The following is a 230,686-nucleotide window of genomic DNA, read 5'->3' on the forward strand; positions in this document are numbered from 1 at the left end:
GAGGCGAATTCTACAGCGTTACACGCTGTTGTCAACACCTCTTTTTCAACTTCCTTCTGGCTTCGATGAACTGAAGCAACCTGCCGCCGAAACCTACATAACTCATTGAATCTCAAGGAGTTTTCCGTTTCGACTGCGCCGGAAGTGGGGCGAATTATAGACATCCTGAATCTGCCGTCAACCGTTAATTTCACTTTTCTATCGATAGGCGGAAAAGACGGCCTTTATATAGACGTGATGGCAACGAATGCGCAGTATATTGCCCACTATCAAAATAAAACCCTGCTTTTTTACCTTGGACGATGCCGCGCAATGAATGACCAGCCACGCTCTCTTGCCTCAATGCTGTTCCCGGTTGGCCTGCTATTAATAGCCATGGCATCAATCCAGTCCGGCGCCTCACTTGCCAAAAGCATGTTCCCCATCGTTGGCGCTCAGGGAACCACTACGCTGCGGCTGATCTTTGCCAGTGTCATCATGCTGTTGATACTGCGTCCCTGGCGAGCCAGGCTGACCGCCAAGTCGCTACGCACGGTCATCGTTTACGGCATGGCTCTAGGCGGAATGAACTTCCTCTTCTATATGTCATTGCGCACTGTGCCGCTGGGGATTGCCGTTGCCCTTGAGTTCACCGGGCCGCTGGCTGTAGCCATCTATGCCTCCCGTCGTGCCATCGACTTTCTCTGGATCGCTCTCGCCGCCGCGGGATTGATGTTGCTGATTCCAACAGGTGCCACCAGCGCCGGAATCGATCTGGTCGGTGCTGGGTATGCATTGGGAGCAGGTATCTGTTGGGCGCTATATATCCTGTTCGGCCAGAAGGCAGGTGCCGATAACGGTGTGACGACCGCAGCATTAGGCGTAATGATCGCGGCATTGTTCGTGGCCCCTATTGGCATCGTGCATGCTGGCTCAGCGCTTTTGACCCCCTCCCTGATTCCCATTGCCATTGGCGTCGCCATTCTATCCACCGCCCTGCCCTACACACTGGAGATGGTCGCCCTTACCCGCATGCCGGCACGGACATTCGGCACACTGATGAGTATCGAACCGGCTTTCGGAGCCTTATCGGGCCTGCTGTTTCTGCACGAATTCCTCACACTGTCACAATGGATGGCGATCCTGTGCATTATTCTGGCGTCTGTCGGCGCAACCATGACCATGGGTAGCGCCGCGAAGCCTGCAATAGCGGCTGATTGAAAGAGGTTTTGACGAAGGTCTGGCAATTGGTGCGTATTTAGGCCATGTTTAGACCTGTAACCCAATGCCAGACATGGATTTTTTCGGACAGGGATTTCAAAACGCTTAGAGCGCAGGCGAACACAGGCAAACCCGGGCATTAGACTCGTGGCCGCTATAAGGACGGTAATGAAACGAATTTTGATACTGATCGCCATACTGGCTATTGCGGGTTGTGCGGCGACTTCGGAAACCAAGGTAAAACGCGGAAAAAAAGGGCTGCACATCAACTGCTCAGGGCTATCGTCCTCCTGGGACAAATGCTACGCCAGCGCCGCCAATGCTTGCTTGCCGAAAGGCTATAAGGTCATCGCCAAATCCGGTGACACCGTCGAAGAGCCCGGCGATTACCCGTTCGGTCTCAATCCTGCGGGCTACACCAGTCGCAGCATGATTGTCATCTGTAAATAGATCAGCGCTGCGCGGCAATCTGCCGGCCAATTTCTTCATGGCTGGACTTCAGCACCGCTTGCTGAACGTCCGGCGTGGCCAACATGCGCGCCACCACCAATGCCCCAACGCATTGCGACAGCACCGACCACGCCAGGGTCTCGCTCTCAAGTATCTGTGCCCAACGCTCCTGAAGCCGGCAAATCCACAGCTCGGCCTGCTCGCGCACCCGAACATCCGATCGAGCAATTTCTGCGCCCAACGCCGGCAACGCGCAACCGGCCTCAGGTTGCTCTACGTGAGCCATGCTCAGGTAGTGCTTGAGACAGCGCTCCAGTCGCTCACGATCCCGCGTGCCCTCTCCGCCCAATCGTTCAAGGCTTTGACCCAACTCGCGCTCGACGACGGCAGTGAACAACGCATCCTTCGACGAAAAGTAACTGTAGAACGCCGCGCCACTCAATCCGATAGCCTTCATCAAGCCATCGACGCCTACCGTGGAAAACCCCGAACGCTTTGCTGACAGCGAGCTGCTCTGCAATAGCTTTTCCCGGGTTTCCAACTTGTGACTGGCGGAGTAACGCATGTGTTTGCCCTCGAATCGACTGCCTTGACGTGGTCTGGATCCTAGCATAACGTTCGTTCACTTAACGATCGTTTAATAAAGGCATCTACCCATGAATAACAAGAAGGTCGTATTAGTGGTTGGCGCTGGCGATGCCACGGGAGGGGCGATTGCCAAGCGTTTTGCCAAAGAAGGATTCATCGCCTGCGTCACCCGACGCAGCGCCGACAAATTGCAGCCGCTGGTGGACGCGATCAAGGCTGAAGGCGGTGAAGCCCACGGTTTTGCCTGCGATGCGCGCAAAGAAGAAGACGTAATCGCTCTGATTGAAGACATCGAGACTCGCCTCGGTCCGATCGAAGCTTTTGTGTTCAATATCGGCGCCAATGTGCCGTGCAGCATTCTTGAAGAAACCGCACGCAAGTATTTCAAGATCTGGGAAATGGCCTGTTTCTCAGGCTTCCTCAATGCCCGTGAAGTGGCCAAACGCATGGTCACGCGCAATCGCGGCACGATTCTCTTCACCGGTGCTACCGCCGGACTTCGCGGTGCTTCCGGATTCGCCGCCTTCGCCGGTGCCAAGCACGGTATCCGCGCACTGGCGCAAAGCATGGCGCGGGAACTTGGGCCGATGAACATCCACGTCGCCCATGTGGTGGTCGATGGAGCGATCGACACCGATTTCATTCGCAACGGTTTTCCGGAAAAGTACGCGACCAAAGATCAGGATGGCATCCTCAATCCCGAGCACATCGCCGAGAACTACTGGTATCTACACAGTCAGCCGCGGGATGCCTGGTCGTTCGAGCTGGATCTGCGCCCCTGGAATGAACGCTGGTAAGCCAACGCCATAACAATAATGACAGAGACGCGAAAATGGCTAAAACCGTGGAGTTCTATTTCGACCTTGGCAGCCCTGCCACCTATCTGGCCTACACCCAATTGCCGAAGATTTGTGCCGAGACGAACAGTGAACTGATTTACATCCCGATGCTGCTCGGTGGCGTATTCAAGGCAACCGGCAACGCGTCACCGGCAATGATTCCGGCGAAGGGTCGGTATATGTTTCAGGATCTGGATCGCTACGCGAAACGCTACGGGGTGCCGCTGAGATTCAATCCGCATTTCCCGATCAACACACTGATGCTGATGCGTGCGGTCACGGGTATCCAATTACGTCAGCCAGAACGCTTTGAGGCGTTTATCGATTGTCTGTTCACGGCGCTGTGGGTTGAAGGACGCAGCCTCGACGAGCCCGCGACTGTCGCCGCCGTACTGAGCGAACACGGTTTCGACCCGCAGGAAGTTCTGGCGCTGAGCAACGATGAATCTGTCAAAGCAGCGCTTAAGGAGAACACCGAAACGGCGGTTAAACGCGGCGTGTTCGGCGCACCGAGCATGTTCATCGGTAATCAGCTGTTCTTCGGCCAGGATCGGCTCGACTTCGTTGAAGAAGCCCTGCGCCAGGGCTAGGCGATCATTCAGGCGCTGGTAACAGCGCCTGAATTGCAACCAGTCAGATGGCGGCAGTACGGGTGTTCAACCATTCCAGCGCAGCACCCTCAAGCAACGGACTCAAGCGCTCACGCACTTCTGTGTGGTAGGTGTTGAACCATTGTTTCTCTTCCTCAGTCAGCAGCGCCGGCAGCAGGCATCGGGTATCGATCGGGCACAGCGTCAAGGTTTCAAACTTGAGGAATTCACCGAATTCGCTGCTACCCGCCTCGCGGTTCATCGCCAGGTTCTCGATACGCACACCCCAACGGCCCGGACGATATGTACCCGGCTCGATCGACGTGATCATCCCCGGCTGCATGGCCGTCTGCGGTGCCGGCGCGGCCTGATAGGCAATCACCTGCGGGCCTTCATGGACATTGAGGAAATAGCCAACGCCGTGACCGGTGCCGTGGCCGTAATCCACGCTGTCGGCCCAGATCGGCGCACGGGCGATGGCGTCCAGCAGCGGCGAGAGAATGCCTTTCGGGAACTGCGCGCGCGACAGCGCGATCACGCCCTTGAGCACGCGCGTGCAATCACGCTTCTGCTCTTCGCTCGGCGTACCGACCGGCACCATCCGCGTGATGTCCGTGGTGCCGCCCAGGTACTGTCCACCCGAGTCGATCAGCAGCAAGCCGTCACCCTCAATCACCGCGTGTTCTTCTTCGGTCGCGTGGTAATGCGGCATGGCGCCATTGGCGTTGAACGCGGCGATGGTGTTGAAACTCAGCGATACATAATCCGGACGACGTTCGCGGGCAGCGGTGAGCTTCTCATCGATGGTCAGTTCGGTGATACGTTCGCGGCCCCACGCAGATTCCAGCCAGGCAAAGAATTCGCACAGCGCCGCACCGTCCTGTTCCATCGCTTGGCGGATGTGTTGAGCATCGGCTTCACTTTTCTGCGATTTGGCCAGCGTGGTCGGGTTCAAGCCTTCGACCAGTTTCACTGCGCTGTCGAGATTATCCAGTAAACCGCTGGTCACTCGTGCCGGATCGACCAGCAAGCTCGCGCCACTCGGAACGGCACGCAGGGCATCAGCGACTTCGCTGTAATCACGCAGCGTTACGCCATCCTGTTCCAGCACTGCGCGCAATTCGCCATCAACTTTGCTCAGCGCCACGAACAACGTCGCCTGATGCTGATCGATCAAGGCAAACGAAACAAACACCGGGTTGAACGACACATCGCCGCCGCGCAGGTTGAACAGCCAGGCAATGTCGTCGAGGGTGGCGATGAAATGCCAGTCGGCCCCGCGCTCCCGCAAAGTTTCGCGCAGTTTGGCGAGTTTCTCGCCACGGCTGACCGTCGCCTGCGGTGGCAGATGCTGATAGATCGGTGCATTCGGCAGGCCCGGACGATCGCTCCAGACTTCCTGCAGCAGATCGATATCGGTACGCAGGCGCGCACCGCGTGCTTCCAGCTTGCTGCTCAGGGTACGCGCCGACGCCACGGCCATCACCGCACCGTCAACTGCGACCACACCACCTTCCGGTGTTTGCTCGGCCAGCCAGTCCAGCGGACTCGGTTGACCCGGTTGCAGTTTGACCAGTTCGATGCCGCTGCCCTTGAGCTCCTTGGTCGCTTGCTCCCAATAACGGCTGTCGGCCCAGACACCAGCGAAATCAGCGGTGACGATCAACGTCCCGACCGAACCATGGAAGCCCGACAACCACTGCCGGCCCTGCCAGTAACCCGGCAGGTATTCCGACAAGTGCGGGTCGGCGGACGGCACCAACAGCGCATGAATGCCTTCACGGCGCATCAGTTCACGGGTCTGCGCCAGGCGCTGGGGCACCGATCCTTCGGTCGAGGTCTGGGTACTCATCATGTCTCCTGCTAATCACTTCATCGTTATTGTTCGTAGCCGAGAGGTCGGCTCGTTTAAAGCCCGGTCGCCCAGAATGCCGGAGCACTGGCGCAGGCGGTCTTGATCAGTTGCACGGCCTTATCGATATCTTCGGCGGTGGTGAAGCGGCCGAGGCTCAGTCGAATGGTGCGACCGGCCAGGTGCGCGTCATGCCCCAGCGCCAACAACACGTGGGATGGCGTGTTACTGGCCGAGTTGCAGGCCGAGGTCGCGGAAAAGGCAATCGAATGGCTCAACGCCGCGCTGTTGAATTCACCTTCGCTGAAGGTCAGGCTCAAGGTGTGCGGAATGCGTTGAGTGGCGCAACCATTGAGACGTACGCCCGGAAGGCTGAGCAGTTGTTCGAGCAAGCGTTCACGCAACGCGACGATCGTTTTTTTCTCATCATCGAACGTCTCTGCGGCCAGCGCGAACGCTGCGCCCATGCCGGCAATCTGGTGCGTCGCCAACGTCCCGGAGCGCAAGCCACCTTCATGTCCGCCGCCGTGAATCTGCGCCTGTAACCGCTGCTGCGCCCGTGGGCCGACATACAACGCGCCAATGCCTTTGGGGCCGTAGAGTTTGTGTGCGGAGAAGGACATCAGATCCACCGGCCATTGCCCCAGATCGATGGCCACTTTGCCAGCGCCCTGCGCCGCATCGACATGGAACAACGCCTCGCGACTACGCACCACTTCGCCAATCGCTTGAACATCATTGACGGTACCCAACTCGTTGTTGACCAGCATCAGCGACACCAGAAAGGTGTCGTCGCGCATGGCTTCACTGACCGCTTGCGGGGTGATCAGGCCATCGACATCCGGCACCAGATAGGTTGCGGCGACGCCGGCGTCCTGCAATTGGCGGGCGGTATCGAGGATGGCTTTGTGTTCGATCTGACTGGTAATGATGTGGCCGCCGGGGACACCGCGGGCCTGCGCCACGCCTTTGAGGGCAAGGTTATTGGACTCGGTGGCACCGGAGGTCCAGACGATCTGCTCAGCCTTGGCGCCGACCAGTTCGGCGACCTGTCGGCGGGCCTGCTCGACCGTGTGTCGGGCTTGCTGGCCGAACGCGTGGGAGCTGGAAGCCGGGTTGCCAAAGTTACCGTGAAACCCCAGACACTCGATCATCACCTGGATGACCCGCTCGTCAACCGGGGTGGTGGCGGCGTAATCGAAATACAACGGACGTGTGTTCATAAATGACTCGCAGAGCGTGTTCCGGGATCAGGAGGCTCGTGTCTGCAAACGGCACGGCGCAGCCTTGTGAGCTGCGCGTCGGTTCGAGAGCGTCATCAATACCTGATCGGATGCCGTTAAAGAAGAACAACTTCATTTAAAAGTGCGTAGGAACGCTCCTGAAGTCGAGCTTAACAGGCATCCGGCCTGCGGTTGAAGCGATGCGTCAGCTAAAGCTTTCGAGAAGTAACGGGTACAGCGAAATCACCAGCAATGCGGCCATGCCCCAGTTGAACACGCGCAACCAGCGCGGATCCTTCAGCACATTGCGCAACAACGTACCGCAGGCCGCCCAGACGCCGACGCTGGGCAGGTTGATGATGGCGAACACCGCGGCAATCACCACGACATTGGTGAAATAGCCCTGCATCGGCGTGTAGGTGCTGATGGCCCCGATGGCCATGATCCACGCCTTGGGATTGACCCACTGAAACGCGGCGGCGCCGAGGTAGCTGATCGGCTTGGACTCGCCTTCGGCGCTGTCGCCGACCGGTCCTGAGTGAGCGATTTTCCACGCCAGATACAGCAGATAGGCCGCGCCAACATAGCGCAGAACCGTGTAGAGAATCGGGTAGGTCTGAAACACCGCACCGAGGCCAAAGCCCACGGCCACGACCAGAACGAAGAAGCCGCAAGTGATCCCGAGCATGTGCGGGATGGTGCGGTTGAAGCCGAAATTAACTCCCGATGCCAGCAACATGGTGTTGTTCGGCCCCGGCGTAATCGAGGTGACAAGGGCAAACAGGGCAAAGCCCAACAGCAGGTCAAGCGAGAGGTTCATGGCAGGCAATCCATCAGGGTCATTCAGGTGTAGACCCTATCCCACACCGCCCGGCAAGCCCACGGACAGTTGGGGAAAACTTCCAGCAGTACAGTTTTTTTTCAGCTAGGACGACCGTGCAGCTGTACGGCACGTTCGGCACTCATTTCAGCTTTCTTGTCGAACTGCGACTGACCGAGCAGTTGGGCTTTTTTCGCGTGGTATTCGTCGAAGGACAAGCCGCTGCGATTCAGTGCTTCCATCGCCAATTCGCGGGATTCTTCATCGGTGTAAGGGCGCAGTTCCGGTGATACATGTCCAGCACAACCGGCGAGTACGGAGACAGCGAGCAACAGGGAGACAGTCAGTAAACGATTCATGGGAGCGTCCTGGCGAGCAATGGGGAGTCGATGGACAAAGGCTACGCCCGGGCACGCTTGCGCAGAAATCAACGCTCTCAATAGTGGCTATCAGGAAATCGACACGTGCTGGCACATATCTCTTAACGATCTATAAATATCAATTAACGTTCTTTTACAGAATAACAAACTGCCTTTATAACTCCCTGCATGGGCTGAGCACTGTTGCTCCAGCAACTGTTGCTCAGCCAACACTGATTCAACAAAGCGCCCTGCTACTCACAGGGGTGACCGCCGCGCTAACGCTCAACGCCTTGTAAACCGGGGCTTCCAGGACTTGGTACAGCGCTTGCTCTGACCCGGTGACTCACTCACTGCTCGCTGAGCAACTGTTGAAAAAAGGAACTGATCATGTCGCGTCCCCTGAAAGTCGTCGCCCTCTCCGGCGGCACCTGGCGTCCGTCCCGCACCCTGGTACTGACCCAAGCTTTGATCGCCGAACTGGCCGAGCACTTGTCCATTGAAAGCCATTTGATCGAACTCGGTGATATCGCTCGCCCGCTCGGCGGCGCGCTGTCGCGTCAGGAACTCAGTGCAGAGGTTGAAGCCGAGTTGCAAGCCATTGAACAGGCCGATCTGCTGATCGTTGCCGCGCCGGTTTATCGCGGTTCCTACCCGGGCCTGCTCAAGCACTTGTTCGACCTGATCGACCTCAACGCCTTGATCGACACCCCAGTGCTGCTCGCCGCTACCGGCGGCAGCGAACGCCATGCGCTGGTGCTCGATCACCAGTTGCGGCCGCTGTTCAGCTTCTTTCAGGCCATGACTTTGCCAATCGGCGTGTACGCCACCGAAGCCGACTTCGCCGATTACCAGATCACCAGCGAACTGTTGAAGGCGCGCATCCGCCTCGCGGCCGAACGCGCAGCGCCGCTGTTCGCCACCCAAATCAAACCTTTGCTGAAAATCGCCTGAGGAGCCGTTCATGGATGTTTTCTGGTTCCTGCCGACCCACGGTGATGGCCACTATCTGGGCACTACCCAAGGTGCGCGCCCGGTCACCCTCAACTATCTGAAACAAGTGGCGCAGGCGGCTGACAGCCTCGGCTACCACGGCGTGCTGATCCCCACCGGACGCTCCTGCGAAGACTCCTGGGTGATCGCCTCGGCGCTGGTGCCGTTGACCGAACGTCTGCGTTATCTGGTAGCGATCCGTCCGGGAATCATCTCGCCGACGGTGTCGGCGCGCATGGCTGCGACGCTTGACCGGTTATCCAACGGCCGTTTGCTGATCAACGTCGTGACCGGTGGCGATCCGGACGAGAACCGTGGCGACGGCAGTTTTCTCAGTCACGCCGAGCGCTATGAAGTCACCGATGAATTCCTGAAAATCTGGCGCCGCGTGTTGCAGGGCGAGGCGGTGGATTTCGACGGCAAACACCTGAAGGTGCAGAACGCCAAAGCCCTCTATCCGCCCGTGCAGAAACCCTATCCGCCGCTGTACTTCGGCGGCTCCTCCGATGCCGCGCATGATCTGGCTGCCGAGCAGGTCGATGTCTATCTGACCTGGGGCGAACCACCCGCCGCGGTTGCAGAAAAACTCGCCGACGTGCGCGAACGAGCGGCGCGGCATGGGCGCAAGGTGAAGTTCGGCATCCGCTTACACGTGATCGTGCGCGAGACCGCCGAAGAGGCGTGGAAAGCGGCGGACAAACTGATCGAACACATCAGCGACGAGACTATTGAGGCCGCGCAGAAATCCTTCTCGCGCTTCGACTCGGAAGGTCAACGGCGCATGGCGGCTTTGCACGATGGTCGTCGCGATAACCTCGAGATCGCTCCGAATCTGTGGGCTGGTGTCGGTCTGGTGCGTGGCGGTGCCGGTACGGCGCTGGTCGGCGATCCGCAGCAAGTGGCGGCGCGGATCAAGGAATACGCGGATCTGGGCATCGAGAGTTTCATCTTCTCCGGTTATCCGCATCTGGAAGAAGCTTACCGCTTTGCCGAGCTGGTGTTCCCGCTGCTGCCCGAGCCTTACGCGAGTCTGGCCGGGCGTGGCGTGACCAATCTGACCGGGCCGTTTGGCGAAATGATTGCCAATGATGTGCTGCCCACAAAAGCCTCGGCGTAAACCGGATCTCTTGTGTAAGAGCTGCCGCAGGCTGAGTGAATTCAGGAGTGTTGGTGTGACCGCCAAACCGCAAAGTACTTTGTTATCCCCATTGCAGACCGCGCGCCAACTGGCTGCCGAGTTTGCCCTGACCGCCGTCGAGCGTGACGAACGTGGTGGCACGCCAAAAGTCGAGCGCGATGCCCTGCGCGACAGCGGCCTGCTGGCCCTGAGCATTCCCACCCGCTACGGCGGCCTCGGCGCGAGCTGGAGTGAAACCCTGCAGGTCGTTCGTGAATTCGCCAAGGTCGACAGCTCGATCGCCCACGTTTTCGGTTTTCATCATTTGATGCTCGCCACCGTGCGCCTGTTTTCCCGGCCGGAACAATGGCAGCCGTGGTTCGAACAGACCGCGCGGCAGAACTGGTTCTGGGGCAATGCGCTCAACCCGCTCGACACTCGCACCGTGGTCAAGGATCTCGGCGGCTGGCGCGAGTTTTCCGGGAAGAAAAGCTTCTGTTCCGGCGCCAGCGACTCACAAATGCTGATCGCCTCGGCCGTCGATGAGAGCGCTGGCGGCAAATTGCTGATCGCGGCGATTCCCAGCGGCCGCAGTGGAATCACCCTGCACAACGACTGGAACAACATCGGCCAGCGCCAGACCGATAGCGGCAGCGCGACCTTTGAACGGGTGCGCGTCGAAGAGTCGGAATTGCTCCTCGATCCCGGCCCGCTGAGCACGCCGTTCGCCTGCCTGCGGCCATTGATCGCGCAGCTGACGTTCACGCATATGTTTCTCGGGATTGCCGAAGGCGCCTTTGAAGAAGCGCGGCAATACACCCTCAGCGAAACCCGGCTCTGGCACAAATCCTCGGCGCGCGATGTGCGTGAAGATCCATACGTGCTCGCGCATTACGGCGAGTTCTGGGTGGCGCTGGAAGGCATTCGTCTGCTGGTCGAACGCGCGGCCGCATTGCTCGATGAAGCCTGGGCCAAGGGTGCGAATCTCAGTGCCGAGGAGCGCGGCCAAGTCGCGACAGCGATTGCTACCGCGAAAGTTGCCGCCAGCCGTCAGGGCCTGGAGATTTGCAGCCGTCTGTTCGAAGTGACCGGCGCGCGTTCCACTCATGCTTCCCTGCGCCTCGATCGTCACTGGCGCAACCTGCGCACGCAAACCCTGCACGACCCGCTGGACTACAAACTCCATGAGCTGGGCGACTGGGCGCTGAACCAGTCGCTGCCGGTGCCGACTTTCTATTCCTGACCTGCCTGCATTTGAACTAAAAAGAAGGACGAGCCCATGCAACTGCTGACCCTACCGCCCTCCCCCGCGCTCGCCACGTCGATCCGCGCCACCGCGCAGGTGTTCGAAGACCCGAAATCCCAGGCCCTGCTCGCGCATTTGCAACAGGTCGCGCCGAGCGAAGCCAGTGTGCTGATCATCGGTGAGACCGGCACCGGCAAAGAGCTGGTAGCGCGGCATATTCATAACCTCAGCAACCGCCGTCATCGGCCGTTTATCGCGGTCAATTGCGGGGCGTTTTCCGAGTCGCTGGTGGAAGCGGAATTATTCGGTCATGAAAAAGGCGCGTTCACCGGCGCCCTGAGTGCCAAGGCCGGATGGTTCGAGGAGGCGGACGGCGGCACCTTGTTTCTCGATGAGATCGGCGATCTGCCGATGGCGATTCAGGTGAAGTTGCTGCGGGTGTTGCAGGAGCGCGAAGTGGTGCGGCTGGGCTCGCGCAAAAGCATTCCCATCGATGTGCGGGTGCTGGCAGCGACCAACGTGCAGCTGGAAAAGGCCATCAATGCCGGCCATTTCCGCGAGGATCTGTATTACCGCCTCAACGTGGTCAATCTGGAATTGAGCCCGTTGCGTGAGCGTCCCGGCGATATCCTCCCGCTCACGCGCCATTTCATCGAGGCCTACAGCCAGCGCCTCGGTTATGGCCGCGTCAGCATCAGCCCCGGTGCCGAGCACAAACTGCGTGGCTACAGTTGGCCGGGCAACATTCGCGAACTGGAAAACGTCATCCATCACACCCTGCTGATCTGCCGCAATGGCGTGATCGAACGCGATGATCTGCGCCTGTCGAACCTGCGTATCGAGCGCCCGGACGATCATCACAGCAGCGCCGATGATTCACCGGAAGCGTTGCTGGAACAGGCCTTTCAAAAACTGTTCGCGCAACAGGCCGGTGCTTTGCACGAGAAAGTCGAGGACGCCTTGCTGCGCGCAGCGTATCGCTTTTGCCATTACAACCAGGTGCACACCGCAGCACTGCTCGGTCTGAGCCGCAACGTCACCCGCACGCGGCTGATCAAGATCGGCGAACTGGCGGTGAACAAGCGGCGACTCACGGAAAATCTGCAAGGCGAGCGCTTGATCCAGCTGTCGATCTAGCCGACCAGGTGGCAGTGCAGCGCATCGTCGGGACTGCGGGCGATGCTGCTCAACACCTGAAACGAATTGAAGGTGATGGTTTTCGCCTGATGGGTGTGAATCAGTTGCCAGAAATCCTGCTCGCCGCTTTCAAAGCTGCGAAACGCCGCCTCCCCTGCCTCGCGGGTCTGCCATTGGAGAAAACTCAGCACGCGCCGGCCGTCATCGCTGGCCTGCACACTGGCGCTGACAAAACCGTCGTAGCGCTGAGCCAGACGCTCGGTTTGCCTCGATAGTGCAGTCACCAGCGCAGGTTGTTGGCGTGGTTCGATTTCAAATTCGATCAATTGGGTAAAACTGCGGTTGTTCATGGAATGCCCCCACTCAGCGTAAGACGAGCCTTGCGACTCGAAGACCTGCAGGGTAAAACCTCTAGTTAAGTCAAGGTCAAGAGCTGTCTGCAGATGATCAGCAAAGAAAATGTGCACAAGCAGTTAACAGTCGGCGAAGTCGCGGCGCGCAGCGGTGTCGCCGTCACCGCCCTGCACTTTTATGAGTCCAAAGGCTTGATCAAGAGCCAGCGCAATGCCGGCAATCAGCGCCGTTATCCGCGCGAAGTGCTGCGCCGGGTGGCGTTGATCAAAGTCGCGCAGCGGCTGGGGATTCCATTGGCGGAGATTGGCGAGGCGCTGAAAATCCTTCCGGATGATCGTGCGCCCAGCGCGGCCGACTGGAAAACCCTCTCGGAGCAATGGCGCCGAGAGCTGGATGAACGGATCGCACAATTGACGCTACTGCGTGACCGGCTCAATGGCTGCATCGGTTGCGGGTGTTTGTCGATGGAGGCCTGCCCGCTGCGCAATCAGGGCGATGTACTCGGCGAACAAGGCCCGGGGCCGCACTTTCCAAAGGATTGACTGCTCGTCGGGCAAAAACCTGCACGGCGAGGACAGTTCTATAGTGAATCTTCCACAAATCCGGTGGAGTCCTGTCCCATAGAACAACAATTCAGGGAGAACGTCATGAGCGTCAAACCCATCCCCGAGGGGTATCACAGCATTACCCCGTATCTCGGCATCCACAAAGCGGCCGAGGCCATCGATTTCTATAAAAAAGCCTTCGGCGCCACCGAAGTCATGCGCCTGGCCATGCCCGACGGCGGCATCGGCCACGCCGAACTGCGCATCGGCGACAGCGCGATCATGCTCGGCTCGCCGTGCGATCAGGGGCCGTTGAGCAATCCTGATAAAAGCGTGTCAGTTGGTTTGCATCTGTACGTGACCGATGTCGACAAGTCCTTTCAGCGCGCGCTGGACGCGGGGGCGACGACGGTGTCCGAGGTCAAGGATCAGTTTTACGGTGATCGCAGCGGCACGTTGAAGGATCCGTATGGGCATCTGTGGTTTCTGGCCTCGCGCAAGGAAGATCTGACTGAAGAACAGATCAAGCAGCGGGCGATGGAGATGTTTCAGCAGGGTTGAGCATTTCAGTGTCTGGACTGGCCTCTTCGCGAGCAGGCTCGCTTCCACAGGGTTTCGTTGGGTGGCATAGATAATCGTCACACCGGAAACTACTGTGGGAGCGAGCTTGCTCGCGAAGGGGCCGGCACCGAAAACACATAACCCCATCAACACACTTCATGAACCTGCCGACCACGCTTTGCCCCTTGCCGCGAACGCCGGACGATTTCAGGATGCAGCCAACCAGAACCCTGAAAAAGGATCAGCCCGATGTTTGCCGGATTCCGCAAAGACCAGCGTCACGTCAACGGCGTCGACATTGCCTACCGCCTCGGCGGCAGCGGCCCGGGCCTGTTGCTGTTGCACGGGCACCCGCAGACCCATGTGATCTGGCACAAGATTGCCGAACAACTGGCCGAACACTTCACCGTGGTCGCCGCCGACCTGCGCGGTTACGGCGACAGCAGTCGCCCGGCCGCTGATGAGCTGCACGCCCATTACTCGAAACGCGAAATGGCCCGCGACAATGTCGAGTTGATGCAGGCGCTGGGCTTCGAACAGTTTTCGATTCTCGCTCACGACCGTGGCGCGCGGGTCGCCCATCGTCTCGCGCTTGATCACCCGAACGCCGTGCAGCGCATGATGCTGCTCGACATCGCCCCGACCCTGTCGATGTATACGCAAACCAACGAAGCCTTCGCCCGCGCGTATTGGCACTGGTTCTTCCTGATCCGCCCGGCACCACTGCCGGAAACCCTGATCAAAGCGGATCCGGAAGGCTATCTGCGCAGCGTAATGGGCAGCCGCAGCGCAGGACTCAAGCCGTTTACCGATGAAGCCTTTGGCGAATACCTACGCTGCCTGCAACGACCGGGCAGCGCTCGCGGCATCTGCGAAGACTATCGCGCCAGCGCCGGCATCGATCTTGCGCACGATCGCGCCGACATCGCCGCCGGGCATCAGCTGAATCTACCGCTGCGCGTGTTGTGGGGCGCCGAAGGCACGGTCGGACGCTGCTTCGATCCGCTCAAGGAGTGGCAGCAAGTGGCGACCAACGTCAGCGGCCAGGCCTTGCCCGCTGGCCATTACATTGCCGAAGAAATCCCCGAACCGTTGCTCGCCGAAGCATTGGCCTTTTTGCGCTGAGCGGAGACACTGGATCTCGGTGCTATGCTGGCGGCTTCTGCCGCCAGTGTTCGTTTTTGACATGTCCCAGAAGAAAGACACCGTGCCCCTGCCCGAAGACCTGCGCGTACTGCTCACCGTAATCCGCAAAAACGGCTTTGCCGCTGCAGCAGATGAACTAGGCCTGTCACCGGCCTACGTCAGCAAACGCATCCAGATTCTCGAAACCACCCTCGGCACGCGTCTGTTGCACCGCACCAGCCGTCGCGTCTCGCTGACCGAGGACGGCGAGCGCGTGCAGCGCTGGGCGTTGCGCATTCTCGATGATTTCCAGCAGTTGCACGATGAACTCTCCGACGCCCACGGCAGCCCGCGTGGGCGTTTGCACATTTGCAGCAGTTTCGGTTTCGGTCGCAATCACGTAGCCCCGGCGGTGTCGTTGCTGGCCGAACGTTATCCAGACCTGGAGATTCGCCTCGACCTGTTTGACCGGGTGGTGGACATCATCAACGAAGGCTTCGATCTGGAAATCCGCGTCGGCGATGACCTGCCCGGCCAGCACATCGGTCGACGCCTGGTCAGTAACCGGCGGGTACTGTGCGCCGCTCCCGGTTATCTGCAACGTCGCGGCACACCGCAGACGCTGGACGAACTGCAACAGCACGATTGCCTGGTGATCAAGGAGCGCGACAACGCCTTTGGGATCTGGAATCTGGATCGCGACGGCAGACAAGAAAGCGTGCGGGTCAGCGGGCCGTTATCGTCAAACAACGGCGAAATCGTTTTGCAATGGGCGCTGGATGGGCGCGGGGTGTTGTTGCGCTCGCTGTGGGATGTGAAGCCGCTACTGGAGCAAGGACGCTTGGTGCAGGTGCTCGACGATTACAGCCAGAGCGCCAATGTCTGGGCGGTGTACCCGACGCGGCTGGCACATTCCGGCAAATTGCGCGCGTGTGTGGAGTTTTTGCAGGCGCATTTCAAAGGATTGTCGCTGTAGCCCAAAACACCACTCCCCCCTGTAGGAGTGAGCCTGCTCGCGATAGCGGTGGATCTGTCAAAGTTGCTGTGTCTGACACACCGCTATCGCGAGCAGGCTCGCTCCCACAAGGGATCAGCGGTGGGTCAGGACAGCCAAGGGTTGTTGGCCAAATGCTCGCGCTCGAAGATCTTGATCTGTTCGCGCCGTTGCAGGGTGCTGCCGATGGCATCCAGGCCGAGCAGCAGTGCGGTTTTGCGCAGGGTATCAATCTGGAACTCGATCACCGTGCCATCCGCCAGACTGATCTGCTGAGCCTGCAGATCAATAGCGATCCGCGCCGTTTCAGGCTCACTGACAAGTTGTCCGATGCGTTGCACCTGCGCCTCCTCCAGCGTGATCAACAACACCCCGTTACGCTGGCAATTGTCGTAGAAGATCCCGGCAAAACTGCTGCCGATCAATGCGCGGATGCCCATCTGCTGTAAACCCCACACCGCGTGTTCACGGCTGGAACCGCAGCCAAAATTCGCTCCGACTACTAGAAAACTCGCGCCCTGCCATGTCGATTTGTTCAACACAAAATCGGGATCGGGGCTGCCATCGCGCAGAAACCGCAGATCGAAAAACAGCCCGCGATCGAGTCCTTGGCGATCAATGCCTTTGAGGAATTGCTTGGGCATGATCACGTCCGTGTCGACGTTGGCCGCCAGTAACGGTGCGGCCCGACCGCTGACGTGGGTGAAGGGTTGCAGGCTCATGGGCGTTCTCCAAATTGGCGGATATCGGTGAGTCGACCGCAGATCGCAGCAGCGGCGACCATGGCCGGGCTCATCAAATGAGTGCGCGCACCGGCGCCCTGACGGCCTTCGAAATTGCGGTTGGTACTCGACGCGCAGCGGTCGCCGGGCGCAAGTACGTCGTCGTTCATCGCCAGGCACATCGAGCAGCCGGACTGACGCCACTCGAATCCGGCATCGATAAAGATCTGCGCCAGCCCTTCGGCCTCGGCCTGAGCGCGAACTTCGCTGGAGCCGGGGACGATCATCGCCCGCACATGTCCGGCCACTTGCTGACCGCGCACGACGCTGGCGGCATCGCGCAGGTCTTCTATCCGCGCGTTGGTGCACGAGCCGATAAAGGCGTGGCTGATAACAATGTCGCTGAGCGCCATACCCGCTTCGAGGCCCATGTAACTGAGGGCGCGACGCATGTCCTGACGCAGGACCGGATCGCTGATCGCTTGCGGATCCGGCACCCGCGCACCGATTGCAGCGGCCTGATCGGGGCTGGTGCCCCAGGTGACCATCGGTTCCAGGACGCTGGCGTCGAGGTGAATCTCGCGGTCAAACCGCGCACCGGGATCACTGCGCAGTTCGCGCCACTTCTTCACGCCTTGTTCCCATAGCTCTCCTTGCGGCGTTCGCGGCTTGCCCTTGAGATAGGCGAAGACTTTGTCATCCGGGGCCATGAATGCGCCGCGCGCTCCAGCCTCGACGGCCATGTTGCAAATGGTCATGCGCGCTTCAACGCTGAGGGCATCAATGGTCGAGCCGCAGAATTCGATCGCGTAACCGCTGGCTCCGGAAGCACCGATGCGGCCGATCAGGGCCATGATCACGTCTTTCGAGGTCAAACCCGGCGCCAACTCGCCGTCGACGGTCACGCGCAGGCTTTTCAGTCGTTTGTAGACCAGCGTCTGCGAAGCCAGCAGGTGTTCGATCTCGGAGGTGCCGATGCCGAAACCGAAAGCACCGAGTGCGCCATAAGTGGTGGTGTGGCTGTCGCCAGCGGCAATGACCATACCGGGCAGAATAAAGCCCTGCTCGGGGGCGATAACGTGTTCGATGCCCTGACGCTTGTCGAGGATGTCCAGCAACTCGATGCCGAAGTCCCGGCAGTTCTCCGCCAGATACGACACTTGCCGCGCGCCGCCGGCGTCGGGCATTGCTGCGATGCGCACAGGCGTGGTCGGGTTGACGTGATCGACCACCGCCAGCGCCGTGGCCGGCCGCCAGACATCGCGCCCGGCCGCGCGCAAACCGCTGAAAGCCTGCGGGCTGGTGTATTCGTTGATCACCTGACGATCGATATACAACAGGACATGACCCTGATCGTCGAGGCGGCATACCGTGTGCGAATCGATGTGTTTGTCATAGAGGGTTCTGGCGGTCATCAAGGCGCTCACTCAGGGAAATCAGGTGATCCCCATCATAGGGAGCGCGGGTCGGCCATCAATTGGCAGACAGTGATGGCGTCATCCATGAATCGTGTTTGATCTGCCGATCAGCGAGACCCTGTGGGAGCGAGCCTGCTCGCGAATGCGGTGGATCAGGCAACGGATGAAGTGACTGACCCGGCGCTTTCGCGAGCAGGCTCGCTCCCACAAAGGGATTTGTGGTGAGCGGGGAATTGGGAAACATTTGCTTTCATATCACCTTTCGGGATTTGTCCCGCTCATTCGTCCTATAGAGATGCAGGCCGTTCGCGTAGGCAAAAGCCACGTTCGGTCTTTCGGGGTCTGCCGTGCTGCGAAGCCCGTAGCCACGCGCCCTTTCACCGCTATCAAGACGCGCAATCATGTCGAAGAAATCCCGCTCCAAACTGTGGTTCCTCGTTCATAGCTGGCTGGCGTTACCGATCTGGTTCTTTGTCCTGATCGTCTGTGTCACCGGCACGCTGGCGGTGGTCAGCCAGGAAATCGTCTGGCTGGCCAACCCGCAGATGCGCGCCAGCCAGCCTGCGGACGATGCGCCGCTGCTCAGCTATGACCAGATCATGGCAGCGATCAAAACAGCCGAACCGCAGACCCTCGTTGAAAGCATCAGTCGTCCCGACGAATCCCACTTCGCCCTCGACGTTGCGGTCAGCTATCCGGACGGTCGTTCGCAGACGGTCTACGTCAATCCTTACACCGGGGTAATTCAGGGCCCTGCCCCGACCTTCGATTTCAAGGCCTTCACCCGCGCCTTGCATGGCTGGTGGCTGGTGCCGTTCACCAACGGTTTCAGTTGGGGCTGGTATCTGGTGTCGTTCCTCGGCGTGCCGATGCTGGTGTCGCTGATCACAGGCCTGGTGGTCTACAAGCGCTTCTGGAAAGGTTTTCTGCGTCCGACCCTGCGCGTGCGTCACGGTGCGCGGATCTTCTGGGGTGACTTCCACCGCTTGTGCGGTATCTGGTCGATCTGGTTCATTGCGGTGATTTCCATCACCGGGATCTGGTTTCTGATTCGGGCGATTCTGTTCGACAACCAGATCGCCATTTCCAGCGAGCCGATCATTCCGGCCATGTCCCGCGAGAGCGTGCCGATCTCTGCCGCCGGCACACCGCCGCCACGGATCAGCCTGGACCGTGCCGTCGAGCTCGCGCAAGAGAAGATTCCGGGGCTGGAAGCCAGCTTCGTCAGCCTGCCGGGCAATGCCTACAGCCACATGAGCGTCGGTGGGCGCGGCTGGTATCCGTTGATGTTCCAGACCGCCACGCTCAATCCGTACAACGGCGACATCGCCGCTTCACGGCTTCTGTCCGATCGTTCGTCGCTGGAGTTCGTCACCGAGTCCATGCGGCCACTGCACACCGGCGACTTCGGCGGCATCTGGATCAAGCTGATCTGGTTCTTCTTCGGTTTGATCCTGAGCATGATGATCCTCAGCGGCTTGTTGATCTGGACCAAACGCACTGCGCTGGCCACCGCCAACGCGTTGAAGCGCGAAGACAAGAAACACCGCCTCAAGGCACAACCGGCGATGAGCCGTGAAACCTCGGAGGCCAGCCTGTGAGCAGATCCATCACCGAGGCACAGCCTTCTCGACTCGCGCGTTTCTGGCACACATGGCGCTTCCACATCAATGTCCTGCTGCTGTTGATCCCGCTGGGGTTCATGCCCAAATACTTCGCCGACGCCTCGCTGTTTCGCGGTGACAGCGGCCTGGGCCAACATGTAATCGGCAATATCCAGGTCGGCCCGTGGAGCCTGCGCCTGGCCGAACTGCGCAACGAAGCGCCGGTGCTCACTGGCCCGGCCGGCTACATGAAAGACTTCAGCGCGGCCCTGTGCGATGCCTGTGTCGAGCAGGTCAAGGCCACCTACCTGCGCATCGGCAAGCCACGCAGCCTGCGCGCCGCCGGTACGATTTTCTTCGGCACGCCTTACCGCATGGGCACGCAGATGCCGATCCCGGAGAAGACCAGACCCGACGCCGAACTGTGGATCACCATGGAAGGCTGGGACGGCAGCATGCATCAGGCTTCGATTCCCCTGAGTCAGGCCTCCCCCGCCACCTTCGCCTGGCTGAACAAACAAGGAGTCAAACCATGACGTGTTCCCAACGCTCTTCCCGCCTGCGCTTGAAGGCCGCGCTGCTGGTGCTGTGCGCCGGTTTCAGCGCCAGTGCGCTGGCCCACAATCCGATGTGCGAATGCACCGCCATCGACGCCGAACAGATCAAATGCACCGGCGGGTTCTCCGACGGCAGCGGTGCGCCGGGGGTGACCCTCGATGTGATCGGTTACGACGAAACCATTCTGGTGCCGGGCAAGCTCGGCGCCGATTCCACACTGACGTTCAAGAAACCCGGCAGCGAATTTTACGTGCTGTTCGACGCGGGCCCGGGCCACGTGGTGGAAATCGACCAAGCGGATATCGAAGCCCCATGAGTACGCCCACCAGCCAAATCGTGCGCCCGGCCGGTGCCGGTCATGAAACCCTCAATGTGCTGCTGTTGTGCCTGTTGATCCTCGCGGTCGCCGGTTCCGTGGTCGCGTGGCGCGGGGTTTCCCATGAGCCCGAGCCAGTGGCGACTCACCAGCTCGACGCACGCCGCGACCTCAGTGCTGCCGAGCAAGGCATCTATGCCGACCTGCGGGTGACCCTCGATGAAATCCGCTTGCTGCGCGAGGAACAACAAGCCCTGCCGACGCCGCAGAATCTGGCCGACGAAGGGTTTGCGCCATTTGCCCAGGATGCGAGTTCGGTCAGCCGCGGTGGTCATGCCTGGCAATTGCTGGCGGACGCCGCGTATTTCGGCCAAAGCCAGAATCCGGCCGTCGCCGGTTCGTTTGTGATGCTGCTCAGCGCCGATGACAAGGCTGCGCCGGACATCTGGCTCAGCCGCGATGCTGCCGCTCAAGCCCCGGCGCAACTCACTGCGGCGGCGCTGTCCGCTGCCGGCTGGAAACAGATCGTCGCGCAATACGATGCCGGGGTTACCCGCGAACATCGCCATTGATTCCTCGCCCTCCTCCGAGAGAAGACCGCTTGCCCATGTCTATTTCATCGCCACGCCGTCCATTGTTACGCCTCTTTTTATTGGGCCTGTGTGCCTGTCTGCTGAGCCCGTTGGCCAGCGCCGATCAGGCCAAACGCCTGCGCATTGGCATCACCCTGCACCCTTACTACAGCTATGTGGCCAACATCGTCGGCGACAAGGCCGAGGTGGTGCCGCTGATCCCGGCCGGTTTCAACCCGCATGCCTACGAGCCACGGGCCGAAGACATCAAACGCATCAGCGGGCTGGATGTGATCGTGCTCAACGGCGTTGGCCATGACGATTTCGCCGACCGCATGATCGCCGCCAGCGAAACGCCAAACATCAAAACCATCGAAGCCAACGAAAACGTACCGTTGCTGGCGGCCACCGGGGTCGCCGCACGCGGGGCCGGCAAAGTGGTGAACCCGCACACGTTCCTGTCGATCAGCGCTTCTATTGCCCAGGTCAACAACATTGCTCGCGAACTGGGCAAACTCGATCCAGACAACGCCAAGACCTACACCCAGAACGCCCGCGCCTACGGCAAACGCCTGCGGCAGATGCGCGCCGACGCCCTGGCAAAACTGACGCAAGCGCCGAACGCGGAACTGCGCGTGGCCACGGTGCACGCGGCTTACGACTATCTGCTGCGTGAGTTCGGCCTGGAAGTGACCGCCGTGGTCGAGCCGGCCCACGGTATCGAGCCGAGCCCAAGCCAGTTGAAGAAGACCATTGACCAATTGCGTGAACTGGACGTGAAAGTGATCTTCTCGGAGATGGATTTCCCGTCCACTTACGTCGACACCATTCAGCGTGAGTCCGGCGTGAAACTGTACCCGCTGTCGCACATTTCCTACGGCGAATACACCGCCGACAAGTACGAAAAGGAAATGACCGGCAACCTCAACACCGTGGTGCGGGCGATTCAGGAGTCTGGCGCATGACTTCCAGAGAAACGATCTCGACCGAACTCCAGTCCCCTGTGGGAGCGAGCTTGCTCGCGAAGGCGCCGGATCAGCCGACATCTTTATCGAATGACACACCGCATTCGCGAGCGGGCTCGCTCCCACAAGGATTGGGACCGACTCTGGATTTTGCGGAAGTCTCTCTGACGCTCGGTCGCACGACGATTTTGGATAACGTCACCTTCCAGGTGCAGCCCGGCAGCGTACATGCTCTGGTCGGCCCCAACGGTGGCGGCAAGAGTTCGCTGATCAAGACCCTGCTCGGACAAATGCCCCATCAGGGCCAGCTCAGCCTGCAATGGCCCGACGAACCCGGCACCATCGGTTATGTACCGCAGGCGCTGGAATTCGATCGCGGTCTGCCGATGACCGTCGACGATTTCATGGCTGCCATGTGCCAGCGGCGACCGGCGTTTCTCGGTTTGAGCAAGCGGTATGCCGGCGCCATTGGTGAAGCGCTGGAACGCGTCGGCATGCAAGACAAACGCAAGCGCCGCATGGGTGCGCTGTCTGGCGGTGAGCGACAGCGGGTGCTGCTCGCCCAAGGGCTGATCCCGGCGCCGCAATTGCTGGTGCTGGATGAGCCGATGTCGGCCCTCGATGAAGCCGGGATTCAGGTATTCGAACGTCTGCTCGGCGATTGGCGTGCAGCGGGCATCACCGTGCTGTGGATCGAGCACGATCTGGAAGCGGTTGGGCGTCTGGCCAGCCGTGTCACGGGTCTAAACCGCCGCGTGCTGTTCGATGCCTCACCGCAAGAGGCGCTGACCCCGGAACGCCTGCTGACCTTGTTCTCGACCCATCCACGGAGCGCTGCCTGATGAGTTACGAAGCCTTTCGTTTGATGGTGCAAGGCTGGGCCTCGTCTGGTTATCTGCCGGAAGCGCTGGCCTACGGTTTTGTGGTCAATGCGTTGCTTGCCGGCCTGTTGATCGGCCCGGTACTCGGCGGCCTTGGCACGCTGGTAGTGGTCAAGCGCTTCGCGTTTTTTTCCGAAGCGGTGGGCCATGCGGCGCTCACCGGTGTGGCCATCGGCATTCTGCTCGGCGAACCTTACACCGGGCCCTACGGCAGCCTGTTCGGCTACTGCCTGCTGTTCGGCATCCTGCTCAATTACCTGCGCAACCGTACCGGTCTGGCACCGGACACATTGATCGGCGTATTCCTCTCGGTGTCACTGGCACTGGGCGCGAGTCTGCTGCTGATTCTCGCGGGCAAGATCAACGTGCACATTCTCGAGAACGTGCTGTTCGGTTCGGTACTCACGGTTAACGGCAACGATCTGGCGGTATTGGCCATCGTCGGTTCGCTGGTCATGGCCCTGGCCCTGCCGCTGTACAACCGCATCATGCTCGCCAGTTTCAACCCGCAACTGGCGGCGGTGCGCGGGGTGGCGGTGAAGACTCTGGACTATCTGTTCGTGATTCTGGTGACGCTGATCACCGTCGCTGCGGTGAAAGTCATCGGCGCGATTCTGGTCGGCGCGCTGCTGGTGATTCCAGCGGCGGCGGCACGTTTGCTCAGCCAGTCGCTCAAGGGTTTCTTCTGGTGCTCGGTGTTGATCGCCACGGTCAGCACACTGTGCGGGATCCTCGCGCCGATCGTGTTTGATCTGCCGATTCCGTCCGGCGCCGCGATCATTCTGGTCGCCGGCATTGCCTTCGCCCTCGCCGCCATTGCGCGCGGGGTTGTCCCGAGCCTGAAAGGGAATCTTGGATAAATGACTTTTTCACTGCGCAAACTGACCCTGGCCATGACCCTGTGCGGCGTGATCTGCACGCCGTTGATGGCCGCCGAAAACACTAAACCGCTGCGAGTGCTGGCCTCGTTGCCGATCACCTATGGCTTGGGCGAAGTGCTGCTCAAAGGCACTGACGTTCAGCTTGAACGTGCGGCACCGGCGAACTTGCCGGGCAGCCGGCAGAGCGCTTATTTCACCGGGCGCGGTGCACCGGCGCTGAGCAAGTTGGCGACGAGCGCCGATGCGGTGATTGGCGTGCGCTCGCTGTGGGCCGATGATTCGCTGTACCCGATCGCCCGTCGCAGCAATATTCGCATCGTTGAAGTCGACGCGGCGCGCCCGGTCGACGGCGCCCTGCCGGGCATTGCCGTGCAACCGGATCTGAAGGTTGATGGTTTGAACAGCCAGCCATGGCTGGCGAGCAACAACATGGGGCGCATGGCGGACGTGATGGCGGCGGATCTGGTGCGCCTGGCACCTAGCGCCAAGCCTGCGATCGAGGCGAATCTGGCGACGTTGAAGCAGCGTTTGCTGAAGCTCAGCGCCGACAGCGAGGCGCGGTTGGCGAGTGCCGACAATCTCAGTGTGATGAGTTTGAGTGATCACTTTGGTTATCTGATCGGTAGTCTGAATCTGGAGCTGGTTGGCCAGGATCCACGCCCTGATGCGGAATGGACGCCGCAGGATCTGAAAAAACTGACGGCGACGCTCAAGGACAATGATGTGGCGGTGGTGCTGCATCATCGTCAGCCATCGGAGGCGCTGAAAGCGGCAATTGTCGAGTCAGGCAGTCGTTTGGTGGTGTTGAGTACCGATGCGGTAGATCCGGTGGCGGAGCTGGAGGGCAATGTTGATTTGCTGCTCAAGGGCTTGAGCGGGGCTTAGTTTCAGCCTGCTCGCGTTATCGTTCATCGCGAGCAGGCTCACTCCTACAGGGCGAGCGCATTCCAAATGTAGGTGTGAGCCTGCTCGCGATGAGGCCAGCCCGGCAAACACAAACCCAAGGAATGAAAAAACCCGCTGACTGTTTCCAGTCCAGCGGGTTTGTTTTTGCCCGGCCGCTTATTGCGCGGCGGCCTGGGCTTCCATCTTCTGGCGCAGACTCAGCGGACGCATGTCGGTCCAGACTTCTTCGATATAGGCCAGGCATTCCTTTTTCAGGCCGCTCTTGCCCACGGTGCGCCAGCCTTGCGGCACGGCTTTGTAGTCCGGCCAGATCGAGTATTGCTCTTCGTGGTTGACCACGACCTGAAAGAGGATGTCCTCGCGGTCGAATACTGACGTCATGCTGGTTCTCCATCGTTATAAGGGTGGGCTGCACGCTGAGTGCAGCCGGGTATGTAGAAAGAACGTTCGGCGCGGCGAAAAATTTACAGCGCAGCGGTGGCAGCGGCCAAAGCACGGCCAAAGATTTCCGCGACACGGTCGATTTCGGCGGCAGTGATCACCAGCGGCGGCAGGAAACGTACTACTGCGCCATGGCGACCGCCCAGCTCCAGAATCAGCCCACGCTTGAGGCATTCACGCTGGACCAGCGGCGCCAGTCGCGCAAACGCCGGCGGATGACCGAGCGCATCCGGTGTGCCGTTCGGCTCGACCAGCTCGACGCCGAGCATCAGGCCGCGACCACGAATGTCGCCCAATTGCGGGAAGTCCCGTTGCAGGATGTGCAGGTGCTCGCTGAGGCGCTCGCCCATGGCAGCAGCGTGTTCGCAGACCTTGTGCTCAACCAGATAACGCATCACCGCAGAACCTGCCGCCATGGCCATCTGATTGCCACGGAAGGTGCCGGCGTGCGCGCCCGGCTGCCAAGTGTCGAGCCAGTCGCGATAAACCACCACGGCCAATGGCAGGCTGCCGCCGATGGCTTTGGACAACACCACCACATCCGGGGTGATACCGGCGTGTTCGAAGGCAAACATCTTGCCGGTGCGGGCAAAACCACTCTGGATCTCGTCGACGATCAACGCCACGCCGGCCTTTTCGGTGATCCGGCGCAAGCCGCGCAACCACTCGATGTCCGCCGGAATCACACCGCCCTCGCCCTGCACCGCTTCGACGATCACCGCTGCGGGCAGTTGCACGCCGGCTTCCGGGTCGTTGAGCAAGTTTTCCAGATAGCTCAGGTTGGCCTTCACGCCCGCCGCGCCACCGAGGCCGAACGGGCAACGGTAGTCGTACGGGAACGGCATGAACTGCACGCCATTGCTGAGCAACGCACCTAGCGGTTTTTTCGGCCCCAGACTGCCCATCAGGCTCAGCGCGCCCTGGCTCATACCGTGATAACCACCGGAGAACGACAGCACGGTGCTGCGCCCGGTCGCCGTGCGTACCAGCTTCAATGCCGCTTCCACGGCATCGGTGCCGGTCGGGCCGCAGAACTGGATTTTCGCTTGCGCCGCCAGGGCGGGCGGCAGCAGGCCGAACAGGTCCTGGACGAACTGATCCTTGACCGGCGTGGTCAGGTCGAGGGTATGCAATGGCAATTCATCGGCCAGTACCTGCTGGATTGCTTCGATCACCACCGGGTGGTTATGCCCCAGCGCCAGCGTGCCGGCCCCGGCGAGGCAGTCGATGAACGTGCGCCCTTCAACGTCTTCGACATACAGGCCTTTGGCGCGCTTCAGTGCCAATGGAATGCGTCGTGGATAGCTGCGCGCGTTGGACTCCTGCCGGGCCTGACGAGCCAGCAATGGCGATTCGTTGAACTGGTACAGCGTTTCGGCCGGCGCCGAGGTAACCCGGGCCGACGACTCTTCGATAAGGCTGGTGGCGACTGACATCTCTCGACCCCTCAATTGGCTATGGATAGTGACCAAAACAGCACACCGGACAGGTGCGCATTCCAATCGCGGAGCGCACTTGCAGGTTTTCCTGTTCTGGAAACGCTTAAGGGGCCTGAGGATTTAGCCCGTGATCGTGTTGTCAGGCCGGCGCTGCCAACGACTTGTGCATGGGCAGGGTCTGCACGCCTTGGTATTCGACGGGCGGCGCTGACTCGCGATAGCCCAGACGGCGATAAAAAGCACGACCGGTGCGCGTGCTGTTGAGATTCGCTTGAGCAACGTCGCGAACCCGCAACCAGCCTTCCAGATCGTGCATCAACGCGCGCCCGACGCCCCGGCGAAAGGATTCTGGCTGCACGTAACACAGGGAAATGTCACCACTGGCCTGTGCCATGCCGACGCCGACCGGTTTGTCCGCCAGTAAAGCCATGCATAAATAGAAGTGCGGGTCGGCGAGGCGGGCGCTGATGAAGTCGGCGGATTGCTGAGTGATCCAGGTGCTGACCCGTATCGGATCGTTACGGTGGTCGAGCGCACAACCGATACGGATCGAACGTTCGATGATGCGGCTGATGATGCCGGCGTCGGCCAGTGTGGCGGGACGAATGCAGATGGGTGCTTCCATGGCGCAATTCCCTCAATCCATTGAGTCAAAGCTGCGTTGACCTTACCCCCACCCCTGCCGGATAGCGAATGTCGAAAAGTTACATTTGATGTTCCAACCCATCCGCCCTTGTGGGAGCGAGCCTGCTCGCGAACGCGTTTTGTCAGCCACTTGGATGCTGACTGTGCCGCCGTCTTCGCGAGCAGGCTCGCCCCCACAGGGGATTTGTGGTCAGGTCAGACAGGCTGCAATGGCATGGTCAGCTCGACGCGCAGGCCATCCGGGCGGCTGTCGAAATGCAGGGCGCAGTCGCAGCGCTGAACGATCGCCTGGACAATCGCCAAGCCAAGGCCGCAACCGGTGCTCTGGCCGTTGCGCCAGAAGCGTTGGGTCAGGTGTTGCAGATCATCCGGTGCAATGCCCGGGCCATGATCACGCACGACAAACCGCACGCGGTTGCCAATGGTTTCCAGACTCAGTTCGACTGCGCAGTCCTCAGGGGTATGGCGCAAGGCGTTGTCGAGCAGATTGCGCAGCGCCGCGATCGACAGCACCGCCGGCATGTGCAGCGGTGCAGCGCTAAGCCCGGCCGGCAGTTGCAGTTTGATGCGCTGGTGCTCGCCACCGGTGGCGTCCTGGATCGCCAGGCGTGCCACTTGCTCGGCGCTGCACTGCGAACCGTCATCGAACGACAGACTGCCCTCGACCCGCGCCAGCAACAACAACTGTTCGAGGGTGCGATGCAAGCGATCGGCGCCCTCCTCGGCCCGCGCCAGCGACTGATCGCGGGCGCTGCCATCGGTCATGCGCGCAACTTGCAGGTGGGTCTTGATCGCCGTCAGCGGGCTGCGCAGTTCATGTGCCGCGTCACCGGTCAGACGGCGCTCACGCTCGATGGTCTTGCCGATGCGTTGAAACAACTGATTCTGCGTTTCCAGCAGCGGCTTCAATTCGCTGGGGAAGGTCTGGATCTGCAACGGCTCGAGCGAGTCGGCATTGCGCCGCATCAGCGCCTCACGCAGACGGTTGAGCGGCGCCAGCCCCTGGCCGATGCCCAGCCACAACAGGCACAGGCAGCCGAGCAGCGCCACGCCCACCGGCACCGACGCCGCCAGCAGGATCGACATGTTCAGGGCTTCGCGCTCGATCTGCCGGTCGGCCGTGGTGATGCGCACATCGCCCCGGGCCAGGGTGAAGCTGCGCCACGGCGCGCCATCGATCATCTGGTCATGGAAGCCCATTTTCTCGGCTTCCAGCGCTTGTTCGGGATTATTGTGACTGCGCGCGAGTATTTCCCCGCGCAACGAGCTGACCTGACAGGCCATGCCACCGGGGATATTCAGTTGTTCGGCACTGAAATGCGTGCCCTCGCCCTTGCTCGGCAGCGTCGGCAACTGTTCCAGCAGCCCGGCGACCATGCGCGCCGAGGCCACCAGACGCTGGTCGAGAGAGAACATCATCTGATTGCGCAGGTCACTGAGCATCCAGGCCGCCGCCAGCGCCCAGATCAGCGCAAACGCAGCGCCGAGGGTCAGGCTCAGGCGCAGTCGCAGGCTCATCACTTGCCTTGATCTCCACCGTCGGCCGGGCCGAGGCGATAGCCCAGACCGCGCACGGTTTCGACGATGCCTTTGCCCAGTTTGCTGCGCAGGTGATGGATGTGCACGTTCAGCGCGTTGCTTTCCAGTTCATCGTTGAAGCCGTAGACGCTGTCCTTCAATTGCTCGGTGGACAGCACCCGGCCACGATTGTGCAGCAGCGCCTGCAACAGCGATTGCTCGCGGCGCGACAAGTCCACCGGTTGCCCGGCCAGGGTGGTTTCGCGGCTGCTCGGGTCGTACGTCAGCGCGCCGTGCTCGATCAGGTTGACGCTGCGCCCGGCGACCCGGCGCAACAGGGTTTGCAGGCGGGCGAACAGTTCGCGCAAATCAAACGGTTTGAGCAGGTAATCGTCAGCCCCGGCCTGCAAGCCGTCAACGCGGTCGGTGACCGAGTCGCGCGCGGTCAGAATCAGCACTGGAATCTCCAGGCCACTCTGACGCAGTTGTTGCAGCAACTTGAGGCCATCTTCGTCGGGCAGGCCAAGATCGAGCACCATCACGTCGAATTCAGCGACCTTGAGCATCGCCCGCGCTTTCGATGCGGTGTTGACGTGCTCAACGGTCAAACCCTGAGCCGTGAGACCGGCAACGATGCCGCTGGCAATCAGCTCATCGTCTTCGCAAACCAGTACGTGCATGGTGAGTCCCGTAGAAAAAAGCCGATTAGGCAGTTGGCCGATTAAGCTGACATTATGCCCCGAACGTCACAGCGACAAGGGCGTGGCGGTTAATCATCGGTTAATCGCCGCCGCCCATTGTGCACCTCACTTGCACAGGGACAAGGCTCCTCCATGCGTCATTTTTTTCTTTTGTTTGCTCTGCTGATTTCCAGCCTGGCCCAGGCCGGGAACAATCCATTTGAGACAAAACCAGAGTTTCTGCCGGTCGACCAGGCATTCGTGCTGACGTCCGAGCGCCTGGAATCCGGTGAGACCCAATTGTTCTGGCAAATCGCCGACGGTTATTACCTGTATCAGAAACGCCTGAAATTCGAAGGGCTGAGCGCAGAGCAACAGCCCGCGCTGCCTGAAGGCGAATCCCACAGCGACGAGTTTTTCGGTGAGCAACCGGTCTATCGCCAAGGGCTGGAAATTAAAATTCCAGCCTCGGCCACGGGGCAGATCAAGGTCGGCTATCAGGGCTGTGCCGATGCCGGCCTTTGCTATCCACCGCAAACCCGGGTCATCGACCTGGGCGGTAAAGCGCCAGCCACGACAACACCGGCGGCGACAGCGGTAACAACGACAACGAACGACCAGGCACCGGATCAAGCCCTGGCCAGCAGCCTGCAAGAACACGCGTTGGGCTGGAGCTTGCTGGCGTTTTTCGGTTTCGGCTTGCTGCTGGCATTTGCGCCGTGCTCATTGCCGATGCTGCCGATTCTGGCCGGTATGGTCGTCGGCAGTGGTGCCACTCCGCGTCGCGGATTCGTATTGGCCGGCAGTTATGTGATTTGCATGGCGCTGGTGTATGCGGCGATGGGCGTGATTGCCGCGCTGCTCGGCGCGAACCTGCAGGCCTGGTTGCAAAATCCATGGCTGCTGGGGACCTTTGCCGCGATCTTCGTGGTGTTGGCGTTGCCGATGTTTGGCTTCTTTGAACTGCAATTGCCGGTGGCCCTGCGCGATCGCCTGGAACACGCCTCGCGCAGTCGCAGCGGTGGCAGCGTGATCGGTGCCGGAGCGCTCGGTGCATTGTCCGGTCTGTTGGTCGGCCCGTGCATGACCGCGCCACTGGCGGGTGTCTTACTGTATATCGCGCAGACCGGCAACGCGCTGCACGGTGGTTTGATTCTGTTTTCGCTGGGCATCGGCATCGGTGTGCCGCTGCTGTTGCTGGTGACCGTTGGCAATGGCTTTCTACCCAAACCCGGTGCGTGGATGAACCTGCTCAAAGGCGTGTTCGGATTCTTCTTCCTCGCCACTGCGCTGGTGATGTTGCGCCCGGTGCTGGATGCGTCGTTATGGCTGGGCCTGTGCGGTGCGCTGCTGTTGATCGCCGCGTTCTGCGCCTGGAAACAGTCCGAAGGTTTTGGCCGCGTTGCGCAGTTGTTCGGCGCCAGTTCGCTGCTGCTCGGGCTGTGGGGCAGTTTGCTGGTGATTGGTGCGGCGGGCGGCAGCGATGATCCGTATCAACCGTTGCAGGTCTACAGTGCCGGTCGTGCTGGCGCCACCGCGCCTTCGGGTCATGAAGCGTTCACCACGATCAAGGAGCCGGCGGCGCTGCAACGCGAACTCGATGCCGCCAAGGCTCAGGGTCAGTGGGTGCTGCTCGATTACTACGCCGACTGGTGCAAGTCTTGCCTGATCATGGAGAAGCAGGTGTTTGGCAAGGACAACGTGATGCAGGCGCTGAGCAACGTGCGCCTGCTCAGGCTTGATGTCACCGACGACAATGCCGCCAGCGCTGAACTGCTCAGCCGCTACAAAGTGCCGGGACCGCCGACGTTCATCTGGATCGGTGCTGATGGTCTGGAGCGCCGCAGCCAGCGCATCACCGGCGAAGTCGACGCCGAGACATTCCTGCAACACTGGACTGCCACCCGAGATGCCCATTAATGCTGACTTTCACCCTCGGCACCTTTGCCATCGCGCTTAACCACCTGCTGCTGATCAGTGCCCTGGCGCTGGCAACCTTTGTCGGCTGGCGGGTGGCCAAGCGTGGCGGTGATAACCCCGAGTCAGCATTGTTCAGCCTGTTTCTGCTGGGCATGCTCGCGGCGCGAATTGCCTTTGTGCTGCTGTACTGGTCGCACTATCGCAATGACCCGTGGCAGATCATCGATTTGCGCGACGGTGGTTTCCTCGCCTGGCCGGGGGTGATCGTGCTGTTGCTGGTCGCCCTGTATCGCGGCTGGCGGCGTCCAGGGCTGCGTCGCCCGTTGGGTTTTGGCGTGGCCAGCGGCTTGGCGTTCTGGCTGTTGGCGACGTTGTCGTTAAACCTCTACGAACAAGGCACCCGACTGCCGGACATCTCCCTGCGCAATGCGGCCGGGGAAACCATTCAGCTCCGTGATTATCAGGGCGGCCCGCTGGTGATCAATCTGTGGGCGACCTGGTGCCCGCCATGCCGTCGCGAAATGCCGGTGCTGGAAAACGCTCAGATGCAACGCCCGGACCTGACCTTCCTGTTCGTCAACCAAGCCGAAAGCATGCAAAGCGTGGCGACGTTTCTCGAAACCCAGGGCCTGAGCCTCAATAACGTGCTGTTCGACCGCAGTGGTCGGCTGGGTCAGGCCGTCGGTTCCATGGCATTGCCGACTACGCTGTTCTATAGCCCTGATGGTCGGCTGCTGACCAGCCACCTGGGTGAGCTGTCCAACGCCAGCCTGGCGCGCGCGCTGGAAAACTTCGCCGCCCCAACCCCGAATTCGAACCCGGCCACTGCACCGGCCACCTCTGCAAGGAAACTGCCATGCCCCGCCTCCGCCACCTGCTGACGCTGACTCTGGGCACCGCCCTGCTGCACTTGCCGTCGGTGCAGGCTGCTGAAGAGTTGCCTGCGGCGATCAAACAGATCGAAGCCAAAGGCGCGAAAATCGTCGGCCAGTTCGATGCGCCCGATGGTCTGCGCGGTTATGCGGCGCAGTATCAGAACCGAGGCATGGCGCTGTACCTGACCCCTGACGGCAAACACGTTTTGCTGGGTAATCTGTACGACGCCGACGGCAAGGATCTGAGCAGCGAGCCGCTGCAAAAACTGGTTTACGCGCCGATGGCCAAGGAAGTCTGGGCCAAATTCGAGGCGAGCAATTGGATTCAGGACGGCAACAAGGATGCACCGCGCACGGTGTACCTGTTCAGCGATCCGAACTGCCCGTACTGCAACATGTTCTGGGAACAGGCACGGCCATGGGTCAAGGCTGGCAAGGTGCAGTTGCGGCACATCATGGTCGGCATTATTCGTGAAGACAGCCCGGGTAAATCGGCCGCGTTGCTGGCGGCGAAAGATCCGGCCAAGGCCCTGGAAGATCACGAGAAGGCTGGCAAGGGCAGCTCACTGAAAGCGCTGAAAGATATTCCGGCGGCCGTGCAGAGCAAACTGGCAGCGAACATGCAACTGATGGAAGACCTGGATTTGCAGGCGACGCCGGCGATTTTCTACATGGATGACAAGGGTGAGTTGCAACAGCAGCAAGGTGCGCCTTCGCCGGACAAGTTGGCGAAGATTCTCGGGCCTAAATAATTCCGGGTTTGTTGGCGCCTGAAATGACGCCTTCGCGAGCAGGCTCGCTCCCACAGGGATCGAATGTGTTCACAGACTCTGTGTTCAATGCGGTCACTGTGGGAGCGAGCCTATCTCCGGACGGCGTTCCGACGAAGAACGATTACTCGGTCTAACGGTTGCGCTCGCTGAGGAAGGTAAACAACACCTCGGTGACAAACTGCGGATTCTCCAGATTGGAGATATGCCCCGCTTCCGGCACCAACACCCACGGGCAACCGATCAACTCGGCCATTTCCTTTGCTTCGGACGGCGGTCGCGGCTTGTCCTGATCGCCGCACATTACTAGGGTGGTCGCCGCATTCAACTTGCCCAACCGTGGCAACAAGTCATCACGGCCAAAGGTGATTCGCCCCATCGGCACGATGCTTTCGCGCAGCCGATCCGAAGAGTACGCCGCCAGTTTCGCGCGGAAATCCTGATACAGCGCCGACTGCGGATCGATGCCCGGACGGAAGAAGATCGGCACGACGATATCCAGTAATTGCTCGGAGATTTCGCCGGTTTCCTCAATTTGCTTGAACAGCGAAAAGTAATACTGACGAGTCGGCTCAGGCTCGACACCGACGTAGGTGTCCATCAGCACCAGACCGTTGAGCCGCTGCGGTGCCGACAACGCCAGACGTACGCCCCACATGCCGCCGACCGACAGGCCAATCAGGGTGACGCGGTCGATATCCAGATGATCAAGCAGGGCCTGCGCCTGACGGGCGATGTCGTCCAGGGATGTTGTGCCCTCAGGTAACTGTCCCGATTCGCCATGGCCCCACAAATCCAGTGCAATCACCCGATAGTGCGGCGATAACGCAGCGATCTGCGGTGCCCACATCGCGTGATCCCACAGATAGCTGCCGGCCAGCAAAACTGCCGGACCAGTGCCTTGATCAATGTAATGCAGCGCTTGTCCGTCCACCGTGAAAAAAGGCATCGACCACCCCCGCGACAAAAAAGAGAACCGGCAGACTGAGCTGCCGGTTCTTTATCGTCAACCTTGGAAATGTACATGAATGTACCGGCCTCATCGCGAGCAGGCTCACTCCTACATTTTGGAATGCGTTCCCCTGTAGGAGTGAGCCTGCTCGCGATGAGGCCAGTGCAGACACTAGAGAATCAGAGGCCCTCCAGCTCCGCCATCAGATCATTCAACCGATCAACCTTCTCCTCGGTGATATCACTCGCCGCCAGTCCATCGATGTACTCGGCCAGTTCCTCCACCGTGCTGCACTCGAACATCGCCCGCAGCGGCACATCGCGCTGCAGGGTTTTCTGCACCCGCGAGGCGATCTGCGTCGCCAGCAACGAATGCCCGCCCAGCTCGAAGAAGTTGTCGCGTACACCGACCTTTTCGACCTTCAGCACCTCGGCCCAAATATCAGCCAACGTCTGTTCAAGATCATTGCGCGGGGCCAGATAATCCTCGCTCTGCAACTGGCCGATCTCCAGCGCCGGCAAGGCTTTGCGATCGAGCTTGCCGTTGGCGTTCAGCGGCATTTGCTCGAGCCACAACCAGTGCAGCGGCACCATGTACTCTGGCAGTTCGGCGCGCAGGCGCTGCTTGATCCGCTCCAGGCGTTCGCTCGGATTGAGTGCCGAATCGGCCGCAACCAGATAACCGACCAAGTGTTTACCGTTGACGCCCTCCTGCACAGCGACCGCGCCATCGCGCACTTCCGGCTGTTCATGCAGGCGCGCTTCGATCTCACCCAGCTCGATGCGATAACCGCGAATCTTCACCTGATGGTCAACACGGCCAACGTACTCCAGCACACCGTCGCTGCGACGCCGCGCCAGGTCACCGGTGCGATACAGACGCTCGCCCGGCGCACCGAACGGGTTCGGCACAAACACCGGCGCGGTGCGCAGCGGATCGCTGACATAGCCGCGCCCGACGCCGGTCCCGGCAACACACAACTCACCCACCGCGCCCAACGGCACCAGTTCCAACGCGCCATCGACCAGATAGAGCAAGTTGTTGTCGGTCGGCGTGCCGATCGGCAAGTAACTGCCGCGCGTCGACGCCATGTCGACACGGAAGAACGCCACGTCGTCCGAGCACTCCGCCGGACCGTACGCGTTGACCAAACCAATGTCCGGATAACGCAGCAGCCATTGATGCGCCAGTTCCGGTGGCATCGCTTCGCCGGTTGGCAGCATCCAGCGCAAGCCATCCAGACTCAGGCGCTCCGAGGCGAGCATGCCCTGAATCAGCGACGGCACACTCTCCAGCACGGTGATGCCCTGCGCTTGCACGTGCACCAACAAACCTTGCGGATCGTGGGCGATGCTGTTCGGCACGATGTCCACCCGCGCGCCGAATAATGGCGCGGCAAGGAATTGCCAGACCGAAATATCGAAGCTTTGCGAAGCGGTCTGCGCAATCACATCGGCCTCGCTCAGTTGCAGATACGGCACCTTGCTCAACTGGTTATTGAGCATGCCGCGCTGTTCGACCATTACGCCTTTCGGCAGGCCGGTCGAACCCGAGGTGTAGATCACGTAAGCGAGGTTGTCCGGGCCGCTGTAAATGCCGAGGTTCTGCGCCGCTGTCGCTGCCGCTTGAATCTCTTCCCAGACCAACAAGCGCGGGCGATTGGCGCAGCTGAATTCATCCAGCAAGGTCTGCGCCTGTTCAAAGCATGCTTTAGAGCAGACCAGCACCGGCGTGCGGCTCAATTCGATGATGCGTTGCAGACGCTGACTCGGCAGGCCCGGATCCAGCGGCAGATAACCCGCGCCGGCCTTGAAGCTGCCGATGATCATGCCGAGCAGATCGAGGTTACGTTCGCCGAGCAAGGCCACCGGTTGATCCATCTGCACACCGGCGGCGACCAGTGCATGGCCGAGACGGTTGGCGTTGTGGTTCAGCTCGGCATAGCTCTGTTGTTGATCAAGGCACGTAGCGGCAATCCGTTGCGGATGCGCGACAACCTGCGCTTCAAACAGCGCCACGTAGCTCTGCTCCAGCGGATAATCGTGGGCACTCTGGTTGCAACCGTGCAGCAGAAAGTCCTGTTCCTCTGTGCCTAGCAGCGGCAGATCGGCCATGTCGCCATGGAAGCCATCGACCAGCGCCAGCAGCAGGCGTTTGAACTCGCCGAGCATGCGCTCGATGGTCGATTCGTCGAAATAACGCTGGTCGTACGACAGGTGCAGACCGAGGTCATCGCCCGGGTAACACACCGCCGTCAGCGGGAAGTTGGTGTGCGTACGGCCCGAGTCCGAAGTCGCATTCAGGCTCTGCGCATGATCGAGTACCGAAACTTCCACCGGGGCGTTTTCGAAGACGAACAGGCTGTCGAACAGCGGCTGGCCTTTCGGCAATTCGCTTTGTTCCTGAATGTTCACCAGCGGCAGGTATTCGTACTCGCGCAGCTGCATGTTGCTGTCGAGCAAACCACTGAGCCACTGACGCACGCTGCTGCGTTCATCATCAGCCGGCATCTGCACCCGCAGCGCGATGCTGTTGATGAACAGACCGACGGTGCGTTGCATCTCCGGCATGTCCACCGGGCGCCCGGCCACGGTCACACCGAAGAGCACGTCACGATCGCCGCTCAGGCGCCGCAGGACCAAAGCCCACGCCGCTTGGGCGAAGGTGTTGATGGTCAGTTGATGCGCCTGCGCCAGTTCCCGCAGACGCGCACCGTCCTCGACATTGAGGCGGGTGTAGCGGTCGCCGACGACCATGCCGCCGCTTTCACCGGCATGTTCACGCAGGAATGGACGGTCGCTCGGAATCGGCGTGGTGCGCTCGAACCCTTGCAGGTTCTGCTGCCACCACTGCCGCGCTTCGGCGAGGCTCTGGCGTTGCAGCCAGCCGATGTAATCGCGGTAACGCGGTGGTACGGCGAGTTGCGCTTCACGACCCTCACCCAGCGCGGTGTAAATCTCGAAGAAGTCGTTCATCAGCAACGAGCGGCACCAGGCATCGATGAGGATGTGGTGGTTGCTCATCATGAACCAGTAACGCGACGCGCCGACCTTGATCAGGCGCAAGTGGAACGGCGCCTGATTGAGCAGATCGAAACCGGCCTCGCGCTCGCTTTTCAGCAGGGCTTGCAGCTTCGGTTCCTGCTCGTTTTCAGCGATGGCGCTCCAGTCCAGATATTCGATTGGCGTACGACCCGGCGTATGAATCACTTGCAGCATGTCTTCGCCAACGTTCCAGCAGAACGAGGCACGCAGCGCTTCGTGACGGGCGACCACCGCTTGCCAGGCCTGAGCGAAACGCTGCGGGTCGAGTTCGCTGTTGATGCGGTAGCGATCCTGCATGTAGTACAGGCCGGTGCCCGGTTCGAGCAAGGTGTGCAGCAACATGCCTTCCTGCATCGGCGTCAGCGGATAGACGTCTTCGATGTGCGCGGCCGGCACCGGCAAGGCATCGAGTTGCGCCTGAGTCAGCCTGGCCAGCGGGAAGTCCGATGGCGTCAGGCCGCCGGCCTCGTCTTGCAGGCAATGGGCGATCAGGCTTTGCAACTCACCGAGGTAAGCGTCGGCCAGATCGTTGATGGTCTGCGCGTCATAACGCTCGGCGCTGAAGGTCCAGCGCAGGAGCAATTCACCGCCGTAAACCTGGCTGTCGATGCTCAACTCGTTGGGCAATGGCGCCTGCGGATCGTGCGCGGCACCGACCGGCTCGTCCAGCGGACGGAACAGCGCATCGCTGCCGAAGCTCTGGTCGAACTGGCCGAGGTAGTTGAAGGTAACCGGCGCCTGCGGCAGCGCGGCCATGCTGCGCTGGCTGAGGTCATCGGCGAGATAACGCAGCACGCCGTAGCCGAGGCCTTTGTGCGGCACCGCGCGCAGTTGCTCCTTGATTGCCTTGATCGAAGCGCCCTGCCCCGCAGCTTCTTCGATGTTGTGCGGGGTCAGACGCAGCGGGTAAGCGCTGGTGAACCAGCCGACGGTGCGGGTCAGGTCGATCTCGTCGAACAGGGTTTCGCGGCCGTGGCCTTCCAGTTGAATCAGCGCCGACGGTTGACCGCTCCAGCGGCACAACACTCGGGCCAACGCCGTCAACAGCAGGTCATTAACCTGCGTGCGATAGGCCGCCGGAGCCTGTTGCAACAACTGTTTGGTGTGCTCGGCATCGAGGCGCACGCTGACGGTTTGTGCGTGACGATTCTGCTGGCCGCCCTGCGGATTTTCGCAGGGCAGATCAGCGTTCGGCCCGGCCAGTTGGGTCTGCCACCAGTCGAGTTCTTCGCGCAGGGATTCGCTGCCGGCGTAGGCCTGCAAACGTGCCGCCCAGTCTTTGAAGGCACTGGTTTTCGCCGGCAGTTTCACCGCTTGTTCGGCGTCGAGTTGGCGATACACGGTTTGCAGATCATCGAGCAGAACGCGCCACGACACGCCGTCGACCACCAAGTGATGGATGGCGATAAACAGGCGTTGTTGATCTTCAGGGCCATCGACCAGCACGGCACGCACCAACGGGCCTTGTTCAAGATCGAGACTGCGCTGAGCATCAGCGAACAGTGCTTCACACTTGTCCATCGAGGTCACGCGCACTTGCCACAACACCACCGCATCGGAGGCTGGTTGATGCGTCGCTTGCCATTGGCCGTCGGCCTCGGTGAAGCGCAGACGCAAGGCGTCATGCTGCTCAATCACCGCCAGCAGCGCCTGCTCCAGTCGATGCGGTTCCAGTGCCACAGTTGGCTCCAGCAACAACGCCTGGTTCCAGTGCTGACGTTCAGGGATTTCCGTGTCGAAGAACCAATGTTGAATCGGCGTCAGGGCCGATTCGCCAGCCACCAGGCCCTGCTCGGCCGTCACCTGCTCGGTACGACTGGCCACAGCGGAGAGGGTTTGCACGGTCTGATGCTGGAACAGATCACGCGGGCTGAAATGAATGCCTTGCTGACGCGCACGGCTGACCACTTGGATCGACAGAATCGAGTCGCCACCGAGTTCGAAGAAGTTGTCGTTGAGGCCGACCTGCTCGACGTTGAGCACCTCGCACCAGATCTGCGCCAGGGTCTGCTCCAGTTCGTTACTCGGCGCGACGTAGTCCTGACGATTCAACTCAGGGTCCGGCGCCGGCAAGGCGCGACGGTCGAATTTGCCGTTGGCGGTCAGCGGCATGCTCGCCAGCAGAATCAGGTGAGTCGGCACCATGTAATCCGGCAGTTGTGCCTTGAGGTGCGCCTTGAGGGCGTCGCGCAGTTCAGCCTGACGGGCTTCACTTTGCTCGGCAACCTCGGTGACGAGATAGCCAACCAGTTGTTTGCCGCTCGGGGCATCCAGTGCGAGCACCACAGCTTCGCGGATCGACTCGTGATCGAGCAGACGCGTTTCGATTTCGCCCAGTTCGATACGGAATCCACGGATTTTCACCTGATGGTCGATTCGTCCCAAATATTCCACCAAACCATCGGCACGCTGGCGCACCAGGTCACCGGTGCGATACATGCGCCCGCCATCGGTGGCGAACGGGTCAGCGACAAAACGCTCGGCGGTAATGCCCGGACGGTCGTGATAGGCCTGCGCCAGACCGGCCCCACCGACGAACAACTCACCGGTCGCACCTTGCGGTACCAATGCCAGATCGGCGTCGAGAATGTACGCCACGCGCGCGCCAATCACGCTGCCGATCGGCACACTGCCAGCACCCTCTTCCAGCACCTCCGGCGCCAGACTGGCCAGGGGCATGACCACGGTTTCGGTCGGGCCGTAGGCATTGAAGAACATTGCCGGTTGGAACGCCGCGCGAATCCGTTGCAGGTGCTCACCGGTCAGCGCTTCGCCGCCGGTGATGATCATCCGCACCGGCAAGATCTCGTTTTGCGTCGAGAGGAACTGCGCCAACTGACTGCCGTAGCTCGGGGTAAAACCAAGCACGTTGATTTTATGCGTGCGGATCAAATCGCAGATTTCTTCCGCGTCCCACTGCCCCTGCGCACGTAACACCACTTGCGCGCCACTGAGCAACGGCACCAACAGGCGCTCGGTCGCCGCGTCGAAGTTGATCGAATAGAAGTGCAGTTCGCAGTCGTCGGGGCGCATGGCAAACCGCTTGATCACCGCTTGGCAGTGCATGGCGATTTCGCCGTGGGAGACCACCACGCCTTTTGGTTTACCGGTGGAACCCGAGGTGTAAATCAGGTACGCCTGATGCTGCGGCAGGCTGATAAACGGCAGCTCGCGAGCCGGGTAAGCGGCGAGTGCCGCGCTGTCTTCTTCCAGACACCAGCGCGCCACACTTGACGGCAGATCGCCAAGGGCTTTGAACATGGCGCGATCACTGAGCAGCAGGCCGATGCGGCTGTCTTCGATCATGTAATGCAGACGGTCGAGCGGGTATTCCGGGTCCAGCGGCACATACGCACCGCCAGCCTTGAGAATCGCCAGCAGGCCGACGACCATTTCCAGCGAACGCTCCAGCGCCAGGCCGACCCGCACCTGCGGGCCGACACCGCGCTCACGCAAGGCCCAGGCCAGACGATTGGCGCGGGCGTCGAGTTCGGCGTAGCTCAGGGTCTGCCCGGCGAAGGTCAGGGCCGGCGCGTCTTTGCGGGCCAGCGCCTGTTCGGCGAACAGGTGATGAATGCACTGATCGAGACGATGCTCGCCCGACTCGATGCTGAGGCTGTCGAGCAGGTGCTGTTGCTCAGGTGCATCGAGCAGCGGCAATTCACTGAGGCGCTGTTGCGGATCGGCGATCAGCGCTTCGAGCAGATTGCGCCAATGCTTGGCCATGCGCGCGATGGTCGGCTCGTCGAACAGATCGGTGCTGTAAGTCAGGCAGCAACCGAGGCGATGGTCGAGGTCGGTGACTTCCAGGTTGAGGTCGAACTTGGTCGCTCGTGCATCGTTGGCCAGGTACTCGACGGTCATGCCGGCGAGCATGCGGCTCTGCTGGAATTCCCAGCGCTGCACGTTGCACATCACCTGAAACAGCGGGTTGTACGCAGCGCTGCGCGGTGGTTGCAAGGCTTCAACCAGATGATCGAACGGCAGGTCCTGGTGCGATTGGCCTTCGATCACGGTGTGACGCACCTGCTCGAAGAGTTCGCCGACCGACATCATGCCGTCGAGCTGGCAACGTAGCACTTGGGTGTTGAGGAATGCACCGATCAGCCCTTCACTTTCCGGGCGAATGCGGTTGGCCACTGGCGCGCCAATGCGCAGATCGGTCTGGCCGCTATAGCGGTAAAGCAGCGTGGCAAGCGCGGCGGTCATGGTCATGAACAGGGTCAGACCGTTTTGCGCATTGAACGCACGAACCCGCGCGGCGAGGTCGTCGCTGAGGTCGAAACGGAACAGCTCACCCTGATGGCTTTGCACTGGGGGACGCGGACGGTCCCCCGGCAATTCCAGCAGCGGATGTTCACGACCGAGTTGCGCGGTCCAGTAGTCGAGTTGGCGCTGACGCTCGCCGGATTCCAGCCAATTGCGTTGCCAGACGCTGTAGTCGAGGTACTGCACCGGCAGCGGCTCAAGCGGCGAATCACGGTCATCAACAAAGGCTTCGTACAGCGCACTGAGTTCCCGGGCGAAAATATCCATCGCCCAGCCTTCGGTGACGATGTGGTGCAGAGTCAGGACAAAGTAATGTTCGTGCTCGGCAGTCTTCACCAGACAGGCGCGCAGCAGCGGGCCGGTTTCCAGATCGAACGGCAGATGAGCTTCGTCATCGGCCAGTTGCTGAACCTTTTGCTCACGCACATCGGCGGCAAGTTTTGAAAAATCCTTCCAGCTCATGCGCACACCGGTTTCGCCATGCACCTGCTGACGGGCGACGCCGTCGACGCTCGGGAAGGTGGTGCGCAGGGTTTCGTGGCGCAGGATCAGCGCTTGCAGCGCGGCCTCGAAACACTCGACATGCAACACGCCGCGCAGGCGCGCCATGCCGCCAACGTTGTACGCCGGGCTGTCCGGCTCCATCTGCCAGAGGAACCACATGCGCTGTTGCGAGTACGACAACGGCACCGGTTGGCTGCGATCAACCTTGTCGATCGGTGGCTGTTTGTTGGTGCGACCGCTGGCCTGGATCAGGCGGATCTGTTCGGCAAAATCAGCCAGTTCGCTGTGTTCGAACAAGGCGCGCAACGCCAGCTCGACGTCGCAGGCCTGACGAGTACGCGAGATGATTTGCGTAGCCAGCAACGAATGACCGCCGAGGGCGAAGAAGTCGTCGCGCAGACCGACTTGAGGCAGACCGAGCACTTCGCGCCAGATCGCGGCGATCTGCTGTTCCAGTGCAGTGACCGGTTCGACGTGTTCACGCACTTGCCATTGCGGCTCGGGCAAGGCGCGGCGGTCGAGTTTGCCGCTGGGGCTGAGGGGCATGGCGTCCAGACGCATCAGTTGCGCCGGGACCATGTATTCCGGCAGCTCGGCGGCCAGCGCAGTTCTCAGCCGGGTGATTTGCTCGTCAGGATTTTCACTGGCATCGGTCGCGGTGAAGTAGCCGATCAGCTGCGCACCGGCAGCGGTTTCGCGCACCAGCACCACGGCTTGGGCGACGCCGTCCTGGGCGAGCAAGCGTGCTTCGATTTCTTCCGGTTCAACGCGGAAGCCACGCAGTTTGACTTGCTGATCGAGGCGGCCGAGGTATTCGATCACGCCTTCGGATGTCCAGCGCGCACGGTCGCCGGTGCGGTACAACCGGGCGCCCTGCTCGCCCAATGGATCGACCACAAAGCGTTCAGCGGTCATCGATGGACGACCAAGGTAACCGCGAGCCAGGCCGATGCCGCTGATGCACAATTCACCCGGCACACCGGCCGGCAGCGGATTGAGATCGGTGTCGAGCACGCGGCAGATCACGTTGCCCAGCGGACGACCGATCGGCGAGCGCTCACCATCGGCAGTGGTGCAATGCCAGTGGGTGACGTTGATCGCGGTTTCAGTCGGGCCGTAACGGTTGTGCAATTGCACCGCCGGCAGTTGCGCGAGGATGCGGTTGCGCAGTTCGGCGGGCAGCGCTTCGCCGCCGGAGAACACCCGGCGCAGGCTGGTGCATTCGGCGCTCAGTGGTTCGTCGATGAACAGCGCGAGCAGCGGCGGTACAAAGTGCAGCGTGGTCACGCCATAGGCCTGAACCAGCTGGGCGATGCGATGCGGATCGCGATGTTCGCCGGGGCCGGCAATCAACAGACGCGCGCCGGTGATCAGTGGCCAGAAGCATTCCCACACCGACACGTCGAAACTGATCGGTGCCTTTTGCATCAGCACATCGGTTTCATCGAGGCGGTAGGTGTTTTGCATCCATTGCAGACGCTCGGCCAGCGCCACGTGGGTGTTGCCGACGCCTTTCGGTTGACCGGTGGAACCCGAGGTGTAAATCACATAGGCGAGATTATCGCCGTGCAGGTGCAGACCCGGTGCCTGGCTCGGCCAGTTTTCCAGGTGCAACGCGTCCATGGCAATGACACTGACGCCGGCGCTGGCCGGCAAGCGGCCGAGCAATTCGGTCTGGGTCAGCAGCAGTTCGACGCCGCTGTCGCGGAGCATGTAAGCCAGACGATCGGCCGGGTAATCCGGGTCCAGTGGCACATAGGCGCCGCCGGCCTTGATGATCGCCAGCAAGCCGATCAGCAGTTGCGGCGAACGCTCGGCAGCGATGGCCACGCAGACATCCGGGCCGACGCCTTTGTCGCGCAGGTAATGCGCGAGGCGGTTGGCTTGCGCGTGCAATTCGGCAAAGTCGAGGCTGCCGCCGTCCCACACCAGCGAGGTGCGTTCCGGGGTCAGGCGCGCCTGTTCGTTGAGCAGTTCTGGCAGCCATTGTTGCGCCGGGGTGCATGGCGCAACGCCCCAGTGCTGTTGCTGATCGTGCTCAGTGGCGGTCAGCAGTTGCAGATCACCGATGGCTTGCTCCGGACGTTCGCAGACGTCGCGCAACAGGTTGCTGAAATGCTCGGCCAGACGCTCGATGGTCGCCACATCGAACAGTTCGCTGGCGTAGTCGAACGACAGGGTCAGGCGACCGTTGCGGTCTTCTTCGCTGTGCAATTGCAGGTCGAACTTGGCTTCGCGGCTGTGCCACGGCAGTTCTTCGGCGAGCAGACCCGGCAGACGTTTGAGCGCACTCAGATCACGTTGCTGGTGGTTGAACATGACCTGAAACAGACCTTGTTCGCGGGCCTGCGGGAAGGCTTCGAGGAGTTGTTCGAAGGGCAGATCCTGATTCGCCTGGGCACCGAGTGCGGCGTTGCGGGTCTGGGCCAACAGCGCAACGAATGACAGGCGCGAATCGATCTCTGCTCGCAGCACTTGGGTGTTGATGAAGAAGCCGATCAGGCCCTGGGTTTCCAGGCGTGGACGGTTGGCGTTCGGTACGCCGATGCGGATGTCGCGCTGACCGCTGTAGCGATGCAGCAGGCTCTGGAATGCCGCGAGCAACAGCATGAACGGGGTCGATTGCTGAGCCTGTGCCGTGTTACGGAGCGCATCGCTGAGGCTCGCGCCCAGACGCACGGTGTGGCGTGCGGCGCTGTGAGTTTGCTTGGCGGAGCGTGGGTAATCGGTGGCCAGTTCCAGCGCTGGATGCTCGTCGCCCAACTGCGCTTTCCACCAGGCCAGTTGCCGCGCGCTCTCGCCTTGCGCCAGCCATTGACGCTGCCAGCTGCCGTAGTCGGCGTACTGGGTTGGCAATGGCGCGAGGTTGGCCGTCAGCCCTTGCGAAGCGGCGGCGTACAGGCGCGAGAATTCGTCGATCAATACGTTCAGCGACCAGCCGTCGGCAATGATGTGGTGCAGCGTCACCAGCAATTGGTGATCTTCGTCGTCGAGACGCACCAGCGTCACCCGCAGCAGCGGACCTTTTTCCAGGTCGAACCGGGTGCGTGCTTCGTCTTCGCGGATTTGTTGCGCACGGGCCTCGCGCTCAGGCGCCGGCAAGTCGCTGATGTCGATCAGTTGCAGGTTGAATTTGGCGCCGGCAGTCACTTGTTGCAGGGCCACGCCGTCGCGCTCGAAGAAACGCGTGCGCAGGGATTCGTGGCGTTCGATCAGTTGCTGGAAGCTGGCACGCAAAGCGTCTTCGTCCAGTTCGCCGCGCAAACGCAGGGCACCGGGAATGTTATAGGCGCTGCTCTGTGGGTCGAGTTGCCAGGTGATCCACAAACGGTTTTGTGCCAGCGATTGCGGCATCGGCTCGCTGCGCGACAGTGCGGTGATTGCACCTTGGGCGCTGCCGCCGTCCTGCTGCTGTTGCGCAACGGCTGCGGCGAACGCTGCCAGGGTCGGTGCTTCGAACAACAGGCGCAGGTTCAGCTCAAGCGCGAGCTCTTCACGCACGCGGGCGACCACTTGCGTAGCGGCGATCGAGTTGCCGCCGAGCAGGAAGAAGTGGTCGTCGGCATTGACCTGTTTGACGTTGAGTTGCTCAGCCCAGATCTTGCCGATCAAGCCTTCAAGTTCTGAGGCGCTGGTGACTGCATCCTGGCTTTCAACGGTGTTCGACGGGAACACCGCGTAGCTGTCGAGGCTGCCATCGGCCAGACGATTGCGGCACGCCGAGCGCTGCAATTTGCCACTGGAAGTTTTCGGCAAGGCGCCGGGATTAAGCAGCACCACCACGCTCGGGGCTTCCTGACAAGCCTCAGCCACGGCTTGGCGAATGGCTTTGATCAATGCCTCCGGCGGGAGGATTTTCTGCACGCTGCGGCTGATTTCCGCCGCGATGCCGATGCCCTCCTCGCCATCCTGATTGACCGCAAATGCAGCGACGCGACCCTTGCGCACCACTTCCACTTCGTTCTCGACCGTTTTCTCGATGTCCTGTGGATACAGGTTGTGGCCGCGCACGATCAGCATGTCTTTCAGGCGTCCGGTGATGAACAGCTCCGCGTCGCGCATGAAGCCCAGGTCGCCGGTGCGCAGCCAGGTGCGGCCGGCGTGCTGGACGAAGGTCTTGGCGCTCGCTTCAGGATTGCGCCAGTAGCCGTGGGCGATGCTCGGGCCTGCGGCCCAGACTTCGCCGACCGCGTTGTCGGCGAGTTCGACGAGCGTGTTCGGCTCGACAATCAGCACCGCGTGTTCCGGCTGGCTGATGCCGCAACTCATGATCGGGCTGCCATCGCCCGGCTCGGCGCGGTTTTGTGCCAGCGCCTGATCGTCCACGCGCAGTGCCGGGATACCGGTGCCGCGCGGGGTGCCGGCGACGAACAGCGTGGCTTCGGCCAAACCGTACGAGGCCATGAAGCTGTGCTCACTGAAACCGCATGCGGCGAACTTCTCGGCGAAGCGCTCAAGGGTGTCGAGACGGATTGGCTCGGAACCGGAATAGGCCACGCGCCAGCGACTCAGATCGAGACGTTCCAGCGCCGACTCGCTGACCCGTTCGCTGCACAAGCGATAGGCGAAGTCCGGCCCGCCGCTGATGGTGCCGCCGTATTCGCTGATCGCTTCCAGCCAGCGCAATGGCCGACCGAGGAAGTACGCCGGCGACATCAGAATGCATGGCACGCCGCTGAAAATTGGTTGCAGCAGACCACCGATCAAACCCATGTCGTGGTACAGCGGCAGCCAGCTGACGATCACATCGTCAGGGTTCACGTCGATGCCGAAACCGTGACGGATCAGGAGCTCGTTGGCGACCAGATTGCCGTGGCTGACTTGCACGCCTTTGGGCAGTGCAGTCGAACCGGAGGTGTATTGCAGGAAAGCGATGTGGTCTTGCGGCAGGCTCGGTTCAACCCAGTTTTGCGCCAGTGTCTTGTCGAGAGTGTCGACACACAACAACGGCGGCGCACCCTCGATCTGCTGCAAGGCGTCGCGCAGCTCGGCGCTGGTCAGCAGCAGACGCGGTTCGGCGTCGGCAATGATCGACAGCAAACGCTCCTGATGGTGACGGCGCGCGGATTCCGGCGGATAGGCCGGCACTGCGATCACGCCGGCGTAAAGGCAGCCAAAAAAAGCCGCGACGTAATCCGGACCGCTGGGAAACAGCAATACCGCGCGGTCACCGAAGGCAGCCTCGGCTTGCAGCGCTGCCGCAATGGTGCGTGCGCGCTCATCCAGCTCACGATAACTGAGTACCACAGCCTGCTCTTCGTTTTCGGCGAGAAAACGCAAGGCCAGTCGATCCGGCGTCAGGGCCGCGCGGCGCTGGAGGGCTTGGACCAGAGTGCTGGGGAGTTCGAACGCGTCGGTCATGAGGTTTCCTGCCTGAATTCGGCTTGCTAATGGAATCGGGTTTGCTGCGTCACGCCCCTCGAAGGGCATGCAGGGCGCGGTCTGTGCCGACCACGCAAGGCTGCGGAATGTGGTGTGGCCGGGGTTGTGCGCCCGGAACCATTCACCAATGAGAACGGATGACGTCTTGAAATAATTAGTCGGCGGGCAGGAGCGCCAATGCGGCCGGGGTGCGGCGGCGTGTCGCAGTTCTCAGAACGCACTTTTGTAGCGCATTACTTCTCTTTCTCAATTGACAATCATTATCATTCAACATAATTTGTCGCTCGATGTGTAGGACGCCCCTCCCCCAAGGCGCCCCACGAACCTATTTGGCAGCAAGGTGATTTCCATGACGGAACAAGTATCCACAAGCAAGTGCGATTCACCGCTACTTCATGCATTCGTCGACAATCGACTGATTCTGGTCAAGATTGCAGCCCGCATTACCGGCTGCCGTTCGCGCGCCGAAGATGTGGTGCAGGATGCGTTTTTCCGACTGCAATCGGCGCCACCGATCACGTCGTCGATCAAGGCTCAACTGAGCTATCTGTTCCAGATCGTGCGCAACCTCGCCATCGATCACTACCGCAAACAGGCGCTTGAGCAGAAGTACTCCGGCCCTGAAGAGGAAGGGCTGAATGTGGTCATCCAGGGTGCTTCGCCGGAAACCTCGCATATCAATTTCTCGACCCTGGAAAACATCGCCGACGCGCTGACCGAACTGCCCAGCCGCACGCGCTATGCGTTCGAGATGTACCGCCTGCACGGCGTGCCGCAAAAGGACATTGCCAAGGAACTGGGTGTTTCGCCAACCTTGGTCAACTTCATGATTCGTGATGCACTGGTGCACTGCCGCAAGGTGTCGGGCAGTCGGCGGGATGCGGTGATTGCGGGTCGTCGCTAGGATCTGAATTCGGCGTCAAGCCATTCGCGAGCAAGCTCGCTCCCACATTAGATCTGCGTATGCAGAAACCATGTGGGAGCGAGCTTGCTCGCGAAGACGGACTCAAAATCACAAAGATCCTGAGCCCGATCAGCTCACGCCAACCTGCACCGATCAAAAAATCGCTCACGCCCCAACATCATCAGCGCCGCGCGCTTGTGCGGGAAGTCGAACTCTTTCTCACAGTGAAAACACTGATTCTGCATATGGCCGATCATCTTCGCGTTGTCGGCCCGTGGCTCGGCGACCACCCGCTGAGTGCGCGGATCTTCGAGAAACAGGTAATGCACCAGCGCCGATAACCAGCTCGCCACTTTATGCGGGCCACGGTGCTCTTCCTCGCCGACCAGCATGTGAATGCCGCGATCATAATTGTCGGCATCGTAGAACGGCGCGATGCGATCTTCCTTGGCCCAGTAGGCTTCGAAATAGGCAAACGGCTGATCATCGAAACAGCCAATCAGCGTCAGCGTATGCGGGTCAGCATCGAGCTTGCTCAGGTATTCGCGATGCTTCTCGAGGCTGCCCTCTTCCTGCCAGAAACTGGCGACGCGCGGGCTGTTCTGCCAGCGGTTGAAGCGCGCCAGGTCTGCTTCGATCTCTACAGTGCGCAGGGAAATCCACGCACCAAGGCGGGCATCGAAACGCCGATACACTTCACCGCGCGGTTTGACTGGCCGCAGCGGATGACGTTTACCTTGGCTGATGACCATTTGCTGCGGATAGCTGCCCGTCAGCGAAGTCCCAAGCCAAGGTTGCGGCAATTGCCAGAACAGCGTGCGCTCGCAGCGATATTCGCCAGCCACTTCGGTGCTCACCAGCAAGCCACTGAGCAACGCTTCGGTCGGTGGCTGATCGAGTTGCCAGGTCAATTGACGGCACCCCGGATCCCGCGCGAACAGCCAGTAACAGGCTGCCCACAACGCCTGCCCGGGCGGCAACGCAAAACGCTCATCGATCTGGATCGGCCCCTTTACGTCTTGATCGAGGCGCAAGCGGATCAGCGGTTGTCCGTCCAGGCTCAGGCTCAGACGGCTTTCGCTGACATCAGCGATCAGTTGACTGCCCGCAGGCAAGGCCAGGGAAGTCAGGTCATTCAGATTGGACATGGGTCGGGCTCACGATAATCGTCGACAGTTCAACGATGGGACGTGATCCGGGAGGGGAAATTTAGGCTTTGCCCGAAAATCGGTGCCTCAGTGGTGAGGCACCGGCACTACGGCAATCTTGTACGGATCGAAAATCTTCAGCATTTCACCGTTGTCGCGCAAACCCTGCAACAACTTGCCAAACGCCGCGCCGGTGATCGGCGCGGTCGGACGAAGAATCGCGTAATGGTGATAGACCTGATCGATGCGCTGCGACACCAGCAACTCGTCGCGCACTTTTTCGTTACGCAGCAGGTAATCGAACAGATAGGAACGGGTCACCAAGGCAACATCGGCGCGCCCGCGCAGCACCATCAGCAGGTTGCTGTCGTGGGAATAGGTCAGCGTGGCGTTGTAATTCTGTGCGAGGTATTTCGGGTCAGCGTTGAAGTTGGCGAACTCGTAGTGATAACCGCTGAACAGAGCCAGGCGCTTGCCAGTGAGGTCGGCGAAATAATTCTGCTGCCGGCCATCTTCGCGTTGTGCGACGAAAATTTCCGCATCCTCAAGGCCCATGTCGACATCTGTGTGGGGAATTTCCTTCCAGCCCCAATCGGGATTCTCGAAAATTGCCATGTCGATCCGGCCCTGCTTGAAGTCACCGAAACGCCGGGGAATCGAGGTGGGCACGAGGACGAACTGATAGTCGCTTTGCAGGCGATTGAGGGCCTCGACCAATTGCGGCAGAAGGCCTGTGTCGGCACCGTTTTCCGGGCGAACGGTGTAAGGCGGAAAATGCGCCGCGCCGACCCGGACCAATTGCGCTGCCTGAGCGGGCAATACCCAAAATGCAGCCAGCGCTGCGAGCATCAAGCCCGCGGCCGTCCGAATTGGCAAAGACTTCAAAACACCCCACTCCCCGAAAAAATACCGATCAATGCATTCAAGCTAGGCGGTTTCGCCCAGTTAGCCAGTTTCCCGGCCGGATAGAAAGTGCTTCAACGCGCTTCGAGGACCAGAATCAGCGCCTCGTCAGCCAACTGATCGAGGCTCAAACTGCCGCCGGCACGGAACCAGGTGGTCGTCCAGGACAGTGCGCCAGTGAGGAAACGTCGGGTAATAAATACATCGCCACGGATAAATCCTGCGTCCTTGGCCTCACCCAGCACTTGCAGCCAGATGTCCTCGTAGACATCGCGCAGTGCCAGCACTTGGGTCTGGCCTTCTTCGGACAGCGAACGCCATTCGTAAACCAGCACTGCCATGGCTTCACCGCTGCCACCCATGATTGACTGCAGTTCGCAGCGAATCAGCGCCAGCACGCGTTCGCGCACATTGGCCGCATCGGCCAGGGCTGCCCGCATTAACGCGGTGTTGTAGCGGATGGTTTCTTCCATCACCGCCCGGAGGATTTCATCCTTGCTTTTGAAGTGATGAAAAATGCTTCCCGACTGGATGCCGACGGCGCCGGCCAAATCGCGCACCGTGGTACGTTCGTAGCCTTTGTTGCGGAACAGGTGAGCGGCCACTTGCAGCAATTTGCCGCGGGCGCTGTCAGGGTCGGTCAATTGGCCTTCATCAACCAAATCGCGCATGACCCTCAGGGCTTTTTGCTCGTCCACCCGTTCTCTCCTACAGTCGATCAGTCTGTTGCCCCCTGAAACCGCAGGGTTGCGCGCAATTTAAGCCGCCAGCGGCAACCAAGCAAGCGCTTGGGCAGAAGATAGTTTCAACTGTTTACAAACCAAGCGCTTGCTTGGTAGCCTCAGGACACTTCTGTCGCAGGTTGCTGAGTCGGAGATAAAAATGCCCACCACCGTTCGCATCGGATGCGCCAGTGCATTCTGGGGAGATACGTCCACCGCCGCCGCGCAACTGGTGGAGGGCGGCAAGCTGGATTATCTGGTGTTCGATTACCTGGCCGAGATCACGATGTCGATCATGGCCGGGGCACGCATGAAAGACCCACAGGCGGGGTTTGCCGGCGACTTCATCGACGTGCTGACACCACTGCTGCCGCAACTGGCCGAGCAGAACATCCGCGTGATCAGCAATGCCGGCGGGATCAATCCGCAAGCCTGCGCCGCCGCCCTGCAAGCGGCCTGCGACAAGGCCGGCGTCGCACTGAAAATCGCCGTATTACTGGGCGATGATCTGCAACCACAGCTCAAACAGCTCAGCGGCATCACCGAAATGTTCAGCGGCGCCCCGCTGCCGCCAATGTGCGTGTCGACCAACGCCTACCTTGGCGCGCCGGGCATTGTCGAAGCGCTGCGCCTGGGGGCCGACATTGTCATCACTGGGCGCGTGGTCGACAGCGCGGTGGTCAGTGCGGCGCTGGTGCATGAATTCGGCTGGTCATGGCAGGACTACGACAAACTCGCCCAGGCTGCGCTCGCCGGGCACATCATCGAATGCGGCGCGCAATGCACCGGCGGCAATTTCACCGATTGGCGCGAAGTGCCGGATTACGAGCACATCGGCTTTCCGATCGTTGAAGTCAGCGCCGACAGCCAATTCATCGTCAGCAAGCCCGAAGGCAGCGGCGGACTGGTCACCCCGCTGACCGTCGGCGAGCAAATGCTTTATGAAATCGGCGATCCGCAGGCCTATCTGTTGCCCGATGTGGTCTGTGATTTCACTGGGGTCAGACTTCAGCAACAAGGCAAGAATGCCGTGCACGTCCACGGCGCCAAAGGCCTGCCACCGAGCGATAAATACAAGGTCAGCGCCACCTACCCGGACGGGTTTCGTTGCACCGCCAGTTGCCTGATCGCCGGTATCGATGCAGTGGAAAAAGCGCAGCGGGTCAGTCAGTCGATCATCGACAAGACTTCGCAAATGTTCAGCCAGCGCGGCTGGGCGCCCTACAGCGAAATCAACATCGAACTGCTCGGCAGCGAAGCCACCTACGGCCCCCACGGCCAGCGCCGCGACAGCCGCGAAGTGGTGATCAAGCTCGCCGTGCGCCACCCGAGCAAACAGGCGCTGGTACTGTTCTCCCGGGAAATTGCCCAGGCCGCGACCGGCATGGCGCCGGGGCTGACCGGCATCGTCGGCGGGCGGCCAACGGTGTATCCGCTGATTCGTCTGTTTTCATTCCTGATCGATAAAAGCGCCTGCACAGTACAGATCGACATGGCCGGTCAACGTTATCCATGCGCCCTGCCTTCGCTCAGCGCACTCGACAGCGCGGATTTGCCCCTGCCCCATCAGCCGCCCAAACCACAGGGCCGCGCCGATGCCAGTGTGGCGCTGGTGAAACTGGCCGTCGCGCGTTCCGGTGACAAGGGCAATCACAGCAACATTGGCGTGATGCCGCGCAAACCCGAATACCTACCGTGGATCGCCGAAGCACTGACCCCGGCCGTCGTTGTCGACTGGATGAATCATGTACTCGACCCGATCCACGGCCGCGTCGAACGCTGGTATCTGCCCGGCACCCACAGCCTGAATTTTCTATTGGAAAACGCCCTAGGCGGTGGCGGCGTGGCCAGTCTGCGCATCGATCCGCAAGGTAAAGCCTTCGCCCAGCAACTGTTGGAAATCCAGATCCCGGTGCCGCAGAGCATCGCCGAACAGCTCGACTAGAGGATTGTTTGCATGGCTTACGCGTCGATTTTCCACGCCGATCTGTTCAGCGACCAGACCATCATCGTCACCGGTGGCGGCAGTGGCATCGGTCGCTGCACCGCCCATGAACTGGCGGCCCTCGGCGCCAATGTGCTGCTGGTCGGGCGCAAGCCGGAGAAGCTGCAAAAGGTCACCGACGAAATCGCCGAGGACGGTGGCCGCGCGCACTGGAAGGCTTGCGATATCCGCGATGAAGAAGCGGTAAAACAGCTGGTCAGCGAATTGATTGCTGAACACGGACCGATCCACGGTCTGGTCAACAATGCCGGCGGCCAGTACCCGTCGCCCTTGGCCTCGATCAATCAGAAAGGTTTCGAAACCGTGCTGCGCACCAACCTCGTCGGTGGTTTTCTGATGGCGCGGGAAGTGTTCAACCAGTCGATGAGCAAACACGGCGGCAACATCGTCAACATGCTCGCCGACATGTGGGGCGGCATGCCCGGCATGGGTCACTCTGGCGCGGCGCGGTCGGGCATGGACAACTTCACCAAAACTGCCGCGTTCGAATGGGGTTATGCCGGCGTGCGGGTCAACGCGGTGGCGCCGGGCTGGATTGCCTCCAGCGGCATGGACACTTACGAAGGCGCGTTCAAAGCGGTGATTCCGACCCTGCGCGAACACGTGCCGCTCAAGCGTATCGGCACCGAGTCGGAAGTCAGTGCGGCGATTGTTTTTTTGCTGAGCCCGGCCGCCGCATTTATCAGTGGCAGCACCTTGAAAATCGACGGCGCGGCCAGCCTCGGCAGCCGTGCATGGCCGTTGCACAAGGTGACCCACAGCGAGTCGTTCAACGGCTTTCACCGCGCGTATTTACCCGATGTGCTGAAGGACAAGGAGTAAGCCATGCCGCAGATCCAGTCCCGACTCGACCCGCACAGCGAAGCGTTTGCCCGCAACCGCTCGGCCATGCTCGCGGCGATCGAACATGTGCAGCAACTCGAACAGAGCCTGTTGAACAAGGCCACCGAAGCCAAAGCCAGGTTCGACAAGCGCGGGCAACTGCTGCCCCGTGAGCGCTTGAATCTGTTGCTCGATCCCGGCGCGCCGTTTCTCGAACTGGCCAGCCTCGCCGGCTACAAGTTGCACGACGACAAGGACGGCAGTTCCGCCGGTGGCGGACTGATCGCCGGTATCGGTTACGTCTGCGGCATTCGCGCGATGGTGGTGGCGAACAACAGCGCAATCAAGGGCGGGACGATCTCGCCCACTGGCCTGAAAAAATCCCTGCGCCTGCAACAGATCGCTCAGGAAAACAAACTCCCGGTGATCACCCTTGCCGAAAGTGGCGGCGCCAACCTCAATTACGCCGCCGAGATTTTTGTCGAAGGCGCGCGCAGTTTTGCCAATCAGGCGCGGATGTCGGCAATGGGTTTGCCGCAGATTACCGTGGTGCATGGTTCGGCCACGGCCGGTGGCGCCTATCAGCCGGGGCTGTCGGATTACGTGGTGGTGGTGCGCGGCAAGGCCAAGCTGTTTCTCGCCGGTCCGCCACTGCTCAAAGCGGCCACCGGCGAAGTCGCCACCGATGAAGAACTCGGTGGCGCCGAGATGCACGCACAGGTCGCCGGAACGGCTGAATACCTCGCTGAAAACGATGCCGATGGCGTGCGTCAGGTCCGTGAAATCCTCCGTATGTTGCCGTGGAACGAGCAACTGCCGTGGTTGCCGGAGCCGCAATACAAAGAGCCGCTCTACCCCATCGATGAATTGCTCGGGCTGATCCCCGACGATCCGAAAAAACCTTACGACGTGCGCGAAATCATCGCGCGCATTGCCGACGAATCCTGCTTCGTCGAATTCAAGGGCGAGTTCGATCAGCAAACTGTTTGCGGCCAGTTGAAGATTCAGGGCCGCGCCTGCGGGTTCATCGGCAACAACGGCCCAATCACACCCAACGGCGCGAGCAAAGCGGCGCAGTTCATTCAGTTGTGCGATCAGAGCCAGACGCCGCTGCTGTTCTTTCACAACACCACCGGTTTCATGGTCGGCACCGAATCCGAGCAGCAAGGCGTGATCAAACACGGCTCGAAACTGATTCAAGCGGTAGCCAATGCACGGGTGCCTAAACTGACGATGGTCGTCGGCGGTTCCTACGGTGCCGGCAACTATGCGATGTGCGGACGCGGACTCGATCCGCGCTTCATCTTCGCCTGGCCGAACAGCCGCACGGCGGTGATGGGCGGTGCGCAGGCCGGCAAAGTCTTGCGCATCGTTACCGAAGCCAAGCAGTTGAAGGACGGCCTGACGCCAGACCCGAAAATGCTCGACATGCTCGAACAAGTCACCGCGCAGAAACTCGACAGCCAGTCCACCGCTCTCTATGGCAGCGCCAACCTGTGGGACGACGGGCTGATCGATCCGCGCGACACGCGCACCCTGCTCGGCTACTTGCTGGACATCTGCCACAAGGCCGACATTCGCAAGCTGCAACCCAATAGCTTCGGCGTCAGCCGGTTCTGACCGCCACGGACCCTACGGAGAACAATAACAATGATCTTCACCCCGGAACACGAAGCCCTGCGCCGTACCGTCCGCCAATTTGTCGAGCACGAGATCAATCCGCACGTCGACGAATGGGAAAAAGCCGGACGCTTCCCGATCCACGAGATTTTCCGCCAGGCCGGCGACCTCGGTTTGCTGGGGATTTCCAAGCCGGAAAAATTCGGCGGCATGGGCCTCGATTACAGCTATTCGATTGTCGCCGCCGAAGAGTTCGGCACCATTCATTGCGGCGGCATTCCGATGTCGATCGGCGTGCAGACCGACATGTGTACGCCTGCCCTCGCCCGTTTCGGCTCCGATGAATTGCGCGAAGAGTTCCTGCGCCCGGCGATCACTGGCGAGCAGGTTGGTTGCATCGGCGTCTCCGAAGTCGGTGCAGGCTCCGACGTCGCCGGGCTGAAAACCACCGCGCGCAAGAACGGCGACGACTATGTGATCAACGGCAGCAAGATGTGGATCACCAACTCGCCGAGCGCCGATTTCATCTGCCTGCTGGCCAACACCTCGGACGACAAACCGCACATCAACAAATCGCTGATCATGGTGCCGATGAACACGCCGGGGATCAGCCTCAGCTCGCACCTGGACAAGCTCGGCATGCGCAGCTCGGAAACCGCCCAGGTGTTTTTCGACAACGTGCGCGTGCCACAGCGCAATCGCATCGGCCATGAAGGCGCCGGGTTCATGATGCAGATGCTGCAGTTTCAGGAAGAACGCCTGTTCGGTGCGGCAAACATGATCAAGGGGCTGGAATATTGCGTCGACAGCACCATCGAGTACTGCAAGGAGCGCAAGACCTTCGGCAATGCACTGATCGACAACCAGGTCATCCACTTCCGCCTCGCCGAATTGCAGACCGAAATCGAATGCCTGCGCGCGCTGGTCTATCAGGCCACCGAGCAGTACGTGAAAGGCCAGGACGTCACGCGGCTGGCGTCGATGGCCAAGCTCAAGGCCGGGCGTCTGGGCCGCGAAGTCAGCGACAGCTGCCTGCAATATTGGGGCGGCATGGGTTTCATGTGGGACAACCCGGTGGCCCGCGCCTACCGCGATGTCCGGCTGGTATCGATTGGCGGCGGCGCCGACGAGATCATGTTGGGGATTATCTGCAAACTGATGGGCATCCTCCCGGGGAAAAAGAAATGAGCAGCCTGCCGCAATGTCAGACGCTGTTGCTGGAACTGCATGGCGGCGTGCTGCACATCACCCTCCATCGGCCGGACAGTCGAAATGCGATGAGCCTGCAGATGGTGGCTGAACTGCGCACGGTGCTGGCGGCTGTGCGTGATGACCGCGCTGTTCGGGCGTTGGTGCTCAGCGGTGCCGGCGGGCATTTCTGTGCCGGTGGCGATATCAAGGACATGGCCAGCGCTCGCGCTCAAGGCACCGAGGCTTATCGCGTTCTGAACCGGGCGTTCGGCGCCCTGCTGGAAGAAGCCCAGCACACGCCGCAAGTGCTGATCACCGTGCTGCAAGGCGCGGTGCTCGGCGGTGGTTTCGGTCTGGCCTGTGTCAGCGACATCGCGATTGCCGATCATCAGGCGCAATTCGGTTTACCGGAAACCAGCCTCGGCTTGCTGCCGGCGCAGATTGCGCCGTTTGTGGTGCAGCGCATCGGCCTCACCGAAACCCGTCGACTGGCACTGACCGCCGCACGTTTCGATGGGCACCAGGCACGCCGTCTGGGGCTGGTGCATTTCGTCGAAGAGGATTCGCAGGCCTTGGCTGAGCGGCTGGATGAGGTGTTGCAACATGTGCTGTGTTGCGCGCCGGAGGCGAATGCCATGACCAAGAAATTGTTGTTGGCGAGTGCCGGGCAGCCTTCAAGTGAATTGCTCGATGAGGCGGCGCAGTGGTTTAGCGAAGCAGTGACTGGCGCCGAAGGTGTGGAGGGAACCATGGCTTTTGTGCAGAAGCGTAAACCTCGGTGGGCCACTTAAAAGCATCGCGAGCAGGCTCACTCCTACAGGGGAAATGCATTCCAGATGTAGGAGTGAGCCTGCTCGCGATGAGGCCATCACATTCACCGCCAAATACTCAGGAAGATCACCATGCCCGCCATCCACAAAATCCTGATCGCCAACCGCGGTGAAATCGCCTGCCGCATCCAGCGCACCGCCCAAGCCTTGGGCTATCGCACCGTCGCCGTCTTCAGCGATGCAGACGCCGATGCCCTGCACGTTCAGATGGCTGACCAAGCCGTTCGCATTGGTCCGTCCCCCGTTCAACAGTCATACCTCAACATCCCTGCGATCCTCGACGCCGCTCGCCGCAGCGGCGCTGACGCGATCCATCCCGGCTACGGCTTTCTTTCGGAAAACGCCGAATTCGCCCGCGCCTGCGAACAGGCCGGGCTGATCTTCATCGGCCCCAGCGTCGAAGCCATCGAATTGATGGGCAGCAAACGCCAGTCAAAAATCGCCATGCTCGAAGCGGGTGTGCCGTGCATCGCCGGTTATCAAGGCGCCGAACAGGACGACGCCACCCTGCTGCGTGAAGCCGAGCGAATCGGCTACCCACTGATGATCAAGGCCAGTGCCGGCGGTGGTGGGCGCGGCATGCGTCTGCTGCAAAATGCGGCTGATCTGCCGGCGCAACTGCGCACCGCGCGCTCCGAAGCATTGAACGCGTTCGGCAGCGACGAACTGATCCTCGAACAGGCGCTGATCGAACCGCGGCATGTCGAAGTGCAGCTGTTCGGCGATCAGCACGGCAACCTGATCTACCTGGGCGAACGTGACTGTTCAATCCAGCGTCGCCACCAGAAAGTCATCGAAGAAGCGCCCTGCCCGGTGATGACCGCCGAGTTGCGTCAGGCCATGGGTGAAGCGGCATTGAAAGCCGGGCGCGCAGTGAACTATGTCGGCGCCGGCACCGTTGAGTTTCTGCTCGACACACGCGGCCAGTTCTACTTTCTGGAGATGAATACGCGTCTGCAAGTCGAGCACCCGGTAACAGAACTGATTACCGGGCTGGATCTGGTCGCATGGCAATTGCTCGTTGCCGAAGGGCAGCCGTTGCCGCTGACCCAGGATCAGGTTCAGCTCAACGGACATGCCATGGAGGTGCGGCTTTACGCCGAAGATCCCGCGCAAGACTTCCTGCCACAAACAGGCCGAGTGCAAGCCTGGGAACCGGCGCTGCAGCACGGTACGCGAATCGACCATGGTTTGCTTGAAGGGCAATCGGTCAGCCCGTTCTACGACCCGATGCTCGGTAAGCTGATCGCCTGGGGTGCGACTCGCGAGGAAGCCCGACGCAAACTGTTGCGCGCGGTACAGGACACGGTGCTATTGGGTGTACAGAGTAATCAGCGCCTGCTCGCCAGTCTGTTGCAACACCCGCAGTTCAGCAGCGGCGACTTCAGTACTGCCTTCATCGCCCGGCACTTCAGTGATCACCCTTGCCTGCACCGCTCCATTCCGGATGCCGAGCAGCTGGCGATCGCAACGGTACTTTTCTATCAAACCAGCGCCCGCAGCCACCGCGCACCACTTAACGGCTGGCGCAATAACGCGAATGTGCCGCTGCATTATCGCCTCGGCCTCGACGATCAGACCTGGACCGTGCAACTGCTCGCTGAGGCACACGGCGTGTTCAAAGTGCAGATAGCCGACCGCACGCTTGAATTGAAACTTATCGACCACGATGCCCAGTCGGTCACGCTGGAAGTTGACGATCTTCGTCAGCGCCACACCTACCGCCTGAATGACGAGCAACTCTGGTTGTTCTGCCATCCCGGCAGTCTGCACCTTGAGGATCGAACTCACGCCGTGATCGACAGTCAGACCAGCGTCAGCTCCGGCACCCTGAAAGCCCCCATGGACGGTGCCATCGTCGACGTACTGGTCAGCGAAGGTAGTCCGGTCAGTAAGGGTCAGTTGCTGGTGGTGCTGGAGGCAATGAAAATGGAGCACCCGCTCAAGGCCGGTATCGACGGCGTGCTCAAGCGGGTGCAGGTCAAGGTCGGCGATCAGGTAAAAAATCGTCAGGTTCTGTTGCAGGTCGAGTAGTCAGCCACACGCCCGTGCGGGTTTTGACTACGCTCTGAGTTATCAGAACGCGGAAATCAGGAACCCTGCGATGCCTCACTGGCTGGTCATAGATCTGGAAGCCACCACCGATGAGGGTGGCTGGCCAGTCACCGAAATGGAAATTATCGAGATCGGCGCCACCCTGGTCGATCGCGCCGGACGCGAGCAGGATCACTTCCAGCGTTTCGTCAAACCGACGCGACGGCCGTTGCTCACGCCTTTTTGTCGTGAACTCACGCACATCACTCAGGCCAATATCGACTCGGCGCAGCCGTTGACTGAAGTCTGGCCGGCGTTCGAACGCTGGCTCGCGCAACATCAGACACGCCTTGAAGGCTGGGCCAGTTGGGGTGATTACGACCGCAAGCAGTTGTTGCAGGAATGGCAGCGTCTGCAAATCGACAGTGGCTTGAGCAAAGTGCCGCACATGAACCTCAAACAACGCTTCGCCAAGGCCCGGCGCCTGGAGCGTCCATTAGGCCTCAACGGTGCGCTGCAATTGGCCGGCATGCAGTTCAGCGGCCAGCAGCATCGGGCACTGGAAGATGCGCGCAACACCGCGCGGTTGTTGCCACTGGTGTTGCCACTCTAGGGTCAATTCGAGAACTCACCGGACAGACGCCGGGCAGGTGACGGCGCGAAAAGCCTTGTGCATACTGGCCGCCTCCAATTTCTAACCCTTTTCGAGGAATCGCCCATGTTTAAAGTCAACGAGTACTTCGACGGCACCGTCAAGTCGATCGCCTTTGGCACCGCTGAAGGTCCGGCGACCATCGGCGTCATGGCCCCGGGCGAATACGAATTCGGCACCGCTCAGCGTGAAATCATGCATGTGGTTTCCGGCGCACTGACCGTCAAACTGCCCGACAGCAGCGACTGGGAAACCTTCGCCGCCGGCAGCCAGTTCAACGTCCCGGCCAACAGCAAGTTCCAGCTGAAAGTTGCGGTCGACACCGCTTACCTGTGCGAGTACCGCGGCTAAACCCACGGCTTTCACTGCGATAAAAAAATGCCCGTGTCCAAGGACACGGGCATTTTCGTTTCAGAGACGGATTACTCGAGAATCTCCACCGGCATGCCGACTTCGAGTCGGCCATTGTTGTCGTTGACCAGATTCTGGCCGAACATCGCACCATCGGCTTCGGCGCGGTACTTCTGCAAGGTGGCCAGAGGCTCGCGATCGGCACTGCGCTCACCGGTTTGCGGGTCGATGGTGGTGAGGATACAACGCGAACACGGCTTGACCACGCGGAATTCGACATCGCCAATGCGAATGCGCTTCCAACTGTCTTCGGCATAGGCCTCACTGCCTTCGATCACCAGGTTCGGCCGAAAACGCAGCATTTCCAATGGTCGTCCGACCTGTTGCGAAAGGTCCTGCAAAGAGGCCGCGCCGATCAACAACAGCGGAAATCCATCAGCGAACGCGACCTGATCGTCATCCTTGCCGAAGCCTGCCTGGGTGGTCCGGGCGCGGTCCAGCGGCACCTGCACCAGCCGGGTCGGCTTGCCGATGAAATCGCTGACCCAACGGGCCGCCTCATCACCGGCATCCGGCACGCGCAAAGTATCGCGCCAGATCGTCACGCCGCGCAGTTCTGCGTTGTTGCCCGGCAATGCGATTTCGATGGGAGGCTGTTGCGGCGCACTAAGGGTCAGACCGCCCTGCGCATTCCATAACGCCGACAACTGACTCATCTTCGCTTCAGCGCGCTGGGTCAGAAAGCGGCCGCTGGCCTCGTCCACGAGCATCCAGCGTCGATCGCCATCAAGCCCCAGCTTGTCGAGATCAACACTGTGCAGCACATCGACTTTGCCGGATTTCAACGGGTAACGATAAAGCGCGCTCAGACGCAGCATGGCCAGCTCCCTGGAGGGTAAAAACGCCACCCTATACGAGCTTGATCAGGAATCAAAGAGCAATAACTGCAGGAGTGAGCCTGCTCGCGATAGCGGTGTGCCAGGTAATGATTCGGGGCTGACAAACCGTTATCGCGAGCAGGCTCACTCCTGCAATGGGTGTGTGATCAGGCCGGAACTTCGTCGAGCATCAGACGCTGGCGAACGACGTCGACCAGTTTGTCCGGCTGGAATTTGGAGAGGAAGTTGTCGCAGCCGACCTTCTTCACCATCGAGTCGTTGAAGCTACCGGACAGCGAGGTATGCAACACCACGTACAAACCACGCAGACGCGGGTCGTTGCGAATTTCGGTAGTCAGACGATAGCCGTCCATTTCCGGCATTTCCGCATCGGTAAAGATCATCAGCAGCTTGTCGGTCATGTTCACGCCGGTATCGGCCCAGGCCTTGAGCATGTTCAGCGCCTTCAGGCCATCGCTGGCAATGTGCATTTTTACCCCGAGCTGGCCGAGGGTGTCGCGCAATTGCGAAAGCGCGACGTTGGAGTCGTCGACGAGCAGCACTTCACGGCCACGGGCGCGCTCGAGCACCGGATCATCGAGTTTTTCACGCGAGACCTTGGCGTTGTACGGGACGATTTCGGCGAGGACTTTCTCGACGTCGATGATTTCCACCAGTTGATCGTCGACCTTGCTGATCGCGGTCAGATAGTGCTGACGCCCGGCGCTGGTCGGCGGCGGCAGAATGGCTTCCCAGTTCATGTTGACGATACGATCCACACCGCCCACCAGGAAGGCCTGCACCGAGCGGTTGTATTCGGTGACGATGATCGTGCTGTTGGGCCCCGGCACCAACGGACGCATACCGATCGCCTGCGACAGGTCAATGACCGGCAAGGTCTGACCGCGCAGATTGACCACTCCGCACACAAACGGATGACGCTGCGGCATCAAGGTCAGCTTCGGCAGTTGCAGCACTTCCTGAACCTTGAACACGTTGATTGCGAACAACTGCCGCCCGGCCAGTCGAAACATGAGAATTTCCAGGCGATTCTCACCCACCAGTTGCGTGCGTTGGTCTACCGTGTCGAGAATGCCGGCCATCAATGACTCCTGGGCTTGTTCTGATGAATTCACTATGTGAGGTTATCGGCGGCAAATCGCAGTTCTTGATTGCCATACCCGACCCCATCAAAAATGCCATGAACAGGCATTGATGTCACATTAACATCATGGTTTACTGGCCCGGTGATTTTCATCTGCTACATTCTCTGCGGCGCGACCTCGGTTTGCACGGTAGGTTCCCGCGTCTAAGGGATTCCCCTAGTAACAATCAGGCCCAACCTGATATTCGCAATATCCAATAGCCATTAATGTGACGCCATTCTCATTGCATGAACGGAGTCAGGCTATTGTGTGCGATCGCAGTTCAGTGGAAACAAGCCCTCTGGAACCTCTCAGTCTGTGCACTTGCACGTCTGGGCGCGATCTCCCGACGATTCACGATCGTCGCCACACACGGCATTCCCTCATCAGACATGACGTTGTGGAGATAAGCATGCCAATGGACCGCAAAGAGTGGGTACAACGCTTCCCCGAATTCCTTGTCGAGGCCGAGCAACTCCTGGCCAAGTCCGAAGAATGCCTCAGCCATCTGCAATTGATCAGCAATGACAAGGACGCCATCGAGTGCATGCTCGGTACTCTGCTGAAACTCGCACGCAGGGCTGAAGCCCTGGCGCTGGAGGCAATTTCCGAGTTTTCCCTGCACATTTACAGTCTGCTCAACCTCAATCAGGATCACGTCGACCTTCACGAACAGGCCCTGCAAGCCTTGCAGGATTGCTTCACATTGATGGCCTGGCAGCTTGAACTGGTCGATCAGCAGACAGGGCAACTGAGTCTGGATGAAAGTGAGCAGGCTTCGCTGCTCGAAGCATTCGCCTTCCAGGTCAACCAAAGCCGCCATCAACCGCCCCGGACGGGCAAACGTTTGCCCCAACTGCCCTACTCGGGACAAGCCTGACCCGCACTCGGTACCCGCGCAAGCACTTGGTACACAAGCGTTGAATGTCGCAATTGAATAGTTCATACCTGCCAGCGACAAGTCGAACTAAATAATCACTGAAAGCCGACGCCGATATTTTTTGCCGGCCTCAGGGTTTACCTGTGTGCAAACAAGCACAACTTCAGGCAACACTGACATCTATCGAACACAACAAATCGACTTTTCCATTATGGAACTTGCGTCCAATATCACGTATTTCCTGACTCAATGGACATATATAGCAAACGCGACCAACGGTATCTTAAGTGGTATTATGCCGCCCATTAGTTGCTTTCAAATTAGTGGCACAGTGACCTCAGAGATCGCTATCCACTGATAATTGGGCGGCCAATACGTTTACTGAACCGCGTTGAAATCAATAACATAATTGATAGCATTTTCAGACAGAGACCCGTCAGCCTCCGGCCGGTCTGCCCGCAGCGAACATCCATTGGCTCCATCCGTTATGTACGCCAGCCTCAAGTCAATCACTACATGGCCACCCTCCCGCGAAAATGCTCGCAGGTTCACACTCATACTGTGTATCGCGGCCACGCTCGGCAGTTTGCTGACCTACGCTCTTTCAACACCACTTTGCCTGGGATTGCTGCTGCTCGATATCGCTGCTACTGCGTGCGTCTGGGTGCAATATCGACTGTCACGCAAATCGATCAAGTTTCAGCCGCAGGAACTCGCTGACCGCTTGCTGGAAGTCCAGGAAAACGAGCGTCATCGCCTCAGCCGCGAACTGCACGACGATATCGGCCAACTGCTGACGGCCGCCAAACTGCAAAGCGAATGGCTCAAGCGGCGCATGCCCGACGACTTGCAGGAACAATGCACCGCGCTGTGCGACACCCTGGAAGAAACCCTCAACAAGGTGCGCGACGTTTCAGCCATTCTCAACCCGCGCCAGTTGACCAGCCTGGGACTTGAAGCCAGCCTGCGTGCGCACCTGCTCAAGACATTGGCCAACACTAACGTGCACTGGAGCCTCGATTGCCAGCAGCGGCTCAATGGCATTCCGGAAGAAATGGCAGTTGCCGCCTTTCGTATTACCCAAGAGGCTGTTACCAATATCCTGCGTCATGCACAGGCAAAAAATCTGGTGATACGCGTGCAACGTCTGCCCAAAGGTCTGACGTTGCTGATCAGCGATGACGGCCTGGGATTCGCCCCGGCGGCCAACCCGGGTCGTGAAGGACAACGAGGCATGGCCGGGATGGCCGAACGAATCGAGCAACTGGGTGGCACCCTGAACGTCATCAGCGAACCGGGCAAAGGCACTCAAATCGAAGCACTCTTCCCGTGGGCGCCACGCGCACTCGAGCGGGCCAGTACGAATAAGGTTATGCGTTGACTTGCAACTTACTTCTGGTGGATGACCACTCGCTGATCAGGGCCGGCGTGCGCGCTCTGGTACTGGATATTCCCGGTTACGCGGTGATTGGCGAGGCCAATGACGGTTCGCAGCTGCTCGAAATGGTCGAGCAACTGAATCCGGATATCGTGTTGCTGGATATCTCCATGAAAGAAACCGGTGGCCTGGAAGCCCTGCAACGGCTCAAGCGGGTACGCCCGCAGAGCAAGGTGTTGATCCTGTCGATGCACACCGATCCGGCGCTGATCATGCAGGCGCTGGAATCCGGCGCCCACGGCTACCTGCTCAAGGACACCACAGCGACAGAACTTGAGCATGCACTGGAAGCCCTGCGCAACAACGAGCGCTACCTGAGCCCGGCCATCGCCCATACCGTCATCAATCAGGCCCTGACCCGTAATCAGAAGCAGCAGCCGGAGGCAGCCGACTCGCACAATCTGACCGCGCGCCAACTGGAAATCCTGCGCTTGATCGTGCGCGGAAAATCCACCCGGGAAATCGCCAATGGCCTGGGCCTGAGCATCAAGACTGTCGAGACCCACCGTTCACAAATCATGAAGCGTCTGCAAATCTACGACGTGGCGGGTCTGGTGCTGTTCGCCGTGCGTGAGCAGATCATCAGCCTGGACGACTGACCAGCCCGGCGCTGCTCAACAAAGGAGAATGTTCCGGCAAATGCACGCGCAACGCCGCCGGACGCGCCTCGAATCGCATGCTGTCACCTTCGAGCGGTTCGCCATCAAGATTGATGCACAGCCCCTCGGCCACCTTGATTTCGACCCATGGCAAACGGGTGCGAACAAACATGTTGTCGATCCCGAAACCATCGCTGAGCAGCGTCTTCAAGGTGCCCACCAACTCTTGGGGCGCCGGCAGAATGCTGATATCCAGCAAGCCATCATCGGCCAGCGCCTCCGGGCACAATACGTGTCCACCGCCGGCCTGTCGGCCATTGCCGATACCCAGTGCCAACAGCTCGCCACGCCAGTGAAAATCCGGCCCCTGAAGTTCGCCGTAAGCGGCATGCAGCTCGCTGAATCGTGACAAGCCAGTGAACAGATAAGCAGCACCGCCAAGTACTTTTTTCAAGTCCTCGGAGGTATTGGCCGTGACCTGGCTGCCGAAACCACCGGTGGCCATGTTGAGAAAAATCTGCCCGCCCACTTCACCCAGATCGATGGCGCGCGGTGGCACATCGAGCAGCTCAAGGGCTTCGGCAGGCTCCAGTGGTACGCCGGCGGCACGGGAAAAATCGTTGGCAGTGCCCAAAGGCAGGAGTACGAGGCTGGCTTTGCCAGGATGCGCGGCGAGCGCTTCGGCGATATCGCGCAAGGTGCCATCGCCGCCCCCGGCAATGATTTTCGTGTAGCCGTCGGCCAAGGCTTGTTCTACCCAGCGCTGTGCGTCCCCTGCCTCCCAAGTCAGACGCACGGCCAGCTCCCAGCCCTGCTTGCGCTTGTCCTCGACGGCGGTGCGTACCGCCTCGTTGAGTGCCTGCTTGCCATGCAGAATCAACAGCGCCCGGCGTTCACTCATAACATCACTCCCAAATCGATCGGTTAAGACATCTTGACCACTGGCGCACGCAAAAAAGCCGTCATACCCGTAATTAATTCAGCCTCCTGGCGCCGGACGTCCTACACAGCGGTACCTTTTCTTACAAAACATGCGGAATCGGCTTAATTGACCCGGTTCGAGCATTGCGTCACCGTGTGTTGGCGGTATCGATTTTCAATCCAACACACAAGGACGTGCATGTAATGAGTGGATACACCCTATGGGCTCTTGCCGGTTCGAGAGCTGGAAAAGGTTGCAAGCAAACAGTTGAAACAATCGGTGGATGCTTCCATGCCTGGTCATGAAGCGAGAATACCCATGAGCCCGGTTGGACCGATTGTCGAAAGTCGCGCGAATCACAAGTCCGATTTCAAAAACAGCGCCAGAACCACTGGAGAAGTTGATATGGAACCCCGTGTTACCGAGCTGGAAACCCATCTCAAATACCTTCGACGGGACATGGACGAAATTCGCGGTGATGTCCGAACGATCAAACACCGGCTTGCGTACTCGGCGGGTGCAACAGCGGTAGTGCTGGGTTTGCTGGGCTGGGTGGCCAATAGCCGATTCGATCAGCTTGTGACATTGATCAGCAATTAATTGAATCAGTCATTGCAGGCGCCGCCTGAGTCAGCCGACGCCTGCATTTACGAGATAGCGATCAGTCGAGCAAGTCACTCAGCGGGATGAAGACCACTTCGTCTCCGATGCTCAGCGTGCGACCTTCCAGCACTTCGACCAATCCATCTGCCCACGCGGCGCTACGCAGTACACCTGAGCTCTGGTTGCGGTAGACAGTCGCCCGTCCTTGCTCAAGGCGGCCTCGCAGGTACTCACGCCGATTGCCTGCCACCGGCCAGTCAAACCCCGCTGGCACGGTGAACTTCAGCGGCTCGACGACCCGAACGCCCTGACGGCGTAACAGATAAGGCCGAGTGAGCAGCGCAAAGGTCACCAGTGTCGACGCAGGGTTGCCTGGCAAGCCAATGACCGGCACGTTGCGGAAATGGCCAAAAGTTAGCGGTTTTCCGGGTTTGATCGCCAGCTTCCAAAGGGCAAGCTCGCCCTCTTCACGCAATGCGACACCCAAAAAATCCGCCTCACCCACCGACACGCCACCGGTGGAAAGAATCAGGTCAACATCCTGCAACTCCCCCAGACGGGTGCGGGTAGTGGCCAAATCATCCGGAAGAATACCGGCATCGATCACTTCACAACCCAGTCGTTGCAGCCAACTGCACAGCAACACTCGATTGCTGTTGTATATCTGTCCCAGCCCCAGGGCCTGGCCCGGCTCGACCAATTCATCGCCAGTGGAAATCACCGCAACACGAACCTTGCGCACGACCTTCAATCCGGCGCAGCCCAACGATGCGGCTAATCCCTGCTCTATCGGACCCAGCCGAGTTCCGGCGGGCAGGATCAGTTCACCGACTGTGGTTTCCTGACCTTGCGGGCGAATGTTCTGCCCGGCCTTCATCGGTTCAAGGAAACGCACCCGTTCATCGGTTTGAACCTCAGCGTTTTCCTGCATTTCCACGCAATCAGCGCCCGCGGGCACCGGCGCCCCGGTGAAGATCCGTGCACAGGTGCCCGGCTTCAGCGGTTCGGGGGATTGCCCGGCAAACACCTTCTGACTGACCGGCATCGGTTCGCCCGTCCAGTCGGTCAGATTCAGCGCATAACCGTCCATGGCACTGTTTGGCCAGGGTGGTAGATCCAGCGTCGAAATCAGGTCTTCGCTCAGCACACGCCCCTGAACCTGAGCCAGCGGCAAATCCTCATGCTCGACAATCGGCGACGCGTCGGCCATGTCGAGCAGGCGCTCCAGCGCCAGCTCGACCGGCATCAGTGCTCCGGTCTTGCCCGGCTTACCCACGGGATTCACAAGGCGCTGCCTGCTTCAAATGAGTCACGAAGTTGCACGGGCGATGACGCGCGTCCAACTGCTCGCCCAGGATGCCATCCCAACCGGTGCGTACGGCATTGGTCGAACCTGGCAAACAGCACACCAGCGTGCCGTTGGCCAAACCGGCCAGCGCACGGGACTGAACTGTCGAGGTACCGATATCGGCTACCGAAATCTGCCGGAACAACTCTCCAAACCCGTCGACCTGTTTATCCAGCAGGCAGGCAACTGCTTCCGGCGTGCTGTCGCGACCGGTAAATCCGGTACCGCCGGTGATCAGCACGACCTGCACGACATCGTCGGCAATCCAGGTGGCGACTTGCGCGCGAATTTTGTAGAGGTCATCTTTGAGCAAAACCCGCTCCGCCAAACGGTGGCCCGCCGCCGTCAAGCGATCGACGAAGACCTGGCCTGAGGTGTCGGTTTCCAGAGTTCGGGTGTCACTGACTGTCAGCACCGCAATATTGAGCGGCACGAAAGGTACATCAGCCTTGGCTTTCATAGGCTCGTCCAGTTGTAGGAGAAACAGCCCGGTGTTATATCACAGCGCCCTATTTTTTCGCCGCCCCTCTGGAGAGCTGCCATGACCCGCGATTCGCAATTGCCCCCCTGCTCCATTCTGCTCCTGGCAGGCGGGCGCGGCCAACGCATGGGCGGTCAGGACAAAGGCCTGGTCGAGTGGCTGGGCGAACCGTTGATTGCACATTTGCAGCGTAAGGTACGCGGGCTGACTGACGACCTGATCATCTCATGCAACCGCAACCGCGAGCGTTACGCACCGTTTGCCGATCAATTGGTGGTCGATGACGAGGGCGATTTTCCGGGGCCATTGGCGGGTATTCGTGCCGGTCTGAAAGCGGCGCGCCATAGCCACCTGCTGGTTTTGCCGTGCGACGTTCCGCGAATTGACGCCGCGCTGCTGCAAAGCATGCGCGAGACTGCCAATCAGCATCCTGAAAAACCTTTAATGTTGCGCCATGACGAGCATTGGGAACCCTTGCTGTGTGTGATTCCGGTGGCTCTTCTAACGGCCTTCGAAGATGCCTGGAATGCCGGTGAACGCAGCCCCGGCCGGGTCATGCGCGGTCTCGGCGCCACTGCCCTGGAGTGCCCGGACAACGACCCCCGGCTGGCCAACCTGAACACCCCCGAACTGTTAAATTCCCACAACACTGTGTCAGACTGACACCATTCAAGGAACTCTCACGCCTTGTATACGTCTCAAGCTCAGTAACCAAAAGAATTCCCATTCGGAGACACACCCATGACTCAACGGACCCTCGCCACTTTCATGCTCGCACTGGGCCTTGCCACCCTCGCCGGTTGCTCGTCGCCTACAGTGATCACCTTGAATGACGGTCGCGAAATCCAGGCCGTCGACACCCCGAAATACGATGACGATTCGGGCTTCTACGAGTTCAAACAGCTGGACGGCAAAGAAACTCGCATCAACAAGGATCAGGTTCGTACCGTTAAAGAGCTGTAAGCTCTGGATCGACACCGGATACAGAAAAGCCCGTATTGATTGCGGGCTTTTTCATGGGCGCTCGAAAAGTGAAGTCGATATCACCACTGCAAGGTGATCCGGCTCTCGAATTCGCGCTCCTCACCGGTCACCGGGTCGATAAACCGCAAGCCTTGCGCCAGCAGCTTCAACGGATTGGCATAGTCATCCTCGACATCTTTCAACACCTGCGGATAGAACGGATCGTTGCAGATGCTCGCCCCCAGCGCAGTCATGTGGACGCGCAGTTGATGTTTCTTGCCAGTCACCGGAAACAAACCATAGCGCCACAGATCGCCATGCTTTTCCCGAACCTCCACCGCCGTTTCGGTATTACTGGCACCCACGCCTTCCTGCATGCGGAAAAACGGTTCGCCATCGACCAGACGGCTTTTGTGCACCAAGGGGAAATTCAGATCGGGCAGTGCCGGAGCGATGGCCTCATAACGCTTGTCGATCTGCCGCGTGGGGAACAGCGACTGATAAGCCGATCGGGTTTGCGGATTGGCCGAGAAAATCACCAGTCCCGCCGTATGCCGGTCGATGCGGTGCAGCGGCACCAAGTGAGGATTGTCCAGGCGATGAATCAGCCTGCGCAACAGGGTTTGCTCAACGTATTCGCCGGCGGGCGTCACCGGCAGAAAATGCGGTTTGTCAGCCACCACCAGATGTTCGTCTGCATACAGAATCGACTCGACTACCGGGATCGGCTTCTCGTCCGGCACTTCGCGAAAATAATGAATCCGCAGACCTTCCTTGTAAGGCAAGTCCACCGGGATCGGCTGGCCATGGCCGTCCAGCACACGTCCCCGAGCGATGCGGTCCAGCCATTGCTCACGGTCAATGGCGCTGAAATGCTCGCATAGACAATCGAGTACGGTCAGCCATTTACCGGGCGGCAGATAAAGTGTGCTCGCCTGATTCTGAGCAGCGGAAAATGTAGATGTGGACATACGAAAATCGGACCCTCAATGCAGGGCGGCATTATCCAGCACTGAGGGAAACGAACCTAGCGCAGAATGTTCAGGCCGGAATTGTTTTCAGCGCTGCGGCGTCAGTGAATTCCTTGAGCCAGCGCAATACATCAACTGCCTCCCAGCGCCCCGGATCGTACAAGGCGTAGAGCAGCCCCTGATAACCGACCACATCCAGTTGCTTGTGGTAACCGGCACGCTGAAACAAGGCCTCGATTTCGGCAAAGCAAGTGTTGAAATGCAGCTTGTTGAACGGCGTCTTGCCTTCCGTGACCAGCCCGTCCAGGCGCAATTCGAGAACGGCCTCGCGCACCACGTCAACCGACATCCGGTTCACGCTGTTTTTCAACTGTTCGACATTGACCACGGTTCATCCCTCTGACGCATTTACTGTATGAACATACAGTAACCGATGAAACCGCAAAATGCCAAGGAATGCATGGCAGTAGCGACCGGCGGGATAAACCAGAAAATGCGGATTAACCCAGAAACGCGACGACCTCATCAGCGCTGAATGGCCAGTCCAGCTCAGCCCCGCTGTCGACACGGCGCAACACCGGAATCCGCAGGCTATAAGCCTCGAACCAGGATTCGTCTTCAGCGATGTCGACCAGTTCCACCAGCAAGCCGTGCTCGACAAAAGGCATCAACTCGGCCTCGGCGACTTCACACAAATGGCATCCAAGGGTGCCGAACAGCTGACATTCAGGAGGCATGATTGCTCAACCAAAAAATGAGTGGGCCTATTCTAGGCCGCACCTGAAAACCCGTCGAGCCAGCGCCGCCCAAAGGCTCCAGCCCCTCAACAAAGGGTCACAGGCAAAACCCTGACGCAAATCAGTCCACAGAAAAATCATTTGCGCGATCCTCCCGGTCTTTTTGCCTCTACGCTTGAAAAGCCTGATCTGCCATCGGAGTGTCCAGTGTTTGCCAATCTGTTGATCATCCTCGCCTCGTCCCTCGTGGTCATTGCCCTGTTCCGTCGCCTGCGGTTGCCACCGGTTCTGGGTTACCTGTGCGTCGGACTGCTGGTCGGGCCGAGTGCCTTCGACTGGGTCAACGAAAGCGAACACTTGCCTGACGTAGCCGAGTTGGGCGTGGTGTTTCTGTTGTTTTCACTGGGCCTGGAGTTCTCCCTGTCGAAGATGATCGCCCTGCGCCAGGTGGTGTTTCGTCTCGGCAGCCAGCAGGTGCTGATCAGCACCGCGCTGCTCGGTTTGCTGCTGATGCTGTTGGGCATGCCGATGACGCCGGCGCTGTTGCTCGGTGCCGGGCTTTCGCTGTCCTCAACGGCGATTGTGACCAAAGAGTTGGGCAGCCTCGGCGAGGTGTTCAGCAGTCATGGCCAGAATGCTGTCGGCGTTTTGCTGTTTCAGGACGTTATCGCGGTATTGCTGCTGACGTTGGTGCCGGTGTTTGCCGGCAGCAGCGAGCAAGTCTGGTACTGGGCGTTGCCTTTGACCCTGGCAAAAACCGTGGTGCTGTTTGTCGGTCTGCTGCTGGCCAGTCGCTGGTTACTGCCGAGGCTGTTTCATGAAGTGGCCGCGTCACGCTCGGCAGAACTGTTTGTGCTGTTGGCGCTGGTGATTGTGCTGTTGACCGCGTGGCTGACGCACCTGCTGGGGCTGTCCCCTGCCCTTGGTGCATTTCTGGCCGGCATGCTGCTCGGTGAAAGCCACTATCGACACCAGATCGAGGCGGATATCCGGCCGTTCCGCGACATTCTGCTCGGGGTGTTTTTCGTCAGCATCGGCATGCTCATCGACCTGCAACTGTTCGTCAGTCACAGCCTGCTGATCCTCGGGCTCACCGTCGGTTTGATGGTGATCAAGGGTATCGTCGTGGCCTTGCTGGTGAAGTGGCGCGGCAGTGACAGCGAAACAGCATGGCGCAGCGGTCTGGCGCTGGCCCAGGGGGGCGAGTTCTGCTTCGCCCTAATGGCACAGATGCAGCAACACAGCATGATGCCCGAAGCACTGAGCGACCTGCTGCTCGCAGCGACGTTCTGCTCGATGTTGTTGACGCCCCTGTTGCTGCGCGCAGCGCCACGCATCGCAGCAGTGCTGCACCGCAAACCCAATCAGGAGGCGCAAATCGAAGAGATCAGCGCCCTCAACGCCGACCTCAACCAGCATGTGGTGATTTGCGGCTACGGCCGCGTCGGCCAATCCATCGGTCGTTTCATGCGCAACGCCAAGCAGCCTTTTATTGCGCTGGACAATGACCCGGTGCGGGTACAGGAAGCCGCCAGTGGAGAAAGCGACGTGCATTACGGCGACTCGTCGCGCGGCGATCTGCTGACCGCCGTGGGCCTGCTACGCGCCAGACTGTTGGTGGTTGCTGTGGATCAGAGCGACATTGCCCTGCGTATCCTCAAGGAAGCACGTCGGCTCAACGCCCACGTACCGATACTGGTGCGTACCCGCGACGACAGCCAGTGGGCCGAACTGAAAGCCGCCGGCGCCACCGAAGTGGTGCCGGAACTGTTGGAATCGAGCCTGATGCTCGCCTCTCACGCCTTGATCATGCTCGGCTTGCCGGCGCATCAGGTGCAGGAAAAAGTCGATCAGGTGCGCATCGACCGGTATCGCCTGCTTCACGGTTTTTATCCCGGTAGCGACGATGCCGAGACTTAATCCTGACTTACCGCGCCGATCTTGTGCAGCGACAGGTCGGCGCCGTAATACTCTTGTTCCTGACTCAGGCGCAGCCCGTGCAGCGCCTTGATCACGCCGTACACAGCGAAGCCACCGATCAGCGCCACCGCAACACCCAGCGCGGTGCCGATCAACTGGCTGATCAAGCTGACGCCGCCAATACCGCCGAGCGCAGTCTGGCCGAAAATCCCGCAGGCAATCCCGCCCCACACGCCGCACAACCCGTGCAATGGCCACACACCCAAGACATCGTCGATGCGCCATTTCACCTGGGCGGCGGTAAAGCACCAGACAAACAGTGCACCGGCGATCGCGCCAGTCACCAGCGCGCCGACCGGATGCATCAGATCCGACCCGGCACAGATCGCCACCAGCCCGGCCAACGGGCCGTTATGCAGGAAGCCCGGGTCATTACGTCCGACGAGCAGCGCCGCCATGGTGCCGCCGACCATCGCCATCAACGAATTGACCGCCACCAGGCCACTGACGCCTTGCAGCGTCTGCGCGCTCATCACGTTGAAGCCGAACCAGCCGACAATCAGAATCCACGAACCCAAGGCCAGAAAGGGAATGCTCGACGGTGCGAACGCCACCAGACGACCGTCGCGATAACGGCCATTACGCGGCCCCAGCAGCAATACCGCCGCCAGCGCCAGCCAACCGCCCATGGCGTGCACCACCACGGAACCGGCAAAGTCATGGAAAGCGGCACCGAACTGTGCCGTCAGCCACGCTTGCAAACCGTAGTTGCCGTTCCAGATCATGCCCTCGAAAAAGGGGTAGATGAACGCGACAATCAAGGCCGTGGCGCACAACTGCGGCACGAAACGCGCGCGCTCGGCAATGCCGCCGGAAATAATCGCCGGGATCGCTGCGGCAAAGGTCAGCAGGAAGAAAAACTTCACCAGTCCATAACCGTGATCGGCACTCAGCACCGCCGCTGGCTGCATAAACGTCACGCCATAGGAAATCCAATAGCCTATAAAGAAATAGGCCAGGGTCGAGACGGCGAAATCACTGAGAATTTTCGACAGTGCATTGACCTGGTTTTTCTGGCGCACCGTGCCGACTTCCAGAAAGGCGAAACCGGCATGCATCGCCAGCACCATCACCGCACCGATCAGAATGAACAAGGTATTGGAGCTGTGAACCAGAGTGTCCACAGCGCTTTGCAAATTTTCCATAAGCAGGCAGACCTAAAGGCGAAAAAGGCACCAAAGCGGTTCATGCGCACATTTCATGCACCAAGTTGCGACCACGCAGTCACAGATCCGAAGGTCCGGCGAACCGCTTTGGCGCACAAGGTCGATGTCCTGACACGAACCGGGCTTGTTTGGGATAAGGTTTCTCAATGCGCACGCCCGGCAACAGCGCACAACCGCCGGGGAACGCACCACGACACAGCAAAAGTTGTACCAGTCATTTGTACTGAACCTTCGCGCAAGGCTCATACTCGAACGCTTCAGACGTCACTTACGGAGATCCACCCATGGCCAGCATCAAGGCAAAGACCGCTCAAGAAATCCTGATGAACGACTTCCAGACTTTGGTCGCCGACACCGAGCGCTTGCTCGAGCACACCGCCACCCTGGCCGGCGATCAGGCCGATGAGCTGCGCGAGCAGATTCACGACAGCCTGCTGCGCGCCCGCGAAACCTTGAAACTGACCGAAGAAACCTTGCGTGATCGCGGTCAGGCGGCGGTCACTGCCACCGAAGATTACGTCTCGGCCAACCCTTGGCAGTCCGTCGGTATTGCCGCCGGTGTCGGCTTCCTGATCGGCCTGTTGGCTACCCGGCGCTGATTATGTCGATCGGTGAATCCGGCCCGGCTGCGGGCACCGCCTCTTCCACGCGACGCCTGGGCGCCGCCGTTCTCGGTCTGCTGCACAGCCATGTCGAATTGTTCGGCATTGAATTGCAGGAGCAGAAATCACGTACCGTCAGCCTGTTACTGTTCGCAGGCCTGGCGTTGGTCTTTGCCCTGTTATTACTGGTGGGCTTATCGACACTGGTGATGATTGTGTTCTGGGACACTTATCGCCTTGCTGCGATCATCGGCCTGTGCGTGTTCTATACCCTGGCCTCGATCTTCTGCGCGCTGCGCCTCAAGGCTGCGATCTTCGATGAGTCTTCGCCTTTCCACGGCACGCTCGAAGAGCTGGCCAACGACCGGGAGCGCCTGCTGCCATGAGCCTGCCTGAACTGCCACACAACAGCTCGCGTCGGGAAATGCGCAAGGCGTTGATCCGCCTGCGCATGGAAATGCATCGTCAGGAAATCCGCCATGAAGCCGGGCAAGTGTTGCAGCCTCTGCAGCGCATGCGCGGCATGTCGCAAAACCTGCAAGGTGGTTTCGGCATCAAACACGCGCCTTTGTGGGGCGTGGCCGCCGTTACGCTATTGGGATTCATCACTGGCAAAGGCGCGAAAAGCGGCGGTGTCGGTGGCCTGACCCGCTTGATCCGGCTCGGCACCAGCCTCGGGCCGCTGATCAAACTGGTGATGCAGAGCTCGGCGAAACGCTAAACAGATACATCTGGCTACATTCTTGCACTGTCGGCGGGATGAACCTCTTTATCCGGAGGTTCAATCCCGCGCGCCTACCCGGTCGGCGGGGTTCACCAGAACAAGAACCACTAAGGAGGCCCCGTGATCGACGGGCAACCGCTCGCCTGCTTTCAGCCTTTCATCGATACCGCCACCGGACGCATTGCCGGCGTCGAAGCGCTGGGGCGCCTGCGCCAGGCCGACGGTCAACTGAACTCGGTTGGGCCTCTATTCGCCGACCCGCGCACGCCCGCCATTGCCCTGCGCCGTCTCGACCGGCAGATCCGCGATAACGCCTTGAGCCGCTTGCATGAAGCGCCGGCAGACTGGTTTCTCAGCCTGAACATGTCGCCACGCTGGATCAGTCGCCTGCGCGCCGATCAAGCCCTGCCCAGCCTCAAACAATTGGCGCGCTACGGTATCGATCCGCAACGCATCGTCTTCGAGATCACCGAACTGGGCGGCAATGGTCAACGTCTGGCCGAAGTCGTCGCGCGCTATCGCGAGGCCGGAGCGAGGATTGCTATCGATGACTTTGGCGCCGGCTACTCGCAACTCGATCGGGTGCTGGCGTTGCAACCGGACATTCTCAAACTTGATATGCGGCTGTTCCAGGCTGCGGCACTGGGTGGGCCGAGCAGCGACGTGGTCAAGGCCCTGGCGCAGATGGCCGAGAAGACCGGTTGTTGGATCATCGCCGAAGGCGTCGAGACCGAAGCACAGTTGAATTTCGCCCTGGAATGCGGATCGCGCTATGTGCAGGGATTCCTGTTCGCGCGGGCACAGGAGGCGTTTTTCCCCAGTGACGCGTTCGTCCAACGCTTCGCCGAGCTGCGCCAGCGCTATGTCCGGCAGAAACTCGTGGAGCGCGGGCGGCTGATGCAAATGCGCCAGCAACTCGCTGAACTGATGTCGATCCTGCAAGCCTGGGCTCAGGCCCATGCCCCTTTGAGCGCTTTGCCGCAACTGGACGCCTTCCCCTGGCTGCTGCGGTTTTATCAATGCGATCGCCACGGCACGCAACTGACGCCCAATCTGGAATGGCGGCAGCATGGCTGGGTCGCCGACAATCGCTATCTGGGGCACAACTGGTCGTGGCGCCCGTACTTCTATCATTTGCTCGCCGAAGGTTGGGAGGAGCGGCGCTTGACGCTCTCCAATACCTACCGCGATGCCACCAGCAATCAGTACTGCCTGACAGCCGGGCAGTTTTTCGACAACGGTGAACGTTTGCTGCTGATCGACATTGACGCCGCCGGACTGTAGTTCCGCTTGCAGGGGCGGACGTGAACCGGGAAGCTAGGGGCCAACGCCCCCAGTCACCTGACGGAGAGAATCAGCCTTGGATTGGCACACCCTGCTCAACCGCGAACGCCTCGGCAAGCCGCTGCACAGCCCGCAAGAACTTGGCCGCAGCCCTTTCCACAAAGACCATGACCGCATCATCTTCTCCGGCGCCTTCCGCCGTCTCGGGCGCAAGACCCAGGTCCACCCGGTCACCAGCAACGATCATATTCACACGCGCCTGACCCACTCGCTGGAAGTCAGTTGCGTCGGCCGTTCGCTGGGCATGCGGGTGGGGGAAACCCTGCGCAATGCCTTGCCCGAATGGTGCGACCCGGCCGATCTCGGCATGGTGGTGCAATCGGCGTGTCTGGCCCACGACATTGGCAATCCGCCGTTTGGTCATTCCGGTGAAGACGCCATCCGCCACTGGTTCCAGCAGGCCGCCGGACGCGGCTGGCTCGACGGCATGAGCGAAGCCGAACGCGCCGACTTCCTCAATTTCGAAGGCAATGCCCAGGGTTTCCGGGTCCTGACTCAGCTGGAGTATCACCAGTTCGACGGCGGCACCCGACTGACCTACGCCACCCTCGGCACTTACCTGAAGTACCCGTGGACCGCGCGCCACGCCGACTCCCTGGGCTACAAGAAACACAAATTCGGCTGCTATCAGAGCGAGTTGCCGCTGCTCGAGCAGATCGCCCACAAACTGGGCCTGCCGCAAATCGAAGACCAGCGCTGGGCGCGTCATCCGCTGGTGTACCTGATGGAAGCCGCCGACGACATCTGCTACGCGCTGATTGATCTCGAAGACGGTCTCGAAATGGAGCTGCTGGAGTACGCCGAAGTCGAATCGCTGCTGCTCGGGCTGGTGGGTGATGATCTGCCGGAAACCTATCGCCAGCTCGGCCCGCAGGATTCGCGCCGACGCAAACTGGCGATCCTGCGTGGCAAGGCCATCGAGCATTTGACCAACGCCGCCGCACGGGCCTTTGTCGAGCAACAGGACGCCCTCCTCGCCGGCACGCTGCACGGCGATCTGGTCGAGCACATGCACGGCCCGGCCAAGCGTTGCGTGCTGAATGCCAAGGACATCGCCCGCAAGAAAATCTTTCAGGACAAACGCAAAACCCTGCATGAAATCGGCGCCTATACCACGCTCGAGATTCTGCTCAACTCGTTCTGCGGCGCGGCGCTGGAACAACACAACGGTCGTACACCGTCATTCAAAAGCCGGCGCATTCTCGATCTGCTGGGCAGTAACGCACCGGATCCGCAGGGATCGTTACACACGTCGTTTCTGCGCATGATCGATTTCATCGCCGGCATGACCGACAGCTACGCCAGCGACATGGCGCTGGAAATGACCGGGCGCTCCAGTCACTGACCCGCTCGCCTACGGGCGGCCATAACGATGGCCGCCCGTATCCACACAGCCTGTGATTATCGACCCACAAGTGTCGACTGGCGTCTGATATGGCTGAAATAGCGGCAATTATTGCGCCGACGAATCAGCAACTTTAAACATCTTTAAAAAGCCATTTACGGCCAGTACTTGCAAATCATTCAAGTCAAACTATAAGCCCGTTCAAATCCAGCACTTCCTTACGTCAAACCTAGTTTGGTTGTAGTCCGTTTCTTCATTAATTGTAGGATTAATCCGATATCGTGACTGAAGCCATGTCACTTCATGCGAGTGCTCATTCAACTGAGCTAAGGTGCGCGCTTTATTCGTGCTTGCATGGGATTTGATTATGAACTCCGTTTTTATTGTCGACGATCACCCGGTCATCCGTCTCGCCGTTCGAATGCTGCTGGAGCATGAAGGTTACAAGGTCGTCGGTGAAACCGATAACGGAGTCGATGCCATGCAAATGGTGCGCGAGTGCATGCCCGATCTGGTCATTCTCGATGTGAGCATCCCCAAGCTGGATGGCCTCGAAGTACTGGCTCGCTTCAATGCCATGGGTTCCCCGTTAAAGATCCTGATCCTGACGGCACAGTGTCCGACGCTGTTCGGCATTCGCTGCATGCAATCCGGCGCATCGGGTTATGTCTGTAAACAGGAAGATTTGAGTGAACTGGTCAGTGCGATCAAAGCGGTACTGTCCGGTTACAACTATTTCCCCAGCCAGGCATTGAATCCGGTGCGCAGCGACGACATCCGTTTTGCCGAACTTGAATTATTCAAATCCGTTAATGATCGTGAGTTGATGGTCTTGCAACTTTTCGCCCAGGGTCGCACTAACAAGGAAATAGCCAAGGGCATGTTTCTAAGTAATAAAACCGTCAGCACCTACAAAAAACGTCTGATGCAAAAACTCAAGGCCAAATCCCTTGTAGAACTTATCGAGATGGCCAAACGAAACGCACTCGTGTGAGAGCCCGCATGCCTAGCCGTTTAAAGGACTATTTAATTGCGTTGAGCGCAGGTTTTTACCTGAGCGCCAATGTGTTCGCCATGCCCGGCACGTCACCTGACTACGCCTTGCTCAGCCGGTCGGCGGACGAGCCAGTTCCGGTCACGCTCGAACACTCCCAACGGCAGTGGCTGCTGACACGTAACGAACTGGTCGTGGGCACCTCCGCGCCCGACTACCCGCCTTTTGACATGACGACCAGCGGCAAGGATTACGAAGGTCTGACGGCCGATTACGCCGGGCTCCTCGGCCAGGCCACCGGTCTACCGATCCGGGTGCAGCGCTTTCCCTCTCGGGACGCGGCGATTAGCGCACTGGTCGATGGCCGGATCGACCTGCTCGGTACCGCGAACGGCTTCGAAGCGGGCAATGCCAACCTGGCGCTGTCGATACCCTATGCCATTGACATGCCGGTGCTGGTTACCCGCGAGGACGAAACCCGCTCACTCACCGAAGGACTGGCCGGGCTGCGATTGAGCATGGTCTATCACTATCTGCCGTTGCCCGAAGTCAAGGCGCTGTACCCCAAAGCGCTCATAACCTGCTACCCCTCCTACCAGAATGCAATCAACGCCGTGGCGTTCGATCAGGCCGATGTGTTTCTCGGCGACACGCTTTCAACTCACTACATGATCAACAAGGGTTATCTGAACAACGTGCGCATGGCCAATTTCGGCAAGCAGGAAGCCCAGGGATTCAGCTTCGCCGTGCGCCGCAACAACCCACAACTGCTGGCGATCATCGATGCAGTACTAAAAGCTGTGCCGGCCAGTGAGCGTGACAATATTGCCAAGCGCTGGAGCGCTGGCAGTGATCTGCTACTCACCGACCGGAAACTGCAACTGACCCAGCGCGAAGAAGCGTGGCTCAAACAACATCCGGTGGTCAGTGTGGTGGTCAATGAAGCGTTCGCGCCGCTGACATTCTTTGACAACGACGGTAATTTTCGCGGCATCAGTGCCGACCTGCTCGAGCTGATCCGCCTGCGCACCGGCCTGCGTTTCGAGATCCGTCGCAGCCGCAACGACGCGGAAATGATCCAGCAGATCGACCGTCATCAAGCCGATCTGATCGCCGCATTACTGCCGACGGCGGAGCGCGAGAAAACCCTCAATTTCAGTCGTCCCTATCTGGAAAACTCCTACGTTCTGCTGACCCGCAAAAGCGCGGATGGTCCAACCAATCTGGGCAAGCTCAAAGGCAAGCGACTGGCGATTGCCCAAGGCAATCCGATGGTCGAGTACCTGCGTCGGGAATATCCGCGCATCCAGTTGATCGAAACGGCAGATACGTTCAGCGCGGTGTCCCAGCTCGCTGAAGGCCATGTCGACGGTGCGGTGAACTCGCTGGTGATTGCCAACTACTTCATTTCTTCACGAATCTTCAATCAGGCGCTGCAGATCACCACCACGATCGGCACGGGCCAGGCGGCGTTTTCACTGGCGACCGCGCGGGACAACACGGAACTGACGTCGATCATCAACAAGGCGTTGTTGAGCATCGCCCCCGACGAACTGGGGGTGATCAATGGACGCTGGCGCGGTTACTCGACTGTCTCGCAGAACATCTGGCACAACTACCAACGCCTGTTCTATCAAGTGATCATCGGCGCTTTCCTGTTACTGCTGTTGCTGCTGGTCTGGAACGCTTACATGCGCCACCAGATCAAAAAACGCCAGGCTGCCGAACGAGCGCTGAACGACCAGTTCGAATTCATGCGTTCGCTGGTCGACGGCACACCGCATCCAATTTACGTGCGCGACCGCCAGGGCCGGTTGCAAAGTTGCAATGAGAGCTATCTCGAAGCATTCAATGCCCGCCGCGAGGATGTCATCGGCAAAAACGTCATCGATGGCTCCCTGAGCAATGCCTTCGAGGCCCAGGCCTTTCAGGCCGATTACCAGCGTGTCATCGCCGAAGGCACGCCGATGGTCGTCGACCGGCCCCTGCACATCGGCAACCGGCGTCTGACGATCTATCACTGGATACTGCCGTACCGCGACTCCAGCGGTGAGGTGAAAGGCATCATTGGCGGCTGGATCGACATCAGCGAGCGCCGCCAGCTGTTCGACGAGTTGCGTACGGCCAAAGAACGGGCGGATGAGGCCAACCGGGCGAAAAGCACCTTTCTGGCGACCATGAGCCACGAGATCCGCACGCCGATGAACGCGGTGATCGGCATGCTCGAACTGACGCTCAAACGCATGGATCCGCAGCATCCGGATCGCTCATCCATCGACACCGCGTACCACTCGGCCAAGGACTTGCTGGGTTTGATCGGCGACATTCTCGACATCGCACGGATCGAATCCGGGCGTCTGAGTCTTTGTCCGGAACGGGTCAATCTGGTCGATACGGTGACGTCAGTCGCCAGGATCTTCGACGGTCTCGCCCGGCAGAAAAACCTCTCCCTGCAAGTCATCTTCAACCCACCGGATCTGGCCGTCGATGTGCATCTGGACCCACTGCGTTTCAAGCAGGTGCTGTCGAATCTGGTCAGCAATGCGATCAAATTCACTGAGCAGGGGCATGTGCGGATCACCCTCGACCTCATGAACACCGATGTACCTGCCCGCGCCCTGATGCAGCTGACCGTACAGGACAGCGGCGTCGGTATCAGTGCCGAGGATCAGCAGCGCTTGTTCGAACCGTTTGCCCAAGCGGAAAACAGCAGCCAGCAAGGCAGAGGTGGTGCCGGCCTGGGGCTGGTGATCAGCCGCAACCTGTGCGAAATGATGGGCGGGCAATTGCAATTGAGCAGCCAGCCTGGCATCGGCACCCAGGTCTGCGTCTCGCTGGCACTGGAAACGCTGCCGATACAGCTGAGCACGGTCAAAAGTGAATCCCCAATCAAGGCATCGCAGACCCCCTTACGCGTGTTGGTGGTGGACGACCATCCCGCCAATCGCCTGCTGATGTGTCAACAACTGGAGTTTCTCGGCCATCACTTCAGCATTGCCGAGAACGGTTGCAGCGGCCTGGAACTGTGGAAAACCGGCCACTTCGATCTGGTGATTGTCGACTGCAACATGCCGTTGATGAATGGCTATGAACTGACCCGCGCCATTCGACAGCAGGAACTGCAGGCGCGCTGTCCGCCATGCACCGTGCTGGGTTTCACGGCCAATGCGCAGCCCGAAGAAATCCAGCGCTGCAAGCAGGCCGGCATGAACGACTGCCTGTTCAAACCCCTGAGCCTGAGCCTGCTCAGCCAGTGGGTCGATGGCATCACACCGACATCAGCGCCGCCGGCTTTCAACCTGCAAAACCTGAACATGCTGACCGGTGGCAATCCGGCCCAGGCTCGCCGTCTGCTGGCGGAATTGCTCAAAAGCAGCCGTATCGACCGAGAGGAACTGCTCGCACTGTCGCCGGAACAGGATCGCGGGGCGCTGGCGGTGGTCGCTCACAAAATCAAGGGTGCGGCACGTATCGCGCAGGCATCGCGCGTGATCGAGTGTTGCGATGCCCTTGAGCAGGCCTGCGCCGAGGCCATGGCGACAGACGAAGTCGCTCGCCGTTGCGAGGCGAGCAACCGCGCCATGCTCGAACTGGAGCAGGCACTACAGCAACAATTGGCGGTGTCGGATCGAAGCACAATGAGCTTGCCTTAACTATGCTTGGCGCTGAGCAGTGAGTTAACCATCATGGAGAGTCCGAAATGCCCAGCCCACTGCGCCCGGAGCAACGCCGGTTTCCGCTGCATGTGCACATCAGCGTCATGTTCACATTCCTGTTGCTGCTCACCGGGGTCGTACTGGGCCTGTTCAATTATCACCAGACCACGCAGATCATCCTGTCGAGCAGCGAAAAGCTGTTCGACAGGATCGAACAAGACGTACGTCTGGACATGTCCGCCACCTATCAGCCGATTCGGCACCTGCTGAGTTTGCTGGCGGATGACCCCGCCACTCAGGCCGCGCGCCTTGAACAACGCTTGCCCTTGCTCCGACCGTTTAGCCAGTCGCTCAGCGACAATCCCAATCTGGCGTCGCTATATCTGGGTTATGCCAATGGCGATTTTTTCATGGTGCGTCCGCTGCGCAGCGCCGCCATCAAGACATTGCTCAAGGCCCCTGAAGCGGCGGCGTATCAGGTCTGGAGTATCGAACATGACCCGCAGGGCGCGATGCACTCGCAATCGCTGTTTTTTGACCAGACATTGTCGCTGATCAGCCGTCAGGACAACCCCGACGACAGCTACGATCCGCGTAGCCGCGCGTGGTTCAACCATGCTCGCCAGCAAAACGAACAAATCACCACCGAGCCCTACGTGTTTTTCTCCACGCGCAATGTCGGCACGACGCTGGCCCGACGCAGCGGCGAGAACGCCGTCATCGGTGCTGACCTGACGCTGGTCGCCCTGTCGGCGGCGCTGAGCAAACATGTCGTCACACCCTCCACCGAAATTGCCCTGTTCGATGCCGACGGCAACGCTGTGGCCTATCCCGACAGCGAACGCCTGATCGTAGACAGTAGCGGCGCGCATCTGGCCAAAGCGGCGGATCTGAGTCCGGGCTTGCATGCGCTGTTGTCCGGCGCAGCCACAGGCAATCGCCTGGAAGCCGATGGTCGCCAGTGGATCGTCGCCCGCAGCAACATTCAGGAGGGCGGTCCGAAAGGTTTGCAGTTGGCGCTGCTGGTGCCCGAGGACGAGTTATTGATCGATGCCTACCGCCTGCGCTGGCAAGGCGCGCTGATCACCCTCGCGACCCTGCTGCTGTGCCTGCCGCTGGGCTGGGTGATTTCGCGAATTCTGGTCAAGCCGTTGCATGCACTGGTCAAGGAAGCCGACGCGATTCGCAGTTTCGATTTCAACTTTCCTCTGGCCCGCCGCTCGCCGGTGCTTGAAGTCGACCAGTTGAGCGTGTCGATGGCGCGGATGAAAGACACCCTGGCGAGTTTCTTCCGGATTACCGACACCCTCGGCGCCGAAACCCGCTTCGCCCCGCTGCTGCAACGGGTGCTGTTTGAAACGGTGCAGATTGCGCAGGCGCAGGCAGGGCTGATCTATCTGCGTGAAAGCGACAGCAGCCGCATGGAGCCATACGGGCTGGTGATCGATGGTACGTCTCAGGCGTTGGAAGCATTCGACATTCAGGGCCACGACCTGCAGCAGAACAAAGGGCCGGCGTGGTTTGAACAATTGGTCGGCGCCAATAACGTGGTGAGCAACTTCGGCGTCGATCAGGCCGGCGACTTGCAGAAGGTCCTGCTGGCAATGCAATCGCCCCGCATCCATCTGATCGGCATCCGCCTGCACAACCGCCACGACGAAACCATCGGCCTGCTGATTCTGCTGGTGAGCGACAGCGGCACGGCAGCCGATCTGGAAAAACTGCGCCCTGATCGCATCGCGTTCCTCCAGGCTGTCTCCGGCGCGGCGGCGGTCAGCATCGAGAGCCAACGCCTGCAAGCCCGCCAGAAGCAATTGCTCGACGCCTTCATTCAACTGCTCGCTGGCGCCATCGACGCCAAGAGTCCGTACACCGGCGGCCATTGTCAGCGCGTGCCAGAGCTGACGTTGATGCTCGCTCAGGCGGCAGCGGCAAGCGAGGCGCCGGCGTTCAGTGCCTACCAACCGAGCGAGGATGAATGGGAAGCCTTGCACATTGCCGCGTGGCTGCACGACTGCGGCAAGGTGACGACGCCGGAATACGTGGTCGACAAGGCCACCAAACTGGAAACCATCAACGACCGTATTCATGAAATTCGCACGCGTTTCGAAGTGCTCAAGCGTGATGCCTGGATCAGCTATTGGCAGGCGTGCGCTCTGGGCGGCGATGAGACTGCACTGGCCGAATTGCGCGATGCCACGCTGACGGCGCTGGACGACGATTTTACGTTTGTCGCGCGCTGCAATCTGGGCAGTGAAGCGATGGCAGAGGCGGATCTGCAGCGCCTTGACCATCTGGCGCAACGCACCTGGCAGCGTACCCTTGATGACCGCTTGGGCGTGTCATGGGAAGAGAACCGGCGTCAGGCGCGCACGCCGGCACCGAATCTGCCGGTCAGTGAAAAGCTTTTGGCAGACAAGCCAGAGCACTTGCTTGAACGCGACCCGAACGAGTTGATCCCCGAAGACAATCCATGGGGCTTCAAACTGGATGTACCGCACCACAAATACAATCGCGGCGAGCTGTACAACCTGAGCATCAACCGTGGCACCCTGACCCGCGAAGAGCGCTACATGATCAATCACCACATGGTGCAGACGATCATGATGCTCAGCCACCTGCCCTTCCCCGGCCACCTCGACAGCATTGCCGAAATCGCCGGCGGTCATCATGAAAAAATGGACGGCACCGGTTACCCGAAACGCCTGAAGCGTGAGGACATGAGCCTGCCCGCGCGAATGATGGCGATTGCCGATATCTTTGAGGCGCTGACCGCAGCCGATCGCCCGTACAAAAAGGCCAAAACCCTGAGCGAGGCCTTGGCGATCATGGCCACCATGTGCCGTGAGGCGCACATCGATGCTCAGCTATTCGGATTGTTCATCAACGAAGGCGTTTACATGCAGTACGCCGTGCGCTTTCTCGATCCCGCACAGATCGATAACGTCGATCCGGCCAGCCTGTTGCACAAGGCTGGCCTCACCGCATGATCAGCAGTCGGTCAGACGCAGGAAAATCGCTGCCAGTTGCTCGATGCCGGCCTGATCCTGCGCGGTAAAACGCGCCAGCTTCGGGCTGTCGAGGTCGAGTACACCGATCAGGCGACCGTCCTTGACCAACGGCACGACCAGCTCGCTGTTCGAGGCGCTGTCGCAGGCGATATGCCCCGGGAACGCGTGTACGTCTTCAACGCGCTGGGTTTGCCGAGTGGCCGCCGCCGCGCCACACACACCACGGCCAAACGGGATGCGCACGCAGGCGATCTGCCCCTGGAACGGACCAAGCACCAGTTCTTCGTTGCGATTGAGGTAAAAGCCCGCCCAGTTCAGGTCATCGAGCTGGTTGAACAGAAACGCCGAAAACTGCGCGGCGTTGGCGATGAAATCACGCTCGTCCGCCAGCAGCGATTCCAGTTGTGCGGCCAACATGCCATAGCCTTCGAGGCCCTGGCCGCTTTGTTGCAAATCAATCATGCCTTGTGCTCCAACAATTTCAGTCCCACCCAGTAACGGGCGAATTGGTACGCGCAACGTCCGTTGCGATTACCGCGGCCGGTGGCCCAACGCACGGCGAGGATGTCCAGTGCTTCGTCGCGCTGCCAGCTCAGGCCGGCCTTGGCGGCCAACTGGCCGATCCAGTGTTCGACGACGTTAAGGAAGTGTTCTTGGGTAAACGGATAGAACGACAGCCACAGACCGAAACGGTCCGACAGCGCGATCTTGTCTTCAACGGCTTCGCTGGGATGCAGTTCGCCGTCGACGCGTTTCCAGTTTTCGTTATCGCTCTCCTTTTCCGGCACCAAGTGGCGGCGGTTGGAGGTGGCGTACAGCAAGACATTGTCCGGGGCCTGCTCGAGCGAGCCGTCGAGCACGCTTTTGAGAACGCGATAATCGCCTTCACCGGATTCGAACGACAAGTCATCGCAAAACAGCACGAAGCGTTGTGGCAGCTTGCCGATCTGCTCGACCACCCGCGGCAGATCCGCCAGATGATCACGCTCGATCTCGATCAGGCGCAGGCCGGTGGCGGCGTGTTCCGCCAGCAAGGCCCGCACCAGCGACGACTTGCCGGTACCGCGCGAACCCCAGAGCAACGCATGGTTGGCCGGCATGCCATCGAGAAACTGCTGGGTGTTGCGCCCCAGCTGTTCGAGCTGACGGTCAACGCCGATCAGGTCGGACAAGCGCATGTCGAGGCTGACTTCCAGCGGCATCAGATAGCCGCTGCGCCCGTCGCGTTGCCAGCGCGCCGCCAGACAAGTGCCCCAGTCGATCACCGGCCGTGGTGCCGGCAACAACGGTTCGATACGTGCCAGAACCGACTCGGCGCGTTCAAGAAAAGCATTTAATCGGGAATCCACGTCTTCTCCTCGGGCACGTTCACAGTGATGATGGTGAATCATGCGACGACACACAGATAAAAATCACCCTACCAAGCCTTGTTACAAGGCGATTCGGGAACCTCGGTATCCATACATGATCGACTATGCTTGAGCAGCGAAGGGAAACGGAAGTGGTTCAACACCCCATGGATATCAAATTCACCCACCGGCTGTCTTACAAGCAAGCCAGGCTTACCGTGCTGGTCGGGTTCATTCTGGGCACGCTGCTCAGCCTGCTGCAAATCGGCATCGATTATGCCAGTGAAGACGCCTCCATCAACCGTGAAATCCTGTCTTTGCTGGAAATCAGCCATAACCCGGCCTCACGGATCGCCTACAACATCGACGCCGAACTGGCACAGGAACTGACCCTGGGCCTGTTGCGCTCGCCGGCAATCATTTCTGCGCAACTGATCGACAACAACAATACGGTGCTGGCCAGCGTCAAACGCCCGGAACTGCAAAGCGGCTATCGGGTCATCAGCGACTTCCTGTTTGGCGCCAAGCGCCAGTTCGAAGACCGTCTGTATCTGGATCATCTGCCCAATGAATCACTGGGCGTGTTAAGCCTTGAGGTCGACACCTATGCCTTCGGCAGCCGCTTCCTGCGCCGCGCCGAGGTGACCCTGCTCAATGGCTTCGCCCGCAGCCTGATTCTCACCGGCATCCTGTTGGCGCTGTTCTATGTGATGTTGACCAAACCACTGGTGCGGGTCATCCGCGAACTCAGCGGGCGCGACCCGCGCAGCGCCGAGCCGACCACGCTGGAGTGCCCGTCCGGCCACGGCAACGATGAAATCGGCGTGCTGGTCAAAGTCGCCAATCAGCAATTCGAGAACATTGCCACCGAGATCCAGCAGCGACGCAACGCCGAAAACCGTCTGACCGACTACCTCGGACAACTGGAAAACATCGTCTCGGCGCGCACCGCTGAACTCAAGGCGATCAACGCACGGCTGAGCCAGTCCAATCAGGAACTCGAAGTCGCCCGCAGCACCGCGCTGGAAATGGCCGAGGCCCGCTCGGCGTTCCTCGCCAACATGAGCCATGAGATCCGCACGCCGCTCAACGGCCTGCTGGGAATGATCGCGCTGTCACTCGACGGTCCGTTGAATGCCGAACAGCAGCAACAACTGTCGATTGCCCACGACTCGGGCAAGGTGCTGGTCGAATTGCTCAACGATATTCTCGACCTGTCGAAGTTCGATGCCGGGCAACTGGAGCTTGAGCACATCCCGTTCGATCTCGGCTCGTTGATCGAAGACACCGCCAATCTGCTGTCGCAGAATGCCGCGCCGAGCGTCGAACTGACCTGCCTGATCGACCCGCACTTCCCGGCACTGGTGCTGGGCGATCCGACTCGCGTGCGGCAGATCGTCAGCAATCTGCTGTCCAACGCGCTGAAATTCACCCGCTTCGGCCGGGTCGATGTGCGCTTGTCGACCTACAAGGAGGGCGTGCGCATCGAGGTCTGCGACACCGGCATCGGTATCGCCCAGGACGCGCAGCTGAAAATCTTCCAGCCGTTCACTCAAGCGGGCGCCGGTATCACTCGACAATATGGCGGCACCGGGCTGGGTCTGGCGCTGACGTATAACCTCTGCGAAGCCATGCAGGGGCGTCTGACCATCAGTTCCGAAACCGGGTTCGGCAGTCAGTTCTGTGCCGAGCTGCCATTGCCGTGTCATACCCGCGCACTGGTTCCGGCGCCGCTGCACGGAAAAATCCTCGCCATCACCGCTGCCAGCAGTGGACTGGCGGAACTGTTGCAGAGCCTGCTGCCGGTGTGGGGACTTACATATGAGCAGCGCACCATCGATGACTCACTGCTGGGCCTGACGCCGGACGTGGTGATCACCGATTGTCCGGAGTGCCTGTTCGGTTTGCGCCCGACGCTTGGGGCGCCGATTTTGCTGGTAACCGCCTACGGCAGTTTCCTGCCCAGCGAAGAAGCCGCCGCACTCGCGCCTCTGCAGCAACAGGCCCGACCATTGGCGCGTAATGCGCTGTACCAGAACCTGCGACGTACCCTGCAACCGGACGTGGTCGCCGTTAACGATGCGCAGCTCGAAACGTCTCCCTCGGTGCGGCGCGGGCGGGTGTTGCTGGTCGAGGACAACCCGGTCAACCAGCTGGTGGCCAAAGGCATGCTCGGCAAACTGGGCTGCGAGGTCATCGTCGCCGCCCACGGTGCCGAAGCACTGGATCAGTTGGAGTATCACGAATTCGATCTGGTGCTGATGGACTGCAACATGCCCGTGATGGATGGCTACGAAGCCAGCCGACAGATCCGTCAAAGCGGGCGCTGGCCGAGCCTGCCCATCGTCGCTCTGACCGCCAACGCCATGTCCGAAGAACGCGAACGCTGTCGCGCAGCCGGCATGAGCGACTATCTGGCCAAGCCGTTTCGCCGTGAAGAGCTGGCGGCGCTGCTCGATCAATGGATCCCGACTACGACAGCGCTTTGATCTGCCCCAGCAAGTGATCGAGACCCTTGCGCAGGTCATTGAGGCGGTCCAGATCCACCCCGCTGTCACACAGCAGACGGGCCTTGAGCGGCCCGACCTGCTCGCGCAAGGCTTGCCCCGCCGGCGTCAGACTCAGGTGCACTTCGCGCTCGTCACGCGTTGAACGCTGGCGCTGTACCCATTGCAACTGTTCCAGACGCTTGAGCAATGGCGTCAGCGTGCCCGAGTCCAGTGCCAGACGCTCGCCCAACGCCTTGACCGTCGGTTGCTCCGGCGCAGCGTCCTGCCATTCCCACAACACCAGCATCGCCAGGTATTGCGGGTACGTCAGGCCGAGCTGATCGAGCATCGGTTTGTAGGCACGAATCACCGCTCGAGAGGCGGCGTACAGCTTGAAGCACAACTGGTTGTCGAGCTTCAGCGAATCGACCGGCAAGCTGTTCATTTGAGCAGGGCTTCGATCTCGCCGCTCAGCTCCTGCGGCTTGGTGGCCGGGGCGAAGCGCTTGACCAACTGGCCGTCCTTGCCGATGAGGAACTTGGTGAAGTTCCACTTGATGCCTTGGGAGCCAAGCAGGCCCGGCGCGCGTTTTTTCAGCTGCACGAACAGCGGATGCGCGTCTCCACCGTTAACGTCGATCTTCTTGAACAGCGGGAAGCTGACGCCGAAGTTCAGCTCGCAGAACTCACTGATCGCCCCTTCGTTACCCGGCTCCTGCTTGCCGAACTGATTGCACGGAAAGCCCAGAACCACCAGGCCCTGATCCTTGTAGGTCTGCCACAGTTCTTCGAGGCCTTTGTACTGTGGGGTGAAACCGCATTTGCTTGCGGTGTTGACCACTAAAACCGCTTTACCGGCGAAATCGGCGAGGGTCTTTTGCTCCCCCTTGATGGTGGTGCACGGAATGTTCAACAGGTTGTCGCTCATGGCGTCGGGCTCCGCAGACAGTCAAGAAAGATCAAACATAGCGAGCAATTAAATTGTGTGCAATTTAATTATCGAATAATAAGGCGACCCGAAGGTCGCCTTCATTGGTTTATGCGCGTGGAACCAGATCCAGGCACACCGAATTGATGCAATAGCGCAAGCCGGTCGGCGGTGGGCCGTCCGGGAACACATGGCCCAGATGCGCATCGCAGCGCGCGCACTTCACTTCCGTACGGATCATGCCGTGACTGATGTCACGGATTTCAGTCATCGCGCTTTCGCCGATTGGCGCGTAGAAGCTCGGCCAGCCGCAGCCGGAGTCGAATTTGGTCTTGGAGTCGAACAGCGGCTCGTTGCAGCAGACGCAGTGGTAGATACCATCGGTCTTGGTGTCGTTGTATTTACCGGAGAACGGGCGCTCGGTCGCGCTCAGACGACAAACGTTGTACTGCTCAGGGTCGAGCATCGCCCGCCATTCTTCCAGGGTTTTTTCCAACTTTTCCATCATCACACCTCAGCGGCTGAAAAAGCCCGATCTGTACCTTTTCCACGGATCGGGCGGCACGTATGATTGCGCCTCGTCACGCACCAGTCTGGCAGCCAGACCGGGCGCATTCAAACGGATTATGGGAGCCACGGCTCAAGACGTCCGCCTGTGTGAAGACGCAGGAATCCCAGTACGGTTGTCCATCCGCCGCCTGGATCGTTCATTTTCGGGATCACATCGCCATGCAGTTCAGCAAATCGAACAAGCTCGCCAACGTCTGCTACGACATTCGCGGCCCGGTGCTCAAGCACGCCAAACGACTGGAAGAGGAAGGCCAGCGCATCCTCAAGCTGAACATCGGCAACCCGGCGCCGTTTGGTTTCGAAGCGCCGGACGAAATTCTTCAGGATGTGATCCGCAACCTGCCGACCGCGCAAGGCTACAGCGACTCCAAAGGTCTGTTCAGCGCGCGTAAAGCGGTGATGCAGTACTACCAGCAGAAGAATGTTGAAGGTGTCGGCATCGAAGACATCTATCTGGGTAACGGCGTTTCCGAACTGATCGTGATGTCGTTGCAGGCGCTGCTCAACAACGGCGACGAAGTGCTGGTGCCCGCCCCGGACTACCCGTTGTGGACTGCCGCCGTCAGCCTCGCCGGCGGTAACGCCGTACATTACTTGTGCGACGAAGGCGCCGACTGGTTCCCGGATCTGGCCGACATCAAGGCCAAGATCACCCCGAACACCAAAGCGATGGTGATCATCAACCCGAACAACCCGACCGGCGCGGTGTATTCGAAGGAAGTGTTGCTGGGCATGCTGGAAATCGCCCGCGCGCACAACCTGGTGGTGTTCTCCGACGAGATCTACGACAAGATTCTGTACGACGATGCCGTGCACATCTGCACCGCGTCGCTAGCCCCGGACTTGCTGTGCCTGACCTTCAACGGTCTGTCGAAGTCCTACCGTGTGGCGGGTTTCCGCTCCGGCTGGATCGCCATTTCCGGGCCGAAGCACAACGCGCAGAGCTACATCGAAGGCATCGACATGCTGGCCAACATGCGCCTGTGCGCCAACGTGCCGAGCCAGCATGCGATCCAGACCGCATTGGGCGGCTATCAGAGCATCAACGACCTGGTGCTGCCGCAGGGTCGTCTGCTGGAACAGCGTAACCGCACCTGGGAATTGCTTAACGACATTCCAGGCGTGAGCTGCGTCAAGCCGATGGGCGCGCTGTATGCGTTCCCGAAGATCGACCCGAAAGTCTGCCCGATCCATAACGACGAGAAATTCGTCCTCGACCTGCTGCTCTCCGAGAAGCTGCTGGTGGTACAGGGCACGGCGTTCAACTGGCCGTGGCCGGATCACTTCCGCGTGGTCACCCTGCCCCGCGTCGACGATCTGGAAATGGCCATCGGCCGTATCGGCAACTTCCTCAAGTCCTACCGCCAGTAACTGGCCAGCAGTGCGCAACGGCCAAACGTTGCGCACTGTCTGATTCAGCAACACTTCTGCGTTCCGCGTCCGCGCACGCCTTCTACACTTGCGATTCGTACCGTTTACCTGCGTCCAGCTTAATGGCGACGGGTCGCGGCTGGCCGTCATCCCTATCGTTATCTGTCGTGGGAAATGTGCCGGGCACCGAAGAATCCGCTGTAGGACACAGTTTGAAATAGTCACTCAGTTGAATAGCCCGGTGCAGCACCTTATATACCCCGCAGTACGCTACATCTTTAGCTTGAGGAGATTTCTACAACCATGATGCGCATCCTGCTGTTTTTGGCCACTAACCTGGCGGTCGTGCTGATAGCCAGCATCACCCTGAGCCTTTTCGGCTTCAACGGGTTCATGGCGGCCAACGGGGTTGATCTCGACCTTAGTCAGCTGCTGGTTTTCTGTGCAGTCTTTGGTTTCGCCGGCTCGCTGTTCTCGCTGTTCATCTCCAAGTGGATGGCGAAGATGAGCACTGGCACCCAGATCATCAGCCAGCCACGTACCCGGCATGAGCAATGGCTGCTGCAAACTGTCGAGCAACTGTCCCGCGAAGCCGGGATCAAGATGCCCGAAGTCGGTATTTTCCCGGCCTACGAAGCAAACGCCTTCGCCACCGGCTGGAACAAGAACGACGCGTTGGTCGCGGTCAGCCAGGGCTTGCTCGAGCGCTTCTCACCCGATGAAGTGAAAGCCGTGCTGGCCCACGAAATCGGCCACGTCGCCAACGGCGACATGGTCACCCTGGCGCTGATCCAGGGCGTGGTGAACACCTTCGTGATGTTCTTTGCGCGGATCATCGGCAACTTCGTCGACAAAGTGATCTTCAAGAACGAAGAAGGCCAGGGCATCGCCTACTACGTGGCGACCATTTTTGCCGAACTGGTACTGGGCATTCTCGCCAGTGCGATCGTCATGTGGTTCTCGCGCAAGCGCGAATTCCGTGCCGACGAAGCCGGCGCCCGCCTGGCCGGTACCAGCGCAATGATCGGCGCACTGCAACGCCTGCGCGCCGAACAGGGCCTGCCGGTGCACATGCCGGACACCCTTAACGCCTTTGGCATCAACGGTGGTATCAAACAGGGCTTTGCCCGCATGTTCATGAGCCACCCGCCGCTGGAAGAGCGTATCGACGCCCTGCGTCGTCGCGGTTGATCCGACCGGTGTAACAATGAAAAAGGCCCGCAGTGATGCGGGCCTTTTTTACATCTTTGGATTGTGCGCCGACAGTGCCGGCCCTTTCGCGAGCAAGCTCGCTCCCACAGGGTTCTGCGGTGTTTAGGCGATCTGTGACATAGCACAAATCACTGTGGGAGCGAGCTTGCTCGCGAAGAGGCCCGTAACGGCGCCAACAAACTATCGGGAAGAAACCCGGTAGACCCGCTCCTCCAGCCGCGTCACGCCAGCCTGAAGGAACTTCCCGCTCTCCCCCAGCACATCCTGCTCTTCCAGCATCTGCACCTGCCAGGCACCACTCAGCAACCGCTGCACCTCATCATCCCCCACCGCAAACGGCGGCCCCGGCATCTGCGCCTGATCGTAGTCCAGCGTAATCAACAACCCGTGCACACCCTGCGGCAGAATCTGCTGAAGATGCGCCGCATACCGCTCACGCATCGTCGCCGGCAAGGCAATCAGCGCGGCGCGGTCGTACAACGCGGCGCAATCGGCCACATCGCTCGCCGTTAGCGCAAAAAAGTCACCGCACCACAGCTCGATGGCTTCACCGCGATAGACCTTGAACGCGCCCTTCTGGCTAATCTGCGGCTGCACCTGATGTTCACTGAAAAAGTCCTCGATAGCCTTTTCCGACAGTTCGACCCCGAGCACCTGATGACCGCGTCCGGCCAGCCACGCCAGATCCAGACTTTTCCCACACAGAGGCACGAGCACTCGCGCCGCTGCCGGTACCGCCCAGTGCCGCTGCAGATACGGGTTTACCTCAGGCAGATGGAAACCAATCTGCCCCGAAGCCCACTTCTTGTGCCAAAACTCAGGCTGCATGCATCACTCCCAATAATTCGATCAAAAAACGTTAAAACTTATATTAGATTTAGATCGATGATCTGACTGAAGATGAAGCCATCTTAACGCTCAGGAACCCATCATGTTGCCCAGCCTGTTCATTTCCCATGGTTCACCCATGCTGGCCCTGGAGCCCGGCGCCAGTGGCCCGGCTCTGGCTCGTCTGGCCGCCGAATTGCCAAAACCCAAAGCCATCGTTATCGTCTCCGCGCACTGGGAAAGCCAGGAACTGCTGGTCAGCAGTCATGCGCAACCGGAAACCTGGCACGACTTCGGCGGCTTTCCCCGGGCGCTGTTTGAAGTGCAGTATCCGGCACCGGGTAATCCGCAACTGGCTGCTGAGGTGGCTGATCTACTGACTGCCAACAACCTGCCTGCCCGTCTCGACCCGCAACGCCCGTTCGATCATGGCGTCTGGGTGCCGTTGTCGCTGATGTATCCGCAGGCGGATATCCCGGTGGTGCAAATCTCTCTGCCGAGCCGTGGCGGCCCGGCGCTGCAAACCCGAGTCGGCCGGGCACTGGCGAGTCTGCGTGATCAGGGCATTTTGCTGATCGGCTCCGGCAGCATCACGCACAACCTGCGCGAACTGGACTGGCACGCCGGCCCGGAAAGCGTTGAGCCCTGGGCGCGGGATTTCCGTGACTGGGTGATCGACAAGCTCGCGGCCGACGATGAGGCAGCGCTGCACGATTATCGTCAGCTGGCGCCGCATGCGGTGCGCAGTCATCCGAGTGATGAGCATTTGTTGCCGTTGTATTTTGCCCGGGGTGCGGGGGGTGAGTTCAGCGTGGCGCACAAGGGATTCACAATGGGTGCGCTGGGCATGGATATTTACCGCTTCGGTTGATGCCTTCGCGAGCCGGCTCGCTCCCACAAAGGCAAAAAACAGGCAAAAAAAATCCCCGAACCAGTCGGGGATTTTTTATGTTCGATCAATCAGCCCAAGGGCGGATCAATCTTCGCGATAGCGACGCAGCTTCAACTGCTTGCCAGCAACGCGAGTGTCCTTCAGTTTGGTCAGGAGTTTGTCCAGACCATCTTCCGGCAGCTCGACGAGGCTGAAGCTGTCACGCACCTGGATGCGACCGATCGCTTCACGGGCCAGACCGCCTTCGTTGAGGATGGCGCCCAGCAGGTTTTTCGCAGCGATACCGTCACGCGCACCCAGCGCGGTACGGCAACGAGCACGGCCTTCGCCCAAAGGCATTGGCGCGCGACGCTCGCGGTCACCACGATCAGGACGATCACCAGTGCGCTCAGGACGGTCGCCACGCGGTGCGTTGTTCGGCACCAGTGGACGTTCCTTCTCGATCGCCGCCAGGTTCAGCGCTTGACCGTTGGTGGCTTTGCGCAGCAGCGCAGCAGCCAGAGCACGCGGGGTGCAGCCGATGTCTGCAGTCAGACGATCGAGCAGCTCACCGTGGGTCGATTCGGCATCAGCGACCAGCGGCGACAGGCTGTTGGTCAGTTTCTTGATGCGCGCATCGAGAACGGCTTGAGCGTCCGGCAGGCGTACTTCAGCAACTTTCTGGCCGGTTACACGCTCGATCACTTGCAGCATGCGGCGCTCACGTGGAGTCACCAGCAGCAGTGCACGACCTTCGCGACCGGCACGGCCAGTACGGCCGATACGGTGAACGTAGGACTCTGGGTCGTACGGCATGTCAACGTTGAACACGTGAGTGATGCGCGGAACGTCCAGACCACGAGCAGCTACGTCGGTCGCGACAACGATGTCCAGACGGCCATCTTTCAGCGAGTCAATAACGCGCTCACGCTGGTTCTGGGCGATGTCACCGTTCAGCGCCGCGGCTTTGTAGCCTTTGGCGTCGAGGGCGCTGGCCAGATCCAGGGTCGCTTGCTTGGTGCGTACGAACATGATCAGAGCGTCGAAATCTTCCACTTCCAGCAAGCTGAGAACGGCCGAAGTCTTCTGGTCAGCGTGAACCAACAGGTGAGCCTGTTCGATCGCGGTAACGGTCTGGGTCTTGGTCTGGATCTTCACGTGTTGCGGATCGCGCAGATGGCGTTCGGCAATGGCGCGGATCGACTGCGGCAGGGTAGCCGAGAACAAAACGGTCTGACGGGTCGCTGGCAGAGCCTTGAAGATGACTTCCAGGTCATCCATGAAGCCCAGTTTCAACATTTCGTCAGCTTCGTCGAGAACCAGGTGGTTCACGGTCGACAGAACTTTTTCGTCGCGACGCAGGTGGTCGCACAGACGGCCCGGAGTGGCGACAACAATCTGTGCGCCATTACGGATTGCTTTCAGTTGTGGGCCCATAGGCGCGCCGCCGTAAACGGCCACAACGGTAACGCCCGGCATTTGCTTGGCGTAGGTTTCAAAAGCGGTTGCTACTTGCAGCGCCAACTCACGAGTTGGCGCCAGGATCAGGGCTTGCGGTTCGCGCTTGGCAGGATCGATGCGGTGCAGAATAGGCAGTGCGAACGCGGCGGTTTTACCGGTACCGGTTTGCGCCTGACCAATCATGTCCTGGCCGGCCATGATGATCGGGATCGATTGCTGCTGAATCGCCGAAGGCTCTTCGTAGCCAGTCGCTGCGACGGCTGCAAGAATATTCGGGTTAAGATTAAAAGCGGCGAATCCGCCGGTTTCCTGGGTCATGGGTCTGCCTCTAAGTGCATCCGCAAAGACCCATGCTCCAAAGCTGCGCATGCCGTGTTGAGACTCAAGAGTCGCCCTGGCAGCTTTGTCGGCGGGGATTTGCGAAAACGAATGAATGAAAAAAAGAATCGTCCGGGAAGAGCCCGCAATGCGGACGTGCAGCCGAAGCTGACTTCGGGAAATGCGCTACCTAAACGCGGCCCGGTTAAAGGCCGGCGCGCACTATACCGGATTTTGCCCAAAAAGGGAGCTTTTTTTATTGCCTGAATGAGCGTGTCACCGCTGTGTAACGGGGTTTTGCGGATAATCGCGCGAAGGTCTATTTTTCAAAGGCCCGGCCCTGCGGGCGATGACGCTTAAACGATTCACTGATGTGCGGCATACCGTCGCTGCACCCGCCCTTCCCGCCCGAGGATCTACCCATGAATCAGCCCTGCCCCGGCCGCGTCAGCCGTGAACGTCGTGGTCACGTCCATCTGATTGGCCTGGATCGAGCGGCCAAGCGCAATGCTTTCGACCTCGACCTGCTCAACGAGCTGAGCTTGGCCTACGGCGAGTTCGAGGCCGACAGCGAAGCGCGGGTGGCGGTGGTGTTCGGGCATGGCGAGCACTTTACCGCTGGCCTGGATCTGGTCAACGCCAGTTCCGCCCTCGCCCAGGGCTGGCAGGTTCCGACCGGCGGTTGCGATCCGTGGGGCGTTTTCGTCGGCCCACGGGTGAGCAAACCAGTGATAGTCGCCGCGCAGGGTTATTGCCTGACCATCGGCATCGAGCTGATGCTGGCAGCCGATATAAACCTGTGTGCGAGCAATACCCGCTTCGCGCAGATGGAAGTGCAGCGTGGGATCTTTCCTTTTGGTGGTGCGACTTTACGTTTTCAGCAGATCGCCGGTTGGGGCAACGCGATGCGCTGGCTGCTGACCGGCGATGAGTTTGATGCGCACGAGGCGTTGCACCTGGGGTTGGTGCAGGAAGTCATGGCCAGCGAAGACCTGCTGCCGCGGGCGATTGAATTGGCTGAGCGGATTGCGCGGCAGGCGCCGTTGGGGGTGCAGGCGACGTTGATGTCGGCGCGGCAGGCGCGGTATGAAGGTGAGACAGCGGCCGCGCAAGGGTTACCGGCGTTGGTGAAGAAATTGTTGGCGAGTGAGGATGCCAAGGAAGGGGTGCGGTCGCTGGTGGAGCGGCGGCCTGGAGTCTTCAAAGGGATCTGAAATATTTGCTGGTTATCAGATCCTCTTCGCGAGCAGGCTCGCGAAGAGGCCGTCACTGATGACTCAGGTCGCCGGGCGAATACTGTTGATCAACGACTGCAACGAATACCCCAACCGCGGCGCCAGCGCTTCAGCCCGGGCCGTCAGTGCCTGCATGTCCAGCTCCTGATCGAGGTCCGCCGGCACAATCAGAATCACGTTGCCCTCCTTCACCGGCAATTCCCAGTAATGCCGGTGATACAGCCCGCGCAACAACGCCGCACCCAACGGCTTGCCGTCATCGGTGGCCCACTGGTTGATCACCAGCCAGCCCCCCGGATTCAGACGCTTCTGGCAGTCGCCGAGAAAACTCCAGGCCAGATGCCCGACGCCCGGACCGACATCGGTATACAGATCGACAAAAATCAGGTCCGCCGGCTCAGCCGTCGGCAGTAACTCCAGCGCATCGCCAACACGGATGTAAAGCCGTGGATCATCGTCCAGGCCAAGGTATTCGATGGCCAGGCGCGGCACATCCGGACGCAGTTCAATGGCTTCGACATCTTCCAGCGGCAGGAACTTGAGGCAGGCCTGGGTCAATGTACCGGCGCCGAGCCCGAGAAACAGCGCGCTCTCCGGCTGCTCGTGGCACAGCGCGCCGATCAGCATCGCCCGGGTGTAATCGTATTCGAGCCAGCTCGGATCGGCGGTGAACACGCAGCTCTGCTCGATCGCATCGCCGAACTCCAGAAAGCGGTAATCGGCCACTTCCAGCACGCGAATCACGCCGAACTCATCCTGTACTTCGGCGAGCAGATGCTCGACGCGCTCCTCAGTCATTTCGTCTCCTGATGGTCACCGGGCGCGGTGACGCGATGGCACCGCTGTGGCGCCGTGGCAAAGCGGCGATTGTCGGCGATGGGGCGGGAGCAGGTCACGTACTAATTGCTGCTACCATGGGCTTCCCGTGCGTAGAACCAATTAGAGACCGTGATGAGCCAACCGTGGAGTCCTGATAGCTGGCGCGCCCTGCCGATCCAGCAACAACCCCAATATCCTGACGCGGCGCATCTGCGCCAGGTCGAGCAGACGCTGGCCAGCTATCCGCCACTGGTGTTTGCCGGCGAAGCGCGCGAACTGCGCCGCCAGTTTGCCGAAGTCACCCAGGGCCGGGCATTCCTGCTACAGGGCGGTGATTGCGCGGAAAGTTTTGCCGAATTCTCCGCTGCGAAGATTCGCGACACGTTCAAAGTGTTACTGCAAATGGCGATCGTCATGACCTTCGCCGCTGGCTGCCCGGTGGTCAAGGTCGGGCGCATGGCCGGTCAGTTTGCCAAACCGCGCTCGGCCAACGACGAGACCATCGACGGCGTGACGCTGCCGGCTTACCGGGGCGACATCGTCAACGGCATCGGCTTCGACGAAAAGAGCCGCGTGCCGGATCCAGAGCGCCTGCTGCAGTCCTATCACCAGTCCACCGCGACCCTGAACCTGCTGCGCGCGTTTGCTCAGGGCGGTTTTGCCGACCTGCACCAAGTGCACAAGTGGAACCTCGATTTCATCGCCAACTCGGCGCTGGCTGAAAAATACAGTCACCTCGCCGACCGCATCGATGAAACCCTGGCGTTCATGCGCGCCTGCGGCATGGACAGCTCGCCGCAACTGCGCGAAACCAGCTTCTTCACCGCCCACGAAGCACTGCTGCTGAACTACGAAGAAGCCTTCGTGCGCCGCGACAGCCTGACCAACGATTACTACGATTGCTCGGCGCACATGCTGTGGATCGGTGACCGTACTCGTCAGCTCGACGGCGCGCATGTCGAATTCCTGCGCGGGGTGAACAACCCGATCGGCGTCAAAGTTGGCCCAAGCATGGATCCCGATGACCTGATCCGCCTGATCGACGCGCTCAACCCGGACAACGATCCGGGGCGCCTCAACCTGATTGCGCGGATGGGCGCGAACAAGGTCGGCGATCACCTGCCGGCGCTGATCCGCGCGGTGCAGCGCGAAGGCAAGCAAGTGCTGTGGAGTTCCGACCCGATGCACGGCAACACCATCAAGGCCAGCAGCGGCTACAAGACCCGCGACTTTGCGCAGATCCTTGGCGAGGTTAAACAGTTCTTCCAGGTGCACGAGGCGGAAGGCAGTTATGCCGGCGGCATTCACATCGAGATGACCGGGCAGAATGTCACCGAGTGCATCGGTGGTGCACGGCCGATTACTGAAGATGGCTTGTCGGATCGCTATCACACGCACTGTGATCCACGGATGAATGCTGACCAGTCGCTGGAGTTGGCGTTTTTGATTGCCGAGACGCTGAAACAAGTCCGCCGCTAGACCGCGTCGCCCCCTTCGCGAGCAAGCTCGCTCCCACATAGGTTTTGTGTACGACACAGATCCAGTGTGGGAGCGAGCTTGCTCGCGAAGGGGCCAACTCAGTCACCACCGATCTCGGCCAATGCCACCCGCAACCGCGCCGCACTCTCGCGCTGACAATTCAACTGCACCCGCGCCAGCCCCAACCAATCCGCCATCCGCCGCAGATTCTCCGCCAGCGCCAGCATCCCCTGCTCATCCAGCCCCGGCGCTTCCTCGTGCAGCGCATGCACTGCCAACTGCCCCGCCGCCCGCTCAGCCCGCAAATCCACCCGCGCAGCAATCCGCTCGTTGTGCAAAAACGGCAACACGTAATAGCCGTAAACCCGTTTGTCCTGTGGCGTATAAATCTCCAGCCGATAGCGAAAATCGAACAAGCGCTCAGTCCGGCTACGCTCCCAGATCAACGAATCAAAGGGCGACAGCAGCGCACTGGCCATGACCTTGCGCGGGACGCTCGGCTCCGGCAGGCAATAGGCGATTTGCCGCCAACCGGCAACCTCGCACATCTGCAATTGCCCGGCCTCGACCAGTTCCGCGAGACGTGGCCGCGCATCCGCCGGATTCAGGCGAAAGTAATCACGCAGGTCTTTTTCAGTACCGACACCCAAGGCCTGTGCCGCGTGCAATAGCAGGCCACGTTGCGCTTCGGCTTCATCAGGCAACGCCTGTTGCAGGATAGATGAAGGGATCACCCGCTCCGGCAAATCATACAAACGCTCAAAACCACGCCGCCCCGCCACCGTCACTTCACCCGCCGCGAACAGCCACTCCAGCGCATGCTTTTCCGCGCTCCAGTCCCACCACGGCCCGGCCTTGTCTGCACGGGTTGAAAGGCTGCCGGCGCCCAACGCGCCCTGCTCTTGCACCGAACTCAAGACCCGACGCACCACGTCCTGCTGCTCGCGACCGAATCTGGCCAGTTGCTGATAAATATCCTCGCCACGCTTGGCCCGCTGCATGCGCCAGCCCAGCAACGGATACATCGACATCGGCAGCAACGAGGCTTCGTGTCCCCAGTATTCGAACAACGTGCGACGTCGCCCCGAACTCCAGGCAGCCTGGTCGAGCAAATCGGAAGAATAGGAGCCGAGACGGGAAAACAGCGGCAGGTAGTGCGAGCGCACCACGGCGTTGACGGAGTCGATTTGCAGCAAACCCAGCCTTTCGATCAGCCGGTTGACGTGTGGCGCCTTGACGGTCGGCGGCTGGCGCCCGTTGAACCCTTGGGCAGCCAGCGCCAGTCGTCGCGCCTGTTTGAGGGAAAAGGCCAGAGTCGCGGGCATGAGCATCTCCTTGTCTGCTCGCAACCTACCTCACTGGAAGAGGGTTTGTGTAGCGTTCTGCTGATCATTTATGCAGCGGGTCATTTATGCATCGGATCATCCCAGAACGGCCGCACGGACTCGTGTTCAACGTCGGCACGACTGACGCCGATGTCTTTCAACGCTTCGTCGCTCAGACTGGCAAGCAGCTCGCGTTCACGGTGCAATTCGTACCAGCGGCTAAACTTGTGCAGCAGGTCGGAAACGAGATGGCCGTGGCCGGAAAATTTTGCGTCGTCTACATACTCTCTTTGACCTTTCATCGTGTTGCCTCCTTTGTGGATGGCTCAAGTCTCGCGCCGGCGCTAAGATCAATCCAACGAATGTTTCTGATGGCATGCATCACGGAGATTCATCAATTGTCGGCCTACCCCAGTATCGATACCGATGTCCTGCGCACCTTTGTCGCGATTGCCGATCAGGGCGGTTTCACCCGCGCCGGCGAAATGGTCAACCGCACGCAGTCGGCGGTGAGCATGCAGATGAAGCGTCTGGAAGAAGACGTGTTGCAGCGGCAGTTGTTTGAGCGCGACGGACGCCAGGTGCGCCTGACCGCTGAAGGCCAGGTGCTGCTCGGATACGCGCGGCGCATCCTCAAGCTGCACAGCGAAGTGTTCAACACCTTGCGCGAGCCGCACATGGTCGGCACCGTGCGCATCGGCACGCCGGATGACTACGTGATGCGTTTTCTGCCGGGGATCCTGTCGCGGTTTGCGCAGTTCTATCCACTGATCCAGATCGAAGTGCATTGCGAATCGACCAAACAACTGTTGCAGCGTACTGACCTGGATTTGTCGATCGTCACCCGTGAACCGGGCAACGAAATCGGTCAGTTGCTGCGCAAGGAACGTTTTGTCTGGGCCGAGGCGCAGAATTTCAGCGCCCACGAACAAACGCCACTACCTCTGGCGATGTTCAACAGTGATTGTTTCTGCCGCTTGTGGGCGTGTAACGCACTGGATGCGATGGGCCGCGAATACCGCATCGCATATAACAGCACCAGCCTCTCGGCGTTGATGGCAGTGGTGAGCGCGGGTCTGGCGATCACCGCGCAACTGGAAAGCCTGATCACCCCGGACATGCGCATTCTCGGCGCCGCCGAAGATCTGCCGCTGTTGCCCGAGGCCAGCATCATGCTGATCCGCAACCTGAACAATCCGTCGCCGATCACCGAGTGCCTGGCCGAGCATATCGTCGAAGGTTTTAAACTTTAAACGCGAGCATCACCGCACACAGCACCAGGAAACCGCAGAACAGCCCGCGCAGAAGCTTTTCCGGCATGGCGTGGGCAACTTTCACCCCCCAACTGATGCTCGCCAGACCGCCGATGGTCAGCGGCAGGCCGATCATCCAGTCCACTTCGTGATGTACCGCGTAGGTCACCAGGGTCACGCCGGTGCTTGGCAACGCCAGCGCCAGCGACAAGCCCTGAGCGACCACTTGCGTGGTGCCGAAGAGGCTGGTCAGCACCGGCGTTGCCACCACGGCACCGCCGACACCGAACAAGCCGCCCATGGTTCCGGACGCCGCACCGAGAACGCCGAGCCAAGGCCAGGAATAGCGCATCTCGGAGGTCGCAGCGGGTTGCTTGCCGAACATCTTCAGCAGGTTGTACGCCGAGAGCACCACCAGGAAAGCGACAAAACCGATGCGCATGGTTTGCGCATCGATACCCACCGCCCAGATCGAACCGATCCACGCAAAGCAAAAACCCATCAGCGCCAAGGGCAGCGCATGCCGCAGTTCGATGCGATTGCGCTGGTGATAGCGCCACAGCGCCAGCATCACGTTCGGCACCACCATGACCAGCGCCGTGCCTTGGGCAATCTGCTGATCGAGGCCGAACCACACACCGAGCAACGGGATAGCAATCAAGCCGCCGCCGATGCCAAAAATGCCGCCAAGTGTGCCAAGGGCGGCGCCGAACAGCAGGTACAACAAAAACTCCATCACAGCTGAATTCCTCTTACGTCAGGCGATTCATCCTACGCAGTCGTGGCTGGCGGGGAAACGCACAGCAACGCACAATGGCTATGCCGATTTCGCACAAGCGTGAATTTCCATGAACCCCAACCAACTGACTGAACAATTAGGGCTGTTTCTCGATGTGCTGGAGAGTGGCAGCTTTTCCGCCGCCTCGCGCCGTCATCCGCTGACACCTTCGGCCGTTGCGCGACGGATCGACAGCCTGGAAAGCGCCGTCGGTAGCCAGTTATTTATACGCAGCACCCACGCCGTCAGAGCCACACCCGCCGGTCTGGCGTTTGCCGAACGTGCCCGGCGCATTGTCGCCGAGTTGCAACTGGCGCGGGCCGAAGCCGTGTCCTTGAGCAGCGCGCCGGAAGGCTTGATTCGCATCGACGCCCCCGCCGCGTTCGGGCGACGGCATCTGGCACCGGTGATCGCCGACTTTCTCGTCCTCTACCCGGGGCTGGATGTGCAGTTGCACTTGATCGACAGTTTCGTCGACATGGGCGGCTCGAACCTGGGCAAGGTTGACCTGGTGCTGCGTGCCGGGCAAATGGCTGACACGCGATTGGTGGCCACGCCTTTGGCGAGCATGGTGCGCATAGCCTGTGCCAGTCCTGACTATCTCAAACGCCGGGGTGTGCCCGGCAGTCCGGCGCAACTTGGCGAGCATGACGGTCTGGACTGGGAAGGCCTCGCCCCGCCCTTCGCCTGGCGGTTCGAGCAGGAAGGCCAGATGCACTTGCACCGCCCGGCGCGCATCCGCATGAGCGCCAACAATGCCGAAGCGCTGGTGTGTGGGGCTTTGGCGGGATTAGGGATTGCGCATTTGCCGACCTGGCTGGCGAGCGAATACCTGCTGCGCGGTGAACTGGTCCCGCTGTTCTGCGAGAACGGTCTGCCGGCCCCGGAATCCACCGGCATCTACGCACTGCGCATGGAACAGCAAACCAACTCGCGCAGCCGCTTGTTGCTTGAATACCTCAAAACTCGTTTCAGTCCAGTGCCGCCGTGGGATCTGGCGCTGCAACGGGATCTCGGCCGCCATTAGATCCGGAGAATTATCTGGCGCATTAAAGATTCGAGCGCTAGATTCATGACCATCACCGAACAAGGCTTTGACATGACTTCCCAACGCGACACCTGCGACGACCTGCTGCTGGATAACCAGGCGTGCTTCGCCCTGCATTCCACTTCGCTGATGATGACCAAGGTCTACAAACCGCTGCTGCAAGCCTTGAACCTGACCTATCCGCAGTACCTGGCGATGATGGTGTTGTGGGAGAAGGATGGATTGACGGTCGGAGAAATCAGCACTCGACTACTGACCGATCCTGGCTCGCTGACGCCACTGCTCAAGCGTCTGGAAGTCGAAGGGTTGCTCAGCCGCACGCGCAGTCGTGAGGATGAGCGGGTGGTGATTGTCGAGCTGACCGAGCAAGGCCGAGCGCTGAAAGAAAAAGCCCAGACCGTTCCGCAATGCATCCTCGGCGCCAGCGGTTTCACTCTGGAACGGCTGCAGAAGCTGCAAGCGGAGTTGCAGGCGCTGCGCAGTCATTTGCAGGAAAGCCTGATCTAAAACCAATACTGTCCCCTGTGGGAGCGAGCCTGCTCGCGAATGCGATCTGTCAGCCAACCTGTTTGTTGAATGGGACATCCCATTCGCGAGCAGGCTCGCTCCCACAGGGATTTCATCGTCAGCGAAATATTTTCAACATCTGACGTACCGCGCAATCCGCTCTAAATCAAGCCTTACAGCCCGCCCTCAATAACCATCTTTTTGTCGAAACACAGATTTCTCAAAAATTTATCTTGCGTGCAAGATATTTGCGCGATACATTCATCTAGCACTTACTTAGCGCACAAACAATTAGCGCACGCAATCACACTCAATGAGGCTCACGCCATGCAAACTCTCTACACTGCAATCGCAACCTCCACTGGCGGCCGTGACGGTCGTGCGGTCTCCAGCGACAACATCCTCGACGTCAAGCTCGCCACTCCGAAAGAACTCGGCGGTGCCGGCGGCGCGGCAACCAACCCTGAGCAGCTGTTCGCTGCCGGCTACTCGGCCTGCTTCATCGGCGCACTGAAATTCGTCGCCAGCCAGACCAAACGCAAAATCCCTGACGACGCCTCGATCACCGCCCACGTCGGTATCGGCCAGATCCCTGGCGGTTTCGGTCTGGACATCGACCTGCACATCAGCCTGCCAGGCCTGGAACAAGCCGATGCGCAAGCGCTGGTCGACGCCGCTCACCAGGTTTGCCCGTACTCCAACGCCACCCGTGGCAACGTCGATGTACGTCTGCACACCACCGTCTGAAACCGGACACAAACCCCCTGTGAGAGCGAGCCTGCTCGCGAAGGCGTCCTGTCAGTCAACATTTCATTGAATGACGCCCCGCATTCGCGAGCAGCCTCGCTCCCACAGGAGTCGGTGGTTAATGAGAAATCGCAGGCACAAAAAAGCCCGGCTCAATGGCCGGGCTTTTTCTTTCCGTAAAAAGCAGTGCTTATTTGGCACGGCCTTTGTAGGAACCGCCTTCGCGGGTGTCGATTTCGATCTTGTCACCGATTTCGATGAAGTCAGCAACTTGCAGCTCAGTACCGTTGGCCAGCTTGGCTGGCTTCATGACTTTGCCGGAAGTGTCGCCACGAGCCGAACCTTCGGTGTAGTCAACTACGCGCACGATGGTGGTCGGCAGCTCTACGGAAACCAGACGCTCTTCGAAGAAGATCGCTTCGCAAACATCGGTCATGCCTTCTTCAACGAAAGGCAGAACAGCTTCGATGTCTTCAGCGTTCAGCTCGTACATGGTGTAGTCAGTGGTGTCCATGAACGTGTAGGTGTCGCCGCTGATGAAGGACAGGGTCGCTTCTTTGCGGTCGAGGATTACGTCGTCCAGTTTGTCGTCAGCGCTGTAAACGATCTCGGTCTTGTAACCGGTCAGCAGGTTTTTCAGCTTGGTCTTCATGATCGCGCTGTTACGGCCCGACTTGGTGAATTCAGCTTTCTGAACCAGCCAAGGATCGTTCTCGAGACGGATCACGGTACCGGGTTTCAGTTCTTTACCAGTTTTCATTGCGAATATCCGAATTTGGATGGGATTTACAAAAATCTAGGCCGCGTATCATATCCAATTTAGGTAAAACTGTACCAGCGCTGCGGCAAGATCGGCCTGCAAGCCTTGTTCCAGACACCACGCTTCGGCATTTTCCTGCAGTTCTGGCCAATGATTGCGGACTTCGAGCCAGTGTTCACCGATGGGCTGACCGGCGCTCCAGGCTCGCCACAGACCGTTCATCGCCTCGGCAGCGGCCGGTGACAGGCCTTTTGTGTAAAGCGCGAGGAAGGCATCAAGCTTGTCCAGATGGATGTCTTCGTCCTGCTGATAGATGTGCCAGAGCATCGGCCGCCCCGCCCACTGCGCCCGTACGAACGAGTCCTCACCACGCACCGCGTTGAAATCACAGCACCAGAGCAAGTGGTCGTATTGATCCTGACGGACGAACGGCAACACCTGCACGGTCAACGACTGACGCACATTGATCTCGCCCACCGTCAGGGCTTCCACCCTGAGCCAGCGCGCCACGTCGCCAAGAATCCGCCCCTCCGGCACCAACAGGTGAGTCGGCGCAGCGTCCGCCGCCAAAACGTCCAGCCAACTGGCCAGCCCGGCATTCTCGTAGGCAAACAACGAAATCAGCTGGGCGTCAGACGCAGGAGCGATCCCGAGACCTTGCAGGAATTGCCGTTGAGCTTCGGCATCCTGTTGAAACTGCCGACGCTGCTCGAGCAAGCCGCGCTCACGCAACAGCCCGCCAGTGCCTGGCTGGAATCCGGGAAAGAAAAAGAACTTCTGCACCGATTTGTATTTGACCGACGGCAAGCCGTGACAACCAATCACCCAGTCTTCGGCGCTGAGATAGTCGAGGTTCATCCACAGTGGCGGCTGCTCGCGCGCAGCCATCGCGTCCATGTAGTCAGTGGGCAACTGACAGGCGAACGCTGCAATCACCACATCCGCCGCCTCTGTGTGCACCCAGTCAGCCGGCCAGTACCGCACTTCGACGCCTTGTTGCGATTGCTGTGCGGCGTTGATATCAATCGCTGGGCAAATGCGTTCGAAGGCGCGCAGATCATCGACCCACAAGCGCACCGCCAAACCATGCTCAGCCACCAATTGCCGAGCCAGACGCCAGGTCACGCCGATGTCGCCAAAGTTGTCGACCACCGTGCAGAAAATATCCCAGCGGGGTTTCAATTGCGGCATTCAAGACTCCCGTTGGCAAAAGCTGCGATTGTCCGCATAAATCACCTCGCGCAGAAGAGCCGACGGCGATTAATCTTCGTGCGACAATCGCCACTTGCCCGCAATCATCCGCCAGGAGGCAGCCATGCCCTATCGCCCCAATCCGCGTCGCCCGTTGCCTGTTCAGCTTAGCGCGCTGCATTTGACCGGCAGCATTGCCTTGGGCATGTGGCTGGGCTTTGTCGCCATTGCGCTGACCTGCTGGCTGCTGTCGCACTTTTTGTTCAAGGAGCAATTGGCACCGGTTGCGCAAGCGGTGCAGCAACTGGCGAATCCACCGGCCGTGCAGGTGCAACCGGACATTCCGCCGCCGAGCCCGCAGTTCCAGCAGTACGAAGAAAACCTGCGCAAGAACGAACAACAGGCACGTCTGGATCAGGCACGCGGCAGCACGCGTAACCTGTCCAATCCGAAATGCCAGTTCTGGCTGCAACAGGATCAGACGGCCCCGAGCGAGAAAAGCCGCGCCAACGTTTTGCAATTCTGCGATTGATCATGAACAAGCACATCGTCCACCAACTGATTCTCGACAAACTGCGCATCGACCTCGACATCGCCGAACGCGCCGCGCAAACCGCTTACGAAACCGCGACGCACGAAGAAAACATCGCCGAAAACAAGTACGACACGCTGGGTCTGGAAGCGTCGTATCTGGCAGCCGGGCAAGCAAAACGGGTCGAGGAAATCCGTCAGTCTTTGGCGTTGTGCCAGAACCTGACGCTGCGGGCCTACGATGAAAACCGTGGTATCGAAGTCGGTGCCCTGCTCGGCCTGGAGGACGAAAAGGGTCGCGAGCAATGGCTGTTTCTGGCGCCGGATGCAGCAGGCCTGAAAGTCGATGTGGTCGGTCAGCCGATTACCGTCATCACTCCGCGCTCGCCGCTGGGCAAAGGTCTGCTGGGCAAGTGCGAAGGTGATGAGGTGGAGATTCTGGTGGCGGGTACTCGGCAACAGTTTGCTGTCACCGAGGTACTCTGAGGCAACTGATCAGTGAACGGGTAGCTCGACGCCGTCGAACAGCTCTTCCAGTTCCTGCTTGTTGTGGCACTGAATGGCTTTGGCCATGACTTCCCGAGTCAGGTGCGGGGCGAACTTCTCGATGAAGTCGCACATGAAACCGCGCAGGAAAGTACCGCGACGGAAACCGATCTTGGTCACGCTCGATTCGAACAATTCACTGGCATCCAGCACCACCAGATCGTTGTCGAGCTTGGTGTCGACTGCCATTTTAGCGACGATGCCCACGCCCAGACCCAGACGCACGTAAGTCTTGATCACGTCGGCGTCGGCGGCGGTGAACACCACTTTCGGCGTCAGGCCGCGATGGCTGAAGGCTTCGTCGAGTTTCGAACGGCCGGTGAAACCGAACACGTAAGTCACGATCGGGTATTCGGCCAGCGCTTCCAGAGTCAGCTTTGGCAACTTGGTCAACGGATGGCCCTGCGGTACGACCACGCAACGATTCCAGCGGTAGCACGGCATCATCACCAGATCGCCGAACAGCTCCAGCGCTTCGGTGGCGATGGCAAAATCCACAGTGCCATCAGCGGCCATTTCGGCGATCTGCATCGGCGAACCCTGGTGCATGTGCAGCGCCACGTCCGGGTATTGCTTGATGAAATTGCTGATCACCGGCGGCAGTGCATAACGTGCCTGGGTGTGGGTGGTGGCGATCGACAGGGTGCCTTTCTTCTCGTTGGAGAATTCCTGGGCGATCTGCTTGATGCTTTCGACCTTGCGCAGAATCTCACCGGCGGTGGTGATGATGCGCTCGCCGGCCGGGGTCACGCGGGTCAGGTGTTTGCCGCTGCGGGCAAACACTTCGACACCGAGTTCGTCTTCCAGCAGGCGGATTTGTTTACTGATGCCCGGTTGCGAGGTGTAAAGGCTTTGGGCTGTAGCGGAAACGTTGAGGTCGTGGTGCGCCACTTCCCAGATGTAGCGCAATTGTTGAAGCTTCATATGAATCCCTCAAAGCAGGTAGACGCCACGGGCATCAGCGACGGTATATAACTATATTAATGGTTTGAATAATAAATCTAGAACTTTTTTATCAAAGCGCCATTATTCCTGCCTTAGCGATCCTCCCGCCGCCGCCGCTCCACTAACGGCACCAGATAAACCGGCACCTTGGCCAATTGCAGGACCCGCGCCGCCGTGCGCCCCAACGGCGTTTCCGCGCCCACCCCATGGCTATGACTGCCTACGATCAGCAGATCGACGGAGAGTTTCTGCACCTGGTCGAGAATCACCTGCGACGGATCGCCCTGCAGCACGCGCACGGCGCGAATGCGCTGCAGATCCTGTTCGCCTTCATCCCCCAGTTCTTCGCGAAAACTGTCCAGCACCCGCTGCTCGATATTGGCAATGACAGTTTTCAGACCCTGACTATGAAATTCGTTCAATGCCTGCTCGTCGAGATAGCTCTGCAACACCGATTCGGCAAACAGCCCCATCGGCTCCACCGCGTGCACCACGTACAGATCGGCATTGAACGTTCGCGCCAACGCCAGGGCATGCTGCATCACTAACGGTGCGTACAGACCGAGGTCAGTGGCATACAGCATCGAACGAATCATATGACCTCCTCGCGTGCCAACATGGCGGAGATTTGATTCAGCTTAGCAGTGCCTTGGCGACTACGACGGGCGACGCAACGTCTTGAAGCACAGGGCTTTAGATGGACGGCTCATTGCTGATGCCGTGAGGCACATGACCGGTGGCGACCACTTCGCGGGCGAGTTCGCAGTGACCAGCCTGATCGTCGAAAAACACATCGGCGGCGAAGGCTTCAAGGAACGCCGATTTGGTCAGGCCACCGAGAAACAGTGACTCGTCGAGACGAATGTCCCACTCGCGCAAGGTGCGGATCACCCGCTCATGGGCCGGCGCCGAACGTGCAGTGACCAGCGCCGTGCGGATCGGGCAATCGTCATCGGGAAACTCGCGCTGCAACAGATTGAGCGCCGCCAGAAAGCCCTTGAACGGCCCACCGCGCAACGGCTCGCGAGCCGACTCACGCTCCTTGGCCTGGAACGCTTCGAGCCCGCCGGACTGATAGACGCGTTCCGACTCGTCGGAAAAAATCACTGCGTCGCCGTCGAAGGCGATGCGCAATTCGTCACTGGCCGCACGACTGGCACCACCGGACAGAATCGTCGCCGCTGCGAATCCGGCATCCAGCGCCGCGCGTACGTCTTCGGCATGGGTCGAAAGAAACAGGTCGCAACCAAAGGCTTTCAGATACGGATACGGACTGCGCCCGCCAACAAACGCCGCGCGGGAAATCGCCAGACCATAATGATGAATCGAGTTGAATACGCGCAGGCCGGTGTCGGCACTGTTGCGCGAGACCAGAATCACCTCGACCCGCGCGCGGCCGAGGCGACTGTTGAGTTTCAGGAGTTTTTCCACCAGCGGAAAAGCATCGCCAGGTGCGAGGATTTCGTCTTCATGCTCAATCTGGTATTGCCGATAGGCTTCGACACCGCTCGACAGGTAGACCTTGTGGCTCTCGCTCAGGTCGAACAGGGCACGCGACGAAATCGCCAGCACCAGTTTGTCATCGATGTTCTTGGCCATGCTTTCCCCCGCCCCTCACAAAAAAAACGACCTAAACGTTGCGCCGGTCGATAAAACGTAAATTACGATACAGCGCTTCGATGCGCGGCAGCTCACAGCCCGCCGCTTTGGCCGCTGCCAGTGGCCGAGCGTAAATCGCCTCCAGCTCCAGCGGTCGCTTATGTAAAAAGTCGTGGTACATGCTCGGCCAGTAGTCGGGCATTTTCTCGGTCATCATGAACAGGTAATCGGCGTATCCCGGCGGTATGTCCTGGCCGCAGGCCTTGGCACCCTGCACCACTTCGGCCATCAACGCCTGGATCTGCATGCGGCTGTCGGCGTCCGCCATCAGCGGCGTGGTGCTGGCGCCGAGCAGTACCGAGAGTCCATTGTAGGGGATGTTCCACACCAGTTTCTGCCAGCGCGCCTGGTGCAGATTGGGCATCGCCTGGGAATCGATTCCGGCGGCGCGGAACAACCCGGCTCCCTCCTCGACGATCGCCATGCGTGCAGCGTCAGCGCTGAACGGACCACTGTGGTAACCGACGTTCACCGCGCCCAAGGCTTGGTGGGTAACTTGTCCAGGCCCCTCGCGATGCACGCAGATCAGGCACAAGCCACCCAATAGGTGCAGGGAATCGGGAAGCAGCTCACGCAAGCCATCTTCGACGTCGAGACCGTTTTGCAGCACCAGCACTTTCGCATCCGGTTTGGCCGCTTGAATGATCGACGGAGCCAGGCCGGCGTTGCTGGTAGTCTTCGCCCCCACTAACAGCCAGTCGCACTTGGGCATGTCTTCGGCGGCGGAATAGGCCTGCGCCGGATGCAACGTCAGCGGGCCATGCACCGCGCTGTTGATTTGCAAACCGCGCTCAGCCACCGCCGAAAACTCGCTGCGCAACAAAAAGTGCACATCGAAACCGGCGCGCGCCAGCATCACACCGTAAAAACCACCAATTGCGCCGGTGCCGATGATCCCTACGACCGGTTTATTCACTGCCCCCATCATGGCAACTCCTCTGCAATTCGCCCCAGTGCCTGCGCCAGCGCCGCGTTCAACGCATCGGTCGTCAGGCGCGTGTGCAATGCCCCAAAGAACTCGCCGTCGCGCACCACGAACAACGCCGGCAAATGAAAGACCTGATAGCGCTCGACCAACCCGCCGTTGTCGCCGGCATCGATCCAGCACAGACGATCAATCCCCAGCGCCATAGCCGGCAACACTTCGCGGGCATATCGGCAACTGGCGCAGCCGACGCTGGTGAAAATCACCAGCGAAACGCCGCTCATCGCCAATAGCCGTTGGTCGGCGTCGAAATCGGTCAGTTCGGATTCGACCACTATACTGGGGGAAACAATGTCAAATGGCTGACACAGGGAGTCTGTGCTCATGGGACGTTTCATTCCTCATCCGGACGAGGTGCCGGTTGAATTAACCTTGCTCAAGCCTGAGTGTATTTCCAGGCAACAGCTGCACACTATCAGCCTCGGCGGCATCGCTTGCAATTACCACCGTGCCTGGCGCCATGGCACGGCGCTGCAAGTGCGCATGCCGTCACTGCATGCCGACATTTGTTACCCGGGCTACGTGGCGTGGTGCCTGCGGCGCAAAAAAGGCTATCTGGTGGGCATCGCGTTTACCGATGAGCAGACGCTGTTCAGTGCGCGAATGGGTGAGCAAGTGTGTCAGATCGAGCGCTACTGCCGCATGCACGACACCCACGATGACCTGCAAGAAATTCAGGCGGTGGCCCTGCAATGGGTCGAGCAACACGCCGACGAGTTCTCCCACGACAGCGTGCGCAAGGCTTTTGCGCAGCCAGCGCTGGACTAAAGCACCTTTTGCCCATTGTCGAGCAGGCGCTTTACGCGCTAAGGTTCCGCTCCCCGACGCGCTTAAATCTGCTGTGCTCCGCCGCGCGGGGATCGCTGGCGGCCGGCACCCGTGACCTGACGAGTAAACGATGGCTGATTTACCGATCAACGACCTAAACGTCGCCTCTAACGAGACCCTGATCACTCCCGATCAGCTCAAGCGTGATATTCCTCTGAGCGATGCTGCCCTGCGCACCGTCACCAAGGGCCGCGAAGTCATTCGCAACATTCTTGATGGCACCGACCACCGTCTGTTCGTAGTGATCGGCCCGTGCTCGATCCACGATATCAAGGCTGCCCACGAATACGCCGATCGCCTCAAGGTGCTGGCTGCGGAAGTCTCCGACACCCTGTACCTGGTCATGCGCGTGTATTTCGAGAAACCACGGACCACCGTGGGCTGGAAAGGCTTGATCAACGATCCTTACCTGGACGACTCGTTCAAGATTCAGGACGGTCTGCACATCGGTCGTCAGTTGCTGCTGGATCTGGCCGAAAAAGGCCTGCCGACCGCGACCGAAGCCCTCGACCCGATCTCCCCGCAGTATCTGCAGGACCTGATCAGTTGGTCGGCCATCGGCGCACGTACCACTGAATCGCAGACTCACCGTGAGATGGCTTCCGGCCTGTCCTCGGCAGTCGGCTTCAAGAACGGCACCGACGGCGGTCTGACTGTGGCGATCAACGCCTTGCAGTCGGTGTCCAGCCCGCACCGCTTCCTCGGCATCAACCAGGAAGGTGGCGTGTCGATCGTCACCACCAAAGGCAATGCCTACGGTCACGTGGTGCTGCGCGGTGGTAACGGCAAGCCGAACTACGATTCGGTCAGCGTTGCCCTGTGCGAGCAGGCGCTGAACAAAGCGAAGATCAAGCCGAACATCATGGTCGACTGCAGCCACGCCAACTCCAACAAGGATCCGGCCCTGCAACCGCTGGTGATGGAGAACGTCGCCAACCAGATCCTCGAAGGCAACCAGTCGATCATCGGCCTGATGGTCGAAAGTCACCTGAACTGGGGCTGCCAGGCGATTCCGAAAGACCTCGCCGACCTGCAATACGGCGTGTCGATCACCGATGCCTGCATCGACTGGTCCGCTACCGAGAACACCCTGCGCAGCATGCACGCCAAGCTCAAGGATGTTCTGCCAAAACGCCAGCGCAGCTAATACGCGTTTTACAGGCATAAAAAAACGCCGGGCAATGCCCGGCGTTTTTGTGTGTGCGATTCAGATCTTGGCGGCGCGGCGCTGATGACGCTCCATGTAGCGCTCGACGTAGGAGCACGAGGGGATCACCGTGTAGCCCATTTCTTCGGCGTACTGCAGCGCGCTTTCGGTCAGCGCTGCGGCAATGCCACGGCCACGCAGGGCATTGGGCACAAACGTGCGATAGATATCCAGGGTCTGTTTCCCCAGATCCATATAGGTCAGGTAGGCACGATGACCGTCCACATTGGTCTCGAACTGATGACCAGCCTGGTCATGGTGGATGGACAACGCCTCGCTCATCACTACTCCTCGCGGGTCTTGAATTCTGACCCCTACCTTACCGATGTTTTTCCGGCGAAGGAACATCTACGCCACCCCGTGCCTGATGGACACCGAGAAGAGCCACACCGATCTCGCGCAACCTGGCACCTGATAAATAGTAGGCACCATTGGCAAAAATGCTCAAGGTACGCTCGTCATCAAGCGGGTTGACGGGGGTTGCTCCGATGGACGCAGGGTGGGCCTGGAAGAAGATCTTGCCAAACCGGTCACCTGAACATTGCCGGATGTTGAGACTTAAGACGTGCAGCCTTTTTTAAAGTCACCTCAACATGGACAAAGATAAGCGAAGCAGCACGCAAATTCGGAACAAAAGTGTCGACGTATTCATCTAGAAAGACTTTAGCCAAGACTGCAAAAACAGCACGTGGCAACGGGAACTTTTTCTCATTAACTCGCTCAGCTCGGGGCTTGCAGCTGTATATTTTTTAAACAGCGCAGTTAAAAGTTGCTCGAAAAAGAATCAACGCCTACAATTTTTTTTGCTTCTTGCCTTACGTCAGTTTACTTACTACAAGTAATGGGTAGTATGTACGCCGGCTATTTCCTCAATCGTGAGGAGACAGCCACTTAATTGAAAGTCCTTGAAGGGGAACACGATGAACAACGTTCTGAAATTCTCTGCTCTGGCTCTGGCCGCAGTTCTGGCTACCGGTTGCAGCAGCGCATCGAAAGAAACCGAAGCACGTCTGACCGCTACTGAAGACGCAGCTGCTCGCTCCCAGGCTCGTGCAGACGAAGCTTACCGTAAAGCTGATGAAGCTCTGGCTGCTGCTCAAAAAGCACAACAGACTGCTGACGAAGCTAACGAGCGTGCTCTGCGCATGCTGGACAAAGCTAGCCGCAAGTAATAATCCTTCGGGGTTGTTATCGAGCCGACCCGATTTTTCGGGTCGGCTTTTTTGTGCCCGATGCTTTTGCCCGGGCATTAAAAAACCCGCCGGCGCTGTACGCATCGGCGGGCCTTTAACCTCGACTTACTACTGCAAGTCGATCGGTGTACTCGAAACCATCGGGGCCGAGGCACTCGGCGTGCCGATTTCCGTTGGCAGGCCATCTTCGGCCGCGACCACATCACGCACCACATCCCAGTTCACGCGCAGGTTGCTGGTGACGTCTTCACGCTTGAGCATCGCGTTGATCACCGCAGTGTGCTTGTCGACCACCGACGGGTTGCCCTTGTCGTCGATCGGCGTGTGCGCTTCCAGATAAACCTTGCCGCCACTGCTGCCGAACTTGTAGGCATCGTTGAGGATACGCACCGACGTGCCTACCGGCACCATGCCGGCCATTTCCAGCACGTTATTGTTGAACATGCGGAAGCAGCCGTGACTGGTGCGCATGCCGATACCGAATTTCTTGTTCGAACCGTGGATCAGGTAACCCGGCGTACCCAGGGTGAACTTGAACGGGCCCAACGGGTTGTCTGGGCCGGCCGGCACTACGTTTGGCAGCGGATCACCGTCTGCGGCGTGTTCAGCCTTGATCGACGCTGGAGGCGTCCAGGTCGGGTTTGGCGTTTTGGCGATGATCGAGGTGTGGGCGATTGGCGAGCCCCAACCCTCACGACCGATACCCAGCGGGAACGTGTACACCACGTTGCGGCCTTTCGGGAAGTAGTAGAGGCGGTATTCGGCAAGGTTGATAACGATGCCTTCGCGCGGGCCCGGCGGCAGAATGAAGCGGGTCGGCAAGACGATTTCAGTGCCGGCACCCGGCAACCAGGCATCGACGCCCGGGTTGGCCGCGACCATCTCCGAGTAGCCCAGATCGTACTTCGTGCCCAGATCGGCGAAGGTATCTTCGTACTTGGCTTTGATCACCTGCACCTGACCGATGATGTCTTCACCGGGTGGTGGCAGGGGAAACTCCAATGCAGCAACGGGACCGGCCACACACAGGGCGGCAAGTGACAGGCAGCGGGTGACGGCAGGAAAGCGCGGCAACATCCGGAAAATCCTTCGCATGATCAACAAGGGTATAAGAGCGCGATTGTACACCGCACTTTGAATATTCGGGGAGATCACCCCATTGCAGGCGACAAGGTGTTCCAGGTGGGAGCGAGCTTGCTCGCGAAAGCGGTGGGTCAGTCGCCAAAAATGTTAACTGACTTGGCCTCTTCGCGAGCAAGCTCGGCTCCCACAGAATCAGAGCTCGAAACGCAGCTCCGGCCAGATCGGCGAGGTGCCGCGCTTCTGCGATTCCAGAATCGCCCGGCACAGCGAGCACAGGCGCTGATCCTGAAACACCCGGCGATCAACGCTCGACCAGCGCGGTTGCGCCGGCAGCAAGCTGCCGCACAGGGTGCGATCAGCCGAACCACCGAGTTCGAGTTGACGGGTCACCAGATGCACCCGCACTTCCTGGCAGGCGAACAGATCCAGCTGTTCGTCAGGCTCGATCAGTTGGTAGGCAAACAGGGACCAGGCAGAACGCGACATCGGGGGCTCCAGATAAGGGGGCGCCACATTAGCCGAAAGCCTGTCCTTAGAAAAGCCTCATAACAGCGGTTTTAGCGTCGGCCAGACATTTTCCAGCAACTTGCCCTGAGCCCCGGCTGCCGGGTGCAGACCATCGGCCTGCATCAGGTCCGGATGACCGCCCACACCGTCGAGGAAAAACGGTACCAGGGGGATCTTTTTATCGTCGGCGAGTTTGCCGTAGACCTCGGCGAAGGCATCGGTGTAACGCTTGCCGTAATTGGGCGGCAGTTGCATGCCGAGCAGCAGCACCTTGGCCCCGCTCTGACGCGAGCTGTCGATCATCGAGGCAAGATTTTGTTGCAATTGAGTTGGCGGCATTCCACGCAAGCCATCGTTGCCACCCAGTTCGAGGATCACCAGTTCCGGCTTATGCTCTGCAAGCAGCGCCGGCAGCCGTGCCTGGCCTCCGGCGCTGGTGTCGCCGCTGATGGAGGCATTGACCACTTTGTCGTCGAAACCCTCCTGTTTGAGCCGTTGTTCGAGCAACGACACCCATCCCAAGCGGGTATCCAGTCCGAAACCGGCGCTGATACTATCGCCAACGATCAGGACAGTACCCGCCGCTGCGTTCTGGGCCATGCACATCAAGGCCAGGCCAGCACTCAAAAACCACACACGCATCGGATTCTCCATGGGCGCAAGCATTCTCACCGCGAAGAACCTCAGCAAAGTGGTTCCCAGCGCGGAAGGTGAACTGACTATCCTGCACGAACTCAGCCTGGAACTGAACAAGGGCGACAGCCTCGCCATCGTCGGCGCGTCCGGTTCGGGCAAATCCACCCTCCTCGGCCTGCTCGCCGGCCTCGACTTGCCGAGCAGCGGCGAAGTCATCCTCGCCGGCCAGGGCCTGAGCAATCTCGACGAAGACCAGCGTGCACGCATTCGTGCCGAGCATGTCGGCTTCGTCTTCCAGTCCTTTCAGTTGCTCGATAGCCTCAACGCACTGGAAAACGTCATGCTGCCGCTGGAACTCGACGGCCGCAAAGATGCGCGTGAACGGGCCACCGAATTGCTCCAGCGCGTCGGTCTCGGCCAGCGCCTGACGCACTCGCCGCGCCAGCTCTCCGGTGGCGAGCAGCAACGTGTGGCCATTGCCCGCGCCTTCGCAGCCGAGCCTGACGTGCTGTTCGCCGATGAACCGACCGGCAACCTCGACAGCCACACCGGTGAGCGCATCAGCGATTTGCTCTTCGAATTGAACAAGGAACGCGGCACCACCCTGGTGCTGGTGACACACGACGAACGCCTGGCCCATCGCTGCCGGCGCCTGATCCGTCTTGAAGCCGGGCTGTTGGTCGCCCCTCTGGAGCCTTGATGGCACGTTTGCCGCTGTTGCGTCTGTTCAGTCTCGCCATACGCCAACTCATGCGCGATGCCCGCGCCGGGGAATTGCGCGTGTTGTTCTTCGCGCTGGTGGTGGCGGTGGCGGCGAGTACCGCCATCGGTTATTTCGGCGCCCGCCTCAACGGCGCCATGATGCTGCGCGCGACCGAATTTCTCGGTGCCGATCTGGTGCTGGAGGGCAGCTCGCCAGCCCGTGAAGAACAGATCAGGAGTGGCACCGAGCTGCGTCTGAAGCATGCGCAAGTGGTGGAATTCTCCAGCGTCATCGCCACCGACAATGGCATTCAGTTGTCGAGTATCAAAGCCGTCGACCGTGCCTATCCGTTGCGCGGCGAACTGAAGAGCGCACCCGCGCCGTTCGCCACCGAAGAAACCGGCGGTGAGCCGCAACCCGGCGAAGCCTGGGTCGAAGCGCGCCTGCTGACCGCACTGGATCTGAAAATCGGCGACAGCATCGATGTCGGCATGAAGACGTTGAAACTGGCCCGAGTACTGACGTATGAACCGGATCGCGCCGGCAACTTCTATAGCCTCACGCCGCGGGTCATGATCAACCTCGACGACCTCGCGGCCACCGGCGTGGTGCAACCCGGCAGCCGCGTGAGTTACCGCGAGCTGTGGCGCGGTGAACCGCAGGCGCTGGAAACTTATCGACAACTGATCAAACCCGGGCTCGCCGCGAATCAGCGGATTCAGGATGCCCGCGATGGCAACCGGCAGATCGGCGGTGCACTCGGTAAGGCCGAGCGCTATTTGAATATGGCCAGTCTGGTCGCCGTCTTGTTGGCCGGAGTGGCGGTGGCATTGTCGGCCAACCGTTTCGCCAGTCGCCGTTTCGACACCAGTGCCTTGCTGCGCTGTCTCGGTCTGTCGCGGCGGGAAACCATGGTGCTGTTCAGTCTGCAGTTGACTGTACTCGGGCTGTTCGCCGCACTCAGCGGTGCGCTGCTCGGCTGGCTGGCGCAACTGGGTCTGTTCGCACTGCTGCATGATTTGCTGCCAAGCGATGTTCCACCGGGCGGTGTGTTTCCTGCCATTGCCGGGATCGGCACCGGGCTGGTCGCCCTGGCCGGTTTCGCCTTGCCGCCGCTGGCCGCATTGGGTCGTGTGCCGCCGCTACGTGTATTGCGCCGCGACATGCTGCCGATTCCGTCGAGCACCTGGATGGTTTACGGCGCAGCATTAGGCGCCCTCGGCCTGATCATGTGGCGCCTGAGCCTCGATCTGCTGCTGACATTCGCCTTGCTCGGCGGTGGCGTGGTCGCCGCGTTGGTATTGGGTGGTTTGCTGCTGTTGTTGCTGCAAAGCCTGCGACGGATGCTCGCCCGCGCTTCGCTGCCATGGCGCTTGGGCCTGGGCCAGTTGCTGCGGCATCCGTTGGCAGCGGCCGGTCAGTCGCTGGCCTTCGGCCTGATTCTGCTGTCGATGGCCTTGATCGCCCTGCTGCGCGGCGAATTGCTCGACACCTGGCAAAACCAGTTGCCGAAAAACGCGCCGAACTACTTCGCCCTGAATATTCTGCCGGCAGATAAACAGGCTTTCACCGATCACCTGATAAAAGTGTCCGCGCAAGCCGCACCTCTTTATCCGGTCGTACCCGGCCGATTGATCAGCATCAACGGCGAAGCTGTGCAGCAAATCGTCAGCAAGGATTCGGCAGGCGATCGCGCTGTGCAGCGCGACTTGAGCCTGACCTGGGCGGCGGATTTGCCGGCGGGCAACAAGCTCACTGCCGGTGAGTGGTGGAAAGATCAGCCAACCGACGGTGTTCCCGGCGTATCGGTGGAAGGCAAAGTCGCCGAAAGCCTCAAGCTCAAACTCGGCGATCACATGGTGTTCAGTGTCGGCGGGGTCAACCGTGAAGCGAAGGTCACCAGCCTGCGCGAGATCAACTGGGACAACTTCCAGCCGAACTTCTTCATGATCTTCCAGCCCGGCACCTTGAAGGATCTGCCGGCGACTTACCTGACCAGCTTCTATCTGGCCCCCGGCCATGATCAGCAGATCGTCGAACTGTCGCGCGCATTCCCGGCGGTGACCATTCTTCAGGTCGAGGCCCTGCTGGAACAACTGCGCAGCATCCTCGCCCAAGTCACTTTGGCGGTCGAATATGTGTTGTTGTTTGTGTTGGCGGCGGGTATGGCCGTGCTGTTTTCCGGTTTGCAGGCAACGCTGGATGAACGTATCCGCCAAGGTGCACTGTTGCGTGCATTGGGCGCGGAGCGGCAGTTGCTGATCAAGGCGCGGCGCATCGAATTCGGCCTGCTCGGTGCAGTCAGCGGATTACTCGCCGCGATCGGCTCGGAAGTGGTGAGTCTGGTTTTGTATCGCTACGCGTTCGATCTGCCGTGGCATCCGCATCCGTGGTTGCTGGTGCTGCCGTTGATTGGCGCGGCGTTGATTGGTGGTGCTGGTGTATTTGGTACGCGTCGGGCACTCAACGCAAGTCCACTGACAGTGTTGCGTGAGGGTTGATAGACTCAAGCGGTCTTAATCAAAAGAAGTTGCCATGAGCCGTTATCGCCCTCCCCGCACCGCCGGCACCGCGCTGATCACCCCTGAAGGTGAAGCGCGGATGCGCGCCGAATTCCATGAGTTGTGGCATGTGCGCCGCCCGCAAGTGACGCAATCGGTCAGCGAGGCCGCGGCTCAGGGCGATCGTTCGGAGAACGCCGAGTACACCTATGGCAAGAAGATGCTGCGCGAGATCGACAGTCGCGTACGCTTTCTCACCAAACGTCTGGAAGCGTTGAAAGTCGTCAGTGAAAAACCCAGCGATCCGAACAAAGTCTACTTCGGCGCCTGGGTGACCATCGAGGACGAAGACGGCAAGCAATCGCGCTACCGCATCGTCGGCCCCGATGAACTGGATCTGAAACTGGGCCTGATCAGCATCGACTCGCCACTGGCCCGCGCCTTGATCGGCAAGGCGCTGGATGCTGAAGTCCGGGTGCAGACGCCGACCGGCGAGCAGTTCGTTTACATCGTCGCCATCGACTATCCGTAAAGCGAATCAGCGGCGGGTGATCAGGCCCTGCCGCGCAACGCGCACCAGTTGCTTGATCATCTCCGGCGCATCTTCAGCGCTCGGCGTCTGAATCACCGCCAGATCAAAACTGTCACTGGCAAAACGTGACAGCGACTCGCCGTCTTCAACGAACTGGATCAGGAACGCGGCAGGACCGCCACTGCGCCGTGGCCAGCCATCGAGATAACGCAGCAGCGTTGGCTGATGTTTGCCGCCAAGGAGAATTTTCGGGTTGCGCTGAGTGATATGCGCAGTGATCGGCGCGGGACGTGCTGGAGGGCGTAGTGCATTCATCGTGTCGTGTCTCTGCCTCAAAAGTCTGCATGGCAGGTGAGAGGCAACACCGAACCAGCGCTTTAGCGGTATTTCGAAGCCCTGTTCCGGCTTCTGACGGCAACTGTTGAAGTCACCTGGCGCCCCGCAAGTAGCTGTTTAAATCGGCGCATGGGCAACATCCTAGAGAACGTGACCGATCAGTGTCAAGAATCAGCCGCAACAAAAAAAGGCCCGCACAATGCGGGCCTGTTCCTTGAGCCAGAGTGCTTAACCGGCGATGGCGCGGTCCACCGAGAGCTTGCCAGCGCCTTCGATCAGGACGGCGAGGCTGCCACCGAGCAGAGCCAGGGCGAACTCGTAACCGTTGTTGGCCATAAACAGACCGTTGCTGATGTGAACGGTGAAGATCGCCACCAGCGACAGAAAGGTCAGACCCAATGCTGCCGGACGCACCAGCAGGCCAATGATCAACGCCAGGCCAGCGAAGAATTCGGTACTGCCCGCCAGCGTCGCCATCAGGTAGCCCGGGTGCAGACCGATGCTGTCCATGTACTGCGCGGTGCCCGCCAAACCGTAACCACCAAACAGACCGAAAAGTTTTTGCGAACCGTGAGCCGCAAAGATTACGCCGACAGCAATGCGCAGGATGGTCAGACCATAGCCAGCGCGGGTGAACAGTACTTTGTTGATCAGAGAGCTCATGGGGCGTTCCTTGTTTTTGCGAGAAGTTATGTGTGTTGGTTGGCCGCTATATTAATCAATAAACTTCATGTTAAAAGCGCAAATATTCCGCCATAACAATCAGTTTATTAGATCATTTCCGTGAGACGACTTTTTGCGCCCCGGGCTCCAACGACTCCCGCTCCCGGTCGAACGCCAAGTAATACTTGTTCACGCTATTAACATAGCTGACCGGCCCCATTCCTACCTGCTCCATGGCAATGCGTTCGACCTGGAAGAACCACTGATTGGGGTTCAGTCCACGCCGCCGGGCTTCAGCGCGCATGCCCTGCACGCGCTCGGGGCCGATGTTGTAGGCCGCCAACGTGAAAGCCATGCGTTCACGTTCATTGAGCTTGGGACTGTTGAAGAACTTGCGACGGATCATCGCCAGGTACTTGGCCCCGGCCTGCACATTCGCATCGAGATTCTGAATGTTGTTCACGCCGACTCGCTGAGCGGCGGACGGAGTGATCTGCATCAGCCCGGTCGGGCCACTGCCGCTGCGGGCATTGGGTTGCAGGCGTGACTCCTTAAACGCCAGTGCGGCCAGATTCAGCCAGTCCATGTTCTGCGCGTCGGCATGCTTTTGCAGGGTCGGGCGCAGTTTTTCCAGGCGCTGGCGATCAGCCTTGGCCAAGGGATAGTGGACTTGATAGAGACGACGATAGATGCGCAAAAACGCCGCATCTTCATTGGATGGCTTCTTGTAACCGCCGAGAAAGCGATCGATGCTCGCGCGTAACATCGAGGCGTCGCGGCGTACGAACCAGTACTCCTCGCCCGGTTCGCTGATTATCAGTTGCCGGTCAAAACGCAGCTTCGGCAAGATCTTGCCCCAGCGCTCGGCGATGGGTTGCTCGACGATGCTCAGGTGGAAAATGCCACCCTGAACCATCTCCAGCACGTCTTCGACCGCCAGGGACGGATCAACCCATTCGATCTTGATCGGCGCCAATTTGTGCAACGCCAGTTTCTGATTGAGCTGACTGACCGCCTCCCCCGCCGCACTGCCGGTGGGCAACGCCAGGGTTTTGCCGGAAAGCTGCTCGACCTTGGTGTAGCGCCGCTCGCCCTTGATCCCGACCAGCACCAGCGGCACATTGCTGGCAATCGGTTCGCTACTGGCGACCGCGAAGCCCGCTTGCAAATCGAGCAATTCGCCCGGCGCGACCAGATCACCCTCGCCCCGCTGCAAGGCGCCGAGCAGTTGGTCCTTGGCTTTGGGAATGATCTTGAGGGTGATTTCCTGACCATCGCGGGCATGGCCGTTGAGGTATTGCTCGAAGGCGCGCAGGCGATGGTATTCGACGCCGATGGCCTGGCCCTGGACTTCGCCGGAGCTGTTGCGGCTCTGATTGACCAGCACCCGCAACACGCGGCTGCTGCGAATCTCGGACAAGTCACGCACCTTGGCCGCCGGCACGGCTTGCAGTGGCCCGGGCAGGCGCGCGACCGCCGTCATCGGCAGTAGCAGCGAGCCACACAACAGGAGCAAAACCGAGGGACGAACCATCCACTCTCCGGAAAGAATACGGGGCGATTTCATCTTTAAAAGGTCGAAATCACCGACGAAAACAGAGCGCCATGAGCGCTGGCAACGTGCGAGAGACTGGCACAGTAATGGCACTTCTACCAAACCGGTCTGCGTCGCGGCATCAACAGACAGCTATAACTCGTTGTAGTTCTTGGCTTTTCTTATGAATCTACAGCTCTGGTATGCTTTCCGGCCTTCGGCCCGAGGTAGCAACCATGCAACTCATCGATATCGGCGTCAACCTGACCAACCCCAGTTTCGCCGACAAACATCAGGCCGTACTCGAGCGCGCCTATGCCGCGGGCGTATGCCAACTGGTGCTGACCGGCACCAGCGTCGAGGGCAGCGAGCAAGCCCTGGAGCTGTGCCAGCAACTCGATGAAAGCGGCCAGCGCCTGTTCGCCACCGCCGGTATTCATCCGCATTCGGCCAGTGACTGGAACGTTGATAGCGCACGCCATTTGCGCAGTCTGCTGCAGGAGAAAAACGTGGTAGCCGTGGGTGAATGCGGGCTGGATTTCAACCGTGATTTCTCGCCGCGCCCACAGCAGGAAAAAGTCCTTGAGGAACACTTGGCGCTAGCCGTTGAACTGCAAATGCCAGTGTTCCTGCACGAGCGTGATGCCAGCCAGCGCCTGCTGGAAATCCTCAGAGACTTCCGCGATCAATTACCCGCCGCTGTGGTGCATTGCTTCACCGGCGAGCAAAAAGCCTTGTTCAGCTATCTCGACCTGGATCTGCACATCGGCATCACCGGCTGGATCTGTGATGAGCGCCGAGGCACGCATTTGCATCCGCTGGTGAAAGAGATCAAACGCGGGCGCTTGATGCTGGAAAGTGACGCGCCTTATTTGCTGCCGCGCACGCTGCGCCCGAAGCCGAAAAACGGTCGCAATGAGCCGGCGTATCTGACTGAAGTGCTGCGTGAAGTAGCGTTGCATCGTGGCGAAACCGAGGAAGATCTGGCGGCGCACACCACCGCGTGCGCCCGCGCGTTCTACAACCTCCCCACCCTCCCCTGACACCCCAGAATTTCCTTGTGGGAGCGAGCCTGCTCGCGAAAGCGCTGGTTCAGATGGCAATGATGTTGACTGACACGCCCTCTTCGCGAGCAGGCTCACTCCTACAAGGGCGGGACCGTGCGGTCTGTTGACTCATATCAAGATCCGCAAATCTGCATAGCGGCACAATAATGGCACCTTGCCAAAACTGTTTCCGCTATCAGAGAAGACCTCCATGGGTGCCTGGCTTAGCAATATCTCGCTGAAATACAAATTCTGGGCGGTCAATGCGGTCGCCTTCGTCACCACCTTGCTGCTGGTGCTGTACGCCGTGCAGCTCGAACAACAGGCGCGCAGTCACGCATCACAGGCATCGGCGCAAGCTCAGGCGCAATTGCTCAAGGCCTGGCCGGCCGGGCAGCCATTGCCGAAAGCTGATCAAGTGCTGACCTTTAAACGCGGCGAAGCACCGCGCCTGAACGATCAACCCTTGCTGGAAATCACGGAAAGCAACGGCTGGAACGACATCAATCATATGCCGCTGTTCGGCGACAATCCGTTAATGGGCGCCGAAGTGTTCAGCCGCGCCGATGGTCAGCAGGTCGCGGTGATTGCCTATGGTCCGAGCCTGAGCCAAGTGTTCAGCGAGCGTTTCGCCAACTACGCGGTGGCAGTGTTCATCCTGATGTTCGCCATGCTGTGCGCCTCGCAACTTTTAATCCGCTTCCTGCTCAGCCAGCTCAACACCTTGAAAGACGTGATGCTCCACGTCGAGAAAAGCGGCGATCTCTCGGCCCGTGTGCCGCTGGCCGGTAAAGACGAAGTCGGGCAGATGGCCAATGCGTTTAACGCGATGCAGGCCGGTTACCAGCGCGTTGTGACGACCGTCGCCAACACCGCACGGCAACTGGATGTCGGCGCGGCACGGCTGGCGTCGAGCATGAACGAAGTGCGCCACGGCATGCTCGGCCAGCAGAGCGAAACCGATCAGGCCGCCACCGCGATCAACGAAATGACCGCCACCGTTTACCACATCGCCCAGCACGCCGGCGCCACACGCGACCTGTCGCAGGCCGCCGATGGCCTCGCCGGCAGCGGTCAGCAAGTGGTCGCGCGGGTGCAGCAGTCGATTGCCGGACTCTCCAGCGGAGTGCAGCAGACGGCCGAGATGATTCAACGGCTGGCCGAGGACAGTCAGAAGATCAACGGCGTGGTCAGCGTGATTCACAGCATTGCCGAGCAAACCAACCTGTTGGCACTGAACGCCGCCATCGAGGCGGCCCGCGCTGGGGAGATGGGCCGCGGCTTTGCCGTGGTCGCCGATGAGGTGCGCAATCTGGCCAAACGCGTGCAGACCTCGACCGACGAGATCACCACGATGGTCTCGGCCTTGCAGGCCGGCACTCGCGATGCGGTGGATTTCATGCAGGAAAGTTCGTACAAGGCCGACGACTGCGTGCAGCAAGCGCAAGAGGCCGGTGCGGCGCTGGCGGAAATCACCGGGGCGGTGGCGCAGATGCGTGAGAGCAACACGCAGATTGCCGTGGCGGCGGAGCAGCAGAGCCAGGTCGCGGAAGAGATGAACCGGGCGGTGGTGAGCATTCGTGATGTGACCGAGAACACGGTGCAGCAGACTGTGGATTCGGCGACCACGAGTAATGAACTGGCGACGTTGGCCGGGGAATTGAGCAAGGCGATCGGTCAACTGAAACTCTGACGGCCCCTTCGCGAGCAAGCTCGCTCCCACAAGGGGATTTGTGTGCGCATCGATCCAATGTGGGAGCGAGCCTGTTCGCGAAAGCGTCAGCCTCGGCAACATCGAATCTTGCGATGACGCCTATCACTTCAATAGCCAACCTTGATTCGCCGCCCTCCGTGCCCAGGCCTATTCTTCAACCATGTGTTCAACAAGGATCGAGGAGTAGAAAACATGGGCAAACGTCACCCCAACCTTCCCGCGTGGCAATGGCGCGCGTACCCGGGCAATCATCAGCACCCGACCAATCTGGTGCTGCACCTGATTGCCGTGCCGTTGTTTATCGTCGCGTTTCTGCTGATCGTCTCCGGAGTGTTCAGCCTGAGTCTGGCCAGTGTGGCCATCGGCGTGATCGGCATCATCGCGGCGCTGGGTTTGCAGCGCCACGGCCACAGCCTGGAGGCGCAAGCCTCCGAGCCGTTCAGTGATCGTAAAGATGCCGTCTCGCGTTTACTGGTCGAGCAGTTTCTGACCTTTCCGCGCTACTTTCTCAGTGGCGGCTGGTGGCGCGCCTGGCGTGAACGCCACCGTCGGCATTGAGTCAGGCGAAAATCGTAACGGTCTGGCGACTCATCGCAATCAACTCTCCTTCCGCGCTCCACAGCTTGGCGGCGACATGGCCGTAGCCGTCGGCGGCGTATTCGATATCGGCCAGATATTGGCACCAGTCCAGCGTGCTCAAATCGTGTAGCGGCTGCACGAATTCGATGGTCCAGGTCAGCGTGCTACCCGGTGCCGGCTTCTTCAGATATGGCAACAGCGCGGGCGGCCACGCGTCCACCAGGGCCAGCAGATGCGCCTCGTTGACCGGTTCTTCTTTGACATCTCCGCGTAACCGCACCCAGCCGCCCATCAGCCGCGATTGCGTGCCGGTGAACGGCATGCCGCCGACGCTCCAGCGCATCGCCAAATGACGCATGAATTCTGGGGTCACGCCTTTGATGTAAGGCAACTCCTGGCATTCGTCCCAGTGCTTCATTGATGGCGCCGGATAGGCTTCGACTGCCACCTCCGACGGCCGCGACGCACCGAAGCTGCCCTGAACGATCGTTACCACCTGACCATTCTGCATCGCCCGGCCCATGACCTGGCTGACGGCCTTGCCTTCGCGCAGTACATCGACTTCGAAACTCACCGGGACTTCAGGTTCGACAGGGCCGACAAAGGTGATCGCCAGCGAACGCACCGGGCGATCCGCCGGGACTTTCGCGCGCATGGCTTCGTATTGCAGCGCGGCCACCAGACCACCGAAACTGGCACGGCCTTGGCCCCATTCGGCAGGGATCGTCAGTTCCGGTTGGCGGCGGACCGCCTCGAGCAGATCGCTAAAGCGCATGGCAACCTCAGAAAACAAGAAAGGAATGCAGGGATCTTAACCAGACCTGCACAGCGCCGCAGCGTCTATTCCGGTCAAATGGGCTGACAGAAAGGCCTTACCGGGCTAACCGACACACACAACACCCTGTGGGAGCGAGCTTGCTCGCGAAAGCGGTGTGTCAGGTAAGAATGTACCGCCTGACAGAATGCATTCGCGAGCAAGCTCGCTCCCACAAGGGGATGTGGTGATTTCAGGATTATTTGAAACAGGCTGAACTGAGTTTTTCCAGCACGCGATCTGCCTTGCTTTCGGCTTTGATCATGGTCGCCTGCCAAGTGGCGACACAGGGCTGCAGATCCGCCTCAAGCTCAGCCTTCGCCAGCCACTGCCAGCAATCGTGCCAGTCGCCCAGCGCGCCTTGGGCAGACTTGAGGCGAGCCAGCGCCGCCTCGGGCAAGCGGTCGAGTTCGGGATAGGCCTCAATGCCGTAACGCACGCGCTTGATCAGCAAGCGCAGGCGATGGCGGTCGTGAGCGGGATCGTGCAGCGCCTCGTCGAGTTTCTGCCATTGCTTGCCCAAGCGTTTTTCGATGCGTTTGTCCAAGCCCTTGAGCAAGCCCTGACGCTGAGACGCACGCAGAAATCGCGGGAAAGCGTCGAGAATCATCAGCAGCGAAGCCACCTCGGCGCTCGCCGCCAGCGCCGGATAAGCCTCGGCCATTTGCGCCATGCGCCGTTGCGCCGCTGCCGGTTGATCATGCGCAAGCAGATAAGCCGCCAGCACCTCGCGATCACGCCACGGCGTGGTCAATTGGCCGACCGCCGAAGCGGCATCTTCCAGTTGTTCGACACCGGGCAGACCGCGCAATGGCCGCAACAGACTGCGCAAGCGCCGCACCGTGGTGCGCAGATCATGTAGCGCCTCGGGGTCGGTCCGTGCAGTGAGCCGTGCCTGACAGGCCAGCAGGCGCACTTCCAGACTCAGGACATGAGCCACCAACCGGTCAACCAACGCAGACATCACTTGCTCCTGATTCAAATGGCTTCAAGGTTCATTTTGCCGCTCAGTCAAAGCAGCGTCCTTGCTTCACGTCAGCAGCTTAGCGGCCGGCGCGGGATTCGCGAATGTAGAAACGCGCCTTCTCGGCTTTTTTGCTGCAACCTTCGAAACCCTCGAATTGCTGCTGGGTCTTCGCGGCGGTCAGCAGCGACAACGCTTTGGAGTAGCTGACGGTACCGGCAAAGCCTTCGGCCTTGGCCAGATCCAGCTCATGCCAGGCCGCGTCGAGCTGGCTGCCGCAGCTGTCGCGGTAAGCGGTTTTACCGGCGCAACCGGCCAATGCCAGAGCCATCAACGGCACACAGATCCAGGCTTTCATCACTCACACCTCAAATAGGTCAACAGTCGTGCAGGTAAGACGGCCGGGCTACGAAAAAGTGCCTTGCCGGCGGGTGAAACCGCGCAACTGAGAAGGATAGCGCTGAAGGGCCATGCAGCAGCGAAAAAACGACGTCACCGGCGCACTCAACGACTTCGGCGATTGAGCCTGCCCGGCGATGGGTGCATTGTGGAACCTTGTCGGGAGGACGCTGGATGAAAAAAAAACGTGTCGCGCTGGTACTGGGCTCCGGTGGCGCCCGGGGCTATGCCCATATCGGGGTCATTGAAGAGATCGAGAAACGCGGTTACGAAATCGCCTGCATTGCGGGGTGTTCGATGGGCGCCGTGGTCGGTGGGATCTATGCCGCCGGCAAACTCGACGTCTACAAGAACTGGATCGAAAGTCTCGACTATCTGGATGTGCTGCGCCTGGTCGACGTGAGTTTTCGCCTCGGCGCGATTCGCGGCGAAAAGGTCTTCGGGCAGATCCGCAAGATCGTCGGCGAGGTCAACATCGAAGATTTGCGCATCCCCTACACCGCCGTCGCCGCCGACCTCACCAACCAGCAGGAAATCTGGTTTCAGGAAGGCTGCCTGCATCAGGCGATGCGCGCCTCGGCGGCGATTCCCAGCCTGTTCACCCCGGTGATGCAAGGCAATCGCATGCTGGTCGACGGCGGCATTCTCAACCCGTTGCCGATCGTGCCAGTGGTGTCGAGCCACTGCGATCTGATCATTGCGGTCAATCTCAATTCGACCAATCAGCGTCACTACAAACTGCCGGTGATCCAGCGCCCTGCCGCTTTTCGCTCACGCTTCGACAGCCTGATCAGTTCGCTGGGGTCGAAGATGCCATTCCGCCGTACACAGGCCGAGCAATTGTTGCGGCTCGAACAGGAAGCACTGCGCGCCGAAGCGGCGGACATCAATCCCTGGCTGGACGGCGCCGAGCCGGAGAGCCAGCAACCGGCAGCCGCGCCCGAGCGTGAAGGCGCACCGAAATCGGCGACCGGTTCATTCATCATCGATAACGTCGGACCGGCCTCGTTGCTGGACTTGATCAACCAGAGTTTCGAGGTCATGCAGACCTCGCTGGCGCAGTACAAGATTGCCGGGTATCCGCCGGATATCCTGATCAATGTGCCGAAGCGGGTGTGCCGGTTTTTCGAGTTTTACAAGGCGCCGGAGTTGATCGCATTGGGGCGCGAGATTGCCCGGGATACGCTGGATCGGTATGACAGTGAGCAGGGATGACTGGCTAAAATTCTTCATTGAATTTGAGGACCTCTTCGCGAGCAAGCTCGCTCCCACATTTGGAATGCATGCCCCTGTGGGAGCGAGCTTGCTCGCGAAAGCGCCAGATCGGCCAATACAAAACTACAGGCTGTTCTCACTCAACAGCCGATAGCCAACCCCGGCCTCGGTCACGATAAACCGCGGCCGCGTCGGATCATCCGCCAGCTTCTGGCGCAAATGCCCCACCACAATCCGCAGATAATGGCTGTCCTCGGTGTGCGTCGGCCCCCAGATATCCTTGAGCAATTGTTGCTGGGTAATCACCCGCCCCGGATGCCGTGCCAGTTGCGCCAGCACCGCGTATTCCTTGCGGGTCAGCGCCACTTCGACACCGTCGAGCAACACCCGCCGATAAGCCAGATCCACGGTCAGCGGGCCGAAGCTCAGCGCCGCCTGCTGCGCCTCCCCTGCCGGAGCCTGGCGCAACAAGGCGCGGACTCGGGCGAGAAACTCCTGAATGCCAAACGGCTTGGTCACGTAGTCATTGGCGCCGCCATCCAGCGCCTGGACTTTCTGCCCTTCGCTCGCGCGCACCGACAGCACCAGCACCGGCGCCGTCGCCCACTCGCGAAACTCGCGCAGCACTTGCTGGCCATCCATGTCCGGCAGGCCTAAATCGAGCACCAGCAGGTCCGGTTTGTTCAGCGCCGCTTGCGCCAAACCCTCGGCACCGTTGCCGGCCTCGAGCACTTTATAGCCCTGTGAGGTAAGGCTGATGCGCAGGAACTTACGGATCTGCGGTTCGTCGTCGATGACCAAAATGGTCGTGGTCTGGCTCATGAATTCACATCAACACAAATGATTGGCAAGAGAGTAGCGCAGTCGGCTTCAGCCTTCATCGTCCATCCCCGGTTGCGTCTGCAACGGCAAGTGCAAAGTGATGCAGGTGCCGTGTCCCTCGATGCCGTCGGCGACGCTGATGCGCCCGCCGTGCGCGCCGACCATGCCCTGACAGATCGCCAGGCCGAGGCCGGTGCCCTGGCCGCCGCGATCACCCCGGGCAGCGGTGTAGAACATGTCGAAAATCTTCGCCCGTTCATCCTCCGGAATCCCCGGCCCTTCGTCGCTGACCGAGAAGAAAATCTCTTGGTCATTCGCTCCCGCATTCAGTTGCAAACGACCGCGAGGTGGCGAAAAGCGTGCAGCGTTTTCCAGCACATTGACCAGCGCCTGTTCGATCAGCGCCGCATGCACGAACAACAGCGGTAACTCGGCCGGCACATCAGTGCTGACCTGCAACGGCGCGAGCACCGCGCGCAGGCGATTGAGCGAACTGCCGACGATATCGGCCGGCGACACCCAGTCCCGCGCCAGCTTCAGCGCGCCGTGGCCGAGGCGGGTCATGTCGAGCAGATTCTGGATGTAGCGATCAAGGCGCTCGGCTTCATCGCGGGTGCCTTCGAGCAGTTCACGACGATCTTCCAGCGGGATCGCTTCGCCGAGGGCCAACAGGCTGTCGATGCTGCCGCGCATGGCCGTCAGCGGCGTGCGCAAATCGTGGGACACGGAGGCCAGCAAGGCACTGCGCAGTTGTTCGGTTTCACCGTGCAGGCGCGCAGCTTCCAGGTCATCAGCCAACTGCGCGCGCGCCAACGCTTGGGCGAGCGGTTGACTCAATGCGGTGAGCAAGCGGCGACGCTGGCCGCTCAAGGTCTGGCCTTCTTTCGCACAGACACCGAGCAGCGCCAGCGGCCCGTCCTCGACCGAAAGCGGCCACCACCACCAGCGTCCGAACGGCAGCGTGCCAGTGCCCATGCCTGCCGGTTGATCGTGTTGCCAGGCCCAGTCAGCGGCGGCGCGTTCGGACTCGGTAAACTCCAACGGCCCGCCGGTCTCGACCTTCCAGCCGCCCTGCCCGTCCCGGTTGAGCAGGCATAACTGCAGATCGCTCCAGCCATTGAGGTGTTGCGCGGCAGCGCTGACCACCGCTTGGCGATCGGTCGCAGCGGTGAGTTTGCGCGACAGGTCGAGCAGTTCAGTGGTCTCTTCCTGGGTGTCGCGCAGGGCTTGCAATTGCCGACGCTGACGCGCCGCGAGGTTGCCGGTGAGCGCTGCCATCAACAGGAAGAACAGCAAGGTCAGCACGTCTTCTTCGCGCTGAATGCTGAAGGAAAAATTCGGCGGGATAAACAGGAAGTCATAGGTCAGAAACGACAGCGCGGCACAGGCCAGCGCCGGACCGAGACTGCTGCGCACCGCCACCAGCAGCACCGCCGCAAGGAACACCAGCGAGATGTTCGGCAGCGGCAGCACGCTCGACACTGCCCACGCCAGGGCGGTGGCCAATACGGTGGCGACCAGCGCCAAGGCATAGTCGAACCACACCAGAGTCAGCGCGTTGCGCGGGCGCGGTTGATGCTGTTGCTGATCGCTGTCGAGGACGTTGATCTCCAGCCCGTGAGCCTGACGCAGCAGGCGCGCCGCGAGTCCGCCGCCGAACAGACGCCGGCGCAGACGTGGCCGGGACTGGCCGACCAACACCAGACTCGCACGGCGTTCGGCAGCGTGCTGGATCAGGGTTTTCGCCACCTCACCGGCGCGCAGCAACACCACTTCACCGCCCAGGCGCTCGGCCAGTTGCTGAGCGCTTTGCAGGCGCAGGCGCGATTGCTCGTCGCGTACGCTGCCGTTATCGACATGCACCAGACTCCACGGTAAATGCCGGCGCTGGGCAACGCGACTGGCGTGGCGCACCAGGCGTTCGGCCTGCGCATCACCATCGACGCCGACCAGCAAGCGCCCGCGCACTGCCGGGGCGGCCTGACCGAGTTGGCGATAGCCTTGGGCGAGATCGTTATCGACCTGTGCGGCAGCGGTTTGCATCGCCAGTTCGCGCAATGCGGTGAGGTTGGTCTGGGTGAAAAACGCATCGATCGCCGCACGCGCCTGTTCCGGCACGTAGACCTTGCCTTCACGCAAGCGCTCGAGCAATTCGCGCGGCGGCAGGTCGATCAGCAGCAGTTCGTAAGCTTCTTGCAGCACCCAGTCCGGCAGGGTTTCGCGCACTTGCACACCGGTGATGCCGCGCACCTGATCGTTGAGACTTTCCAGGTGCTGGACGTTGACCGTGGTGAACACGTCGATGCCGGCGGCGAGCAGTTCCTGAATGTCTTGCCAGCGTTTCGTGTGGCGACTACCGGGGGCGTTGCTGTGGGCCAGCTCATCGACCAGCACCAGTTTCGGTTTGGCCGCGAGAATGCCGTCGAGGTCCATTTCTTCGAGCATCACGCCACGGTATTCCGAGCGCACCAACGCTTGCTGCGGCAAGCCGCCGAGCAGCGCTTCGGTTTCGGCGCGACCATGGGTTTCGACGACGCCAGCGATGACTTTCACGCCTTGGCGCAATTGCGTGTGGGCGGCCTGGAGCATGGCGTAGGTCTTGCCGACACCGGGAGCGGCGCCGAGGAAAACCTTGAGCCGGCCACGGCCGTCACGGGGCAGGTCTGCTAACAGCGCGTCGGCGCGGCCGGAGTCGCTCATGCTGGGAGTTCTCTCTTGCTGATGTTGATTCGGTGTTCGTTATGGCCCCTTCGCGAGCAAGCTCGCTCCCACATTTGGAACGCGTCCTCCTGTGGGAGCGAGCTTGCTCGCGAATGGCAACATCACAGAACTACAGTTTTTCCAGTGCCATGTTCAGCGCCAGCACATTCACCACTGGCGGTCCCACCAGCGGCTGTTCGGTGTGCGCATCGAGCAGTTGCTGAAGAGTCGATACCGGCAAGTTTCGCGCTGCCGCAACTCGCGCCAGTTGATAGGCAATTGCCGCCGGTGGCAAGTGCGGATCGAGACCACTGCCGGAGGTGGTCAGCAGGGCCAATGGCACTGGGCCTTGGCCGGGAACCTGGAGTTTGTTGGCGTCGTCGATCACGCGGGTTGCCAGTGCCGGATTGCTCGGGGCCAGGTTGCTCGCGCTGCTGGAAACGGTCGCAAACGCACCGGCGGAGGGACGTGGATGAAACCACGCATCGCCGACAAAATCCTGCGCGATCAGCGACGAGCCGCGGACCTTGCCGTCGGCGTCTCGCACCAGGCTGCCATTGGCTTGGGCGGGGAATGCGACTTGCGCAACACCGGTCACCACCAGTGGATAGGCGACACCGGTGACCAGGGTCATCAGCACCAGCAGGCTCAGGGCCGGACGTATCATTGTGGACATTTCAAGATCCTCGAATTCGTTGGGCAAACTTTTGCGGGGTGTCAGGGAGATCTTTTCCCCCTCACCCCAGCCCTCTCCCCCAAGGGGGCGAGGGGGAAAGGGAGCCGATTTCCATGCTTTTCAAAACTTGCGTTCGGCTCGGTATTTCAAGTCGGTGTAGCTCCCGTAAACACCTCGGTCAGTCCCCTCTCCCTTAAGTTCGCGAAGGGAAAGGGAGCCGATCTTTGTGCAGTTCAAAACCTGAGTTCGGCTCGGTATTTCAGGTCGATGTACCTCTGTTGAGCCACTCGGTCAGTCCCCTCTCCCTCTGGGAGAGGGTTAGGGTGAGGGGCTTTTTCCGGCCTCACACCAGATGCAGCGCCGTGAGCAACATGTCGATCGCCTTGATCCCCACGAACGGCACCAGAATCCCGCCCAGTCCATAGATCAGCAGATTGCGTCGCAGCAACGCTGCAGCACTCGCCGCCTGCACGCGCACACCGCGCAGCGCCAGCGGAATCAGCACGACGATGATCAAGGCGTTAAAGACGATCGCCGAGAGAATCGCGCTCTGCGGACTGGTCAGTTGCATGATGTTCAGCACGCCCAGTTGCGGATAGATCGAAGCGAACAGCGCCGGCAGAATCGCGAAATATTTGGCCACGTCGTTGGCGATGGAAAACGTCGTCAGCGCACCGCGCGTCACCAGCAATTCCTTGCCGATCTGCACCACGTCGAGCAGCTTGGTCGGGTCGCTGTCGAGGTCGACCATGTTCGCCGCTTCGCGGGCAGCCTGGGTGCCGTCGTTCATCGCCATACCAACGTCCGCCTGAGCCAGCGCCGGCGCGTCGTTGGCACCGTCACCGCACATCGCGACCAGACGACCATCGTTCTGCTCGTGACGGATACGTGCGAGTTTTTTCTCCGGGGTGGCTTCGGCGAGGACGTCATCAACGCCTGCTTCAGCGGCGATGGCGGCAGCGGTCAACGGGTTGTCGCCAGTGACCATCACGGTACGAATGCCCAGTTTGCGCAGCTCGGCAAAACGCTCGCGAATGCCCGGTTTGACCACGTCCTTGAGGTGGATCGCGCCAAGCAATTTGCCGTCAGCGCAGACCAGCAACGGCGTGCCGCCGCTCTGGGCGATCTTGTCGATTTCCCGCGACAGGGCCGGAGCCAGATCCGAGCGTTTTTGGCCGAGGAAACTCAGCAGCGAATCCACCGCACCTTTGCGGTAGACACGACCCTGATAATCGACGCCGGACAAACGGGTCTCAGCGCTGAACGGCACAGCGGTCAAGGTTTCCAGCGCCGGCTCAGGTTGCGGATGCAGACCACGCAGGTATTCAACGATGGATTTACCTTCAGCGGTCTCGTCAGCCAAAGAGGCGAACAGCGCACCTTCAGCCAGCTCGCGACCACTCACACCCGGCGCGGCATACACCGCACTGCAACGACGGTTACCGAAGGTGATGGTGCCAGTCTTGTCGAGTAGCAACACATGCACGTCACCCGCCGCTTCCACGGCGCGACCGGATTTGGCGATCACATTGAGGCGCACCAGACGATCCATCCCGGCGATACCGATCGCCGAGAGCAAACCACCGATGGTGGTCGGGATCAGCGTAACCAGCAGCGCCACCAGAAACACCAGCGGCAGGCTGCCGTTGGCGAAATGGGCGAACGGTTGCAGGGTCACGACCACCAGCAGAAAGATCAGGGTCAGGCCGATCAGCAGGATATCCAGCGCCACTTCGTTCGGGGTTTTCTGGCGTTTGGCGCCTTCGACCAGCGCGATCATGCGATCGAGGGTCGACTCGCCCGGATTGGCGGTGATCTGCACCAGCAACCAGTCGGAGACCAGACGCGTGTTGCCGGTGACGGCCGAGCGGTCGCCGCCGGACTCACGAATCACCGGCGCCGATTCACCGGTGATCGCCGCTTCGTTGACCGCCGCGATACCTTCAATGACTTCGCCATCACCGGGGATCATTTCCCCTGCTTCGACGCGCACCACATCACCCTTGCGCAGACTCGCCGCCGGCACTACCTGAAAGCTGCCGTTGGCCAGTTTGCGCCGTGCGCTGAGGCCTTCGCTGCCCGCCTTGAGGCTGTCGGCGCGGGCCTTGCCGCGACCTTCGGCCAAAGCTTCAGCGAAGTTGGCGAACAGCACGGTGAACCATAGCCACAGGGCAATTTGCGCCGCCACGAAAGTCGGTACATCGGCGTCAGGAATGAAGCACAGCACGGTGGTGAAAATCGCCGTCAGCTCAACCACCAGCATCACCGGCGAACGTTTCAGTTGCCGTGGGTCGAGCTTGACGAAAGCTTGCACCAGCGCCGGCCGCCACAGGGCCGAGATCGCGGTTTTCGCTTGTTCCGGCGCCTTGACGGCAGCGGGTTTGATTGCGGGCATATTCATCATTCAGTCCTCAGAAGCCCATGCTCAGGTGTTCGGCAATCGGGCCAAGCGCCAGAGTCGGCAAGAAGGTCAGGCCGCCCACCAGCAAAATGGTCACGGTCAACAGGGTCACGAACAGCGGGCCATGAGTCGGGAAGCTGTTCTGGCCGATCGGTGCGGTTTTCTTCATCGCCAGGCTGCCGGCCAGAGCCAATACCGGGAGGATGTAGCCGAAGCGACCGATCAGCATGCCCAGACCCAGCATCAGGTTGTGGAACGGTGTGTTGGCACCCAGGCCACCGAACGCCGAGCCGTTGTTGGCGCTCGCCGAGGTGTAGGCATAGAGCAACTGGCTGAAACCGTGCGGGCCGGGGTTGCTGATGGTCGCCGCAGCACTGGGAACCGCTGCGGCAATCGCACCGAGCACCAGCACGCCAACCGGCATGACCAGCAGGGTCACCACCAGCAATTGCACTTCGCGCGCCTGGAGTTTCTTGCCGAGGTATTCCGGCGTGCGCCCGATCATCAGACCGGCGAGGAACACCGCGATCAGCACGTTGAGCAACATGCCGTAGAGCCCGGCACCGACGCCGCCGAAGATCACTTCGCCGACCATCATGTTGACCAGCGCGACCATGCCGCTGAGCGGATTGAGGCTGTCGTGCATGCCGTTGACCGAACCGTTCGAGGCGGCCGTGGTGGTCACCGACCACAGCACGGTAGCGGTGGTGCCGAAGCGCGCTTCTTTACCTTCCAGCGGCGCGGTCTGTTCGACGGCAGCGTTGTTCAGGGTCGGGTTCGGTTGATATTCAGCCCACAGCGAGGTCGCGCCGCCGATCAGGAACAGCGCCAGCATGCAGGCAATGATCGCGCGGCTCTGACGCAGGTCTTTGACGTAGTGGCCGAAAGTGAACACCAGCGCCACCGGGATCAGAATAATTGACGACACTTCAAACAGGTTGCTCCACGCGCTCGGGTTCTCGAACGGGTGCGCCGAGTTGACGCCGAAGAAGCCACCACCGTTGGTGCCCAGTTGCTTGATCGCAATCTGACTGGCCGCCGGGCCGAGCGGGATCACTTGATCAACGCCCTGCATCGTCACCGCATTCACATACTGCGCGAAGGTTTGCGGCACGCCCTGCCAGACCAGATACAGTGCCAGCAACAGGCACAGCGGCAGCAGACCGTAGAGGGTGGCGCGAGTCATGTCGACCCAGAAGTTGCCGAGGGTTTTCGTCGATTTGCGGCCGATGCCACGGCACAGTGCGACCAGAACGGCGAGGCCGGTAGCGGCGCTGACAAAGTTCTGCACGGTGAGGCCGATCATCTGGCTCAGGTAGCTCAGAGACGCTTCACCGCTGTAGGACTGCCAGTTGGTGTTGGTCATGAAACTGACGGCCGTGTTGAACGCTTGCGTCCATTCCATGCCCGGCAGATTTTGTGGATTCAGCGGCAAGTGATCCTGGAACAACAGAATCGCGAACAGCAGGAGGAAACCGGCGAGGTTGAACGCCAGCAGCGCCAGCGTGTACTTCTGCCAGCTCTGCTCGGCGTTAGGATCAACCCCGGCGACGCGATAACAGCCGCGCTCGACCGGACCGAGAACCGGCGTCAGCCAAGTCCGCTGACCTTCCATTACCTTGTAGTAGAAGCGCCCGAGGAACGGCGCCGGCAGCAAGACCACCGCAAAAAACGCGAGGATCAGCCAATAGTCATAACTGTGCATAGCCGCTCCTAGTTCCGATCCGCGCGCAACAGCGCAACCAACAGATAAATGAACAGCCCCACTGCCAACAGCAGTGACACCCCGTCCAGAACGCTCATGGAAGATCTCCGTGTTACGGCGTATTGCCGTGTGTGCAGGCATTGTCGGAAAGGAGGCTGTAAAGGAACGAGAGCGAGGGGTCTGGCTGGGCATAAAGAAAGCGTAAAGAGTGGGTTTATGCCGGCGTTACAGGTGGGTTTTGCGCCTTATGGGCGGGCCTCTTCGCGAGCAGGCTCGCTCCCACAATTTGAAATGCATTCCCCTGTGGGAGCGAGCTTGCTCGCGAAGACGGCATAACAAGCACCATCGCACCCAACTGGCGCACAAAAAGCAGCTATCCCACCGCGAACATCCCCGATACGACAGCTTTCAACTCATTACGACTTGTTTCACAGCAATGGCACGCCCACTGCACACGCCCTCCCCGAGCTTTCCAAACCGTTCAGGGAGCAAACGCATGAACACACAACTCAAACCCACGCTGGGCACCTTGCACCTGTGGGGCATTGCGGTAGGGCTGGTGATTTCCGGGGAATATTTCGGCTGGAGTTACGGCTGGGGCGTCGCCGGAACACTGGGCTTCCTGGTGACCTCGTTCATGGTCGCGACCATGTACACCTGTTTCATCTTCAGTTTCACCGAACTGACGACCGCGATTCCTCATGCGGGCGGGCCGTTTGCCTATAGTCGTCGAGCGTTTGGTGAAAAAGGCGGATTGATCGCCGGGCTGGCGACGCTGATCGAATTCGTCTTCGCTCCACCGGCCATCGCGCTGGCGATTGGCGCCTACCTGAATGTGCAGTTTCCGGCACTCGATCCGAAGCATGCGGCGGTCGGCGCTTACATCGTGTTCATGGGGCTGAACATTCTCGGGGTGAAACTGGCGGCGACCTTCGAGCTGGTGGTCTGCGTACTGGCGGTGGCCGAGTTGCTGGTGTTCATGGGCGTGGTCGCGCCGGCCTTCAGCTTCAGCAACTTCGCACTGAATGGCTGGGCCGGTTCGGATGTGTTCGGTGCGCCAGCGATTGCCGGGATGTTCGCCGCGATTCCGTTTGCGATCTGGTTTTTCCTGGCGATTGAAGGCGCAGCGATGGCTGCCGAAGAAGCCAAGGATCCGAAACGCACGATTCCCAAGGCCTACATCAGCGGCATTTTGACTTTGGTAGTGCTGGCAATGGGCGTGATGTTCTTTGCCGGTGGCGTCGGCGACTGGCGCACCCTGGCCAACATCAACGACCCGCTACCGCAAGCGATGAAAACCGTGGTCGGCGACAACTCTGGCTGGTTGCACATGCTGGTGTGGATCGGTCTGTTCGGTCTGGTTGCCAGTTTCCACGGGATCATTCTCGGCTACTCACGTCAGTTCTTCGCCCTCGCCCGCGCGGGCTATCTGCCAGCCTCGCTGGCGAAACTCTCGCGCTTCCAGACACCGCACCGCGCCATTATTGTCGGCGGCATCATCGGCATCGCCGCGATTTACAGCGACGGCCTGATCAACCTCGGTGGCATGACCCTTACCGCCGCGATGATCACCATGGCGGTGTTCGGCGCCATCGTGATGTACATCATGAGCATGCTCAGCCTGTTCAAACTGCGTAAATCGGAGCCGAATCTGGAACGCACCTTTCGCGCGCCGTGCTATCCGCTGATTCCGCTGATTGCATTGGTGCTGGCGGTGGTGTGTCTGGTGGCGATGGCCTGGTTCAACACGTTGATCGGCTTGATCTTCCTTGGCTTCATGGCGGTCGGTTTCGGCTACTTCCTGCTGACCGGACAACTGCGTGCCAACGCACCGGCCGATGCGATGCTGACAGGTCATTGAGGGATTTCGGGTGTACCGGGTGCAAGCGGCCTAGAATGGAACCACTGCGAGTTCACTTCGCTCAAAAGTGGTATGCAGCGTTGCACGGCGAAATCCTCGTCCGTCGACCTGCCCTTAAGGAGAGCCGTTATGCCTTGGTATGCCTGGTTGATTCTGGTCGTTGCAATCGGCTCGATCGTGGGTGGATTAATGATGTTGCGCGACACCGCCAACAAGGTCGATCTGACCGATGAAGAACGCAGACGCGTTGCCCAACGCAATGCCGAAGCGGACGCCAAAGACGCCCAAGACCGTTGAACACAACCCCGCCTGATCGGCGGGGTTTGTGCTTTTTATAGCCATTGGAGCTATCTGCACGCTTTTAAGAAGTAGAAGTACAGTCACCATCTAATTTTCCTTGGTTAAGATGGGGACATTGTTGCGGAGAGTTCCAGATGCGTTATTCGCAGGACCATAAAGCCCAGACCCATCAGCGCATCATCAAGGAGGCTTCGGCACGCTTTCGCAAGGACGGAATCGGCGCTACGGGCCTGCAACCCCTGATGAACGCGCTGGGTCTGACCCATGGCGGTTTCTACTCACATTTCAAGTCCAAGGACGAGTTGGTCGAGAAGGCCTTGCAAGAGGCAGGCAACCAGGTCGATGGGTTATGTGCCGAGATTTTTGCCCAGGACAACGCGCTTGATGTGTTCATCGAGACGTATCTGTCCGAATGGCACCAGACATCGCCAGATGAAGGCTGCCCGCTGCTGACCATTTCTTCCGAGTTGGGGCTGCGCGGGCAACCGAGTCCCACCAGTGACGTGGTACTCAACGCACGGCTGGAGCAGATCGAAAACAGCCTCGAAGGCGAGAACAGCGCTGACCGCGCCATCGTCATCATGTCGACCCTGGTCGGTGCACTGCTGCTGTCGCGCAGTGTCGCGGATGCCGGGTTTGCGCAACGCATCCTCGATATCACCCGCGATCACCTCAAGAACCGCGACTAAGCCTGCCAGCGCTTGAACAATACGCTGGCATTGACCCCGCCAAACCCGAAACCATTGGACAGTGCATATTCGATAGACATTGGCCGCGCCTGGCCATGAACAATGTCTACACCTGCGCTCGCCGGATCGGGATTGTCGAAATTCAAAGTCGGCGGCACCACCTGATCACGAATCGCCAACAGTGTGAAAATGGCTTCAAGCCCACCGGCAGCGCCGAGCAGATGACCTGTGGCCGATTTTGTCGACGTCACCGCGATTTTATTCTCTTCGCCGAAAACACTTTTGATCGCCGCCAATTCACCCAGATCTCCGACCGGGGTCGACGTGGCGTGGGCATTGAGATGCTGCACCTGATCCGGCTCGATACCCGCCTGCGCCAGTGCCAGCGTCATCGCCCGCCGCGCCCCGCTGCCATCTTCAGGCCCGGCCGTCAGATGATAGGCGTCGGCGCTGGTGCCATAGCCGACCAGCTCCGCCAGCGGCGTCGCACCACGCGCCAACGCATGCTCGAGGGATTCGATCACCAAAAGCCCGGCGCCCTCGCCCATGACGAAACCGTCGCGCCCGCTGTCGAACGGCCGAGACGCGCGCTGCGGGGTGTCGTTGTAACCGCTCGACAGTGCCCGCGCTGCCGCGAAACCGGCCAGACTGACGCGGTCGATGCAGGCTTCCGCGCCGCCACACACGGCAATATCCGCTTCGCCGGCGCGGATCAACCGCGCCGCATCGCCAATCGCTTGAACACCCGCGGCGCACGCCGTCACCGGCGCACCCAAAGGCCCCTTGAGGCCGTGTTGAATGGATACGTGACCTGCCGCGAGATTGACCAGAAACGACGGAATGGTAAACGGTGACAAACGCCGAGGACCGCGACTGTCGGTGGTGCGCACGGCGTCGGCAATCGCGCCAAAACCGCCGACACCGGAACCGATGATCGTTGCGCTACGCTCCTGGCTTTTGTTTTCTGAAGGATGCCAGTCGGCCTGCTCCAGCGCCTGTCGGGCAGCCTCCATGGCGAACAGAATGAAGCGATCCATCTTCTTCTGCTCTTTGGGCGGCGTGGCGCGATCCGGATCGAAACCTGCTTCAGCGTCCTCTTCCAGCGTCGGCACCGCACCGCCGACTCGCGTGGGTAAATCAGCGACCGTTGCCTCAGGCAAGTTACGCAAACCAGAGCGACCGGCCAGCAAACGCTGCCATACGACTTCGAGATCGCTGCCCAAGGGTGAAACTAGGCCCATGCCCGTGACGACTATTCGACGCGAATCCATACTGTGGTGACCTCTGATCAATTCAATTGCCGGACTTATAGCGTTGCGCTGCAGCACTGCGGGAAAGGTTCGGCGCCATGACATGGCGAGCCGCAACAAAGGCGTGCCATTCGCCTGCGTCAGGCAGCGAAGGAATGGTGATCAACTCGCCCTGATCCAGACCGGCCAGCGCCGCATCCACCATCTCGCCCGCCTCCATGACCATTTCTGCCGGAATGCCACTGGCATCGATACCGGAACGCTCCCAGATTTCGGTGCGGGTCACACCCGGCAGCACGGCCTGGATCTGTACGCCGGTGCCTTCGAGTTCAGTGTTCAGCGACTGGGTCAGGCTCAGTACATAAGCTTTGCTGGCGCTGTAGGTGGCGTTGAAGCGTTCCGGAAACAATGCCACCACCGAGGCGATATTGATGATCGTGCCACGACCGGCCTTGGCGAAACTGGCGGCTGCCGCCGAGGCCAGACGCGTGACAGCGGTGATGTTCAACTGGATCAGTCTCTCCAACTGGTCCATATCAGCGTTGGCCAGCAAACCGTCCGCCGCCACACCGGCGTTATTGACCAGCAGACTGATGCGGGAATCGCTGCGCAGACGTTGTTCGAGTTTGAGCACGTCATCCTTCTGCGTCAGATCGGCCTTGAGCACTTCAACCTGGACGCCATGGGCATCACGCAACTGGCTCGCAGCACTTTCCAGACGATCCTTGTCACGGGCAACCAGCAGCAGATCAAAACCACGCGCCGCCAGGCGCTGAGCGTAAATCGCACCGATACCGGACGATGCGCCGGTAACCAGAGCAGTACCTTGGGATTGTGCGGAATTCATGAGAATGCTCCTGGAATGCTTGATGACGGGAGTTGCCGATGAAACCTGCTGGCTCGACGCATCGGCGAATTATTATAGGCATAATCCAAACGCAATATGATAGCCGTAATTTTAAATCGTCGGACGACTGCCCTCTCTTCCACTACCCGCAGCCATGCGCTGCGCAAGTAAAAAAGGCCGGTCAATGACCGGCCTCTTGGCTTTGAACACTCAGCTTAGTTGACTTCCAGCTTGTCGCGATTGCGATCCAGAATCGCCTTACCGATACCCTTCACTTCCAGCAACTCATCCACCGACGCAAACGGCCCGTTTGTTTCACGATAGGCAACAATCGCTTTGGCCTTGGCCTCTCCGACTCCCGCCAGCTCCTTTTGCAGCGTTGCCGCATCGGCATCGTTGAGGTCGACTTTTGCGCTTTGGGAAGGTGCAGTTGTCTCCATCACCAACGGCGCCTTGGGTGACTCCGCTGGCGCAACAGGCGCGGCAATAGCGGCGATCGAGGCGCTGGTGAGGAAAGCAAAGATCAGAGAATAGAAGTAACCGGTACGCATTAGTGACGCTCCATCATCGTTTGAGAAAGCAGCTTTTCCGAAGCTGCTCTCCAAACTTAGGTCATGGTGGAGGGATGTCAAAAATGCGTGCGTTACAGAATGTGAAACAATCAGGGTTCGAGACGACGCTGCTGGTAGATCCAGTCGACGATCTCGCCATCGGGGGTATAGCCGCTGACGGTTTCGCGCAATAACTGGCGAACGCGCGAGTAATCATCCTCATCAACCGCCGCCAACAAACTGGCCAACCTAACCTTTAACACTTCCCAAGGTAGATGATCCTCATTGGCCGTCATGATCATCGGATGTGGTGTTGCAGCAACGTTGTCTCCGATCAACAGCTCTTCATAGAGCTTTTCACCTGGACGCAACCCCGTGAACTCGATGGAGATGTCGCCCTGCGGATTGCGATCGGAACGAATACTCAAACCGGACAAGTGGATCATCTTCTCTGCCAGTTCGACGATTTTCACCGGCTCGCCCATGTCCAGCACAAACACATCGCCACCCTGGCCCATCGAACCGGCCTGAATAACCAGTTGCGCGGCTTCGGGGATGGTCATGAAGTAGCGCGTGATTTTCGGATGGGTGACCGTCAGCGGGCCACCGGACTTGATCTGGCTGTGAAACAACGGAATGACCGAGCCTGACGAGCCCAGCACATTGCCGAACCGCACCATGGTGAAACGGGTTTTGTTGACGCGTGAGACATTGGCCTTGTCACCGAACATCACAGGGGCGACCTCACGGCTGAGCGCCTGAAGGGTCAGTTCGGCCAGGCGTTTGGTACTGCCCATGATGTTGGTCGGGCGAACCGCCTTGTCCGTCGAAATCAAGACGAAATTGGACACGCCGGACTGCAAGGCAGCCTGAGCAGTGTTGAGTGTTCCGATTACGTTATTGAGCACACCTTCGGCAATATTGTGCTCGACCATCGGCACATGTTTATAGGCCGCAGCGTGATAAACGGTATCGACCTGCCAGGTTTTCATCACATCCAGGAGCTTTTCCTGATGGCGAATGGACCCCAGAATCGGCAACAACCGCACTGGCACCGACTCGCGGCTGCCGCGTTGTTCCAGCTCGGACAAAATACTGTAGAGATTGAATTCACTGTGTTCGAACAGAATCAGCGTGGTCGGGCCCAAGGCAAAAATCTGCCGACACAATTCCGAGCCGATGGAGCCGCCAGCCCCCGTGACCATGACGACCTTTCCTTTGATGCAATGCGCCAGCAGATCAGGTTGCGCCGGCACGGCATCGCGCCCCAGCAAATCGGCAATATCGACTTCCTGAATGTCTTCAACCCTGACACGGCCGCTGGCCAGATCAGTGAAGTTCGGAACACTGCGTACATGGAGCGGGAAGCCTTCCAGCAGATTCAGAATCTCGCGGCGACGCGCGCGGGTCGATGACGGCAGCGCCAGAAGAATCTCCTGCGCACCGGTCACATCGATCATTTGCTGGATGTGTTGGGGTTTGTAAACCTGCAGGCCGGAAATCGAACGATCGGCGATACTCGCGTCATCATCAATGAACGCGACCGGGCGCATTACTCGCCCCATTCGCAACGCTGCGACGAGCTGATTGCCAGCAACACCCGCGCCGTAAATGGCGACTTTGGTCAGCCCGTCTTCACGGTTGGTGAAAGGCACATGCTGAGCCGCCGTGAACCAGTCGCCCATGAAGTACTGGCGCATGCACAGGCGCAAGCCGCCGATAATGACGAGACTGAGCCACCAATAGTTGAAAATGATCGATCGCGGAACAACTGCTTCATGATTGCTGTACCAATAGACCACCAGCGCCAGGATCAGCGAAGAGAGACTGACAGCTTTGACAATCGCAATCAGCGCATCGTTGCCGAAGTAGCGCATGACGGCACGGTACATGCCGAAACGAACAAACAGAGGAATAGCGATAATTGGAGCGCTGACAAACAGCCAGAAATGCGCCCTCAGCGGGTTATACATATCGTCGATGCCGAGTCGGACGATAAAGGCGAGCCAGAGCGCGCCCCAGACCAGAAAAACATCTGTGGCTACTTGAATCAGTCGTTTCTGCCTGCGTGGCAAGCCCAGCAAAAAGGCGCGTAATTTATCCATAAACCTCAACCGACCCGGCGCGTTAACCCACTTAATCCGCCTGCATTGTACGTAAAAATTACAACCCACACAGAACTTGTCTGACGATCAACGTCCTGAGCCTTTAACCTCCAGTTCTCCAGCATGGAACTTTACCGCCAGCACCAATAAGGGAATATACGCGATTACCAGCCCCACCCCTCCGTCCAGCCCCCAGACGACTACGCAAAGTGCTATCGGCAGCAACCACAACACATTGATCAGAGCGACCGCAGACGTCACCGGCAAATGGCGCCCATATCGACGCGACGCATACTGATAAGCATGACTTCTATGGGCTTCGTACACCTTGTCGCCCCGCAACAACCGGCGAAGTAAAGTGAACGTGGCGTCAACGATGAACACGCCTAGCAAGATAAGCCAGCCCCAAAGGAAATCCGGATTTATTGCCGTCGCCTGCAACGACAGTACACCCAGGATCACGCCGAGAAACCCGCTTCCCGCATCCCCCATGAAGATTTTCGCCGGGGGAAAATTCCACAGTAGAAATCCCAGGACTGCCATGCTCAGCAGCAAAGGAGCCCAGACAAGGCTTTGCTGACCGCTCAACCAGTAAAGAAGACAGACCGAGCCGCAGACACTGATCGCCTCGACACTTGCCAGGCCGTCGATTCCGTCCATGAAGTTGTACAGATTCAACATCCATACCAGATAGAACAGCGCGAAAATGTGCCCAATCCATCCCAGATCAAAGCTCGATCCAAACAAGGTGACAGGCGCTAGCCCTCCGGTCCAGACCAGTACCCAGACGGCCGCACCAAAATGCCCGAGCAGACGCCAGCGAGCGGCAATATGACCATGGTCATCCATGAACCCGATCAGAGCCACCAACCCGCCCGCACCGGCAGCGCCGAGAAAAAAATCAACACCGATTACGCCCGTTGACCAAAGCGCCAACAAAGCACATAAAAACGTCAGTACGATCGAAACGCCACCACCCCGTGGTGTAGGCATAGTGTGTGAGCTGCGATCATTGGGTACGTCGAGCATGCTGCGTGCCAGCGCATATCGGCGAAGGCCTGCGGTCATTGCGAACGAAAGAACGCAGATTGCGGGCATGAGCCACCAGAAAATCATTAAGTACATCACTCCGAAGTAAAAAGCGGTCAAACGCACTACCGACCCACCGTCCAAGTCTGATGGTGAGGCAATAAAAATTTCTTCCGACGCGTCGCCGCTATCGCCAATTGATGCGTATAAAGCGGACCCAGCCGGTAAAAATAGCTAAGGATACACGACGAATTGTTCGCTGAACGAACGGCAACGGTTCGATGCAAGACGCAGCCAGCGGGCTTTCTTATAGATTTTCCTGCGAAATGCCAGCCACGAAAAGGGTGACGCCACCTACCGTGCAGATTAAGATTACGCGCTTTTTTTTGAAATTATGGGCGACAGCCTGCGGCTGACGTCTCGAGGAACTCTAAATGGTATTTTTTCCGGTATTTCTTTCGGTTGTTTTCGTCGTTCGCAACCAATCAAACCATCTTGGAAGTATCCTGGCAGACGCAGTCGAACGGATGTCGACACTGGTAAGTGACTATGAACTCATTGTTGTCGACAATGCGTCTGACGATGACAGCATATCCATATTAAAAAGCCTGACTGCTGAAAATGGCCTGCCAAACTTGCAAGTTTATGCCTTGACTAAAGAAGTCGATGCCGACACCGCATCGTGGGCAGGTCTGGAGAATGCCTTGGGTGATTTCGTCGCGGTGATCGACCCACTCGTTGATGACATCGCTTTTCTACCTGAAATGCTCGACAAAGCGGTCAGCGGTGCAGACGTGGTTTTTGCTAAAAACAAACAGAACCCCCCTCAAAGCTTCGCTTATGAGGTCGCTTACTCCGTTTTCAACAAAGTCTACAAATCGTTCAACGGCATTCATCTCGCCACCGATGCGCCTCAGTACCGGGTGCTCAGCAAACGGGTGATCAATTTTATTCTTCAACATCCGCAGCCGTCGGTTACTTACCGCCACCTGCCTGCTACAGGCGGCTTTGCCCGCGCCAATCTGAACTACAGTTCCAGCCCTCGCGTCACGCAAAGAAAACGACTGCGCGAAAGTATTGATCGCGGCATGTTGTTATTGGTGTCGACTACGCGTGCTCCGATGCGCCTGGTTACTTCACTTTCACTCTTCGGGGCTGTAGCGAATCTCATCTACTGTTTTTATGTGGTCGCCAGCGGTTTCCTGAAAGCGGATATTGCGCCCGGCTGGATCAGTCTTTCCTTACAACAGTCCGGGATGTTCTTCCTGATTTCGCTGGTGCTGTTGGTATTGGGTGAGTACATCCTGCACATGACCAGTCTTTCCAATGAAGGACCGCTCTACCATATTGCCCAGGAATTCACCAGTGCACGGATTACCCGTCGAGAAAAACTGAACATCGAGGAAGTAGCGTCGCCTGAAGCACCCTTGCCTACTTCTGGCCGAGTTGTGTGATGCCGACGACCAACATGCAGGACGCGGTGATTATCGGAGGAGGGTTTTACGGCGCGGCGATCGCAGTCTACCTGGCGAAGCAACGCGGCATGAAGCGAGTCACTCTTATAGAGCGTGAGTCGTCATTGCTGAGCCGTGCCTCCTATAATAACCAGGCACGTGTTCACAACGGCTATCACTATCCGCGCAGCTTCACCACCGCTTATCGCAGTCGCATCAACCTGCCGAAATTCGTTCAAGACTGGCCCGATGCGGTGAAACAGGATTTCACCAAACTGTACGCCATCGCCCGACGTAACTCGAAAGTCACGGCGAATCAGTTCGAGCGCTTTTATCGAGAAATCGGCGCAAAAATAGAACTCGCCAGCCCAGCGCTTCGAGCCTTGTTTGAACCTCGCCTGATCGAAGAGGTTTATCTGGTTGAAGAGTATGCGTTCGATTCAACTCAACTGGCCAAGTGGGCGTTGCGTGAACTGCTGGAAAGCGGCGTCAATATCCGTCTGAACACCCAGGCGGTGGCCATCAGCAACAGCCCGAATCAGTCGCTGAATGTAACACTCACTGGCGACGGCAAAGAACCGGAACAACTCAGTGCTCGATACGTGTTCAACTGCACCTACAGTGGCCTGAATCAGTTTGGCGGCGACTTTCCCGGCACGCGCACTGCACTCAAGCAAGAAATCACTGAAATGGCGCTGATGCAGATGCCACCCGCACTTTGCGATCTGGGTATTACCGTGATGGATGGCCCCTTCTTCTCAGTCATGCCCTTCCCAGCGCGCGGCTTGCATACCGTATCGCATGTTCGCTACACCCCGCATATGCACTGGTCCGACGAACCTGGCTCCAACCCTTATCAAAAACTGGACAACTATAAAAGGGACACTCGCGTAGATCGAATGATCCGCGACATTGGTCGCTACCTGCCTTCAGTCATGGACTCCAAATACGTCGATTCGCTTTTCGAAGTCAAAACAATCCTCACCAAAAACGAGGGCGACGATGGTCGACCCATTTTGTTCGAGAAACACGAAACGCTTCCAGGTTGTTACTCCATCCTGGGCGGAAAGATCGACAATATTTATGACGTGCTGGAAAAGCTCGATACTGAAAACCTCTCCTGCACGCCCTCCTCTTCTTCTGAGCAACTACCATGAATTCGTTGATTGAAATCACCATCCCCATTTTGAACGAAGAGTCGACGCTGGCGGAACAAGTCCTCAAAACACACAACTATATTCAAAGTAACTTGAGCGACATTGGTACTGTTCGTATCGTCTTGGCGGACAACGGTTCCACCGATCGTACCCAAGAGATTGCCCTGGAACTGGAAAAAACCCTCCCGGATGTTCGTTACCTTCGCCTTGAGCAGCGTGGCGTTGGCCGGGCACTTAAAGCATCCTGGTCGCAATCGAGCGCCGAAATCGTCGGCTACATGGACCTGGACCTAGCTACCGACCTGAGCCACCTGCGCCCGGCACTGGAGGCACTGAAAGCAAACAAAGCCGATATCGTGACCGGATCGCGGCTTGCGAAGGGCGCTAAAGTCATTGGCAGAAAGCCCCTCAGAAACGTCACAAGTTTCGGCTTCAACCTCATCGTCAAACTTATTTTCCGCACCTCCTTCAGCGATGGCATGTGCGGATTCAAGTTTCTTCAGCGAAAGGTCCTGGCGCCGCTGATGCACACAGGCGCCAATAGCGACGGATGGTTCTTTGCAACCGAAGTGCTGATCACCGGCGAACACTTGAAATACCGTGTGATGGATCTGCCAGTCACCTGGACCGACGATCCGAACTCGAAAGTGAAGGTTCTCAAACTGACCATCGAGTATCTCAAGGCCATGGCTTCTCTACGCCAACGCCTCAAAAACTCACAACGTGAAGCCTGAACATGCCAATACTCACGCCAAGCGAAAAGCAGTTGGTACTCGGCACCGCGCTATGGGGCTGGGGGATAGAACGCGATCAGGCTTACCATTTGCTTGAGCAGTTTTTGCTCAGTGGCGGCACAATGGTCGACACCGCAACGAACTACCCTATCAACAAGCGCTCGGAGGACTTCGGTCTGGCTGTTCGCTGGCTCGCTGACTGGGCAGAGCACAACGCTGACTCAAACCTCGCACTGACGGTAAAAATCGGCTCGAGAGACAATATGGGGTCGCCAGACGTCCATCTGGCGCCCGATGACATTGCTCGTGCATCCGATATTCTGATGGGGCAGTTTGGCTCGGCACTTTCGTGCGTCTCAATCCACTGGGACAACCGCTCGGATGATGATGTGCACGGCGCAACAGTCGCACAGACAGTCGAGGCCATGTACAAGCTTGAACAGCAGGGTCTTGCTATCGGGCTTTCCGGCATCAGGCATCCAGAGGCGTATTACAAGGCCAATCCGTCGCTGTCGCAAAAATGGATTATCCAGGTCAAGGAAAACTTCAAGACCCATGCCGCTCGCTCTTCCTACGAAGCGTGGTTTCCTGATGCAAAATACCTGGCCTATGGCATTAATCTGGGCGGCCTGAAAACTGAAGTGTCCAAAACAAACAGCTCGATGGAATTGCGCAACATCAACATTCCCCAAGCGTTTACAGAAAAGCTTGTCGACTTCATCAACGCACCGCACGAATTCGAACCAAGGCCGACAACCCTCAACGAACTCGCCCTCGCCGCCTCATTTGTGAACCCCGCCCTGTCGGGAATCGTCATTGGCCCGAGAAACACAGATCAATTGGACAGCACCCTCACCTATTGGAAATCATTACAAGCGCTAGCAGAGAAAAGCAAAGGACAGAAAATCTTCACTCAACTGTTCGAAGAACTACCGTCCGACTAGGAAGACTCGCTGACAATGCAAGCGCTTAAATACATATTTGCAGGAGTCGCCAACACGGCTATCGGCTACGGCGTCTTCCTGCTGCTGGTCACGTTCTTTGACATGAATCCGTCCTATGCCAACGCCATTGGCTACGTGATAGCCCTGATCGCAGCATTCGTACTCAATAAAACATTTGTGTTCAATCAATCGACCACTGATCGAAGTACTATTCCGAAGTTCATTGTGGCGTTCAGCATCTCGTTCGCAATCAACCAATTGGTACTTCTGGCGGGCTATCGGTGGTTGGGCATCGATGCAGAAATTGCACAAATATTTGCGATGATTTCTTACACGATTGCGTTTTATTTATTAAATAAAAAATTTGTTTTCAACAAATAATATGCCGGCCATATTGACGAGGATCCGAAGTGCCAAAGTATCTTTCATTCAAAATCAATAAGCCGATCAATCGGTGGGGGCTAGCTTATGGCCTCGCCTTGATTTCCTCTGTACTTGCAGGCGTCATATTATTCTCCGCCAACAACACTACGAAAACTACAAAACTACCCCTTCAAGAAAACTACATACCCGAACTCAAAGCAAACTTCGACACCTGCGAAATAGGTGCATTCTGGATTTCCGCCAGCGGATGGGCGCTCCTCGACCTTCCCGATAACACAATCAAAATCCATCTGTACGCCCGCGGAGATGGTGGAGCAATAAAGCTGCTCACGCGTCGCATCTACAGAAAAGATGTCAGTGACTTCCTCAAAATAAAGAGCGACTTCCACTTGCATGGCTTTCACGCCACAGGCATTCGCCGCAACCTTCAGGCGTATTATGGAAAGTCACTGGAATTATATGTCGAAGACTCTAAAGGCGTAATGCATTACGGAGGCGCAAATGTCTGCACCGGAAAATGATCCATCGAACAACAAAACAATTCTGTTTGGTTTGTTTCTATTAGCACTCTACGTGAGTTTTTACCTCACACTGAGCATCAACACCTTCTCCGACGACTCCAAGTTCCTGACAGCCGCAACATCTGGAGCATCTTCGCTCAGCTATTTGCTGGAGCGCTACTACACTTGGACAGGCCGAATAGCAATTGAAGGCATCATGTACGAAACCATTGCCACCCCAGCATTCTGGAAGCTGGCGATTCCTTCTTTTCTACTCCTTAGCGCCTACTCCATATGGAAATCGTTTTTTTCGGACAAGATCGACTTCGCCTATGGGATACCGTTGTGCATGTTCGGAGTTTTAATAATCAGCCACCCCATTCTAGACACGACGGTCTTTTACGTAACCGGTTTTTATAATTATTTACTACCAGTTGCTTGCGGGCTTTTTGCATCCGCATTATTCGTAAAACCATCATCTTTTTCGACACCTGAGAAAATACTCGCGATCCCATTGGCGTTCATTGCATCGCAATCTGAACAAGTCGGAATTTCGATGATTGCAGTGTTTGCAACGTCGCTCATTTGGGATCGGAGAAACCAGGCAACCTTCAGAGCTCTCTTGGCCTTGATCGTTATTGCGGGCTTTGCACTTCTAATCACTGCCCCAGGTAACTATTTACGCTTGACAACGGAAGCAGTGTACATGCCGGAATTCACCGAATATTCTTTTATCAGAAAGGCTTTGAATGGATTCGATATATTCAACGCCCACTACATTGACCCGATGAACCTGTACCCGAAGATCATCGCACTGCTACTTGTTTTGTTAACCATGGGAAAGACTTTCGAATTAAAACGCACTGCGCTGATATTGACCATTGGCGGAATTTTCCAAGGCAGCATCCTTTCCTTTTTATTCACAACCGGCAACGATGATTACTATTCAATAAGAAACTTGAACTCCGGATTTGGTCTGACTTATTTCTTTTCGTACGCACTTTCGATCAGCTCATTGATCAGTGCTACTTACCTGATGAAAAGAAGCTTGGCGACAAACAGCAGTTTTTATATAGGAACACTTCTACTTCTATTGCATACCGGCGTAACTGCTGTCGTAGGTCTCTCACCAACAGCTTATGAGTCTGGATACAGGGTTCTGCTCGTTGGCGATATCATCAGCCTCATGCTTATTTGCTTGTTACTCAGAAATGTAACATGGCCAAATCAGCACAAGCCTTTGACTTGCAAAGTGCTATCCAACTAGATCTTCAGAGTACCCGAAGGCGAGCGTCCCCTGATTGCCACGCTCGCCTGCCAGGTCAACTTCCCGTACTTGCCAGCGCCGTCTTCCTCAAGTGAAATCCTGCTAATTGAGCGGTAATCAATACGATACCGAGCACACTCATCGTGTTTGTATAAAACAGTAAACGAGCGTCAGCCGCATTTCCAAATAGAGCAAGACCTGCAAAATAGAAGCCTGCGGACAAATACACTACTACAATTTCTACGCTGACTTTTTTCAAGGCTACTAACAACATGAACAGCAGGATCGAAATCAAATACAGGCACCAGGGTTTAAATATGAAAAGCTTCGAGGCCGTCAGCACATACTGCACAACTTCTTCACGCACACTCGAACTCGGGAGACTATAACCGTATTTATTGGAATCAACCTGCGGCGTCACTACGAGGAATGGCTCCCCTGAGTTCCCCCCCACGAGAAACTTTGCAAGCATTAACTTATTATAGCCAATACAGACCGGATACTCCTTGACTACGGAAAACCAGAGGGTATCAACACTTTCATCGAAGGGTAATTTTGAGAATAGACCTGGTGATAAATTGGAATGCCTTGGGTCATAGCCAGCCTTGATCTCAGACAACGCAAGCGCCGGCGCAATACTTTCAAACAAGTTCTTCTCAGCACATATACTTGCGCCTGCAATGTCCATCACCCTAGTAATACGAATGAGTTTGGTCGCACCCTTTATTTCTCGAAACTCGGGTACCGAATACCTGTCAAATTGTATTTTTACAGTATAAACCGCTCCACTCAATATCAGGCCCGATACAATCACGAAGGCCAAAGAGCTTGGTCCTGAGGGAGAACGTTTGCTGAAAATCCATACTGAGTAGAACAGCAAAGGCACAGCAGCGGTGATTGCATTATGCCGAGTACAGACAGCTAAAAACACAAGAAATATAGAGACCCCAAATAGAAAAAATAAACTTGGACGCGACCTGGGCTCTTTCATTGCAAGCATGACTGCAAAAGCCGCCACAAAGAAAGAAGCCATCAGCACATCTTTCCATATCGCAGCAATGGTACCAATCACAACTGGAACAATCAGATAAAGCAGGAAGAATGCCGTCGAAAGCGTATGCCTTCTCAGAAAATAGTACATCACATAGTAAACCGCCCCCAGCAAAAGCAGCAATTGTGAAAACAACATTGCTACAGGGCCACGCGAAACAATATCAACAACACGCCAGACATAACTTACAACGGGAGGCCAGGTCGAATCCACTACGCCACTTCTAGCTCCTTCAAGCGCATGAAATGTATCAAATGTCATAAACCCTGGATAAAACATCCAGCTTATCAGTAACGTGACACTGACGGGCACGAAGAAACCCGGAGCTATCTTCAGTAAACCTTGAACAACACCTTTTGCCAGTGCAAAAAACAGTCCGGCAAAGACCAACGAACTGGCAAAACTAAGCAACAGCAACCTTTTATAATTGACCTCTCGGCCAGGCTTAAATATTGATAGCTCAAACTGTGGATCTGGAGCCGTGGCGCTTATCACAAGTACGTCGCCTACAACTTCAACTTTGTCGACGCCTTGCAACGGGATAATTCGCGCCAGTAACTCTGTCGGCGTTAACGTCACAGTGGAAAAAAGATAGTTGAGCTGAACACTTTTTATCGTCATATTGACTAAACTGTCGGCAGGATCAACCCTGAGTGACTTGATTGCGCCATCCGGCAACGTCAAGCCTATGCCGAACCCCGGTTTCCCCTCGTATGCAACCCGCTCACTATTCTCAGCCGAATAGGATGGATAAATCGAGTCATCCTTGAAGACGGGAAAGTACAGCTGCATGAATTCAGGCTTGTTGGTTTCTGCAAAAAAAACAATAGTGTCTTTATGAGCAGCGCCCAAGCCGAAAACCAGCATCAAAGAAAAAATCAACGCTGCACAATAAAACAGCAATGCCCTTGCGAGACACTTTAAAGTTAGAACTCTCATAAACCCTCTGCCCCAGCATTTATTTTTCGATTCAAGCCGGCCTAATGGCGAAACTCAAATGTCGGTTTGAAAAGATCTTCAAGGATAGCTTTTCGGAACCGCCCGCCAGGGGCCGGTTCCGACACCATCACTCGCCAATATTCCCGACCAGATCGACCGCGAGTTTTTTAGAATACTGACGCAATTCCGGAACAGCGGTTGCTTCCCAATAATCGGCTTTCAACATTGGGCCTACGTAATACAGCCATGAGGAACAAACACCTGAAGTATTTTTGACTGCCAGTTGCTCGTTGACACACAAACCCAAGCCAAGTACATCAACCTGTATGACACCGTCGGCGCACAGCTGTTGAATCAGGGGATCCTTGACACGATGCAAGTTGGTAGTCGGGCCTGTGCAATTAATAACCTGCTCGACGTCTAGCTGTTCGAAGGCTTGTTCGTTGCGTCGTTGAATTCCTATACGCAAATGATCGAAACCCGTCTCAACGCTTTTGATACGGCCTGCAAGGAATCGGACTTGTCCGGCGCTCAACGCTTCTTCAAAACGCTGATAGGCCGCTGGCGCGACCCGATGACGGTGAACATCCCAATACGGCTGGAGATGACGCAAGAAGCGTCGGCGCTCGGTGAGCGGCAATCGAAGCCACAGGTCAGAAGTTATCGGGCGCAGGGCCGCCACCCAGTCACGCCAATCCAGCCCATCATTACGCTTGGCGCTGATCTCACGTCGAATCAATTGCAAGTAGCCACGTACCGAAGGCGGTGCTTGCAGAAGTCGCTCGACGAAATCGGCGGGGACTTCATCAGTCGTTCGCTTCGGGCGATGAGGCAAGGGCCGAAGCCCTCGCCGGGAAACCATATAGATAGGGCCTTTATGTCCGTTTTGCAGCAGACCCAGTGACACATCCAGTGCCGTGAGCCCGGTGCCCACTAGCAACACAGCCCGATTCGGGTCTTTGGATTGCGTTGCACCCGCTGCCCACGGATCAGACTGATAACGGTCACCCCTCATCGACGAGCAGAATCCAGGAGGATCGAGCGGTGAGAAATTACCGAAGGCCAGTACCACCTGATCTGCATCGATGTACTGCCCGTTAGCCAGTTCGACAACCGCGCCCGTCTTTCGAGGTTGCAGACTGCGAACCTCCGCCACGATACGTTCCAGCGTTACTCCACTTGCACAACGCCTCTCTGCATCGTCCAGAACTGAAGTCAGGTATTCCCCATAGATCTTGCGCGGAACAAATGACGACGCCGTATAAGCGGGGTCTTTTGCCTGACAGTAGCGTAGAAAATGTTCCGGATCATCGACATCCGCACTCATATTGCCGGCCGGCACATTGAGCAGGTGCAGCGAACTGTTCGTACCGTAAGCCAATCCTCGCGCCATGGTTCCAGAGCGATTGATCAACACGACTCGCACATCGGCCGGGCTGCGCCGTAAAAACTGCGTGGCCGTGACTGCGCCACTGAAACCAGCGCCAATGATGACGAGGGTTTTCATTGACCGAACCTTTTATCCAGGTAATCCAGCACTCTGGCGATGGACTCGGACAAGTCCTCGGTCACGGTGTTGATCCGGATATGCGGATCCGTGGGCGCCTCATAGGCGGAATCGATCCCGGTGAAGTTCTTTATCTGTCCGGCTCTGGCCTTGCCGTAGAGCCCCTTGGGGTCGCGGCGCTCACACTCTTCCAAAGAGGTGTCGATAAACACTTCGACAAACGCGTCATTTCCGATCACATCGCGCGCCATCGCGCGATCACGGTGAAAGGGGGAAATAAATGCCGTGATCACGATCAGTCCAGCATCAATGAGCAATTTCGAAACTTCCGCGACGCGGCGAATGTTCTCAACGCGATCAGCATCGGTAAAACCAAGGTCCTTGCACAAGCCCATGCGCAAGTTGTCGCCATCCAGCAAAAAGGTGTGCCTGGCCTTGGCAACCAGTGCTTGCTCCAACGCGTTGGCGATCGTGGATTTGCCCGCCCCACTCAAACCCGTAAGCCAGATCACTGCCGGTTTTTGCCCTTTCACCTGAGCTCTCGCCGAGGCACTGATGGCCGTGGTGTGAAAAACCAGATCCTTACTCATTCGATTAACCTTATTCCAATCAGACGATCAAGGCCCGCCAGCGAACTGGCGGGCCTCCTGCACTACACGTGGGGCAGTAGACGATCACGCAAGGCCTTGATGCGGGCCTCGCAAATGCGATAAGACTCACTACTGAGCAAGTCGAGACGCTGTTGCTCGTCAGTCAGTGCAAGCGTATGCGTGTCGCAGCCAATTCGGTGAATGTAATCACCGATAAAGTCACACGTGCGCAGCGACGCCCAATCGGTGCCGTCGCGAGTGAACAACTGCATCGTCAGATAGTAGTCTTCCATGTACTTCATATCATCGAAGTAAGTGATGGCTTGCAGATCGCACTGATCAAGATCCAGCAGGAAACTGTGCAGCGGTGCATGGTTATGCTCGATGAAATCGCGATAGGTTTCACCGTAGTCATAAATTTTGTCGCGCTTGATAATACAACCGGTCACCGAATCCACCATTGTGGAGTAAACCCGCGCAAAGGTTGCGTTCTTGCCGCTGGACTTGAGTTGCTCGATCTGTGAGCTGTAAGCCCACGGAAACAACATGTCGTCGTAATCAAGAAATGCCGCATAACCACTGCCAACAGCTTTCAGTGCATCGTTCAGCATCAGCGAACGCAGATCCGGGGCTTGCTCTGTAGAGAAGTAACGACGAATCAGCGGCGCGCAATGCTCGCTCCACGGCAGTTGATCAAGTTGCGCCTGCAGCAGCGCAATTTCTTCGTCATCCATATCCTGAATAGCCAGCACCGGCAGCACTCGGCAACCGGACTGGGCAATCAACGACAGCAGCGCATTGATCAGCGAAGCGCGGTCGCCACGACGGTGGTAACGCACGATAGTCGATACCGTATCGAGCGCTGCGCCCTGGATGCCGCTCTCCGGCAGAAGACGGAAACAGGCGGCCTCACAACATACTTTGTACCCGACTGCCGGAGCCGTCAGTTGCAATTCCATGCAAGCCACCTGACTTGCATCGATGCTGAGATTGACAGTCCCCTCCCCCTGCACGAACAGCGGATCATTTCGCACACTGGCCGACACCGAATAGCCCTTGTGTCGTTTCGCCATTTTCAGCAACGACTCGATGGCTGTCGCAGGAAACAGGCAGATGTCACTGAACACCAACGTGAACTCGGCATCAGCGGGCTGGTGGCCGTGAGTATTCACGCCTTGCGCCTGCAATACCTGCTGGAGCTGGGGATTGTCGGCGGTGACGGAGCAGTTGTGCAGCACGCTCGAACTGGCCAGGCAAGCAAGGAACTTGCGAGCCGATTCCGGCTCGGCGTCCAGACGAGCCTGGGCCTCGGGTGTCAAAGCCACGTTGAGCTTCAAATCGGTGGCAGGAACACAATGGCTGATCGCTGCAAACGGCTGACCGGACAACGCGCGACCGATGGAATTGAGGTAGCCGTAACCGAAGCGCGTATCCGGTTCAAGGTGTGCGCCTTCGGCCCATTCATTCCATGCGTTGACGACGACATATCGACGATCTTCCGCCAGGTTTTGCTCGGAATAGTCGACCAAAAACTCCATCCACCTCTGGAATTTTTCCGTAGTGAAATTGTTCAGCACATAGGCTCTGTTGCCGTAACGAGCGGTGTTATCCCACGTAGGAACCAAAGACCGGAACAGGGTGAAATCCTTGCCCAGATCTTGTGCCATGTAATGGTCGGCAACTTCACCGTAGTTAATGACGTTACCTTCCAGAGGCCAGTACGGACGCAACTGGTTGCGAGTATCTGGTACAGCGTCAGCTGTCCAGTCGTGCAGCACCCGCTCAACCGCAGCATCCATCCCGTGGTCTTGAGGCTGCGTCGCACCACGCGTCAATGTCGCCACCATGTAAGGCGCCTTCAGGCCGGCGCTCTCACACTCTTCGCGCCAGACTTCCAGGTATTCTTCGATATGCTCGATCGACGACGGACGATACACATGCAGCATCGGACGCCCGTCTACTTTGATGTAGCGCTCGTCTTTGAAGAACGGAATGAGATAGCGAATGAAGCCACGCGCATCTTCTTTCGAGTAAACCTGACCGAGCAGAATTTCCTGCTCGTTGCCATCCCAACGGCGAGTCCAGTTTTCATTCGCCCAGCAAAAGGCAAACGGCATGTTGATCTCGGGATTGGCCACCAGCATCTGTGCCGGCTTCTCAAGGATCATTCGGCCGGTGAACCAATAATGATAGAAAATCAGGCCATGAACACCGGACTTTTGCATCATTTCAGCCTGTTGCTGCAACTGCGCCGGGCCATCGAGGTGGTAGTACCCGATGTCCTCGTGCGGAACGTGTTGCTGATAATGCCCAAAGAACAGCGGATTGGCCGAACGAACTTTGTGCCACTCGGTAAACCCGGTTCCGTGCCATTCGTCATTTTCAGGCGTTGGGTGGAACTGAGGCAGGTAATACGCCAGTACTTTGACCGTGTCGTGTTTGATGCTGGCCGAGTAATCAACCTGCGGCTCGTAGTAGTCGCGCGGCTCGTGAGAAATCTGCGGCGCTTCCAGCTGATAATTACGCCCTTCACTGGTTGTTGTATTAACCAGCACCAAGCGCTGCAGCGTACGGCTCAACATGTCCGGCGCAACAGCGTCGCCGGCATTTACGAAATGCTCAAACTGTAACGGCAGTTGTAACAGATCAATGATCGTGCCGACCCGCGCCCAGAACAGACCCGCACGTGGGAATTGCGCGCCAGGGAAACTCTTGGCGTCCACTTCCGTGCACTTTTCCAGAACCGTGGCAATCACGTTTCCGGCATCACTCCAGCCAGCCTGATGGTAGTTCGCAGACTCAGCTCGGATGTCGACGGGATAAACCACTTTCGCGTCGCCACCGAGCAATTGCAGAATCTGGCCGACATTGGCAGGCGAGCCGCAGAGGAGATCAAGACGCTCTTTGACACCCGAACCGTCGTCGTTGCCGGTTTCGTCATGCAAGTGCGCGACAACGTCGTAGTCCTTGAGGCGATCACCGAACTGGGCAATCAGCGATGCAATAGCGCCAGCATGCTCAGGGACGACATCAACAACCAATTGGCGCAACAGAGGCACGGCAGTGCGCAGCGGTTTATCATCAAACCTAGAATTGTCACTGCCAATCCGCGAAACATACAAATCGAACTCGACAGGGATATTCTTGAGGTATCCCAGCCAGTCTCCGGACATTTGCTCACTGCTCAAATGAAGGTGAACGGCAACCATTGCGGAAGCAGTTTTTGGAGCCTCGGGAAGATAAGGGTCCAGATAGTAAGGCACGACTTTCAGTACTTCGTACTCAGTCAATGCAGCATCGTCAAGTTGTTTGGAGACCTGGCTCAGGGCAAGTCGCTTCTGACTGCGCTTGAGCTTGCGGGCAGCAATCGCCAAGGCATGACGCAATCCACCACGTCGTGCTTCACGGACAAAGCGCCCCAGCAACTCCGGCTGTTGCGAAACCAGATTCAACAACTGCACGACAACGCGGTGGCGGCTGACCGTACGGGAAAGGTGGTAGTTACGACCTTTGACATCGTAAATCGACCGCCCCTCATAATATCCGTGGCGCAAGTAATGGATCAGCGGATTGACACGCCTCAGTCGCACATCCGAATAATGTTTCAGGTACGCGTTGGTGGAAAAACCTGCCGAAGGATCACGACCTTCGCGCCAACCTTGCTCCAGATAGTGCTGCAACGGATTGACACCGGCGGCGCGAACGTCTTCGTAGGTACTCAGATAATATTCGGCATCAAACAGCTCGCTCTCGGCGGGATGATCACCTCGATACCGCAAGCCGAATCGCTCGGCAATATGCGAAACCAGTGACTTGAGCAAAAACCGCCCGGACGCATACCGACGCAAGTCAGCCTCAAGGCTCTGAACCGATCCCTCAGACTCGGAAAGCATCGATTTGGAAGAATCGTGTTGAGTCTCAAGCCAGAGACGATAATCGCTCAGTTTTGAATAATCAGCCTTCAGCTCAGCGTGGCTCGTCTCAAGCTTTCCGAGATCAATGGCAAGTGCGCTGTGATCAGCTTCCAGTGCTTCGAGGCTTTTGCCTTGCAGGCTCAGTTGCGCATTCAGTTCCGTATTGCTTACATCGAAATGACGCATGAGGCGATACGCCGGCAAGCGCTCGATCATTGCTTGATAGAGTTCGTTGACTGTATCGACAACGGCTTGATCATCTGCACGCTCATCACGCGACAGTTGCAAAAGCACAAGGCTCAGGCTCAGAACATCGGCAGGAACGCTGGCATCCTTGCTGAGCTCATTCAGCGTAAAGCTGTTGTGTTGCAGCGAGTGCTGGAGAAACTTGTTCTGATATTCCTGGAACTCCGGCCCTTGCGGGTCGAACGGCAAATCCAGCGACTCGGAAATACGGCGCAACTGCTGCTCAGGTGCCTGAAGCATCAGCTCGTAGTTGACAAAAACCCGCGAAGCACCCTGGCTGTACTTCAAGCTGAACAGCATGTGCTCGAGCCAGAGAAAGTAGCCCTTCTCCACTTCGAACTCATTGCGCTTGACCAACGAGTAAGCCACATTCTTGGGATTACGGAAGGCGACCACGTAGCTGACCTTCAGACCCAGCTCGGCAAAGATTTCCTGCCAGAACGGCAGTAGTCTCGCCATGCGCGGGTCTTTTACGCCGAAACACTTGATGTGGGCGACTTTCTCACGCAGATGCTCGATGGCGCGAATCTTGTGGCTTTGGGTGATCGGCAAGTTCAGCTCTTCAGGGCTGATCGGCACCAGACTATCCCAAGCGTGGCCCAAAGCGGCCAGCAACTCTTCGTTGTACGCAGTGATCGTTGCGTCTTCAAAGAAGCCTTTTTCGTTATTGCCCGATTCTGCAGGCAACAGGTTATCGCCCAGGTCGACGCCAAGGACTTTTAAACCACGCGTAATGGCACTCGTACCGCTTCGGTGCATGCCCAGAACGACGACTATTTGTTTATGGTCCATAAGATTAATTATGCTCAACGCTTGAAATGGTAAAAGCTGAAATACATTTGAAATCGACCGTACCGGTGGCGGTACTCGCGGTTTCCGGCAGAACACGAAACAGGCATGCGTCGGTCAATCGGTGAAGGTATGTTTCGCCCTCGCCCACGACGCCTACTACTCCACAGTTGAGGAAGTAGGTTCCCGGATTCAAGTTACACTGGAACGCAATCTCGGCCTGAACTTCGCTGCCGGCGGCGACATACGTAATAGAGTCCTGGGCGCCAGCCGCACTCGCAGCACCACCAATTTCGATGCCCGCCAATGTCTTGATCATCATGCCGAAACGAACCGCTACGGCACCTGTCGCAAATGCCACTAGATATGTATATCGATAGGTGTCGCCACGCTTGAGGCAATTGACCTGCTGTCCGGCAGCATTGAGGATGCGTGAATCGCTGATCAGAACGCCGTGCGATTCATAGGACATCATGCTCTTGGAAACGATATGCGGGTCGTAGTACTCCTCCAACCCGTTGTCCGAGGCCTGTGATGCCTCGACGGCGACCGCCGAGCGTTTCGCCTCAGCCTCAAGTTCACGTCGCTCCAGGGCGCCGGACTTGATCTCTTCACGTATGACACTGACCTTGTCGGCCGGCGCGTACAGCAACTTCTGATACTGACCGACGATGACCTTGGGCACACCTTCAGCAAGCTTCTCGCCTTTATCCAGAAGAATGGCGCGGGTACACAGTTCAATGACCGCACTGCCAGAGTGCGATACGAACAGAATCGTTGCGCCACTGGCCTTGATCGCTTCGATGCGGGCAAAACACTTGCGCTGGAACAACTCGTCGCCGACAGACAATGCCTCATCGACAATCAGAATTTGTGGGTCAACGTTAATCGCTACCGCAAATGCCAGTCGAACCATCATGCCGCTGGAATAGGTCTTGACTGGCTGATCGATAAACTCGCCAATCTCGGCAAACGCTTCGATTTCGGAAAACCGCGCATCGGTTTCTTCACGCGTAAGACCGAGCACCGCAGCGTTCATGTAAACGTTTTCACGTCCGCTGAATTCCGGGTTGAAGCCAGAACCCAACTCTAGCAAGGCGGCCACACGGCCGTGCGTGAGGATGTCACCATGCGTCTGATTGAGCGTGCCGCAAATCATCTGCAGCAGCGTCGACTTACCACTGCCATTGCGCCCAAGAATACCGACCGTCTCACCCTTGTTGATGGTGAAGGAGACATCCTGCAACGCCCAGAACTCTCGAAAGTATTGCCGACGGTCGCGCGCGAACATTTGCAGCAGCCGATCTCTCGGTTTGTCGTAGATATGAAAACACTTGCTCAGACCGTTAACGGCAATCGCTGTATTAGAGGACATCGGCAAATCCTTTACGCGTTTTTTGGAACCACGCAAATCCTAGCCAGAAGACAAGAGCTGCAGCGATATAGTAGAAACCGAGGTGAATGAAGCTGGGCAGTTCACCGCGGAAAAGCAACGCTCGCGTATCTTCGATCGCGGGTGTCAGAGGATTCAGAAACAGCAAGTGCCGGTATTGTTCCGGCAGCGCGGTGATGGGGTAGAAAATCGGCGATAGGAACATCAGAACCGAGGTACATACCCCAATGATCTGACTGACGTCTCGCAGATATACGCCCATCGAGGCGAGGAACCAGACGAGGCCTATGACAAAAATCAGCAGCGGCGCCAGAAACACCGGCAGCAGCAGAATTGTCAGGTGCAACTTGCCGAAAAAAATCAGGTAGGCAACCAACCAGACGCTCAGGCTGACAAGGAAGTGGAACATCGCAGCGCCCAAGGTTACCCAAGGGAGAATTTCCAGCGGAAACACTACTTTCTTCACATAGTTGACGTTGCCGACGATCAGTCCTGGCGCTCTATTGATGCACTCGGAAAACAGGTTGAACACAATCAACCCGGCAAACAGCATCAGGGCAAATTCGGTTTTGGAGCTACTGTCTACACTCCACCTGGCTTTGAACACGACGCTGAAAACGAATGTATAGATCACTAGCATGACGATCGGATTGAACAGCGACCACAGCATGCCCATGATGGATCCGCGATAGCGCCCGACAATTTCCCGCTGCACCAGCGCCCGGATCAGGCCTCTGTTGCGCCAGATGCCGCCTACCATCTCCTTCGGCGATGTTGAAAAATTCAGCATTGTGCACAAACCTCAAAAAAACCGAGGGAGTCCAGCTTCCCCAGCAAACGCTCTTGTTTGATGACTACTTGAGTGACCACAGAATTATTCCTGAAAGGGGCCAAAGCAACGTGAGTGTCAAATTCCATTGAACAGCGTCGCCAGCATCAGCCCCAGATTGCCCCATAAGGATTGCCGGTACACTCCGGATCGTCGTAACCAGATGATCCGGGACAAGCCACGTGAGCGACGCGCCCGCTGGAAACAATCCAGCCTCATCCTGCTTTCTTCATTGAGCTGCAGTCGATTCGACTCCAGCGCAGTAACATTCTTTTGATTCCAGCCGCGAAAACGACCACGAAACAACATGCGCAAACGACCGATCTGGGCGCTCAACCCCGAAGCCGCGCCAATCAGATTGGCGTCATGCTGGCGATAAAGAACGGTCGGTGAAAAATCGTAAAGAACCCGTCCACCGCTTCCGCTCACCAGCAGGTACGCCCACCAGTCGTGCGACACGATATCCACCCCGCTCCCCGCTCGCTGAAACAACTGACGAGCGACGTCATTGAAGACCATCGTGTTGCCGCCCCCGACGCTCTCCACCAATGCATTGGAAAATCCCATGGGCCGGCTGAACAAGGGTGAAAGGCCAATGTGATTACCGCGCTCGTCGATCAGCTCGGTTCTGCCGCAGTAAAGCGCGGGCACATCGACCGGCGCCTGCGCCAATCGCTTCAAAGCCACTTCCAGCTTTGTTTGCTGCCAGATATCGTCCTGATCCGCCCACGCATAAAAGTCGGCATCAATTGACTCATCACAGGTAACAGTGAGGAAATTGGCTGCATAACCACGCCCCGGGCCGTGCTGAATCAATAGTTTGTCATGCCCCCAACGATCACCGAACTCGCGAAGCAATGCCAATGTCGAGTCAGATGAACCATCGTCCGAGACCACTACAAACCAGTGGGGGTAAGTTTGACGAGCGATGGATTCCAGTTGTTGAGCCAAAAAGCGCTCACCATTGAACGTACAGACAAGAATCGCAACACATCCCAAATGCGCCACCGAATCTTGCTGACTATCGTCTATACAGCGGCGATCCAAACTGTTGTTTTGGACAACCGGGGAAAGGGGGGCTACCACCGAGCACTCCGTTGCTGAAATGATAAAACTTTGCCTGCGCAAGTTCGTTCAATAGATACGAAAACCTGGACAGTCGAACAAGCCACATAAAACAGGCTCACACGCTGCTCCAAGCTGCGCAAAATTTGCAATTATAACGATGAAGCAACGCCATTTGATAACCCCGTGACATTACGCCTACCCTATCGCCGACTCAGACCCGGAGATTTTAACATTGATAATAATGAGCGCATGGCTCCAATATTTCTGATGCCCCCCCTTGCGCTGCGAGCTTAGGGTAGCAAGCGGCCTTTGAGCAAAATAGGGTGGCAGTTTGCCAAGTTCTCCACGTAGCGAGAGCCATTATCAGCTTCAACACTGCTTCGCACGGTAGTGCCCTGCCGTATTACGCAATGCTTGATCCACGCTAGTCGCCGGCAACCACCCAAGGATGGCCTGGGTTTTGTCAATATCGACTTGCAGAGAGCCACACAAACGCTGCGCCAGATCCTGTCGCCCGATCAGCGCTGCCCCCACCGTCATCAACGAGGACGGCAACGGCAACAAGCGAGGCTTGACGCCCAGCGCGCCCGCCATTCGCCGAAGCAATTGTGTTGTAGAAAGGTCCTCCGCGTCGCTGACCAGAAACACATGGCCGCCAGCAGCGGGATGCTTGATACACACAGTGATCAGATCAATGAGATTGCCGATAGCCACCAGACTGCGACGATTGTTGATCGCACCAAAAGGCAGCGGTATGCCGCGCTCAAGCCAACGCATCATATTGAGAAAGTTGGCTTTGACGCCCGGGCCATAGATCAGGGGCGGTCGGATAATCACGACTTCCATCCCTGTGTCCTGACTGATCTGCCTTAATGCGCCCTCCGCTTCACGCTTGGATATACCGTAAGGATCGACCGGCGCCGGCGCATCATCAGCAGAAAACGGCGCACCCGGTAATGTTGCCTCGCCGTTGACCTTGATCGAGCTGATGAAAATGAAGCGTTTGACTCCGGATTTCGCCGCATGACGGGCAAGTCGCGCGGTGCCTTCGACGTTGACCTGTCGAAACGCCGCGAGCGGATCTGCAGCCACTTCATTCATGACATGCACGCGCGCCGCGCAATGGACGACTACATCAACATCTTCCAAAGGCGGTAGCGGGGAGTTTTCGTCCAACCCGAACGCCACGACCGGACAAAGACCGGCTAACCTCGTTTCGCCACGAACGGCGGCGACAGGCGTAAATACCTTATCGCGCAACAAACGAAATACGAGCGCTTCACCGACGAACCCGGTAGCACCTGTCACTAAAACACGAGGAGCGCTCATTTGGCTTTGTTTCCAATTACCGCTGTAGCCCAGCAAACACAGAAGAAAAATATCTTGTCGCGCACTCGACGACGACACTTCCAGGCACTCAGTGAAAGGGTCAGCATCTGCCACCGCCCCAATGGCAGCCAGCGTCGGACAAAACGATCATTTTCAAGTCCGACCAAACGGACGATCCTTCTGACCTGGGAAAACCACCATCCGTCGTGAATAGTCTTGTAGCGCGCAATCAGTGGATTAAGACCGGTATTGGCACCGACCTGATTTCGTTCATGCTGGCGATAACTCATGGACGGTCGATGGTCGATAAACCATTTGAAGCCCCGACTTCGGGCAAACGCATAGCAATACCAATCATGCAGACTGACGTGCTGTAATTCCTGCCAGTCAGCCAGCATCGCGGTGCGCAGGGCGCTGACGAATGTGCGACTCAGCACATACGTGCAGCCCGGGCCAGCAGCTTCAAACAGAAAATCCCAGGGTGTCTGGCGCTGCGCCTTATCAAGCAGATGGGTGCGGCCGTCCGGCCAGAATGCGACGACATTGCTCGAATAGGCATCCACCGCGCGTGACCGAATCTCGCGCACCGCCCGCTCAAGCTTGTCCGGATACCAGATGTCATCCTGATCAGCAAATGCGACGAAATCGTAGCTCTCGATAGCCACATCACGGATCAGCCTGAAAAAATTCCGCGAAGCGCCCCCAAACGAACCGGCGGGCGGCAACACGAAAACGCCGGGATGTCGAGACGCGTATGCCGCGCACCACGCCTCGGTTCCATCGGTAGAAGTATCAATACTGATATAAATACTTACATCAACACCAGTTTGGCCGAGAATCGAGGCGAGTTGCTCTTCAATCCACTGCATTCCATTGAAGGCTGCCAGCAAAACCGCAACATTGAGACGTTTTACTGGCATAACTTTCCTGCTCGGACTGGTTAATCTTTCTCACTCGAACAACTTCGTTTTTACGAATCAGTGAGAAGGCGAATCCAGCAACTTCTGCAAGTATTGGCCGTAACCAGTCTTCCTCAAGGCTTCAGCTTGAACACCCAACTGCTCGGCAGTGATCCAGCCGTTGTGGTAGGCAATTTCTTCCAGGCAAGCGACTTTCAGGCCCTGGCGCTGTTCGATGGTGTGCACGAAATGGCTAGCCTCAAGCAGAGAGTCGTGAGTGCCGGTATCTAGCCAAGCGAAACCACGCCCGAGCATTTCGACATTCAGTGCCTGCTGCTCGAGGTAAGCGCGGTTGACGTCGGTGATTTCCAGCTCGCCACGCTCGGAAGGCTTGATCTTCTTGGCAATGTCGACGACTTGGTTGTCGTAGAAATAGAGACCGGTTATTGCGTAGCTGGATTTTGGCTTCAGCGGCTTTTCTTCGATGCTCAGGGCGCGGCCGGATGCATCGAACTCCACCACACCAAAGCGCTCTGGATCGGAAACATGGTAGCCAAACACGGTCGCACCATCCTGCCGGGCACAGGCAGAACGCAGGTTGTCGGAGAAGTGCTGGCCGTAAAAGATGTTGTCACCGAGGATCAGGCAGCAAGGGTCGCTACCAATGAACTCTTCACCGATGATGAACGCCTGAGCCAGACCATCCGGGCTTGGTTGTTCGGCGTAGGTCAATTTGATGCCGTAGAGACTACCGTCACCCAGCAGCTTGCGGAAACATGGAAGATCTTCCGGCGTAGAGATGATCAGGATTTCACGCATTCCCGCCAGCATCAAAACTGACAGCGGATAAAAGATCATCGGTTTGTCGTAGATAGGCAACATTTGCTTCGACACACCCAGCGTCAGCGGATGCAGACGAGTACCCGAACCACCGGCGAGAATGATACCTTTACGATTTGTCGTGGTCATTTGTTCAAAACTTCCCTAAGCATTCGGGTTACACCACTTTGCCAATCCGGCAAGTGCAGAGAAAAATTGTCACGTAGTTTCTGCGTATTCAAACGTGAATTCAGAGGACGCCGTGCAGGTGTTGGATAAGCGCTGGATTCGATCGGATCTACCGTTTTAACCGCAAGCTGCTCGCCATTGGTTTGAGCAAATTCGATGACATGGCTGGCATAGCCGTGCCAGGAAACCTCACCGCCTGCTGTCAGGTGATAAAGACCCGCCAGTTCAGGGCGCTGTATCACTTGTTGAATAGCCAAAACCGTCACGTCGGCAATCAGATCAGCACCTGTCGGAGCCCCGATCTGGTCGGCAATAACGTTAAGCGTTTCGCGATCCTTGGCTAAACGCAGCATGGTTTTGGCAAAATTGTTGCCACGCGCGCCGTAAACCCAACTGGTGCGGAAGATCAGGTACTTGCAACCTGACGCAATAATCGCTTGCTCACCGGCCAGCTTACTGGCGCCATAGTGATTCACCGGGGCGGCTGCATCAGTTTCTTGCCAAGGCTGCGTACCCTGCCCGCTGAACACATAGTCGGTCGAGTAATGAACAAGCCAGCTACCCAAGGACGCAGCCTCTTCAGCCATGACCTGACTCGCCCGAGAGTTCACACGGTCTGACAGTTCGGTTTCCGACTCAGCCTTATCGACAGCGGTATAGGCCGCGGCATTGACGATTACGTCAGGTCCAACCTTGCGAATCGTCGTGCGCAGGGCGTCCAGATCAGATAAGTCACCACCGGTATTGCGATCAAGGGCAATTAATTCTCCAAGTGGTGCAAGGGCGCGTTGTAGCTCCCATCCCACCTGCCCATTCATACCCAGCAATAAAGTTCTCATGCTTTAGTCGATCGATCTGCGTAGTTCTGGTCAATCCACTGCTGGTAGCTACCGCTCTTCACGTGCTCAACCCATTCAGTGTTGGTGAGGTACCACTCGACGGTTTTGCGAATACCGGTTTCAAAAGTCTCTTCCGGTGTCCAGCCCAGTTCTCGCTGAATCTTGCTAGCGTCGATTGCATAACGTACGTCGTGGCCAGGACGATCCTGTACATAAGTAATCAGGCTGGCATGCGGACGGTGAGCTGAATCAGGACGCAACTCATCGAGCAACGCACAGAGGGTGTGCACCACTTCGATGTTTTGTTTTTCGTTATGACCGCCGATATTGTAAGTCTCACCGATCACGCCTTCGGTGACGACTTTGTACAACGCGCGCGCGTGATCTTCGACATACAGCCAGTCACGAACCTGGTTGCCTTTGCCGTAAACCGGCAGAGGCTTGCCTTCCAGCGCATTGAGAATGATCAGCGGGATCAGTTTCTCAGGGAAATGGCATGGACCGTAGTTGTTCGAGCAGTTAGTCACCAAGGTAGGCAGGCCGTAAGTACGGGCCCAAGCGCGAACCAAGTGATCGGAGCTAGCCTTGCTGGCCGAGTAAGGCGAACTTGGCTGGTATGGCGTGGTTTCGGTGAAGAGGTCTTCCGGACCTTCGAGGTCTCCGTAAACTTCGTCAGTCGAAATATGGTGGAAGCGGAAACTGGCTTTACGCGCATCATCCAGCGCGGCCCAGTAGTGGCGGGCGGCCTCGAGCAGCGTGTAAGTACCGATGATGTTGGTCTGGATAAACTCGGACGGACCAGAGATCGAGCGATCGACGTGGGATTCTGCGGCCAGGTGCATGATTGCATCTGGTTGGTGTTCACGCAGGACACGGTCGATCTGATCACGATCACAGATATCGACGCGTTCAAATGCATAGCGCGAATTTTGGCTGACTTCTGCCAGCGACTCCAGATTACCGGCGTAAGTCAGCTTATCGACGTTAACGACAGCATCGGACGTATTGGAGATTATGTGACGGATGACTGCCGAGCCGATGAACCCGGCGCCGCCGGTAACTAGAATTTTCACGCTAAACGATACCCTTGAGCTGCGGATAGCGCTGCCACTGAGCGCCATCTAATCCATGAATGCAGAGGCCAGTCGCAATTGGCATCCATCAGAGTCAGTCTGAATCGTCATGCAATAAGGCACGATCGAACAAGGGGAGCATTTTACAGCTTAATGATGGTTTTACTAATGGATAAAGACAGGCTGAGGCGCAATTTCGACAGATGCCCTGCGCCTGTCGTTTTCAGACCAGTCGCTTGCGTGCGGCTCTGGACGAACGCCCCAGAAACCAGCCCAATACAGGGCCGATCAACATGCCGATCAACAGTGCTAACACTGCAACTAGCGACACTGGCAACTGCGGGCCGGAAAAACCTAGAAACAAAAGCGAAACCGACTGCTGATTCTCAAGCACAAACGCCAGAACAATCAGAACCATCAGCAGAAGAAATACGCCAAGCAGTATGCGTTTCAGGTTACGCATTCACGCCCCCTCGAATTTGAATAGCGAAGATCAAACCCCCTCCTCCTCTTCCTCATTCACCCGATCACGCAACTCCTTACCCGGCTTGAAGTGCGGTACGAATTTACCGTCAAGGCTGACAGACTGGCCAGTCTTTGGATTGCGGCCAACACGAGGCGCACGGTAGTGCAGAGAGAAGCTGCCAAACCCACGGATCTCGATACGATCACCGGTGGCGAGGCACTGGGACATTTGCTCAAGCATGGTCTTGATGGCCAGCTCCACATCCTTGGATGAGAGTAGCCCTTGATGGGTGACAATTCGTTCGATCAACTCCGACTTCGTCATATTTTTCCCTTCTTTTTCAAGCAGCTAGATCAGCGCTTGAAAGGTTTTAGCACGCCCGGAAGATTTTGAACAGCCCAGGGATTGACATATCTTCCTCCGCGTCAAAACGCCCATTTTCAGGGCATCAAAGCAACAAACTGAGCAATGCATGCCTATCGACAGATCACCAGCATGGTTCGCGTCACGTAGCCCGCCGGATTGAAGCCAAAAGGAAACTCATCTTCATCCTTGGCATCATCCGATCGCGTGATCACTTTGTACCCAGCGCCCTTGCACTCCTTTGCCGCACGCTTCTGGCATTTCTCCCAGCCAGAGCCCAACCCAGAGCAGTCGACCTCTATACCACTGACGCCACGCACCGCATGGGTTTTGGCACTGGTCGTACAGCCAGCCAGAACCAGCACAGCCATGAGGACAATAAACTTGTTCATCCACTTCCTTATGCCAGGCAACTGCCCGACGACTACACACTTAAGACCAAGCTTAGTCGTGAATAGGCGATTGATCCGATTAAAGAAACAGACCGCCTGGAAGCCAGATTGGTTTCACCAAAACCCTCATGCAAGCCGCGAACACTAAATCGCAGGCACAAAAAAGGGCGACCGAAGTCGCCCTTTTCATGATCAAGCAGAACTTAGTTCTGTTTGGCCATTGCTTGACGCAGCAGTGCAGCCATAGTGGTATCGGCAGGAGCAGCAGCCTCACCTTCTTTCAGGCTCTGGATTGCTTCTTTCTCTTCAGCATCGTCTTTCGATTTGATCGACAGCTGAATTACACGGCTCTTACGATCAACGCTGATGATCTTGGCTTCTACTTCCTGGCCTTCTTTCAGAACGTTGCGCGCGTCTTCAACGCGGTCACGGCTGATTTCGGAGGCTTTCAGAGTCGCTTCGATATCGTCGGCCAGAACGATGATGGCGCCTTTGGCGTCAACTTCTTTCACGGTGCCAGTAACGATTGCGCCTTTGTCGTTAACCGAGACGTACTCGGAGAACGGATCGCTTTCCAGTTGCTTGATACCCAGGGAGATACGCTCGCGCTCTGGATCAACCGACAGGATAACGGTGTCCAGCTCGTCGCCCTTCTTGAAACGACGTACGGCTTCTTCGCCCACTTCGTTCCAGGAGATGTCGGACAGGTGAACCAGACCGTCGATGCCGCCGTCCAGACCAATGAAGATACCGAAATCGGTGATCGACTTGATGGTGCCGGAGATTTTATCGCCCTTGTTGAACTGGCCAGAGAAATCTTCCCATGGGTTAGATTTGCACTGCTTGATGCCCAGGGAGATACGACGACGCTCTTCGTCGATGTCCAGAACCATAACTTCCACTTCGTCGCCGACTTGTACGACTTTCGAAGGGTGGATGTTCTTGTTGGTCCAGTCCATTTCCGAAACGTGTACCAGACCTTCAACGCCTTCTTCCAGCTCAGCGAAGCAGCCGTAGTCGGTCAGGTTGGTTACACGAGCGGTAACGCGAGTGCTTTCTGGGTAACGGGCTTTGATAGCAACCCATGGATCTTCGCCCAGTTGCTTCAGGCCCAGGGAAACACGGTTGCGTTCGCGATCGTATTTCAGAACCTTAACGTCGATTTCGTCACCAACGTTGACGATCTCGGAAGGATGCTTGATGCGCTTCCAGGCCATGTCGGTGATGTGCAGCAGGCCGTCCACGCCACCCAGATCGACGAATGCGCCGTAATCGGTGAGGTTTTTGACGATACCTTTGACTTGCTGGCCTTCCTGCAGGGATTCCAGCAGAGCTTCACGCTCGGCGGAGTTCTCGGCTTCCAGGACGCTGCGACGGGAAACGACAACGTTGTTGCGCTTCTGGTCCAGCTTGATGACCTTGAATTCCAGCTCTTTGCCTTCCAGGTGCGTGGTGTCGCGCACTGGACGGACGTCAACCAGGGAACCTGGCAGGAACGCACGGATGCCGTTAACGTCGACAGTGAAGCCGCCTTTAACCTTACCGTTGATAACGCCCTTGACCACTTCCTCGGCTGCGAAGGCTGCTTCCAGAACGATCCAGCATTCAGCGCGCTTGGCTTTTTCACGGGACAGCTTGGTTTCACCGAAACCGTCTTCAACCGAGTCCAGCGCAACGTGAACTTCGTCACCGACATTGATAGTCAGATCGCCAGCGTCGTTGTAGAACTGCTCAAGCGGGATGAGTGCTTCAGACTTCAGGCCAGCGTGAACGGTTACCCAGCGAGCTTGGTAATCGATATCAACGATAACACCGGTGATGATGGAGCCTGCCTGAAGGTTCAGGGTTTTTAGGCTTTCTTCAAAGAGTTCCGCAAAGCTTTCGCTCATTTTAATTCCTGTAAATGAGGGCGAAGGATACGCCCATCTCCACACCCCAGACGGTGTGGGTTAGTTTCATATAGAAGAAGCGTCGCAGGACTATGACTGGTCCCCTGCGGCCTTCTTGGTCACCCGGCGATATCGCGAATGGCGATCTCGCTCATGATGCGTTCAAGCACCTGATCGATGGACAACTCCGTGGAATCCAGCTGTATGGCGTCAGCCGCCGGCTTAAGCGGGGCTACCGCTCGCTGGGTGTCACGCTCGTCGCGTGCACGGATCTCATCTAGCAGACTCGACAGACTAACACCCTCGACTTTGCCCTTCAACTGCAAATATCGACGGCGCGCCCTCTCCTCGGCACTGGCGGTCAGGAAAATCTTCAGCGGTGCATCCGGAAAAACCACTGTGCCCATGTCGCGACCATCGGCCACCAGACCCGGCGCTTCCTGGAAAGCACGCTGGCGCTGCAGCAGCGCCTCGCGTACGGCCGGCAATGCAGCCACTTGCGAAGCGCCGGAGCCGACGCTTTCGGTGCGGATCACATCGCTGACTTCGTCACCTTCCAGAATGATCCGTTGCAACTGACCTTCGGTCGCCGCAATGAACTGAACATCCAGATGAGCGGCAAGCTTCTTCAGCAGCTCTTCATTGGTCAGGTCGACACCATGGTTGTGCGCAGCAAATGCCAGCAAGCGGTACAACGCACCGGAATCCAGCAGGTTCCAGCCCAGACGCTTGGCCAGAATTCCGGCTACGGTGCCTTTGCCCGAGCCGCTTGGCCCATCAATGGTGATGACCGGTGCAATGTTTTTCACGACTGAGCCTCTTGTGCCACACGAATACCGACCTGCCCGCACAGCGCGAGGAAGTTGGGGAACGACGTCGCGACGTTAGCGCAATCATGGATGCGGATCGGTGCGGTGGCGCGCAGGGAGGCCACACTGAAAGCCATCGCGATACGGTGATCGCCGTGACCATGCACTTCGCCGCCGCCAATCTGGCCGCCGTCGATGATGATGCCGTCCGGGGTCGGCTGGCATTTGACGCCCAGCGCCAATAGACCGTCCGCCATGACTTGGATGCGATCCGACTCCTTGACCCGCAGCTCTTCAGCGCCGGTCAGCACAGTGCGTCCTTCGGCACAGGCCGCCGCCACGAACAGCACCGGGAATTCGTCGATGGCCAGCGGAACCAGCTCTTCGGGAATCTCGACACCTTTGAGTTTAGCTGCCCGTACGCGCAGGTCAGCCACAGGCTCGCCGCCGACTTCACGCTGGTTTTCCAGAGTGATGTCCGCACCCATCAGGCGCAGGATGTCGATCACGCCGGTACGGGTCGGGTTGATGCCGACGTGCTCAAGCACCAGTTCCGAACCTTCAGCGATCGATGCTGCGACCAGGAAGAACGCCGACGACGAGATGTCGCCCGGCACTTCAATATGGGTCGCAGTCAGTTTGCCACCGGACTCAACCGATGCCGTGGCGCCATCAACGCTTACCGAATAACCAAAACCACGCAGCATGCGTTCGGTATGGTCACGGGTAGGTGCCGGCTCGGTCACGGTGGTCTTGCCCTCAGCGTACAGACCGGCGAGCAGCAGGCAGGATTTCACCTGCGCACTGGCCATCGGCATGGTGTAAGTCAGGCCTTTGAGTTTATGCCCGCCACGAATGGTCATCGGCGGACGGCCTTCGGCAGCAGTTTCGATGACCGCGCCCATTTCGCGCAGCGGATTGGCCACACGATTCATCGGACGCTTGGACAGCGAGGCATCCCCCGTCAAAACACTGTCGAAGTTTTGCGCAGCCAACAGGCCGGACAGCAGACGCATCGACGTGCCGGAGTTGCCCAGATAGATCGGGCCCGGCGCCGGTTTCAGGCCGTGCAGGCCGACACCGTGAATGGTCACGCGTCCGTGGTGCGGGCCTTCGATGACTACGCCCATGTCGCGGAATGCCTGCAAGGTCGCCAGGGCGTCTTCGCCCTCAAGGAAACCTTCGACTTCGGTGACGCCTTCGGCCAGCGAGCCGAGCATGATCGAACGGTGGGAAATGGATTTGTCACCCGGTACGCGAATCCGACCGGACAGGCGGCCACCAGGTTGAGCCAGGAAGATCAGATCGTTGGAATTCATAGCGTCCACATAGGCCCTGCGGGCCAGGATTTTACTGAAATGCTCGCGGGCAACCCGGGCGCGCGTGAAGACGCCCAACAATTGGTGCCCATCCCCTGCATCGACCGCGTCGCGCAAAGCGTCGAGGTCGCTGCGAAATGTATCGAGTGTGCGCAGGACAGCCTCGCGGTTGGCGAGGAAGATGTCGTGCCACATCACCGGGTCGCTTCCGGCGATTCTTGTGAAATCGCGGAAACCGCCCGCAGCGTAACGGAAGATCTCAAGATTTTCATTGCGCTTGGCCAAAGAGTCGACCAGACCAAAGGCCAGCAGGTGCGGCAGATGACTGGTCGCGGCCAGCACTTCATCATGACGCTCGACCTGCATATGCTCGACGTCGGCGCCCAATTCGCGCCACAGACGATCGACCACAGCCAACGCCGCCGGATCGGTTTGCTCAAGCGGCGTGAGGATCACTTTGTGGCGACGGAACAGTTCGGCATTGGAGGCTTCCACCCCGCTCTGCTCGGAGCCGGCAATCGGATGGCCCGGCACGAAACGCGCCGGCATGCCGCCAAACGCCTCGGTCGCCGCGCGCACCACATTGCCTTTGGCGCTACCGACATCGGTCAGAATCGCCGCCCCCAGATCAATACTCGCCAAACGCGCGAGCACTTTTTCCATGGCCAGAATCGGCACCGCCAGCTGAATCACGTCAGCGCCCTGACAGGCCACCACCAGATCATCTTCACAACGATCGACCACACCCAACTCGACCGCCAGCTTGCGCGATTGCGGATCGAGATCGACCCCGACCACTTCGCGGCAGATGCCACTTTCACGCAAGCCCTTGGCAAACGAACCACCGATCAACCCCAGACCTACCACCACAAGGCGCCCGATCATAGGTGCGGCAGATTGCAGTGCAGTGACATCACCCACGAGCCAGAACCTTGCGCAGCGCTTCGAGGAAGCGGCTGTTTTCCGCCGGCAGACCAATGGTCACCCGCAGGTGGTTCGGCATGCCGTAGTTGGCCACCGGACGCACGATCACGCCTTCGCGCAGCAAGCCCTGAAACACCGGGGCTGCGACTTGAGCGAGATCGACGCAGATAAAGTTGCCTTTGGATTCGATCCAGCTCAGGCCCAGCTCACGGAAACCGGCCTGCAACTGCTGCATGCCTGCCTCGTTGAGTTGACGGCTTTGCGCCAGATATTCCTCATCCTTCAACGCCGCACAGGCTGCCGCCAAGGCGAGGCTGTTGACGTTGAATGGCTGGCGAACACGGTTCAGTACATCAGCCACAACCGGGGTCGACAGACCGTAGCCAACACGCAATGCCGCCAGACCATAGGCCTTGGAGAAGGTACGCGAGACCAACAGATTCGGGTAAGCGGCAAGGAAATCCAGTCCGTCCGGCAGATCACTGCCTTCGGCGTACTCAATGTACGCCTCGTCGAGCACCACCAACACGTGCTCCGGAACATCCTGCAGGAACTCGTCCAGCGCTTCTGCGCCGAACCAGGTACCGGTCGGGTTGTTCGGGTTGGCGATAAATACGACGCGGGTATTGCCATCGATGGCCGCGAGCATCGCAGGCAGATCATGCCCCCAATCCTTGGCCGGCACCACTTTGGCCTGAGCACCGACCGCCTGCGTGGCAATCGGATACACCGCAAACGCATGTTCGCTGAAAACAGCGTTCAGGCCCGGCGCCAGATAGGCACGCGCGACCAGCTCAAGAATGTCGTTGGAGCCGTTACCCAGAGTGACCTGGCTCAGCTCGACACGGCATTGCTCGGCCAGCAGGGATTTCAGCGCAAAACCGTTGCCATCCGGGTAACGCGTCAGCTCGGCCAGCTCTTCGCGGATGGCCGCCAAGGCTTTCGGACTGGCGCCTAGCGGGTTTTCGTTGCTCGCCAGTTTGACGATTTTGGCCGGATCCAGGTCCAGCTCGCGCGCCAGTTCGTCCACAGGCTTGCCCGGAACGTACGGCGAAAGTTGTTGCACGCCCGGCTGTGCCAGAGCGAGGAAATTGCCACTCATTTGCTACCGCCCTTAGAGAACTGCTTTCGGGTAGGAACCCAGCACTTTGAGTGCTACTGCTTCCTGACTGATCTTTTCCAGCACACCTTTGATCAACGGATCACGGTGGTGGCCGACGAAGTCGATGAAGAACACGTAGGTCCATTTGCCGCTGCGCGACGGACGGGTTTCGATCCGGGTCAGGTCGATCCCGTTGTCATGGAACGGCACCAGCAGCTCGTGGAGCGCACCCGGCTTGTTGCTCATCGAAACGATGATCGAAGTCTTGTCGTCACCGGTCGGCGGTACTTCCTGATTACCGATCATCAGGAAGCGCGTCGAGTTGTCCGGACGGTCTTCGATCTTCTCGGCCAGACGGGTCAGGCCATACAGACCGGCCGCCATATCACCGGCAATCGCTGCCGAGTTCCACTCGCCTTTAACCCGCTTGGCCGCTTCGGCGTTGCTCGATACCGCAACGCGCTCGACATTCGGGTAATGCGCGTCCAGCCACTTGCGGCACTGGGCCAGCGACTGCGCGTGGGAATAGATACGGCTGATACTGTCGGTCTTGGTGTTTTCACCAACCAACAGGTGATGGTGAATGCGCAGCTCGACTTCGCCACAGATAACCATGTCGTGCTCGAGGAAGCTGTCCAGCGTGTGGTTGACCGCGCCTTCGGTGGAGTTTTCCACCGGCACCACGCCAAAATTCACCGCACCGGCTGCCACTTCACGGAACACTTCGTCGATCGCCGCCATCGGCTTGCTGATCACCGCGTGACCGAAGTGCTTCATGGCTGCAGCCTGGGTGAAGGTGCCTTCAGGACCGAGGTAAGCCACTTTCAGCGGCTGCTCCAGCGCCAGGCACGAGGACATGATTTCGCGGAACAACCGCGCCATCTCTTCGTTGCCCAGCGGTCCCTGATTGCGCTCCATCACACGCTTGAGCACCTGAGCTTCGCGCTCAGGACGATAGAACACCGGCACTTCGCCTTCGGCCAGCGAGGCCATCTTTACTCGCGCGACTTCCTGGGCGCAACGCGCACGCTCACTGATCAGCTCAAGGACTTTGGTGTCCAGAGCGTCAATACGAACGCGCAGTGCCTTGAGTTCTTGCTCGGACATCAGCCGTGTTCCTTCTCGAATTCAGCCATGTACGCCACCAGCGCGTTAACGGCGGTGATGTCGACGGCGTTGTAGATGGAGGCGCGCATGCCGCCCACGGAGCGGTGGCCCTTCAGATTGAGCAAGCCGCGCTCTTCGGCACCGACCAGGAACGGCTTGTCCAGACGATCATCAGCCAGACGGAACGGCACGTTCATCCACGAGCGATCCGACTTGTTGATCGGGTTGCTGTAGAGGCCGCTGGCGTCGATGAAGTCGTACAGCGTGCGCTGTTTGACGTCATTCAGTTTGGCGATCGCTTCGACACCACCCTGCTCTTTCAACCACTGGAACACCAGACCGGACAGGTACCAGGCCAGGGTCGGCGGGGTGTTGTACATCGAGCCGTTATCGGCCGCGACTTTGTAGTCGAGCATCGTCGGGCACAGCGAGCGCGCCTTGCCGAGCAAGTCTTCGCGGATGATGTTGACGACGATACCGCTTGGGCCGATGTTTTTCTGTGCGCCGGCGTAGATCATGCCGAAACGCGAGATGTCGACCGGACGCGAGAGGATGTCCGAAGACATGTCCGCTACCAACGGCACGTCACCGGTTTCGGGGATCCACTGAAACTCCAGACCGCCGATGGTTTCGTTCGGCGCGTAGTGAACGTAAGCGGCGTCTTTCGACAGTTTCCACTCGTTCTGGCCCGGAATGGCGAAATAGTCGTAAGGCTTGGCGGTGGCGGCAACGTTGACGTGGCCGTAGCGCGAGGCTTCTTCGATGGCTTTCTGTGACCAGATACCGGTGTCGATATAGTCGGCCGAGCCGTTTTCCGGCAGCAGGTTCAGTGGAATCTGCGCGAATTGCTGGCTGGCGCCACCTTGCAGAAACAGCACTTTGTAGTTCGACGGGATATTCAGCAGGTCACGCAGATCCTGCTCGGCCTGGGTGGCGATGGACACGAACTCATCACTGCGATGGCTCATTTCCATGACCGACAGACCCTTGCCGTGCCAATCAAGGAGTTCACCCTGGGCACGTTGCAGGACAGCTTCAGGAAGCGCCGCAGGACCGGCGCAGAAGTTATAGGCTCGCTTGCTCACATCCAATCTCGCTCTGATTTGGTGGTATCACATATCAGTCGGCGCTGATTTTATGTGGGAGCGAGCTTGCTCGCGAAGGCGGACTGACATTCAACAACGATGTCGCCTGATACTCCGCCTTCGCGAGCAAGCTCGCTCCCACATGGATCTTCATGGGCGCCGAAATTTCATACCGGACAAATAACAAGGGGGCGAATTCTCATCCGCCCCCTCGTTTGTCCGCTTATTCTTGCGGTTCTTCGTCTGCTGCGGTGTCGAGTTGCTGGTCTTCGGCAGCATCGTCGATCACGACATTGCCTTCGAATTCCTCGCCCTCTTCACCCTCAAGCTCTTCACCTTCAACTTCCGAAGGCTCCTGAACCCGCTCCAGCCCGACCAGGGTTTCATCCTTGGCCAGCTTGATCAGCGTGACGCCCTGTGTGTTACGACCCAGGCTCGACACTTCGTCGACACGGGTACGCACCAGAGTGCCCTGATCGGAGATCAACATGATTTCTTCACCGTCCTGCACCTGAACCGCGCCGACCAGACGGCCGTTACGCTCGTTGCTGACCATGGCGATAACGCCCTGACCGCCACGCTTGTATTCAGGGAACTCGGTGATCGCCGTACGCTTGCCGTAGCCGCGCTCGGAAGCAGTGAGAATCTCGCTGCCTTCTTCTGGAATCAGCATGGAGATCAGCTTCTGCCCTTCTGGCAGACGCATACCACGCACACCGCGGGCGGTACGGCCCATGGCGCGAACTTCGGATTCCTTGAAGCGAGTCACTTTGCCGCCGTCGGAGAACAGCATGATTTCCTGCTCGCCATCGGTAATGGCGGCGGAGATCAGGATGTCACCTTCGTCCAGCTCCAGTGCGATCAGACCAACGCTGCGCTGACGGCTGAAGGCCACCAGCGGAGTCTTCTTCACGGTACCGTTGGCGGTCGACATGAAGATGAACGGGGCTTTCTTGCGGTCGGCAGCCTTGATGCGAGCACGACGTTCTTCATCGGTCTCGTTGCTGTTTTCGATTTCTTCTACATCAGCCTCGGCGCCTTCGGCTTCTTCTTCATCGGCCTGACGCTTCATGGCTTCGAGATCGACCGGCAGCATGGTGGTGATGTATTCACCTTCGCTCAATGGCAGAAGGTTGACCAGCGGACGACCACGGGCAGCGCGGGACGCTTCCGGAATTTCGTAGGTCTTGAGCCAGTAAACCTTGCCTTTGCTGGAGAACAGCAGCAGCGTGGTGTGGCTGTTGGCAACCAGCAGGTGAGCGATGTAGTCCTCATCCTTGACGCCGGTGGCCGACTTGCCTTTACCGCCACGACGCTGAGCCTGGTACGCAGCCAGTGGCTGGGTCTTGGCGTAGCCACCGTGGGAGATGGTCACGACGCGCTCTTCTTCCGGGATCATGTCACCCAGGGTCAGATCGAGACGGGCATCGAGAATTTCGGTGCGGCGCTGGTCGCCGTATTCGGCGCGGATCACTTCCAGCTCTTCGCGGATCACTTCCATCAGGCGCACGGCGCTGTTGAGGATGCGGATCAGCTCGCCGATCTGGTTGAGGATCTCTTGATACTCGGCCAGCAGTTTTTCGTGTTCCAGACCGGTCAGACGGTGCAGACGCAGTTCCAGAATGGCTTGCGCCTGTTCTGGCGACAGGAAGTACTTGCCTTCGCGCAGACCGTATTGCGGATCGAGGTTTTCCGGACGGCACGAGTCGGCACCGGCACGCTCAACCATCGCCACCACTGCCGAGGATTCCCACGGCGTGCTGACCAGCGCTTCTTTGGCTTCCGACGGCGTCGGCGAAGCCTTGATCAGGGCGATGACCGGGTCGATGTTCGACAGGGCAACGGCCTGGCCTTCGAGGATATGACCACGCTCGCGCGCCTTGCGCAGTTCGAACACGGTACGGCGGGTGACCACTTCGCGACGGTGACGGACGAAGGCTTCCAGCAGATCCTTGAGGTTCAGGATGCGTGGACGGCCGTCGATCAGCGCAACGATGTTGATGCCGAATACCGATTGCAGCTGGGTCTGGGCGTAGAGGTTGTTGAGGATCACCTCAGGCACTTCGCCGCGACGCAGTTCGATCACGACGCGCATACCGTCCTTGTCGGACTCGTCGCGCAGTTCGGTGATGCCTTCGAGCTTCTTCTCTTTGACCAGCTCGGCGATCTTCTCGATCAGACGCGCCTTGTTCAACTGGTAAGGGAGTTCGGTGATGACGATCTGCTGACGGCCACCGACCTTGTCGATGTCTTCGATGATCGAGCGGGCGCGCATGTAAATACGGCCACGACCGGTACGGTAGGCTTCGATGATGCCGGCGCGACCGTTGATGATCGCGGCGGTCGGGAAGTCCGGACCGGGGATGTATTGCATCAGTTCATCGACGGTCAGCTCAGGATTGTCGATGAGCGCCAGGCAACCGTCGATGACTTCACCGAGGTTGTGCGGCGGAATGTTGGTCGCCATGCCCACGGCGATACCGCTGGAGCCGTTGACCAGCAGGTTGGGGATACGGGTCGGCATGACCGCCGGGATCATTTCGGTGCCGTCGTAGTTCGGCACCCAGTCCACGGTTTCCTTGTGCAGGTCAGCCAGCAGCTCGTGCGCCAGCTTGGTCATGCGCACTTCGGTGTATCGCATGGCCGCAGCGTTGTCGCCGTCGACCGAACCGAAGTTGCCCTGACCGTCTACCAGCAGGTAGCGCAGGGAGAAAGGCTGGGCCATACGAACGATGGTGTCGTACACCGCGGTATCACCGTGCGGGTGATACTTACCGATCACGTCGCCGACAACACGGGCAGATTTCTTGTACGGCTTGTTGAAGTCGTTGCCCAGCTCGCTCATCGCGAACAGTACGCGACGGTGCACGGGCTTGAGGCCATCGCGCGCATCCGGCAGTGCACGGCCGACGATCACGCTCATCGCGTAGTCGAGGTAGGACTGTTTCAGCTCGTCTTCGATATTGACCGGGAGGATTTCTTTGGCCAGTTCGCCCATGAGAAGCCTGATTCCTTTTTCTGGTGAAACTTCGTCATATCCATATGGGACCAACGAAGCTCGTCGGGGCAGACCGAGTGCCATGCACCGACTTACGACAAATCAACATTGGATCGCGGATTTGCGCAGTAAAGACAGCTCCGTGGAGCTGCCTCGGAAAACGCCGGATGTTATCACAAGAGCCGCCACGCACCTATCCCCCTGATGCGCATGGAGCATAGTTAGTTGACCGGTGACAGGCTTAACGGGGACGAGAGAGGCTCAGAGCTTCTTTGAATGCAGAATTGGGGCTTGGTTTAGCGATGTTTATTGACATTTAGGGCCCCTTCGCGAGCAGGCTCGCTCCCACAGGGTTCTGTGGCGCTCACAAAACCTGTGGGAGCGAGCCTGCTCGCGAAGAGGACAACGCAGACATCAAGCCAATCAATGCAGGCGTTTGCGGCACATCAACTGGGCCATTTTCGCGGTATCCGGGCGCTCGACGATGCCTTTTTCGGTGACGATCGCATCGATCAGGTCGGCCGGCGTCACGTCAAATACCGGGTTGAACGCTTCAACGTCCGCGCCGACGCGCTTGCCACCCACTTCGAGCAACTCGGCGCCATCACGCTCCTCGATCGGGATGTCGTCACCGCTGGCCAGATTCATGTCGATGGTCGAACTTGGCGCCACCACCATGAAACGCACGCCGTGGTGCATGGCGTTGACCGCCAGTTGGTAGGTGCCGATCTTGTTGGCCACGTCACCGTTGGCGGTGATGCGGTCCGCACCGACGATCACCCAGGTCACGCCTTTGGTTTTCATGATGTGCGCAGCGGCGGAGTCGGCATTCAGGGTGACCGGAATGCCTTCGTTGGCCAGTTCCCAAGCGGTCAGGCGCGAACCCTGCAGCCACGGACGGGTTTCATCGGCGTAAACGCGCTCGACCATGCCTTCCAGATAAGCCGCGCGAATCACCCCCAGCGCCGTACCGAACCCGCCGGTAGCCAGCGCACCGGTGTTGCAGTGAGTCAGAATCGCCTGCGCATTGCCCTGGTGCTTGCGGATCAGGTCAACGCCGAGCTGGGCCATGGTCAGGTTGGCTTCGCGGTCGCTTTCATGAATGGCAATGGCTTCGGCTTCCAGCGCCGCCAACGGGTCGGCGTTGCCTTTCAGACGATCCAGTCGATCGTGCATCCGGCCCAACGCCCAGAACAGATTGACTGCGGTCGGACGAGAATCGGCCAGCAAGGCGAAATCTTCTTCCAGCGCCGCAGCCCAGTCGCCACCTTCGGTCAGACGGGCACGGGCCGCCAGCACAATGCCATAGGCTGCGCTGATGCCGATGGCCGGCGCACCGCGCACCACCATCGAACGAATCGCCTCGGCCACGCCGGCGGCGCTGGTGTAGGCAATCCAGGTTTCCTCGAACGGCAAAATACGCTGATCCAGCAGGTGGAGCGCGCCATCTCGCCAATCGATGGCCTTTACTTTCTCCGCAGCCAACAGTCGATCGCGCATCCCTCACCCCGCACTCATGAACAAAAGCCGCCGATTATAGCGATCCCCCCGCGAAGACGCTCGGGTATACTTCGCCATCCTTTACAAAAGCACTGGAACCGCCCCTCGATGCCGAAACCTGCCATTGCGCTCGACTTATTATTGCTGCCGACCTGGCTGGTACCCGTCGAACCTGCAGGCGTTGTGCTCAAGGAGCACGGCCTGGGCATTCGCGACGGTCGCATCGTGTTTATCGGCCCGCGCGCCGAAGCATTGAAGTGTAACGCCACAGAAACCCGGGAATTGCCGGATGTGCTGCTCGCCCCCGGCCTGATCAACGCGCACGGTCACGCGGCGATGACGCTGTTTCGTGGCCTGGCCGATGATTTGCCGCTGATGACCTGGCTGGAAAATCACATCTGGCCGGCCGAGGCCAAGTGGGTCGATGAAGATTTCGTTCGCGATGGGACTGATTTGGCTATCGCCGAGCAGATCAAGGGCGGCATCACCTGTTTCTCGGACATGTATTTCTACCCGAAAGTCGCCAGCGAGCGCGTGCACAACAGCGGCATTCGCGCGCAGATCGCCATTCCAATCCTTGATTTCCCGATTCCGGGCGCCAGCAGCGCCGATGAAGCCATTCGTCAGGGCGTCGAGTTGTTCGGCGATCTCAAGCACCATGAACGGATCAAGATCACCTTCGGCCCCCATGCACCGTACACCGTCGGTGACGAAAACCTCGAGAAAATCCGCGTGATTGCCGAGGAGCTGGACGCCTCGATCCATATGCACGTGCACGAAACCGCTTTCGAAGTTCAGCAAGCGCTGGAGCAGCGCGGTGAACGTCCGCTCGCGCGCCTCGGCCGTCTCGGCCTGCTCGGCCCGCGCTTCCAGGCCGTGCACATGACCCAGATCAGCGATGACGACCTGGCGTTACTGGTAGAAAGCAACACCAGCGTGATCCACTGCCCGGAATCGAACCTGAAACTCGCCAGTGGCTTCTGCCCGGTCGAGCGTTTGTGGCAGGCTGGCGTCAACGTGGCCGTTGGCACTGATGGCGCCGCCAGCAATAACGATCTGGATCTGCTCGGCGAAACCCGTACCGCTGCGCTGCTGGCCAAAGCCGTCGCCGGCTCCGCCACCGCACTCGACGCCCATCGAGCGCTGCGCATGGCCACACTCAACGGCGCGCGCGCACTGGGGATCGAGGCGCAAGTCGGCTCGCTGGAAATTGGCAAAGCTGCCGACATCGTCGCTTTCGACCTGTCCGGCCTGGCCCAGCAACCGGTATATGACCCGGTCTCGCAGCTTATATATGCCACCGGTCGCGATTGCGTGAAACACCTGTGGGTCGCCGGCAAGCAACTGCTCGACGACCGCCGCCTGACGCGCATGGACGAAGAGCAACTGGGCGCCACCGCCCGGACCTGGGGCCAGCGCATCAGCGGCCACACCGAATCGTAAACACCTTGGCGCAAACGCCAGGGCTACAGCACTTTTAAAGTTTTAGAGGATTAAACATGAGCAACGTCGACCACGCTGAAATCGCCAAATTCGAAGCCTTGGCCCATCGCTGGTGGGACCGCGAAAGCGAGTTCAAACCACTGCACGACATCAACCCGCTGCGGGTCAACTGGATTGACGAGCGGGTCAATCTGGCCGGCAAGAAAGTCCTCGACGTCGGTTGCGGCGGCGGCATCCTCAGCGAAGCCATGGCGCAACGCGGTGCCACGGTGATGGGCATCGACATGGGCGAAGCGCCGCTGGCGGTCGCGCAACTGCATCAACTGGAATCCGGCGTCAGCGTTGAGTACCGCCAGATCACCGCCGAAGCCCTGGCCGAAGAAATGCCGGAGCAGTTTGACGTGGTCACGTGCCTGGAAATGCTCGAGCACGTGCCGGATCCGTCGTCAGTGATCCGCGCCTGCTTCCGCATGGTCAAGCCGGGCGGTCAGGTGTTCTTCTCGACCATCAACCGCAACCCGAAGGCCTACCTGTTCGCCATCATCGGCGCTGAATACATCATGAAGCTGCTGCCGCGCGGCACCCACGATTTCAAGAAATTCATCCGCCCGTCCGAGCTGGGTGCCTGGAGCCGCATGGCCGGCCTGACCGTCAAAGACATCATCGGCCTGACCTACAACCCGCTGACCAAGCACTACAAACTGGCCAGCGACGTTGACGTCAACTACATGATCCAGACCCTGCGCGAGGAGTAAGCCGATGGCGATCAGAGCAGTTCTTTTCGACATGGACGGCACCCTGCTCGACACGGCGCCGGACTTCATCGCCATCTGCCAGGCCATGCGTGCAGATCGCGGCTTGCCGCCGATCAACGACAAGCACATCCGCGACGAGATTTCCGGTGGCGCCAAAGCCATGGTCGCGGTGACGTTTTCGATGGACCCGGAATCGCCGGGCTTCGAAGAACTGCGTCTGGAGTTCCTTGAGCGCTATCTGGTTGGCTGCGCCGTGCACAGCAAACTGTTTGACGGCATGGGTGAACTGCTGGCCGATATCGAAAAGGCCAAGCTGATCTGGGGCGTGGTCACCAACAAGCCACTGCGCTTTGCCGAGCCGATCATGCAGCAACTGGGATTGGCTGAGCGTTCGGCCTTGCTGATCTGCCCGGATCACGTGAAGAACAGCAAGCCGGATCCGGAGCCATTGATCCTCGCGTGCAAGATGCTTGATCTGGATCCGGCGACGGTGCTGTTTGTCGGCGATGATCTGCGTGATATCGAATCGGGGCGCGATGCCGGTACGAAAACGGCAGCGGTGACGTTCGGCTACATCCACCCGGACGACAACCCGCGGCATTGGGGGGCGGACGTGGTGGTGGATCATCCGTCGGAGCTGCGCAAGGTGCTCGATAGCGCGCTTTGCAGTTGCTGAGACCTGACGCAGAGCGTCATTGGCTGCATTCCCACGCAGAGCGTGGGAACGATCTGACTTGATGAGGTTTTTATGTTTGATTATTCCGCTCGCCCCGAATTGCTCAAGGATCGGGTCATTCTGGTCACCGGTGCCGGTCGCGGGATCGGCGCGGCAGCCGCAAAAACCTACGCCGCCCATGGCGCTACGGTATTGCTGCTGGGCAAAACCGAAGCGAACCTGACGCAGGTGTATGACGAGATCGAGGCTGCCGGGCATCCGCAACCCGCCGTGATTCCGTTCAATCTCGAAACCGCCCTGCCCCATCAGTACGATGAGCTGGCCGCGATGATCGAGACCGAGTTCGGCCACCTCGACGGCCTGCTGCACAACGCTTCGATCATCGGCCCGCGCACGCCGATCGAACAGTTGTCCGGTGAAAACTTCATGCGCGTCATGCAAGTCAACGTCAACGCCATGTTCATGCTGACCAGCACCCTGCTGCCGCTGCTCAAGCTGTCGCAGGATGCCTCGGTGGTGTTCACCTCCAGCAGCGTCGGGCGCAAGGGCCGTGCGTACTGGGGCGCTTATGGCGTATCGAAGTTCGCCACCGAAGGCTTGATGCAAACCCTGGCCGATGAAGTCGACGGTGTCGCGCCGGTACGCTCCAACAGCATCAACCCGGGCGGCACGCGCACCAGCATGCGCGCCCAGGCGTATCCGGGGGAAAACCCGCTGAACAACCCGACACCGGAAGAAATCATGCCGGTCTACCTGTACCTGATGGGCCCGGACAGCACCGGCATCAATGGCCAGGCCTTCAACGCGCAATAACTGCCATACGTCGCTTTTGTTGCCGCGGCAGATTCCTGTCGCGGCATGCATTTGCCGCTGGCGACTGTCATATTTCAGTCAATTTTCCACCGCGCCCCTCCCCCTTGATCAACCAACTTATTGATTCCAAACGGTTTAAATAAAACCGAACCGAATGGCACGACTTTCGCTCTAAATATCCTCAAAGCATGCCGTGTGAAGGCAGTGGGGCAAGGCCGATTTCGATAGCTGACTAATCGTCTTCAGGCAGACTAAACTTACGCCAAATGTCCTACGGGACTGATGGATCAGTATGACGCGCAGCCCATAGCCGCTCTCACCCAGCCTGTAAGACAGACTTACTGCTTTAGGGGCTCACGCCATATGAAATCACCCTCCCAGACCAATGCAATTGACTTTGACAGTGCCAAATTGCAACGCCTGGGCTTTGGTCAGCTGCCTCCCCTTCTGGAGCGACCGGCCAGTCTTGCGCAATTGCGCCAGCAAATGAGCCTGCAACTGCAAACCAGCCTCGAACCGCAACGCATCCTCGGTCTGTTTTTCCGCGAAGTTCAGCGTCTCGTGCCCCTGGACGCGCTTAGCTACGTGCATCAGGGCAGTGACCTGCGTCTGGAGTTCGGTGCCCGCGGCCACCACTCGATCAGCTATACCCTGAGCCACGAAGGCGAGCACATGGGCGAACTGGTGTTCCGTCGCAATCAGCGCTTCAACGACAAGGAACAAGGTCAGCTGGAGTCGTTACTGTCATCCTTGCTGTACCCGATGCGCAACGCGCTGCTTTATCGCGAGGCGACTCAGAGTGCCCTGCGCGATCCGCTGACCGGCGCCGGTAACCGCATCGCCATGGAGCAAACCCTGCAGCGGGAGATCGATATGTCTCGCCGACATCAACAACCGTTGTCGCTGCTGATGCTCGATATCGACCACTTCAAACGGGTCAACGACAGCCATGGCCACAGCGCCGGCGATGACGTGCTTAAAGCCATCGCCGCGACAATCAAGGCGCAACTGCGCAACGTCGACATGGTGTTCCGTTACGGTGGTGAGGAGTTTCTGGTGCTGCTGTCCAACACCAGCCGGGATGCGGCGGCAATGGTCGGCGAACGCCTTCGTTATGCGACGCAGGCGGCCGAATACTATGCCGATGGGCAGTTGATTGAATTGACGGTGAGCCTGGGATGTTCGACGTTGTTGCCGGGCGAATCGGCTGACAGCTTGCTGCGCCGCGCTGACAGTGCGTTGTATGTGGCCAAGCGTGAAGGTCGCAACCGCCTGGCGATGGCGGGCTAAGCCTTTCAGGCAACACAAAACAGTGTGGGAGCGAGCTTGCTCGCGAAAGCGGTGAATCAGTCAACGCAGTGCTGACTGACATGACCCCTTCGCGAGCAGGCTCGCTCCCACATTGGTATTGCGTGAGGCTTGAATCAGCTCTCGACTACCGCCCTGCGCTCTCGGTTGACCAGCAAGCGTTCCGACGTCTCCAGTTGCATGCAACGCTCCAGAAACAGATACATGTAGTCATAGCTCTTGCAGACGGCCTGACGCAACTCGGCCTGCAAGGCCTTGCTCGGGTTCATCCCGGCCAGGGTGCAGATGATTTCCAGCGCCTCCCACGGATGGGCATCGTCGTACTGGGCATGCATCTTCAACCACTTCATCGCGCGCTTGCGATCCTCTTCGGGAAACGCTGCGGCATACACGCCGGTGGAGCAGACCAGCGCCGACCACTCCCCGGTCGCGCCTTCGATGGCATAGTTGGTGGCCGCGATGGCCACAATCAACGAATCGGCTGAGCTGGTGTGCCAGCACCAATGACTCAAGGCATGCAGTTCGGGCGGCACATGTTGGGCCTGAAGGTCTTCCAGACTGACGCCATGTGCACGACTCCAGTGCACCCAATAATCCGCATGATTGAGTTCAACGCGGATATTGCGCATCAGCCAGCGCCGCGCCATGTCTTCGCCCGGATGCCGGGCAAACCTGGTTTTGGTGAGATTCTGCGCCATGTACAGCGCAAATTGCTCAACCACCGGCCAGCCCCCGATCAGGTACTGACGCATGGTTCTGGCGCTGAGCTTGTTATCACGCATGCGCAGGTAAAGTTCATGTTCGACAACCCGGCGCTTGCTCTCGCTGCAATCCGCAATGAGCTGTTGTGCCCAGGCAGGATAACTTGCAGCTTCCATGAGTGGTCCGGTTCGGTTGAATGTGTCGATCACTGTTCGGCTCCTTTTGATTTGTGATTGTAAGGATCGGCGAGAGACTTCAACGGAACGTGCCAGGCGCTTTGAATAACAGCGGTTGCGGTCTGGCGGGCCGACTTTGCAAACTGTCGCAGGTAAACAACTGTGGGCGTTCTATAACATAACCCTGAGCGTAATCCACACCAATTTCAAGCAGGGCCTGCTCGATCTGGGTTGTTTCAACAAACTCGGCAATTGTCTTTTTACCCATGACATGCCCGATGTGATTGATCACTTCGACCATTGCGCGGTTAATCGGGTCGTCCAGCATATCCTTTACGAAACTCCCGTCGATCTTCAGGAAGTCTACAGGCAAATGTTTCAGATAAGCGAATGAAGACATTCCGGCGCAAAAATCATCTAACGAAAAATAGCAACCTAAGCCTTTGAGTTCATTAATAAATCTTATTGCACTGCCCAGATTTGAAATTGCACTGGTTTCTGTAATTTCAAAACAAATCATTTCAGGCGGTATTGCATAGTTAACAAACTGTTCCCGCAGAAAGTGCAAAAACGCGTCATCTCCTATAGTAATGCCTGACAGATTAATCGCACACATTGCTAAAGGTTGTTGATGTTCTTGGGCAATACATTGAGCAATAACCTTAAATACATTCTGAACTACCCAACGATCCAGTTGACTCATCAAACCATAGCGCTCGGCGGCGGGAATGAAACTGTCCGGCAGAATCATCCGCCCGGCTTCATCGTGCAGACGCAGCAGAATCTCGATATGCCCACCGTTGTTGTCACCCGACTTGAGCGGAGCGATTTCCTGGGCGTACAGACAAAAACGGTTTTCCTCCAGGGCCATGTGCAAGCGTTGCACCCAGGCCATCTCACCAAAGCGCAGGGACAGTTCGGAATCGTCAGCGTGATAAACCTGCACGCGGTTGCGGCCCTTTTCCTTGGCCATGTAACAGGCCATATCTGCGGCACGCAATGAGGCTTCGAGGGTCGTCGGGACTTGTGCGATATGCACCAGGCCAATGCTCACGGTGGTCAGGAACGGCCGCCCCTTCCAGACAAAGTGCAGATTCTGCACAGTCTGACGCAGCGCCTCGGCAATCTTTTCCGCCGCGTCCGGCGCGCAGTTCTCCAGCAAAATGCCGAACTCATCACCACCCAGTCGCGCCAGCGTATCGCCCTCGCGCAGTCCGGACTGCAGCAACGTACATATGTGCCGCAACAACTCATCGCCGGCGGCATGGCCGCAGGTGTCGTTGACCAGTTTGAATTGATCAAGATCGAGGAACATCAGCGCATGCCGCCCGGTATGGCGGGTGAGATTGTGCAGCGCCTGCTCCAGGCGATATTCGAACTCGCGACGGTTAGCCAGCCCGGTCAGCGCGTCATGGGTGGCCTGCCACGACAGATTGGCGATGTATTGCCGTTCCTGGGTCATGTCGTGCAACACCAGCACCGTGCCACTGACCTTTCCGGCATTACGGATCGGCGCGCCGACCAGGGTCACCGACAATGTCGTGCCATCAAGGCGCTGGATCAGCTTCGAGTGTTCGCTGCCGCCACTGAGCTTGCCGCTGAGAATGTGCTCGATCAGGGTCAGCCCTTCGGACTGGGCGTTGTCGTCGAGCAGATTGAACAATGCCGCCAGCGGCAAACCCGCCGCCTGTTCGGCTTTCCAGTGGGTCATGGCTTCAGCGGCCGGGTTCATGTAATCGATAGCGCCGCTGACGTCGGTGGTAATGACGCCATCACCGATCGAATGCAAGGTAACGTGCGCCCGATCCTTCTCCAGTTGCAGCGCCTCGGCAAAGGCATGGCGCTGTTTGAGCAACTTGTGCGTGCGCCACAGGGCCAGCACGATCAGCCCCAGCGCTGTGGCGAGATTGGTCAACAGCAGCAGCCGCAGGATCATCCGCGAGCCTTCGCCCAGCGCATCGCTGAAGGCTTTCGCGGCCGGGGTCACGCCATCGTTGATGGCAAAAATGCGTGCCTTCCAACCCTGGATATCGGCGCTGCTGGCGGTGTTTTGCGAAATGCTGCGGTGCATCTCCTGCGCCACGTCATCCAGCTCGACCAGATAGGCGTCACCGACCGTCCAGCGGTCAATTGCGGTTTCCAGATAACTGAAATGGCGGAAGTTGAGGTACAGCCAGATCAGGCTGGAAACATCGTCCGGGTGGTTGCCACCCTTGAGAATGCCTTCGCGCGCCGCGGCCAGATCCGGCGGTTGATGATCCAGCGCCAGGCGCAACTGATGCCCGCCTTGCGGCACACCGATCGCAGTGCGGTACTTGAGGAAAATCGCCTCGTCACGGCTGTCGGCGTAGAGATTGAGATAGTAAATCGCGTCTTTCTGGCCCTTGGACCAGAGGCTTTCACCAGCGACGTAACCGCGAACCGCCGAGAGCACGTAAAGACTCACGCCGCCCAATAACGCTTGAAACAACACGACGGCAATAAATGGCCAGACGATGCCCAACAACCGTGGCGTTCCGAGAGTCCGCTTTTGCTTCATGAGATCCCTTGCGCAAGCACTGCCAGATGAACACCGGAAAATCCCGCTCCTGACAGCTCAGCCTAGGCTAATTTTCGCCAAGTCAAAGGGACAGCTCTGCCGTCCTCTAGGTCGATTGTGCAAATGGCGGGACTGTACGGGCGTTCCGAGTGATTTTACTTAATGCAATTCAAGCACTAAGCACAGAAACCGGCACGAAACTCAAGGGCGCTGGATCTGCTGCAGATGACCATAGAGCTTGGCATACAGACCACCATCGGCAATCAACTGCTGATGATCGCCATCTTCAGCGACCTGACCGCCATCGAACACCAGCACGCGATCAGCCTGTTTCACCGCCGACAGTCGGTGGGCAATGATCAGCGTGGTGCGGCCATTGAGGAAGCGCGCCATGGCCTGATGCAGGTTGTACTCGGTGGCGGCGTCGAGGGCCGAGGTGGCTTCGTCGAGGATCACGACTTTCGGTTCGGCGAGGATCATCCGCGCGATGGCCAGACGTTGCCGCTGCCCGCCGGACAGGCGCACGCCGGAGCGGCCGACGATACTGTCCAGACCATTGGGCAAGGCGCGGATGGTCGCTTCGAGCTGAGCGATTTTCAGCGCCTGCCAGCACGCCTCGTCACTGCGGGTGCGGCCCATGGTCAGGTTGGCGCGCACGGTGTCGTTGAACAGCGCCGGGTGCTGCAACACCACCGCGACGTTTTCGCGAACCGTGTCCAGACCGATTTCCTGCTGGGTCGAACCGCCGAAGCGGATGGTGCCGGACAGTGGCGTATAGAGCCCGAGCAGCAATTGCACGAGGGTACTTTTGCCGCCGCCACTGGCGCCGACAATCGCAACTTTTTCACCGGGAGCAATCGACAGATTCAGCTGATCCAGCACCAGGTCATCGCCGTAGCCGAAGCTCAGGCCCTGTACCTGAATACCTACGGTGTCCCGGCCCTTGAACGGATCGACACCGCCGGGATATTGCGGCTCATCGGCGCGCGCCAGCAGTTCGTTGATCCGCGCCAGCGCCCCGCCCGCCGCGTAATAGGCGTATTGCAGATTGAGCAGTTGTTCAACCGGGCCGATCATGAACCACAGGTAGCTGAACACCGCGAGCATCTGGCCGATCGACAGGTCGGAGAACAACACCGTGAGCATCGCCGCCGCGCGGAAGATGTCGATACCGAACTGGAACAACAAACCGCTGGCGCGGTTGGAAGCGTCGGTTTTCCACTGCGAATTGACCGCGTAGTTACGCACTTCCTGCGCGCGCAGACCGAGCCGCCCGAGGAAGAAACCCTGACGGTTGCCGGCACGGATCTCCTGAATCGCATCAAGGGTTTCGCTCAACGCCTGGGTGAAGCGCGAGGTGCTGTCGTTCTCAAGCTTCTTCAGGTGTTTGACGCGTTTGCCCAACTGCACCGTGGCGTAGATCACCAGCGGGTTGAACAGCAGAATCAGCAGCGCCAGTTTCCAGTGCATCCACATCAGGATGCTCGCGGTGCCGACCAGCGTCAGCATCGCCACCAGAAAGCGACTGAGGGTTTCGCCGACGAATTTGTCGAGGGTATCCAGATCAGTGACCAGGTGCGTCGTTACTGTGCCGCTACCGAGGCTTTCGTATTCGCCGAGGGAAATCCGCTTGAGGCGTTCGATCAGACGCACGCGAATACGATAGACGATGTCCTTGGCCAGCCGTGCAAACAGCCGCGACTGCAACACGCCGAAGCACAGCGAACTGCAACGCAGGGTAAGGGTCACCAGCAACATCAGGCCGATATAGCCGGCCGCTTGCTGCCACATCGTCGGCAGCACATGGTTCATGACTTTCAGCGCGGCATCGCCATGGCCGAGCAGGACTTCGTCCACCAGCAATGGCAGCAGCAATGGGATCGGCACGCTGCACAGCGTCGCCAGCACAGCCACGCCGTTGGCAATCCATAGGGATTTTTTGTGAGTGAGTGCCAGTCGCCGGACTTCTGCCCAGCTCAGCCGGTCGACACGCTTTACGGCTGGCGTGTCATCGGCCAGGTCAGGCACAGGCGGCGCGCTCCAGCCAGCGGCCGAGCAATGGCGACAGTTCGCTGAGCGGTTGATAGCCATTGGTCAGCAGCGCCAGTTGGCCATTGCGTTCGGCGAGCAGGGTCGGGAAACCGGCGATGCCCAGATCCTGCACCCAACTGAAATCGGCCTGAGTGGCTTTGTGCTGATCGGCATGATCGAACAACGCCGCGAACTCGATGCGCGGCACACCGGCCTTCTCCGCCAACTCGACCAGTACACTGGCCTGGGTGACATCGCGGCCTTCAGCGTAAAACGCCTGCTGGATCAGTCCGACCAATGTCCACGCGCAATCCGGCGCCAGACTGCGCGCCGTGACGATCGCGCGGCAGGCAGGCTCGGTGTCGTAGACAAAACCGTCAGGTAACGCACCTTCAAACTTGAACGGTTGACCGGTGGCCTCGGTGACCGCTTGCCAGTGTTCAAGAATGTAGCGACGCGTGGTCGGCTCCAGCGCCGAGCCGCTGCCGGTGCGCAAACCACCGACCACCAGATGCAACTCCACCCCGGCTGCTTGCGCCTGCTCAACCAATGCCTTGGCCACCGGAGCAAAACCCCAGCACCACGAACACATCGGATCCATCACATAGAGCAGGCGCGCAGACATGATTAAGCCTCGGTGGATGCTTGCTTGTAGTTGTAGCCGATCGGGTGCGGCATGTTGCGCGCCTTGGCCAGTTCGATCTGCTTCTGCCGGTCGATGGCGCTGCGGCGGGTTTTCTCGCTCAACGTGTCCCAGCAATGCGGGCAACTGATGCCGGCAACGTAATGCTCGCTGGTGCGATCTTCAACACTGACCGGTGTGCGACAGGCATGACATTGATCGTAGTCGCCTTCGCTGAGGTCGTGACGCACGGTCACGCGGTTGTCGAACACGAAGCAGTCGCCCTGCCACTTGGTTTCTTCCTGCGGCACCTCTTCGAGGTACTTCAGGATGCCACCCTTGAGGTGGTAAACCTCTTCGAAACCCTCGCCGAGCATGTAGCTCGAAGCTTTCTCACAGCGAATGCCACCGGTGCAGAACATTGCGACCTTCTTGTGCACGGCCGGGTCGAAGTGTTCTTTGATGTAGTCGGGGAATTCGCGAAAACTGGTGGTTTTCGGATCGATGGCGCCTTCGAAAGTGCCGATCGATACTTCGTAATCGTTACGGGTGTCGATCAACAGCACTTCCGGGTCACTGATCAACGCGTTCCAGTCTTGCGGATCAACGTAGGTGCCGACCTTTTTGTTCGGGTCGACGCCTTCGACACCGAGGGTGACGATCTCTTTCTTCAGTTTGACCTTGGTGCGATAGAACGGCTGCTCGTCGCAGTACGACTCTTTGTGATCGATGTCGATCATGCGTGGGTCGTTCTTGAGCCAGGTGAGCAGACCGTCGATGCCTTCGCGAGTGCCGGACACCGTGCCGTTGATGCCTTCTTCGGCGATCAGCAGGGTGCCTTTGATCTGGTTGTCGACCATCGCTTGCAGCAGCGGCTCGCGCAGGTTGACGTAATCTTCGAGGGTGACGAACTTATACAGTGCCGCCACGACAATCGGTTGTGTCATGGGTATTTCTCCAGGTGGCTACCCTCGCAAAGGGTGAACCGGATTCAAAAAAAAACGCGCCGGGTGAGCGGCGCGTTGCGGATTCTAGCAAAAAACCGAAGCTTAATGCTTACTGCCGCCAGCACAGGTCGGCGATGCCGGAGCGGCGCCGATCTCTGCCCATTCCTGCGGGGTGTAGGTGTGCAGCGCCAACGCATGGAACTCGCCCATCAGCTCACCGAGCGTGCCGTAGACTTTCTGGTGGCGCTTGACCCGGTTCAGGCCGTCGAACTGCGCGCTGACCACCACGGCCTTGTAGTGCGTCTGCAACCCGCGACTGTGCATGTGGCTTTCGTCCAGCACTTGCAGGTGCTCAGGCTGAAGCAGGGCCAGCGTCGATTCGATGCGTTGTTGCATGGTCATCACGAACTCCGCTTACTTCTTCTTGGCCGGCGCAGCAGCGCCTTTCGGATCCAGCTCTTTGGTCATGTCGTCGAGCAGCTTGTTGACGACAGGCACGGCGCTTTCCAGTTTGGCCTGGGTCATCTGGGCCGATTGCTGGGTCAGCTGCGGCATTTTTTCCAGGACTTTCTTGCCCAGTGGCGACTGGTAGAACGCGACCAGGTCTTTCAGCTCGGATTCGCTGAAGTTGCTGGTGTAAAGCTTGACCATATCAGGCTTGAGCTTGTTCCAGCCGATGGCCTGGTCCAGGGCGGCGTTGGCCTTGGCCTGGTAGGTTTCCAGTACGGCTTTCTTGGCTTCCGGGGCTTTGGTCTGTTCAAAACGCTGAGCGAACATTTGCTGCACTTGCATGTACACCGGAGTGCCCAGCTTGTCAGCGTGCGCCAGGGTCAGGAAAGCTTCAGCACTGGCGTTGTGGCTGGCGGTATCGGCAAGCACCTGGCCGCTGGCGCAAACCAGTGCAACCGCGGTGCAGATGGCACGAAGACGAGTCATCGAGTTTCCTTTTCAGCTAGGCGAGGTAAAACCCCAAGGGCGACCATTCTGCGCCTAAAAAACCTCGTGGCTCAACCCCCGAGCCTTGCCGTGCTTGATTGGCCGGGTTTTACCGGTCAACAATCGGTTCGAGGGAACCACCACGGCCGATGCCGGCCTAAACTGCGCAAACAGACCAACAGGAGTGTGCACGATGAGCCGTATCGAAACCGACAGCCTGGGCCAGATCGAAGTCCCGGACGACGCCTACTGGGGTGCTCAGACGCAACGCTCGCTGATCAACTTCGCCATTGGTCAGGAACGCATGCCGCTGCCGGTACTGCACGCTCTGGCCCTGATCAAGAAAGCCGCTGCACGGGTCAACGACCGTAACGGCGATTTGCCCGCCGACATCGCCCGCCTGATCGAACAGGCTGCCGACGAAGTGCTCGACGGCCAGCACGACGACCAGTTTCCGCTGGTGGTCTGGCAGACCGGCAGCGGCACGCAGAGCAACATGAACGTCAACGAAGTCATCGCCGGACGCGCTAACGAGCTGGCCGGCAACCCGCGCGGCGGCAAGACGCCGGTGCACCCGAACGATCACGTCAACCGCTCGCAAAGTTCCAACGACTGCTTCCCCACCGCCATGAGCATTGCCACCGCCCAGGCAGTGCAGGAACAACTGCTGCCGGCGATTGCCGAGTTGTCTGGCGGCCTCGCCGAACTGGCCGCGCGGCACATGAAACTGGTGAAAACCGGTCGCACGCACATGATGGATGCGACGCCGATCACCTTCGGTCAGGAGTTGTCCGGGTTCATCGCGCAACTGGATTACGCCGAACGCGCAATCCGCGCCGCGCTGCCAGCGGTGTGTGAACTGGCCCAGGGCGGCACCGCGGTCGGCACCGGGCTGAATTCGCCGCATGGTTTTGGTGAGGCGATTGCTGCAGAACTGGCGGCGCTGTCCGGCCTGCCCTTCGTCACCGCGCCGAACAAGTTCGCCGCCCTCGCGGGCCACGAACCGCTGACCAGCCTGTCCGGTGCGCTGAAAACCCTCGCCGTGGCGCTGATGAAAATCGCCAATGACCTGCGCCTGCTCGGCTCCGGTCCCCGCGCAGGTTTTGCCGAAGTGCGGCTGCCGGCAAATGAGCCGGGCAGCTCGATCATGCCCGGCAAGGTCAACCCGACCCAGTGCGAAGCGCTGTCGATGCTCGCCTGTCAGGTGCTGGGCAACGACGTGACCATCGGCATTGCCGCGAGTCAGGGTCACTTGCAGTTGAACGTGTTCAAACCGGTGATCATCCACAACCTGCTGCAATCGATCCGCCTGCTCGCCGATGGTTGCAGCAACTTCCAGCAGCACTGCATTGCCGGGCTGGAGCCGGACGCCGAAGTCATGGCCCGACACCTGGAGCGCGGGCTGATGCTGGTGACGGCACTGAATCCGCACATTGGTTATGACAAATCAGCGGAGATCGCCAAGAAGGCTTACAGCGAAGGGCTGACCTTGCGTGAGGCGGCGTTGGCGTTGGGCTATCTGACGGATGAAGAGTTTGATGCGTGGGTGCGGCCGGAGAATATGATCGAGGCAGGCGCCAAGGGTTAAGTTTTGTAGAGCCTGAAAGTCCGTCTTCGCGAGCAAGCTCGCTCCCACATTTGGGCGCATTTCCAACATGAGAATGCAGTCGAATGTGGGAGCGAGCTTGCTCGCGAATGGGGGCGACGCGGTTTAACTGGCTGCCATCTTCAACCGCCGCGCCTTCAACCCGGCAATCAACGAAGGCCCCAACGCCACCAGCGCCGACCCCAGCACCACCAGCACCGCCCCGCCATAACCCAACCCGTTGATCTGCTCGGCATGCACATATTCGGGCCATATCCCCGCCGCAATCGCCACCGCGCCAAAGGTCACCAACGGCGTGATCGCCAACGTCGCACTGACCCGCGACGCTTCCCAATGCGCCAGCGCTTCAGCGAACGCGCCATAGGCAATCAACGTGTTCATGCAGCACGCCAGCAGCAGCCAGCCCTGCAACGGGCTGAGGTTCAGCGCTTCGAGCGGATGCACCCACGGCGTCAGCAACAGTGCGCAGAACAGGTAGATCACCATCATCACTTGCAACGAATTCCATACCGTCAGCAATTGCTTCTGACCCAGCGCATAAAAGGTCCACACCGTCGACGCCAACAGCACCAGCAACACCCCGGCGGTGTAATCCGACAACGAGGTCAGCAACTCTGCCAGCCGTTGATTGAAAAACAGCACGAAACCGATCAACAGCACCGCCAACCCGATTCCCTGACCAATACTGAAACGCTCCTTGAACACAAACAGACTGGCGATCAACAACATGATCGGGCCCATCTGCACCACCAGTTGCGCGGTGCCGGGGCTGAGCAGATTGAGCCCCATCAGGTACAACACATAGTTGCCGACCAGCCCGAGCACCGCCATCAGCACCAGCCAACCACCCCTGGGACCCAGCACTTTGCGACTGGGCAGACGTTTCACCGCCGCCAGATAGATGAACAGACAGCCACCGGACACCAGCAGACGAAACCAGGTCACCGTGACCGGGTCCATCACTAGCAGCACCTGTTTGAGTTTGATCGGCAGGATGCCCCACAGAAACGCGGTCAGCAGCGCCAGGAACAAGCCGTACACCCAGCGACCCGATGAAATGTGCATGGAAACCCCAAAGCCTGCTGACAAGTGCGCTCATTCTAGGCGCGCCATGAACCGACACACAGGGACAGTTAAGGCCAGGACGCGAATGAAACTGTTCAGGTCGCAGCATTAAATTGACGTCGCGCCGTTGATCGGCTGTACAGGCGCGCCAAATGCTTCAGGCATAAGCTCAATGGATCCCTTTCAGCGCACCAGCCAAGGAGACCGATCATGTTAGCAATGCGCGCGCAGGACAGCGCCCCCGCCACGCACTTTCGCAGTGATCGCTTGTGCCGGGTCAATGGCGAACTGTTTTTCAGCACTCGGGAAAATACCCTTGAGGGGCCGTTCGAAAGTCCCGAAAAGGCTGAGCAGGAAATAAAGGCGTATATCGCGCGGATGCAGCTACAGGATTCCAACCGGTAAACCCGGTAGATCCCTTCGCGAGCAAGCTCGCTCCCACATTGGATCTCTGGTGTACACAAAATCAGTGTTCACTGAAGATCTACTGTGGGAGCGAGCTTGCTCGCGAAGAGGGCTGAACAGACAACTAGTGAATTGAGGATTAACGCACCGCCTCAAACAGCCCCGTCGCGCCCATCCCGCCGCCCACGCACATGGTGACGATGCCGTAACGCAGATTACGCCGCTGCAACTCCCGCACCAGATGCCCGACCTGCCGCGACCCGGTCATGCCAAACGGGTGACCAATGGAAATCGAGCCGCCATTGACGTTGTATTTCTCATTATCGATCTCCAGCCGATCCCGGCTGTACAGGCACTGCGAAGCAAACGCCTCGTTCAGTTCCCACAGATCGATATCCGCCACCTGCAAGCCTTTGGCCTTGAGCAGCTTCGGCACCGAGAACACCGGGCCGATACCCATTTCGTCCGGCTCGCAACCGGCCACGGTGAAGCCGCGGAAAAATGCTTTCGGCTTGAGGCCCAACTGCAAGGCTTTCTCCAGGCTCATCACCAGCGTCATCGACGCACCGTCGGACAGCTGCGAGGAGTTGCCCGCCGTCACCGAACCATCCTCGGCGAACACCGGTTTCAATCCGGCGAGACTTTCATAGGTGGTGTCCGGGCGATTGCAGTCGTCGCGATCAACCACACCGTCGAGAATCTGCACTGCACCGGTGTTTTTGTCCTCGACGCGATACTTCACCGCCATCGGCACGATTTCATCGTTGAACAGTCCCGCAGCCTGCGCCTGAGCGGTGCGGATCTGGCTCTGCAATGAATAGCGATCCTGCGCTTCACGGCTGACGCCATAACGCCGCGCGACCACTTCGGCGGTCTGGCCCATCGAGTAGTAGATGCCCGGCGTTTGCTGCTTCAGCAGCGGGTTGATCAGGTGATCGGTGTTGACGCTTTTCATCGTCAGGCTGATCGACTCGACGCCGCCGGCCACGATGATGTCGCTGCAACCCGAAGCGATCTGGTTGGCAGCAATCGCAATCGCCTGCAAGCCCGACGAACAGAAACGGTTGAGGGTCATGCCGGCGGTGCCGGTGCCCAAACGCGACAGCACCGCGACGTTACGACCGATGTTGTAGCCCTGCGCGCCTTCGTTGGAGCCGGCGCCGACAATGCAGTCCTCGACGCTGGCCGGATCGATGTCGTTGCGCTCAAGCAGCGCGTTGACGCAATGGGCCGCCATGTCATCGGGACGGGTCTGGTTGAACTTGCCGCGAAAGGACTTGGCCAGGCCAGTCCGCACGCTGTCGACGATCACCACTTCACGCATGGCATACCTCATTGTTGTAGTCGGTTGAGAGTGGACCGAGCATAAGTCCACCGCATCAACCACCGCGACAATCATTCACCCCGCGTATGCGCGTCTATCGGCTCAGTCCTTGTGTTTCTTCGCGTGCTTGTCGGATTTCTCGAAGGCCTGTTCCAGTGCACGGTTGATCGTGCGCAACACCTTCACCCGGGCCCAGCGCTTGTCATTGGCCTCGATCAGCGTCCATGGCGAGATCTCCGAGCTGGTGCGGTCGACCATATCGCCGACGGCAGCGCGATAGGCGTCCCACTTGTCGCGGTTGCGCCAGTCGTCTTCGGTGATCTTGAAGCGTTTGAAGGGGATCGCTTCGCGCGCCTGGAAACGCTCCATCTGCGTATCTTTATCAATAGCCAGCCAGAACTTGACGACGATCACTCCGGCGTCGGACAGCTGCTCTTCAAAATCGTTGATTTCGCCGTAGGCACGCAACCAGTCGGCCGGCGTGCAGAAACCCTCAATCCGCTCTACCAGCACCCGGCCGTACCAAGAGCGGTCGAACACGGTGAACTTGCCGCGCGCCGGAATATGCCGCCAAAAGCGCCACAAGTACGGCTGAGCGCGCTCCTCCTCAGTCGGTGCGGCGATCGGCACGATGTTGTATTGCCGTGGATCGAGCGCCGCCGCGACCCGACGGATCGCCCCGCCCTTGCCGGCGGCATCGTTGCCTTCGAACACCGCCACCAGCGCGTGGCGGCGCATGCGTTTGTCGCGCATCAGCCCAGACAAGCGCGCCTGCTCGGTGATCAGTTGTTCTTCGTAGTCTTTCTTCTCCAGACGCTGGGTCAGGTCGAGGCTGTCGAGCAGGTTCAACTGATCGACCGGCGTGCCCAACGGCGCGGCGCTGACATCGTGCGGATGCACGTCCGGACGCTTCAGCGCATTTTGCAAACCTTCGAGGAGAATCTTGCCGACCGCCAGGCTGCGATAGTTGGCGTCGGCGCCTTCGATCACATGCCACGGCGCGTAATCGCGACTGGTACGGCGCAGCACGCGCTCGCCGTATTTGACGAACTTGTCGTAGGTTTCCGATTGCTGCCAGTCCAGCGGGCTGATGCGCCAGCTGTGCAGCGGATCATCGGCCAATGCTTTGAGCCGGGCCTTCATCTGTTTCTTGGACAGGTGAAACCAGAACTTGAAGATCAGCGCGCCTTCATCGCAGAGCATCTTTTCCAGACGCTCGGCGCCGGCGATCGCCTGATCCAGACGCGGATCCTTGAACAAGCCATGCACCCGCCCCTGCAGCATCTGGCTGTACCAGTTGCCGAAAAAGATGCCCATGCGCCCCTTGGCCGGGAGCATTCGCCAGTAGCGCCACGCCGGTGGCCGCGACAACTCTTCATCGGTCTGCTGATCGAACGTGCGCACTTCGATCAGGCGCGGGTCCATCCACTCGTTGAGCAACTTGACCGTCTCGCCCTTGCCCGCGCCTTCAATGCCGTTGATCAGGATGATCACCGGAAAACGCTTCTGCTGCTGCAGTTCGAACTGAGCTTCGAGCAAGGCTTCACGCAATGCCGGGACGGCCGCATCAAAGGTGTCTTTGTCGATGGCGTGACCGATTTCAGCGGATTCAAACATGGGACGGCTCCTTCCAGGATTCAGCAAGACTAGCGGATTGGGCACAGCAGCGGCGCAGAAATTCCCACGGCTGGCGGATTGTCCGTGAGTCAACGGGCGCAAGCCTTGCCATGGATCAAGCAGCCCCTGCGCGATCGGCTAGAATGGCCGCCTTGTCGTTGCCGAGCCTGCCATGAAACCTGTATTGCCCCACGCCCAACTCGATTGGGATGACCACGGACGCCCGCGTTCGCGGGTATTCGATGACGTGTACTTTTCCGACCAGTCGGGGCTGGAAGAAACCCGTTACGTGTTCCTCGAACAGAACCGCCTGGCCGAGCGTTTTGCCGCGCTGCCGGCGGGTGGGCGACTGGTCATCGGCGAAACCGGGTTTGGCACCGGGCTGAATTTTCTTTGCGCCTGGCAGTTGTTCGAGCAGCACGCCATGGCGGGTGCGCGCCTGCATTTTGTCAGCGTCGAAAAATACCCGCTAAGCCCTGCCGACCTGAAACGTGCGCTTGCCCTATGGCCGGAACTCAAGCCACTGGCCGATCAGTTGCTGACGCATTACGTGGCCATCCACGCAGGCTTTCAGCGCATCACCCTGGCCCACGGCCGCGTGACGCTGACGCTGTTGATCGGCGATGCCCTGGAACAACTGCCGCAACTCGACGCGCAGATTGATGCGTGGTTTCTCGACGGTTTCGCCCCGGCGAAAAACCCCGACATGTGGACTGCCGAACTGTTTGTCGAGCTGGCGCGACTGGCAGCGCCCGGCTCAACCATCAGCACCTTCACCAGTACCGGTTGGGTCCGCCGTTTGCTCAACGCTGCCGGGTTCAAAATGAAGCGCACGCCGGGCATCGGTCACAAGTGGGAAATCCTCCGTGGCGAGTTTCTCGGCTGGCCGGCGGAAGTGACGCCGCCGACACCGGAAAAACCCTGGTTCGCTCGTCCTGCAACGATCGCGGCTGAACGTCGAGCGCTGGTGATTGGCGCCGGTCTCGCCGGCTGCGCCACGGCATCCAGCCTGGCCGCACGTGGCTGGCAGGTGACATTGCTCGAACGCCATGCGGCGGTGGCGCAAGAAGCCTCGGGCAATCCGCAGGGCGTGCTGTACCTGAAATTGTCTGCCCACGGCACGGCACTGTCGCAACTGATCGTCAGCGGTTTCGGTTACACCCGACGCCTGCTGGAAACCCTGCAACGCGGCACCGACTGGGACGCTTGCGGCGTGCTGCAACTGGCGTTCAATGCCAAGGAAGCCGAGCGTCACGCCCAGTTGGCCGAAGCCTTCCCGGAAGACCTGTTGCAGTGGCTGGATCAGCCCGAGGCGCAGGCCCGTGCCGGGGTCGGTCTGGCCCATGGCGGCTTGTACTATCCCGAAGGCGGTTGGGTGCATCCGCCGGCGTTGTGTCAGGCGCAAGCGGCGCAGGCGAACATCGAACTGCTCAATCATTGCCAAGCACTGCAACTGCGCAGGGTCGATGACCAGTGGCAAGCCCGCGACGGTGACCGCTTGCTCGCCAGCGCGCCGGTCGTGGTGTTGGCCGGTGCCGCCGACATCAAATGTTTTGCGCAGAGCGCCGAGTTACCGCTCAAGCGCATTCGCGGGCAGATCACCCGCCTCGCCGAAACCGCAGAAAGCCAGGCACTGGCCACTGTGGTCTGCGCCGAAGGCTACGTCGCGCCTGCCCGTCTGGGCGAACACACGCTCGGCGCCAGTTTCGACTTCAACAGCGATGACCTGACGCCGACCACCGCCGAACACGTGGGCAATCTGGCGATGCTCGAAGAGATCTCAAGCGATCTGGTTACGCGTCTGCACATCAGTGAACAGCCGGTCGAAAATCTTCAGGGCCGCGCAGCCTTTCGCTGCACCAGCCCTGACTATTTGCCGATTGTCGGCCCCCTCGCCGACCGCGAAGCGTTCCTCGACACCTACTCGGCGCTGAGCAAAGACGCCCGCCAAGTGCCGGACATCGCCTGCCCTTGGCTGGACGGTTTATACGTCAACAGCGGCCACGGCTCTCGCGGGCTGATCACCGCGCCACTGTCTGGCGAACTGCTCGCCGCATGGCTGGACAATGAACCTCTGCCGCTGCCACGCAGTGTCGCCGAAGCCTGTCACCCCAACCGCTTTGCGTTACGTCGGTTGATTCGCGGCAAATGAAGTGAAGACCACGGGCCATGACGTTGGCCCACTGGTCTGACGGCGCCGCTTATAACTTATCGTTCTAAAACTCCCACAACCGCACCGGGTCAGTTTCTGAGTACCGGCCATTTCGGCCGCTGAAGAAACACCCTCCCCAACGGAAAAACCGGTAAGGACTTTATGTGCGGATTAGCTGGCGAGTTACGTTTTGATCAACAACCTGCAGACCTTGCAGCGATCGAGAGAATTACCCATCACCTGGCCCCTCGCGGCCCCGACGCGTGGGGCTTCCATGCCCAAGGGCCGATTGCCCTGGGTCACCGTCGCCTGAAAATCATGGACCTGTCGGACGGCTCGGCGCAGCCGATGATCGACAGCCAGCTGGGCTTGTCCCTGGCCTTCAACGGCGCGATCTACAACTTCCCGGAACTGCGTGCCGAACTTGAAGCGCTGGGTTACGCGTTCTACTCCGGTGGCGACACCGAAGTGCTGCTCAAGGGCTACCACGCCTGGGGCGAAGCGCTGCTGCCGAAGCTCAATGGCATGTTCGCGTTTGCCATTTGGGAACGCGACGCCAAACGCCTGTTCATCGCCCGCGACCGTCTCGGCGTGAAGCCTTTGTACCTGTCGCGTACTGGCCAGCGTCTGCGCTTTGCCTCGGCGTTGCCAGCGTTGCTCAAGGGCGGCGACATCAACCCGATCCTCGATCCGGTGGCGCTCAATCATTACCTGAATTTCCATGCCGTGGTCCCCGCGCCACGCACCCTGCTAGCCGGCATCGAAAAACTGCCACCGGCGACCTGGATGCGCGTTGAAGCCGATGGCACCACCGAACAGAAAACCTGGTGGACCCTGCCTTACGGCCCACACGATGATGAGAAAAATCTGACCCTCGAAGATTGGGTTGATCGCGTCCTCGACAGCACCCGCGAAGCGGTGGCGATTCGTCAACGCGCGGCAGTGGATGTCGGTGTGCTGCTGTCCGGCGGCGTCGATTCGAGCATGCTCGTCGGCCTGTTGCGTGAAGTCGGCGTCGACAACCTTTCGACCTTTTCCATCGGTTTCCAGGATGCCGGCGGCGAACGCGGTGACGAATTCCAGTACTCGGATCTGATCGCCAAACACTACGGCACTCAGCATCATCAACTGCGCATCGACGAGAAAGAAATCATCGAGCAATTGCCCGCCGCGTTCCGCGCGATGAGCGAGCCGATGGTCAGCCATGACTGCATCGCCTTCTATCTGCTATCGCGCGAAGTGGCCAAGCACTGCAAAGTGGTGCAGAGCGGCCAGGGTGCTGACGAATTGTTCGCCGGTTATCACTGGTACCCGCAAGTCGACGGCGCGACCGATCCGTACGCGGCGTATCGCAACGCATTTTTCGACCGCAGCTACGACGACTACGCCGCCACCGTGCAGCCCAAATGGCTGACCGCGAACGATGCAGCCGGCGACTTTGTGAAAGAACATTTCGCCCAGCCCGGCGCCGATGCGGCGGTGGACAAAGCATTGCGTCTGGACAGCACGGTGATGCTGGTCGATGACCCGGTCAAACGCGTCGACAACATGACCATGGCCTGGGGCCTGGAGGCGCGCACGCCGTTTCTCGACTATCGACTGGTGGAACTCTCGGCCCGAGTGCCTGGCCAATTCAAGCTGCCTGACGGCGGTAAACAAGTGCTCAAAGAAGCCGCGCGCCGAGTCATCCCGAGTGAGGTGATCGACCGTAAAAAAGGCTACTTCCCGGTGCCGGGCCTCAAGCACTTGCAGGGCGACACGCTGAACTGGGTGCGCGAGTTGCTGCTCGATCCGAGTCAGGATCGCGGTCTGTTCAATCCGGCCATGCTCGACAAATTGCTGACCGATCCGCAAGGCCAACTGACGCCGTTGCGCGGTTCAAAGTTGTGGCAACTAGCGGCCCTGAACCTGTGGCTCAGTGAACAAGGAATCTGATCGATGAAACCCCACGCCACAGCCATCAACCAACGGCTGCTACGCGGTCAGACGCCGTCCTATGAACGCTTGCAGGCGCGTCTGGCCGAAGACGGCAGCACGCTGGCCGCCGACCCGATCGCCGTCCATTGCGGCTGGGGCCGGTTGCTGATCGGCCACACGTTTCCCGACCCGGCATCGCTGGCACAGGAGCTGCTCAGAGAACAGCCCGGCGAGCGTGATATCGCGCTGTACGTCGCGGCGCCGCAGCAGATCCTCGGCCTGGAACCGACGCAACTGTTTCTCGACCCGTCGGACACCTTGCGCCTGTGGTTCAGCGATTACCGCCAGGCCACCCGCGTGTTTCGCGGCTTCCGTATTCGCCGCGCGCAGAGTGAGGCGGACTGGCAGGCGATCAATCTGTTGTATCAGGCGCGCGGCATGTTGCCGATCGATGCCACGCGGCTCACTCCGCATCATCAGGGCGGCCCGGTGTACTGGCTGGCCGAGGATGAAGACAGCGGCGCGGTGATCGGCAGCGTCATGGGCTTGAACCATCAAAAAGCTTTCAACGACCCGGAAAACGGCAGCAGCCTGTGGTGCCTGGCGGTTGATCCGCAATGCTCGCGGCCGGGTGTTGGTGAAGTGCTGGTGCGGCACCTGATCGAGCACTTCATGAGTCGCGGCTTGAGCTATCTGGATCTGTCGGTTCTGCATGACAACCGGCAGGCGAAAAACCTCTACGCCAAGCTCGGCTTTCGCAATCTGTCGACCTTCGCCATCAAGCGCAAAAACGGCATCAACCAGCCGCTGTTTCTCGGCCCGGGGCCAGAAGCGCAGTTCAATCCGTATGCGCGGATCATCGTTGAAGAAGCTCATCGACGCGGTATCGACGTGCAGGTGGATGACGCCGATGCCGGGCTGTTCACCCTCAGCCACGGCGGGCGTCGCGTACGTTGCCGCGAATCGTTGAGCGACCTGACCAGCGCGATCAGCATGAGCCTGTGCCAAGACAAAAGCCTGACCCACAAAGTGCTGAAAGGCGCCGGACTGAACCTGCCCTCGCAGCAACTGGCCGGTAATGCCGACGACAATCTGGCCTTCCTCGATGAGCATCAACGGGTGGTGGTCAAACCGCTCGACGGTGAACAGGGCCAAGGCGTGGCGGTGGATTTGCAGAGCATCGAAGAGGTGCAGCAAGCCATCGAAGCGGCGAAGCAATTTGACAGCCGCGTGCTGCTCGAAAGCTTCCACGAAGGGCTTGATCTGCGGATTCTGGTGATTGGCTTTGAAGTGGTGGCGGCGGCGATTCGCAAGCCGGCGGAAGTGGTCGGCGATGGCCAGCATTCGGTGGGCGCGTTGATCGAGGCGCAGAGCCGTCGTCGGCAAGCGGCGACCAGTGGCGAAAGCAAGATCCCGCTGGATCACGAAACCCAGCGCACCCTGCATGCGGCCGGTTATGACTACAGCAGCATTCTGCCGGCCGGCGAGCACCTGTTTGTGCGGCGTACGGCGAATCTGCACACCGGCGGCACGCTGGAAGATGTCACGGCGATTCTGCACCCAACCCTGGTCGACGCCGCTGTGCGAGCCGCGCGGGCGCTGGACATTCCAATGGTCGGGCTCGACTTGATGGTGCCGGCGGCGGATCAGCCCGAGTACGTGTTTATCGAGGCCAACGAACGTGCCGGGCTGGCTAACCATGAGCCGCAGCCGACGGCGGAGCGCTTTGTCGATTTGTTGTTTCCGCACAGTCAGCCGGCTATTTAACCCTTTCCTGATCGTTCCCACGCTCTGCGTGGGAACGCCTCACCGGACGCTCTGCGTCCACTCTTGGGACGCAGAGCGTCCCCGGCTGCATTCCCACGCAGAGCGTGGGAACGATCAGTGCTCAACCCATCAGGAGTTTCCATGACCACGCAAATCCCCGAACCGGATCTCAACTACCTGCAAAAAGTCCTGCTGGAAATGCTCGCCATTCCCAGCCCCACCGGGTTTACCGACACCATCGTGCGTTACGTCGCCGAGCGTCTGGAAGAGCTCGGCATTCCCTTTGAAATGACTCGACGCGGTACCATTCGCGCCACGCTCAAAGGCAAGAAGAACAGCCCCGACCGCGCCGTTTCCGCGCACCTGGACACCATCGGCGCCGCCGTTCGTGCGATCAAGGACAACGGCCGCCTGACCCTCGCCCCGGTCGGCTGCTGGTCGAGCCGCTTTGCCGAGGGCAGCCGCGTCAGCCTGTTTACCGACAACGGCGTGATTCGCGGCAGTGTCTTGCCGCTGATGGCGTCCGGGCATGCCTTCAACACTGCCGTCGATGAAATGCCGATCAGTTGGGATCACGTTGAACTGCGTCTGGATGCCTACTGTGCGACCAAGGCTGACTGCGATTCGCTGGGCATCAGCATCGGTGACGTGGTGGCCTTCGATCCGCTGCCGGAGTTCACCGAAAGCGGTCACATCAGCGCCCGTCACCTCGATGACAAGGCCGGCGTTGCGGCGCTGCTCGCGGCACTCAAAGCCATCGTCGACAGCGGCCAGGAGCTGATGATCGACTGCCACCCGCTGTTCACCATCACCGAGGAAACCGGCAGCGGCGCGGCGGCGGCGCTGCCGTGGGACGTCAGCGAATTCGTCGGCATCGACATCGCGCCGGTCGCTCCCGGCCAGCACTCCAGCGAGCATGCGGTGAGTGTGGCGATGCAGGATTCTGGCGGCCCGTACGATTATCACCTGTCGCGACATTTGCTGCGTCTGGCCGGTGAAAACGAACTGCCGGTGCGCCGCGACCTGTTCCGCTATTACTTCAGCGATGCGCACTCGGCGGTGACCGCCGGCCACGACATCCGCACCGCCCTGCTCGCGTTTGGCTGCGATGCGACCCATGGTTATGAGCGCACGCACATCGACAGTCTGGCGGCGTTGAGTCGCTTGCTGGGCGCTTATATTCTGAGCCCGCCGGTGTTCGCCAGCGATGCGGCGCCAGCGAATGCTTCACTGGATCGCTTCAGTCATCAGATTGAGCATGACACACAGATGGAGAGCGATACGCGAGTACCGTCGGTGGACAGTCTGGTGGGGCAGCGTTCCGACAGTTAAATCTTTGTTGGCAGAACCATCGCCTTCGCGAGCAGGCTCCCACATTTGGAATGCGTTCCCCTGTAGGAGTGAGCCTGCTCGCGATGAGGTCGGTACAGGCAACACAAAACTGGCAGGCAAACCGCAATCGCCGTAGCATCCCGCCATTGATTCAGCCGAGGTGCCCATGCTTATTCCCCACGACCAACTTGAAGTCGACACCCTCACCCGCCTCATCGAGGATTTCGTCACCCGCGACGGCACCGACAACGGTGATGACACGCCGCTGGAAACCCGCGTGCTGCGCGTGCGTCAGGCATTGACCAAAGGCCAGGCGCTGATCGTCTTCGACCCGGAAAGCGAGCAGTGCCAGTTGATGCTCAAGCACGACGTGCCCAAGCACCTGTTCGACTGAAATCCTCAGCGAACTTTCTGCGTGGCTTGCTTGCGCTGAATCCGCTCATAGACCTCCGCGCGGTGCACGTTGACCTTTTGTGGCGCCTCGACGCCAAATCGCACACTGGCACCGTTCACTGACAGAACGCGCAAGGTGATGTCATCACCGATTGAAATCAACTCACCAACGACACGGCTGAGTACAAGCATGAGATTCGTCCTTCAGGGTTAGCGAACCCTGAAGATGCGCGGCTTGCCGCGCCTCTTCAATGCACGGCGAGCAAATCAGTTTTGCCTTACACCCATGCTCGCCCTGAGCTGTCAGACGCTTCCCACAAAAGACCTTCAGGCAGCAGAAAAGCGTGGCCCGAACAGAATCACGCTGGCGCCGATCACGCACAGCGCCACGCCGATCCAGTCCGAACCCAAGGGACGCACGCGCTCGACCACCATCAGCCAGCCAATCGAAGTGACAATGTAGATGCCGCCATAAGCGGCGTAGGCACGACCGGCATAGTTGGCTTCAACACGGGTCAGCAACAGTGCGAACAGGGTCAGGCTGAGCAGCGCAGGAATCACCCACAACGCACTTTTGCCCTGACGCAGCCACATGAAGAAGGCGAAACATCCGGCGATTTCAAACAGCGCCGCGAGAAAGAACCACAGGTAATTGAGCATTGATGCGTCTCGACAAGGTGACCAGTGCGGCCACCCTAACGACGCTGTCTGCAACGGGCAAGGTCAGCCGTTGTTCTGTTTGGCTTTGGCGCGCATCTTCTCCGCCATTGAAGTCATTTCGTTGTAGAGCAGTTGCGGGTTCTTCTGCTTCAGCGCCCAGGCCATGCGCCCTTGTTCGTGGGGAAGGATCATGAACTCGCCAGCGGCGACTTGCTGATAGATGTAGTCAGCGATATCCGCCGCCGTAATTGGCGAACTTTCCAGCAACTTGCCGACCTGCGCTTTCATCGCCGGGGTCGGCCCACGGAACGAATCGAGCAAATTGGTCTGGAAGAACGAGGGGCAAACCACGTGCACACCGACTTCCTGCTGCGCCAGTTCGATCAGCAGACTTTCCGACAGTGCCACCACGCCGGCCTTGGCCACGTTGTAGTTGCTCATCGCCGGGCCTTGCATCAGTGCCGCCATGGAGGCGATGTTGATGATTTTGCCTTTGCTTTGTTCAAGCAGTGGCAGGAACGCCTTGCAGCCCTTGACCACGCCCATCAGGTTGATCGCGATCTGCCAGTCCCAGTCTTCCAGCGACAGTTCGCTGAAAAAGCCACCCGAGGCCACGCCGGCGTTGTTGACGATGATGTCGATGCCGCCGAGCTTTTCTTCACAGGCCTGAGCGAACGCGGTGAGCTGGCTGTAATCACGTACATCGCAGCGCTGGGTAAAACCGTCGCCACCGGCCTCGCGGACCATTTTCAGGGTTTCCTGAAGACCGGGTTCGCTGACGTCGGACAAGGCCAGTTGCCAGCCTTCACGGGCCCAGCGCAGCGCGATTTCGCGACCCAGGCCCGAGCCCGCACCAGTGATCATCATGCGATTTTGCATAGCAGACAGCCTTGTTGTTCCGGGGAAGATGCGCGGAGTGTAGCGAAGGATCGGCGCGCGCCCACGCTCCATCAAGTTGCTGAATGCAAGATCAAAAGATCGCAGCCTTCGGCAGCTCCTACTTGGATTCGTGTAGGCGCTGTCGAGTGAAACGAGGCTGCGATCTTTTCGCTGCAAAGGAAATAATCGAGCAATCCAAATACATTAAAAAAACATTGAATTTTCCTTCATGCGCACCGGTCGGAAATTGTAAGCCGTCTGGAATTACTTAGTCTCCAGTCGCCCTTGAATACCAAGACTTCTCGAACGCTATCAACAAGGAAATCAACATGGGCACAATTCTAATCATTATCCTGATCCTGTTGCTGATCGGTGGTCTGCCGGTCTTCCCGCACTCCAGAAGTTGGGGTTATGGTCCTTCGGGCATTATCGGCGTGGTGTTGGTGGTGCTGTTGGTACTGCTGTTACTCGGTCGGATATAACGCTTCAAGCGCAATAAAAAAGAGGCCCTGTTCAGGGCCTCTTTTTTATTGCGTGGATTTTACTGTCGGCAAGCGATCAATCAGGCTTGCCGTTGATGACACCGGCAGTGTTGTCCATCAGGCTTTTGGTCGCCGTTTGCAGGAACGCTTCGAGTTTGAGTTTCAACTCGGCAGTGCGCGGTGCATTCGGAACGATCTCGGCATGTGGATTGGCACCCAACTGGTATTGCCAGATCTTCGGCCCCATTTCCTTGTCCTTCGGCAGGACCAGAATCTGGTCGGCGGTGACGATGGCAGTGGTCTGCTCGCTGCCCGACGGCTTGATCACCCCGAAACCGGTGTCGCCTTCCGGCAGATTGAGCAGGTCACGGCCCCAGCACTGATGACGCACTTCGCCACCGAGACGGCCCATGATGGTCGGCACAATGTCGATCTGCGTCCCCACGGTGTGGTCACGGGTGCCGAACTTCTCCTGAATACCAGGCGCGATCATCAGCATCGGCACGTTGAAGCGGCCCAAGTCCATTTCGGTGATCTGGCGCTCGTTGCCGAAGCCGTGGTCGCCGACGATGACGAACAGGGTTTCCTTGAAGTACGGCTCTTTGCGCGCCTTCTCGAAGAACTGACCCAGCGCCCAGTCGGAGTAGCGCATGGCGGTCAAGTGTTCGTTGAGGCTGCCGCGATCGGTCACACGCTCGACCGGCAATGGCGTCGGCAAGGCGTATGGCGTGTGGTTGGACAGCGTTTGCAGCAAGGCATAGAACGGCTTGCCGTTTTCACGCTTCTTCAACTCGATCAGACCACGATCGAACATGTCCTGATCGGACACGCCCCAGGTCGGGTCGGAGAAGACCGGGTTGACGAAGTCGTTACGACCAACGAAGTTGGTCATGCCCTGGTTGCTGAAGAAGCCCGACTGGTTGTCCCAGGCGAAGTCGCCGTTGTACACGTAGACGTCGTCATACTTGCGCGCGCTGAGCAGCTGCGGCAGGCCGGAGAGCTTGTGGCTGCCTTCCGGGGTCTGCATCAGGTATTCGAAACCTGGCAGATTCGGGAAGCAGGCCATTGTCGCGAACATGCCCTGGTGGGTGTGCGTACCGTTGGAGAAGAAGCGGTCGAACAGCAGGCCTTCCTTTGACAGTTTGTCCAGGTATGGCGTGATGTTGCCCGGCGCACCCAGCGCACCGACAGAGTGACCGGCCATGCTTTCCATCAGGATCACGACAACGTTCTTGATCGGCAGGGTCTTGTCGGCCGGTGGCGTGTATTCACGGCGTACGGCGGCGATATCGGCATCGACCAGTTTGTCGTCCGGCATCAGCAGCATATCGCGCACGACCTTCTGCGCTTGCTCCTGCGGCAGTGTGGCTTTCCAGATGTTGTTGCGATCCTCGCCCATGCGGTCTTTGGCCGCCGCGATCAGCGACAGCGTGCCGTTGAGGCCGAGCTGGTTGGCGAAGTTGGAGTCGGTGGTGTACACGTCACCCCAGCGCAGTGGCGGGCCTTGACGCAAGGTGCCGCGGGCGGCAACTACACAGATCAACAGGCAGACCACGAACACCGCCAGACGGGTGTACCACGGCGCAACTTGACGGGTACCGACACTGCCACCGCTGAACGGGCCGCGCGGACGCGTGGCACGGTCGGCGCCTTTGAACGCGAGGGTCAGAATGACGGTGCCGATCACCCACGCGAGCAGGTAGCGCACCACCGGAAAACCGTACCAGAGCATGCTCATCACGGTTTTCGGGTCTTCTTTCACGTACTGGAACACCAGGCCGTTGAGGCGCTGGTGGAACTCGCGGTAGAAGTCCATCTCCATCAGGCCGAGGAACAGCGCGATGCTTGAGGCGATGGTCAGCCACAAGCGGAAGAAGCCGCGTGCGGCCATGGCGCGGGCACTGAACAGCGCCAGTACCAGCGGAATGCACACGTAAACCACCAGGCGCAGGTCGAAACGCAGGCCGTTGGCGAAGGCTTCGAGGAAGGTCGAAGCCGGGGTGTCGAGGATCATCTCGCGGTTGTAGACCAGCAGCGCGAGGCGCAGCACGGAAAACATCACCATCATGACCAGCGCGCAAAGCAGCGTGTAGGCCAGATGCGATTTGACGGTCGGTTGCAGCAGGCGAGCAGAAGATCGCTGCTGATTCAGGGCGTCCGGGTTTGCCATGTCGTTTTAGGACCCATTGGAAGTTGAAGTTGCAAAAATACAGCGGCGCCAGGCCCTCTATTGGTCATTCCAGACCCCGGGGCTTGCGCGGTGCGCAAATGTTGCACGATCACCCGCACCATTGCCATTGATTACTGCCCTGCCGCCCGACACTTTCATTTAGTGCAGCCGCGAACCGGGGCAGCGTGCAAACAGCGCGGGCGAATTGTCAGGAACACTTTGTGAAAATTTCGTGCAACGCATATCTGGAAACACAATATAGATACAAAACAAAACGCCCCGAATCGATCGGGGCGTTTTGTTGCAACGCGAGATTACTTCTCGGCGCGTTCTTTCAAGGCTTTGAGGGTATTGAACGGTGCATCGACGACAAACTTGTTGGCAATCATCGACGGCACGCTACCACCCGGCTCGGTATGCACCTGATAGGTCACTTCAACCTGATCACCTTTGGGTACGAATTTCCAGAAGCCTTTGACCTGCGCTACACGGACAAAGCCTTTCTCTTCCGGAATGTACTTGGGCAGACCTTCGAGGTTACGGGTCAGGCTGCCATCGGCGCCTTCAACGGTGGTGATGTGCAGCACCGAATCACGCGGGGTCACCGGCCAAGGCGTGTTGAACTGGGTGTAGGTCCAGCTCTGATCGCCCTCGTGCTTGAGCAGTTTCTGGGTCTTGCATTCGTGAATCCAGGCGCACGCGCCGGAGACGTCTTCCTGCAGTGCGCGCAGTTTGGCGACGGTGGTTTTCATCAGCGCAACGCCCTGGTAGGACTTGTAGTCCGAACCTGGCACTTCACTCAGGGACACCTTGATGCCGTCCTCGTTCTTGGCGACTTTCCAGTCTTCAGCCTGAGCGACGGAGGTAGCCAGCACAGCGGTCAAACCACACAACACAGCGATACGATGCAGCGAACCCATAGTCTTATTCCTTATTGTTGAAGTTCCGTTCGTTTGACACATCACGCCGCCGTCATCTGCTCCCACCAGCCAATCAGCCTGATCGCTTCTTCCGAGCTGCTGCCACAGACTTCGACATCCGCCGCGAAGCCGGAACAGACTGCCGGGCGCTCGGGGCGGCCGAAAATGCTGCACAGGTTTTCGACCGAGAGTTGCACGCAACGTTCGCCGGCAGGTTTGCCATCAGGCATGCCGGGAATTGGCGAACTGATGGAAGGGGCAATGCAGCAAGCGCCACAGCCTTCACGGCATTTCATGACGAACAATTCCTCGCGACGGGCGATGTGTAAAAGGGACGCGGAACAGAGTAACCGCTAAAACGGCTGTTTTAAATTCCCTGAACCGGGGTTTTTACCGATAACTGAATGTGACTGACCAGTCTCCGACAAAGCGTCTGGTCTGCGGGTCACAGATGGCCTGCAGTCACTGCTTGAATTCAAAATCCAGCGCAGCACCTTCGACTTCACGGCGCTCTTCGTTGCGCAGTTGCAACTGCATTTCGTTGCTGAGCAAACGTCCGTTGAGCTGGAAGCCGTTGTTCTTCTCGCCAAACATCTGCGGCAGGATCGGCTCGCGCTTGGGCAATTCAACCGTGCCCTTGGGCTTCAATTCCTCGACCATGTCCTTGGGCAGGCTCAAATCGAGTTTGGCCGACGGCAACTTGGTTTTTACCACTTCACTGGCGGGTTTCGATTTCGAGGCGACTGGCTTGCGCTTCTTGATGATTTTTTGCTGAGGTTTCTTCGCCGGAGTTGCCTTCTGCGCTGGCGTGTTTTTTTTCGCCGGGCTCGTCGCCGCCGGTTTTTCCTGAGCCGCAGCGGCCACGACGCCAGGCGCATGACCGATCATCAGCAAACCCAGCAAAACCCAAGCGGCAGGAGCAATCGCTTTCATGAACCCAACAGTGGCAAACGGCAGATGGCCATATGCTCGCTTGTTGGGCGCCACAAGACAAGCATCAGCCACCGCTCGTTCAGAATCCGCCAGCGGTTTCCTGACACAGTTGCGTCGCCAGCAAGCCAAGGGTCATCAACGCCCGCTCCGCCTCGCGGTTCCACGGAATCCCGCAGTTCAGGCGAATACAGTGGTTGAACTGCTCGGTATTACTGAAGATCAGTCCCGGCGCAATGCTGATGCCCTGCTGCAGGGCGCGCACATGCAATTCCTGAGTATTCACCCTACCCGGCAAGCTCACCCAGAGGATGAAACCGCCCGTAGGCCGGGTCATTTGCGTGCCTTCGGGGAAGTACTGCTGCACCGCCAACTGGAACGCGCTGAGGTTTTTTCGGTATTCCTGGCGGATGTACCGTAAATGCCGGTCATAACCGCCGTTTTCCAGATAAGCGGCAATCGCCATCTGCGTCACGCTGCACGCCGAGTGGGTGCTGAAGGTCTGCAGGCGCTGGATTTCCTGCTGATATTTGCCAGCGATCATCCAGCCGATGCGCACACCGGGTGACAAGGTTTTGGAGAAGCTCGAACAGTAGATCACCCGATCCAGTCGGTCATAAGCCTTGAGCGCTTTGGTTTTGCCCTGCTCGAACATCAACTCGCCGTAGATGTCGTCTTCGACAATCTGGATGTCGAAGTCCGAGGCCAGACGCAGCAACTGTTTCTGCCGCTCTTCGGGCATGGTGCCGCCCAGCGGATTGCTCAGGCGCGTGGTCAGCACCAGCGCCTTGATCGACCATTGGTTGGCGGCCAGTTGCAAGGCTTCGAGGCTCATGCCAGTGGCCGGATCGCTAGGGATTTCGATGACCTTCAAGCCGAGCAGATCGGCCAATTGCAGCAAACCGTAATAGGTCGGTGATTCGGCGGCGATCAGATCGCCCGGCCGGGTCAGCACACGCAAAGACATCTGCAAGGCATCGACACAACCGTGGGTGATGACCACTTCCGACGGATCGACCACCACACCGGCGTCGCGCATGCGGATCGCCACTTGCCGGCGCAGCGGCTCAAAACCGGGGCTGAACATGTAGCTGAAAGCACGCGGACTATGGAAGCGGGTGACCTTGGCCAGTTGCTGATGCAGTGCGCGCACTGGCAGGTAATCGACACTCGGCACGGCCGCACCCAGCGGGAACACGCCTTCGCGGCGTGATTCGACCAGAACCTGTTGAATGATGCTGCTGCGGGTAACCAACCCCGGCCGCTCGACACGGGCGATGTCCGGCGTCGGCGCCGTCAGTGCCGGCGTCTGGTGCACGTAATAACCGGACTGCGGGCGCGCCCGAATCAGCCCCTGATCTTCGAGATTGGCGTAAGCCTGCAACACCGTCGCATGGCTGACGTTGAGCTGCGAACTCATCTTGCGCACCGAAGGCACGCGCTCCCCCGGTTGATAGACCCCACGGCGGATGTCTTCGGCCAGTTGCTGAGCAATACGTTGGTAGAGCAAGAGATTGGTCATGACGCAGCACTCGATTTCACGGGCATTTTATTCTTGTGTGAAACAATACCGGAACAGTTTAGAAGTGTACTGGGACAGTTGCCACATTACTCGACCATACAGTGCGGTGTCTGCCCCCTACTGTACGGATTGCGAGCCAATCGACAGACGTAAAAAAGCCCGGCACTGCATGACAGCCCGGGCTTTCCAGAGACGCAACCCTTAACGGGCGGCGCCGAGCTGGCCTTTTTCATCGGAGAAGACAATTTCAACCCGACGATTCTGTGCCCGCCCACGCTCGGAAGCGTTGGCGTCCACCGGGTATTCGTCGCCGTAGCCTTCGACCTGAATGCGTTTGTCGTCGATGCCCAGGTCCATCAACACGTCCGCCACCGATTGTGCGCGGTCACGGGACAGCTTGAGGTTCTCCTGTTTGCCGCCGGTGCTGTCGGTGTAGCCCTCGATGCGCACTACACGTTTGGGGTTCAGTTGCAGGAACTGGACGATTTTCAGCACAACACGGTTGGCCGAGTTTTTCAGCTCTGCTTCACCGGTGTCGAACAGTACATCGCCGAGGGTCATCACCAGACCACGGTCGGTCTGCGTGGTGGCCAGTGCAACGATCTGTTCTTCCAGCCACTTGCCCTGCTGCTGCACGCTAAGCAATTTCGATTCACGCAAGGCCAGTTGCAGGCGCTGGCGGTCCAGTTCGAGCTTGGCCGCGCGCTCCTCATTGAGCACCTGATTGGTATGCTCGCGGGCGATTTCGCTGTAGCGCTGGCTCAGGTAGGCGTAGTGCACAACATCGGAACCGCTGCCCCAATAGGTCGACAGGCGATCGGCACGAGCCAGGGACTCACCGGCGCGGATCACGTCTTTCGGCGCGATGCGCAGCACGTTGGAGTCTTCCTTGACCTTCTGGAAGTCGGCGCTGGCTTCTTGCAGAGCGGATTCGCTGTGTTGACCGGCGCAGCCGTACAGGCTGACGCAACCGGCGAGGATCAGGCCGCCTACAACTTTCGACTTGAGACTCATTGGGCATCTCCCAGTTGCTTGCGCAGACGGACGATGCGGGTGTTAAGCACATTCACCTGTTCTTGACTTTTTTGCGTCAGCACTTTGGCTTCGGCCAGACGTGCATCCAGTTCAGCCTGCTCCGAACGCATACGCGCGTTCCGATAGGACTGGTCAGCCATGTTGCCTTTGGCGCGGTTGTACTTGGTTTCGGCCAGTTTCATTTCCGGCACTTCGTCGGCGGTGGCGCCAACAGCCTTGGCCTGGGTGATGGCTTGCTCGGTCAGGCGCATTTGTTCATTGGGTGCCGGATCGGTCGCGCAACCGGCCAGGGCCAGAACGGCCACAGCCGCGAAAAGAGGTCGAATACTCACTAAGAATCCCTACTGTTTTGGGGCACTGACGGGTTGTGGCGGCTGTTGCTGCTGCGCCTTCCAGCGCTCGATGTTGCGTTGCAGCGCGGCTTCCGTCAGTCCGGACGCGGGCAATTCTGTCATCTTTTTGGCCAACTGTCCGCGCAACCACGGATCGTTGCATGCCGAGTTATGCGAAACCGCGAGGAACAGCCCCGGCCGGTCGACCGGTTGCTCGAACACCAACAGGTCATTGGCCATACCCAATGCCTGCGCGGCGGCCATGCCCGAGTAGCGGCCGGCGAGTACATATTCCACTTCGCCCAAGAGCAATTTCTGTAGCGCCTGAGTGAGGTTGGCTGTCCGGGTCAGGGTCAGATTCTGCTCGGCGAAAGTGCCAAATGCCTGGGTCATACGAGACTTTTCCGACAACGCACCGACGTGACCGTGCAGGTCTTTGGCCTCGCTGTAGACCAGCGTCGAGCCTTTGCGGGTCCACACCAGATAGTCGTTTTCCAGCAACGGCGGATGGATGTAGTCGAGGTTTTCCAGCTCATTGAGGGTCAGCGGCGCGTCGGCGAGCATGTCCATGCGCCCGCTGCGCACTTCATCGAGGGCTTGCGAACGTTTGCCGGCGTAGAGCAATTCGACTTTGATGCCGAGGTCTTTGGCGACTTGTTGCAGCAGATCAGCGCTGGCACCGATCAACTGCTTGGGATTCTGCGGGTCCTGCCACAGGTACGGCGGCGCATCCGGGCTACCGGTGACGACGAGGCGCTCGCATTTGCCAGCGGCCATCGCCAACCCCGGCAACAGGGCCAACCCCCACAACCATCCGCAACGCAGATCCATGGCAAAACGCTCCCACTCAAATCCGAGACAAAAAAAAGCCCGACCAACAGGCCGGGCTCTTTATAAGTGAAGCCGCTGGATTAGACCAGCTTCTCCAGCTCAGGGACGGCTTCGAACAGATCCGCCACGAGACCGTAATCGGCCACCTGGAAGATCGGCGCTTCTTCGTCCTTGTTGATCGCAACGATCACTTTGGAGTCTTTCATACCGGCCAAGTGCTGGATCGCGCCGGAGATACCGACGGCAATGTACAGCTGTGGCGCAACGATCTTGCCGGTCTGACCGACCTGCATGTCGTTCGGTACGAAACCTGCGTCGACGGCGGCGCGCGAAGCCCCCACCGCAGCGCCCAGCTTGTCGGCCAGAGCGTACAGATGCTTGAAGTTGTCGCCGTTCTGCATGCCGCGGCCGCCGGAAACGACGATCTTGGCAGCGGTCAGCTCAGGACGATCGGACTTGGCCAGTTCTTCGTTGACGAAGCTGGAAGTGCCGGCGTTGTGCGCAGCAGCAACAGCTTCAACGGCAGCCGAACCACCTTCAGCGGCAACCGGGTCGAAACCGGTGGCACGCACGGTGATCACTTTGATCGCAGCGGTCGACTGCACGGTAGCGATAGCGTTACCGGCGTAGATCGGACGTTTGAACGTGTCAGCGCTTTCGACCGAGATGATCTCGGAGATCTGGTCAACGTCCAACTGCGCAGCAACGCGCGGCAGGATGTTTTTGCCGTTGGAGGTGGCGGCAGCCAGGATGTGGCTGTAACCAGCGCCCAGCTCAGCTACCAACGGAGCAACGTTTTCCGGCAGCTGATGCGCGTAAGCCGCGTTGTCAGCATTCAGGACTTTGCTCACGCCAGCGATTTTCGCTGCGGCTTCAGCCACGGCGCCAGCGCCTTGACCTGCAACCAGAACGTGGACGTCGCCGCCGATTTTGACCGCAGCAGCCACGGTGTTCAGTGTGGCCGGGGCCAGCACTTTGTTGTCGTGTTCAGCAATAACCAAGATAGTCATTTAGATTACCTTCGCTTCGTTTTTCAGTTTCTCGACCAATTCAGCTACCGACTTAACCTTGATGCCCGCGCTGCGTGCAGCCGGCGCTTCGACTTTCAGGGTCTTGTTGGTGGAGGCGGTGGAAACGCCCAAAGCGTCCGGAGTCAGCACTTCGAGAGGCTTCTTCTTGGCTTTCATGATGTTTGGCAGGGACGCGTAGCGCGGCTCGTTCAAACGCAGGTCGGTAGTGACGATTGCCGGCAGTTTCAGGGAAACCGTCTGCGCGCCGCCGTCGATTTCACGGGTCACGGCAACGCTGTCGCCGGAGACTTCGACTTTCGAGGCGAACGTGCCCTGACCGTAGCCGCTCAGTGCAGCAAGCATCTGGCCGGTCTGGTTGTTGTCGCTATCGATCGCCTGTTTGCCGAGGATAACCAGTTGCGGCTGTTCCTTGTCGACCACAGCCTTGAGCAGCTTGGCCACGGCGAGCGAGGTCAGATCTTCAGCGGATTCGACGAGGATGGCACGGTCGGCACCCAGAGCCAGTGCGGTACGCAGTTGCTCCTGAGCGGTGGTCGGGCCGATGGAGACGACGACGATTTCAGTCGCAACACCTTTCTCTTTCAGGCGTACGGCTTCTTCCACTGCGATTTCGCAGAACGGGTTCATCGACATCTTGACGTTGGCGAGATCGACGCCGGAATTGTCCGCCTTGACGCGAACCTTGACGTTGTAATCCACAACGCGTTTGACAGCTACAAGAACCTTCATGGATTCCTCGTTACTCTCCGGTGAAAAGAAAGTCGCCTAGGCGAACCTGGCGGTTGATGCTCATCAGGCTAAAGGGCACCTCTAAAAACGCCGACTTGGGTGTCTGGTGGCTGCACAGTGTGAGGACCTGCGACCGTTCGTCAGAGGTGACCGACGAGTCATTGATCTTCACGCTGTGTAAACTGCGCGCCGGACTGCGCTGCGCATCACCTTCTACTGCCTGTGCCCTGTCTTTAGACGTGCTCTTGAAACCGCCAGTCTGCCTACGACGAGCGCAAAACCGCCCGTATCTTGACCGGAACGCCTATTCCGGTCAATACAGCAAAATGACCATTCATAAGCCGCGCTTCTTTGATTTCTCTGGGCTGGAGCCGATTCAAACAAACGTTTGTATTGGACGCTCGGAGTGGTGTAGATATAATGCGCCGCCTAGAGAGAAAGGTCGGTCTCCAATATTCCCCTTGACGTTAACGTAAAGGAATAGCGGATGCGACATCAAACCTCCAAATTAGAAAAAAAACTGTTGAGCCTTGAGTAGGAGATAGCCTGTGGAACGCGAATACATGGAATTCGACGTGGTCATCGTCGGTGCCGGCCCCGCTGGCCTGTCCGCCGCCTGCCGTCTGAAGCAGAAGGCCGCCGAAGCCGGTAAGGAAATCAGCGTCTGCGTGGTCGAAAAAGGCTCCGAAGTCGGCGCACACATCCTGTCCGGTGCCGTATTCGAACCACGCGCTCTGAACGAACTGTTCCCGGACTGGAAAGAACTTGGCGCGCCGCTGAACACGCCAGTGACCCGCGACGATATTTTCGTGCTGAAAAACGCCGAAAACGCGCAAAAAATTCCGGACTTCTTTGTGCCCAAGACCATGCACAACGAAGGCAACTACATTATTTCCCTCGGCAACCTGTGCCGCTGGCTCGCCCAGCAGGCCGAGAACCTTGGCGTCGAAATCTACCCGGGTTTCGCCGCTCAGGAAGCGCTGATCGACGAACAAGGCGTGGTGCGCGGGATCATCACTGGTGATCTGGGCGTCGACCGTGAAGGCAACCCGAAAGAAGGCCTGTACACCCCCGGCATGGAACTGCGTGGCAAGTACACGCTGTTCGCCGAAGGCTGCCGTGGCCACATCGGCAAGCAACTGATCAAGCGCTACAACCTCGACAGCGATGCCGACGCCCAGCACTACGGCATCGGCCTGAAAGAAATCTGGGAAATCGACCCGGCCAAACATCAGCCAGGCCTGGTGGTGCATACCGCCGGTTGGCCGCTGGACATCATGGGCACCGAAAACACCGGTGGCTCGTTCCTCTATCACCTGGAAAACAACCAGGTGGTGGTTGGTCTGATCGTTGACCTGTCCTACAGCAACACTTACCTGTCGCCGTTCGACGAGTTCCAGCGCCTCAAGCATCACCCGGTGCTGGCGCAGTACCTGGAAGGCGGCAAGCGCATCAGCTACGGCGCGCGCGCGATCTGCAAAGGTGGCCTGAACTCGCTGCCGAAAATGGTCTTCAAGGGCGGCGCGTTGATCGGTTGCGACCTCGGCACCCTGAACTTCGCCAAGATCAAGGGCAGCCACACCGCGATGAAGTCCGGCATGCTCGCCGCTGAATCGGTGGCTGACGCGCTGTTCGCGGAAAAGGACGGCACTGAAGAGCTGACCACTTACGTCGACGCGTTCAAGAAGAGCTGGCTCTACGACGAACTGTTCGCCAGCCGTAACTTCGGCCCGGCGATCCACAAGTTCGGCGCCATCGTTGGCGGCGGTTTCAACTGGCTGGACCAGAACATCTTCGGCGGCAAACTGCCGTTCACCCTGCACGACACCAAGCCGGACTACGCCTGCCTCAAGCTCGCCGCCGACTGCAAGAAGATCGACTATCCAAAGCCGGACGGCAAACTCAGCTTCGACAAACTGAGCTCGGTGTTCATCTCCGGTACCAACCACGAAGAAGAGCAGCCGTGCCACCTGAAGCTGACCGACCCGAGCATCCCGATCAGCAAGAACCTGCCGCTGTACGACGAACCGGCGCAGCGCTACTGCCCGGCCGGTGTGTACGAAGTGATCACCAAGGAAGACGGCGAGAAGCGCTTCCAGATCAACGCGCAGAACTGCGTGCACTGCAAGACCTGTGACATCAAGGACCCTTCGCAGAACATCACCTGGGTCACGCCGGAAGGCGCTGGCGGCCCGACTTACCCAAATATGTAAGTCGAACCGCTGAACATCAAGGCTCCCGAATCGGGGGCCTTTTTGTTGCCCAAAATTCCTCTGACACCACAAAACAACTGTGGGAGCGAGCCTGCTCGCGAAAGCGGTGTGTCATATAAAAATGATGTCGACTGATGCACCGCATTCGCGAGCAGGCTCGCTCCCACAGGGGATTATCGTCTAATCAGGCAGCGCGTTCGTCACCCGGACTACGCTCAAAGTAACGCTTGTACTCGCGGCTGAATTGCGAAGTACTCTGATACCCCACCCGATGCGCCACCTGCGCCACACCCAGGCCTTCGGCGACCAACAACGTCTGCGCCTTCAATAACCTCAGACGCTTCAGATACTGCACCGGCGACAACAACGTGCTGCGTTTGAAATGCTCATGAAAGGTCGACACGCTCATGTTCGCGCAACCGGCCAGCGTTTCAACGTTCAACGGCTCGGTGTAATGCGCATGCAGATGACTGATCGACGCCGCCACCCGCGCGAACTGCCCCTGCTGCTCGACCAACGCGCGCAATACATCAGCCTGCGGCCCACGCAACGCGACAAACAACAACTCCCTTACCCGCGCCGGCCCGAGAATCTGACATTCCAGCGGATCGTGCAGGCAACTGAGCAAGCGCTCGACGCAACCGCGCATGGCATCGTCGAGCACCACCGAGGTCATCGACTCCGGCGTCTGCGCCGGGATATGCCGGCCCGGCGCCAGCCCCATGGCCAGCACCAGCTCACCGAGCAAGACCCGGTCGATCGCCACCGAAACACCGAGCAACGGCGCATCCGGCAAGGCAAACGTCTCGCATTCGAACGGCACCGGCAGCGCCTGAATCAGATAATGCCCGGCGCCGTACTCCATGGTGCGCGGCCCGAGAAACGCCAGTTTGCTGCCCTGGGCGATGATCATCAGGCTCGGTTCGTAAATGTGCGGGCCACGGGCAACGTCGCAACTGGCACGCAACACCTGCACACCCGGCAGCCCGGTCTGGCTGTAACCATCGCGCAGCGCCAGCGGTTCAATCAGCGAAACCAGCCGCGCATTGGCATCAAGATGACGGGTCAACTGCATCGAATTGTTCTTCACAAAAAATCACGAAAATAAGGGATGAAAGCATCATCGCAGATCCTTTTGCCAATGCGACCGATCAAACCCGCATGCCGGAGGATTAGGCATGAGACCCGGAGGAATCGTCATGGCCGGACCGACAGTCGGCGCCCAGAATGCGCCGCCTCACTTGTTCCTGCTTTTGCGAGGTTTCACATGTATACCGCCATCGGTTATGCCGCCCAATCGGCCACCACCCCCCTCGCCCCGATGAAATTCGAACGCCGCAGCCCTCGTGCCGACGACGTAGCGATCGAGATCCTCTATTGCGGCGTCTGCCACTCCGACATCCACCAGGCGCGCAACGAATGGGGTATCGCCGTTTACCCGTTGATGCCCGGCCACGAGATCGTCGGAAAAGTCACCGCGATCGGTGCGAATGTCACCCAACATAAAGTAGGCGATCTGGTCGGCGTCGGCTGCATGGTCGACTCGTGCCGCACCTGTGAAGCCTGCCAGTCGAACCTTGAGCAATATTGCCTCGAAGGTCCGACGATGACCTATGCCACCCCGGACCGGGTCGACGGCAGCAACACCATGGGCGGTTATTCGGACAGCATCGTCGTCAGCGAACACTTCGTCGTACGCATTCCGGAAAAACTGGCGTTAGCCAGCGCCGCGCCAATCCTCTGCGCCGGTATAACCACCTACTCGCCGCTCAAGCACTACGGCGTCAAGGCCGGCGACAAGGTCGGGATTCTCGGCATGGGCGGTCTGGGCCACATGGGCATCAAGTTCGCAAAGGCCATGGGCGCCGAAGTCACGCTGTTCACACGCTCGGCGAGCAAGGCTGAAGAAGGTCGTCGTCAGGGCGCCGATCACGTGATCGTTTCCACCGACGCCGAGCAAATGAAAGCCGCTGCCGGTTACTTCGACTTCCTGCTCGACACCATTCCGGTGCAGCACGACCTCAACCCGTACCTCGACACCCTGCGCTTCGACGGTGTGCACATTCTGGTCGGCCTGATCGAACCGATTGATCCACCGGTACACGCAGGCAAACTGGTGATGAGCCGTCGCGTGCTGGCCGGCTCGTTGATCGGTGGCGTCGCCGAAACCCAGGAAGTCCTGGATTTCTGCGCCGAGCACAACATCACCTGCGACATCGAAATGCTCGACATCCGCCAGATCAACGAGGCTTACGCCCGGATGATTGCCGGTGACGTGAAGTACCGCTTCGTGATCGACATGGCGACGCTCAAAGTTTAAATCTTTAGACCGAGTTCCGCCGAGAGCCGGGCTGTGACCCCTTTGATCAGGGGAATCAGCTCGGCCATTTTTTCCAGCGGCATGTACGGCACGGTGCTGGCGATACTGATCGCCGCCACGATGCCCTTGCTCGCATCCCGAATCGGCGCCGCCACGCAGCGGATCGACGGTTCGTTGTCCTCCAGATCGAAGGCGTAGCCCCCGGCGACGTACTCGGTCATACGCTGCTCAAGCTGCTCCCACGACTGCTGAGGATGCTGCGGCCAGAACTGACTCTTCCCACCTGCCGGCAGACTGATGTCGTACAGACGTTGCCAATCTTTCGGTGAGTCATCGAGCATCAACGCCTTGCCGATACCGGTGCGCGCCAGCGGCATGCGATGGCCGACCCGCGAGCGCATTTCCGGGCCGTTGCGCCCCGGATTTTTCAGCAGATACAACACTTCATCGCCTTCGCGAATGCCCAAGTGCACGGTGTCACCAGTCAGCGCCGACAACTCGTCCAGATACGGCCCGGCCAGGGTCACCAGCGGCAACTCTTCACGCGCCTGGAAACCCAGTTCGATCAGCTTCGGTCCGAGCAGGTAACCGATTTGCGGCACCACGCGCAGATAGCGCTCATCCACCAGGCAACTGGCCAGACGATGGGTGGTGCTGCGCGTGGTGCCGATCAGCCGGGCGATCTCCTTGAGATCGCGAGCGCCACTGGCGACCGCTTGCACCACACCCAAGCCACGCAACAGCGTCTGGGTGCCGGTGGGCGCGGCGTCCTTGGTTTTTTCCGGGGCGTCTTCCTGCATATCCAGCCTTTTACCGTTGAGCGAGGGAACGGGCGGCATTATGGTCGCCCGACGCAGACCACTACAACTCGATACGCTCGACCTTGCCGACCAGCAGCACATAGGACAACGCACCGACCAAGGCGAGCACCGCGATGTAGGTGATCGCCGGCGCGAACGAATCGCCGCTGGCAAGGAAGCCAATCACGATCGGCGTGGCGATCGCCGACAGGTTGCCGATGAAGTTGAACACCCCGCCGGTCAGCCCGAGCAACCGTGCCGGCGCCAGCGTCGACACCAGCGACCAGGTGATCGAGGCCAGGCCGTTGCCGAAAAATGCCAACGCCAGAAAGGCAATCACCAGCGGCGTCGATTCAACAAAATTGGCACCAATGATCGAAGTGGAAATCAGCAGCCCGCCAATGATCGGCAGCTTGCGCGCAAAACCAACCGTGCAGCCGCGACGAATCAAGAAGTCGGAAAAGAACCCCGAACACAGCACACCGATGAACGCGGCGAGAAACGGCAGCGATGCCAACAGGCCGGACTTGATGAAGTCCATGCCGCGATACTTCACCAGATAGGTCGGAAACCAGGTGAGGAAAAACCACAGCGTCGAGTTCAGGCAGAACTGGCCGAGG

At 59.1% G+C, this 230,686-nt stretch carries 209 protein-coding genes (1 of these 209 only partly in view); 94 read left to right on the top strand and 115 right to left on the bottom strand.

Annotated features, from left to right (window positions below):
• Positions 1–312 precede the first annotated feature (312 nt).
• Both rhtA and AB4N74_RS14630 read left to right on the top strand, forming a co-directional pair.
• Entirely contained in the window at positions 313–1,200 is an 888-nt protein-coding gene (gene rhtA, locus AB4N74_RS14625) for a threonine/homoserine exporter RhtA (RefSeq protein WP_095048642.1), read from the top strand.
• 168 nt (positions 1,201–1,368) lie between these two features.
• Positions 1,369–1,650 (top strand): hypothetical protein, encoded by a 282-nt coding sequence (locus tag AB4N74_RS14630; protein WP_093434980.1) that lies wholly within the window; start codon positions 1,369–1,371, stop codon positions 1,648–1,650.
• A gap of 1 nt (position 1,651) precedes the next feature.
• Here the strand turns inward: AB4N74_RS14630 and AB4N74_RS14635 are convergent, their stop codons facing one another.
• Positions 1,652–2,215 (bottom strand): TetR/AcrR family transcriptional regulator, encoded by a 564-nt coding sequence (locus tag AB4N74_RS14635; protein ID WP_460100984.1) that lies wholly within the window; start codon positions 2,213–2,215, stop codon positions 1,652–1,654.
• 91 nt (positions 2,216–2,306) lie between these two features.
• Between AB4N74_RS14635 and AB4N74_RS14640 the strand changes: the two genes are divergently transcribed.
• Together AB4N74_RS14640 and AB4N74_RS14645 are read left to right on the top strand one after the other, a co-directional pair.
• A complete protein-coding gene (locus AB4N74_RS14640; protein ID WP_093434984.1) occupies positions 2,307–3,035 on the top strand; it encodes an SDR family oxidoreductase in 729 nt (242 codons plus the stop codon).
• 35 nt (positions 3,036–3,070) lie between these two features.
• Complete coding sequence (locus tag AB4N74_RS14645) at positions 3,071–3,667, top strand: 2-hydroxychromene-2-carboxylate isomerase (protein ID WP_460100988.1); 597 nt, start codon at positions 3,071–3,073, stop codon at positions 3,665–3,667.
• Between the two features lie 43 nt (positions 3,668–3,710).
• Here the strand turns inward: AB4N74_RS14645 and AB4N74_RS14650 are convergent, their stop codons facing one another.
• The 4 genes from AB4N74_RS14650 to AB4N74_RS14665 all read right to left on the bottom strand — a co-directional run bounded on the left by AB4N74_RS14650 (position 3,711) and on the right by AB4N74_RS14665 (position 7,921).
• Positions 3,711–5,519, bottom strand: coding sequence for an aminopeptidase P family protein (locus AB4N74_RS14650; RefSeq protein ID WP_116256571.1), 1,809 nt, complete (start codon positions 5,517–5,519; stop codon positions 3,711–3,713).
• Positions 5,520–5,575: 56 nt separating this feature from the next.
• Complete coding sequence (locus tag AB4N74_RS14655) at positions 5,576–6,742, bottom strand: aminotransferase class V-fold PLP-dependent enzyme (RefSeq protein WP_460100991.1); 1,167 nt, start codon at positions 6,740–6,742, stop codon at positions 5,576–5,578.
• 205 nt (positions 6,743–6,947) lie between these two features.
• Complete coding sequence (locus AB4N74_RS14660) at positions 6,948–7,562, bottom strand: LysE family translocator (RefSeq protein WP_116256570.1); 615 nt, start codon at positions 7,560–7,562, stop codon at positions 6,948–6,950.
• A gap of 101 nt (positions 7,563–7,663) precedes the next feature.
• A complete protein-coding gene (locus tag AB4N74_RS14665; RefSeq protein ID WP_093434993.1) occupies positions 7,664–7,921 on the bottom strand; it encodes a hypothetical protein in 258 nt (85 codons plus the stop codon).
• 390 nt (positions 7,922–8,311) lie between these two features.
• Here AB4N74_RS14665 and msuE point away from each other — a divergent pair, with 390 nt between their 5' ends.
• Genes msuE through AB4N74_RS14685 form a run of 4 tightly spaced genes read left to right on the top strand, consistent with a single transcriptional unit; the run spans position 8,312 to position 12,414 of the window.
• The gene (gene msuE / locus AB4N74_RS14670) at positions 8,312–8,875 is read left to right on the top strand and encodes an FMN reductase (RefSeq protein WP_093434995.1); all 564 of its coding nucleotides are present in this window, start codon (positions 8,312–8,314) and stop codon (positions 8,873–8,875) included.
• Positions 8,876–8,885: 10 nt separating this feature from the next.
• On the top strand, positions 8,886–10,031 hold the full coding sequence (gene ssuD, locus AB4N74_RS14675) for an FMNH2-dependent alkanesulfonate monooxygenase (protein ID WP_007949711.1): 1,146 nt from the start codon (positions 8,886–8,888) through the stop codon (positions 10,029–10,031).
• A gap of 55 nt (positions 10,032–10,086) precedes the next feature.
• Complete coding sequence (locus tag AB4N74_RS14680; RefSeq protein ID WP_116256569.1) at positions 10,087–11,274, top strand: acyl-CoA dehydrogenase family protein; 1,188 nt, start codon at positions 10,087–10,089, stop codon at positions 11,272–11,274.
• A 36-nt stretch (positions 11,275–11,310) separates the two neighbouring features.
• Positions 11,311–12,414 carry a sigma-54 interaction domain-containing protein gene (locus AB4N74_RS14685; RefSeq protein WP_099756810.1) on the top strand — a complete coding sequence of 368 codons (1,104 nt, stop codon included), beginning with the start codon at positions 11,311–11,313 and terminating at the stop codon, positions 12,412–12,414.
• Here the strand turns inward: AB4N74_RS14685 and AB4N74_RS14690 are convergent.
• On the bottom strand, positions 12,411–12,764 hold the full coding sequence (locus AB4N74_RS14690) for an antibiotic biosynthesis monooxygenase (protein ID WP_093435009.1): 354 nt from the start codon (positions 12,762–12,764) through the stop codon (positions 12,411–12,413). The two genes, AB4N74_RS14685 and AB4N74_RS14690, sit on opposite strands and share 4 nt — an antisense overlap.
• A gap of 93 nt (positions 12,765–12,857) precedes the next feature.
• Between AB4N74_RS14690 and soxR the strand changes: the two genes are divergently transcribed.
• The 4 genes from soxR (at position 12,858) to AB4N74_RS14710 (ending at position 15,975) form a co-directional block, all read left to right on the top strand.
• Complete coding sequence (gene soxR, locus AB4N74_RS14695; RefSeq protein ID WP_257355681.1) at positions 12,858–13,310, top strand: redox-sensitive transcriptional activator SoxR; 453 nt, start codon at positions 12,858–12,860, stop codon at positions 13,308–13,310.
• Between the two features lie 105 nt (positions 13,311–13,415).
• Complete coding sequence (locus tag AB4N74_RS14700) at positions 13,416–13,874, top strand: VOC family protein (protein WP_093435014.1); 459 nt, start codon at positions 13,416–13,418, stop codon at positions 13,872–13,874.
• A 249-nt stretch (positions 13,875–14,123) separates the two neighbouring features.
• Positions 14,124–14,999 carry an alpha/beta fold hydrolase gene (locus tag AB4N74_RS14705; protein ID WP_460100998.1) on the top strand — a complete coding sequence of 292 codons (876 nt, stop codon included), beginning with the start codon at positions 14,124–14,126 and terminating at the stop codon, positions 14,997–14,999.
• Positions 15,000–15,060: 61 nt separating this feature from the next.
• Positions 15,061–15,975 carry a LysR substrate-binding domain-containing protein gene (locus AB4N74_RS14710; protein WP_257355683.1) on the top strand — a complete coding sequence of 305 codons (915 nt, stop codon included), beginning with the start codon at positions 15,061–15,063 and terminating at the stop codon, positions 15,973–15,975.
• A 125-nt stretch (positions 15,976–16,100) separates the two neighbouring features.
• On the opposite strand, the gene leuD is transcribed toward AB4N74_RS14710, so the two are convergent.
• The gene (gene leuD, locus AB4N74_RS14715; RefSeq protein ID WP_460101001.1) at positions 16,101–16,715 is read right to left on the bottom strand and encodes a 3-isopropylmalate dehydratase small subunit; all 615 of its coding nucleotides are present in this window, start codon (positions 16,713–16,715) and stop codon (positions 16,101–16,103) included.
• On the bottom strand, positions 16,712–18,130 hold the full coding sequence (gene leuC, locus AB4N74_RS14720) for a 3-isopropylmalate dehydratase large subunit (RefSeq protein WP_460101004.1): 1,419 nt from the start codon (positions 18,128–18,130) through the stop codon (positions 16,712–16,714). The genes leuD and leuC overlap by 4 nt, the downstream gene beginning before the upstream one ends.
• Positions 18,131–18,534: 404 nt before the next feature.
• Between leuC and AB4N74_RS14725 the strand changes: the two genes are divergently transcribed.
• Genes AB4N74_RS14725 through AB4N74_RS14760 form a run of 8 tightly spaced genes read left to right on the top strand, consistent with a single transcriptional unit; the run spans position 18,535 to position 24,795 of the window.
• Positions 18,535–19,734: a PepSY-associated TM helix domain-containing protein gene (locus AB4N74_RS14725; RefSeq protein WP_093435024.1), complete on the top strand. Its 1,200-nt coding sequence runs from the start codon at positions 18,535–18,537 to the stop codon at positions 19,732–19,734.
• Positions 19,731–20,273: a thiamine pyrophosphate-binding protein gene (locus AB4N74_RS14730; RefSeq protein ID WP_460101007.1), complete on the top strand. Its 543-nt coding sequence runs from the start codon at positions 19,731–19,733 to the stop codon at positions 20,271–20,273. The genes AB4N74_RS14725 and AB4N74_RS14730 overlap by 4 nt, the downstream gene beginning before the upstream one ends.
• Positions 20,270–20,611, top strand: a complete 342-nt coding sequence (locus AB4N74_RS14735; RefSeq protein WP_093435028.1) for a hypothetical protein — start codon at positions 20,270–20,272, stop codon at positions 20,609–20,611. Before AB4N74_RS14730 ends, AB4N74_RS14735 begins: the two co-directional genes overlap by 4 nt.
• Positions 20,608–21,183 carry a DUF6162 family protein gene (locus tag AB4N74_RS14740; RefSeq protein ID WP_093435030.1) on the top strand — a complete coding sequence of 192 codons (576 nt, stop codon included), beginning with the start codon at positions 20,608–20,610 and terminating at the stop codon, positions 21,181–21,183. Before AB4N74_RS14735 ends, AB4N74_RS14740 begins: the two co-directional genes overlap by 4 nt.
• A gap of 35 nt (positions 21,184–21,218) precedes the next feature.
• Positions 21,219–22,148 (top strand): metal ABC transporter substrate-binding protein, encoded by a 930-nt coding sequence (locus tag AB4N74_RS14745; protein ID WP_093435032.1) that lies wholly within the window; start codon positions 21,219–21,221, stop codon positions 22,146–22,148.
• Positions 22,145–22,990: a metal ABC transporter ATP-binding protein gene (locus AB4N74_RS14750; RefSeq protein WP_460101011.1), complete on the top strand. Its 846-nt coding sequence runs from the start codon at positions 22,145–22,147 to the stop codon at positions 22,988–22,990. Before AB4N74_RS14745 ends, AB4N74_RS14750 begins: the two co-directional genes overlap by 4 nt.
• Positions 22,990–23,889, top strand: coding sequence for a metal ABC transporter permease (locus tag AB4N74_RS14755; protein WP_007917717.1), 900 nt, complete (start codon positions 22,990–22,992; stop codon positions 23,887–23,889). The genes AB4N74_RS14750 and AB4N74_RS14755 overlap by 1 nt, the downstream gene beginning before the upstream one ends.
• Positions 23,890–24,795, top strand: coding sequence for a metal ABC transporter substrate-binding protein (locus tag AB4N74_RS14760; RefSeq protein WP_460101014.1), 906 nt, complete (start codon positions 23,890–23,892; stop codon positions 24,793–24,795).
• Between the two features lie 177 nt (positions 24,796–24,972).
• Here AB4N74_RS14760 and AB4N74_RS14765 read toward each other — a convergent pair whose 3' ends face one another.
• From AB4N74_RS14765 to AB4N74_RS14785, 5 genes are all read right to left on the bottom strand, one after another.
• Positions 24,973–25,197, bottom strand: a complete 225-nt coding sequence (locus AB4N74_RS14765; protein WP_038364139.1) for an MbtH family protein — start codon at positions 25,195–25,197, stop codon at positions 24,973–24,975.
• An 83-nt stretch (positions 25,198–25,280) separates the two neighbouring features.
• Positions 25,281–26,693, bottom strand: coding sequence for a diaminobutyrate--2-oxoglutarate transaminase (locus AB4N74_RS14770; RefSeq protein ID WP_460101016.1), 1,413 nt, complete (start codon positions 26,691–26,693; stop codon positions 25,281–25,283).
• 142 nt (positions 26,694–26,835) lie between these two features.
• Positions 26,836–27,321, bottom strand: coding sequence for a GNAT family N-acetyltransferase (locus AB4N74_RS14775; protein WP_093435041.1), 486 nt, complete (start codon positions 27,319–27,321; stop codon positions 26,836–26,838).
• A 215-nt stretch (positions 27,322–27,536) separates the two neighbouring features.
• The gene (locus AB4N74_RS14780; protein WP_093435043.1) at positions 27,537–28,859 is read right to left on the bottom strand and encodes an ATP-binding protein; all 1,323 of its coding nucleotides are present in this window, start codon (positions 28,857–28,859) and stop codon (positions 27,537–27,539) included.
• Positions 28,859–29,539: a response regulator gene (locus AB4N74_RS14785; RefSeq protein ID WP_007908710.1), complete on the bottom strand. Its 681-nt coding sequence runs from the start codon at positions 29,537–29,539 to the stop codon at positions 28,859–28,861. The genes AB4N74_RS14780 and AB4N74_RS14785 overlap by 1 nt, the downstream gene beginning before the upstream one ends.
• A 153-nt stretch (positions 29,540–29,692) precedes the next feature.
• Between AB4N74_RS14785 and dsbD the strand changes: the two genes are divergently transcribed.
• From dsbD to dsbG, 3 genes are read left to right on the top strand one after another with little or no spacing between them, the layout of a single operon-like run.
• Positions 29,693–31,459 carry a protein-disulfide reductase DsbD gene (gene dsbD, locus AB4N74_RS14790; protein ID WP_460101019.1) on the top strand — a complete coding sequence of 589 codons (1,767 nt, stop codon included), beginning with the start codon at positions 29,693–29,695 and terminating at the stop codon, positions 31,457–31,459.
• The gene (locus AB4N74_RS14795) at positions 31,459–32,340 is read left to right on the top strand and encodes a TlpA disulfide reductase family protein (protein WP_093435049.1); all 882 of its coding nucleotides are present in this window, start codon (positions 31,459–31,461) and stop codon (positions 32,338–32,340) included. The genes dsbD and AB4N74_RS14795 overlap by 1 nt, the downstream gene beginning before the upstream one ends.
• Positions 32,316–33,086, top strand: coding sequence for a thiol:disulfide interchange protein DsbG (dsbG, locus tag AB4N74_RS14800; protein WP_116256557.1), 771 nt, complete (start codon positions 32,316–32,318; stop codon positions 33,084–33,086). The genes AB4N74_RS14795 and dsbG overlap by 25 nt, the downstream gene beginning before the upstream one ends.
• Positions 33,087–33,237: 151 nt before the next feature.
• Here dsbG and AB4N74_RS14805 read toward each other — a convergent pair whose 3' ends face one another.
• Both AB4N74_RS14805 and AB4N74_RS14810 read right to left on the bottom strand, forming a co-directional pair.
• Positions 33,238–34,053 carry an alpha/beta fold hydrolase gene (locus AB4N74_RS14805; RefSeq protein ID WP_460101023.1) on the bottom strand — a complete coding sequence of 272 codons (816 nt, stop codon included), beginning with the start codon at positions 34,051–34,053 and terminating at the stop codon, positions 33,238–33,240.
• A 182-nt stretch (positions 34,054–34,235) separates the two neighbouring features.
• On the bottom strand, positions 34,236–47,234 hold the full coding sequence (locus AB4N74_RS14810) for a non-ribosomal peptide synthetase (RefSeq protein ID WP_460101026.1): 12,999 nt from the start codon (positions 47,232–47,234) through the stop codon (positions 34,236–34,238).
• 370 nt (positions 47,235–47,604) lie between these two features.
• Between AB4N74_RS14810 and AB4N74_RS14815 the strand changes: the two genes are divergently transcribed.
• Complete coding sequence (locus AB4N74_RS14815; RefSeq protein ID WP_099756826.1) at positions 47,605–48,159, top strand: RNA polymerase factor sigma-70; 555 nt, start codon at positions 47,605–47,607, stop codon at positions 48,157–48,159.
• 134 nt (positions 48,160–48,293) lie between these two features.
• On the opposite strand, the gene AB4N74_RS14820 is transcribed toward AB4N74_RS14815, so the two are convergent.
• From AB4N74_RS14820 to AB4N74_RS14830, 3 genes are all read right to left on the bottom strand, one after another.
• On the bottom strand, positions 48,294–49,307 hold the full coding sequence (locus AB4N74_RS14820) for a GNAT family N-acetyltransferase (protein ID WP_460101029.1): 1,014 nt from the start codon (positions 49,305–49,307) through the stop codon (positions 48,294–48,296).
• Positions 49,308–49,394: 87 nt separating this feature from the next.
• Entirely contained in the window at positions 49,395–50,192 is a 798-nt protein-coding gene (locus AB4N74_RS14825; RefSeq protein ID WP_093435061.1) for a substrate-binding periplasmic protein, read from the bottom strand.
• A gap of 92 nt (positions 50,193–50,284) precedes the next feature.
• Entirely contained in the window at positions 50,285–50,908 is a 624-nt protein-coding gene (locus AB4N74_RS14830) for a TetR/AcrR family transcriptional regulator (protein WP_099756828.1), read from the bottom strand.
• Between the two features lie 184 nt (positions 50,909–51,092).
• Here AB4N74_RS14830 and AB4N74_RS14835 point away from each other — a divergent pair, with 184 nt between their 5' ends.
• The 8 genes from AB4N74_RS14835 to ppnP all read left to right on the top strand — a co-directional run bounded on the left by AB4N74_RS14835 (position 51,093) and on the right by ppnP (position 60,437).
• Positions 51,093–52,877 carry an acyclic terpene utilization AtuA family protein gene (locus AB4N74_RS14835; RefSeq protein ID WP_460101033.1) on the top strand — a complete coding sequence of 595 codons (1,785 nt, stop codon included), beginning with the start codon at positions 51,093–51,095 and terminating at the stop codon, positions 52,875–52,877.
• 12 nt (positions 52,878–52,889) lie between these two features.
• Positions 52,890–53,759, top strand: coding sequence for an SDR family oxidoreductase (locus tag AB4N74_RS14840; protein WP_460101035.1), 870 nt, complete (start codon positions 52,890–52,892; stop codon positions 53,757–53,759).
• A 3-nt stretch (positions 53,760–53,762) separates the two neighbouring features.
• Positions 53,763–55,379 (top strand): geranyl-CoA carboxylase subunit beta, encoded by a 1,617-nt coding sequence (gene atuC / locus AB4N74_RS14845; RefSeq protein WP_460101037.1) that lies wholly within the window; start codon positions 53,763–53,765, stop codon positions 55,377–55,379.
• Positions 55,380–55,409: 30 nt separating this feature from the next.
• Positions 55,410–56,567, top strand: a complete 1,158-nt coding sequence (atuD, locus tag AB4N74_RS14850) for a citronellyl-CoA dehydrogenase (protein WP_320337680.1) — start codon at positions 55,410–55,412, stop codon at positions 56,565–56,567.
• The gene (locus tag AB4N74_RS14855) at positions 56,564–57,361 is read left to right on the top strand and encodes an enoyl-CoA hydratase/isomerase family protein (protein ID WP_320337681.1); all 798 of its coding nucleotides are present in this window, start codon (positions 56,564–56,566) and stop codon (positions 57,359–57,361) included. The genes atuD and AB4N74_RS14855 overlap by 4 nt, the downstream gene beginning before the upstream one ends.
• 111 nt (positions 57,362–57,472) lie before the next feature.
• Entirely contained in the window at positions 57,473–59,434 is a 1,962-nt protein-coding gene (locus tag AB4N74_RS14860; protein ID WP_460101041.1) for an acetyl/propionyl/methylcrotonyl-CoA carboxylase subunit alpha, read from the top strand.
• Between the two features lie 70 nt (positions 59,435–59,504).
• Positions 59,505–60,047: a 3'-5' exonuclease gene (locus AB4N74_RS14865; protein ID WP_095048433.1), complete on the top strand. Its 543-nt coding sequence runs from the start codon at positions 59,505–59,507 to the stop codon at positions 60,045–60,047.
• Between the two features lie 105 nt (positions 60,048–60,152).
• Positions 60,153–60,437, top strand: a complete 285-nt coding sequence (gene ppnP / locus AB4N74_RS14870) for a pyrimidine/purine nucleoside phosphorylase (protein WP_003226701.1) — start codon at positions 60,153–60,155, stop codon at positions 60,435–60,437.
• A gap of 71 nt (positions 60,438–60,508) precedes the next feature.
• Here the strand turns inward: ppnP and AB4N74_RS14875 are convergent, their stop codons facing one another.
• Both AB4N74_RS14875 and AB4N74_RS14880 read right to left on the bottom strand, forming a co-directional pair.
• Entirely contained in the window at positions 60,509–61,315 is an 807-nt protein-coding gene (locus tag AB4N74_RS14875) for an MOSC domain-containing protein (RefSeq protein WP_116256547.1), read from the bottom strand.
• A gap of 167 nt (positions 61,316–61,482) precedes the next feature.
• Entirely contained in the window at positions 61,483–62,418 is a 936-nt protein-coding gene (locus AB4N74_RS14880; RefSeq protein ID WP_064391361.1) for a chemotaxis protein CheV, read from the bottom strand.
• A 454-nt stretch (positions 62,419–62,872) separates the two neighbouring features.
• On the opposite strand from AB4N74_RS14880, the gene AB4N74_RS14885 reads away from it, so the two are divergent.
• From AB4N74_RS14885 to AB4N74_RS14895, 3 genes are all read left to right on the top strand, one after another.
• A complete protein-coding gene (locus AB4N74_RS14885) occupies positions 62,873–63,340 on the top strand; it encodes a hypothetical protein (protein WP_093435088.1) in 468 nt (155 codons plus the stop codon).
• A gap of 487 nt (positions 63,341–63,827) precedes the next feature.
• Positions 63,828–64,721: a sensor histidine kinase gene (locus AB4N74_RS14890; protein ID WP_460101149.1), complete on the top strand. Its 894-nt coding sequence runs from the start codon at positions 63,828–63,830 to the stop codon at positions 64,719–64,721.
• Complete coding sequence (locus AB4N74_RS14895; protein WP_093435094.1) at positions 64,718–65,377, top strand: response regulator; 660 nt, start codon at positions 64,718–64,720, stop codon at positions 65,375–65,377. The genes AB4N74_RS14890 and AB4N74_RS14895 overlap by 4 nt, the downstream gene beginning before the upstream one ends.
• On the opposite strand, the gene yegS is transcribed toward AB4N74_RS14895, so the two are convergent.
• On the bottom strand, positions 65,361–66,278 hold the full coding sequence (gene yegS / locus AB4N74_RS14900) for a lipid kinase YegS (RefSeq protein WP_093435097.1): 918 nt from the start codon (positions 66,276–66,278) through the stop codon (positions 65,361–65,363). The genes AB4N74_RS14895 and yegS overlap by 17 nt on opposite strands.
• 312 nt (positions 66,279–66,590) lie before the next feature.
• On the opposite strand from yegS, the gene AB4N74_RS14905 reads away from it, so the two are divergent.
• Positions 66,591–66,899 (top strand): hypothetical protein, encoded by a 309-nt coding sequence (locus AB4N74_RS14905; RefSeq protein WP_175559630.1) that lies wholly within the window; start codon positions 66,591–66,593, stop codon positions 66,897–66,899.
• A gap of 61 nt (positions 66,900–66,960) precedes the next feature.
• Here AB4N74_RS14905 and AB4N74_RS14910 read toward each other — a convergent pair whose 3' ends face one another.
• Both AB4N74_RS14910 and moaB read right to left on the bottom strand, forming a co-directional pair.
• Positions 66,961–68,187, bottom strand: coding sequence for a molybdopterin molybdotransferase MoeA (locus tag AB4N74_RS14910; RefSeq protein ID WP_460096488.1), 1,227 nt, complete (start codon positions 68,185–68,187; stop codon positions 66,961–66,963).
• Positions 68,171–68,710 carry a molybdenum cofactor biosynthesis protein B gene (gene moaB / locus AB4N74_RS14915; protein ID WP_093435105.1) on the bottom strand — a complete coding sequence of 180 codons (540 nt, stop codon included), beginning with the start codon at positions 68,708–68,710 and terminating at the stop codon, positions 68,171–68,173. The genes AB4N74_RS14910 and moaB overlap by 17 nt, the downstream gene beginning before the upstream one ends.
• Positions 68,711–68,791: 81 nt before the next feature.
• On the opposite strand from moaB, the gene mobA reads away from it, so the two are divergent.
• Both mobA and AB4N74_RS14925 read left to right on the top strand, forming a co-directional pair.
• Positions 68,792–69,394: a molybdenum cofactor guanylyltransferase MobA gene (gene mobA, locus AB4N74_RS14920; RefSeq protein WP_093435107.1), complete on the top strand. Its 603-nt coding sequence runs from the start codon at positions 68,792–68,794 to the stop codon at positions 69,392–69,394.
• A 78-nt stretch (positions 69,395–69,472) separates the two neighbouring features.
• On the top strand, positions 69,473–69,694 hold the full coding sequence (locus AB4N74_RS14925; protein WP_007908660.1) for a YgdI/YgdR family lipoprotein: 222 nt from the start codon (positions 69,473–69,475) through the stop codon (positions 69,692–69,694).
• Positions 69,695–69,774: 80 nt separating this feature from the next.
• On the opposite strand, the gene AB4N74_RS14930 is transcribed toward AB4N74_RS14925, so the two are convergent.
• From AB4N74_RS14930 to AB4N74_RS14940, 3 genes are all read right to left on the bottom strand, one after another.
• Positions 69,775–70,665 carry a pseudouridine synthase gene (locus AB4N74_RS14930; RefSeq protein WP_093435109.1) on the bottom strand — a complete coding sequence of 297 codons (891 nt, stop codon included), beginning with the start codon at positions 70,663–70,665 and terminating at the stop codon, positions 69,775–69,777.
• A gap of 70 nt (positions 70,666–70,735) precedes the next feature.
• Positions 70,736–71,053, bottom strand: a complete 318-nt coding sequence (locus AB4N74_RS14935; protein ID WP_093435111.1) for a transcriptional regulator — start codon at positions 71,051–71,053, stop codon at positions 70,736–70,738.
• Between the two features lie 112 nt (positions 71,054–71,165).
• Positions 71,166–71,402: a glutaredoxin family protein gene (locus tag AB4N74_RS14940; RefSeq protein ID WP_093435113.1), complete on the bottom strand. Its 237-nt coding sequence runs from the start codon at positions 71,400–71,402 to the stop codon at positions 71,166–71,168.
• A 207-nt stretch (positions 71,403–71,609) separates the two neighbouring features.
• Between AB4N74_RS14940 and AB4N74_RS14945 the strand changes: the two genes are divergently transcribed.
• Positions 71,610–73,322: a cation:proton antiporter gene (locus AB4N74_RS14945; RefSeq protein WP_095048441.1), complete on the top strand. Its 1,713-nt coding sequence runs from the start codon at positions 71,610–71,612 to the stop codon at positions 73,320–73,322.
• Here AB4N74_RS14945 and AB4N74_RS14950 read toward each other — a convergent pair.
• On the bottom strand, positions 73,319–74,527 hold the full coding sequence (locus AB4N74_RS14950; RefSeq protein WP_095048442.1) for an ammonium transporter: 1,209 nt from the start codon (positions 74,525–74,527) through the stop codon (positions 73,319–73,321). The genes AB4N74_RS14945 and AB4N74_RS14950 overlap by 4 nt on opposite strands.
• A gap of 305 nt (positions 74,528–74,832) precedes the next feature.
• On the opposite strand from AB4N74_RS14950, the gene AB4N74_RS14955 reads away from it, so the two are divergent.
• The 8 genes from AB4N74_RS14955 to AB4N74_RS14990 all read left to right on the top strand — a co-directional run bounded on the left by AB4N74_RS14955 (position 74,833) and on the right by AB4N74_RS14990 (position 86,203).
• Entirely contained in the window at positions 74,833–75,147 is a 315-nt protein-coding gene (locus tag AB4N74_RS14955) for an ElaB/YgaM/YqjD family protein (protein WP_007908653.1), read from the top strand.
• A 2-nt stretch (positions 75,148–75,149) separates the two neighbouring features.
• Positions 75,150–75,536 (top strand): phage holin family protein, encoded by a 387-nt coding sequence (locus tag AB4N74_RS14960; RefSeq protein WP_093435120.1) that lies wholly within the window; start codon positions 75,150–75,152, stop codon positions 75,534–75,536.
• On the top strand, positions 75,533–75,871 hold the full coding sequence (locus AB4N74_RS14965; protein ID WP_093435122.1) for a hypothetical protein: 339 nt from the start codon (positions 75,533–75,535) through the stop codon (positions 75,869–75,871). The genes AB4N74_RS14960 and AB4N74_RS14965 overlap by 4 nt, the downstream gene beginning before the upstream one ends.
• 123 nt (positions 75,872–75,994) lie before the next feature.
• Positions 75,995–77,158: an EAL domain-containing protein gene (locus AB4N74_RS14970; RefSeq protein ID WP_093435124.1), complete on the top strand. Its 1,164-nt coding sequence runs from the start codon at positions 75,995–75,997 to the stop codon at positions 77,156–77,158.
• A 76-nt stretch (positions 77,159–77,234) separates the two neighbouring features.
• Positions 77,235–78,563: a deoxyguanosinetriphosphate triphosphohydrolase gene (locus AB4N74_RS14975; RefSeq protein WP_093435126.1), complete on the top strand. Its 1,329-nt coding sequence runs from the start codon at positions 77,235–77,237 to the stop codon at positions 78,561–78,563.
• Positions 78,564–78,930: 367 nt separating this feature from the next.
• Complete coding sequence (locus AB4N74_RS14980; RefSeq protein WP_007908640.1) at positions 78,931–79,557, top strand: response regulator transcription factor; 627 nt, start codon at positions 78,931–78,933, stop codon at positions 79,555–79,557.
• A gap of 8 nt (positions 79,558–79,565) precedes the next feature.
• Entirely contained in the window at positions 79,566–83,210 is a 3,645-nt protein-coding gene (locus AB4N74_RS14985) for a transporter substrate-binding domain-containing protein (RefSeq protein ID WP_460096494.1), read from the top strand.
• A 47-nt stretch (positions 83,211–83,257) separates the two neighbouring features.
• On the top strand, positions 83,258–86,203 hold the full coding sequence (locus AB4N74_RS14990; protein ID WP_427120475.1) for an HD domain-containing phosphohydrolase: 2,946 nt from the start codon (positions 83,258–83,260) through the stop codon (positions 86,201–86,203).
• Here the strand turns inward: AB4N74_RS14990 and AB4N74_RS14995 are convergent, their stop codons facing one another.
• Both AB4N74_RS14995 and AB4N74_RS15000 read right to left on the bottom strand, forming a co-directional pair.
• Entirely contained in the window at positions 86,204–86,686 is a 483-nt protein-coding gene (locus AB4N74_RS14995; protein ID WP_093435133.1) for a GAF domain-containing protein, read from the bottom strand. It lies immediately after the preceding gene.
• Positions 86,683–87,573, bottom strand: a complete 891-nt coding sequence (locus tag AB4N74_RS15000; RefSeq protein WP_093435135.1) for an ATP-binding protein — start codon at positions 87,571–87,573, stop codon at positions 86,683–86,685. The genes AB4N74_RS14995 and AB4N74_RS15000 overlap by 4 nt, the downstream gene beginning before the upstream one ends.
• Before the next feature lie 167 nt (positions 87,574–87,740).
• Between AB4N74_RS15000 and AB4N74_RS15005 the strand changes: the two genes are divergently transcribed.
• A complete protein-coding gene (locus AB4N74_RS15005; protein ID WP_460096498.1) occupies positions 87,741–90,062 on the top strand; it encodes a hybrid sensor histidine kinase/response regulator in 2,322 nt (773 codons plus the stop codon).
• Here the strand turns inward: AB4N74_RS15005 and AB4N74_RS15010 are convergent.
• The 3 genes from AB4N74_RS15010 to msrB all read right to left on the bottom strand — a co-directional run bounded on the left by AB4N74_RS15010 (position 90,046) and on the right by msrB (position 91,494).
• A complete protein-coding gene (locus tag AB4N74_RS15010) occupies positions 90,046–90,507 on the bottom strand; it encodes a MarR family winged helix-turn-helix transcriptional regulator (protein ID WP_093435139.1) in 462 nt (153 codons plus the stop codon). The two genes, AB4N74_RS15005 and AB4N74_RS15010, sit on opposite strands and share 17 nt — an antisense overlap.
• Entirely contained in the window at positions 90,504–90,989 is a 486-nt protein-coding gene (locus AB4N74_RS15015; protein WP_460096500.1) for a glutathione peroxidase, read from the bottom strand. The genes AB4N74_RS15010 and AB4N74_RS15015 overlap by 4 nt, the downstream gene beginning before the upstream one ends.
• Positions 90,990–91,098: 109 nt before the next feature.
• Positions 91,099–91,494 carry a peptide-methionine (R)-S-oxide reductase MsrB gene (gene msrB, locus AB4N74_RS15020; RefSeq protein WP_093435141.1) on the bottom strand — a complete coding sequence of 132 codons (396 nt, stop codon included), beginning with the start codon at positions 91,492–91,494 and terminating at the stop codon, positions 91,099–91,101.
• A 224-nt stretch (positions 91,495–91,718) separates the two neighbouring features.
• On the opposite strand from msrB, the gene AB4N74_RS15025 reads away from it, so the two are divergent.
• Positions 91,719–92,930, top strand: coding sequence for a pyridoxal phosphate-dependent aminotransferase (locus AB4N74_RS15025; protein ID WP_007908620.1), 1,212 nt, complete (start codon positions 91,719–91,721; stop codon positions 92,928–92,930).
• A gap of 303 nt (positions 92,931–93,233) precedes the next feature.
• Positions 93,234–94,121 carry a protease HtpX gene (gene htpX / locus AB4N74_RS15030; RefSeq protein WP_007908619.1) on the top strand — a complete coding sequence of 296 codons (888 nt, stop codon included), beginning with the start codon at positions 93,234–93,236 and terminating at the stop codon, positions 94,119–94,121.
• A gap of 201 nt (positions 94,122–94,322) precedes the next feature.
• Here the strand turns inward: htpX and AB4N74_RS15035 are convergent, their stop codons facing one another.
• Complete coding sequence (locus AB4N74_RS15035; protein WP_460096503.1) at positions 94,323–94,970, bottom strand: thiopurine S-methyltransferase; 648 nt, start codon at positions 94,968–94,970, stop codon at positions 94,323–94,325.
• Positions 94,971–95,073: 103 nt separating this feature from the next.
• Between AB4N74_RS15035 and AB4N74_RS15040 the strand changes: the two genes are divergently transcribed.
• Positions 95,074–95,841 (top strand): DODA-type extradiol aromatic ring-opening family dioxygenase, encoded by a 768-nt coding sequence (locus tag AB4N74_RS15040; protein ID WP_460096505.1) that lies wholly within the window; start codon positions 95,074–95,076, stop codon positions 95,839–95,841.
• A gap of 105 nt (positions 95,842–95,946) precedes the next feature.
• On the opposite strand, the gene AB4N74_RS15045 is transcribed toward AB4N74_RS15040, so the two are convergent.
• Complete coding sequence (locus AB4N74_RS15045) at positions 95,947–97,620, bottom strand: DEAD/DEAH box helicase (protein ID WP_008088238.1); 1,674 nt, start codon at positions 97,618–97,620, stop codon at positions 95,947–95,949.
• Between the two features lie 422 nt (positions 97,621–98,042).
• On the opposite strand from AB4N74_RS15045, the gene AB4N74_RS15050 reads away from it, so the two are divergent.
• Positions 98,043–98,834, top strand: coding sequence for a crotonase/enoyl-CoA hydratase family protein (locus AB4N74_RS15050; RefSeq protein WP_093435147.1), 792 nt, complete (start codon positions 98,043–98,045; stop codon positions 98,832–98,834).
• 63 nt (positions 98,835–98,897) lie between these two features.
• Here AB4N74_RS15050 and AB4N74_RS15055 read toward each other — a convergent pair whose 3' ends face one another.
• On the bottom strand, positions 98,898–99,653 hold the full coding sequence (locus AB4N74_RS15055) for a spermidine synthase (protein WP_095125136.1): 756 nt from the start codon (positions 99,651–99,653) through the stop codon (positions 98,898–98,900).
• Between the two features lie 153 nt (positions 99,654–99,806).
• On the opposite strand from AB4N74_RS15055, the gene AB4N74_RS15060 reads away from it, so the two are divergent.
• Positions 99,807–101,153, top strand: a complete 1,347-nt coding sequence (locus AB4N74_RS15060) for a class II 3-deoxy-7-phosphoheptulonate synthase (protein WP_093435151.1) — start codon at positions 99,807–99,809, stop codon at positions 101,151–101,153.
• 98 nt (positions 101,154–101,251) lie between these two features.
• On the opposite strand, the gene AB4N74_RS15065 is transcribed toward AB4N74_RS15060, so the two are convergent.
• Both AB4N74_RS15065 and AB4N74_RS15070 read right to left on the bottom strand, forming a co-directional pair.
• Positions 101,252–102,478, bottom strand: coding sequence for a winged helix-turn-helix domain-containing protein (locus AB4N74_RS15065; RefSeq protein WP_116256538.1), 1,227 nt, complete (start codon positions 102,476–102,478; stop codon positions 101,252–101,254).
• 80 nt (positions 102,479–102,558) lie between these two features.
• Positions 102,559–102,780, bottom strand: coding sequence for a DUF1127 domain-containing protein (locus tag AB4N74_RS15070; RefSeq protein ID WP_093435156.1), 222 nt, complete (start codon positions 102,778–102,780; stop codon positions 102,559–102,561).
• Between the two features lie 96 nt (positions 102,781–102,876).
• On the opposite strand from AB4N74_RS15070, the gene AB4N74_RS15075 reads away from it, so the two are divergent.
• Positions 102,877–103,731 (top strand): LysR substrate-binding domain-containing protein, encoded by an 855-nt coding sequence (locus AB4N74_RS15075; RefSeq protein ID WP_007908606.1) that lies wholly within the window; start codon positions 102,877–102,879, stop codon positions 103,729–103,731.
• Here the strand turns inward: AB4N74_RS15075 and AB4N74_RS15080 are convergent.
• Positions 103,721–104,470 carry a sulfite exporter TauE/SafE family protein gene (locus AB4N74_RS15080; RefSeq protein WP_460096510.1) on the bottom strand — a complete coding sequence of 250 codons (750 nt, stop codon included), beginning with the start codon at positions 104,468–104,470 and terminating at the stop codon, positions 103,721–103,723. The two genes, AB4N74_RS15075 and AB4N74_RS15080, sit on opposite strands and share 11 nt — an antisense overlap.
• A gap of 109 nt (positions 104,471–104,579) precedes the next feature.
• On the opposite strand from AB4N74_RS15080, the gene AB4N74_RS15085 reads away from it, so the two are divergent.
• The 3 genes from AB4N74_RS15085 (at position 104,580) to AB4N74_RS15095 (ending at position 106,811) form a co-directional block, all read left to right on the top strand.
• Positions 104,580–105,536, top strand: coding sequence for a LysR family transcriptional regulator (locus tag AB4N74_RS15085; RefSeq protein ID WP_257355721.1), 957 nt, complete (start codon positions 104,580–104,582; stop codon positions 105,534–105,536).
• Positions 105,537–105,608: 72 nt separating this feature from the next.
• On the top strand, positions 105,609–106,064 hold the full coding sequence (locus tag AB4N74_RS15090; protein ID WP_460096512.1) for a MarR family winged helix-turn-helix transcriptional regulator: 456 nt from the start codon (positions 105,609–105,611) through the stop codon (positions 106,062–106,064).
• 327 nt (positions 106,065–106,391) lie between these two features.
• On the top strand, positions 106,392–106,811 hold the full coding sequence (locus AB4N74_RS15095) for an organic hydroperoxide resistance protein (protein WP_093435168.1): 420 nt from the start codon (positions 106,392–106,394) through the stop codon (positions 106,809–106,811).
• 190 nt (positions 106,812–107,001) lie between these two features.
• Here the strand turns inward: AB4N74_RS15095 and AB4N74_RS15100 are convergent, their stop codons facing one another.
• On the bottom strand, positions 107,002–107,571 hold the full coding sequence (locus AB4N74_RS15100; RefSeq protein ID WP_007908599.1) for an elongation factor P: 570 nt from the start codon (positions 107,569–107,571) through the stop codon (positions 107,002–107,004).
• 48 nt (positions 107,572–107,619) lie between these two features.
• Positions 107,620–108,762, bottom strand: coding sequence for an elongation factor P maturation arginine rhamnosyltransferase EarP (gene earP, locus AB4N74_RS15105; protein WP_460096513.1), 1,143 nt, complete (start codon positions 108,760–108,762; stop codon positions 107,620–107,622).
• 124 nt (positions 108,763–108,886) lie between these two features.
• On the opposite strand from earP, the gene AB4N74_RS15110 reads away from it, so the two are divergent.
• Together AB4N74_RS15110 and AB4N74_RS15115 are read left to right on the top strand one after the other, a co-directional pair.
• The gene (locus AB4N74_RS15110; protein ID WP_093435173.1) at positions 108,887–109,294 is read left to right on the top strand and encodes a hypothetical protein; all 408 of its coding nucleotides are present in this window, start codon (positions 108,887–108,889) and stop codon (positions 109,292–109,294) included.
• Between the two features lie 2 nt (positions 109,295–109,296).
• On the top strand, positions 109,297–109,779 hold the full coding sequence (locus AB4N74_RS15115; RefSeq protein ID WP_034155245.1) for a GreA/GreB family elongation factor: 483 nt from the start codon (positions 109,297–109,299) through the stop codon (positions 109,777–109,779).
• Between the two features lie 9 nt (positions 109,780–109,788).
• On the opposite strand, the gene cysB is transcribed toward AB4N74_RS15115, so the two are convergent.
• The 5 genes from cysB to AB4N74_RS15140 form a co-directional block, all read right to left on the bottom strand.
• On the bottom strand, positions 109,789–110,763 hold the full coding sequence (cysB, locus tag AB4N74_RS15120; RefSeq protein ID WP_003183769.1) for an HTH-type transcriptional regulator CysB: 975 nt from the start codon (positions 110,761–110,763) through the stop codon (positions 109,789–109,791).
• A gap of 113 nt (positions 110,764–110,876) precedes the next feature.
• Positions 110,877–111,380, bottom strand: coding sequence for a universal stress protein (locus tag AB4N74_RS15125; RefSeq protein WP_016985500.1), 504 nt, complete (start codon positions 111,378–111,380; stop codon positions 110,877–110,879).
• 97 nt (positions 111,381–111,477) lie between these two features.
• Positions 111,478–112,383 carry a 5'-nucleotidase gene (locus tag AB4N74_RS15130; RefSeq protein WP_093435175.1) on the bottom strand — a complete coding sequence of 302 codons (906 nt, stop codon included), beginning with the start codon at positions 112,381–112,383 and terminating at the stop codon, positions 111,478–111,480.
• A 31-nt stretch (positions 112,384–112,414) separates the two neighbouring features.
• Positions 112,415–113,371 carry a putative 2-dehydropantoate 2-reductase gene (locus AB4N74_RS15135; RefSeq protein ID WP_116256328.1) on the bottom strand — a complete coding sequence of 319 codons (957 nt, stop codon included), beginning with the start codon at positions 113,369–113,371 and terminating at the stop codon, positions 112,415–112,417.
• Entirely contained in the window at positions 113,368–113,754 is a 387-nt protein-coding gene (locus AB4N74_RS15140; RefSeq protein ID WP_093435180.1) for a thioredoxin family protein, read from the bottom strand. Before AB4N74_RS15140 ends, AB4N74_RS15135 begins: the two co-directional genes overlap by 4 nt.
• Between AB4N74_RS15140 and AB4N74_RS15145 the strand changes: the two genes are divergently transcribed.
• Both AB4N74_RS15145 and AB4N74_RS15150 read left to right on the top strand, forming a co-directional pair.
• On the top strand, positions 113,753–114,196 hold the full coding sequence (locus AB4N74_RS15145; protein WP_093435182.1) for a PilZ domain-containing protein: 444 nt from the start codon (positions 113,753–113,755) through the stop codon (positions 114,194–114,196). The two genes, AB4N74_RS15140 and AB4N74_RS15145, sit on opposite strands and share 2 nt — an antisense overlap.
• A gap of 130 nt (positions 114,197–114,326) precedes the next feature.
• Positions 114,327–115,403 carry a 3-deoxy-7-phosphoheptulonate synthase gene (locus AB4N74_RS15150; RefSeq protein WP_007908583.1) on the top strand — a complete coding sequence of 359 codons (1,077 nt, stop codon included), beginning with the start codon at positions 114,327–114,329 and terminating at the stop codon, positions 115,401–115,403.
• Between the two features lie 60 nt (positions 115,404–115,463).
• Here AB4N74_RS15150 and AB4N74_RS15155 read toward each other — a convergent pair whose 3' ends face one another.
• Positions 115,464–115,745 carry a GNAT family N-acetyltransferase gene (locus AB4N74_RS15155; protein WP_003226804.1) on the bottom strand — a complete coding sequence of 94 codons (282 nt, stop codon included), beginning with the start codon at positions 115,743–115,745 and terminating at the stop codon, positions 115,464–115,466.
• 638 nt (positions 115,746–116,383) lie between these two features.
• Between AB4N74_RS15155 and oprI the strand changes: the two genes are divergently transcribed.
• Entirely contained in the window at positions 116,384–116,635 is a 252-nt protein-coding gene (gene oprI / locus AB4N74_RS15160; RefSeq protein ID WP_003199355.1) for an outer membrane lipoprotei OprI, read from the top strand.
• Positions 116,636–116,764: 129 nt separating this feature from the next.
• Here oprI and AB4N74_RS15165 read toward each other — a convergent pair whose 3' ends face one another.
• The 3 genes from AB4N74_RS15165 to AB4N74_RS15175 form a co-directional block, all read right to left on the bottom strand.
• On the bottom strand, positions 116,765–117,733 hold the full coding sequence (locus AB4N74_RS15165) for a L,D-transpeptidase family protein (protein ID WP_257355736.1): 969 nt from the start codon (positions 117,731–117,733) through the stop codon (positions 116,765–116,767).
• A gap of 198 nt (positions 117,734–117,931) precedes the next feature.
• On the bottom strand, positions 117,932–118,225 hold the full coding sequence (locus tag AB4N74_RS15170; protein ID WP_007908575.1) for a hypothetical protein: 294 nt from the start codon (positions 118,223–118,225) through the stop codon (positions 117,932–117,934).
• Between the two features lie 57 nt (positions 118,226–118,282).
• Complete coding sequence (locus AB4N74_RS15175) at positions 118,283–118,888, bottom strand: arylesterase (RefSeq protein WP_016985507.1); 606 nt, start codon at positions 118,886–118,888, stop codon at positions 118,283–118,285.
• Positions 118,889–118,898: 10 nt separating this feature from the next.
• Between AB4N74_RS15175 and AB4N74_RS15180 the strand changes: the two genes are divergently transcribed.
• From AB4N74_RS15180 to greB, 3 genes are read left to right on the top strand one after another with little or no spacing between them, the layout of a single operon-like run.
• Positions 118,899–119,582, top strand: coding sequence for an ABC transporter ATP-binding protein (locus AB4N74_RS15180; RefSeq protein WP_007908572.1), 684 nt, complete (start codon positions 118,899–118,901; stop codon positions 119,580–119,582).
• Positions 119,582–122,086 carry an ABC transporter permease gene (locus tag AB4N74_RS15185; RefSeq protein WP_460096517.1) on the top strand — a complete coding sequence of 835 codons (2,505 nt, stop codon included), beginning with the start codon at positions 119,582–119,584 and terminating at the stop codon, positions 122,084–122,086. The genes AB4N74_RS15180 and AB4N74_RS15185 overlap by 1 nt, the downstream gene beginning before the upstream one ends.
• 34 nt (positions 122,087–122,120) lie before the next feature.
• Entirely contained in the window at positions 122,121–122,618 is a 498-nt protein-coding gene (gene greB / locus AB4N74_RS15190) for a transcription elongation factor GreB (protein WP_003226818.1), read from the top strand.
• A 6-nt stretch (positions 122,619–122,624) separates the two neighbouring features.
• Here the strand turns inward: greB and AB4N74_RS15195 are convergent, their stop codons facing one another.
• The 3 genes from AB4N74_RS15195 to AB4N74_RS15205 form a co-directional block, all read right to left on the bottom strand.
• Positions 122,625–122,933 (bottom strand): hypothetical protein, encoded by a 309-nt coding sequence (locus AB4N74_RS15195; protein WP_093435191.1) that lies wholly within the window; start codon positions 122,931–122,933, stop codon positions 122,625–122,627.
• 249 nt (positions 122,934–123,182) lie between these two features.
• Positions 123,183–123,617 (bottom strand): DoxX family protein, encoded by a 435-nt coding sequence (locus AB4N74_RS15200; RefSeq protein ID WP_460096519.1) that lies wholly within the window; start codon positions 123,615–123,617, stop codon positions 123,183–123,185.
• Positions 123,618–123,729: 112 nt separating this feature from the next.
• Entirely contained in the window at positions 123,730–125,151 is a 1,422-nt protein-coding gene (locus tag AB4N74_RS15205) for an MltF family protein (RefSeq protein ID WP_460096521.1), read from the bottom strand.
• Positions 125,152–125,387: 236 nt separating this feature from the next.
• On the opposite strand from AB4N74_RS15205, the gene AB4N74_RS15210 reads away from it, so the two are divergent.
• The 3 genes from AB4N74_RS15210 (at position 125,388) to AB4N74_RS15220 (ending at position 128,469) form a co-directional block, all read left to right on the top strand.
• Entirely contained in the window at positions 125,388–126,194 is an 807-nt protein-coding gene (locus AB4N74_RS15210; protein ID WP_460096523.1) for a TatD family hydrolase, read from the top strand.
• A 214-nt stretch (positions 126,195–126,408) separates the two neighbouring features.
• On the top strand, positions 126,409–127,890 hold the full coding sequence (locus AB4N74_RS15215) for a methyl-accepting chemotaxis protein (protein WP_093435197.1): 1,482 nt from the start codon (positions 126,409–126,411) through the stop codon (positions 127,888–127,890).
• A gap of 213 nt (positions 127,891–128,103) precedes the next feature.
• Complete coding sequence (locus tag AB4N74_RS15220) at positions 128,104–128,469, top strand: DUF962 domain-containing protein (protein WP_093435199.1); 366 nt, start codon at positions 128,104–128,106, stop codon at positions 128,467–128,469.
• A gap of 1 nt (position 128,470) precedes the next feature.
• On the opposite strand, the gene AB4N74_RS15225 is transcribed toward AB4N74_RS15220, so the two are convergent.
• The 3 genes from AB4N74_RS15225 to AB4N74_RS15235 all read right to left on the bottom strand — a co-directional run bounded on the left by AB4N74_RS15225 (position 128,471) and on the right by AB4N74_RS15235 (position 130,626).
• The gene (locus AB4N74_RS15225) at positions 128,471–129,265 is read right to left on the bottom strand and encodes an acyl-CoA thioesterase (protein ID WP_064120268.1); all 795 of its coding nucleotides are present in this window, start codon (positions 129,263–129,265) and stop codon (positions 128,471–128,473) included.
• Positions 129,266–129,503: 238 nt separating this feature from the next.
• The gene (locus AB4N74_RS15230) at positions 129,504–130,268 is read right to left on the bottom strand and encodes a CHAD domain-containing protein (protein WP_093435205.1); all 765 of its coding nucleotides are present in this window, start codon (positions 130,266–130,268) and stop codon (positions 129,504–129,506) included.
• Between the two features lie 79 nt (positions 130,269–130,347).
• A complete protein-coding gene (locus tag AB4N74_RS15235; RefSeq protein WP_007908543.1) occupies positions 130,348–130,626 on the bottom strand; it encodes a hypothetical protein in 279 nt (92 codons plus the stop codon).
• A 215-nt stretch (positions 130,627–130,841) separates the two neighbouring features.
• Between AB4N74_RS15235 and AB4N74_RS15240 the strand changes: the two genes are divergently transcribed.
• Positions 130,842–131,882 (top strand): patatin-like phospholipase family protein, encoded by a 1,041-nt coding sequence (locus AB4N74_RS15240; RefSeq protein WP_093435209.1) that lies wholly within the window; start codon positions 130,842–130,844, stop codon positions 131,880–131,882.
• A 123-nt stretch (positions 131,883–132,005) separates the two neighbouring features.
• Here AB4N74_RS15240 and AB4N74_RS15245 read toward each other — a convergent pair whose 3' ends face one another.
• The 6 genes from AB4N74_RS15245 to kdpF form a co-directional block, all read right to left on the bottom strand.
• Entirely contained in the window at positions 132,006–132,704 is a 699-nt protein-coding gene (locus AB4N74_RS15245; RefSeq protein WP_093435212.1) for a response regulator, read from the bottom strand.
• 48 nt (positions 132,705–132,752) lie between these two features.
• Positions 132,753–135,404 carry a DUF4118 domain-containing protein gene (locus tag AB4N74_RS15250; RefSeq protein WP_460096525.1) on the bottom strand — a complete coding sequence of 884 codons (2,652 nt, stop codon included), beginning with the start codon at positions 135,402–135,404 and terminating at the stop codon, positions 132,753–132,755.
• 130 nt (positions 135,405–135,534) lie between these two features.
• Positions 135,535–136,080: a potassium-transporting ATPase subunit KdpC gene (gene kdpC, locus AB4N74_RS15255; protein WP_093435218.1), complete on the bottom strand. Its 546-nt coding sequence runs from the start codon at positions 136,078–136,080 to the stop codon at positions 135,535–135,537.
• Positions 136,081–136,423: 343 nt separating this feature from the next.
• Positions 136,424–138,481 (bottom strand): potassium-transporting ATPase subunit KdpB, encoded by a 2,058-nt coding sequence (gene kdpB, locus AB4N74_RS15260; protein ID WP_320337703.1) that lies wholly within the window; start codon positions 138,479–138,481, stop codon positions 136,424–136,426.
• Between the two features lie 10 nt (positions 138,482–138,491).
• Complete coding sequence (gene kdpA, locus AB4N74_RS15265; RefSeq protein ID WP_257355753.1) at positions 138,492–140,186, bottom strand: potassium-transporting ATPase subunit KdpA; 1,695 nt, start codon at positions 140,184–140,186, stop codon at positions 138,492–138,494.
• A gap of 8 nt (positions 140,187–140,194) precedes the next feature.
• Complete coding sequence (kdpF, locus tag AB4N74_RS15270) at positions 140,195–140,284, bottom strand: K(+)-transporting ATPase subunit F (protein WP_007899818.1); 90 nt, start codon at positions 140,282–140,284, stop codon at positions 140,195–140,197.
• A gap of 398 nt (positions 140,285–140,682) precedes the next feature.
• On the opposite strand from kdpF, the gene eat reads away from it, so the two are divergent.
• The 3 genes from eat (at position 140,683) to AB4N74_RS15285 (ending at position 143,036) form a co-directional block, all read left to right on the top strand.
• The gene (gene eat / locus AB4N74_RS15275; RefSeq protein WP_257355754.1) at positions 140,683–142,047 is read left to right on the top strand and encodes an ethanolamine permease; all 1,365 of its coding nucleotides are present in this window, start codon (positions 140,683–140,685) and stop codon (positions 142,045–142,047) included.
• 129 nt (positions 142,048–142,176) lie between these two features.
• Entirely contained in the window at positions 142,177–142,344 is a 168-nt protein-coding gene (locus AB4N74_RS15280) for a DUF2897 family protein (protein WP_007908505.1), read from the top strand.
• Between the two features lie 137 nt (positions 142,345–142,481).
• Positions 142,482–143,036 carry a TetR/AcrR family transcriptional regulator gene (locus AB4N74_RS15285; RefSeq protein ID WP_460096528.1) on the top strand — a complete coding sequence of 185 codons (555 nt, stop codon included), beginning with the start codon at positions 142,482–142,484 and terminating at the stop codon, positions 143,034–143,036.
• Here AB4N74_RS15285 and fabF read toward each other — a convergent pair.
• The 5 genes from fabF to AB4N74_RS15310 all read right to left on the bottom strand — a co-directional run bounded on the left by fabF (position 143,033) and on the right by AB4N74_RS15310 (position 148,905).
• Positions 143,033–144,307, bottom strand: a complete 1,275-nt coding sequence (fabF, locus tag AB4N74_RS15290; protein WP_099756865.1) for a beta-ketoacyl-ACP synthase II — start codon at positions 144,305–144,307, stop codon at positions 143,033–143,035. The two genes, AB4N74_RS15285 and fabF, sit on opposite strands and share 4 nt — an antisense overlap.
• Before the next feature lie 22 nt (positions 144,308–144,329).
• Positions 144,330–145,133: an SDR family NAD(P)-dependent oxidoreductase gene (locus AB4N74_RS15295; protein WP_099756866.1), complete on the bottom strand. Its 804-nt coding sequence runs from the start codon at positions 145,131–145,133 to the stop codon at positions 144,330–144,332.
• A 215-nt stretch (positions 145,134–145,348) separates the two neighbouring features.
• Positions 145,349–145,684 carry a ComEA family DNA-binding protein gene (locus AB4N74_RS15300; RefSeq protein WP_093435238.1) on the bottom strand — a complete coding sequence of 112 codons (336 nt, stop codon included), beginning with the start codon at positions 145,682–145,684 and terminating at the stop codon, positions 145,349–145,351.
• Positions 145,685–145,794: 110 nt separating this feature from the next.
• Entirely contained in the window at positions 145,795–147,789 is a 1,995-nt protein-coding gene (locus tag AB4N74_RS15305) for a polysaccharide biosynthesis protein (RefSeq protein ID WP_093435241.1), read from the bottom strand.
• Positions 147,790–147,876: 87 nt separating this feature from the next.
• Positions 147,877–148,905: an MraY family glycosyltransferase gene (locus tag AB4N74_RS15310; protein ID WP_093435244.1), complete on the bottom strand. Its 1,029-nt coding sequence runs from the start codon at positions 148,903–148,905 to the stop codon at positions 147,877–147,879.
• A 347-nt stretch (positions 148,906–149,252) separates the two neighbouring features.
• Between AB4N74_RS15310 and AB4N74_RS15315 the strand changes: the two genes are divergently transcribed.
• The 7 genes from AB4N74_RS15315 to AB4N74_RS15345 are packed head-to-tail and all read left to right on the top strand — an operon-like array spanning position 149,253 to position 155,258.
• Positions 149,253–150,272, top strand: coding sequence for a glycosyltransferase (locus AB4N74_RS15315; protein ID WP_460091819.1), 1,020 nt, complete (start codon positions 149,253–149,255; stop codon positions 150,270–150,272).
• Positions 150,272–151,429: an NAD(P)/FAD-dependent oxidoreductase gene (locus AB4N74_RS15320; RefSeq protein WP_175559625.1), complete on the top strand. Its 1,158-nt coding sequence runs from the start codon at positions 150,272–150,274 to the stop codon at positions 151,427–151,429. The genes AB4N74_RS15315 and AB4N74_RS15320 overlap by 1 nt, the downstream gene beginning before the upstream one ends.
• Positions 151,426–152,163: a glycosyltransferase gene (locus tag AB4N74_RS15325; protein WP_093435252.1), complete on the top strand. Its 738-nt coding sequence runs from the start codon at positions 151,426–151,428 to the stop codon at positions 152,161–152,163. The genes AB4N74_RS15320 and AB4N74_RS15325 overlap by 4 nt, the downstream gene beginning before the upstream one ends.
• Positions 152,164–152,165: 2 nt before the next feature.
• Complete coding sequence (locus AB4N74_RS15330; protein ID WP_257355761.1) at positions 152,166–153,107, top strand: aldo/keto reductase; 942 nt, start codon at positions 152,166–152,168, stop codon at positions 153,105–153,107.
• Positions 153,108–153,122: 15 nt separating this feature from the next.
• A complete protein-coding gene (locus AB4N74_RS15335) occupies positions 153,123–153,488 on the top strand; it encodes a GtrA family protein (RefSeq protein ID WP_093435255.1) in 366 nt (121 codons plus the stop codon).
• Positions 153,489–153,517: 29 nt separating this feature from the next.
• The gene (locus tag AB4N74_RS15340; RefSeq protein WP_093435258.1) at positions 153,518–154,012 is read left to right on the top strand and encodes a hypothetical protein; all 495 of its coding nucleotides are present in this window, start codon (positions 153,518–153,520) and stop codon (positions 154,010–154,012) included.
• Complete coding sequence (locus tag AB4N74_RS15345) at positions 153,993–155,258, top strand: hypothetical protein (protein WP_093435261.1); 1,266 nt, start codon at positions 153,993–153,995, stop codon at positions 155,256–155,258. Before AB4N74_RS15340 ends, AB4N74_RS15345 begins: the two co-directional genes overlap by 20 nt.
• A 55-nt stretch (positions 155,259–155,313) precedes the next feature.
• On the opposite strand, the gene AB4N74_RS15350 is transcribed toward AB4N74_RS15345, so the two are convergent.
• From AB4N74_RS15350 to mtnA, 23 genes are all read right to left on the bottom strand, one after another.
• The gene (locus AB4N74_RS15350) at positions 155,314–157,248 is read right to left on the bottom strand and encodes a hypothetical protein (protein ID WP_257355764.1); all 1,935 of its coding nucleotides are present in this window, start codon (positions 157,246–157,248) and stop codon (positions 155,314–155,316) included.
• A gap of 127 nt (positions 157,249–157,375) precedes the next feature.
• Entirely contained in the window at positions 157,376–158,755 is a 1,380-nt protein-coding gene (locus tag AB4N74_RS15355) for an FAD/NAD(P)-binding protein (protein WP_093435266.1), read from the bottom strand.
• A complete protein-coding gene (gene cysC, locus AB4N74_RS15360) occupies positions 158,752–159,345 on the bottom strand; it encodes an adenylyl-sulfate kinase (RefSeq protein WP_093435268.1) in 594 nt (197 codons plus the stop codon). The genes AB4N74_RS15355 and cysC overlap by 4 nt, the downstream gene beginning before the upstream one ends.
• A 62-nt stretch (positions 159,346–159,407) precedes the next feature.
• Positions 159,408–164,297: a glycoside hydrolase family 99-like domain-containing protein gene (locus AB4N74_RS15365; protein ID WP_460096536.1), complete on the bottom strand. Its 4,890-nt coding sequence runs from the start codon at positions 164,295–164,297 to the stop codon at positions 159,408–159,410.
• A gap of 4 nt (positions 164,298–164,301) precedes the next feature.
• Positions 164,302–165,669 (bottom strand): ABC transporter ATP-binding protein, encoded by a 1,368-nt coding sequence (locus AB4N74_RS15370; protein ID WP_460096538.1) that lies wholly within the window; start codon positions 165,667–165,669, stop codon positions 164,302–164,304.
• Positions 165,659–166,477: an ABC transporter permease gene (locus AB4N74_RS15375; RefSeq protein ID WP_008079795.1), complete on the bottom strand. Its 819-nt coding sequence runs from the start codon at positions 166,475–166,477 to the stop codon at positions 165,659–165,661. Before AB4N74_RS15375 ends, AB4N74_RS15370 begins: the two co-directional genes overlap by 11 nt.
• A 117-nt stretch (positions 166,478–166,594) precedes the next feature.
• On the bottom strand, positions 166,595–167,602 hold the full coding sequence (locus AB4N74_RS15380) for a glycosyltransferase family 2 protein (protein ID WP_093435275.1): 1,008 nt from the start codon (positions 167,600–167,602) through the stop codon (positions 166,595–166,597).
• A 351-nt stretch (positions 167,603–167,953) separates the two neighbouring features.
• On the bottom strand, positions 167,954–168,913 hold the full coding sequence (locus AB4N74_RS15385) for a UDP-glucose 4-epimerase family protein (protein WP_460096540.1): 960 nt from the start codon (positions 168,911–168,913) through the stop codon (positions 167,954–167,956).
• Entirely contained in the window at positions 168,910–169,833 is a 924-nt protein-coding gene (locus AB4N74_RS15390; RefSeq protein WP_257355773.1) for a glycosyltransferase, read from the bottom strand. The genes AB4N74_RS15385 and AB4N74_RS15390 overlap by 4 nt, the downstream gene beginning before the upstream one ends.
• Positions 169,834–169,890: 57 nt before the next feature.
• A complete protein-coding gene (gene rfbA / locus AB4N74_RS15395; RefSeq protein ID WP_093435282.1) occupies positions 169,891–170,781 on the bottom strand; it encodes a glucose-1-phosphate thymidylyltransferase RfbA in 891 nt (296 codons plus the stop codon).
• Positions 170,778–171,659 carry a dTDP-4-dehydrorhamnose reductase gene (gene rfbD / locus AB4N74_RS15400; RefSeq protein WP_093435284.1) on the bottom strand — a complete coding sequence of 294 codons (882 nt, stop codon included), beginning with the start codon at positions 171,657–171,659 and terminating at the stop codon, positions 170,778–170,780. The genes rfbA and rfbD overlap by 4 nt, the downstream gene beginning before the upstream one ends.
• On the bottom strand, positions 171,656–172,732 hold the full coding sequence (rfbB, locus tag AB4N74_RS15405) for a dTDP-glucose 4,6-dehydratase (protein ID WP_175559626.1): 1,077 nt from the start codon (positions 172,730–172,732) through the stop codon (positions 171,656–171,658). The genes rfbD and rfbB overlap by 4 nt, the downstream gene beginning before the upstream one ends.
• 223 nt (positions 172,733–172,955) lie before the next feature.
• On the bottom strand, positions 172,956–173,195 hold the full coding sequence (locus AB4N74_RS15410) for a lipopolysaccharide assembly protein LapA domain-containing protein (protein WP_093435289.1): 240 nt from the start codon (positions 173,193–173,195) through the stop codon (positions 172,956–172,958).
• A gap of 30 nt (positions 173,196–173,225) precedes the next feature.
• Positions 173,226–173,522, bottom strand: coding sequence for an integration host factor subunit beta (ihfB, locus tag AB4N74_RS15415; RefSeq protein ID WP_003189779.1), 297 nt, complete (start codon positions 173,520–173,522; stop codon positions 173,226–173,228).
• Between the two features lie 152 nt (positions 173,523–173,674).
• Entirely contained in the window at positions 173,675–173,953 is a 279-nt protein-coding gene (locus AB4N74_RS15420; RefSeq protein WP_007908433.1) for a hypothetical protein, read from the bottom strand.
• A gap of 203 nt (positions 173,954–174,156) precedes the next feature.
• The gene (gene rpsA, locus AB4N74_RS15425; RefSeq protein WP_093435292.1) at positions 174,157–175,842 is read right to left on the bottom strand and encodes a 30S ribosomal protein S1; all 1,686 of its coding nucleotides are present in this window, start codon (positions 175,840–175,842) and stop codon (positions 174,157–174,159) included.
• 119 nt (positions 175,843–175,961) lie between these two features.
• A complete protein-coding gene (cmk, locus tag AB4N74_RS15430) occupies positions 175,962–176,651 on the bottom strand; it encodes a (d)CMP kinase (protein WP_064391442.1) in 690 nt (229 codons plus the stop codon).
• Entirely contained in the window at positions 176,648–178,855 is a 2,208-nt protein-coding gene (locus AB4N74_RS15435) for a bifunctional prephenate dehydrogenase/3-phosphoshikimate 1-carboxyvinyltransferase (protein ID WP_245398060.1), read from the bottom strand. The genes cmk and AB4N74_RS15435 overlap by 4 nt, the downstream gene beginning before the upstream one ends.
• 28 nt (positions 178,856–178,883) lie before the next feature.
• Positions 178,884–179,996: a histidinol-phosphate transaminase gene (gene hisC, locus AB4N74_RS15440; protein WP_093435297.1), complete on the bottom strand. Its 1,113-nt coding sequence runs from the start codon at positions 179,994–179,996 to the stop codon at positions 178,884–178,886.
• A gap of 12 nt (positions 179,997–180,008) precedes the next feature.
• On the bottom strand, positions 180,009–181,103 hold the full coding sequence (gene pheA, locus AB4N74_RS15445; RefSeq protein ID WP_016770924.1) for a prephenate dehydratase: 1,095 nt from the start codon (positions 181,101–181,103) through the stop codon (positions 180,009–180,011).
• Entirely contained in the window at positions 181,103–182,188 is a 1,086-nt protein-coding gene (serC, locus tag AB4N74_RS15450; protein ID WP_093435299.1) for a 3-phosphoserine/phosphohydroxythreonine transaminase, read from the bottom strand. Before serC ends, pheA begins: the two co-directional genes overlap by 1 nt.
• 223 nt (positions 182,189–182,411) lie before the next feature.
• The gene (gene gyrA, locus AB4N74_RS15455; RefSeq protein WP_460096546.1) at positions 182,412–185,186 is read right to left on the bottom strand and encodes a DNA gyrase subunit A; all 2,775 of its coding nucleotides are present in this window, start codon (positions 185,184–185,186) and stop codon (positions 182,412–182,414) included.
• 423 nt (positions 185,187–185,609) lie between these two features.
• On the bottom strand, positions 185,610–186,686 hold the full coding sequence (gene mtnA / locus AB4N74_RS15460) for an S-methyl-5-thioribose-1-phosphate isomerase (RefSeq protein WP_093435305.1): 1,077 nt from the start codon (positions 186,684–186,686) through the stop codon (positions 185,610–185,612).
• Between the two features lie 108 nt (positions 186,687–186,794).
• Here mtnA and AB4N74_RS15465 point away from each other — a divergent pair, with 108 nt between their 5' ends.
• The 5 genes from AB4N74_RS15465 (at position 186,795) to AB4N74_RS15485 (ending at position 191,663) form a co-directional block, all read left to right on the top strand.
• On the top strand, positions 186,795–188,129 hold the full coding sequence (locus AB4N74_RS15465; RefSeq protein WP_093435307.1) for a TRZ/ATZ family hydrolase: 1,335 nt from the start codon (positions 186,795–186,797) through the stop codon (positions 188,127–188,129).
• Between the two features lie 56 nt (positions 188,130–188,185).
• Positions 188,186–188,884: a bifunctional 2-polyprenyl-6-hydroxyphenol methylase/3-demethylubiquinol 3-O-methyltransferase UbiG gene (ubiG, locus tag AB4N74_RS15470; RefSeq protein ID WP_093435309.1), complete on the top strand. Its 699-nt coding sequence runs from the start codon at positions 188,186–188,188 to the stop codon at positions 188,882–188,884.
• 4 nt (positions 188,885–188,888) lie between these two features.
• Positions 188,889–189,560, top strand: a complete 672-nt coding sequence (gene mupP, locus AB4N74_RS15475; RefSeq protein ID WP_093435311.1) for an N-acetylmuramic acid 6-phosphate phosphatase MupP — start codon at positions 188,889–188,891, stop codon at positions 189,558–189,560.
• Positions 189,561–189,632: 72 nt separating this feature from the next.
• Positions 189,633–190,373 (top strand): YciK family oxidoreductase, encoded by a 741-nt coding sequence (locus AB4N74_RS15480; protein WP_025113079.1) that lies wholly within the window; start codon positions 189,633–189,635, stop codon positions 190,371–190,373.
• A gap of 363 nt (positions 190,374–190,736) precedes the next feature.
• Entirely contained in the window at positions 190,737–191,663 is a 927-nt protein-coding gene (locus tag AB4N74_RS15485; RefSeq protein WP_093435313.1) for a GGDEF domain-containing protein, read from the top strand.
• Positions 191,664–191,797: 134 nt separating this feature from the next.
• On the opposite strand, the gene AB4N74_RS15490 is transcribed toward AB4N74_RS15485, so the two are convergent.
• From AB4N74_RS15490 to AB4N74_RS15520, 7 genes are all read right to left on the bottom strand, one after another.
• The gene (locus AB4N74_RS15490; RefSeq protein ID WP_189661354.1) at positions 191,798–192,559 is read right to left on the bottom strand and encodes a TenA family transcriptional regulator; all 762 of its coding nucleotides are present in this window, start codon (positions 192,557–192,559) and stop codon (positions 191,798–191,800) included.
• A gap of 79 nt (positions 192,560–192,638) precedes the next feature.
• On the bottom strand, positions 192,639–195,098 hold the full coding sequence (locus AB4N74_RS15495; protein ID WP_093435317.1) for an EAL domain-containing protein: 2,460 nt from the start codon (positions 195,096–195,098) through the stop codon (positions 192,639–192,641).
• A gap of 201 nt (positions 195,099–195,299) precedes the next feature.
• The gene (locus tag AB4N74_RS15500) at positions 195,300–197,126 is read right to left on the bottom strand and encodes an ABC transporter ATP-binding protein (RefSeq protein ID WP_460096551.1); all 1,827 of its coding nucleotides are present in this window, start codon (positions 197,124–197,126) and stop codon (positions 195,300–195,302) included.
• Positions 197,119–197,721 carry a DsbA family protein gene (locus AB4N74_RS15505; protein WP_175559631.1) on the bottom strand — a complete coding sequence of 201 codons (603 nt, stop codon included), beginning with the start codon at positions 197,719–197,721 and terminating at the stop codon, positions 197,119–197,121. Before AB4N74_RS15505 ends, AB4N74_RS15500 begins: the two co-directional genes overlap by 8 nt.
• A 35-nt stretch (positions 197,722–197,756) precedes the next feature.
• Positions 197,757–198,698, bottom strand: coding sequence for an oxygen-dependent tRNA uridine(34) hydroxylase TrhO (gene trhO / locus AB4N74_RS15510; RefSeq protein WP_093435323.1), 942 nt, complete (start codon positions 198,696–198,698; stop codon positions 197,757–197,759).
• A gap of 102 nt (positions 198,699–198,800) precedes the next feature.
• Positions 198,801–199,100 (bottom strand): BolA family protein, encoded by a 300-nt coding sequence (locus AB4N74_RS15515; RefSeq protein ID WP_064391455.1) that lies wholly within the window; start codon positions 199,098–199,100, stop codon positions 198,801–198,803.
• Between the two features lie 12 nt (positions 199,101–199,112).
• Positions 199,113–199,634: a DUF2059 domain-containing protein gene (locus AB4N74_RS15520; RefSeq protein WP_034155305.1), complete on the bottom strand. Its 522-nt coding sequence runs from the start codon at positions 199,632–199,634 to the stop codon at positions 199,113–199,115.
• Between the two features lie 193 nt (positions 199,635–199,827).
• Between AB4N74_RS15520 and AB4N74_RS15525 the strand changes: the two genes are divergently transcribed.
• The gene (locus AB4N74_RS15525) at positions 199,828–201,222 is read left to right on the top strand and encodes a class II fumarate hydratase (RefSeq protein WP_007908383.1); all 1,395 of its coding nucleotides are present in this window, start codon (positions 199,828–199,830) and stop codon (positions 201,220–201,222) included.
• 123 nt (positions 201,223–201,345) lie between these two features.
• Here the strand turns inward: AB4N74_RS15525 and AB4N74_RS15530 are convergent, their stop codons facing one another.
• Complete coding sequence (locus AB4N74_RS15530) at positions 201,346–202,305, bottom strand: DMT family transporter (protein WP_116256294.1); 960 nt, start codon at positions 202,303–202,305, stop codon at positions 201,346–201,348.
• A 210-nt stretch (positions 202,306–202,515) separates the two neighbouring features.
• Between AB4N74_RS15530 and AB4N74_RS15535 the strand changes: the two genes are divergently transcribed.
• The gene (locus AB4N74_RS15535) at positions 202,516–202,710 is read left to right on the top strand and encodes a DUF6316 family protein (protein WP_460096555.1); all 195 of its coding nucleotides are present in this window, start codon (positions 202,516–202,518) and stop codon (positions 202,708–202,710) included.
• A 139-nt stretch (positions 202,711–202,849) separates the two neighbouring features.
• Here the strand turns inward: AB4N74_RS15535 and AB4N74_RS15540 are convergent, their stop codons facing one another.
• Together AB4N74_RS15540 and pap are read right to left on the bottom strand one after the other, a co-directional pair.
• Complete coding sequence (locus AB4N74_RS15540; RefSeq protein WP_320336547.1) at positions 202,850–204,034, bottom strand: thiolase family protein; 1,185 nt, start codon at positions 204,032–204,034, stop codon at positions 202,850–202,852.
• 102 nt (positions 204,035–204,136) lie between these two features.
• Positions 204,137–205,651: a polyphosphate:AMP phosphotransferase gene (gene pap, locus AB4N74_RS15545; RefSeq protein ID WP_093435333.1), complete on the bottom strand. Its 1,515-nt coding sequence runs from the start codon at positions 205,649–205,651 to the stop codon at positions 204,137–204,139.
• Positions 205,652–205,823: 172 nt separating this feature from the next.
• Between pap and mnmC the strand changes: the two genes are divergently transcribed.
• The 5 genes from mnmC (at position 205,824) to AB4N74_RS15570 (ending at position 213,213) form a co-directional block, all read left to right on the top strand.
• Positions 205,824–207,803 carry a bifunctional tRNA (5-methylaminomethyl-2-thiouridine)(34)-methyltransferase MnmD/FAD-dependent 5-carboxymethylaminomethyl-2-thiouridine(34) oxidoreductase MnmC gene (gene mnmC, locus AB4N74_RS15550; RefSeq protein WP_460096557.1) on the top strand — a complete coding sequence of 660 codons (1,980 nt, stop codon included), beginning with the start codon at positions 205,824–205,826 and terminating at the stop codon, positions 207,801–207,803.
• A 162-nt stretch (positions 207,804–207,965) separates the two neighbouring features.
• Positions 207,966–209,738: an N-acetylglutaminylglutamine amidotransferase gene (locus AB4N74_RS15555; protein WP_099756889.1), complete on the top strand. Its 1,773-nt coding sequence runs from the start codon at positions 207,966–207,968 to the stop codon at positions 209,736–209,738.
• A gap of 3 nt (positions 209,739–209,741) precedes the next feature.
• Positions 209,742–211,487 carry an N-acetylglutaminylglutamine synthetase gene (ngg, locus tag AB4N74_RS15560; RefSeq protein WP_257355812.1) on the top strand — a complete coding sequence of 582 codons (1,746 nt, stop codon included), beginning with the start codon at positions 209,742–209,744 and terminating at the stop codon, positions 211,485–211,487.
• Between the two features lie 141 nt (positions 211,488–211,628).
• Entirely contained in the window at positions 211,629–212,819 is a 1,191-nt protein-coding gene (locus tag AB4N74_RS15565; protein WP_077574040.1) for an osmoprotectant NAGGN system M42 family peptidase, read from the top strand.
• 166 nt (positions 212,820–212,985) lie between these two features.
• Positions 212,986–213,213, top strand: coding sequence for a YheU family protein (locus AB4N74_RS15570; RefSeq protein WP_003199186.1), 228 nt, complete (start codon positions 212,986–212,988; stop codon positions 213,211–213,213).
• Between the two features lie 5 nt (positions 213,214–213,218).
• On the opposite strand, the gene csrA is transcribed toward AB4N74_RS15570, so the two are convergent.
• From csrA to AB4N74_RS15585, 3 genes are all read right to left on the bottom strand, one after another.
• Positions 213,219–213,404: a carbon storage regulator CsrA gene (gene csrA / locus AB4N74_RS15575; protein ID WP_016985988.1), complete on the bottom strand. Its 186-nt coding sequence runs from the start codon at positions 213,402–213,404 to the stop codon at positions 213,219–213,221.
• A 135-nt stretch (positions 213,405–213,539) separates the two neighbouring features.
• Complete coding sequence (locus tag AB4N74_RS15580) at positions 213,540–213,872, bottom strand: YnfA family protein (protein WP_016985989.1); 333 nt, start codon at positions 213,870–213,872, stop codon at positions 213,540–213,542.
• Between the two features lie 63 nt (positions 213,873–213,935).
• Positions 213,936–214,751: an SDR family oxidoreductase gene (locus AB4N74_RS15585; protein ID WP_093435347.1), complete on the bottom strand. Its 816-nt coding sequence runs from the start codon at positions 214,749–214,751 to the stop codon at positions 213,936–213,938.
• 323 nt (positions 214,752–215,074) lie between these two features.
• Between AB4N74_RS15585 and AB4N74_RS15590 the strand changes: the two genes are divergently transcribed.
• Positions 215,075–215,233: a DUF3309 family protein gene (locus AB4N74_RS15590; protein WP_175559632.1), complete on the top strand. Its 159-nt coding sequence runs from the start codon at positions 215,075–215,077 to the stop codon at positions 215,231–215,233.
• A 76-nt stretch (positions 215,234–215,309) separates the two neighbouring features.
• On the opposite strand, the gene AB4N74_RS15595 is transcribed toward AB4N74_RS15590, so the two are convergent.
• From AB4N74_RS15595 to AB4N74_RS15640, 10 genes are all read right to left on the bottom strand, one after another.
• Positions 215,310–217,403 carry an LTA synthase family protein gene (locus AB4N74_RS15595; RefSeq protein WP_093435350.1) on the bottom strand — a complete coding sequence of 698 codons (2,094 nt, stop codon included), beginning with the start codon at positions 217,401–217,403 and terminating at the stop codon, positions 215,310–215,312.
• A gap of 314 nt (positions 217,404–217,717) precedes the next feature.
• Complete coding sequence (locus AB4N74_RS15600; RefSeq protein WP_016985992.1) at positions 217,718–218,323, bottom strand: START domain-containing protein; 606 nt, start codon at positions 218,321–218,323, stop codon at positions 217,718–217,720.
• 41 nt (positions 218,324–218,364) lie between these two features.
• Positions 218,365–218,619, bottom strand: coding sequence for a YkgJ family cysteine cluster protein (locus AB4N74_RS15605; RefSeq protein ID WP_007908349.1), 255 nt, complete (start codon positions 218,617–218,619; stop codon positions 218,365–218,367).
• Positions 218,620–218,785: 166 nt separating this feature from the next.
• Positions 218,786–219,256, bottom strand: coding sequence for a translation initiation factor 2 (locus tag AB4N74_RS15610; protein WP_460096562.1), 471 nt, complete (start codon positions 219,254–219,256; stop codon positions 218,786–218,788).
• Positions 219,257–219,335: 79 nt separating this feature from the next.
• Entirely contained in the window at positions 219,336–220,775 is a 1,440-nt protein-coding gene (locus tag AB4N74_RS15615; protein ID WP_016985994.1) for an aminotransferase-like domain-containing protein, read from the bottom strand.
• Positions 220,776–220,976: 201 nt separating this feature from the next.
• Complete coding sequence (locus tag AB4N74_RS15620) at positions 220,977–221,789, bottom strand: OmpA family protein (protein ID WP_093435353.1); 813 nt, start codon at positions 221,787–221,789, stop codon at positions 220,977–220,979.
• Entirely contained in the window at positions 221,786–222,142 is a 357-nt protein-coding gene (locus tag AB4N74_RS15625; protein WP_093435356.1) for a DUF4398 domain-containing protein, read from the bottom strand. The genes AB4N74_RS15620 and AB4N74_RS15625 overlap by 4 nt, the downstream gene beginning before the upstream one ends.
• Before the next feature lie 9 nt (positions 222,143–222,151).
• Positions 222,152–222,973, bottom strand: a complete 822-nt coding sequence (locus AB4N74_RS15630) for a substrate-binding periplasmic protein (RefSeq protein WP_099756891.1) — start codon at positions 222,971–222,973, stop codon at positions 222,152–222,154.
• 80 nt (positions 222,974–223,053) lie between these two features.
• Positions 223,054–223,983: an electron transfer flavoprotein subunit alpha/FixB family protein gene (locus AB4N74_RS15635; RefSeq protein ID WP_093435361.1), complete on the bottom strand. Its 930-nt coding sequence runs from the start codon at positions 223,981–223,983 to the stop codon at positions 223,054–223,056.
• Entirely contained in the window at positions 223,984–224,733 is a 750-nt protein-coding gene (locus AB4N74_RS15640) for an electron transfer flavoprotein subunit beta/FixA family protein (protein ID WP_007908338.1), read from the bottom strand.
• 548 nt (positions 224,734–225,281) lie between these two features.
• Here AB4N74_RS15640 and AB4N74_RS15645 point away from each other — a divergent pair.
• Positions 225,282–226,946, top strand: coding sequence for an electron transfer flavoprotein-ubiquinone oxidoreductase (locus AB4N74_RS15645; RefSeq protein ID WP_016985998.1), 1,665 nt, complete (start codon positions 225,282–225,284; stop codon positions 226,944–226,946).
• 184 nt (positions 226,947–227,130) lie between these two features.
• Here AB4N74_RS15645 and AB4N74_RS15650 read toward each other — a convergent pair whose 3' ends face one another.
• On the bottom strand, positions 227,131–228,021 hold the full coding sequence (locus AB4N74_RS15650) for an AraC family transcriptional regulator (RefSeq protein WP_099756894.1): 891 nt from the start codon (positions 228,019–228,021) through the stop codon (positions 227,131–227,133).
• A 192-nt stretch (positions 228,022–228,213) separates the two neighbouring features.
• On the opposite strand from AB4N74_RS15650, the gene AB4N74_RS15655 reads away from it, so the two are divergent.
• Positions 228,214–229,266 carry an NAD(P)-dependent alcohol dehydrogenase gene (locus AB4N74_RS15655; protein WP_007908332.1) on the top strand — a complete coding sequence of 351 codons (1,053 nt, stop codon included), beginning with the start codon at positions 228,214–228,216 and terminating at the stop codon, positions 229,264–229,266.
• On the opposite strand, the gene AB4N74_RS15660 is transcribed toward AB4N74_RS15655, so the two are convergent.
• Together AB4N74_RS15660 and AB4N74_RS15665 are read right to left on the bottom strand one after the other, a co-directional pair.
• Positions 229,263–230,066, bottom strand: a complete 804-nt coding sequence (locus AB4N74_RS15660; protein WP_093435365.1) for an IclR family transcriptional regulator — start codon at positions 230,064–230,066, stop codon at positions 229,263–229,265. The genes AB4N74_RS15655 and AB4N74_RS15660 overlap by 4 nt on opposite strands.
• A gap of 61 nt (positions 230,067–230,127) precedes the next feature.
• Positions 230,128–230,686: the final stretch of an MFS transporter gene (locus AB4N74_RS15665; protein ID WP_460096566.1), read on the bottom strand. It continues 752 nt past the right edge of the window; the window shows 559 of its 1,311 coding nt (coding positions 753–1,311); the start codon falls outside the window, past its right edge; it ends in the stop codon at positions 230,128–230,130.

The sequence above is a fragment of the Pseudomonas sp. H3_C08 genome, assembly GCF_054669455.1.

Bases quoted from the DNA above. Each gene is read 5' to 3' on its own strand.
- rhtA (WP_095048642.1), top strand. From the start codon at position 313: ATGAATGACCAGCCACGCTCTCTTGCCTCAATGCTGTTCCCGGTTGGC.
- AB4N74_RS14630 (WP_093434980.1), top strand. From the start codon at position 1,369: ATGAAACGAATTTTGATACTGATCGCCATACTGGCTATTGCGGGTTGT.
- AB4N74_RS14635 (WP_460100984.1), bottom strand. From the start codon at position 2,215: ATGCGTTACTCCGCCAGTCACAAGTTGGAAACCCGGGAAAAGCTATTG.
- AB4N74_RS14640 (WP_093434984.1), top strand. From the start codon at position 2,307: ATGAATAACAAGAAGGTCGTATTAGTGGTTGGCGCTGGCGATGCCACG.
- AB4N74_RS14645 (WP_460100988.1), top strand. From the start codon at position 3,071: ATGGCTAAAACCGTGGAGTTCTATTTCGACCTTGGCAGCCCTGCCACC.
- AB4N74_RS14650 (WP_116256571.1), bottom strand. From the start codon at position 5,519: ATGAGTACCCAGACCTCGACCGAAGGATCGGTGCCCCAGCGCCTGGCG.
- AB4N74_RS14655 (WP_460100991.1), bottom strand. From the start codon at position 6,742: ATGAACACACGTCCGTTGTATTTCGATTACGCCGCCACCACCCCGGTT.
- AB4N74_RS14660 (WP_116256570.1), bottom strand. From the start codon at position 7,562: ATGAACCTCTCGCTTGACCTGCTGTTGGGCTTTGCCCTGTTTGCCCTT.
- AB4N74_RS14665 (WP_093434993.1), bottom strand. From the start codon at position 7,921: ATGAATCGTTTACTGACTGTCTCCCTGTTGCTCGCTGTCTCCGTACTC.
- msuE (WP_093434995.1), top strand. From the start codon at position 8,312: ATGTCGCGTCCCCTGAAAGTCGTCGCCCTCTCCGGCGGCACCTGGCGT.
- ssuD (WP_007949711.1), top strand. From the start codon at position 8,886: ATGGATGTTTTCTGGTTCCTGCCGACCCACGGTGATGGCCACTATCTG.
- AB4N74_RS14685 (WP_099756810.1), top strand. From the start codon at position 11,311: ATGCAACTGCTGACCCTACCGCCCTCCCCCGCGCTCGCCACGTCGATC.
- AB4N74_RS14690 (WP_093435009.1), bottom strand. From the start codon at position 12,764: ATGAACAACCGCAGTTTTACCCAATTGATCGAATTTGAAATCGAACCA.
- soxR (WP_257355681.1), top strand. From the start codon at position 12,858: ATGATCAGCAAAGAAAATGTGCACAAGCAGTTAACAGTCGGCGAAGTC.
- AB4N74_RS14700 (WP_093435014.1), top strand. From the start codon at position 13,416: ATGAGCGTCAAACCCATCCCCGAGGGGTATCACAGCATTACCCCGTAT.
- AB4N74_RS14705 (WP_460100998.1), top strand. From the start codon at position 14,124: ATGTTTGCCGGATTCCGCAAAGACCAGCGTCACGTCAACGGCGTCGAC.
- AB4N74_RS14710 (WP_257355683.1), top strand. From the start codon at position 15,061: ATGTCCCAGAAGAAAGACACCGTGCCCCTGCCCGAAGACCTGCGCGTA.
- leuD (WP_460101001.1), bottom strand. From the start codon at position 16,715: ATGAGCCTGCAACCCTTCACCCACGTCAGCGGTCGGGCCGCACCGTTA.
- leuC (WP_460101004.1), bottom strand. From the start codon at position 18,130: ATGACCGCCAGAACCCTCTATGACAAACACATCGATTCGCACACGGTA.
- AB4N74_RS14725 (WP_093435024.1), top strand. From the start codon at position 18,535: ATGTCGAAGAAATCCCGCTCCAAACTGTGGTTCCTCGTTCATAGCTGG.
- AB4N74_RS14735 (WP_093435028.1), top strand. From the start codon at position 20,270: ATGACGTGTTCCCAACGCTCTTCCCGCCTGCGCTTGAAGGCCGCGCTG.
- AB4N74_RS14740 (WP_093435030.1), top strand. From the start codon at position 20,608: ATGAGTACGCCCACCAGCCAAATCGTGCGCCCGGCCGGTGCCGGTCAT.
- AB4N74_RS14745 (WP_093435032.1), top strand. From the start codon at position 21,219: ATGTCTATTTCATCGCCACGCCGTCCATTGTTACGCCTCTTTTTATTG.
- AB4N74_RS14750 (WP_460101011.1), top strand. From the start codon at position 22,145: ATGACTTCCAGAGAAACGATCTCGACCGAACTCCAGTCCCCTGTGGGA.
- AB4N74_RS14755 (WP_007917717.1), top strand. From the start codon at position 22,990: ATGAGTTACGAAGCCTTTCGTTTGATGGTGCAAGGCTGGGCCTCGTCT.
- AB4N74_RS14760 (WP_460101014.1), top strand. From the start codon at position 23,890: ATGACTTTTTCACTGCGCAAACTGACCCTGGCCATGACCCTGTGCGGC.
- AB4N74_RS14765 (WP_038364139.1), bottom strand. From the start codon at position 25,197: ATGACGTCAGTATTCGACCGCGAGGACATCCTCTTTCAGGTCGTGGTC.
- AB4N74_RS14770 (WP_460101016.1), bottom strand. From the start codon at position 26,693: ATGTCAGTCGCCACCAGCCTTATCGAAGAGTCGTCGGCCCGGGTTACC.
- AB4N74_RS14775 (WP_093435041.1), bottom strand. From the start codon at position 27,321: ATGGAAGCACCCATCTGCATTCGTCCCGCCACACTGGCCGACGCCGGC.
- AB4N74_RS14780 (WP_093435043.1), bottom strand. From the start codon at position 28,859: ATGAGCCTGCGACTGCGCCTGAGCCTGACCCTCGGCGCTGCGTTTGCG.
- AB4N74_RS14785 (WP_007908710.1), bottom strand. From the start codon at position 29,539: ATGCACGTACTGGTTTGCGAAGACGATGAGCTGATTGCCAGCGGCATC.
- dsbD (WP_460101019.1), top strand. From the start codon at position 29,693: ATGCGTCATTTTTTTCTTTTGTTTGCTCTGCTGATTTCCAGCCTGGCC.
- AB4N74_RS14795 (WP_093435049.1), top strand. From the start codon at position 31,459: ATGCTGACTTTCACCCTCGGCACCTTTGCCATCGCGCTTAACCACCTG.
- dsbG (WP_116256557.1), top strand. From the start codon at position 32,316: ATGCCCCGCCTCCGCCACCTGCTGACGCTGACTCTGGGCACCGCCCTG.
- AB4N74_RS14805 (WP_460101023.1), bottom strand. From the start codon at position 34,053: ATGCCTTTTTTCACGGTGGACGGACAAGCGCTGCATTACATTGATCAA.
- AB4N74_RS14810 (WP_460101026.1), bottom strand. From the start codon at position 47,234: ATGACCGACGCGTTCGAACTCCCCAGCACTCTGGTCCAAGCCCTCCAG.
- AB4N74_RS14815 (WP_099756826.1), top strand. From the start codon at position 47,605: ATGACGGAACAAGTATCCACAAGCAAGTGCGATTCACCGCTACTTCAT.
- AB4N74_RS14820 (WP_460101029.1), bottom strand. From the start codon at position 49,307: ATGTCCAATCTGAATGACCTGACTTCCCTGGCCTTGCCTGCGGGCAGT.
- AB4N74_RS14835 (WP_460101033.1), top strand. From the start codon at position 51,093: ATGCCCACCACCGTTCGCATCGGATGCGCCAGTGCATTCTGGGGAGAT.
- AB4N74_RS14840 (WP_460101035.1), top strand. From the start codon at position 52,890: ATGGCTTACGCGTCGATTTTCCACGCCGATCTGTTCAGCGACCAGACC.
- atuC (WP_460101037.1), top strand. From the start codon at position 53,763: ATGCCGCAGATCCAGTCCCGACTCGACCCGCACAGCGAAGCGTTTGCC.
- atuD (WP_320337680.1), top strand. From the start codon at position 55,410: ATGATCTTCACCCCGGAACACGAAGCCCTGCGCCGTACCGTCCGCCAA.
- AB4N74_RS14855 (WP_320337681.1), top strand. From the start codon at position 56,564: ATGAGCAGCCTGCCGCAATGTCAGACGCTGTTGCTGGAACTGCATGGC.
- AB4N74_RS14860 (WP_460101041.1), top strand. From the start codon at position 57,473: ATGCCCGCCATCCACAAAATCCTGATCGCCAACCGCGGTGAAATCGCC.
- AB4N74_RS14865 (WP_095048433.1), top strand. From the start codon at position 59,505: ATGCCTCACTGGCTGGTCATAGATCTGGAAGCCACCACCGATGAGGGT.
- ppnP (WP_003226701.1), top strand. From the start codon at position 60,153: ATGTTTAAAGTCAACGAGTACTTCGACGGCACCGTCAAGTCGATCGCC.
- AB4N74_RS14875 (WP_116256547.1), bottom strand. From the start codon at position 61,315: ATGCTGCGTCTGAGCGCGCTTTATCGTTACCCGTTGAAATCCGGCAAA.
- AB4N74_RS14880 (WP_064391361.1), bottom strand. From the start codon at position 62,418: ATGGCCGGCATTCTCGACACGGTAGACCAACGCACGCAACTGGTGGGT.
- AB4N74_RS14885 (WP_093435088.1), top strand. From the start codon at position 62,873: ATGCCAATGGACCGCAAAGAGTGGGTACAACGCTTCCCCGAATTCCTT.
- AB4N74_RS14890 (WP_460101149.1), top strand. From the start codon at position 63,828: ATGTACGCCAGCCTCAAGTCAATCACTACATGGCCACCCTCCCGCGAA.
- yegS (WP_093435097.1), bottom strand. From the start codon at position 66,278: ATGAGTGAACGCCGGGCGCTGTTGATTCTGCATGGCAAGCAGGCACTC.
- AB4N74_RS14905 (WP_175559630.1), top strand. From the start codon at position 66,591: ATGCCTGGTCATGAAGCGAGAATACCCATGAGCCCGGTTGGACCGATT.
- moaB (WP_093435105.1), bottom strand. From the start codon at position 68,710: ATGAAAGCCAAGGCTGATGTACCTTTCGTGCCGCTCAATATTGCGGTG.
- mobA (WP_093435107.1), top strand. From the start codon at position 68,792: ATGACCCGCGATTCGCAATTGCCCCCCTGCTCCATTCTGCTCCTGGCA.
- AB4N74_RS14925 (WP_007908660.1), top strand. From the start codon at position 69,473: ATGACTCAACGGACCCTCGCCACTTTCATGCTCGCACTGGGCCTTGCC.
- AB4N74_RS14930 (WP_093435109.1), bottom strand. From the start codon at position 70,665: ATGTCCACATCTACATTTTCCGCTGCTCAGAATCAGGCGAGCACACTT.
- AB4N74_RS14940 (WP_093435113.1), bottom strand. From the start codon at position 71,402: ATGCCTCCTGAATGTCAGCTGTTCGGCACCCTTGGATGCCATTTGTGT.
- AB4N74_RS14950 (WP_095048442.1), bottom strand. From the start codon at position 74,527: ATGGAAAATTTGCAAAGCGCTGTGGACACTCTGGTTCACAGCTCCAAT.
- AB4N74_RS14955 (WP_007908653.1), top strand. From the start codon at position 74,833: ATGGCCAGCATCAAGGCAAAGACCGCTCAAGAAATCCTGATGAACGAC.
- AB4N74_RS14960 (WP_093435120.1), top strand. From the start codon at position 75,150: ATGTCGATCGGTGAATCCGGCCCGGCTGCGGGCACCGCCTCTTCCACG.
- AB4N74_RS14965 (WP_093435122.1), top strand. From the start codon at position 75,533: ATGAGCCTGCCTGAACTGCCACACAACAGCTCGCGTCGGGAAATGCGC.
- AB4N74_RS14980 (WP_007908640.1), top strand. From the start codon at position 78,931: ATGAACTCCGTTTTTATTGTCGACGATCACCCGGTCATCCGTCTCGCC.
- AB4N74_RS14985 (WP_460096494.1), top strand. From the start codon at position 79,566: ATGCCTAGCCGTTTAAAGGACTATTTAATTGCGTTGAGCGCAGGTTTT.
- AB4N74_RS14990 (WP_427120475.1), top strand. From the start codon at position 83,258: ATGCCCAGCCCACTGCGCCCGGAGCAACGCCGGTTTCCGCTGCATGTG.
- AB4N74_RS14995 (WP_093435133.1), bottom strand. From the start codon at position 86,686: ATGATTGATTTGCAACAAAGCGGCCAGGGCCTCGAAGGCTATGGCATG.
- AB4N74_RS15005 (WP_460096498.1), top strand. From the start codon at position 87,741: ATGGATATCAAATTCACCCACCGGCTGTCTTACAAGCAAGCCAGGCTT.
- AB4N74_RS15010 (WP_093435139.1), bottom strand. From the start codon at position 90,507: ATGAACAGCTTGCCGGTCGATTCGCTGAAGCTCGACAACCAGTTGTGC.
- AB4N74_RS15015 (WP_460096500.1), bottom strand. From the start codon at position 90,989: ATGAGCGACAACCTGTTGAACATTCCGTGCACCACCATCAAGGGGGAG.
- msrB (WP_093435141.1), bottom strand. From the start codon at position 91,494: ATGGAAAAGTTGGAAAAAACCCTGGAAGAATGGCGGGCGATGCTCGAC.
- AB4N74_RS15025 (WP_007908620.1), top strand. From the start codon at position 91,719: ATGCAGTTCAGCAAATCGAACAAGCTCGCCAACGTCTGCTACGACATT.
- htpX (WP_007908619.1), top strand. From the start codon at position 93,234: ATGATGCGCATCCTGCTGTTTTTGGCCACTAACCTGGCGGTCGTGCTG.
- AB4N74_RS15035 (WP_460096503.1), bottom strand. From the start codon at position 94,970: ATGCAGCCTGAGTTTTGGCACAAGAAGTGGGCTTCGGGGCAGATTGGT.
- AB4N74_RS15040 (WP_460096505.1), top strand. From the start codon at position 95,074: ATGTTGCCCAGCCTGTTCATTTCCCATGGTTCACCCATGCTGGCCCTG.
- AB4N74_RS15045 (WP_008088238.1), bottom strand. From the start codon at position 97,620: ATGACCCAGGAAACCGGCGGATTCGCCGCTTTTAATCTTAACCCGAAT.
- AB4N74_RS15050 (WP_093435147.1), top strand. From the start codon at position 98,043: ATGAATCAGCCCTGCCCCGGCCGCGTCAGCCGTGAACGTCGTGGTCAC.
- AB4N74_RS15055 (WP_095125136.1), bottom strand. From the start codon at position 99,653: ATGACTGAGGAGCGCGTCGAGCATCTGCTCGCCGAAGTACAGGATGAG.
- AB4N74_RS15060 (WP_093435151.1), top strand. From the start codon at position 99,807: ATGAGCCAACCGTGGAGTCCTGATAGCTGGCGCGCCCTGCCGATCCAG.
- AB4N74_RS15065 (WP_116256538.1), bottom strand. From the start codon at position 102,478: ATGCCCGCGACTCTGGCCTTTTCCCTCAAACAGGCGCGACGACTGGCG.
- AB4N74_RS15070 (WP_093435156.1), bottom strand. From the start codon at position 102,780: ATGAAAGGTCAAAGAGAGTATGTAGACGACGCAAAATTTTCCGGCCAC.
- AB4N74_RS15085 (WP_257355721.1), top strand. From the start codon at position 104,580: ATGAACCCCAACCAACTGACTGAACAATTAGGGCTGTTTCTCGATGTG.
- AB4N74_RS15090 (WP_460096512.1), top strand. From the start codon at position 105,609: ATGACTTCCCAACGCGACACCTGCGACGACCTGCTGCTGGATAACCAG.
- AB4N74_RS15095 (WP_093435168.1), top strand. From the start codon at position 106,392: ATGCAAACTCTCTACACTGCAATCGCAACCTCCACTGGCGGCCGTGAC.
- AB4N74_RS15100 (WP_007908599.1), bottom strand. From the start codon at position 107,571: ATGAAAACTGGTAAAGAACTGAAACCCGGTACCGTGATCCGTCTCGAG.
- earP (WP_460096513.1), bottom strand. From the start codon at position 108,762: ATGCCGCAATTGAAACCCCGCTGGGATATTTTCTGCACGGTGGTCGAC.
- AB4N74_RS15110 (WP_093435173.1), top strand. From the start codon at position 108,887: ATGCCCTATCGCCCCAATCCGCGTCGCCCGTTGCCTGTTCAGCTTAGC.
- AB4N74_RS15115 (WP_034155245.1), top strand. From the start codon at position 109,297: ATGAACAAGCACATCGTCCACCAACTGATTCTCGACAAACTGCGCATC.
- cysB (WP_003183769.1), bottom strand. From the start codon at position 110,763: ATGAAGCTTCAACAATTGCGCTACATCTGGGAAGTGGCGCACCACGAC.
- AB4N74_RS15125 (WP_016985500.1), bottom strand. From the start codon at position 111,380: ATGATTCGTTCGATGCTGTATGCCACTGACCTCGGTCTGTACGCACCG.
- AB4N74_RS15130 (WP_093435175.1), bottom strand. From the start codon at position 112,383: ATGGCCAAGAACATCGATGACAAACTGGTGCTGGCGATTTCGTCGCGT.
- AB4N74_RS15135 (WP_116256328.1), bottom strand. From the start codon at position 113,371: ATGATGGGGGCAGTGAATAAACCGGTCGTAGGGATCATCGGCACCGGC.
- AB4N74_RS15145 (WP_093435182.1), top strand. From the start codon at position 113,753: ATGGGACGTTTCATTCCTCATCCGGACGAGGTGCCGGTTGAATTAACC.
- AB4N74_RS15140 (WP_093435180.1), bottom strand. From the start codon at position 113,754: ATGAGCACAGACTCCCTGTGTCAGCCATTTGACATTGTTTCCCCCAGT.
- AB4N74_RS15150 (WP_007908583.1), top strand. From the start codon at position 114,327: ATGGCTGATTTACCGATCAACGACCTAAACGTCGCCTCTAACGAGACC.
- AB4N74_RS15155 (WP_003226804.1), bottom strand. From the start codon at position 115,745: ATGAGCGAGGCGTTGTCCATCCACCATGACCAGGCTGGTCATCAGTTC.
- oprI (WP_003199355.1), top strand. From the start codon at position 116,384: ATGAACAACGTTCTGAAATTCTCTGCTCTGGCTCTGGCCGCAGTTCTG.
- AB4N74_RS15165 (WP_257355736.1), bottom strand. From the start codon at position 117,733: ATGTTGCCGCGCTTTCCTGCCGTCACCCGCTGCCTGTCACTTGCCGCC.
- AB4N74_RS15170 (WP_007908575.1), bottom strand. From the start codon at position 118,225: ATGTCGCGTTCTGCCTGGTCCCTGTTTGCCTACCAACTGATCGAGCCT.
- AB4N74_RS15175 (WP_016985507.1), bottom strand. From the start codon at position 118,888: ATGCGTGTGTGGTTTTTGAGTGCTGGCCTGGCCTTGATGTGCATGGCC.
- AB4N74_RS15180 (WP_007908572.1), top strand. From the start codon at position 118,899: ATGGGCGCAAGCATTCTCACCGCGAAGAACCTCAGCAAAGTGGTTCCC.
- AB4N74_RS15185 (WP_460096517.1), top strand. From the start codon at position 119,582: ATGGCACGTTTGCCGCTGTTGCGTCTGTTCAGTCTCGCCATACGCCAA.
- greB (WP_003226818.1), top strand. From the start codon at position 122,121: ATGAGCCGTTATCGCCCTCCCCGCACCGCCGGCACCGCGCTGATCACC.
- AB4N74_RS15195 (WP_093435191.1), bottom strand. From the start codon at position 122,933: ATGAATGCACTACGCCCTCCAGCACGTCCCGCGCCGATCACTGCGCAT.
- AB4N74_RS15200 (WP_460096519.1), bottom strand. From the start codon at position 123,617: ATGAGCTCTCTGATCAACAAAGTACTGTTCACCCGCGCTGGCTATGGT.
- AB4N74_RS15205 (WP_460096521.1), bottom strand. From the start codon at position 125,151: ATGGTTCGTCCCTCGGTTTTGCTCCTGTTGTGTGGCTCGCTGCTACTG.
- AB4N74_RS15210 (WP_460096523.1), top strand. From the start codon at position 125,388: ATGCAACTCATCGATATCGGCGTCAACCTGACCAACCCCAGTTTCGCC.
- AB4N74_RS15215 (WP_093435197.1), top strand. From the start codon at position 126,409: ATGGGTGCCTGGCTTAGCAATATCTCGCTGAAATACAAATTCTGGGCG.
- AB4N74_RS15220 (WP_093435199.1), top strand. From the start codon at position 128,104: ATGGGCAAACGTCACCCCAACCTTCCCGCGTGGCAATGGCGCGCGTAC.
- AB4N74_RS15225 (WP_064120268.1), bottom strand. From the start codon at position 129,265: ATGCGCTTTAGCGATCTGCTCGAGGCGGTCCGCCGCCAACCGGAACTG.
- AB4N74_RS15230 (WP_093435205.1), bottom strand. From the start codon at position 130,268: ATGTCTGCGTTGGTTGACCGGTTGGTGGCTCATGTCCTGAGTCTGGAA.
- AB4N74_RS15235 (WP_007908543.1), bottom strand. From the start codon at position 130,626: ATGAAAGCCTGGATCTGTGTGCCGTTGATGGCTCTGGCATTGGCCGGT.
- AB4N74_RS15240 (WP_093435209.1), top strand. From the start codon at position 130,842: ATGAAAAAAAAACGTGTCGCGCTGGTACTGGGCTCCGGTGGCGCCCGG.
- AB4N74_RS15245 (WP_093435212.1), bottom strand. From the start codon at position 132,704: ATGAGCCAGACCACGACCATTTTGGTCATCGACGACGAACCGCAGATC.
- AB4N74_RS15250 (WP_460096525.1), bottom strand. From the start codon at position 135,404: ATGAGCGACTCCGGCCGCGCCGACGCGCTGTTAGCAGACCTGCCCCGT.
- kdpC (WP_093435218.1), bottom strand. From the start codon at position 136,080: ATGTCCACAATGATACGTCCGGCCCTGAGCCTGCTGGTGCTGATGACC.
- kdpB (WP_320337703.1), bottom strand. From the start codon at position 138,481: ATGAATATGCCCGCAATCAAACCCGCTGCCGTCAAGGCGCCGGAACAA.
- kdpA (WP_257355753.1), bottom strand. From the start codon at position 140,186: ATGCACAGTTATGACTATTGGCTGATCCTCGCGTTTTTTGCGGTGGTC.
- kdpF (WP_007899818.1), bottom strand. From the start codon at position 140,284: ATGAGCGTTCTGGACGGGGTGTCACTGCTGTTGGCAGTGGGGCTGTTC.
- eat (WP_257355754.1), top strand. From the start codon at position 140,683: ATGAACACACAACTCAAACCCACGCTGGGCACCTTGCACCTGTGGGGC.
- AB4N74_RS15280 (WP_007908505.1), top strand. From the start codon at position 142,177: ATGCCTTGGTATGCCTGGTTGATTCTGGTCGTTGCAATCGGCTCGATC.
- AB4N74_RS15285 (WP_460096528.1), top strand. From the start codon at position 142,482: ATGCGTTATTCGCAGGACCATAAAGCCCAGACCCATCAGCGCATCATC.
- fabF (WP_099756865.1), bottom strand. From the start codon at position 144,307: ATGGATTCGCGTCGAATAGTCGTCACGGGCATGGGCCTAGTTTCACCC.
- AB4N74_RS15295 (WP_099756866.1), bottom strand. From the start codon at position 145,133: ATGAATTCCGCACAATCCCAAGGTACTGCTCTGGTTACCGGCGCATCG.
- AB4N74_RS15300 (WP_093435238.1), bottom strand. From the start codon at position 145,684: ATGCGTACCGGTTACTTCTATTCTCTGATCTTTGCTTTCCTCACCAGC.
- AB4N74_RS15305 (WP_093435241.1), bottom strand. From the start codon at position 147,789: ATGGATAAATTACGCGCCTTTTTGCTGGGCTTGCCACGCAGGCAGAAA.
- AB4N74_RS15310 (WP_093435244.1), bottom strand. From the start codon at position 148,905: ATGATTTTCTGGTGGCTCATGCCCGCAATCTGCGTTCTTTCGTTCGCA.
- AB4N74_RS15315 (WP_460091819.1), top strand. From the start codon at position 149,253: ATGGTATTTTTTCCGGTATTTCTTTCGGTTGTTTTCGTCGTTCGCAAC.
- AB4N74_RS15320 (WP_175559625.1), top strand. From the start codon at position 150,272: ATGCCGACGACCAACATGCAGGACGCGGTGATTATCGGAGGAGGGTTT.
- AB4N74_RS15325 (WP_093435252.1), top strand. From the start codon at position 151,426: ATGAATTCGTTGATTGAAATCACCATCCCCATTTTGAACGAAGAGTCG.
- AB4N74_RS15330 (WP_257355761.1), top strand. From the start codon at position 152,166: ATGCCAATACTCACGCCAAGCGAAAAGCAGTTGGTACTCGGCACCGCG.
- AB4N74_RS15335 (WP_093435255.1), top strand. From the start codon at position 153,123: ATGCAAGCGCTTAAATACATATTTGCAGGAGTCGCCAACACGGCTATC.
- AB4N74_RS15345 (WP_093435261.1), top strand. From the start codon at position 153,993: ATGTCTGCACCGGAAAATGATCCATCGAACAACAAAACAATTCTGTTT.
- AB4N74_RS15350 (WP_257355764.1), bottom strand. From the start codon at position 157,248: ATGAGAGTTCTAACTTTAAAGTGTCTCGCAAGGGCATTGCTGTTTTAT.
- AB4N74_RS15355 (WP_093435266.1), bottom strand. From the start codon at position 158,755: ATGAAAACCCTCGTCATCATTGGCGCTGGTTTCAGTGGCGCAGTCACG.
- cysC (WP_093435268.1), bottom strand. From the start codon at position 159,345: ATGAGTAAGGATCTGGTTTTTCACACCACGGCCATCAGTGCCTCGGCG.
- AB4N74_RS15365 (WP_460096536.1), bottom strand. From the start codon at position 164,297: ATGGACCATAAACAAATAGTCGTCGTTCTGGGCATGCACCGAAGCGGT.
- AB4N74_RS15370 (WP_460096538.1), bottom strand. From the start codon at position 165,669: ATGTCCTCTAATACAGCGATTGCCGTTAACGGTCTGAGCAAGTGTTTT.
- AB4N74_RS15375 (WP_008079795.1), bottom strand. From the start codon at position 166,477: ATGCTGAATTTTTCAACATCGCCGAAGGAGATGGTAGGCGGCATCTGG.
- AB4N74_RS15385 (WP_460096540.1), bottom strand. From the start codon at position 168,913: ATGAGCGCTCCTCGTGTTTTAGTGACAGGTGCTACCGGGTTCGTCGGT.
- AB4N74_RS15390 (WP_257355773.1), bottom strand. From the start codon at position 169,833: ATGCCAGTAAAACGTCTCAATGTTGCGGTTTTGCTGGCAGCCTTCAAT.
- rfbA (WP_093435282.1), bottom strand. From the start codon at position 170,781: ATGACCACGACAAATCGTAAAGGTATCATTCTCGCCGGTGGTTCGGGT.
- rfbD (WP_093435284.1), bottom strand. From the start codon at position 171,659: ATGAGAACTTTATTGCTGGGTATGAATGGGCAGGTGGGATGGGAGCTA.
- AB4N74_RS15410 (WP_093435289.1), bottom strand. From the start codon at position 173,195: ATGCGTAACCTGAAACGCATACTGCTTGGCGTATTTCTTCTGCTGATG.
- ihfB (WP_003189779.1), bottom strand. From the start codon at position 173,522: ATGACGAAGTCGGAGTTGATCGAACGAATTGTCACCCATCAAGGGCTA.
- AB4N74_RS15420 (WP_007908433.1), bottom strand. From the start codon at position 173,953: ATGAACAAGTTTATTGTCCTCATGGCTGTGCTGGTTCTGGCTGGCTGT.
- rpsA (WP_093435292.1), bottom strand. From the start codon at position 175,842: ATGAGCGAAAGCTTTGCGGAACTCTTTGAAGAAAGCCTAAAAACCCTG.
- AB4N74_RS15435 (WP_245398060.1), bottom strand. From the start codon at position 178,855: ATGATCGGGCGCCTTGTGGTGGTAGGTCTGGGGTTGATCGGTGGTTCG.
- hisC (WP_093435297.1), bottom strand. From the start codon at position 179,996: ATGAGTGGCAATTTCCTCGCTCTGGCACAGCCGGGCGTGCAACAACTT.
- pheA (WP_016770924.1), bottom strand. From the start codon at position 181,103: ATGTCCGAGCAAGAACTCAAGGCACTGCGCGTTCGTATTGACGCTCTG.
- gyrA (WP_460096546.1), bottom strand. From the start codon at position 185,186: ATGGGCGAACTGGCCAAAGAAATCCTCCCGGTCAATATCGAAGACGAG.
- mtnA (WP_093435305.1), bottom strand. From the start codon at position 186,686: ATGCGCGATCGACTGTTGGCTGCGGAGAAAGTAAAGGCCATCGATTGG.
- AB4N74_RS15465 (WP_093435307.1), top strand. From the start codon at position 186,795: ATGCCGAAACCTGCCATTGCGCTCGACTTATTATTGCTGCCGACCTGG.
- ubiG (WP_093435309.1), top strand. From the start codon at position 188,186: ATGAGCAACGTCGACCACGCTGAAATCGCCAAATTCGAAGCCTTGGCC.
- mupP (WP_093435311.1), top strand. From the start codon at position 188,889: ATGGCGATCAGAGCAGTTCTTTTCGACATGGACGGCACCCTGCTCGAC.
- AB4N74_RS15480 (WP_025113079.1), top strand. From the start codon at position 189,633: ATGTTTGATTATTCCGCTCGCCCCGAATTGCTCAAGGATCGGGTCATT.
- AB4N74_RS15485 (WP_093435313.1), top strand. From the start codon at position 190,737: ATGAAATCACCCTCCCAGACCAATGCAATTGACTTTGACAGTGCCAAA.
- AB4N74_RS15490 (WP_189661354.1), bottom strand. From the start codon at position 192,559: ATGGAAGCTGCAAGTTATCCTGCCTGGGCACAACAGCTCATTGCGGAT.
- AB4N74_RS15495 (WP_093435317.1), bottom strand. From the start codon at position 195,098: ATGAAGCAAAAGCGGACTCTCGGAACGCCACGGTTGTTGGGCATCGTC.
- AB4N74_RS15505 (WP_175559631.1), bottom strand. From the start codon at position 197,721: ATGTGTTCGTGGTGCTGGGGTTTTGCTCCGGTGGCCAAGGCATTGGTT.
- trhO (WP_093435323.1), bottom strand. From the start codon at position 198,698: ATGACACAACCGATTGTCGTGGCGGCACTGTATAAGTTCGTCACCCTC.
- AB4N74_RS15515 (WP_064391455.1), bottom strand. From the start codon at position 199,100: ATGACCATGCAACAACGCATCGAATCGACGCTGGCCCTGCTTCAGCCT.
- AB4N74_RS15520 (WP_034155305.1), bottom strand. From the start codon at position 199,634: ATGACTCGTCTTCGTGCCATCTGCACCGCGGTTGCACTGGTTTGCGCC.
- AB4N74_RS15525 (WP_007908383.1), top strand. From the start codon at position 199,828: ATGAGCCGTATCGAAACCGACAGCCTGGGCCAGATCGAAGTCCCGGAC.
- AB4N74_RS15530 (WP_116256294.1), bottom strand. From the start codon at position 202,305: ATGCACATTTCATCGGGTCGCTGGGTGTACGGCTTGTTCCTGGCGCTG.
- AB4N74_RS15535 (WP_460096555.1), top strand. From the start codon at position 202,516: ATGTTAGCAATGCGCGCGCAGGACAGCGCCCCCGCCACGCACTTTCGC.
- AB4N74_RS15540 (WP_320336547.1), bottom strand. From the start codon at position 204,034: ATGCGTGAAGTGGTGATCGTCGACAGCGTGCGGACTGGCCTGGCCAAG.
- pap (WP_093435333.1), bottom strand. From the start codon at position 205,651: ATGTTTGAATCCGCTGAAATCGGTCACGCCATCGACAAAGACACCTTT.
- mnmC (WP_460096557.1), top strand. From the start codon at position 205,824: ATGAAACCTGTATTGCCCCACGCCCAACTCGATTGGGATGACCACGGA.
- AB4N74_RS15555 (WP_099756889.1), top strand. From the start codon at position 207,966: ATGTGCGGATTAGCTGGCGAGTTACGTTTTGATCAACAACCTGCAGAC.
- ngg (WP_257355812.1), top strand. From the start codon at position 209,742: ATGAAACCCCACGCCACAGCCATCAACCAACGGCTGCTACGCGGTCAG.
- AB4N74_RS15565 (WP_077574040.1), top strand. From the start codon at position 211,629: ATGACCACGCAAATCCCCGAACCGGATCTCAACTACCTGCAAAAAGTC.
- AB4N74_RS15570 (WP_003199186.1), top strand. From the start codon at position 212,986: ATGCTTATTCCCCACGACCAACTTGAAGTCGACACCCTCACCCGCCTC.
- csrA (WP_016985988.1), bottom strand. From the start codon at position 213,404: ATGCTTGTACTCAGCCGTGTCGTTGGTGAGTTGATTTCAATCGGTGAT.
- AB4N74_RS15580 (WP_016985989.1), bottom strand. From the start codon at position 213,872: ATGCTCAATTACCTGTGGTTCTTTCTCGCGGCGCTGTTTGAAATCGCC.
- AB4N74_RS15585 (WP_093435347.1), bottom strand. From the start codon at position 214,751: ATGCAAAATCGCATGATGATCACTGGTGCGGGCTCGGGCCTGGGTCGC.
- AB4N74_RS15595 (WP_093435350.1), bottom strand. From the start codon at position 217,403: ATGGCAAACCCGGACGCCCTGAATCAGCAGCGATCTTCTGCTCGCCTG.
- AB4N74_RS15600 (WP_016985992.1), bottom strand. From the start codon at position 218,323: ATGGGTTCGCTGCATCGTATCGCTGTGTTGTGTGGTTTGACCGCTGTG.
- AB4N74_RS15605 (WP_007908349.1), bottom strand. From the start codon at position 218,619: ATGAAATGCCGTGAAGGCTGTGGCGCTTGCTGCATTGCCCCTTCCATC.
- AB4N74_RS15610 (WP_460096562.1), bottom strand. From the start codon at position 219,256: ATGAAAGCGATTGCTCCTGCCGCTTGGGTTTTGCTGGGTTTGCTGATG.
- AB4N74_RS15615 (WP_016985994.1), bottom strand. From the start codon at position 220,775: ATGACCAATCTCTTGCTCTACCAACGTATTGCTCAGCAACTGGCCGAA.
- AB4N74_RS15620 (WP_093435353.1), bottom strand. From the start codon at position 221,789: ATGAGTCTCAAGTCGAAAGTTGTAGGCGGCCTGATCCTCGCCGGTTGC.
- AB4N74_RS15630 (WP_099756891.1), bottom strand. From the start codon at position 222,973: ATGGATCTGCGTTGCGGATGGTTGTGGGGGTTGGCCCTGTTGCCGGGG.
- AB4N74_RS15635 (WP_093435361.1), bottom strand. From the start codon at position 223,983: ATGACTATCTTGGTTATTGCTGAACACGACAACAAAGTGCTGGCCCCG.
- AB4N74_RS15640 (WP_007908338.1), bottom strand. From the start codon at position 224,733: ATGAAGGTTCTTGTAGCTGTCAAACGCGTTGTGGATTACAACGTCAAG.
- AB4N74_RS15650 (WP_099756894.1), bottom strand. From the start codon at position 228,021: ATGCAGTTGACCCGTCATCTTGATGCCAATGCGCGGCTGGTTTCGCTG.
- AB4N74_RS15655 (WP_007908332.1), top strand. From the start codon at position 228,214: ATGTATACCGCCATCGGTTATGCCGCCCAATCGGCCACCACCCCCCTC.
- AB4N74_RS15660 (WP_093435365.1), bottom strand. From the start codon at position 230,066: ATGCAGGAAGACGCCCCGGAAAAAACCAAGGACGCCGCGCCCACCGGC.